Here is a 211954-nt window from a genome sequence, read left to right on the forward strand (position 1 = left end):
CCTTCTCCACCCAGTCCTTGCGCCGGTCGCTCTCGCGCGCCTTCACGCGGGCGATGGCGGCCTTGACCTTGGCGCGCCGGTTCGATCCGCGCGTGGCCCTGGCGAGCTTGCGCAGCAGCCGCCGCAGGCGCGCCCTCTCCGCCTCACGCAGGCCGGGAGCGTGCAGCGTCTCCCCGGTCGACAGGGCGGCCGACACGGCCACACCCCGGTCCACGCCGACGACCTGACCCGTACCCGGCGCCGGGACGGGTGCGGGGACGGCGGCGAACGCCACATGCCAGCGACCCGCGCGGTCGCGGGTGACCCGATACGACTTCACCCCGTCAGGGACGGCGCGGGACCAGCGGAAACGGATCCAGCCCACCTTCGGGACCTTCACCTCGCCCACGTGCCGGGACAGGCGGCGCACGTCATCCGCTTTGACGGCGACGATCCGGAACCCCTCACCCCGCCCGCGCCTGCGCCATGTCGGACGCCTGTGGGTTCCGCCGAAGTAGTTGGCCATGGCTTGCGCGAAGTCCTTGAGCGCCTGCTGCTGGACGATGATCGACCCGACGCGCAACCACGCGGACTCCGCCCGCGCCTCGGTCAACTGGCGGCACTGCTCGGCGAACCCCGGCGCGGACCTGCGTCCCGGTTTCCAGCAAGCGTGCTGCTCAACCGCGAGATTCCACACATACCGGGCGTGCCCGCAATGCTCCAGCAGCGCCTGCTCCTGGGCAGGCGAAGGCTGGAGCCGGTAGCGGGACACGCCGATCAAACTACCGACCGCCACCGACAAAACCGGGAGACCATGATGTCCGGCCGTTCCGGCTTTCCTCCGTGCCCTGAAGGACGAGGCCTCCAGCCTCTAGGTATCCGGTGAACAACGACCCCTATTCCCTCGCCGGCGAGGCGGCCGCCGCTCTGAAGGCGGCCGCCGGTCTCGACACCTTCGACGTGGCCCTCGTGATGGGGTCGGGCTGGGTCCCGGCCGCCGACGCGATCGGGCAGGTGGTGGCCGAGGTCCCGTTCACCGACCTGCCCGGGTTCGCCGCCCCCGCCGTGGCGGGCCACGGCGGCCGCATCCGCGTCGTCCGCACCGACGCCGGCCGCCACGCGCTGATCTTCCTCGGGCGCAGTCACCTGTACGAGGGGCGCGGCGTCGACTCGGTGGTCCACGGCGTCCGCACCGCCGCGGCCGCCGGGATCCGCACGATCGTGCTGACCAACGCGGCCGGCGGGCTGCGGCCCGAGACGCAGCTGGTCGGCGACCCGGTGCTGATCAGCGACCACATCAACCTGACCGGCGCCAACCCGATCACCGGCACCACGTTCCTCGACCTGACCGAGGTCTACTCCAAGCGGCTGCGCGACCTCGTACGGGAGATCGACCCGAGCCTGTCCGAGGGCGTCTACGTCGCCTTCCGCGGCCCCACCTACGAGACGCCCGCCGAGATCCGGATGCTGCGCACGCTCGGCGGCGACCTGATCGGCATGTCCACCGTGCTGGAGGCCATCGCGGCCCGCGAGTCCGGGCTGGACGTGCTGGGCGTGTCGCTGGTCACCAACCCGGGCGCGGGCCTGGCGGGCGACCCGCTCGACCACGAGGAGGTGCTCCAGGTCGGGCGCGCCACCGCCGCCCGCATGGGGGTGCTGCTCGCGAAGGTGGTCGACCGGCTTTGACCTCTGTCGTGAGCATCGAGGATCGCGCCCGCGCCTGGCTGGCGCAGGACCCCGACCCCGACACCCGCGCCGAGCTGGCCGCGATGCTGGAGCGCGGCGACGCCGAGGGGCTGCGCGACCGGTTCGGGGCCAAGCTGGAGTTCGGCACCGCGGGGCTCCGCGGCGAGCTGGGCGCCGGGCCCAACCGGATGAACCGCGTCACCGTCATGCGCGCCGCCGCCGGGCTGGCCCGGGTGCTCGGCCCCGGCAGGCACGTGGTGATCGGTTACGACGCCCGCCACAAGTCCGACGTGTTCGCCCGCGACACGGCCGCCGTGCTGGAGGGCGCCGGGCTGCGCGCCTCCGTGCTGCCGCGCCCGCTGCCGACCCCGGTGCTCGCCTTCGCGGTCCGCCGTCTGGGCGCCGACGCGGGCGTGACGGTCACGGCCAGCCACAACCCGCCCCGCGACAACGGCTACAAGGTCTACTGGGGCGACGGCTCGCAGATCGTGCCGCCGATCGACGCCGAGATCTCGGCCGCGATCGACGCCGTGGAGTCCGTCTCCGAGCTGCCGCTCGGCGGCCCGGGGACCCTTCTGGACGATTCCATCGTCGACGCCTACATCGAGGCCGTCACCGCGCTGCCGCTGGGCGACGCCCGTGACCTGCGGGTCGCCTACACGCCGCTGCACGGCGTCGGCGCGGCCACGCTCGCGCGGGCCTTCGAGGCCGCCGGGTTCGAGCCTCCGCTGCCCGTGGAGGAGCAGCGCGAGCCCGACCCCGACTTCCCGACCGTGGCCTTCCCCAACCCGGAGGAGCCGGGCGCGATGGACCTCGCCGTCGCCCTGGCCGCCAAGACCGGCGCCGACCTGGTGCTGGCCAACGACCCCGACGCCGACCGGTGCGCGGTGGGCGTCCCGCTGCCCGGCGGCGGCTGCCGCATGCTCACCGGCGACGAGGTGGGCGGCCTGCTCGCCGAACACGTCATCACCCACACCTCGGGCGAGCGCATGGTGGCCACCACGATCGTCTCCTCGACGCTGCTCGGCAAGATCGCCAGCACGCACGGCGTCGGTTACGGCGAGACCCTGACCGGCTTCAAGTGGATCATCAAGGCCGGTCCCGGCCTGGTCTTCGGCTACGAGGAAGCCATCGGCTACAGCGTCGGCGGCGTCGCGGGGCTGCCGGTGCACGACAAGGACGGCATCGGCGCCGCCCTCACTGTGGCGGCCATCGCCGCCGGCGCCAAGCGCGCCGGCCGCACGCTGCTGGACCTCCTCGACGACCAGGCCCGCCGCTACGGCCTGCACGCCACGGCCCAGTTGTCCTTCCGGGTGAGCGACCTGGCCCTCATCACGGAGGCCATGACCCGCCTCCGCGCCACCCCGCCGTCCCGGCTCGGCGGCCGTGAGGTGACCCGGATCGACGACCTGAGCCGCGGCGACGGCGGCCTACCCCCGACGGACGGCCTGCGCTTCCTGCTGTCGGGCGACGCCCGCGTGGTGGTCCGGCCCTCCGGCACCGAACCCAAGCTCAAGTGCTACCTGGAGGTGGTCGTCCCGGTCACGGACGAGGTCACGCCCGCCCGCGCCCGCGCCTCCCAGGACCTGGAAACCCTGAAAGCCGACCTGACCACCGTCCTGCGGCTCTGACTCCACCACCGACAGGACCAAATCTGGACCTACCAGATGTGGACCTACCAGATTTGGTCCTGTCGACTCAGTTGGTCTCATCCGTGAGACCAATCTCCGGCATGGGCTCATCGATTCACTTCTTGAGACCAAACTTCTTGTTAGTCTCACCGATGAGACCAACAGGAGGCGCAGTGGAGCCCTTCATCGGCAGACAGCGGGAACTCGCCGTTCTCGGGCGTGCGCTGGAGAAGTGCCGCGCCAGCAGGACCGGACGCCCCGGTCGCGCGCTGCTCGTCCGGGGCCGCCGCCGGGTGGGCAAGTCGCGACTGGCGGAGGAGTTCATCCGGCAGGCCGGCGTGCCGTACGTGTTCTACACGGCGACCGGCCAGACCCTGAGCACCGAACTGCGCACCTTCACCGACGAGGTGCGGGCGAGCGACCTCCCCGCCGCCTCGGTCTTCGACGAGCGCGAGCCGGAGTCCTGGCACGACGCCCTGATCCTGCTGGCCCGTGCCCTGCCCGAGGACGCGCCGAGCATCGTCGTCATCGACGAGCTTCCGTACCTCATCAAGGCGGATCCCACGCTGGAGGGCGTGCTGCAGAAGGTCTTCGACCGGGAGTTCTCCCGGCGGCCGGTGCTGCTGCTCCTCATCGGCTCCGACCTGTCGATGATGGAGGCGATCAACACCTACGACCGGCCCTTCTATCAGCGGGCGGCCGATTTCCTGGTCGATCCCCTCACTCCCCGCGACGTCGGGAAGGCTCTGGGGCTGCCGGCGGCGGAGGCGTTCGACGCCCATCTGGTGTCCGGCGGCCTGCCCCTGGTCTGCGAGGAGTGGCCCGAGGGCGGCTCGCTCTGGGACTACCTGCGGGAGGCGGTCAACGACCCGCTCTCCGCTCTGATCGTCAGCGGGGAGCGGGCTCTGGACGCGGAGTTCCCGCCGGAGGCGCATGCCCGTCAGGTCCTCACCGCGATCGGGTCCGGGCAGCGTACGCACGCGAACATCGCCGCCGCCGCTCAGGGCATGTCCCGTGCCACCATGAACCGCGCCCTCCAGGTGCTGCTGGAGAAACGGATGATCGCCGTCGAGCGCCCGCTGTCCACACGCCCGTCACGGGAAACGCGTTACCACGTGGTCGACTCACATCTGCGCTTCTGGATCCCGTTCATCGGGACCCGGCTGACGGTCATCGAGCGGGGCCGGGGTGACCAGGTGCTGGAGCACATCCGCCGGTGCTGGACGTCCTGGCGGGGGATGGCCGTGGAGCCCGTCGTCCGGGAGTCGCTGCGGCGCATGGACGGCCTGCCCGAGGAGACGGGCGCCGTGGGCGGTTACTGGACGCGGACCAATGACCCGGAGATCGATCTGGTCGGCGCCGACCGGGAGCCGGTGGCCAAGCGGGTCACCCTGCTCGGGTCGATCAAGTGGCTGGAGAACCGGCCGTTCGACCACCACGACCTGACTGAACTGATCGTGCACCGGTCGAAGATGCCCGGCGCCGACGCCGACACACCGCTGTACGCGGTCTCCCGGGCGGGGTGCACCGTGGACGGGGTCCGGCACGTCACACCGGAACAGCTCATCGAGGCGTGGCGCTGAGCCTGGACTTTGGTCTCATCCGTGAGACCAAACTCGGCGCGAGGTCTCACGGATTCACTTCGTGAGACCAAACTTTTCGTTGGTCTCATCCGTGAGACCAAACCGCGGGCACCCGCGCTGCCACTCTAGGCAATAAGGCTTTTGTCCTTTATCGTGCGGAACATCGGATCCACCGAACGTTCGGTAGGCTACATGACCACCCTCTCCACCTACCTCACCGATCGCCACGCCGACGCCGGCCTGCGCATCAGGACGGCGGCGGTGCTGCTGTTCGCCCGCCAGGGGTACGCGGCCACGACCATCCGCGACCTCGCCCGTACCGTCGGCATGACGAACGCCGGCATCTACCACCACGTCACCAGCAAGGAAGCCCTCCTCGCCGACCTGCTCTTATCCGGGCACCGCGGGCTCATCGAGGCCGCGGAGCGGGTGCTCGACGGGGTGAAGGACGCCGCCGAGCGGCTGGCCCTGCTGATCAGCTCGCTCACCGCCATCCACGCGCTGAACCCGATGACCACCCGCGTCATGGACGGCGAGCTGCGCGCCCTCACCCCCGGCTCCGCAGCCCTGGCCGAGGTCATCGCGCTGCGCGACGCGTACGAGGATCTCTGGCGGGGGGCGGTGGCCGACGGGGTCGGCGAGGGCGTCTTCCACGTCGCCGACCAGAAGCTGACCCGGCTCGCGCTCATGACCATGTGCACCGGCACCAGCGAGTGGTACCGCCCGGACGGCGACTCGACGCTGGAGCAGGTGTGCGCGGAGTTCGTGGCCATCGGGCTGGCGGCCGTCCGTGCCCCGGCCCGCCCACTGCCGATCGCCGACTTCTCCCTGTTGCCCGAACTGCCCTGGGAGCCGCCCCGTGACTGATCCGTACCGAACGATCCCCGAGCTGGTCCGCCACGCCGCGCAGCGGTACGGCGGACGCGAGTTCCTGCGTTTCCCCGAGGCGTCTCTGAGCTTCGCCGAGGCGGACGCCGAGTCCGACCGGCTGGCCGGGGCGCTGGCCGCGAAGGGCGTCCGCCCGGGCGACCGGGTGGCGATCATGATGGAGAACGTCCCCGGCTGGCCCCTCAGCTGGCTGGCCGTGCTCAAGGCGGGGGCGATCACCGTGCCGGTCAACGTCCGCTACCGGGCCGCCGACCTGGAGCACATGCTGCGCGACTCGGGCGCGGTGGTGACGCTGACGACGCCGGAGCACGTCCCGCACATCCCCGGTCCCGCGTACACGCTGGACGCGCTGGCCGGCCCGGCCGTCCCGCCCGACATCTCGCCGGGCGCGGACGATATCGCGAATTTTCAGTACACCTCGGGGACCACCGGCTTCCCCAAGGCCTGCCTGCTCACCCACGACTACTGGATCCGCTGCGCCCGGATCGTCGCCGACCACGTACGGCTCCGCGACGACGACGTCATGATCATCGCGCAGGCGTACTCCTACATGGACCCGCAGTGGACCACGCTGATGTGCCTGATCGGCGGCATCCCGCACGTGGTGCTCCCCCGCTTCTCCGCCTCCGGCTTCTGGCCCGCCGTCCGCGAGCACGGCGCGACGCTCACGTACGTGCTCGGCACGATGCCGCTGCTCCTGCACAAGCAGCCGCCGCACCCGCTCGACCGGGAGAACCGCATGCGCCTGGTCCTGTGCTCCGGCATCGCCCCAAACCTGCACCGCACGTTCGAGGAACGGTGGGGCGCGCCCTGGCGGGAGCTGTACGGGTCCACCGAGAGCGGCCCCGACCTGCTCGCCGCCGTGGACGCCGCCGACACGGTGGGCACCGGCGCCATGGGCCTGCCCCCGGACGGCAAGGAGGTCAAGATCGACGAGAGTACGGGCGAGATCCTGGTCCGCGGCACGCCGATGATGAAGGGCTACTGGAACCACCCGGAGGCCACCGCCGAGGCCCTCCGCGGCGGCTGGTACCACACCGGCGACCTGGGCTTCCAGGACGAGCACGGCTACATCCACCACTCCGGCCGGCTGAAGGACATGGTGCGCAGGGGCGGCGAGAACATCTCCTGCGCCGAGGTCGAACGCGTGCTCGGCGAGCACCCCGCCGTCCTGAACACCGCCGTCGTGCCCGTGCCCGACGACCTGTGGGGCGAGCTGCCCAAGGCGTTCGTCCAGCTCAGGCCGGACCATCCGGCCTCCAGGGAGACGGCCGTGAGCCTGGCCGAACACGCGCGGGAACGCCTGGCCCGCTTCAAGGTCCCCGCTTTTGTGGAGTTCGTGGACGGCTTCCGGCTCACCCCGTCCGCCCGCGTCGAGAAGCGCCACCTGCTCCGCCCCGACCAGCGTGCCGGAGCGTTCGCCGTCGAAGCCGTCGAAGCCGTCGAAGCCGTCGAAGCCGTCGAAGCCGTCGAAGAGGAGAGATCATGATTGACATCACGGTCCGCGACGAGGTCGCCGTCATCACCCTGAACCGTCCCGAGAAGCTCAACGCCCTCACCGAAGGCATGCGCCGGGACCTCGCGGCGGCCGTACGCGCCCACGGCGACGGCTCGGCCCGGGGCATCGTGGTGACGGGCACCGGGCGGGCGTTCTCGTCCGGCGAGGACATCAACCAGGCCGTCGACCGGTCGCTGCTCGACGAGGTCGAACTGTTCCACGACCTGACCAGGGCCGTCCTGGAGGCCCGGGTGCCCGTGGTGGCCGCGGTCAACGGCCTGTCCGTGGGCGGCGCCGCCGAGTGGACGCTCTGCTTCGACGCCCGCGTCGGCACCCCCGGCGCCGAGTACTTCTGGCCGGAGAACCACATCGGCCTGTCGGTCTCCAACGCGTCGAGCCTGCTGCTGAGCCGCCTCGTCGGCGGCGGGCGGGCGCTCCGGCTGGTGCTGGACTCGTCCCGGATCAGCGCGGAGGAGGCACAGCGGCTCGGCATCCTCGATGAGATCGTCGCCCCCGACGCCCTCCTGGACACCGCCATCGGCCTCGTCCACCGCTGGACCCTCCCCGGCACGGCCACCGGAGTCCACCTCCGCCTCCTGCGCCCGTCCCTGGAGGAGGTGGAGCGCGCCTTCGCGGCGGAGACGGAGGCGGCCAAGGAGGTCGAAGGCTCCGGCATCGCCAAGGCCGGCATGGACCGCTTCGTCAACCGCGACCGCTGACCTCAACAGAACCACGTCCCCGCTGCACATGGCCCGTAAGAGGCTCTCTTGGCCGCCTCCCCGGGCCATCGTGCGCAACAGCATGGTTCGCCATGCCTCACGTGTCGCGGCTCCTACCTCGCTTCTTACGAGCTGCCGGCGCGGTGTACGGCTCCGCGCCGCGCGTGGTGAGTCGCCATACACCGGCCCCTCTCTGACTGGCAGCGCTGCACATCGACGGCAAACACGCTGCTATCAGCTCGACGCGCTCATCGATTTTCGACTCCGCCGGCATCAAGAAGACCGACACACCGGCCTTGAGATACGCCTCGTACTCGTGCGGACGCTCGAATATCCGGAAATCCGTCGCGAGCACAGTCCAGCCTCGCTGACCTACCTTCGGCAGCCAGTCATCATCATCGGCCCCCAGCGCCTGATCCCTCGACCCGTACAACTCCGCAGGACTGTGAACGCGATAGCCGAGTCCGGTGAGCAGCCTGCGGATGGTTCGGCTGACACTGTTCTCGTCGAGGTAGAACTCAGGCGGCGTGGCCCACGAAGATGCGGGCGGCGGTTCGGACGTCCTCAACGGTGACTCCGAGCTCATCGGCTATCACCTCGAAGTCCTCCCCGGCCCTGACCATCGCGGCGACATCCGACACTCGGGTACGAGACTCCTCGAAAATAGGTTGCCCGAAAGATCTCAGCGGATCGACGACGATCTTCGAAGGCGCCCAGTGCCGCAGACGGAGCATCGCAGGGTAGCCGTCTTCCGCTCGCACGATGTACTGCAGATAGTCGGTCACGATCTCGCGGATCACCCGCTGCCCCGTGGTGCCCTCGATCAGCCCTTCCCCTTCCGGCGAAGTCTTCGAAAAGTCCCAGAGAACGTCGATGCCGTCCGTGGCCAGCTCCGGGGCGACGAGAACGTACTGCCCGAACTCTCGCTGGAGCCGCTCCAGCGCAGGGCGGATCTTGCGTGGCTTCACTCCTGCGGCCCGCAGCGCATCCAGGACGTATGCCTCTGCCATGGCCACGAAGGGAACGGTGGCCATGCGATGCTCGATCGGCTGCGGAAGAACGTGCAGCAGGGGACGGCCTCTTTCGTAGCCGCGCGCCCAGTGGTTGAACGTCTGCTGGGGGATGCCGAGGAAGCGGGCGGCGTCGCTCTGGTTGAGCAGACCGGTCCGAGTCCTGATGTCGTCCATGCCGCGCACCTCCTCTTTTGCTCGCAGTCATCTTCTCTCACCGACTCGGTGGGCGCACAAGGGCCCGCCGGTTGAACTCGTTCAGGGCCGCAACATTAGCCGCACTTTCGAGGGCACCGATGGCGATTGTGGTTATCCAGTGCGCGCACGGCATCACTTTCCGTAGGGAACACGAAGGCACCGGCGCCCTCCTGGACACCGCCACAGCTCCTGAAACTGGCTATCGCACCGGCTTCAGCGCCGCCTGGAGATGCACGACGCCCTCGCCGTACTTGTCGTCCAGCCGTTGCTGCAGTTCCTCGTCGGCCACCCAGACGCCCACGACCACCTGCTCCTTCATGATGTCGACGGAGGTCGAGGTGAAGCGCTGACCAAGATCGTCGCCGATGAACTCCTGGATCTGCCGGAGCGTTTCCTCGCTGCGCTGGGCCTGGCTGACGCAGAGTGCGCCGCCCCAGCTCTCCCGGACCCACGCCTCCCGGCCGGTCAGGTCGCCCGTGAACTTCACGTTCAGCACCAGCTTGGCCGGGTCGTTGGCGTACTTCTCCGACCACTCCCGCTTACTGCCGTCGTAGCCGGGGATCGAGTCCAGATAGCTCTGGTCGAGCCACACCCCGCCCACGGCTTCCTCGTTATCCAGCCGCTGCTTAGTCACCTGGAGCGCTTCCCGGGTGGCCTTGGCGGGATCGGCCGGCCGCCAGCCACCCTCCGGGACGGGGCACGGGCTGTCCAGGCTGTGCTCCTCCGATGCGCGCTCGACCGCCGCCCCTGGTGGTTCGGTCAGGGTCAGCCGGGAGCCGTCCCAGGTGCCGACCACCCGATACCAGCCCCACTTCGTACCCCGGACGCTCTCGTGCCGCACCTTGGACCAGTCCCAGCCGACGATGTCCGGCCCGCCGCACTGGGGTGGCAGCGACGTGGCCATCTCAGCGCACAGCTGCGGCCCGTGCTCGGGGCTCTCCAGGACGGAGACGGCGTCGGCCGCGTACGTGACCGGATTGTCGGCCGCCACTTCGCTGCCGCAGCCGGTCAACGCGATGAGGGCGAGCAAGACGAGGAAGCGCATGCTCTTCAGACGTACGGGTGCTATGCGAGGTTCGGAACCGTACGGTTTCGGCTCTGTCCGGTCATCGGTAGTGGCGCCAGGTCGCTGAAGATCGACGATCCGGATCTCACCACGTGGCCATCACAGGGACCCGAGCGTCTCCCGGAGAATCCGCACGGCCTTCGGCCCGACCCCGTGCAGCGCGTTGAGCTCCGTATCCGAAAGCCCGGCCACCTGGTCGAGCGTGGTGATGCCGACGTTCGCCAGCGCCCGGGTGGCCGGCCGCCCGATCGCCTTGGGCAGGTCACCGACCTCGCCCGCGCCGGCCTTGTCGGCAGCGGACGCACGGGCCGCGACCTTCCGCGGCGCGCACGCGAGCCAGGCACGTCGCACCCAGTAGTTGAGAGCCTGGCCGTTGATGTCTTTGACAGGCAGGCGCACGAAGTCACCCGCCCGCTCGGCCGTCGCGTGCTGGGACACCAGGTCCTCAGCCTCGGCTCCCGGCAACCTAAGGCACACGAGGGCATCCGCATCCAGCAAGGCGAACTCCTTGCCGTCCACGGCGAACACCGGCGCGCCGTCGACAGCACTTTCGACCACATCAGGGTTGGAAAGCGCAGCCTTGCGGAACTGGGAGACTGTTGTCACCCCTCCACCTTGGCACATCGGGCGGCGCGGAAAGCTGCCCGAAAGCCGGCTGCGCTGCTCACCCGCCAGGCCGTGTCTCCCGGGCTGTTGGCAGGTCGCAAAGACCTTCCGTGGTGGCAGCCGAGGGCTCCTGACAGGGGTTGACCCGGAGTTCGAATCAGCTGAGTTCCTGGGCAAGCGGGCAGGGACCGGGGTGCGCGAGGGGGCGGTAGCTCCCTCGCCCGGGGGCGCGGGGGCCTGCCCCCGCACAGCACAGCCCGAGCCGCGTCGCGCGAAGCGCGTCCGACCGCGAGGCCGATGCCGTTGTACGCGGGGGCCAGCCCGCCACAACACACCACGAGGACGATGCCGTTGAACGCCGGGGCCAGCCCGCCACAACACACCACGAGAAGGATGCCGTTGAACGCGGGACCCACCTGCCACAACGCGCCCCCGGGAAAGGCACTCAGGGCACGAGCACGGCGGCGACGATCAACCCCACCGCCACGACGAAAGCCACGATCGAGTCGTACGCCCAGGTCACACGGACCTGGCCCACCTCGTCCTTGCGGAGTCTCGCCTGCTCGGCCCGGGAGGTGATCTGCTCCCCCACCCAGTCGGCGTGGGTCTTGCCCGCCATCGCCTCGGCCGCCGCCTGCTCGCCCTTGGTGAGCACGGGCTCGGTCTGGTAGCGGCCGTGACGGACCGGGGCGGCGCCGCGGCGCACGGCCTTGGCGCGTTCGCGGGCCGAGGTCATCGGGGTCCACAGGCGCAGCAGTTGCGAGCCGGAGTGGGAGACGTTGATCGAGTGGGACACGGTGACGTCCTCGACCGAGGCCCACGGCACGAACGTGGACCGCAGCGGGGTGCGGCCCACGAGACCGGGCTCGGTGAGGACGGTGGCCGGGCGGATGGCGACGACGTAGACGACGGCGGTGAGCACGCCCAGCACGGCGAGCGCGACCATGGACGGCTTGCCGCTGTAGCGGAGGGTCAGGTCGATGACGTTGGCCGCGACGAACGCCACCCAGATCCAGCCGAAGACGAAGGCGGTTTTGGAACGGAAGACCTGTTTCACGGCTGCCACTTGAGTTGCGCGAATCCGGGCTTGATGACGCCGTTGATCAGCGCGAGGCGTTCGTCGAACGGCAGGAAGGCCGACTTCATCGCGTTGACCGTGAACCACTGCAGGTCGTCCCAGCCGTAGTCGAACGCCTCGATGAGCTTGGCGAACTCCTGCGACACGGTGGTGGAGCTCATCAGCCGGTTGTCGGTGTTGACCGTGACCCGGAAGTGGAGGCGGCGCAGCAGCCCGATCGGGTGGTCGGCGATGGACGCGGCGGCGCCGGTCTGCAGGTTGGAGGTGGGGCACATCTCCAGCGGGATGCGCTTGTCGCGCACGTACGCGGCCAGCCGGCCGAGCTTGGCGGTGCCGTCGCCGGAGACGGAGATGTCGTCGATGATGCGTACGCCGTGGCCGAGCCGGTCGGCGCCGCACCACTGGATGGCCTGCCAGATGGACGGCAGGCCGAAGGCCTCGCCGGCGTGGATGGTGAAGTGGGCGTTCTCCCGCTGGAGGTACTCGAAGGCGTCGAGGTGGCGGGTGGGAGGGTAGCCCGCCTCGGCGCCGGCGATGTCGAAGCCGACGACGCCGACGTCGCGGTAGCGTACGGACAGCTCGGCGATCTCCATCGAGCGGGCCTGGTGGCGCATGGCGGTCAGGAGCGTGCCGACGCGGATGCCGCGCCTCTCGGACCCCTTGCGGAAGCCCTCCAGGACGGCCTGCACCACCTCGTCGAGGCTCAGCCCGTTGGTGGTGTGCTGCTCGGGGGCGAAACGCACCTCGGCGTAGACGACGCCGTCGGCGGCCAGGTCCTCGGCGCACTCGGCGGCGACGCGGGCGAGCGACTCGGGGGTCTGCATGACGCCGACGGTGTGCTGGAACGTCTCCAGGTAGCGCTCCAGCGAGCCGGAGTCGGACGCCTCCTCGAACCACTGGCGCAGGTTGTCCGGGTCGGTGGTGGGCAGCCGGTCGTAGCCGGTGTCGCGGGCCAGGTCCACGATGGTCTCGGCGCGGAGACCACCGTCGAGATGGTCGTGCAGCAACACCTTGGGCGCGCGCCGGATCTCGTCAATCGTGGGGCTCATCCGCCCATGATACGAGTCACTCGTCGCGGTTGGCCGAATCAGGGCTGAAGGCGGGCAGGCACACCGCGACGTACTCGGCGCCTTCGTCGCCCACCCGGTAGCGGACCTTCTCGCCGGGCTCGGTGACGACGGTCTGACCGGCGGACACCTCGGTGGTGCCGCCGGCGTGCTCGACCAGGACGGTGCCGCGCAGCACGAGCGTGTATTCGGTGAAGGCGGGGGCCTGGGCGGGCTCGTCCCAGCCGGGCGGGGCGACCATGTGGGCGATCGAGATCGCCTCGTCGCCGCTGTTGACGCGGCCCACGTGCTCGTCAATGAGCTTGCCGCCCGGCACCGGGATGCGTGAAGGTCCTTCGATCTTTCTCACCACCCGGTCAGTGTGCCACGTCGACCACCAGTCTGGGCGGGGCGGCGAGCTCGGTGACCTTGAAACCCGTGACGCCGGGCGCCAGCAGGGCGATGCCGACGACGCCTTCGAAGTCGCCGGTCTTGGCGATGCCGGTGATGCCCCCGGACGCGGGCACGGTGGTGCCGTTCCAGGTGGGGGTGCCGTCCTCGGTGTGGGCGTTGGCGGGCACGAGCCGGATGTGCAGGGCGCGGCCGCCCTTCAGGTCGATCGGCCGGCCCGAGCCCTCCTCGTGCAATTCGCGGACCCAGCGCACGGTGTAGCCGGGGACGCCGCCCTGGAAGTCGACGACCACCCGGTCGAACGAGGGATGCCGGCCGAACCGCACCCCGGTGACCAGGGCGGGTTCGGCGTCGTTCCGCTCGACCCGGACGGGGGCGGTGGCGGTGGGGCCGGGGACGGGCGTGGCCGTGTGCGGCTCGGTGGCGGGCCCGGGGGACGCGGCGCTCTCCGCCGGGGTGTCCGCGGGAGGCGTCGTGCCGCAGGAGATCAGGACCGCGCCACACGCGAGGAACGCGACGGCGGCCCGTACGAACGGGGTCATGTGCACTGGATGCCCGGCGACCGCGCGTCCGATGCGCCGTCGACCTGATCGGCATCGGGGGACGCCCGGGAACCGCGGGGCACGATAGGTTCGGCGGTTTCGCGACCTCCCGCCTGGATGCGCGTGCATCTAACCATGATCTTTACGGCGTGGTAACCTCCGCGCATGGACGAGCGGTTCGTGGTCGACACCTGGCATGACGTCCTCTCCAAACACGCCAGGGCCATGTGCGCGCTGGAGCGCGAGCTGGGCGACAAGCACGGGCTGGGGCCCAGCGAGTTCGAGGTGCTCGACCGGATGGTCAGCCATGACAGGAAGCTGCGCATCCAGGAGCTCTGCGACGAGGTCCACCTGAGCCAGAGCGCGCTCTCGCGGGTGGTGGCCCGCCTGGAGAAGGCCGCGCTCGTGTCGCGCGGCGTGTGCGACTCCGACCGGCGGGGCGTGTTCGTGCGCATCACGGAGGAGGGCCGGGCCCGTCACGCGGCGGCGCTCCCCACCCAGCGCGCCGTCCTGGCCGAGATCTTCGACGACGCCGCCACGCCACTGAGCACCTGACTCCGGCTGTCAATCGTCGCTACTCTACGGCGATGCTCCTCATTCACGGATCATTGACGCTCGCGGTGGCCGCCGCGCTCACCGTGGCCCCGGCCACGACGGCGCACGAAGCGACCAGGACCGCGGACCAGGTCTTGCGGGTCTACACCAACAACATCGAGAACCTGGTGAGGAACAACGCCGACGGCTCCTGCACCCGGATCTCGGGCCCCGACCACCTCACCTCGATGCTGGTCGACGACAACGGCAAGCCGGGCACGTCCGGCGTGCGGGCTCCCGATCTCCTGATCGTGCAGCAGGTGCGCGGCACCGGGCAGGCCACGGCCTACGCCGACCAGCTCTCGGCCAAGTTCGGCTATCCGGCGGGCACCTACAGGGCGATCGTGGCCTGGGACGACCCCGAGCAGTGGGGCGGCTCCCACCACTGCAGCCAGCAGTCGCTGGGCGACCTGAAGAAGCGCCAGACCAACGGGATCATCTACAACACCAGGACGCTGGGCCTCGCCGAGACCTCCAAATACTGGAGCGCGGGCTGGCTCAAGCCCGGCACGTCCTACTCCGGCGGGGCCGGGTGCACGCTCTACAAGCCGCCGAGCAACGACGACGCCGCCGCCAACAAGCACAAGTGGAAGCGCACCAGCGCCATCGCCGCGAGGTTCACGATCAAGGGGACGGGGACGTCGGTCTTCGCCGCCTCCATGCACCTGCCGGAGCAGAACGGCAAGAACGCCTGCGCGGGGCCCGGCGACCCGGGCATCGCGAACTCCGGCATCAAGGTCGGCGCGGACGCCACGAGACTGATGAACGCCTCGGCCGTCCGCGTGATCGGGATCGACGCGAACCGCACCGGCATCGCCCGCACCACCCTCGGCGGCTTCGGCATGACCGGCTACGGGGCGAAGGCCACCATGGGCACCAGGAAGATCGACCACCTGTTCGTCAAGGGCGCCGTGCGGCCGTCACCCGTCGACCACACGGTGAACAGCACGAAGTCCAACCACCTGGCCCTGTACGCGTTCATCACGGTCTGAACCCACCCGAGCCCTGGACGGATCACCGAACCCGGCCGCGCCAGCGGTCGAACGCCGACGCGGCGGACCACCCTGCCGTTACGCGGTGACGCGGCCGATCACGAGGGGCAACTGCTCCCCCGCGGTCTCGCCCACCTCGTAACCGCCGTCCAGGGCCGCGAGCGCCCGCTCGAACCGCGCCGCCTCGTCGGCGTGCAGCGTCATCAGCGGCTGCCCTTGGCGCACCGGATCGCCGGGCTTGGCGTGCAGGGTGATGCCCGCGCCCGCCGACACCGGGTCCTCCTTGCGCGCCCGGCCCGCGCCGAGCCGCCAGGCCGCCAGGCCCACCGCGTAGGCGTCGAGCCGGGACAGCACCCCGGACGCCGGCGCCTCGACGGTCATCGTCTCGCCCGCCCGGGGCAGCGGCGCGTCCGGATCGCCGCCCTGGGCCGCGATCATGCGCCGCCAGGCGTCCATCGCCGACCCGTCGCCCAGCGCGTCGGCGGGGTCCTTGCCGGAGATCCCGGCCGCCTCCAGCATCTCCCGCGCGAGCCGTACGGTCAGCTCCACCACGTCGGAAGGCCCGCCGCCCGCGAGGACCTCGACCGACTCCTCGACCTCCAGGGCGTTGCCCACGGCCCGGCCCAGCGGCCGGTCCATGGCGGTGAGCAGCGCGACCGTGCGCACGCCCGCGTCGGTGCCGAGCGCCACCATGGTCTCGGCCAGTTCGCGGGCGCGCTCCGGGGTCTTCATGAACGCCCCGGAGCCGACCTTCACGTCGAGCACCAGCGCGCCCGTGCCTTCGGCGATCTTCTTGGACATGATCGACGAGGCGATGAGCGGGATGGACTCGACGGTGCCGGTGACGTCGCGCAGCGCGTACAGCTTCTTGTCGGCGGGCGCGAGCCCGGACCCGGCGGCGCAGACCACCGCGCCCGCCTCGCGGAGCACGCCGAGCATCTCGTCGTTGGACAGCGAGGCCCGCCAGCCGGGGATCGACTCCAGCTTGTCGAGCGTGCCCCCGGTGTGGCCGAGGCCGCGCCCGGATAGCTGCGGCACGTAGGCCCCGCAGGCGGCGACCAGCGGCGCCAGCGGCAGCGTGATCTTGTCGCCGACGCCGCCGGTGGAGTGCTTGTCGGCGGTCGGCCGGTCGAGCGCCGACCAGTCCATGCGCTCGCCGGAACGGATCATCGCCTCGGTCCAGCCGGCGATCTCGCGCCGGTTCATGCCGTTGAGCAGGATCGCCATGGCCAGCGCGGCCATCTGCTCGTCGGCGACCGCGCCCGTGGTGTAGGCGTCGATCACCCAGTCGATCTGGGCGGCCGTCAGCTCGCCGCCGTCGCGCTTGGCGACGATCACCTCGATGGCGTCCATCACGCCATCCGGGACAGGTCGTCGGGGCCGAAGGCGTACGGCAGGATCTCGGCCATCCGCTTGGGCCCGTCGACGGTCTCGACCTGCAGGTCGGCGCCGCCGAACTCCCACAGCAGCTGACGGCAGCGCCCGCACGGCATGAGCAGCTCACCGTGGCCGTCGACGCAGGTGAAGGCCACCAGCCGGCCGCCGCCGGACGCCTGCAGCGCGGACACCAGCCCGCACTCGGCGCACAGCCCCACGCCGTAGGAGGCGTTCTCCACGTTGCAGCCGGTCACCACGCGCCCGTCGTCGACCAGCGCGGCGGCGCCGACCGGGAATTTCGAGTATGGAGCGTAGGCGTGGTGCATGGCCTCCGCGGCCTCGGCGCGCAGTGACTCCCAGTCGATGCTCAATGCTGTTCCCCCCGTCGGTAGCGTACGCCGTCGGCCTTGGGCATCCGCAGCCGCTGCGACGCGACGAGGAGCACCAGCAGCGTGAGCACGTGCGGCGTGATGAAGACGAACTCGTTCGGCAGCCGGTCGACGGTCAGCCAGAGCCAGAAGAGCACGGCCGCGCCCACCACGGCGGCGCCCATCGCCGTGTAGTCCTTGACGGTCAGCGCCGACAGCCCGTCCGCCCGGCGGGCCCTGACGCCGAGGTAGATCAGCAGCAGGATCGCGCCCAGGAGCAGGAAGGACGTGATCGCCCCCTGGCTGCGCAGTTGCAGGCCGTCGGCGTACCCGAAGAGCGCGGCGCCGGCCGCGAGCCCGCCGGGCCGCCAGTTACCGAAGATCATCGCGGCGAGGCCGATGAAGCCGCGCCCGGCCGTCTGCCCCTCGACGTACTTCGTGCTGACGAAGACCAGGAACACGCCGCCCAGCCCGGCGAACGCGCCGGAGATGACCACCGCGATGTACTTGATCCGGTAGACGTTCACGCCCAGCGACTCGGCCGCCCACGGGTTCTCGCCCGCGGAGCGCAGCCGCAGCCCGAAGGAGGTGTGCCAGAGCACGAAGAACGTCAGCGGCAGCATCAGCACGGCCAGGATGACCAGCACGTTCACGTTGTGCGTGAGCCCGCGCAGGATGCCCGCCACGTCGCCGACCAGGAACCACCTGGTGCTCTCCAGGCTGCCCAGCCAGTCGGGCCCGTCCGACAGCAGCGGCAGGCTCAGCTCGGGCGCCGCGGACGACATCGCGGGCGAGGTGGTGATGCCCGCGCCAGCCTGGTTGGCGGGGCTGCCCTCCTTGTAGAGCACCTCGGACAGGAACCGGGTGACGCCGGGACCGAGCAGGTTGATCGCCACGCCGCTGATGATGTGGTCGACGCCGAAGGTGACGGTGGCGATGGCGTGGATGAGGCCGCCGATCGCGCCCGCGAGCAGCCCGGCGACGAGCGCCGCGTAGGGGCCCCACTGGTAGCCGGCCCAGCCGGCGAACCACGTGCCGAGCACCATCATGCCTTCGAGGCCGATGTTGACCACGCCCGCGCGCTCCGCCCACAGGCCGCCGAGCCCGGCCAGCCCGATCGGCACCGCCAGCATGAGCGCGGCCGCGAACGTGCCGGACGAGGTGATCTCGTTGGCTCCGGTGATCAGGCGGATCAGCGCCACGAGCAGGATCGCCGCGGCGACGCCGACGAGCGCCAGATGGTACTTGCGGGTCCTGGTCATGCTGCCACCTCAACGGGAGTGTTCCTGCCGAGCGCCTGGGCGGCCCGCCGTTCCTCGCGCCGCAGCGCGATCCTGCTGGTGATCTCGTTGGCGATGACCACGAGGAGGACGATGGTGCCCTGCATGATCGTGATGACCGAGGGCGGCACGTCCGCGAACTGCAGCGGCCCCTGCGCCCGGTCGAGGAAGCCGAACAGCAGCGCGGCCACCGCGATGCCCGCGGGCTTGTTGCGGCCCAGCAGGGCCACGGCGATGCCGAGGAAGCCGAGGCCCGGGGTGAAGTTGGAGCCGAACGCGTGCTCGTCGCCGAGGATCTCGGGCAGGCCGATCAGTCCCGCGACCGCCCCGGAGAGCACCATCGCGGAGATGACCATCCGCTTCGGGTCGACGCCGGAGGCGAGCGCGGCCGGCGCGTTGAGGCCGCTGGCCTTGACCTCGAAGCCGAACCTGGTGCGCTCGAGCACCAGCCAGATCCCGACGCCGAGCAGGATCGCCACGATCAGGAAGCCCCACAGGCCGTCGCCGCGCGGCGCGGGCAGGCCGAACATCTCCAGCAGCACGTTCACGTTGGGGAACCACGCCGACTCGGGCAGCACGGGCGTGCTCGTGGTGAGCTGGCCCTCCGCCCGCTCGCCGGCGAACGGGCCGCGGACGAGGAACGCGGCCAGGTTGATCGCGATGTAGTTCAGCATGATCGTGGAGATGACCTCGTTCACCCCCCGGGTCACCTTCATCACGGCCGGGATCAGCGCGTACAGGCCGCCGGCGGCCGCCGCCACGATGATGATCACCGTGATCTGGATCGGCGCGGGCGCGACGAACGTCGAGCCGACGAAGGCGGCGCAGATGGCCGCGATGCGGTACTGGCCCTCGACGCCGATGTTGAAGAGGTTCATCCGGAAGCCGATGGCCACCGCCAGCCCGGCGATGAACAGCGTCACCGCCCGGTTGAGCATGTCGGCGATGCTGGTCGACACGGCCTTCTCGGTGGCGCCGAAGTTCAGGAAAGCGGCGAACGCGTCCGCCGGGCTGGCGCCCACGGCGACGATCGCCACGCTGGAGATGCCGATGGCCAGCACGATGGCCGCGACGGCGCCGGCGACGGTGAGCAGCGCCCTGAAGAGCCCCGCGGGCATCACGCCTCCTCAGTGCCGGTGATGGCACCGGTCATGTATCCGCCCAGCCGCTCTGGCGTGACGCCGGACGGGTCGAGCCGGGCGGCGAGCCGCCCTCGGTAGATCACGTACAACGTGTCGGACAGGCCGATCAGCTCGTCGAGGTCCGCCGAGATCAGCAGCACGGCCAGCCCGGCCGCGCGGGCGTTGCGCAGGTGCTCCCAGATGGCGGCCTGCGCGCCCACGTCGACGCCTCTGGTCGGGTGGGCGGCGATGAGCACCTTCGGCTCGCCGCTCATCTCACGGCCGACGATGAGCTTCTGCTGGTTGCCGCCCGACAGGGCCAGGGCCAGCGTGTCGACGCCGGGCGTGCGGACGTCGTACGCCTCGACGATGCGCTGGGTGTCGGCCCTGGACGCGCGCCGGTTGATCCAGAACCCGCGGCGGGCCGGGGGCCTGGTCTGGTGGCCGAGCACGCGGTTCTCCCAGAGGGACGCCTCCAGCAGCAGGCCCTGGCGGTGGCGGTCCTCGGGGATGTAGCCGATGCCCGCCTCGCGGCGGCGCAGCGTGGGCCAGGCGGAGATGTCCTCGGCGCCGAGCGTGAGCCCGCCGCGCGCCTGGCGGATGCCCATGATGGCCTCGATCAGCTCGGACTGGCCGTTGCCCTCGACGCCCGCGATGCCGACGATCTCGCCCTTGCGGATCTCGAACGACACCTCGTCCAGCAGGCGCCGCCCGCCCTGCGCCTCCATGGTCAGGCCGGACACCTTGAGCATGATGGTGTCGGTCACCGTGGACTCGCGGGTCTCCGGGGTGGGCAGCTCGCTGCCGACCATGAGCTCCGCGAGCTGGCGGGCGGTGGTGCCCGCGGGGTCGACGCCGGCGACCGTGGTGCCGCGCCGGATCACGGTGATCGCGTCGGCGATGCTGAGCACCTCGTCGAGCTTGTGCGAGATGAAGATGACGGTGAGGCCGCCGGCCTTGAGCTCGCGCAGGTTGTCGAAGAGCTCGTCGACCTCCTGCGGCACGAGCACCGCGGTCGGCTCGTCCAGGATGAGGATCCGCGCGCCGCGGTAGAGGACCTTGAGGATCTCCACCCGCTGGCGGTCGCCGACGCCCAGGTCCTCCACGAGCCGGTCGGGGTCCACCCGCAGCCCGTGGCGCTCGGCCAGCTCGTTGATGCGGCGGCGGGCGCCGGCCTTGTCGAGCACGCCGGCCGTGCCGGGCTCGGCCCCCAGCACGATGTTCTCCAGCACCGTGAAGTTGTCGGCGAGCATGAAGTGCTGGTGGACCATGCCGATGCCGACGGCGATGGCGTCGCTGGGGGTGCGGAAGGCGACCTCTTCGCCGTTGACCCTGATTGTGCCCTCGTCCGGCTTCTGCATGCCGTAGAGGATCTTCATCAGCGTCGACTTGCCGGCGCCGTTCTCCCCCACGATCGCGTGCACCGTTCCGGCGTCGACGGTGAGGCTGACGTCGTGGTTGGCCACGACACCGGGGAAGCGCTTGGTGATGCCCTCCAGCTGGACGGCTGGTGGAACCGCGGCGACGGTCTCGGCGTTCATCGGCCGCTCATTCGATCTCTCCTTGGCAGATACAGGCCGAAGGCCCGGGTCAGGGGACGCCGGGCCCTCGGGGAGGCATTCCTCAGATCACGGCTTGGTCGGGACCGTGATCTTGCCGTCGACGATGTCCTTCTGAGCGGCTTCGATCTTGTCCGCGATGTCGTCGATCTCACCGCCGGTGGTGGACAGGCCGACGCCGTCCACCTTGAGGTCGTAGATCACGTCGGTGCCGCCCTTGGCGCCACCCTGGAAGGCCTTGACGAACTCGAACACGCCCACGTCGACGCGCTTGAGCATGGAGGTCATGATGACCTCCTGGAGGTTGGTCTCCTTGACCGTCTGGCGCTGGTCGGAGTCGACGCCGATGGCCTTCTTCTTGGCCGCGGCCGCCGCCTGGAACACGCCGAGGCCGGAGTCGCCGGACGCGTGGTAGACGATCTCCGCGCCGTCCTGGTACATCTTCTCGGCCGCGACCTTGCCCTTGTCGGGGGCGCGGAAGCCGGTGAAGTCACCGTCGGGCGTGAGGTACGTCACGTCGATCTTGGCGTCGCTCTTGACCGACTTCACGCCGGCCTCGAAGCCCGCCTGGAACTTCTTGATCAGGTCGTTCTCGACACCGCCGACGAAGCCCACGTGGCCGCTCTCGGCCTTGAGCGCCGCCGCGACGCCCGCCAGGTAGGAGCCCTGCTCCTCGGCGAAGAGCAGACCCGTCACGTTGGTGGCGTTGGAGGCCGAGTCGACGACCGCGAACTGGATCTCCGGGTATTCCTCGGCGGCCTTCTTGATGTCCTCGCCGTAGGCGAAGCCGACGCCGATGATCGGGTTGTAGCCCGCGTCGGCCAGCTGGGTCAGCAGCTCGCCGCGGTTGGAGCCGTCGGACGCCGGGCTGAGTTCCTTGATCTCCGCGCCGAGCTCGGCCTTCGCCTTCTCCAGGCCCGCGTAGGCGGCGTCGTTGAACGACTTGTCGCCGCGTCCGCCGATGTCGAACGCGAGACCGACCTTGAGCGCGCCACCCGCGGGGGCGCTGCTGCTGTCCGCGGACGGCGCGGTGCTCGCCGTCGTCTCCCCGCCGCTGCCGCTGCCGCCACAAGCCGCGGCCGCCATGAGCATGGCACCGGCCAGCGTGCCGGTCGCCAACCTGCCGAATCGCTTGCTGAGCAAGGCGACTCCTTCCATTTCCCCGGCCGTCAAACTTCATCGCAGGCGCGAAGAAATGCACGGCAACCCTGCACGGAAGATAGTTGGTTGACCAGGCCATACCAAACCGGCACACAGGGTCGCAACCGCTCCGTTATCGACCTCAAGCGGGACTGTGACCTGGCCGCGCCCTCACCCACGTCCGGAAGCTTTGCCCAATTTTGGGCCTCGCCATCCGGTCCGAGGGGATCGATCATGACAGGGCATTCCCCCAACCGGGGCAACCACTCAGGAGTCCTGCATGCACCCCTGGAAGGCAATCGCCGTGCCGCTGGCCGCGGCCATGGTGCTCACCATGGCGTCCGCGCCGCCCGCGGCATCGGCGGACACCCCCGCCGTCAAGGTCGAGGGAGGCGCGACCCAACCGGTCTTCTCCCGCGCAGACGCGATCAAACAGACGGTCTTCGTCGAGGTGGCCGGCACCGACAGCGACGACGACGGCAGCCCCGACCGGGTCGCCGTCGACATCCTGCGGCCCAAGGAGACCGACCAGGGACTCAAGGTCCCGGTCATCATGGAGGCCAGCCCGTACTACGCGGGCGGCAACGACGTCGCCAACCACGTCGTGGACGTCGACGAGCACGGCAACCCGCTGCCCAGCACCCTGCGCGGGCAGTCCAAGCTGTCGAGCGAGCCGTTCGACTCCTACTACGACAACTACTTCGTGCCCCGCGGCTACGCCGTCGCCCTGGTCGAGAACCTGGGCAGCGGCCGCGCCACCGGCTGCCCGACCACCGGCGACCGCAACGAGACGGCCGGGCCCAAGGCCGCCATCGACTGGCTCAACGGCCGCGCCAAGGCCTTCGACGCCGCCGGCAACCCGGTCGAGGCCACCTGGTCCACCGGCAAGGTCGGCATGATCGGCGTCTCGTACAACGGGACCCTGCCGAACGCGGTGGCCGCGACCGGCGTCAAGGGCCTGGAGACGATCGTGCCGATCGCCGCGATCTCCTCCTGGTACGACTACTACCGGGCCAACGGCGGCGTGGTCGCGCCCGGCGGGTTCCAGGGCGAGGACGCGGACGTGCTGGCCAAGTACGTGCTCACCAGGGAGAACGGCCAGGAGGTGTGCGGCCCGGTCATGGACCACCTGACCGCCGCCCAGGACCGGGTCACCGGCGACTACAGCGACTTCTGGGACGACCGCAACTACCTCAACGACGTGCGCAAGGTGCGGGCCAGCGTCTTCCTCGTGCACGGGCTCAACGACTGGAACGTCAAGACCAAGCAGGCCGCCCAGTGGTGGTACGCGCTGGCCGAGCGGAAGGTGCCGCGCAAGATCTGGCTGCACCAGGGCACCCACATGAACCCGTTCAGCCTGCGCACCGCCGAGTGGCTGCGCCAGCTGCACGGCTGGTTCGACCACTGGCTGTACGGGATCGACAGCGGGATCATGCGTGAGCCGCAGGCCGACGTGGAGATCGCGGCCGGTCAGTGGGGTCAGCACAGGTCGTGGCCGCTGCCGGGCACCGCGCCGGTGCGACTGTGGATGGGCTCGGACGCGAAGCTGGGCCTGCTGCCGCGACCGCTCTCGGCGCGCGAGTCGTTCGTCGACCAGAAGACCCGCACGGCGGAGCAGCTGGTGGAGAACGCCCCGGCCGCCGACCCGAACCGGCTGGCCTACCTCACCGGGGCGCTGCCGACGGACGTGCGGATCTCCGGCACACCGGAGGTCACCGTGCGGGCCTCGCTGAAGAACGGCTCCTCGCCGTTCCTGACCGCGCTGCTCGTGGACTACGGCACCGACACGCGGCCCGACGGCAGACTGCTGTCGACCGGCGAGGAGTACTGCTACGGCCAGGGCGTGCCGGGTGACACCGGCTGTACGGTGCTGCGCCGGCTGGGCACGGCCGAGACCGCGTACAAGATCGTCACCCGGGGCTGGCTGGACGTGCGCAACCGGAACCGGGCCGACCGGACGGAGCCGGTGCGCGCGGGCAAGGAGTACAGCTTCACCTGGGACTTCCAGCCCCAGGACTACCTGTTCAAGAAGGGGCACAGGATCGGCGTCGTGATCATCTCGACCGACCACGACTACACCCTGCGCTACCCGGCGGGCACCGAGGTGACGCTGTCGCCCGGCCGCTCGTCGCTGCGGCTGCCGGTGGTCTTCGGCCGGATCTCCTGACATGGGACGGCGGCGGGAGACCGGAGTCTCCCGCCGCCGGACCGTGTCTCGTCAGGCCAGCGCCGAGGTGATCTCGTCAGCGGCCGGCACGTGGGTGCTCTCGAACAGCGCGGTCAGCGCGGTCGTGGCCATGACCCGCACGCCCATCGCGATCGCCCGCTCGTCGATGTCGAACGTGCCCTGGTGGATGTCGTAGGTGACGCCGCTCTCCGGGGACCGGGTGCCGAGCCGGGCGAAGGCGCCCGGGATCGACTCGAGGTACCAAGCGAAGTCCTCGCCGCCGAGCGACTGGTGGGTGGACACCACGGCGCCCGCGCCCAGGGCGCGCTCGGCGGCCTCGGACAGCATCTGCACGCAGCCCTCGTCGTTGACCACCGGCGGCACGCCGCGGGTGTATTCCATCGTGGCCTCGATGCCGTACGCGCCCGCGACCGACTCCAGCAGCGTCTTGATCAGGTCAGGGGCGGCGTGCCAGGCGTCCTCGTCGAGGCAGCGGACCGTGCCCTCGGCCACGCCGCCGTCCGGGATCGCGTTGGCGGCCGTGCCGGCCTCGACGCGGCCCCAGACGAGGCTGAGCGAGGAGCGCGGGTCGATCCGGCGCGACAGCGCGGCGGGCAGCTCGGTGAGCACCTTGGCCAGCGCGAAGACCAGGTCGGCCGTGAGGTGCGGGCGGGCGGTGTGGCCGCCGGGGCCGGACACCCGGATGACGACCTTGTCGCAGGCGGAGGTGATCGGGCCGCTCTTGAGACCGAGCTGGCCGACGTCGACGCGCGGGTCGCAGTGGAGGCCGAAGATGCGGTCGACGCCGCTGATGCCGCCCTGGGCCATGACCTCGAGCGCGCCGCCGGGAAGCTCCTCGGCGGGCTGGAAGATCAGGCGCACCCGGCCGGGCAGCAGCCCCGCGGCGGCCTGCTGGGCGAGGAAGAGCGAGGCGCCGAGCAGGATCGTGGTGTGCACGTCGTGGCCGCACGCGTGGCAGGCGCCGGGGACGGTCGAACGGTAGGACACGCCCTTCTCGTCCTGCAGGGGCAGCGCGTCGATGTCGGCGCGCAGCGCGATGGTGGGGCCGTCGCCGCTTCCCACGTCGCAGATGAGACCCGTGCCGCGCGGGAGCACCGTCGGGGTCAGCCCGGCGGCCACCAGCCGCTCCGCGACCCGCTGGGTCGTGCGGTATTCGGCGAAGGCCAGCTCAGGATGCATGTGCAGGTCGCGGCGGAACGCCACGAGATCCTGCTCGGTCTCCACCAGGAACGCGTCGAGTTCCCCTCGAAGCTCACGCCCCTGCATCAGTCACCATCCCGTCCCGTGCCGTGCGCCGTCGACTACCCGGAAATCACACGGCCAATAGCGCCGTATCGAGTACTTGTCCCCACTGTGGTCGGCTGTTCGATCGGAGCAGCCGTCCGGCGAATCGAGATTGCCGCACACCCGGAGGTCTTCGGGGATCGTCAGCGCGGGGCACGACTCTCGGTCGCCTGTTGAGGACAACCGCCACAGCCCGGATCACAGCGGTCGGCCGTGGAACCTGGCGATGCTCCGACTTTATCCCTCTCACGAGGCTTCGCGCTGACGACTACACCAAAAGTTAGCCGACGGCATGCCCGTAACCATGGACGGTCACGGAGAGTGACAGGTCAACTGACCTGAAAATAGTCACAAGGGATCACTAGATCATGACCCGCGGCCGCCACTCCCAAACGTGGTGACCGATTCCGAATCGCGTCACCTTCAGCCATGGCGATAACACTACCGCGCTGGCTGCATTTGGGAGAATTGCGTGTTTCACTCGCTATATGATCACTAACATCCCGTTCGGGGAGAAGTATGCCGGGTTGAGCATCTTCGAGCCGGGCCAGGGCACCCTGGTGGTCGTACCTTCGCTCTCCCTGCCCCAGGATGAGCTCCGCCGCATCACGGGCGCGCGATGCTACGAGGAGCGTCTGCTCTTCTTGTTGCTGACGCTGCGCGAGCCCGGGGTCGACGTGATCTACCTGTCGTCCGCGCCGATCGATCCGGCCATCGTCGACTACTACTTGGGATTCCTGCCCGATCCGGAGGAAGCCGCCAAACGGCTCACGCTGATCAGCCTCGACACCCCGGACGCGCAGCCCCTCACCCGGACGTTACTCTCCCGTCCCGATGTCCTGGAGCGGCTGCGCGCCGCGATCGACGGCGACGCCTGGCTGGTCCCCTTCGTGCTGAGCGAGCTGGAGGAACGGCTCGCCTCGCTACTCAGCGTTCCCCTCTACGGCCCGGCCACGTCGCTGGCCTACTACGGCTCCAAGAGCGGCTCCCGGGAGATCGGCACCGAGGCGGGCGTGCCGATGGCCCGCGGCTTCCGCGACCTCTACACGCTCGCCGAGATCGAGGACGCGATCGAGTCGCTGCCGGGCGAGCGTCTGATCGTCAAGCTGAACGACGCCTACTCCGGCCTCGGCAACGCCATCGTGCCCAGGGGCGACCTGCGGGGCACCAGCTTCGCGGCCGAGGGCGAGACCTGGGCCACCTTCGCCGCCAAGGTGCGCGAGCGCGGCGCGGTCGTCGAGGAGTTCATCGAGCACCGCCCGCTCTACCACCCGAGCGCGCTGGCCCGCATCTCCCCCGGCGGCGACTACGAGGTGGTCGCCACCCACGACCAGGTGCTCGGCGGCCCGAACAACCACGTCTACCAGGGCTGCATGTTCCCGGCCGCGCCGGAGTACCGCTCCGAGGTCGGCGACTGCGCCGGGCGCATAGCCGGAGCGCTGGCGGCCAAAGGCGTGATCGGCCTGTTCGGCATGGACTTCTTCGCCATGAAGACCGACGCCGGCTACGCGGCGCTGCTGTGCGAGATCAACCTGCGCATCGGCGGCACCACCCACCCGTACGGGGCCGCGCTGCTGACGACCGGGGCCACGTACGACCCCGGCACCGGGCTGCTGATGGCCGAGGGCCGGCCCAAGTACTACACGGCCACGGACAACTGCGCGGCCGACTGCCTGCGCGGGCGCACCCCCGGGCAGGTGCTGCGCCAGGCCGAGCGGCTCGGACTCGGCTTCGACCACGACAGCCGCACCGGCAACGTCTTCCACCTGCTCGGCGCCATCCCCGAGCACGGCAAGCTCGGCTTCACCTCGATCGCCGACTCCCGCGAGCAGGCGGACGAGCTGCACCGCCGGACCCGACGCGCCCTCTGTGGCTGATTCCGCACCGATTCTGTGCATTAATAAACGAAGTCACGTATGGGCTGGAGGGGCGCTCCGGTGAATCCGTACTTCGTCATCAAAGACCCGCGCAGCCGCGCCGGTCTGCGTCTGAGCGCGTCCGCCACGTCCCAGGAGCGGCTGGCCTTTCTCAACGAGGCGAGCAGCCGCATCGGCAGCACGCTCGACCTCCAGCAGACGTGCCGCGAGCTGATGGACGTCGCGATCCCCCGGCTGGCCGACACCGGCGGCGTCATGGTGCAGGAGCGGCTCATCACCGAAGGCGAGTTCCCGGCCCGCGCGAAGGACGGCTCGGCCCTGGTCAGACGCGTGTCCACGGCGGTGGCGACGCACAACCCGTGGGAGTGGGACGACGCGTTCCCGGTCGACGAGGTCTGCGTCTATCCCCCGTACCTGCCGCAGGGGCAGGCCATGGCCACGGGCGAGACCGTGCTCGTGCCCAGGCTGGACCGCGCCGTCGGCGAGGAGAACGCACAGGCGTTCCAGCGGCCGATCATCGCCAGGCTGCTGCCCGGGAGCTCCTTCCTCGTGGCGCCGCTGCTCGCCAGGGGCAACGTGCTCGGGTTCCTGGTGCTGCTGCGCCGCGACTGCAGCGAGCCCTTCCAGGAGTCGGACGTCCCGCTGGCCGAGGAACTGGCCGCGCGGACCGCGATCTGCATCGACAACGCCCGGCTCTACGAGCGCGAGCGGCGCACCGCGCTCATGCTGCAGCGTTCCCTCCTGCCGACCGGCCTGCAGCGGTCTCCCGGCCTGGAGATCGCCTACCGCTACCTGCCGGCGAGCGACCTGGCCGAGGTGGGCGGCGACTGGTTCGACGTGATCCCGGTGACCCCGGAGCGCACCGCGCTGGTGGTCGGCGACGTGATGGGCCACGGCATCCGCGCCGCGGCGACCATGGGCCAGCTCCGCACCGCCACCCAGACGCTGGCCAGCCTGGACCTCGACCCGTCCGAGCTGCTGTTCCGGCTCAACCACGTGGCCCAGCAGCTCAGCTCCGACCAGATCGCGACCTGTCTGTACGCGACGTACGACCGCACGTCCGGCAAGATCGCCATGGCCAGCGCGGGACACCTGCCGCCGGTGCTGGTGGAACCCGCCGGCCAGGCCGCGACGGTGCCCGTCGTCCCGGGCCTGCCGCTCGGCGTCGACGTCGAGACGTGGGAGACCTGCACCGTCGACCTGCCTCCGGGCGGCCTGCTCGCCCTCTACACCGACGGCCTGGTGGAGAGCAGGGAGCAGAGCATCGACCAGGGCCTGTCGGGTCTGTGCACGCTGCTCAGCGGTCCGCCCCGGGGGATCGAGCGGATCTGTGACCTGATCATCAACGCGCAGCGGCCGACGGACAAGCGCGACGACATCGCGCTACTGCTCGCCAAGGCCTCCTGATCGCCGCCCGCGCAGGCCGCGCCACCCGATGACGCCCAGCACGATCGCCAGCACGATGTTGACGGCGATCAGGATGCCGTGCACCACGTAGAAGCCGGTCTCGTGCCCGTCCTGCAGGTTGAATCCCAGGTTGATCCACTCGAAGATCATGAACGCGGCGAGCGCGATGAGGAATCCAGCGATCTTTCGTGACATGACCATCTCTCTAGCGTCTGAAGCGGATCTTCAGGGGATGTGTCGGCACATGAGCGACAACACGAAGCTACGCTGAGTTCGCGATGTGGATGAAACTGGTGCCAGTCACGGCACTCCTCGTGGCGGTGACCTTCACCGGGGCGGCCCAGGCGTCCCCGGCCCCGACCCAGACCCCGACCCCGCCGCCGCCGGTCGGCGGTGACCTGCTGGCCGGTCGCGGCCTGATCAAGCCCGTCGGGTTCAAGGCGCCCCCGAAGACCAAGGCGACCGCGTACGTGATCGCCGACCACGAGACGGGGCAGGTGCTGGCGGCGAAGGACCCGCACGGCCGCTACCGCCCGGCCAGCACGCTCAAGATGCTCACCGCGGCCACGCTGATCCCCAAGCTCGACAAGACCCTCAAGGTCAGGCCGAGCCGCAACGCCGTCAACCAGGAGGGCAGCGCCGTCGGCCTGCAGACCAGGCCCATCTACACGGTGGACGACCTGTTCAAGGCCCTGATGATGTCGTCCGGCAACGACGCGGCGATGGCACTGGCCGAGGCGAACGGCGGCCTCGACAAGACCATGCGCGACATGAACGACGAGGCCAAGCGGCTGCAGGCCAACGACACCGTGGCCAAGACGCCCAGCGGCCTGGACAAGCCCGGACAGAGCAGCTCCGCCTACGACCTGGCGCTCATCGCCAGATCCGGCCTGTCCGACAAGGACTTCCGGCGGTACGTGAGCACCAAGACGGCCAAGTTCCCCGCGCCGAAGAAGTGGTACGAGATCAGCAACCACAACAAGCTGCTCTGGCGCTACAAGGGCATGATCGGGGTCAAGAACGGCTGGACGACGAAGGCGCAGAGCACGTTCGTCGGCGCCGCCACCCGCGACGGCCACACGATCATCGTGTCGATCATGAAGCACGAGGGCTACTTCTGGGAAGAGGTGGCCGACCTGCTCGACTGGGGCTTCGCCGCCCGGGGCAAGGTGACGCCGGTCGGCCGGCTCGTCGACCCGCTGCCCGACGAGCCGGCCCAGCAGGCGGCGCCGGTCGCCACGTCCCACGCCACTCCGTCGCCCAGCCGGAAGCCGATGATGGACGCGGCCGCGTCCGAGCAGGACGCGAGCACGCGCACGATGGGTTCCGTGGTGATCGGCGGCGGGCTGCTGTTCGGGCTGGTCTGGCTCGGCTACGGCATCCGCCGCAGGCGCAGGAGGCTATGACGGCCCGGCCGGCTCCGGTGTGCCCGCCGAGGGCACGGGCGAGGGCGCGGGCGGCGGGGCGCCTCCGGCCGTGGCGGTCCACGCGGCCACGTACAGGATGAGCCGGGTGGAGAAGTTGATCCACAGCAGCAGGCCGACCATGACCGCGAACGCGCCGTAGATCGGGTTCGACAGCGTCCCGGCGAGCAGCAGCGAGGCGAGCTGCTTGAGCACGCCGAACCCGATCGCGCCGAGCAGCGCGCCTCGGGCGAGCACCCGGAACGGCTGGACGGGCCTGGCCACCCAGCCCAGCGCGATCATGAACAGCACCCAGTCGGCGGCGACGCTGCCCGCCAGGCCGACGAGCCCCGTCAGCACCGTCACCACCGGCGAGCTGCCGCCGAACAGGAAGTTCGCCACCATCGTGGTGGCCTGCGTCGCCAGCCCGCCGACCAGCACCGACACGATGAGCGTCACGCCCAGCATGAGCAGCGACGCCAGGTCGCGCAGCTTGGCCCTGACGAACGAGAACGCCGGCGAGGTGGTCATGGAGATCTCGCGCAGCGCCCCGCGCAGCGCGTCCACCGCCCCGAGCCCCGCGTACAGCAGGCCCAGGAGGCCGATGACGCCCGCGGTCGTCTTGGCGTCCTTGATCGCCGTCAGGTCGAGCTGCCCCGCCAGGCCGGGCAGCCGCTCCGTGATCGCCGTCTCCAGCGCCCCCGCCACCGTCGCGCTGACCGTCACCACATACCCCAGCAGCGCGAACGCCAGCGCGATCAGCGGGAAGAAGGACAGGAACGCGAAGTACGTCACCCCGCCCGCCAGCCGGTCGCCGGACTGCGCCTGGTAGCGCTGGACGGTCTTGATGAGGTGGTCGACGGACGGCCTGCGCACGCGCCAGCCTTCCACCATCCGCCTGGCCCGGTTCTTGATGGACCGGATCCGCTCGGTCAGGCTCACGCTCACGCCCCAGACCTGCCCTGGAGGCGACGTCCGTATCCTTTCGGCGATCATTCCGCTGCCGCAGGATTTCCGTTGAACGGGCCTCTCGGGGATCTGGCAAGCCTTCGCTTCGCTCGTCCATGAGGCACTGGATCGCTGAGCTTCGGTGACGGCATGGCCTGCCTGCCCGTCTCCGCGCTGTGGACCACTCCGGCTTGACACGGGCCGCAGGGCGGGAAACTGGAAGGGTGACCACCGAGAAGGGCTCTCCGCCGCCCATCAGCCCCTCCATCATCGTGCTGACGCTGGCGCGCCGGGTCGAGACCGAGCTCGGCGCCGCTCTCGCGCCGCTCGACCTCACCGTCACCCGGCTCGGGCTGCTCGGGCACATCGCCGCCGTGCCGGGCGTGTCGTTCAGCGACCTGGCGCGCATGTCGGGCACCGCCGTGCAGAGCGTGCACTCCGCGGTGAAGGCCCTGGTCGCCGCCGGTCTCGTACGCGACAGCAACGCCCGCGCCGGCTCGGCGTCCACGATCGAGCTGACCCCCGAGGGGAGGCGGCTCCTGGCGGCGGCCGAGCAGGCCATCGGCGACGTCGACGACCTGCTGTTCGGGCCGTCGGCGGACCCGGTCCAACGACAGCTCGCCGCCGCCATCCGCGCCGCCTTCGCCTCCTGACGCGCGTTATGCCGCTGGTCGATGGCGGGGTCCGTGCGGCGGTCGCGCTCAGCTGCAACGAGAGATGAGTCGGTACGCGCGAAGGTCGCCTTGAAATATTCGCCTAGACGAATGTATTCTCAACGGCATGACCGAGAACATCGAACGAATCGTTGCCGCATCGCCTGCCCGCGTCTGGGAGCTCTGGACGACCGCGGAGGGCATCTCGTCGTGGTGGGCGCCAGAGGGCTTCCGCACTGACGTCACGAAGCTTGACCTCACGCCGGGCGGTGAGCTGGTCTACACCATGACGGCGGTGGCGCCGGAGCAGATCGCCTTCATGGAGCAGCACGGGATGCCGCTCTCAACCGAGTCCCGCAAGTACTTCACCGAGATCGCCGAACCTCACCGTCTCGCCTACCAGTCGGTTGTCGACTTCGTGCCCGACCATGAGCCGTACGAGCATCTGACGGTCGTCGAGCTCTCGTCCGTCGAGGGCGGCACGCGTATCGTCATGCAGGTCGAGCGGATGCATGACGAGGTGTGGACGCAGCGGCTACTCGCGGGGCGCGCCAACGAGCTGGACAATCTGGCGGCCCACGTCGCGGAGAGCTGAATGAGCGAGGGCATCCAGCCCATGCTCGCGGCGATCGCCGAGCCCACACGGTTCCGCATCGTGGAGCTGCTGTCGACGCGCGCGTGTACGGTCGGCGAAGTCGCCGAGGGCATCGGCGCGCTGCAGCCTCAGACGACCAAGCACATCCAGGCGCTCGAGGCTGCCGGCGTCATCCGGGTGCACAAGCTCGGGCGCAGGCGGGTCGCTCGACTCGACCGCGCATCCATGTCCATGCTCTCGTCGTTCTTCGGGCGGCTCGCCGTGCCCGACCCGGATGACGCCGTGCTTGAGAGCTACGAGGCGTCGATCGGGCGGGAGGAGGCTCGCCGGCCTGGCGACGACGGTGCCCGTGTCCTCACCTTCGAGCGGAAGCTGCCGTTTCCCGCGGCGGTGGTGTGGGATGCCTGGACCGACGCCGAGCAGGCCGCACAGTGGTGGGCGCCTCGTCATTTCCACGTCGACGTGTTCGACATCGCGCCGCAGGAGGGCACGCCGATCCGCTTCGTGCTGCACGAGGGGGATGGGGCGACTTACGAGTCCGTGGGCCGGGTCGTGGAGGTGCGGCCGCGCCGGCAACTGGTGTTCACGCTCGCCCCGGTCGACGCCACCGGAGTGCCGCTCTTCTCGGCCCGTCACACAGTGTCGCTGACAGAGGAGGACGGGATGACGACGGTCCGCCTCCGTATCGTGGTGTCCGAGGTCCGCGCTGAGGCGGCCCCGATGACCGCAGGGCTTGAGCCGGGGTGGAACCAGCTGCTCGACGGTCTGCGACGCTCGCTCGCCGCACGTTGACGGCTCGGTGCGGTCGAGGAGGTGTGGCGATCGACGACGTGCGCGCACTCGGCTCCAAGCTCGGGCCTTCCTCCCGGGCTACGTGTGCAGCCGTCTGAAGTTCCGGGTCAGGCAGGTCGTCGACGTCGTTCTCCCTCGATGGACCCGTCAGGGGCTTGGATTCCCGCCTGAGGAGCGCGCGGCGCTCCCACGGGGTGCGCGCCCCCTTCGCGTATCCGCCGGAGGGGCGTCGTGCGTGCATCTGTTCTGTGCCCGGAGAGACCCCTGATGGGTCGCCACCGATACAAGCGCACCCCCGACCAGCCGCCTGCGCACCGCGAGAGTGAGGTGCCCGTGGTGCTCCCGCACGTCGTGATGACGATCGCCGACGACGGAGCCATGACCGTGACGGTCGATGGGCAGACGTAAGAGCTGGAGCCGTATGCGCCACCGTGGAGTCAGGAAGCGTTCGCCGTGCTCATCGACCAACTCCTGAACCTGCGGCAGTGCCCGATCCGCGTCGAGGTCCGCGAAGCAGACGGCACCGGTCGTCCATGCCCGGCGATGACACGCGCCTGGTGACGTATCTCTCGGCCGTGGGCGCAGGTTCACTTCCGGCCTCAGGACATCAACCGACTTCTGCTGCCCGTCCCCTGCCAGGAAACCCCGATCCCAACGCCTCTGGGCAGGGAGGGGCGACAGCTCCTGGGGGGACGCCCGAGCTGTGGAGGCGCGAAGCGCCGGGGGCGAGGACCTTTCGCGCGCCGGAGGCGCGCTTGGGAAGGACAGCCTGAGCTGGTCGCCGCGAAGCGGCTGTCGGCGAAGCCCTTGTCGCGCCGGAGGCGCTTGATAGTTTGGGCCGGGGCGTCGCGGAGCGACCGGGGGTGAAGCGCCGGAGGCGCCCCGGGAAGAGCGGTGGGGTGCCGGCTAGGCGCCCGGGAGGAAGCCGACCCGGTCGCGGACTTCGGCCATGGTGCGCCGGGCCACCGCACGGGCGCGCTCCGCGCCCGAAGCCAGCATCCGGTCCAGCTCGGCCTCGTCGGCCAGCAGCTTCTCGGTGCGCTCGCGGATCGGGGTGAAGGCGTCGATGACCGCTTCGGCGACGTCCTTCTTGAAGGTCCCGTAACCCTGCCCGGCGTAGCGGGCCACCAGGTCGGGGATCGGCGTGCCGGTCAGCGCGGACTGGATGCGCAGCAGGTTGGAGATCCCCGGCTTGGCCTCCTCGTCGAAGCGGACCTCGGTCTCGGTGTCGGTGACCGCCCGCATGATCTTCTTGCGCAGCGGCCCCGGCTGCTCCAGGACGTCCAGGATGCCCGCGGGGCTGGAGGAGGACTTGGACATCTTGGCCGACGGGTCCTGCAGGTCGGTGATCTTCTCGACCTCTTTGAGAATGAACGGCTCGGGGATCGTGAAGGTGTCGCCGAAGCGGTGGTTGAAGCGCTGGCCGAGGTCGCGGGTGAGCTCCAGGTGCTGCTTCTGGTCGGCGCCGACGGGCACGCTGTTGGCCTGGTAGAGCAGGATGTCGGCGGCCTGCAGGATCGGGTAGGTGAACAGGCCGACGCTGGCCGCGCTCTCCCCGAACTTGGCCGACTTGTCCTTGAACTGCGTCATCCGCGCGGCCTCGCCCATGCCGGTCTGGCAGTTGAGTATCCAGGCCAGCTCGGAGTGCTCGCGGACGTGGGACTGCACGAACACGGTGGAGCGTTCCGGATCGAGCCCGGCGGCGAAGAGCTGGGCCGCGGCGACGCGGGTGCGGCGGCGCAGCGCGGCGGGCTCGGTGGGCACGGTGATCGCGTGCAGGTCCACCACGCAGTAGAAGGCGTCGTGGGTCTCCTGCAACGTGACCCATTGACGAACCGCACCCAGGTAGTTGCCCAGGTGGAAGGAGTCCGCGGTGGGCTGGATGCCGGAGAGAACACGAGGTCTGGCCATGACACGTAATTGTGTCAGGTATCGGCTTCGGGCGGCGACTCCACGACAGGGCGGCGTTTCACCCGCACCTTGGCGATCCGGCGGCCGTCGAGCTCGATGACGGTCAGGTCGAAGCCGCTCGCCTCGACGACGTCGTTCACCTCGGGCACGTGCCCGAGCATCGCCATGACGAAGCCGGCCAGCGTCTCGTACGGGCCGTCGGGCAGGCGGATGCCGGTCTCGTCGGCGAAGTCGTTGAGGTTGGTGAGCCCGTCGATCTCCATCACTCCGGCGGGCAGGATCACGGACTGGTCCTCGACGTCGTACTCGTCCCTGATGTCGCCGATGAGCTCCTCGACCAGGTCCTCCATGGTGACGATGCCCGCGGTGCCGCCGTACTCGTCGATGACGATGCACATGTGCTGGCCCTCGTCGCGCATCTCGGAGAGCGTGTTGAGCAGCCGCTTGGACGCGGGCACGAACTTGGCCGGCCGGATCGGCACCAGCTCGCTGAGCGGCTCGGTGCGGCCGGTGAGCACGGGGTCGAGCAGGTCCCTGACGTGCACGAAGCCGATGACCTCGTCGTAGGACTCGCGGTAGACGGGGAAGCGCGAGTGGGGCAGCGCGGCGGCCAGCACCGCCGCCTCGGCCAGCGGCGTGTCGGCCTCCATGAACTCGACCTCGGTGCGCGGCAGCATGAGCTCGCGGAGCTGGCGCTTGCCTGCGGCGAACACCTCGGCGATCAGGTTGCGCTCGTCGGGGGTCAGCTCGGCGTGGCCGACGACCATGTCGCGCAGTTCCTCGGTGGTGACCTCCTCGCGGTCGGCCTGCGGGTTGCCGCCGAGCAGCCGGACGACGCCGTCGGTGGACTTGGACAGCGCCCAGATGACGGGCCGCGACAGGGCGGCGAGGCGGTCGAGGAACGGGGCGACGACCAGCGACAGTCCTTCGGCCCGCTGGAGCGCGAGTCGTTTGGGGGCGAGTTCTCCGAGCACGAGGGAGACGTACGAGATGGCCAGGGTGACGAGCACCAGGGCGAGCACGCCGGCGATGGCGACGGGCACGCCCCAGCGTTCGAGCAAGGGGCTGAGCTGCCCGCTGAGCCGGTCGGCGCCGAACGCGGCCGAGAGCATGGTGGCGACGGTGACGCCGATCTGCACGGCCGACAGGAAGCGGTTCGGGTCGCGGGCGAGCTTGGCCACGCGTTCGCCGCGGCGGCCTTGTTGGGAGAGCTTGCGCACCTGGCTCTCGCGTAGCGAGACCATGGCTATCTCGGCGGCGGCGAAGAACCCGCCGATCAGGATGAACAGCAGGACCACGGCGATGTTGGCCGCGACGGTGTCAAACATGGTGGTTGGCAGCGTATACGGGCCTCTTGCCGCGTATGCTGAACGGCAAGCCGTACAAAATCAAACATATTCGAACTGGAGTCAACATGAGGCTGCTGGTCACCGGAGGGGCAGGATACGTCGGCAGCGTCGTCGCGGCGCAGCTCGTGGAGGCGGGCCACGAGGTCGTCGTGCTCGACGACCTGTCCACCGGCCACGCGGACGCGGTGCCGGACGGCGCGACGTTCGTGCGGGCCTCGATCGAGAACGCGGGGCCGGCGCTCGACGGCGTCGACGCGGTGCTCCACTTCGCCGCCAGGTCGCTGGTCGGCGAGTCGGTGGAGAAGCCCGGACTCTACTGGGCCCACAACCTCGGCGGCACGCTGGCGCTGCTGGAGGCGATGCACGAGCGCGGCGTCCGCAAGATCGTGTTCTCCTCGACCGCGGCCACGTACGGCGAGCCGGAGCAGTCGCCGATCAGGGAGAGCGACCCCACGCGCCCGACCAACCCGTACGGCGCCTCCAAGCTGGCCGTCGACACCGCGCTGACGGCCTTCGCCGGGCTGCGCGGGCTGGGCGCGGTCAGCCTGCGCTACTTCAACGTGGCCGGCGCCTACGGCCGCTACCGCGAGCGTCACGCGGTGGAGACCCACCTCATCCCGAACGTGCTCAAGGTGGCCACCGGCGAGCGCGAGTCGGTCAGCGTGTTCGGCACCGACTACCCGACGCCCGACGGCAGTTGCGTGCGCGACTACGTGCACGTCGCCGACCTGGCCAGGGCCCATCTGCTGGCGCTCGGCGCCTGCCGAGAGGGCGAGCACCAGATCTACAACCTGGGCAACGGCACGGGGTTCTCGGTGCTGGAGGTGATCGAGGTCTGCCGCGAGGTCACCGGCCACGAGATCCCCGCCGTCGTCGGCCCGCGCCGGGCCGGCGACCCGGCCGTCCTGGTGGCCTCGTCGGAGCGGCTCCAGCGTGAGCTGGGCTGGAAGCCGGAGCGCACCGAGCTGCGGGACATCGTCGCGGACGCCTGGGAGGCGCTTTCCGGGATTTGACCCCTATCGGCGGTCGATATGTGCTGTGATACCGAAATGTGAGGAGCTTTTCACCAAGGGTGACGAAGGTGCTCTTCGGCGCCGTGCTCGTGGCGGGTTGCGCGACGGCCGCGGCCGGAGTGGTGTTCGCCACGCCGAAGCCCGTGCCGGAGCCCGTGCCGGCCATACCGGCGTCCTCGGCGAGCTGCCCGGCGCCTACCGGAGAGTGACCCGGGCGCGCGCCCGCACGGACGCGCGCCTTCTCGTGGTACGGATCAGATCAGGCCCAGCGACTTGACCGCGTCGCGCTCCTCGGCGAGCTCCCGCACCGAGGCATCGATGCGCTCACGGGAGAACGCGTCGATCTCCAGCCCCTGGATGATCTCGAACCTGCCGCCGGCCGCCCGCACCGGGAACGACGACACCAGGCCCTCGGGCACCCCGTAGGAGCCGTCGGAGACGATCGCGGCCGAGGTCCACTCGGTGCCGTTGACCCAGTCGTAGACGTGGTCGATGGCGGCGTTGGCGGCCGAGGCCGCGGAGGACGCGCCGCGGGCCTCGATGATGGCCGCGCCGCGCTTGGCGACGGTCGGGATGAACGTGTCGCGCAGCCACTCCTGGTCGACCTGCTCGGCGGCGACCTTGCCGCCCACCTCGGTGTGGAACAGGTCGGGGTACTGGGTGGCGGAGTGGTTGCCCCAGATGGTCATGTGCTTGATCTCGGTGACCGGCACCTGGAGCTTGGCGGCCAGCTGCGAGATCGCGCGGTTGTGGTCGAGGCGGGTCATCGCGGTGAACCGGTCGGCCGGCACGTCGGGGGCGTGCTGCTGGGCGATGAGCGCGTTGGTGTTGGCGGGGTTGCCGACGACGAGCACCCGGATGTCGTCGGCGGCGTGGTCGTTGATGGCCTTGCCCTGCGGCCCGAAGATGCCGCCGTTGGCGCCGAGCAGGTCGCCGCGCTCCATGCCGGCCTTCCGCGGCATGGCGCCGACCAGGAGGCCGACGCTGGTGCCGTTGAACGCCACGTTGGGATCGTCGGTGATCTCGATGCCGGACAGCAGCGGGAAGGCGCAGTCGTCGAGCTCCATGGCGGTGCCCTCGGCGGCCTTGACCGCCTGCGGGATCTCCAGCAGGCTCAGCTTGACCGGGACGTCAGGCCCGAGTAGCTGGCCCGACGCGATGCGGAACAGCAGCGCGTAGCCGATCTGTCCGGCAGCACCGGTGACGGTCACCTTGACGGGCGTGGCCATGGCCTTTCCCCTAACTCGCAAGCTGATGCGTTGACTTTCGGATGTTACCCGGTCGTCATTCGCAGGCTTCCATCGCGGGCACCTTCGTCTCCGGCTCGAACTCCACGTTGCCGAAGTGTTTCGCGAGCAGCTCCTTGACCACGCCCTTGCGGTAGAGGTCGGCCAGCACGCCGGAGATCGCCTTGCACGTCCGCGCGTCGCCCTTGCGCAGGCCGACGCCGTAGCGCTCGTCGCTGAGCCCGGCGCCGAGCAGGCGGAAGCGCACGTTCTCCCGGCCGGCGAACCCGGCCAGGATGAGGTCGTCGCCGGGCACCGCGTCCACGGTGCCGTCGAGCAGCATGTTCATGCATTCGGCGTAGTTGCCTGCGGGCACCGGGTGGACCTTCACCTTGTCCTGCACGGCGCCCACCGACGGACTGTTGACCGCGCAGATCTTCTTGCCCTTCAGGTCGCCGAGCGAGTCGATGGGGCCCCGGTGGACCAGCACGTCCCGGTGGGCCAGGTAGTAAGGGCCGGCGAAGGCGACCTCGGGGTCGTCGACGATCGAGTAGGTGGCCACCACGAGGTCCACGCTGCCCTCGGCCAGCGCGCGGACCCTGGTCGCCGGGGAGACGGCGACGAACTCGACGTCCCGGGCCCCCAGCCCTTCTGCGACGCGGCGGGCCACGTCGACGTCGAAGCCCTCGAACGCGTCGCCGCGCCGCAGCCCGACGCCCGGCAGGTCGGCCTTGACCCCGATCACGATCTTCCCGGTCGCGGCCACCTTCTCGGCGACGCTCGCGTACGAGGGCGGCAGCGGGTCCTCCGTGGAGCCGGGATCCGGGCCGAGGGCGTTCAGCGGCCAGCCCTTGACCACCGTCATCGCGGCGATCGTCGCGACCACGGCCAGCGCGGCGGCGAACGCCACCCACCACTTCGCCCGTCCCCGCTTCCTGGACGGCGCGGGCGCCTGACCGCCTCCGGCCTCCCGCGTCGGGACCCCGACGCCCTGCGCGCCCGTGCCGCCATGGGCCGGAAGACCCTGCGCGCCCGTGCTCCCCTGAGTTCCGTGCGCGCCCGTGCCTTGCGCCGGTCCGTACGTCCCCGTACCCCCCGGAGTTCCGTACGCGCCCGTACCGGAGCTGTCGTGACCCTGGACCGCGCCGGCGGCGGCGTGGCCGGGCGGGTCCTGCGCGCCCGTGCGGCCGGAGACGGCGGGGAAGCCGGTGACGGCCGAGGCCGTGCCCGGGGCGGGGACCGAGACGCGGCTGAACGGGGTGGTGTCGTCGCCTGCCACCTGCACCCCCCGGGTCAGCAGCGCCGTGGACGCCCCCACCGTCTCGGGCTGCCCGAGCAGCCGCAGCAGGATCTGGTCGGCGGACGGCCGGTCGGCGGCGGACTTGGACAGCGCCCCCCGCACCACGCCGCGCAGCGGCTCCGGCATCATCCCCACGTCCACCTCGTGGGTGAGGATCCGGTTGAGCACGGTCGCGATCGAGTTGCCCTCGAAGACGGCGACCCCGGTGGCCGCGAACGCGATCGTCGCCCCCCACGCGAACACGTCGGTGAACGGCCCGATCTCCTCGCCGGCGATCTGCTCGGGAGCCATGTAGGCGGGGGTGCCGATGGCCCGGCTGGTGATCGTCCCGGTCGAGTCGATGATGCGGGCGATGCCGAAGTCGACCACCCTCGGCCCGTCGGCGGCGATGAGGACGTTGTCGGGCTTGAGGTCGCGGTGGATGATCGAGGCGTGGTGGATGGCGGTCAGCGCGGTGGCGGTGCCGATGGCCAGCCGGTCGAGCACGGTGCCGGTGAGCGGCCCGTCGGTCTCGACGATCTCGCGCAGCGCCCGCCCGTCGATGTACTCGCTGGCGATGTATGGAGTGTCGCCGTCGAGGTCGGCCTCCATCACCCTGGCGGTGCAGAACGACGCCACCCGCTTGGCCGCCTTCAACTCACGGGCGAAGCGGGAGCGTGCGCTCTTGTCGCCGGTGAATTTCACGTGCAGCAATTTGACGGCGGCCCGCTCGCCGTGCTGGTCGACTCCGAGAAAGACGATGCCCTGCCCGCCCTCGCCGATCCTTCCGGTCAGCCGGAACGAACCCAGCTGGGTGGGATCGCCGGCCACGAGCGGCGAGATCTGCGGCATTCCACTTCCCCACGTGTCCAATGAAGCCCGACGAGGCAAACTTTACGACGTTGCGGAACTTCCCAGAGAACCGTTAACCGTTCGTGACGTCACGTTTCGCGGACACATTCACCTGTCGCAGGCCGACCGGAGGTGGAACTCCCAGCTGGACTCGCCGAAGAGCGGGTCTTCACCGGAGGAACTCGTGGTCTGGCTCCCCCACCAGCGCTCCACCCGCAGCACCAGTTCGGGGACCGTCGCCTGGGCCCGGTCGCAGTCGACGACCTCCAGGCCGAGCGTCATCGAGAGCTTCTCCCCGGAGCCGACGGTCACGGGAAAGGCGGGGCTCTCGACCTCGGCGAGCCGGATCCCGTCCGCGCGCAGGCCCACACCGGTGACGGTGACGGGGAACCAGCCGTCGTTGACGACCGTGTGCCGCAGCCGCATGCTCGTGTACCGGATCCGGTCGGCGTCGTCGCTGAGCACGGAGATGTGGGGGTCAGGTGCGCCGTGCGTCAGCCTGGGCACGGCCAGCCCGCTGACCGACGCGCCCAGCACCAGCAGCACCACGGCAGCGAGGGCGCCGAACGCGGCACTCATCCGCCGGACCTCGCGCTTACCGGCCGTCCCCGCGCTGTGATCCAGCCGGTCCCACACGTCGTCGGATATCACTCATGCACCCCTGTCACCTCGATGGGCATTCTGCTACTTTCTCCCGGGGTGACGAGGGGTATTTCGTGGGGTTAATTCTTTTTCTGGTGTTCCTGGCGGTCGCGGTCCCGCTCACACTCCGTGCCCAATCCGGGCCGGTGACCCGGGAGGCGATGAACCGTTTCTCCCGCGTACACCAGGTTGAAGTCACTCCTTACAACGGCACGGCGATTCTGCGTTATCTGCATGTCACACAAGGTCTGATGTGGGCCGGAATGGGCGTCGGATTCGCCGTCATGTTCGCGCAGGCCCCCGGAGAATCGTTCACCGTCAGCCCTTTCTGGCCGGTCACCGGATGGTTCTGCGGTTTCGCCGCGGCCGAAATGGTGCTGGCTCGCCGGGGCGGGCCTCTAGGGCGTCCGCTCGGCCTGCGGCTGGCGCCGCCGCAGGCGACCGGGCTGTGGGTGTTCGCCGCCATGGTGTCCGGCGCGATCGCGCTGGCCTCCGTGCTGCGCTCGTTCCGGACCGAGGTGGATCTCGCCGAGCGCGGCTGGGCGGTGTTCACGCTCGCCGTGGTGCTGACGGTGAACCTGCTCGTCATGGGGCTGCGGCGGCGGCCGCTCCGCGCGGGGCCCGCCGACCTGGTGTCCGCCGAGCTGGCCATGCGGTCCCGGTCCGCGCGCCTGCTGCTGGCCGGCGGGACGATCGTGGCGATCTGGTCGGCGCCAGGTGGCGGCTGGTCCTCCGATCCGGAGATCATCCGCTCGCTTCTCAGTCTCGTCGTGTCGCTGCTGGCCTTCTCCATGGCGCTGCCGCCCGAACGCCTCACCCAGGCGGGCCGGCCGCTCCGGTGGCAGGTGGTCGCCGCCGTGCTGCTCACGCCCGTCCTCGCGGCCGGCTGGAACGCCGCCGCCGTCGAGCCGGACGAGCAGCCGAAGTCGCCTCTCACCGAGCCCTACGCCAACGCGGCCCTGTTCGCCTACGTCACCCCGGGTAGCCCATGGGAGATCGCCACGATGCCGGACGGCCGCGAACCGGACGACGAGTGGGACGAGAGCACCTGGGACTTCGGCGGGTTCTCGCTGGACAGGGCCGTCACCCGGCTCGCCACCGGCGACGGAGGCAGGCAGGAGGGGCCGCTGGCGCTCAGCGGCGACGGCCACCACGTCGTCTACCTTGACTCCGTCACGGACCGCCTGGTCGTCCAGCACCTGTCAGAGGCCACCCGGCGCGACCTCACGGGGCCGCTGCCCGCCCACGCCGTCCCCCGGCCGCTCCTCTCCCACGACGGCCGCCTCGCGGCGCTGGTCTCCGCCACCGGGACCGAGCTGGTCGACACCGCCACGGGTGACAGGACCGCCCTGCCCGGCGTCAGGCGCGTGCTCGGCCTCGGCCCGTACGGCGTGGTCGGCACCACCGGCCACCGCGCCCTGCCCGGCGCGCCCGGCACCGAGCTGGTCACCCTGGACCCGCGGGGCCGGGTGCGCAGCCGGGCGCCCTTCGACCCCACCCTCCCAGCCCTGGCCACCCAGGACGGACGCTCCCTGATCGTGTTCACGGACGACGAGGCCGTCGCCATGGACGCGCGCACGGGCCGGGTGACCGATCGGGCGGCGTTGAAGCTGCCCCGTCACCACGGCCCGCCGGAGCCGCTGGGCTGGTCGGCGGAGGGCAGGCTCGCCGTGCTGATCGAGCCCGACGGCGACGACGGCCACTACCACCTGGTCGACCCGGGCACCGGCAGGTCGAGCCCGATGAAGGGTGTCATGGACAAACTCGACCACGGCGTGTTCGGGCTGATCCCGTGAGCGCGCTCTGGCGGCTGTGCGTGGCCGCGGCGGCGGCGCTCGCCGCGGCGTGGCTGATCAACGGCGGCGGCCCGCCGCCGGTGGAGTTCCTGAGCCCGGAGCCGGCCCCGCCGGCCACCCCCGCCCCGGCCGCGGTGAAGCTGACCGGGCCCGCGCCCGCCCCCGTCCGGTACGCGTACGAGCCGCACTGCAACGACGGGACCGACGGCTGCCGGCACCACATCCTGGTGTCGGCGGCGGGTCAGCAGTGGTGGGTGGAGGGCGCCCACGACGACGCCCCGTTCGCGCTCTCCGCCGACGGCACCCTGGTCGTCCACCCTCTGGGCGACCGGTTCGTCGCCAGGGACCTGACCACCGGCACGGTCACGGAACTGCCCGTCAGGACGGAGGAATCGGTCGGGGAGATCTTCGGCGCCCAGCAGCCGCTGCTCTCCCTCGACGGCCGCCACCTGCTCGTCCAGCACGACCACCTGGACGAGGACGTCGAGGTCGTGCTGGAGCGCCCGATGATCGTCGACATCCGGCGCGGCACCGTGCGCCGCCTGCCGAAGGGCGAGCGGGTCGCCGGCTGGACCACCGAGGGGCTCGCCCTGGTGACCGACCACCCCGCCCGCGACCTGCCCGGCTATGCCACCTCTGCCGCGTACGTGATCCGCTCCCCCGGCGGCCGGGTGGTGCGGCGCTTCACCGTGCCCGGCAACCTGGCCCACGGCCTGCCGTCACCGTCGGCCCGCACGCTGGCGACGCTCGCGAAGGAGATCGCCCCGCACGACGTGGTCAGCACCGGCATCCTGCTGACCGGCACCGAAAACGGAAAGACCCTCCGCACGGTCGTGCCGCGGCTCCCGGAGGGCCTGCGGGCCGACGCCCTCATCCGCTGGGAAGGTGAGGACGCCCTGCTCGTCCGCGCCGAGGACCGTCACGGGAAGATCTCCTACCACGTCGTGGACCTCTCCACCGGGGCCGCACGGGACCTCCGCGTCGCCATGGCAGCCGTCTCCGACTACCTGCTCGCCCCGGCGGAGCTCTCGGTGCTGATCGGGTCGGTCCGCTAGTAGGCCAGCGCCTTCGCCTTGTACGAGGCGCGCAGGAACGGGTTCTTGAACTTCGGGTACGCGATCGTCGACGGGTCGCCGTCGGAGGTGTAGCGCATGTCGGGGTTGGCCTTCAGCCAGTCGAGCCAGGCCGTCGAGCAGAACTGCGCGCAGTCGCCCTTCTTGTCCATCGCCCTGATGCGCGGGATGCCCAGCGCGTCGAACGACTTGCTGAACGGCGACGCGGCGGGCGTGTAACCGGCCAGGAAGACGCCCTGGTGGTGGTACGACTTGCCGCGCGCCGCCCACTCCTTCTTGCGCGGCTGCACCCCGTACGGGAGCGCGATCGTCACCGGCTTGACCCCGGCCAGCTCGTTGATCTCCTTGCCGATCGAGCCGATCTGCTCCTCCACCTGGTCGTGCGTGCGGGCGCGCAGGTTGTAGTGGTCGCGGGTGTGGTTGCCCAGGTCGAAGCCGTTCGACTTGAGCCACAGCAGCGTCTGCGCCTGCTCCTCGCGCACGTGCTTGCCGAACATGTCGCGGGTGATGTAGAAGGTCGCGACCGGGCGGAACCCGGAGTGCTTGGCGGCCACCTCGCGCATGATGGCGACGGCGGTGTTCGCCTTGGGCGTGCCCATCGCGTCCAGCGTGAGCTGGGACGGGGAGGAGTCGTCGAAGGTGAGCACCACCGGGTGCTTGCCGGCCGGGATGTCGATCTTCCCGGTGACGAACTCGGCCGCGGTGACCGGCACGTAGTTCTCCTTGGCCAGCCGTTCGAGCTCGGTGCGGAACTGGGCGGGCGTGCGGTCGTCGGTGGTCCCCGGCTTGTCGACGATCCGGTGGTACATGAGAACCGGGACCTGGCCCAGCTCGTTGGCCTTGACGGCCGCGGCCGCCTTCGCCTGGGCGGCCTTGAACAGCTGCTGCTTGGCGGCGCTGTCGGCCTTGGCGTCCTTCACCTGGGTGACCGGCTCGGAGCCGCACCCCGACACGATCACGGCGACCGCGACCGCACCCACGCCACCGATGAAACGCAGTCGCATTCGAACCCCCCGAGACGCGCACGACTGTTATGGAGGGCTCTTACCCAGCTGATCAACCGCGGCGCACCAAGGGATCGTCCGGGAAGCGGAAAGGGCCGCCCGGAGGCGGCCCTTCACGTGAGACGGCGGTCAGGCCATCTTCTTCTTCAGGTTCTCGTCCAGGGCCGCGAGGAAGTCCTGGGTCGTGAGCCACGCGGCGTCGCCGCCGACCAGGAGCGCGAGGTCCTTGGTCATCTGGCCGCCCTCGACCGTCTCGATGCAGACCCGCTCCAGCGTGTCGGCGAACTCGGTCACCGCGGGGGTGTTGTCGAGCTTGCCGCGGTGGGCGAGGCCACGGGTCCACGCGAAGATCGAGGCGATCGGGTTGGTGGAGGTGGGCTTGCCCTGCTGGTGCTGGCGGTAGTGGCGGGTCACGGTGCCGTGCGCCGCCTCGGCCTCGACGGTGCGGCCGTCGGGGGTCATGAGCACGGAGGTCATCAGGCCGAGCGAGCCGAAGCCCTGCGCCACCGTGTCGGACTGGACGTCGCCGTCGTAGTTCTTGCACGCCCAGACGTAGCCGCCCTCCCACTTGAGCGCGGCGGCGACCATGTCGTCGATCAGGCGGTGCTCGTAGGTGATGCCGGCCTTCGCGAAGTCGTCCTTGAACTCGCTCTCGAACACCTCGGCGAAGATGTCCTTGAAGCGCCCGTCGTAGGCCTTCATGATCGTGTTCTTGGTCGACAGGTAGACCGGGTAGTTGCGGTCCAGGCCGTAGCGCATGGAGGCGCGGGCGAAGTCGCGGATCGACTCGTCCAGGTTGTACATCGCCATCGCGACGCCCGAGCCCGGGAAGTCGTACACGTCGAGCTCGATCGGCTCGGAGCCGTCCTTCGGGGTGAAGGTGAGGGTGAGGGTGCCCTCGCCCGGCACCTTCAGGTCGGTGGCGCGGTACTGGTCGCCGAAGGCGTGACGGCCGACGACGATCGGCTTGGTCCAGCCCGGGACGAGCCGCGGCACGTTGGACATGATGATCGGCTCGCGGAAGATGACGCCGCCGAGGATGTTGCGGATCGTCCCGTTGGGGGACTTCCACATCTGCTTGAGGCCGAACTCCTCGACCCGCGCCTCGTCCGGGGTGATGGTGGCGCACTTGACGCCCACGCCGTGCTTCCTGATGGCGTTGGCGGCATCGATGGTCACCTGGTCGTCGGTGGCGTCACGGTGCTCGATGCCGAGGTCGTAGTACTTAAGGTCGATGTCCAGGTAGGGAAGGATCAGCTGGTCCTTGATGAACTGCCAGATGATCCGGGTCATCTCGTCGCCGTCGAGTTCGACGACCGGGCCCTCCACCTTGATCTTGGGCATGCGAACGGTTCCCCTTCATGAATGAATGCGTTGAGGCTATCGGACGCCTCGTCAGCGAGAGAAAAGGGACTCGATCAGGGCCTTCGCGGCCGGGTTGTCGAGCAGCAGCGAAGTCAGCACCAGCATGAACCCGGCCAGCCCGAGCGTGACCGCGTCCGCCTTCCGGCCGCGCACCGCGAGGGGCCCGCCGAATCCGGAGAAGCGCAGTGCGGCACCGATCATGATGACACCGCCCAGGGCGAATCCGCCCCAGCGCGGGTCGATCAGGAACACCAATCCCACGGCGACGGCCGCACCCGCCAGAATCAGCGGGTACGGCCCCCAGCCCTCGCGTTCGACGTCGTCACGCAGGCTCATCGCTCGTCGATCGGCTTCCACTTCTGGTCGGTCTCGCCGATGTACTCGCTGTCCGGGCGGATCAGCCTGTTGTCGGCGTGCTGCTCGATCACGTGCGCCGTCCAGCCGGACATGCGGCTGATCGAGAACACGGGAGTGAACAGGTCGGTCGGGATGCCAAGGTAGTGGTAAACCGAGGCCGCGTAGAAGTCGACGTTCGGATAGAGGCCCTTCTCCTCGAAGACGACCTCCTCCATCTCCTTGGACATCCGGTAGTAGGTGTCGTCGCCGGCCGACTCGGCCAGCTCCTGCGACATGCGGCGCAGATGGGTGGCGCGCGGGTCTTCGGTCTTGTAGACCCGGTGGCCGAAGCCCATGATCTTCTCGCCGGCACCGAGCTTGTCACGGACCGCCTGGGCGACGCCGGTCGGCGAGATCGACTCCAGGGTCTTCATGACCTGCTCGTTGGCGCCGCCGTGCAGCGGGCCCTTGAGCGTGCCGATGGCCGCGACGATGGCGGAGTGCATGTCCGAGAGGGTAGCGGCGCAGACGCGGGCGGCGAACGTGGAGGCGTTCATCGTGTGGTCGGCGTGCAGCACCAGGCAGGTGTCGAAGATCTCCACCTCGCGCTGGGAGGGGACGCGCCCGGTGATCTGGAACAGGAAGTTCGCCGCGGTGCTCAGGGAGGGGTCGGGATCGGGGGCGGTCGCGCCGGTGCGGGCCGCGTGGTAGCGGGCCACCAGCAGGGGCTGCTGGGCGGTCAGGCGGGCGGCCTTGCGCAGGTTGGCGTCGGGGGCGTTCGAGTCCTTGTCAGGGTCGTCCGCGCCGGACAGCGACACGTAGCTGCGCAGCGCCTCCATCGGTTTCTGTTTCTCGGCGATCTCGGAGATGTTCGCCGAGACCAGCTCGCCGAGGTCACGGCCGCGCACGAGGTCGTCGCCGTACTCCTGGAGCTCGGCGCGGTCGGGCAGCTTGCCTCGTTGCAACAGGTACGCGGTCTCCTCGAAGGTCGCGCGGCCGGCCAGATCGTGGATGTCGTATCCCCGGTAGAACAGCCGACCTGCTTTTCCGTCGATGTCGCTGAGCGCTGTGGACGCGGCGACGACGTCAGCCAGGCCTTTGGTGGGCTTGTCCGCCATGAGTGTTTCCTCCGCTTATCTTCGCCCGAAGTCTACCCGTGAGCAGGCAAAACCGTCCGCAGAGGTCCAGACCAATTTCACGCGCGATTCTGCTTTCGGCAAAGGCGATTCCGCATCCCCACGTTTGGGTAAGCCGGAGCTGTAGTAAGAGTTACGGCGGGCTACCTGGGGAGGAACTGCCGTGGAGGGGCCGTTCATACGCATCGAGGACACAGGCGAGGTGATCCCGTTGCGCCCCGAGATCACGACGGTGGGAAGGGGCCGCGGTGTCGACATCCGGCTCACCGATCCCAGCGTCTCTCGGCTCCATGCCGAATTCGTCAGGCGAGGGCCTTACCTGTACGTCGTTGACCTGGGCCTGTCCCGCAACGGCACACGGGTGAACGGCAGGCCGATCGCCCGGAGGGTGCTCGACGACGGCGACGTCGTCTCGTTCGGGGCCGCGCGAGGACGGGTCGGCGGAGTCCCCCGTGAGGACTTCGCGCCCGAAGTGGAGCTCCGCAGGGCGGCGGCGCCCGAGCTGACCAGGCGCGAGGTCGACGTGCTCACCTCGCTCTGCCGGCCGGCCCTGTCGGATGAGGCGTTCGTCGCTCCGGCCACCGCGCGGGAGATCGCCGACGACCTGGTCGTGACCGAGGCCGCGGTCAAGCAGCACCTGCTGCGGCTTTATCAGAAGTTCAGGATCCCCGAAGGCACCAACCGGCGCACGCGACTGGCCAACGAGGTCGTCGCGCTCGGCCTGGTGCGTCCGACCCCCGTGGTTCCCCCGCAGCGGGCGGGCACCACCGCGGAGCCGTCAGCGGCGGGCCGCAGGGCTTCCTGAGAAGCGGATCGCGACCGGGGCTTCGGCGAGGGGTTCCGGCAGCGTCAACGGACCGGAACCCGGCGTGATCGTGCCCAGGATCCGGGCGCCCGACGCGCCCGTGCACCCGGGCACGGTCGCCGCCAGGCCGTGTGCGGTGAGCCAGCCGAACAGCGAGAAGGCGATCGCCTCCTTGCTGTCGGCCGGCACCCCGAGTTCGTCGCTGGTCAGAAACCTGGCCGGCGTCGCGCGCAGGCGGAGCATGCTCATCAGCGCTGGGTTGCGGGCGCCTCCGCCCGACACGATCACGGTGTCGAGCCGGTGCCTGCGGATCTCCGCGGCGACCGTCTCGGCGGTCAGCGCCGTCAGCGTCGCCACCAGGTCCGGCAGGGGCAGCTCCGCCTTCACGTAGTCCGGCGTGAACAACTCCTTGCCGGTGGACTTCGGCGGCTCCTGGAGGTAGTAGGGCTCCGCGAGCAGCCGGTCGAGCAGGTCCCGGTCGACCGTGCCCGCCGACGCCAGCGCGCCGTCCCTGTCGTACGGCGGCGCGGCGGCGTCGATCAGGGCGCAGCCCGGCCCGGTGTCGTAGGCCAGCGGAGGCTCGCGCACGGTCAGGTTGGCGATGCCGCCCAGGTTGAGCGCGCCGGCGCGGCCCGGCAGCCCCGCCATGAGCAGCAGGTCGAGATACGACACCAGGGGCGCGCCCTGGCCTCCGGCGGCCACGTCGCGCGCCCGTACGTCCGACACGACAGGAACGCCGGTGCGCTCGGCGATCCAGGCCGGCTGGCCGAGCTGCAGCGTGCCGCGCACCCGGCCGTCCTCCACCCAGTGGAACAAGGTCTGGCCGTGCGAGCAGACCAGCTCGCAGGGCGGCGCTTCGGCGGCGGCGACCGCGAACGCCTGCCCGATCAGCGTGTCCAGGGCGCACACCTCGCCCAGGTCGACGCGGTGGGGCGGCAGCGCGGCCCGGATGCGGGCTCTCAGCTCCGGCTCGTACGGTCGCTCGCCCGTGTGCTCGATCCTGCCGGTGAGCACGCCGGCGTCGAGCGTCCAGTCCACGACGGCGCTGTCGATGCCGTCGTGGGACGTGCCCGAGATGAGGCCGAGAACCCGCATGATCTCAGATCACCGGGAACCCGTTGCTGGGCTTGCTGGTCCGGTTGGCCCGGTCGACCGCCACGACGTGGTAGTGGTCGCCGCGCTTGCCGTCGGGGTCCTGCCAGACCACCTGCCGGTCGCCGGGGACGACCGCGACCAGGTGGCGGGCGTCGGCGAACTGCGCGTCCCGCGCCCTGCCGGGGAAGCGGAAGATGGCGAACTGGAACGGCTCCTGCCTGCCGGTCGCCACCGCGCGCACCTCGACCCCGCCGCGCTTGCGCAGCGCGTAGGCGAGCACGGGACGGTTCGGCGCCTTGCCCGTCGCCAGCCTCGGCAGCACCGGGGCGAGCGCGGGCCGGACGTAGTGGTCGGCGACGGCGGTGCTCACCGACGCGATCCGGTCCTGGCGCAGGTCGTTGGCGTTGTACCAGATGTCGCCGCTGATCTGCGGGTGGTCGCGGTTGAGCGTGAGGTGGTCGGACAGCTCCTTCGGGTCCTGCCACTCGGGCGCCTGCGCGGGGTCGCCCGCCTTGTACGCGGCCTGCCCGATCCACAGCATCGTCTTCGTGCCGTCGGCCACGTCGGACCACCAGGGCACGAGCTTGGAGTAGTCGGCCGGCGGCTGGCCGATGTACCAGTAGAGCTGCGGCGCGATGTAGTCGAGCCAGCCCTTCTTGACCCAGCCGCGGGTGTCGGCGTGCAGGTTGTCGTACGACTGGCCGCCGTTGGTCTCGGAGCCGAGCGGGTCGGTGCCCTTGTTGCGCCAGATGCCCGACGGGCTGATGCCCCAGGCCGCCTCCGGCTTGACCTCGCGGACCCGCTGCTGCATCTCGGAGACCATCAAGTCGACGTTGTTGCGCCGCCAGGCCGCCAGGTCGGGGAAGCCCGCGCCGTACTTGGCGAACTCCTCGGCGTCGTCGAAGGCCGTGCTGTTGGTCGGGTAGAAGTAGTCGTCGAAGTGCAGGCCGTCGATGTCGTAGCGGGCCAGCGCGTCGAGCATCGCGTCCTGGCAGAACTTCCGCACCTCCGGCATGCCGGGGTTGTAGTAGAGCTTGCCGCCGAACGGGAGGATCCAGTCGGGGTTCTTGCGTCCGGGGTGGTCGGGGTGGAGCTTGTTCGGGTCGTCCTGCATCGACACGCGGTACGGGTTGAACCAGGCGTGGAAGGCCAGGCCGCGCTTGTGCGTCTCCTCCACGAAGAAGGCGAGCGGGTCGTAACCGGGGTCCTGTCCCTGCACGCCGGTGATCCAGTGCGACCACGGCTCGAACGGCGACGGCCAGAACGCGTCGGCGGTCGGCCTGATCTGCATGAACACCGAGTTGAGCTTGCGCTGCTCGGCCAGGTCGAGCCAGGCCAGATACTCGGCCTTCTGCTCCTCGACGCTCAGGCCCTGCTTGGAGGGCCAGTTGATGTTCACCACGGACGCGATCCACATGCCGCGCATCTGGCGGAGCGGGGGAACGTACTCGGCGGACGCGAAAGCGGGCAGGGGAACCGCCGTGGCGGCGGCGGCAAGGGCGAGACCCTTCAGGAGAGTCCTTCGGCTGGGCATGGGGGGTGGCCTCCCGGAAGCGGTTGTGTCGAGGGCGACGATGACAGAAAATTACCTTCAGTTCAACAACCGTGAAGGAAAATGCCGCATGACCCCAGACCTGTCCCGCCTGGCCATGACCGTGCTCCAGCCGGGGTACGCGGGAGCCTCGCTTCCCGACTGGATGCGCGGGGCGCTCGATCAAGGGCTCGGCGGCGTCGTGCTGTTCGCGCGCAACCACCCGCTCGACCGGGCCGCCCGGCAGATCCGCGCGCACAGCCCGGACGCGATCGTCGCCGTCGACGAGGAAGGCGGCACCATCACCCGCTTCGAGGTCGAGCACGGCAGCTCCGTCCCCGGCAACCGGGCGCTCGGCGTGGTCGACGACGTGAAGCTGACCGAACGCGTCGGCCGGCAGCTCGGCCGCATGCTCGCCGGCGCCGGCGTCACCCTCGACTACGCGCCGACCGCCGACGTGAACGCCAACCCGGCCAACCCCGTCATCGGCGTCCGCTCCTTCGGCCCGGACCCGGACCTGGTGGCCCGCCACACCGCCGCCTACGTGGCCGGAGTCCAGGGCGCCGGCGTGGCCGCCTGCGCCAAGCACTTCCCCGGCCACGGCGACACCACCACCGACTCCCACCTGGCGCTGCCCACCGTGCACGCCTCCCGCGACCTGCTCGCCGAACGCGACCTGCCGCCGTTCCGCGCCGCCGTCGAGGCCGGCGTGCGGTCGATCATGTGCGGCCACCTGCTCGTGCCCGCCCTCGACCCGGACCTGCCCGCGACACTCAGCCGCGCCGCCCTCACCGAGCTCCTGCGGGGCGAGCTCGGCTTCGACGGCATGCTGGTCACGGACGCCATCGAGATGCGGGCGGTCGCCGCCATGCTCGAGCCCGGCGAGATCACCGTACGCGCCCTCGCCGCCGGCGCCGACGCCGTCTGCGCCGGCCACGTCACCGAGGACGGCCTGTACGCGCTACGCGACGCCATCGTCGAGGCCGTCCGCTCCGGCGCGCTGCCCGAGGAACGCCTCGCCGAGGCCGCCGCCCGCGTCCGCGCCGTCTCCGCCTGGTACGCCGGCCAGGCCGCGCTCCGCGCCCAGGCACTCGCCGAACCGGACGACCCCGGCGGCCTCGAAGCCGCCCGCGCCGCCCTCACCGTCACCGGCGCCGCCCGGCTCACCGGCCCGCCGCTCGTGGTCGAGGTCAACACCCGTCACAGCCAGGCCGTCGACCAGGTCAACCCGACCGGCGTCACCGCCGCCCTGGCCGCCGCGCTGCCCGGCACCCGCCGCGTCCCGCTGGAGCCCGGCGCCGCGCTCCCGCCCCTCGGCACCGGCCCCGCCGTCCTCGTCGTGCACGACGCCGCCCGCCACGCCTGGGTGCGTGAGCGCATCGAGCAAGCTGTACGGGAGCGTCCCGACATCGTCGTCATCGACACCGGCATCCCGGCCGAACCCGCAGGCGCCGCCCACCTCGCCACCCACGGCATCTCCCGCGTCTCCGCCCAGGCGGCGGCCGAACGGCTGACCTCGTGACCGGCACCACCGAACCGGCCAACCCGGTCGCCGCGGTCCGCGCCGTCCTGCCGTCGCTCACCCCCGCGGCCCAGGCCATCGCCCGCATCATCCTGGACGACCCCGGCCTCGTCGTGCGCAGCACCATCACCGAGTTCAGCACGGTGTCGGGCACCAGCGAGGCGACGATCGTCCGTACCGCCAGAGCGCTCGGCTTCACCGGCTACTCGCAGCTGCGCTTCGCGCTGGCCGCCGCCGTCGCCAAGGAGCCCGAACGGCTCGTCCCCGGCGACCTCGCCCCCGACGACCCGCTCACCGACGTCATCGCCAAGGTGGCCCGCGCCGAGTCCGAAGCCCTCGCCGACACCGCCGCCCAGCTCGACCCGGACCGGCTCGACGAGGTCGTCACCGCCATCGTCGGCGCCCGCCGGGTCGACGTCTACGGCGTCGCCGCCTCCGGCCTGGTGGCCGCCGACATGTCGCAGAAGCTCCTGCGGATCGGGCTGTCGAGCCACCCGTTCAGCGACGCCCACCTGGCGTTGACGAGCGCCGCCCTGCTCAAACCCGGGGACGTGGCGGTGGCGATCAGCTGCAGCGGCGAGACCCCGGACGTCCTCGTCCCGGCCCGCACGGCGGCCGAGACGGGGGCGCTGCTGGTCGCCATCACCAACAACCCGCGCTCCTCCCTGGCCGCGCTCGCCCACCACACCCTGGTGTCGGCGGGCAGGGAGACCGCGTTCCGGCCCGGCGCGCTGGCCAGCCGGATCAGCCAGCTGCTGATCGTGGACTGCATCTTCGTGGGGCTGGCGCAGCGGACCTACGACAAGGCGGATGCCGCCATCCGCGCCACCCGCCAGGCCACCGACCGCTACCGTCAGCGCACGTGACCGTCCTCTGCCGGCCCGCTGGTCAGCTCGTGTCCCTTTTCGCCGGAGAGGTGAGCGAGGACAGGTCGCCTTCGATCTTGGCGGCCGTGGCCAGCAGCGGCGGGAGGAGCATGCGTCTGGCCTGCTGGAGGGTGGTGCGGCTGGCGTGGGTGGAGACGTTGACGGCCGCCACGACCGCCCCGGAACGGTCCCGGATCGGGGCGGCGATCGAGCGGAGGCCCTCCTCCATCTCCTGGTCGACCATGGCCCAGCCCCGCTCGCGGATGCCGTCCAGCTCGTCGCGCAGCGCCGACGGGACGGTGACGGTGCGGGAGGTCAGGCGGCGCAGGTCGGCCTGGTCCAGGTAGGCGTCGAGGTCCGCCGGGGGTAGGCCGGCCAGGAGGACGCGGCCCATGGAGGTGCAGTAGGCGGGGAAGCGGGTGCCGATGCTGATCGACACGCGCATGATCCGGGCCGTGGCAACGCGGGCCACGTACACGACGTCCTCGCCGTCCAGCACCGCGACGGAGGCGGACTCGTGCACCTCGGCGGCCAGGCGTTCCAGGTGGGGCGCGGCGACCTCGGGCAACGACAGGCTGGACAGGTAGGCGTACCCGAGCTCCAGGACACGCGGCGTGAGGGAGAACAGCCGCCCGTCGGTGCGCACGTAGCCGAGGTCGGCGAGCGTGAGGAGGAAACGGCGCGCGGCGGCGCGGGTGAGGCCGGTCGCGCGGGCCACCTCGCTCAGCGTCAGCCGGGGGGCGGTGGCGCTGAAGGCGCGGATCACGGCCAGGCCGCGGGCCAGCGACTGCACGTGTTCGACCATGAGGTTCCCTTGACACCGGCGGGCAGAGGCGCAGCTCTCCCCGAAATGTTCGGCCAGTGAATAAGTGTACGCATGCCGAACACGCCTCGCGGTGGCGGGCTAGCGTCCGCTGCCGGAGATGATGCCGCTGTAGGAGCCGAGCACCTCGACCTGGGCGGGTTCGGCGGTCTTCGGCGGGATGTGCGCGACGACCTGGATCAGCGCGGTGGACTTCATGTACGTGTAGAACTTGCCGCGCAGGAACCCGTTGTTCTTCTGGAAGACGTACTTGCGCCCCGGCCCCTGGTGCACGTCGTAGCGGATGGTCCGTTGGAGGGTGGTGAAGGCGAGCGCCCCGCCGTCGGCCGTGCGCAGGGCGTAGGAGGGATACGCCGTGGCCGGGCGGGCGCTCTCGACGACCTTGGCGTACTCCTTCATCTTGACGCGGTTGGACGCGGCGCCGGTGGTGAGCCGGTCGGCCGCGAAGCGGGTCCTGGACGCCGCGGTACCCTTGTTCACCAGGTGGGCGGCGTAGCTCTTGGCGAACGCGGCGGGCGACATCATCAGCCCGGCGGTGTCGGAGTGGGCCACCTCCTCGGCCGTTCCCGAGGCGTCCGCGACGATCTCGGGGAGTTCGGCGGCCTTGCCCTCGAAGACGTCGGGGGCGTACACCTGCTTCCAGGACTCTCCGTCACGGGTGAACAGCAGGTAGGTCGGCTCCTTGGCGGTCTCGCTCTTGCCCTTCCAGTGCGTCGTGGTCAGGAACCAGCGCCCCTCCGGGCCGACGGGCACGGTGTGAACCGGCTCGGTGTAGCCGAACGGCTGGTAGGCGGCCTGGCGACCGCCCAGCTTGCGGAGGGACGCGTAGCCCGCCTTGTCGATGGCCAGGCTGGAGCCGCCTTCGTAGCCCGCGAGCAGCTTGTCGCTCACGGCCTTGTTGGCGGCGTTGTTGCGCTTGACGTAGTCCTCCAGGACCGAGGCCACCTCCTGGGCGGTGACGGGCGCGGCCGCGGGTGTCGGGGTTTCGGTGGCCGCCGTGGACGGCGCCTGCTCCGAGCCCGCCCCCGGCAGGACGGAGCATCCTGCCAGAGCCAAGCACCCGACCATCCACACAAATCTCCGCATCTAGACCGCCTCACGATATTTCTGGACTAAAGCGGCCAAAGATATCAACAGCGGTTGTCGAACGTACGAAGAACCCAGCCCCGGACCCCGTACGAGCCCCTAGGCGTGCAGCCGCTCGGCCGCCTCCACGACGTTGGCCAGCAGGAGTGCGCGGGTCATCGGGCCGACCCCGCCGGGGTTGGGGGTGAGGAAGCCCGCGACCTCGGCCACGTCGGGCGCCACGTCGCCGGCGATCTTGCCGTTGACCCGGGAGACGCCGACGTCGAGCACGGCGGCGCCCGGCTTGACCATGTCCTTGGTGATCAGGCCGGGCACGCCCGCGGCCGCCACCACGATGTCGGCGCGGCGCACATGGCCGGCCAGGTCCTGGGTGCCGGTGTGGCAGAGGGTCACGGTGGCGTTCTCGCTGCGCCGGGTCAGCAGGAGGCCGAGCGAGCGGCCCACGGTGATGCCCCGGCCGACCAGGGCCACCTCGGCGCCCTTGATCGGGACCCCGTACTCCTGGAGGAGCAGCACGATGCCGTGCGGCGTGCAGGGCAGCGGCGCGTCGACCATGTGGACCAGGCGGCCGAGGTTGACCGGGTGGAGGCCGTCGGCGTCCTTGGCCGGGTCCATGCGCTCCAGCAGGGCCATGGTGTCGAGGTGTTTGGGCAGCGGGAGCTGGACGATGTAGCCGGTGCACTCGGGTGAGGCGTTGAGCTCGTCGACGGCGGCCTCGACCTCGGCCTGGGTGGCGGTGGCCGGCAGGTCGACGCGGATGGAGGCGATGCCGACCTCGGCGCAGTCGCGGTGCTTGCCCGCGACGTAGATCTGGCTGCCGGGGTCGTCGCCGACGAGGACCGTGCCGAGCCCGGGGGTGATGCCGCGCTCTCTGAGGGCGGACACCCGGGCCGTGAGGTCTGCCTTGATCTTCGCCGCGGTGGCCTTGCCGTCGAGTCTGACTGCGCTCATGCTTCCAATCCTTCCATGGCTCCGCCGGCGCGCGTTTCCCGGCCGATGACATCGTTGTCATGGACCCACGGAAGGCATAGTGTGGCCGTCGCCGGTCTGGGTGTTAGGGGTTGATTTGTCTGTTCGCCTGCTGTCCGCGGAGCCGACCGATCTGTTCGTGGGGCCGGCGGACCGGCCACGCCAGGTGCTGAAGGTCACCGTCGCGCGGGACGGGCGCGAGGCCGCGCTGGAGGTGCGCGGCGACGGCGTGCGCGGGCACGCGACCGTGCCCGCCGGGGACGGACCGGTCACGCTGGAGGTGCCGCTCGACGCCGAGACGCCGCCGGGCGCGGTGGTGCCGTGCGTGGTGACCTTGGAGGGCGAGACGCTGGACGTGACCGTGACGGCCGAGTCTCCCGGCTGGACCATGTTCATGGTCTCCCACTTCCACTACGACCCGGTCTGGTGGAACACCCAGGCCGCCTACACCAGCCCGTGGGAGCTGCTGGCCGCCGACGCGACCACCAGGCCGCTCTGGGAGTTCAACGCGTTCGCGCTGGTCGAGGCGCACATCGAGCTGGCCCTGCGGGACCCGGACTACCGGTTCGTGCTGGCCGAGGTCGACTATCTGAAGCCGTTCCTCGACACCCATCCCGAGCGCCGCGCCGACCTGCGCGCCCTGCTCGCCGAGGGCCGGGCCGAACTGGTCGGCGGCACGTACAACGAGCCCAACACCAACCTGACCGGGGCCGAGACCACCATCAGGAACCTCGTCCACGGCATCGGCTACCAGCGCGACATCCTCGGCGGCGACCCGCGCACCGCCTGGCAGCTCGACGCGTTCGGGCACGACCCGCAGTTCCCCGGCTACCTGGCGGCGGCCGGGCTGACCGGGAGCGCGTGGGCGCGCGGGCCGTTCCACCAGTGGGGGCCGATCGACAAGAACTTCGGCGCGGCCGGGAACGACGCCACCCTGATGCAGTTCCCCAGCGAGTTCGAGTGGATCGCGCCGTCCGGGCTGGGGGTGCTGACGCACTACATGCCCGCCCACTACTCGGCCGGCTGGTGGATGGACTCGGCGCCGACGCTGGAGGCCGCCATGGCGGCGGTGTACGAGTTGTACCGGTCGCTCAAGCCCGTCGCCGCCACCCGGAACATCCTGCTGCCCGTCGGCACCGACTACACCCCGCCGAACAAGTGGGTGACCGAGATCCACCGTGCCTGGAACGCGCGGTACGTGTGGCCGCGGTTCGTGTGCGGGACGCCTCGGGACTTCCTGGACGCGGTTCGTACCGAAATTTCGGCCTTAAGCCCGCAATCACGGGACATGAACCCGATCTATACCGGCAAGGACGTCTCCTACATCGACACCAAGCAGGCCCAGCGGGCCGCCGAGGTGGCGGCGCTGGACGCCGAGCGGCTCTCGGCGCTCGCCGCGCTGCTGGGGCTGGGCCGCTACCCGCACACCGCGCTGGACAAGGTGTGGCGGCAGCTCGCGTACGGGGCGCACCACGACGCGATCACCGGCTCCGAGTCCGACCAGGTCTACATCGACCTGCTGACCGGCTGGCGCGAGGCGTACGACCTGGCGGCGGACGCCCGCGACCGGGCCCTCGACGCGCTGATGGGCCAGGTGGCGGTGGACGGGCGCAGCGTCGTGGTGACGAACACGCTGCCGTTCGCCCGCGACGGCCTGGTGCGCGTGCGCCTCGGGCCCGGACTGCGCGTCGCCGACCCGGCGGGCGTGGAGATCCCCGCCGTCTCCGAGCACGGCACGCTGACGTTCACGGCCAGGGACGTGCCCGCGACGGGCTGGCGCACGTACCGGATCGTCGAGGGCCGGGCCGACCCGTGGCAGGACCTGCCCGGCACGACCATCGAGAACGAGCGCTGGCGGATCGTCGCCGACCCCGCCAGGGGCGGCGCGCTGGCCTCCGTCACCGACCTGGCCACCGGCCGCGAACTGCTCACCGGCCTGGGCAACGAGCTGCGCCTGTACGAGGAGTACCCGCAGCATCCGGACATGGGCGAAGGGCCGTGGCACCTCATGCCCACCGGCAGCTCCCTCGGGTCAGGCGACGCCCCCGCGGATTCCGTACGGGCCGAGACCTCCCCCGTCGGGCAGCGGATCATCGTCACCGGGCAGGTGGGCGAGGTCGCGTACGAGCAGGTCGTCACCCTCCTGGCGGGCTCCGACCGGGTGGACCTCACCACCCGCGTGGTCGACTACACCGGCGCCGACCGCCTGCTCAGGGTCCGGTTCCCGGCACACGTCGAGGGCGCGCTGCCGGTGTCGGACGTGGCGGGCGCCGTCGTGGGGCGCGGCTTCGCGCTGCCGGACGTGGACTCCGCCGAACACCCGTGGACGCTCGACAACCCGGCCAACACCTGGTTCGGCCTGTCCTCCACCGCCCGGGTGGACCTCGGCCCGGCCGGCGCGCGGGCGATCGGCGTGGCCGAGATCGTGGTGCCCGGCCCTTCGGACGCGCCTCGGGCCCGCGAGCTCGTCGCGGCGCTGGCCCGGGTGGGCGTCACCGCCACCACCTCCACCGCCTCGGGCACCCGGTACGGGTGGCTGCACGTGGACTCGAACCTGCCGGACACGCGCATCGTCCTCGGCGGGCCGGACACCAACCCGGTCGCCGCCGAGCTGCTGTCCCGCTGCGACCCGGTCTTCTCCGAGGCGCTCACGTCGGGCGCGCGGCGCGTGTGGGTGCCCGCCGAACGGCCGCTGGCCGAGGTGTGGCGGCCCAGCGCGGACCTGCGCGACCTGCGTTCCCTGCCCGCCCTCATCGTCGCCGGGCCGGTGGACGAGCTGGTGGACGACCTGGCCGGCGCCGTCATCCCGGCCGTCTGCCCGGCCGGTTCCGAACGGCTCGACGACCGGACGGTGGCGCTGCTGGCGTACGGGCTGCCGGGCTTCGCGGTGGACCCGTCGGGGGCTCTGCACCTGTCGCTCATGCGGTCCTGCACGGGCTGGCCCTCCGGCGTCTGGCTCGACCCCCCGCGCCGCACCGGCCCCGACGGGTCGGCGTTCCAGCTCCAGCACTGGACCCACGAGTTCTCGTACGCCCTCGTGGCCGGACCCGGCGACTGGCGGGCGAACCGGCTCCCCTCCTCGGGCCAGGAGTTCACCACCCCACTGCTGCCCCGCGTGGTCGCCCCGGCGAACAGACCTCCGACTCACACGACCAACCCAGCAAGCGAGCCACCGCACGCGACGGACAGGCTGCTGATGGGCGCGACCGGTCCGGCGGGAGTGGCGCCACACGCGGGCGCGTCCCCGCCGCACGCCACGGACGGGCCGCTGATGGGGGCGAGTGGTCCGGTGCTACCGCAGGTGTGCTCGTTGCTGCGCGTGGAGCCTGCTCGTGACGTGCTCCTGGGCACGCTCAAGGCCACCGGCAACCCGCACGCCCACGGGCGCGCCCGTCTCGCCGCCGAGACGGTCACCCTGCGCCTGGTGGAGGCCACTGGGCTCGGCTCTGAGGCCAAGGTCCACTCCCCTCTTCTGCCCTCCGCTCTGACGCCCGCCGACCTGCTCGAACGTCCTCTCCCGCCGACAGCGCCCCATCCCGCCGCGGGAGGCTTCGACGGGTCGGTGCTGCCGAAGCGGGTGGGAGGTTCGAGGACGCGCCGGCCGCTCTTCGATCCCGAGGGGAACCACCCGGGGGCCGTGAGGCTGGGCGGGGCCGAGGTGGGCACGTTTCTGGTCGCCGCCGAGCCCATGGAGACGGGGCCCGAGCTGGGCGCGGTGAGAGAGACCGCGCAGCCGGTGTACGCGCGTTACTGGCTGCACAACAAGGGCCCGGCGCCGCTCGGCTATCTGCCGGTGTCGGTCACCCTGACTCCCGGCCTGGTCACCCCGGACGGGCCGTTCGAGGTGGACGTCGTCGTGTCGTCGCAGCTGACCGACGCGGCGCACGAAGGCGTCGTGGAGCTGCACGTACCCGATGGGTGGACGGTGCTGCCGGCGCGGCGGCCGTTCCGCGTCGAGCCAGGCGGGCACGTCCGGTTCCCCGCCACCGTCACCCCAGCACCCGGCCGGGGCCTGCACTTCGTGTCCGCGCGGACGGGCGTCGGCGGGCAGGTGATCGAGGACGTGGTCACGGTGGCGCTCGGCGACGCCCCCGAACTGCCCGTGCCCGGCCCCGCGCCCGCCCCCGTCGACGCCGTCCGGGGCACCACGGCCGACGAGGCCCGCCCCACCGGCCTGTCGGTGACCACGCTCGCGGACGCGCTCACCCTCCGCCCCGGCGACCGCGCCGCTCTGACCGTACGGCTCGCGAACGGCACCCACGGAGAGATCCGGGGCGAGGCCCAGCTCGCCGCCCCGTGGGGGACGTGGGAGCTGCTCCCCTCGGCCATCAGGGGGTTCACGGTGGCCGCCGGAGGGACCTGTGACGTGACGTTCCCCGTGGAGGTCCCGCCGGACGCGACGGCCGGGCACTTCTGGGCGCTGCCCAAGGTCATGTGGTTCGGCCGCTGCCAGTACGCCGCCACCGTCCGCCTGGAGGTGACCCGGTGACCGCCGTTCCCGCGGAGATCGGGTACGTCGGTGACAGGCCCGTGGGGCGGGAGGCGCTCGACCGGCGGATCGCCGAACTGCGGGCCGGGCCGTCACGCGCCGCGCTGCCCACGCCCGGCAGCGCCGAGGACCGCCAGCTGGCCCGGTGGCTGACCCAGGTGATCCTCACCGAGGCGCTGTGCGAAGACGAGGCCGCGCGCCTCGGGCTGGCCCCCGTGGACGGGCCGCCGCTCGACCGGATCGCCGCCGTCGAGCTGGGCTCCGTCAACGCCGCCGCCTATCACGGCAGCCCGTGGGTGCGCGCGATGTACCGGCACGTGACCGCCACCGCCGAGGTGCCCGCCGCCTGGCGTCCCTCCCCCGTACGGGACGATCGGGAGACCCGCTACCTGGTGCTGCACGGGCTGTTCGAGGACAGGGAGACCGCCCGGACGGCCACCCCGGCCGACCTGGAACCGCTGGGCGCGGTCACCCTGGAGTCGCTGCCCGCCGCCCTCGCCGCGGCCCTCCGCTCCCGGCCATTCGGAGAGCTCACCGGCCCCGTACGAGATGCCCTGGGGTGGCATGTCGCGGTGGCGGAGCGCTCGGAGCTGGACGTCGCGGCCCTCGACGGCGAGACGCCCGCTTCGGAGAGCGGCGCCGAGGCACCCCGGCTCGACGCGGCGCGGCGGCTCGCCTTCGCGCGGTGGATCGATGAGAAGCGGGCCGCGACGGTGCGGCTCGTGCCCGGACTTGAGCATCCTGGCGACCCTCGCCAGCCCGACAACCACCACAAACACTCATGAATCACGTACTTGCCATTGACATCGGCGGGACCAAGCTCGCCGCCGCGCTCGTGGACGCGAGCGGATCCGTGCTGCGTTCCGGCACCCGGCCCACGCCGGGGCAGGAGGTCATGGCCGCGCTGCGCGGCCTGATCGAGGAGGTGACCGAGGGCGGGCCGGAGCCCGGTGCCGTCGGGATCGGGTGCGCCGGGCCGCTGGACCTCGCCGCCGGGACCGTGAGCCCGGTGAACATGCCGAGCTGGCGCGGCTTCCCGCTCCGCGACGAGGTGCGGAAGGTGACCGGCCTGCCCACCGTGCTCGCCGGCGACGCGCAGTGCATGGCGCTGGGCGAGCACTGGCTGGGCGCGGGCCAGGAGACCCGCGCGCTGCTGGGCATCGTGGTCTCCACCGGCATCGGCGGCGGCCTGGTCGTCGGCGGCACGCCACTGCTCGGCCCCACCGGGAACGCCGGTCACGTCGGCCACATGAGCGTGGACCCCTACGGGGAGCGCTGCGAGTGCGGCGGACGCGGCTGCGTCGAGAGGTACGCGAGCGGCCCCAACATGGCCCGCTGGGCGCTGGAGAACGGCTGGACCCCCGGCCGGGCATCGACCGGCGACCCCGTGGTCGCGGACGCGCGGACGTTGGCGGGGGATGCCGCCGCAGGTGATCCCGTGGCGGTGGCCGCGTTCGAGCGGGGGGCGCGGGCGCTGGCCGGGATGATCGCCTCGACGGCCGCCGCGGTCGAGATCACCACCGTGGTCGTCGGCGGGGGCGTCTCCCAGGCGGGGCCGGTGCTGTTCGGCCCGCTGGAGGCGGCGCTGGACGACGTCGGCGGGCTGGGGTTCGTCAGGGCCGTCGAGGTGCGGCCGACCACGCTGGGGGTGCGGGCCGGCCTCGCCGGGGCGGCCAAGCTGGCCTGGGACTACTCCCGCTCGGCGAGCTGAGCCTCACGGCGCTCGATGATCCTGCGGGTGAACGGGATCAGCTCCATGGCCCGGCCGCCGAGGTAGGCGCCGATGAAGGCCAGCAGGATGAGCACGAAGGGGCTGGTGGCGAATCCGTTCACGGCCAGGAGGACGTTCAGGGATGCGTCGAGCAGCGTCATAGAGACACTCCGAGGGGAATGAGACACGCAACGCGCATCAGATTAACCGGACAAGCGGCATGCCGCCGCACTTTTCCGGCAAATCGGCGGCCCGGGGTCCGGGCCGCCGAGCCGTCGATCAGTGGAAGAAGTGCCGCGTGCCGGTGAAGTAGAGCGTGACGCCCGCCTTCTCCACCGCGTCGATGACCTCCTGGTCGCGTACGGAGCCGCCGGGCTCGACGATGGCCTTCACGCCGCCCTCGATGAGCACCTGCGGCCCGTCGGGGAACGGGAAGAACGCGTCGGACGCGGCCACCGCGCCCGTCGCGCGCTCGCCCGCCCGGCTGACCGCGAGGCGGCAGGAGTCGACCCGGTTGACCTGCCCCATGCCCACGCCCACGGTGGCGCCGTCGCTGGCCAGCAGGATCGCGTTGGACTTGACCGAGCGCGCGGCCCGCCAGGCGAACGCCAGGTCGGCCAGCATCTCCGGGGAGGCCGGCTCGCCCGCCTTGAGCTGCCAGGTGGACGGGTCGTCGCCGGCCGCGTCGACCCGGTCGACCTGCTGGACGAGCAGGCCGCCGTCGATCCGGCGGAACTCGGCCGCGTTGGCCGGGCCGGCGGGGCAGACGAGCAGGCGCAGGTTCTTCTTCCTGGTGAGGATCTCCAGCGCCTCGGGCTCGAACGCGGGCGCCACCACGACCTCGGTGAACACCTCGGCGATCTGCCGGGCCAGGGACGCCGTGACCGGCCCGTTGACGGCGATCACGCCGCCGTAGGCGGAGACCGGGTCGCACGCGTGGGCCTTGCGGTGCGCCTCGGCCACGTCGGCGCCGACGGCGATGCCGCACGGGTTCTGGTGCTTGATGATGGCCACGCACGGGTCGGTGAAGTCCCACGCGGCCCGCCAGGCGGCGTCGGCGTCGAGGTAGTTGTTGTAGGACATCTCCTTGCCGTGCAGTTGCTCGGCGTTGGCCAGCCCGTCCGCTCCCGAGGTGTAGAGGGCGGCGCCCTGGTGGGGGTTCTCGCCGTAGCGCAGCTCGGCCTTGCGCCGCCAGGTCGCGCCCATGAACGCGGGCCACTCCTCCTCGGCCGCGTACGCGCTGCCGAACCACGAGGCCACGGCCACGTCGTAGGCGGCGGTGTGGGCGTAGGCGATGCCCGCCAGCCGCTTGCGCTCGGCCTTGCTGAACCCGCCCTGCTCCAGCGCGGCGGACACCTCGCCGTAGAAGCCGGGGTCGACCACGACCGCGCAGGTGTTGTGGTTCTTGGCGGCGCCGCGGATCATGGCGGGGCCGCCGATGTCGATCTGCTCGACGCACTCCTCCGGCGATGCCCCCGAGGCCACCGTCTGCTCGAACGGGTAGAGGTTGACCACCACGAGCTGGAACGGGTCGATCTCCAGCTCCTCCAGCTGCTGCACGTGGTGCGGCTTGCCGAGGTCGGCGAGCAGCCCGGCGTGCACCCTCGGGTGGAGCGTCTTGACGCGCCCGTCGAGACACTCGGGGAAGCCGGTGAGCTGCTCGACCTTGGTCACCGGGATGCCGTAGGACGCGATGGCGGCGGCCGTGCCGCCCGTCGACACGATCTCCACCCCCGCACCGTCGAGAGCCCTGGCCAGCTCTTCCAGCCCCGACTTGTCGTACACGGCGATCAAGGCACGCCGGATGGCGATGCGGGTCACGAGTTTTCCCCTCCAATGTTGTTGCCGATGCGGACGACGCGTCCGCTGACCGTCCAGCCCTCGCGGACCATCCGGCCGACAGTGTCGACGAGCAGCCGGCGCTCGACGGTCTTGATGCGCTCGTGCAGCTCGGACTCGTCGTCGCCCGGCAGCACGCGCACGGCCTCCTGGGCGATGATCGGCCCGGTGTCGACGCCGGCGTCGGCCAGCATCACGGTGCAGCCCGTCACTTGGACCCCGTACGCGAGCGCGTCGCGCACGCCGTGAGCCCCCGGGAACGACGGCAGCAGCGCGGGGTGGGTGTTGACGACCGGGAACGAGTCCAGCGTCGGAGCGCCGAGAATCTTCATGAAGCCGGCCGAGATCACCAGATCGGGCTTGTGGGCCGCGATCTCCGCGGCGATCGCGGCATCCCAATCCTCACGATTCGGATAATCACGCAAATTTCGCACAAAAGTGGGTACGCCTGCGCGTGACGCCCTGGCCAAACCTTCGATCCCATCGCGGTCGGCGCCGACGGCCACCACGCGGGCCCCGTACGAAGGATCGGCGGAAGCGTCCAGCAGGGCCTGTAGGTTTGTTCCAGAGCCGGAGACGAGGACGACGAGCCGCCCAGCCTTAGACACGCACTCTCCCATGGACAATCGTGGGGTGGGGCTGCAAGCGTATCCGTTACTCGCCCGGTGACGCAGAGGAGGTCAGGTGTCGACACCGGTGCAAGCACCGGCCGGTCAGCAGCCCGCGGAGTCCGCGGGCCGCCGAGCGATCTGGTTGTCCATCGCAGCGCTGGCCATGACGTTCATGCTGCCGCTGGCCGGGCTGGTCATGGCGGTGTTCGCGCTCGTGGCCGGCATCCGCGCGCTCCCGCTGCTGAGAGGCGCGGGCAAACCCACCGGCGTGGCGTCGGGCGGCATCGCCGTGGCGACGGCCGCGCTGCTGCTCTCCGCCGGGGCCACCGGCATGCAGGTCTACCTGATGGACGAGAACTCCGCCTACCAGGAGTGCATGAAGGGCGCCGGCACGGTTCAGTCGCAGGGCGAGTGCTTCGTGCAGTTCAGGGAGGCGGCCGAGAAGAAGCTGCCGCCCGACGTGCTGGAGCTGCTCGGCGCGGCGCAGCCCTGATCAGTCGCGGTCCCAGGCGTACGGGTCCACGTAGATCACGTGGCCGCCCTTGTCGTCTGACTCGTCCACGATGTCCTTGCGGCTCCGCGGCGCCTCGTCCAGCGGGGCGCGCGGGCGCGCCTGGGCCAGGGTCTCGGCGGCGGCCGACGCGTGCTCGTCCTGCCAGTCGTCCCTGATGACCGGGATGGGCTGCGTGTCGGCCTCGGTGGCGTCCATCCAGTGGCCGGGCAGCGGGCGGGCGTCCGACTCGGCCAGCCCGACCTTGCTGGCCGCCCTGGCGATCGCCGCCCCCGCCTTCCGCACCGGCGCGGCGGCCTTGTCGAGCGGCGCGCGGGCCTTGCGGCTGAGCAGCAGCAGGTTGGTCACGCCGGCGGAGATGCCGGCGGCCACGCCCACCTCCAGCCCGACCGACAGGGCCACCTCCCACGCCGGCGGCCCGACGACCGTCAGCCTGCCGCCGCCGATCGGCCCGCCGGACAACGCGGCCAGCGCCGCCGCCACCAGCCCGGTCGTGACGCCGGTGAGGAAACCCCAGAGCGGCGCGGCCTCGTACGCGGGAGAGGGCGAGATCCTGGCGACCACGACGCCCGCCACCGCGCCCGCCGCGAACGGCAGCGCGATCACCGCCATCATCCAGACGGGCGCCGGGCCGCTGTCGGGCAGTGCGCCCAGCATCGGCAGGCTCGGCACCGTGCCGAGCTGCACGCCCGTCGGCGCGACCAGCGTGTCCGCGCCGACCGCGAACCCCGGCCCGGCGATGTAGGACAGCCCCCAGATGACCACGTTGAACAGGTAGAGCAGCTGCACCAGCAGGAGCAGCACGCCGCCCACGAACCCCGGCGCGAGCACGTCGGACAGCTCCCGCACCTGGTCGAAGTTGAGCACGATGGCGACCAGCACGAGCACCAGCCCGGCCGCGAGCATGATCGCGGTGGCCACCGCCGTGCCGACGGTCACCGCCCGCACCCGCTCGGGCAGCAGCCTCGGCATCACCCGCCACGGCCCGATCGTGCGCGCGACGGCGAGCGTGCCGGCCAGGAAGGCCAGGAGGAAGTGGCTGATCAGCGCCTCGCCGATGGACGGCTTGGTGAGGTCGTTGGTGGTGGCCAGCGCGATGCCGCCGGCCAGCATGGCATAGGGGGCCGCGAGCGAGACGCCCGCCTGCACGACCAGCACGAGCTGGGCCCGGCGCCGCGCGTTGGCCTTCTCCTTCGGGCTGTTCTTCGGGAGCCGGGCCGGCAGCCGCAGCCGCAGGTCGGCGTCGCGGGCCATCCACCGCCCCGCCTTGTAGAGCAGCAGGGCGGGCAGCACCATCAGGCCCAGGGGCAGCAGCCCGACCCGGCCGCCGGGGATGTCGAAGCCCGCGTGGTGGGCGGCCAGCCAGATCTGCGCGGCCGTGCGGAAAACGCCGGGCAGCCCCTGGCCGAGCGCCCCGCGCGGGGCCGCCATCCAGCCGACGATGGTGAGCGTGGTGAGGACGGCGAGCCCGGCGCCCAGCGCGATGGCGGCGGCGAGCATGCCGGACACGGGCAGGGGCCGGCGGGACTCGTCGTCACCCGAGACCCCCGGCAGCTTGCCGAGAACCGACCGGGGGGCGGTGCGGAGCTGGTCGAGTATCGCCGTCACAACAAGTGATTTTCTCAATCTTTCCCGACCGGCGCTTGGTTGACGCGCCGCACCCGCCCGGTTTATACGGTGTTTCCGCGACGGGCACGGGCTTTCCGAGCCCCGGACACGCGGAAGGCCCCGCCCGGACGAACGAGCCGTCCGTGGGGGCCTTCGCCGCTGTCTAGCGTGACTGCATGATCTCCCGCATCAGGCGGGCGGTCTCGGAGGGGGTCTTGCCGACGCGCACGCCGACCTTCTCCAGGGCCTCCTTCTTCGCCTGGGCGGTGCCGGCCGAGCCGGAGACGATGGCGCCGGCGTGGCCCATGGTCTTGCCCTCGGGCGCGGTGAAGCCCGCGACGTAGGCGACGACCGGCTTGGTGACGTGCTTCTCGATGTAGGCGGCCGCGCGCTCCTCGGCGTCGCCGCCGATCTCGCCGATCATCACGATCGCGTCGGTGCCTGGGTCGTCCTGGAACGCCTGGAGGCAGTCGATGTGCGTGGTGCCGATGACCGGGTCGCCGCCGATGCCCACGGCGGTGGAGAAGCCGAAGTCGCGCAGCTCGTACATGAGCTGGTAGGTCAGCGTGCCGGACTTCGACACCAGGCCGATGCGGCCCGCGGTGGTGATGTCGGCGGGGATGATGCCGGCGTTGGAGGCGCCGGGAGAGGCGATGCCGGGGCAGTTGGGGCCGATGATGCGGGTCTTGTTGCCCTTCTCGGTCGCGTACGCCCAGAACTCGGTGGTGTCGTGGACCGGCACGCCCTCGGTGATCACCACGCAGAGCGGGATCTCGGCGTCGACGGCCTCCTTGACGGCGTCCTTGGTGAACGCCGGGGGGACGAAGACGACGGACACGTCGGCGCGCGTCTTCTCCATCGCCTCCTTGACCGTGCCGAACACGGGCAGGCCCTCGTGGGTGGTGCCGGCCTTGCGGGCGTTGACGCCGCCCACGACGCGGGAGCCGGCGGCGAGCATGCGGCGGGTGTGCTTGGTGCCCTCCGAGCCGGTCATGCCCTGAACGATGATCTTGCTGTTCTCGGTCAGCCAGATTGCCATGTGTCACGCACCTACCGCAGCGAGCTCGGCGGCCCGCTTGGCCGCGTCGTCCATCGTGTCGACCAGCTCGACGCGCGGGAGCGCGGCGTCGGCCAGGATCTGTCGCCCGAGCTGGGCGTTGTTGCCGTCGAGGCGGACCACCAGCGGGTGGTTGACCGACTCGCCGCGGCTCTCCAGCAGCTTGAACGCCGAGACGATGCCGTTGGCCACGGCGTCGCAGGCGGTGATGCCGCCGAACACGTTGACGAAGATCGACTTGACCGACGGGTCGGACATGATGATCTCCAGGCCGGCCGCCATGACCTCGGCGGACGCGCCGCCGCCGATGTCGAGGAAGTTGGCCGGGGCGGGCTTGCCGGGGAAGGCCTCGCCCGCGTAGGCGACCACGTCGAGCGTGGACATGACCAGGCCGGCACCGTTGCCGATGATGCCGACGGTGCCGTCGAGCTTGACGTAGTTGAGGTCCTTGGCCTTGGCCGCGGCCTCCAGCGGGTCCTCGGCGGCTTGGTCGACGAAGGCCTCGTGGTCGGGCTGGCGGAAGGAGGCGTTGTCGTCGAGCGTGACCTTGCCGTCGAGGGCCTTCACCTGGCCGTCGGCCGACAGGATCATCGGGTTGACCTCGACGAGGCTGGCGTCCTCGTCGACGAACGCGCACCAGAGCTTCTCGATGAGCTCGGCCGCGCCGTCGAGCGCCTTCTCCGGCAGCCCGCCGGCCGCCGCGATCTCGCGGGCCGTGGCGCGGTCGACGCCGGTCAGCGGCGAGACCGGCACCTTGGCGACCTTCTCGGGGGTCGAGTGGGCGACCTCTTCGATGTCCATTCCGCCCGCGGCGGAGCAGATGGCCAGGAAGGTGCGGTTGGCGCGGTCGAGCAGGAAGGAGAAGTAGTACTCCTCCGCGATCGCGCTGGCCTCCTCCACGAGCACCTTGTGCACCGTGTGGCCCTTGATGTCCATGCCCAGGATGGCCTGGGCCTTCTCGACGGCGTCGGCGGCGTCGTCGGCCACCTTGACGCCGCCGGCCTTGCCGCGGCCTCCGGTCTTCACCTGCGCCTTGACGACGACGCGACCGGTGAGCTCCTCGGCGGCCGCGCGTGCCTCCTCCACGGTGTGGGCGACGATGCCGCGTGGCACCGGGATGCCGTAGTCGGCGAAGAGTTCCTTCGCCTGATGTTCGAACAGGTCCACGAGGGTCCGTCCTTGCTTCTCCGACTGAATGTTCGACGGCCCGGGCCACCCCGTACGTCCGTGCCGGGCGTTTCCGCCAGTGAAGCCTAGCCCCAGACTTGACCCTTCCCGGTCACCGGGTCGCGGTTGTGCCTGGATGTGACGGTGATCTCACTCCGCCTGCACGAAATGTGCACCGAATCATCAGCTCTTGTCCGCCTATTGAGATATCGCTGTGATCTTCGATCGGCAAGATACCTTTTTCCCCTTCCTTTTCAACCGAGGACAACGATGAGAAGAGTCATTGCCGGACTGGCATTGGCCACCGCGGCGACGCTGGTCACGGTGGCGCCAGCGCAGGCCGCACCGGCGAATCCGGTCAAAACGCTGAAGCAGCAGTTCAAGCCCGGACACGGAGTGCGCGTTTCCGAAACTGCGCGTAGTTACGTCGACGGAAAGGCCGCCGAAACCCTTCGTACGACAGGAAAACTCGCCTTCGGTAAGAAGGGAGTGATCGCGGCCGACCTGACCAGCCGCGCGAAGTCCAGCGGTAAGGGCAATACGCGCACCTCCCTGTCGGCGCTGGGCTCCAACCGCACCATCAGCACGGGCGACCACAGGTACCTGCAGGGCGGCATCTTCACGGACATGCTGCCCGAGGGCAAGAAGTGGCTGCGTTACCCCGGCTTCTCCCACCAGTCGAACCAAATGGTCGACATCTTCAACCCGAAGGTGCTCAAGGGCCTGGTCGCCAAGGCCGAGAACGTCAAGGGCGACTACAAGGGCACGGTCACCCTCAAGCAGCTCGCGGCGTTCCAGGACACGAAGATCCCCGGCAAGCTCGGGAAGATCAAGGTCAAGTATCTCCTCGACACCAACGCCAGAGGACTGGTGACCCGCGTGGTGAGCGAGTGGACACTGGACTTCGGCCTCATGGGCAGCAGCCGCACCGTCACCGACACCCGCTACACCGGCTGGGGCTCCAAGGTCACGATCAAGGCCCCGGCGAAGTCGCAGTGGCTCGACATCGCCGACCTGTTCGCCGAGACGCCGGACGCCGACATCCCGTCGGAGATCCCGGAAGACGCCATCAGCTCACTCGGGGTCGGCGGCTAGCTTTCCTTCTCTCCCGTACGAATGAGGACCCTCATGCTCTCGGGCATGGGGGTCTTCCCACTCCCACGAGACCGAGACATCACATGAAGCGTCTCACCGCGGCTCTCGCCTCGACCTTCGTCCAGGCCGTCCCCGCGCAGGCCGCGCTCAAGGATCCGCTCGCCGCCGTGAAGAAGCAGCTCGTCCTGGGCAAGGCGTGAAGTTCACCGAGCGGGTCACCATCGACCGGGACCGTGAGAGCGGCGGGCCGCTAAGGTCAAACGCTGATCCACGGAGGCCGGGTTCGTGCTCCTTTGGACCGTTACAACATCGTGACGAGCCATTCGCCGTCGAAACACGCGTCCCAATTGTCACACGTACAGACGCGCAACGCGGAGAACCATAGCTCAGGAGTACGACCCGTGAATGTCTTCCCCCGGATTCTCGCCGCCGCCGCGCTGGTGACGGCGGTGGCCTGCGCGGCGGAGGGCGCCCCCGTCGCTCAGCAGGCCGCCCGGCCGCAGACGGTGCAGGCGGCTCAAACCGTCACGAAGGCGAATAAGAAGTTCAAGATAGGCATCGCCGACATCACCCCCATGGGCGAGAAGACGGAGAAGGTGGGCGTCGGCTTCCCCATCATCGTCACCTTCGACCGCGACGTGCCCGACAAGGCCGCCGTCGAGTCCGTGCTCCAGGTCGAGGCGGAGCAGCCCGTCGAGGGCGCCTGGCGGTGGGTGTCGCCGCGCAAGGTCATCTACCGCACCAAGACCTACTGGAAGCCCTACCAGAAGGTGCTGTTCAAGGCCCTGCTCAGCGAGATCCCCGGCAACGAGAAGGCGAAGGACGTCAGCCGCCGCTTCGCCGTCGGCGCCAAGCACGTGTCGCTGGTCGACACCCGCAAGCACGTCATGAAGGTCTACCGCAACGGCAAGCTGGCCAAGAAGATCCCGATCAGCGCCGGCCGCGGCGGGCTGGTCAGGAACGGCGTCGACGTCTACCTGACCACCAGCGGCGTCCACCTGACCATGGGCAAGAAGGCTGTGGAGACCATGACCTCGTCGTGGATGGGGGTGACCGACCCGAAGGACCCCCGCTACTACAAGGAGGAGATCCCGTGGGCGGTGCGCATCTCCGACAGCGGCGAGTACGTCCACCAGAGCTTCGGCGACTACCAGTATCTCGGCCGGTCCAACCAGAGCCACGGCTGCGTGCGCGCCACCCCTGCCGGGGCCAAGTGGTTCTACCAGATCAGCCAGCGCGGCGACGTCGTCAAGATCGTCGGCACCAAGCGCAAGCTCCAGTGGAACAACGGCTGGAGCTACTGGCAGCTCAACTGGACCCAGTGGAAGAAGGGCAGCGCCCTGCGCCCCGCCCAGAGCTGACGCACGGGGTCAGAGCTTCTCCAGCGGCGCGTACGCGAGCAGGAGCGTCTTCTCACCGCCCGAGCCGAAGTCGATCTTGACCTTGGTCTTCTCAGCCACGCCGTCGACGGACACCACGGTGCCGAGACCGAACGCGTCGTGGGTGACCCGGTCGCCCGGCGTCAGCGACGGGACGGCCCGGCCGCCGGTCTTCTTCGGGGCCGCGGCCGGGGCGGGCTCGCGGCGGGTGGCGGCGCTCCACGCCGACTTGTCGGGGTCGGTGCGCCACTCGACCAGCTTGGCCGGCACCTCGTTGACGAACCGCGAGGCCGGGTTGAACGACGGCGCGCCCCACGAGCTGCGCACCGCCGCCCGCGTCAGGTAGAGCCGCTGCTGGGCGCGGGTGATGCCGACGTAGGCCAGGCGGCGCTCCTCCTCCAGCTCCTTCGGCTCGCCGATGGAGCGGATGTGGGGGAAGACGCCGTCTTCCATGGCGGTCAGGAACACCACCGGGAACTCCAGGCCCTTGGCGGTGTGGAGCGTCATCAGCGTCACCACGCCCTGGCCGCCGTCCTGCTCGGGGATCTGGTCGGCGTCGGCCACCAGCGACACCTGCTCCAGGAACTCCACGAGCGTGCCCTCGGGATTGGCCTCCTCGAACTCGCCGGCCACCGAGACCAGCTCCTGGAGGTTCTCCAGACGGGACTCGTCCTGAGGATCTTCGGACGCCTCCAGCTCGGCGCGGTAGCCGGTGGCCACCAGCACCTCCTCGGCCAGCGCGGACGGCGGCACGCCCTCGCCCTTGGCGATCAGCTCATCGATCATCGCGACGAACTCCCTGATCGCGTTGAGCGAGCGGGTGGCCATGCCCGGCGCCTCGTCGGCCCGCCGCAGGCCCTCCCAGAACGGGATCCGCTCGCGCGCCGCGAACGCCTCCACCATCGCCTCGGCCCGGTCGCCGATGCCGCGCTTGGGCACGTTGAGTATGCGGCGCAGCGACACCACGTCGAGCGGGTTGGCCAGCACCCGGAGGTAGGCCAGCAGGTCCTTGACCTCCTTGCGCTCGTAGAAGCGCACCCCGCCGACGACCTTGTAGGGCAGGCCGGTGCGGATGAAGATCTCCTCGAACACGCGGGAGGCGGCGTTGGTGCGGTAGAAGACCGCGACGTCGCCCGGCCTGACCTCCTCCTCGTCGGCCAGCCGGTCGACCTCCTGCGCCACGAACACGGCCTCGTCGTGCTCGTTGTCGGCGACGTATCCCACGATCTTGGGCCCGTCGCCCTGGTCGGACCAGAGGTTCTTCGGCTTGCGCGACTCGTTGCGGGAGATGACCGCGTTGGCGGCGGCCAGGATGTTCTGGGTGGAGCGGTAGTTCTGCTCCAGCAGGATCGTGCGGGCGTCGGGGTAGTCGCGCTCGAACTCGAGGATGTTGCGGATCGTCGCGCCACGGAAGGCGTAGATCGACTGGTCGGCGTCGCCGACCACGCACAGCTCCGACTGGCTGGTGCCGGAGCGCACCTGGTCGCCGTCGGCGGTGCGCAGCTCGGGGAACCCGACCAGCTCCCTGATCAGGATGTACTGCGCGTGGTTGGTGTCCTGGTATTCGTCGACGAGGACGTGGCGGAAGCGCATCCGGTAGTGCTCCGCCACCTCGGGGAAGAGCTGGAAGAGCGTCACCGTGTTCATGATGATGTCGTCGAAGTCCATCGCGCCGGCCTCGGTGAGCTTGAGCTGGTAGCTCTTGTAGGCCTGGGCGAGCGTCTTCTCCAGGTGGGAGCCCGCCCGCTCGATCGCGGTCTCGTAGTCGATCAGCTCGTTCTTGAAGTTGCTGACCTGGGCGGAGAACGACCGGGGCGGATAGCGCTTGGGGTCGAGCTCCATCTCGCGGCAGACCATGGCCATGAGGCGCTGGGAGTCGGCCTGGTCGTAGATGGAGAAGCTCGAAGGGAAGCCGAGCCGCTTGGCCTCGCGGCGCAGGATGCGCATGCACGCGCTGTGGAAGGTCATCACCCACATCGCCCGCGAGCGCGGGCCGACGAGCTTGTCGATGCGCTCCTTCATCTCGCGGGCGGCCTTGTTGGTGAACGTGATGGCCAGGATCTCGCCCGGATGGACGTCGCGCTCGGCCAGGAGGTAGGCGATGCGGTGGGTGAGCACCCGCGTCTTGCCGGACCCGGCGCCCGCGACGATCAGCAGCGGGCTGCCGTGGTGGAGCACGGCCTCGCGCTGCTGAGGGTTGAGGCCGTCGAGCAAAGGGTGGTCAACAGAGACTTGGGTGGGCACGCCCCTAGGTTAGGCCCCCTCACCGACAATCGGCGCCCGGAATGCCGGGGACCGGGCTCCCGTTGTGCGGACAGACGCCTCAGAAAGGGGAGCCATGCTGCCGGAGAGTGAGATCACCAGGGTCCTCGTCGTGACGGCGCACCCGGACGACGCCGACTTCGGCGCGGCGGGCAGCGTGGCGCTGTTCGCCGACAAGGGCGTGGAGGTGACCTACCTGCTGGTCACCGACGGCGACGCGGGCGGCAACGACCGCTCCCTGGACCACTCCGGCATGGCCGAACTGCGCCGCGCCGAGCAGGCCGCGGCGGCCAAGTGCGTCGGCGTGACCGACCTGCGCTCCCTCGGCCGCGCCGACGGGACCGTCGTCCCGTCGCTGGATCTGCGCAGGGACATCGCGCGCGTCATCAGGCAGGTACGGCCCGAGCTGGTGATCACCCATCACCCCGAGCGCAACTACGAGTTCATCGCCCCCAGCCACCCCGACCACCGGGCGGTCGGCGGCGCCACCCTGGACGCCGTCTATCCCGACGCGCGCAACCCGTACGCCTTCCCCGAGCTCGTCGAGGAGGAGGGCCTGGAGGCGTGGACGGTGCGTGAGGTGTGGCTCATGGGCGGGCCCACCCGCAACCACTGGGTGGACATCACGCCGGTCGTCGACCGCAAACTGGCGGCACTGCAGTCGCACGCCAGTCAGGTGGGTCACATCGAGGGGTTCGCGGAGATCGTCAGGGACCGTTTCGCCGCCTGGGCGCGGCAGGCCGGCTTCCCCGACGGGCACTACGCCGAGGGCTTCCAGGTCGTCAACACGACATAGGCCGGCTTACGGCACCGAACCGGGCGGCACCACCCACAGCGACGGCTGCCCGGTGACCTCCGCGATCCGGTCGTAGTCGCGGTCGTAGTGGAGCACCGTAGCGCCGTACACCTCGGCGCAGGCGGCGATGAGCAGGTCCGGCGGGCTGACGCCGCGATGCTGCGAGGCCTCGATCAGCTTCAGCTGGACCTCGCGGGCGCGCGCCCAGACTTCCGGTCCGGCGGACAGCCTGATGACCTGGTGCTGTGCGCGGATGATGCGCTTGTAGTGCGCGTGGTTACGGGCGCTGTAGCCGACCTCCAGGTCGATGATGTCGCACGTGGCCACGACACGAGCCGCGTAGAGCGGGTGGAGCGCCTTGGCGACGACGTCGCTGGTCCTGATGCGCGCCAGCGCGCTCGTGTCGAGCAGGTAGATCACTCCTGTCGCCGCCACGCGTGCTTCATTACCTCCGGATCCAGCAGATCCGGGCTCCCCTCCGTCCGCCAGAACTCGAACGCCTCGATCGCGTCCGCCGTCTCCTCGTCCCGGTCGAGCACCGCCTGCAGGGCCGAGTGGACCGTTTCCTTCATGCTGCTCGTCCCCAGCCTGTCCTGGACCGCCTGGACGAGTTCCTTGTCGATGTCGATGACCGTTCGCATGGAACACCACCTCCGTTACCTCCAGCGTATATCACGAAGTGTGATCTTGATATACGCACTCTCCGTGTTTGATCGAACACGTTGAGGCGCGGAAGTGACTTTAAAGCAGCGGCAAAGAGGATGAACGCAGGCCAGGGCCGCGAGGTGAAGGATCCTCACCCCGGGGCGGAAAGCACCCTCACCACCGGGAGAACATCACCAGCGCTGCCGGGCCTCCTCCGCCCACCCCGTCAGCCCGTCGAGCTCCACCCAGGTGCCGTCGTCGGCCTGGGCGCGCCCGGCGAAGTGGCCGAAGCACTGGTGGGTCTCGGAGCCCACCACCACCAGCTCGGTGCGGGCCACCCGCTCGTAGAACGGCGTGAACTCCACCTGCACCCGGGGACCGGTGATCCGCCACGGCCGCATCCAGTCGGCGCGGTCGTAGCTCCACGCCAGCTCCTCGCCGATCTTGTGCAGCCGGCCGCCGATGAACAGGGCGTTCTCCGTCATCCCGGTGCCGGCCGTCCACCGTCCGCCGAGCTGGATCGCCTTCCCGGGCGCGCTGCCCGCCGCCCAGTTCCAGGCGATCGAGTACGGCCAGCGCCCCCGCCCGTGGTCGAGCACGGCGAACGAGTCTTCCTCGCGCACCTCGTACGGGACCGAGCCGAGCACGAGCCTGCCCCGGACCGGGCGGCCGACGTCCTTGACCGTGTACTGGAAGCGCCGCGGGCCCCACGGCACCACCACGCCGAGCGACTCGTGGCCCTCGCGCGACGGCATCTCCAGGTCGACCTCGATGCCCTCGGCGCGGGCGCGCAGCGCGGTGGCGCCGGGGGTCTGGGTGATCCGGATGTCCAGCCCGCCGCCGCCCTTCGCGACGGCGGTGCCCTCCCCGCTGCGGTCGGGCATGACGGTGCCGCGGGCGAACGGCACCACGACGTCCCTGCTGATCTCCTCGCCGGCGGCGCGGTCGAGGACGTAGAGGCCGTGCACGCCCGCGTAGTCGAGCGAGGACGCCACGACGCCGATGATGTGGGACGGGGTGACGATCCCCCAGTATTCCCAGCGCTTGGTGCGGCCCCAGCCGCGCAGGTTGGCCCGGTGGAGCGGCCGTCGCGTCCAGCCGACGGCGGCCGGGTTGAGCCGTCCGTCGGGCAGGCAGAGGTCCACGGGCTCGGTGATCTCCCGTTCGCGCGTCGTCATCAGAGGGAGGCCTCCTGCTGGACGGGCTCGGTCTTGGTCGCGGCGAGGCGGGCGAAGAGGTAGCCCAGCGAGTTGGTCGCCAGATGCAGCATCGAGGGCGCGAGGAGCCCGCCCCGGCGGCGCAGCTCGGTGAACAGGACCCCGGCGGCGGCCGTCGAGAGCACGCTGCCCGCCACGACCCGCGCCGTGTCGAGCCGCCCGGGGGACTCGCCCGCGACGACCGCTCCCAGCGCCGGGTTGGCGCGCGCCATGTCGACGGCCGGCAGGATGTGCCAGAGGCCGAACAGCGCCGACGACACCGCCGTGGCGGTGGCCTGCCCGTGGGCCCGGCGGAGCATCGCGTGCAGCGCCCCGCGGAACCCGACCTCCTCCAGCAGCACCGTGCCGACGGGAACCTGGAGCAGGGCCTCCTCCAGGACGCGGGCGCGGGTGAGCGACAGCGCCCGCTCGTCGTGGAAGAGCGGGCGGGTGCGAGGGAGGGTGATGCCGACGGTGTAGACCGCGGCCACGCCGGTCACCAGCACCCCGCCGATGACCGCCCCACGGCGCCCGTGCTCGAACCCGAGCTCCTCCCACGTGACTCCGGACCGGCGGGCCATCGCCACCAGCGCCGCCGTGGCCGCGGCGGAGGTGAGGGGGCCGAGCCGCGGCGCGACGCGGTTGTTGAGCACGTTGGCCGCGGTCAGCACGGCGATCGAGCGAAGCAGCACCCTTGAAGATTAGTCGCGCTCACTATCAACTCGCGCCGGAGGGTCACGAGGCCGCGGGGCGGCGCACACCTTCGGGAACGCGGGAGCGGCGGCGCTCCTCCGGGGTGAGACCACCCCAGATGCCATCGGCCTCGCCCGCCTTCAACGCGTACGAACGACACTCGGTGAGGACCTGGCACGTCGCGCAGACGGCCTTGGCCCGCGCCTCCTGGACGGGTGAGGGGGCGAGGGGGAAGAAGAGCTCCGGGTCGCTGGATCTGCAGGCCCCCCTGCGCAGCCAGCCGATCTCCTCCAATGGCATGGGCTAACGCTATGACGTGTACAAGATCAGTCGCATCATCCTGGGGATTGACACGCGACTACATCGCGGGAGGTGTCAGCAGGCGCTCACGCCGCGGGTGTAGCCGACGGCGAACGACCGCTGGCGCTGCTCGGCCGTACCGTGGGCCGCCGGGTCGAGCCAGTCGTCGGTCGGGTCGCCGGCGGCGGCGAGGTTGAGCAGGAGCTCGTCCTCGTCGCCCGGCTCGGCCACCAGCGCCCCCGAGTCGATCAGGGCGCGCAGCGTGCCGCCCGCGTAGCAGTCGGCCTGCAGCTCCATCTCCACGTTGAGGCGGAAACTGGTGCGGAGCTGGGCCTGCACGGCGTGGCCGAACTCGTGCGGGATGATCAGATAGACGGAGCCGTCGCCCATCCGGCTCCACAGCGCCCGCATCCACTCCTCGTCGTAGGCGATGAAATGTCCCGCCGAGCAGTAGAAGGCGTTGTTCGGCACGGACGGCTGCCCGCCGCAACGCGGCCCGTTCGTCCCCGAGTAGGGGATGAACCGGTTGACCGGGCGATAGGTCATCCCGGACGCCGCGAACTGCTGTTTCCAGAACTCCTCCGACAGCGTCCTGGCGCCCCACACGTCGTCCTCGAACGAGTCGAGCCCGCGCCGGTCCCTGGACGGCACGTCGATCACACCACAGGCGGAGACGGGGGCCAGCAGCAGCACGACGAGCAGGAGGCGCACGACGAGGGGAGGCGTCACATGCCTCAGACTGCCCAGGTATGTACGGGTTCATTCGCGTGCATACGGTCGAGGTACTCCAGCGTCATCGCCCGCAGCGCCTCGTGGCGGTCCCCGCCGATCGCCCGTACCTTCTCGACCTGCCAGGTGGCGCCCGTGCGGCCCGTCAGGCAGCGGCCCTCGATGACGCCCAGCAGGCGGGCGGAGACGTCGTGGTCCACACCCCACAGGTCCAGTCCCTCGTACGCCATGGGCAGCAGGCGGCGCAGGATCAGCTCGTCCGCAGGCACCTCGCCGAGCCCCGGCCAGTACAGCCGGGCCTCCAGGCCGTGGCGGGCGGCGTTGTAGAGGTTCTCCTCGGCGGCGGCGAACGACATCTGGCTCCAGACCGGCCGCTCCGCGTGCGGCAGCACGCTCATCAGGCCGTAGTAGAAGGCGGCGTTGGCCGCGATGTCGAGCACGGACGGGCCGGCCGGGAGCACCCGGTTCTCCACGCGCAGGTGCGGGCGGCCGTCCACCACCGCGTACACGGGACGGTTCCACCGGTAGACGGTGCCGTTGTGCAGGGTCAGCTCGTGCAGCTGCGGGACGCGGCCCTGTTCCAGCTCGGCCCTCGGGTCCTCGTCATCGCAGATGGGCAGCAGGGCCGGGTAGTAGCGGACGTTCTCCTCGAACAGGTCGAAGACGCTGGTGATCCAGCGCTCGCCGAACCACACCCGGGGCCGCACGCCCTGTGCCTTCAGCTCGTCCGGACGGGTGTCGGTGGCCTGCTCGAAGAGCGCGATCCTGGTCTCGCGGTGCAGCTCCTTGCCGAACAGGTACGGGGAGTTCGCGGCGACGGCGACCTGGGGGCCGGCGATGGCCTGGGCGGCGTTCCAGTGCGCCGCGAAGGCCGGCGGGCTGACCTGCAGGTGCAGCTGGACACTGGTGCAGGCGGCCTCGGGGGTGATGCTGTCGGCGCGCGTGTCCAGCAGTTCGACGCCCTCGATCCGCAGGTGCAGGTCCTCGCCCCTGGCCGCGAAGATCTGCTCGTTCAGCAGCTTGTAGCGGGGGTTGGCGGAGAGCGTGCCCTCGCCGATGTCCCGCTCGCGCAGCGTGGGCAGGATGCCGACCAGCATCAGACGGGCACCCTGCGACCGGGCGCGCTCCTCGGCGTGGTTGAGCCGGGCGCGCACGTCGTCCTCCAGCCGCCTGGCCCCGCCGTCGCCGAGCTCCTGCGGCTCGATGTTGATCTCGACGTTGAACTGCCCCAGCTCGGTGGCCCAGTCAGGCCGCGCGATGGCGGCGAGCACCTCGGCGTTGCGCATGCACGCCTCGCCGGCGCCGTCCACGATGTTGAGCTCGATCTCCAGACCGGCGAGCGACCGGTCAACCTCGAACTTCGACTCCCGGAGCAGCTGCGCGAAGACGTCGAGGCAACGGTGGACCTTCTCGCGGTACTTCCGTCGGTCGTCCCGGCTGAACACGACGATCGGCACATCCCTGCCCATACCTGGAATGTCGCACGCCGTCCCTTGTTAGACCACCCCACCACGCCCAGCCTTCGTCCTGGGCTGAGGCAAGGCGCCTACGCTCCGACTTCCCGGTGCCGCCAGCCTCGCCCACGCCCAGCCGGAGTCGTTCATGGACGACTTTCTCCCCGACGGTCAGACGAGGCGGCGGGCGGTGGCCCAGCGGGAGAGCTCGTGGCGGTTGGAGAGCTGGAGCTTGCGCAGCACCGACGAGACGTGGGTCTCCACCGTCTTGACCGAGATGAACAGCTCCTTGGCGATCTCCTTGTACGCGTAACCGCGGGCGATCAGCCGCAGCACCTCGCGCTCGCGCTGCGTCAGCGAGTCGAGCTCGGGGTCAATCGGAGGCGCCTCGGAGGAGGCGAAGGCGTCGAGGACGAAGCCGGCCAGACGCGGCGAGAAGACCGCGTCGCCGTCGGCGACCCGGCTGATGGCGTCGGTCAGCTCCTTGCCGCTGATGTTCTTGGTGACGTAGCCGCGGGCGCCGCCGCGGATGACGCCGATCACGTCCTCGGCCGCGTCCGACACCGACAGGGCGAGGAAGCGCACCTGCGAGCCGGCGCCGAGCACGCGGCGCAGCACCTCCTGGCCGCCGCCGCCGGGCATGTGGACGTCGAGCAGGACGACGTCCGGCTGCAGCTCGGCGATGGCCTTGACCGCCGAGTCGACGTCCTCCGCCTCGCCCACGACCTCGATCGAGTCGCCCAGCTCGGCCCGCACGCCGGAGCGGAAGAGCCGGTGGTCGTCCACGATCAGCACCCGCGTCATTGCTTTTCCACCTTCATCGTCAGCATCACTTCAGTGCCCTCGCCAGGCTCGGTACGCACCCTGGCGGCGCCGCCGTGACGTTCCATCCTTCCGATGATGGACTCCCTGATCCCCATCCTGTCGACCGGCACCGCGTCGAGGTCGAACCCCTTGCCCCGATCCTTCACGAAAATCGTGACCTCTTCACCCTCTACTTCCGCGTACACGGAAATGGACGGACTCTCAGAGTATTTCGCGGCGTTGACCATCGACTGCCGGGCCGCCTTGAGCATGGCCCCGAGCCTGCCGCCGGAGTCGAGGTCGATGTCGCCGACGCAGACCACCTCGATCGGCACGCCGTGCGCGTCCTCCTCCTCGGCCGCGATGCGCCGTACGGCGGCGGCGAGGGTGGCGTCGGCGTCCTGGGCCGGCTGGTAGAGCCAGTTGCGCAGCTCGCGCTCCTGGGAGCGGGCCAGGCGGGTGACCTCGCGCGAGTCGTGCGCGACGCGCTGGATGAGCGTCAACGTGTGCAGAACGGAGTCGTGCACCATCGCGGCGACCTCGGCGCGCTCCTCCTGACGGATGCGCTCGCGCCGTTCGAGCTGCAGCTCCTTCCACAGGCCGGCCAGCCACGGGGCGGCGATGACCGCCAGCCCGCCGACCACGACCGTGGTGAACAGCAGCCCCTGGCCCGCCTCCTGGAGCTGGCCCTCGACCACCAGGAAGCCGATCCCGCCCGCCACCACGAGCATCACGCCGAGGAGCGTGCGCACCCGGTTCTTCCTGATGCTCTTGGTCGCGCCGCTCACCCAGTTCTTGCGGCGGTCGGGATCGGCCTGCTGCCACAGGATCAGCCCGCCGATGCCGCCCACCGCGAACGGCAGCATGCCGATGCCGCCCCGCGAGGCTCCCGTCAGGAACCCGAACGCGAGCAGCGCCACCCCGATCGCCGTGAACGCGGCGAGCTGGCTCCAGTCGCGGGCGGGCGGCTCTCCCCTGTACGGCTCGCGCGGCGTGATCATCCACAGCACGGCGTACGCCACACCGCCGACCCCGCCGACCACGCTGAGCAGCACGAACACCAGCCTGATCACGACGGGGTCGAGTTTGAGCTGCGCGGCCAGGCCCTGCGCGACGCCGCCGACGAGCCGGCCCTCCATGGGGCGCATCATGCGGCGGTACGGCCCGCTGGTCTCGGGCTCGGCGAGTGTCTTCTGGTCTGTCATAACACCGCCATCGTCACATGTCGCAGCGTTGGGGGCATCAGGGAACAACCCCCGGGTCGGGTCAGGGGTCTCCCCGATGCGTGCCCCCTCGGGGGTGGGTCACGATGGTTCCATGACAGAAGCACCGCCCAGGGAACCGGCCGCGCCCCCGAGCGTGCTGCGCCGCAGCAGCGAGGGACGATTCCTCATGGGGGTGTGCGCCGGGCTCGGCAGGCACACCGGCATCGACCCCGTGGTGTTCCGCGTGGGGTTCGTGATCCTGCTGTTCGGGTCCGGTATCGGGCTGTTTCTGTACATCGCGGCTTTTCTGCTGATGAAGGAGCCCAGTGGGCGGCCGGGGCTCATCGAGCAGTGGACCCACCGCGACTTCGACGCCGACACGGTGATGGCGTTGCTGACGGCGGTGCTGGCGCTCGGGCTGGGCATCAACCTGTCGACCGTGTGGCTGGACACCGGGACGCTGGTGGCGGGGCTGTTCCTGGCCGTCGCGCTGCTGGCGGCGCACGCGCACGGGGTCGACCTGCTGGGGCTGGTGCGCTCGATGCCCGAACGCCTCAACCGGCGGCCCCGGGCGATGGACCTGGACGGGTACCAGGAGACCCCCCGCGTGCCTCCGTACGCGCAGGCGACTCCTCCGATGGGTCACCGGCCCCCGGGGTCCCGCGCCGGAGGCCCCCCGGACCAGCCCCGCCGTACGGACGAGAACGGTACGCGGGAAGAGACCTCCCACCCGGCGGCTGACGCGGCGCCCGAGCCCGGCAAGGGCCCTCGTGCCGTGCCGCTCACCGGCGCCGGACCCGCCGCGGTCCACGCCAGCGTCTCGCCGAAGACGTCCGCAGACGCCGACCGGACGGAACGGAGCCAGGACGAGGCGACCGCCACCTCCCCCGGCACGGCGGCAACGCCCGACGGCCGGCCCGAAACGGTACGGGACCAGGCGGCACCGCCCACGAGCATCTCACCCGACGCAACAGAGTCGCCCGCGCAGGACGGCCGACCCGAAGCGGGGCGGGACCAGGCGGCGTCACCCACGAGCATTTCACCCGACGCGGCGGGGTGGCCCGAAACGGGGCGGGACGAGGCGACCGCGCCGCCCGCCGCAGCCGCACACGCCGCTGCTTACGCCGACGCGGGGACGGACCCGGCCGCCGAGGGCGACCGGGCGCAGGAGGGCCGGGGCGATGAGACGGTGGCGCGGCCCGCCGTTGATCTGCCGCGGCAGGGTGCGCCGGGACAGGAGCCGGCGGGGGCCGGCTTCCGGGCGGAGGCCGGTACAGGCGAGAGGACCGATCAGCCCGGTACGAGGATCGGCGACCAGGCCGGGACCGGGACCGACGAAGGCACCGGGATCGGGTCCAGGTCCGGGACCGAGGAAGGGGCCGGGATCGGGTCCGGGGCCGGTTCCAGGGCCGAATCCGCGACCGGCGAAGGGGCCGAGGGGGATCGGGTTCGGTCGTATGGGGTGCAGGAGGAGTCGGTGTTCGCGGCGGGTGAGACGCGGGAGATGCCCGCGTACCGGCCGCTCGCCGGTCACCGGGAGACCCGGTACGGCTCGTACGGGGAGCCGTTCGCGCCGCACGGGCCGTACCAGCCGCTGGATCCGGCCAAGCGCGGCGGAGGTTACTCGCCGTACGACCCCGCGTTGTACGGGGTGCCGCTGCCGAAGCGGCAGAAACGGCCGAAGTCGTTCATCGGCGCCATCACCATCCTGCTGGCAACCATCATTGGAGGGATCCTCGTGGCCGTGCAGGCGGCATCGCCTTCGGGCGTGCAGCCCACGATCGTCGGCGGCGCGGTGCTCGTCACCATCGGGGCCGGGCTGCTGATCGCCGCCTGGTGGGGCAAGGGCGCCGGGCTGGTGGCCGCGGGCACCACGGTGGCGCTGCTGATCGGCATCGGGCTGATGTTCGGCGGGCTCCCGGCGAAGGTGGGGTCGGCCGTGTGGCAGCCCCTCACCGTGGAGGAGACGCGCCAGGTGTTCGACGTGGGCGTGGGAGACGGCGAGCTGGACCTGTCGAAGCTCGCGCTGAAGCCGGGGTCGACGGTCGAGGTGCGGGCCGCGGTCTCGGTGGGGACGCTGGACGTGGTGGTGCCGCCCGACGCGCGGGTGGAGGTGCACGCGACCAACAAGGTCGGCGACATCCAGGTCGACCAGTCGCTCCGCGGCGGCCTGGAGGTCCGGCTGGACAGGGTGATGGAGCCGGAGGTCGCGCCCGAGGGCGAGCCGGCCACGATCGTGCTGCACATCCGGGGCGGCGTCGGAGACCTGGAGGTGCGGCGTGCCGCGTGACGTCGACCGGCCGCGGCGCCTGCACAGGACCGACTGGATGGCGCTGCTGAGCGGGACCCTGTTCGTCGTGCTGGGCATCCTGATCATGACGCGGTCGATCACGGATCCGCTGGTCCTGTTGCCTGTGCTGGTGACGGGCCTGGGCTTCGCGGGGCTGGTGGCGATCCTGGCGAGGGTTATTCGTGGTAAGTAACCCTTGACTACCGAGACAAACACGGGCATACGTTGGCCTTGTCCGCCTTTCCCCTGCTCCTGTGAGGGAGGACGTATGCCCCGGATATCCGTCAAAGTGGACGGAATCGCCTACGAGGAGGACGTCGAACCGCGACTTCTTCTCGTTCACCTACTAAGAGAACGGCTGGGCAAGACCGGCACCCCCGCCGGCTGCGACACCAGCAACTGCGGCGCCTGCACCGTGATGCTCGACGGCAAGACCGTCAAGAGCTGCTCGGTGCTCGCGGTGCAGGCCGACGGCTCCGACATCGTCACCATCGAGGGCCTGGCCGCGAACGGGTCGCTGCACCCGATGCAGCGGGCCTTCCACGAGGAACACGCGCTGCAGTGCGGATTCTGCACGCCAGGCATGGTCATGGCCGCGATCGACCTGGTGAGAGACACTCCGGACCCGTCGGAGGAGGCCATCAGGGAAGGGCTCGAAGGCAACCTCTGCCGGTGCACCGGCTACTGCAACATCGTCAGAGCGGTGAAACGGGGCGCCCAGGAGATGGGTCAGGCGGTGAAGTCGTCATGACCGAGGTGGGCAAGGCGAGAAGGCGCAAGGAGGACGCCCGGCTGCTGACCGGGCGCACGCGGTGGACGGACAACCTGCAGCAGCCGGGGATGCTGCACGTGGCCTTCCTGCGCAGCCCGATGGCGCACGCGCGGATCACCGGGGTGGACGTGTCGGCGGCGCGCGAGCTGCCCGGCGTGGTCGCGGTGTTCGCCGGCCAGGACGTCGCCGGCGAGCAGGGCAGCCTGCCGTGCGCGTGGCCGGTGTCGGACGACATCGTCATCCCCGAGCACCCGCCGATGGCGGTGACGGAGGTGCGGTACACGGGCGAGATCGTGGCCTGCGTGGTCGCCACCGACCGGTTCAAGGCGGCCGACGCCCTGGAGGCGATCGAGGTCGACTACGAGCCGCTGCCGCCGGTGATCGACCTGGAGACGGCGCTCTCGCCGGACAGCCCGAAGGTGCACGAGACGGGCAACCAGGCGTTCTCCGTCAAGATCACCTCGGGTGACCTCGACGCGGCCTTCAGGGACGCCCCGGTGGTCATCGACCGGACGTACGTGCAGCAGCGCCTGATCGGCGCGGCCATGGAGCCCAGGGCGGTGCTGGTCTCCACCGACGGCGACACGTTCACGATGTGGACGTCCACGCAGATCCCGCACGTGCTGCGGGTGATGCTGGCCATGGTCACCGGCGTCCCCGAGCACCGGCTCCGCGTGATCGCGCCGGACGTCGGCGGCGGGTTCGGCACCAAGCTGCAGGTCACCGCCGAAGAGGTGCTCTGCCTGCTGCTCTGCCGGAAGCTGGGCAAGCCCGTCAAGTGGGCCGAGTCGCGCACCGAGGGCAACCTGGCCGTCCACCAGGGGCGCGGCCAGCTCCAGCACATCAGGCTCGCGGCCGACGCCGACGGCCGCATCCGCGGGCTCCAGGTCGACCTGCTCGCCGACATGGGCGCGTACCTGATGCTGGTCACCCCGGGCGTCCCGATGCTCGGCGCGACCATGTTCAACGGCATCTACAAGATGGACGCGTACGAGTTCGCCTGCAAGGGCGTGTTCACCACCAAGATGCCGACGGACGCCTACCGGGGCGCGGGCCGTCCCGAGGCCACGTTCGCGATCGAGCGGATCATGGACGAGCTCGCGGCGGAGCTGCGGCTCGACCCGATCGAGGTGCGGCGGCGCAACTGGATCAAGCACGAGGAGTTCCCGTACACCACGATCGCTGGCCTGACTTACGACTCCGGGAACTACGAGGCGGCGACCGACAAGGCGCTGCAGTTGTTCGGCTACGACAAGCTGCGCGCCGAACAGGCCGACCGGCGTGACCGTGGCGACCCGGTGCAGCTGGGCATCGGCGTCAGCACGTTCACCGAGATGTGCGGGCTGGCGCCGTCGCGGATGCTGGGCGAGGCGAACTACGGCGCGGGCGGCTGGGAGCACGCGTCGGTGCGGATGCTGCCGACCGGCAAGGTGGAGGTCGTCACCGGCACGTCGCCGCACGGGCAGGGCCACGTGACGTCGTGGAGCCAGATCGCGGCCGACGCGCTCGGCGTCCCGTTCGAGGACGTCACGGTGGTGCACGGCGACACCGCGATCTCGCACAAGGGCATGGACACCTACGGTTCGCGCTCGCTGGTCGTCGGCGGGGTGGCGGTGCTGCAGGCGTGCGAGAAGGTGCGCGAGAAGGCACGCAAGCTGGCCGCGCACCTCCTGGAGTGCTCGCCGGACGACCTCGACTTCGCCGACGGCGCGTTCAAGGTGAAGGGCACCGACTCCCAGACGACGATCCAGGAGCTGGCGCTGGCCGCGTTCGCCGCGCACAACCTGCCCGAGGGGGCGGAGGCCCGGCTGGACTCGGACGCCACGTTCGACCCGGTCAACTACTCCTTCCCGCACGGCACCCACCTGACGGCGGTGGAGGTGGACACGGAGACCGGACACGTCAAGATCCGCTCGTACGTGGCGGTCGACGACGTGGGGAAGGTGGTCAACCCGCTGATCGTCGAGGGCCAGGTGCACGGCGGCATCGCGCAGGGCATCGGGCAGGCCCTCTACGAGGAGGCCGTCTACGACGCGGAGGGCAACCTGCTCACCGCCACGCTGGCCGACTACCTGCTGCCGTCGGCGGCGGACCTGCCGGACTTCGTGACCGACAGGACCGAGACGCCGGCCACCAGCAACCCGCTGGGCGCCAAGGGCGTCGGCGAGGCGGGCACCATCGCCTCGACGCCCGCGGTGGTCAACGCCATCGTGGACGCGCTCCGGCCGCACGGCGTGCGGGACGTGCAGATGCCGTGCACGCCCGAGCGGGTGTGGCGCGCGCTGGAAGGAGGGCGGGCATGATCCCGGCATCGTTCGACTACGTGCGCCCCGGCTCGCTGGCGGAGGCCTGCCAGGAGCTGGCGGCGGACGAGGACGCCAAGGTGATCGCGGGCGGGCAGTCGCTGCTGCCGCTGCTGCGGCTGCGGCTGGCGTACCCGACGAAGCTGGTCGACGTGGCACGGCTGCCGGAGCTGGCCGGCGTGCACGACCGCGGCGACCACGTGTTCATCGGCGCGATGACCACGCACGACGAGGTGATGCGCTCCGGCGTGGTGGCCGCGGGCGCCCCGCTGCTCGCGCTGGCCACCGCCATGGTGGCGGACCCGGCGGTGCGGCACCGGGGCACGTTCGGCGGGTCGCTGGCGCACGCCGACCCGGCGGGCGACCTGCCCGCGGTGGTGCTGGCGCTGGAGGGCGTGCTGGTGGCCCGTTCGGCGCAGGGCGAGCGGGAGATCCCGGCGGCCGACTTCTTCGTCGACTATCTGGAGTCGTCGCTGCGGCAGGGCGAGGTCCTGGTGGGCGTGAAGATCCCGAAACTGAGCGACGGCTGGGGCTTCCACTACGAGAAGTTCCACCGCACCGCTCAGGCGTGGGCGATCGTCGGCGTGGCGGCGGCCGTCAGGCGCTCCAACGGCTCGATCCAGGAGGCCAGGATCGGGCTGACCAACATGGGGACGACACCGGTGCGGGCACGGGCGGCCGAGACCGCGCTGGAGGGTCTGGAGCTGGGTGACGGGCTCCGGCAGGCGTGTGAGGAGGCGGCGGCGGACACCTCGCCGCCCGCCGATCTGCACGCGCAGCCGGACTACCGGCGGCATCTGGCCAGGGTGCTGACGCACCGGGCGGTCCGCACCGCGGCCGGAGCGCCCTGATCAGGCGGGGGCGCCCCTCTTCCGGGGCGCCCCCGCGGCACGTAGTCTCGCAGCAGCGGGAAGGAGCGAATCGATGGCGATGCGGTTCGAGCACGAGTTCACGGTCCCGGTCCCCATCGAGCAGGCCTGGGCGGTCCTGCTGGATGTCGAGCGAGTGGCCCCGTGCCTGCCGGGGGCGGCTCTCGACAGCGTCGAGGGTCAGCAGTTCACGGGCAGGATGAAGGTCAAGGTCGGACCGATCACCGTCACCTATCGGGGTTCGGCCGCGTTCGAGGACGTCGACAAGGACTCCCACACGCTCACCATCCAGGCCTCGGGCAAGGAGGCGCGTGGCTCCGGGACCGCCGCCGCGACGGTCAAGGCGCGGCTGACGCCGGTCGACGGCGCCACGTCCGTGACGGTCGAGACGTCGTTCAACGTGACCGGGCGGCCCGCCCAGTTCGGCCGCGGGGTGATGGCCGAGGTCGGGGCGAAGCTCATCGACCGGTTCGCGGCGAACCTCGCCGACCTGTTCGCCGAGCCCGCGCAGGAGCCGCAGCAGGAGGCCGCCGCCGAGGAACCGGCGGAGCGCCACCTGGCCGCCGTGCCGGCGCCCGGCGAGGACGCCCACCCGGCGGGCACCATGCGCACGTCACGCACGCCCGACGAGGAGGCGCTCGACCTGCTCGACATCGCGGGCGCTCCGCTGCTCAAGCGGCTGGCGCCGGTGCTGGGCGGAGTCGCCGCGCTACTTGTCATTGTTTGGGTGATTCGTCGCCTTATTCGATGATTTTGGGCAAAAAACACTGCCATTCGGTCGTACCTCCTGAAGTGCCGGGAATGCCTACTCCCACGTCGTGACGCACGGGGGGTAGGCATGGCGGATTGCACGGTTGTCGTGATCACCTACAACGACGCCCCCCGGCTGCCCAGAGCGGTCCGCTCGGTGCTCGGCCAGACACTGCGCGACCTCGAAGTGATCATCTCCGACGACGCCAGCACCGACGACACTCCCGAGGTCGCGGCCGGGCTGGCGGCGTCCGACCCGCGCGTCCGCTACCTGCGCAGAGAGCGCAACAGCGGCGGCTGCGGCGCCCCGCGCAACGACGGCCTGGACGCCGCCGCGGCCCCGTACGTGATGTTCCTCGACAGCGACGACGAGCTGCCCCGGCACGCCTGCAAGAGCCTGCTGGCCGAGATCGAGCGGACCGGGGCCGACTTCGTGTCCGGCCAGATCTCCCGGCTGTACGAATGGAACGGGCGACTGCGCCCGTACTACCCGACGCTGTTCGCCCGGCGGCGCGTGGTCGAGGGCATCCGGGAGGACCCGGAGCTGTTCCTGGACTCGTTCAGCACCAACAAGCTGTACGACGTGCGCTTCCTGCGGGAGAGCGGGGTGCGCTTCCCCGAGGACATCCACTACGAGGACCACGTCTTCGCCACCGAGCTGTACGCGCACGCGCGTCGGTTCGCGATCGTGCCGTGGGTGGTCTACCACTGGCACCGGGCCCGCGGCGCCTCGTCCATCTCGCTGTCGATCGAGGAGATGGACAACGTCCGCCACCGCGTGACCGCCGCCAGGCTGAGCGACGAGGCGCTGCGCCGGCACGGGGCCGCCGATCTGGTGCCCGAGCGGCAGCACCGCTTCCTCCGGCAGGACCTGTGCGTCTACCTCAACCCGCTGCCCTCCAGGGACCTGGTGTGGGTCAAGGAGTTCGCCGCCGTCGTCCGCCCGTACCTGGAGGGGATACCGGCCGAGGTGTACGAGCGGGTGGACCCGCTGGTCAAGGTATGCTGCCGGCTCATCATGGACGACCGGGCCGAGGACCTGCGCGTCGCCGCCGGATGCCTGACCGGGCCGCGGGCCGTGCCGCGCGCCGCCGTGCAGCTCGGCGGGCGCACCTACTGGGGCACCACGGTCTCACCCGGCCTGGACATCACCCCGCTGCGCCTGGCCGAGCTGCCGTTCTCGGCGTCGCGGCTGCGGCACGAGGTCACCGAGATCGCCGGCGACGGCCGCCGGGTACGGATGACCGTGCGCACGTACGATCCCTTCGGCGTGCTGCCGGTGGCCTGGGAGGCGTTCCTGAAGCTCGGCGGGCGGCGGGTCCCGCTCCGGCCGCACCCGTCCGGCGACGGCGGCTACGTCACCGAGGTGACCTTCACCCCGGACGGCTCCTGCGAGCCGCGCATCGGCTTCACCCGGCTCGCCGACGGCCTCACCACCACCGACCGGCTCATCGTGGACCCGAAGATGACGCCGATCGAGCTGCCTGGAGCCACGGTCGGCTGCGACGGCCACGCCGCCTACCTGCGCGTGCGACGCTCCGCCCGGCGGCGGGCGCTGCCCGGACGGGTCAAGCGGGCGCTCATCAGGAGGATCAGCACCCCGGCGATGAAGCTGCGCGCGTACAAGCTGATGATCAAGGTGCTGCGGCCGCGCCGCGACCTCGCGCTGTTCGAGTCGGACGTCGGCAAGGGTTGCACCGGCAGCCCCAGGGCCCTGTACGAGGAGCTGCGCCGGCGCGGCCTGCCCGTCGAGGTGGTCTGGTCGGTGGCCAAGGGCCGCGGCGAGGCGCCGACCGGCGCGCGCGGGGTCCGGCGCGGCGGCTGGAAGTACGTCTGGACGCTGGCCAGGGCCGGCTACTGGGTGGACAGCCACGGCTTCCCGCTGGACTACCCCAAACCGCGCGGCACCCGCTACCTGCAGACCTGGCACGGGCAGGGCATCAAGTCCATCGGCTTCGACGCGCCCGACCTGCGCGGCGACTTCGACGGGCCGCGCGCGCGGTGGCGGGCCGCGGTCGCCCGCTGGGACGCGCTGATCTCGCCCAGCGCCGAGTTCTCCCGCCGTTTCATCCCGTCCAACGGCTACACCGGCCCGGTCTACCGGCACGGCACGCCGCGCTGCGACGCGCTGGTCAGGGGCGAGTTCGCCGGTGACCCGCGCACGCGGCTGGAGCTGCCCGCCGGCAAGAAGGTCCTGCTGTACGCGCCCACGTACCGCGACCGGGCCAAGAGCAGCGGCCGCTCGGTCCGGGCGGACCTGGAGCTCATGGCGGAGGAGCTGGCCGGCGAGTGGGTGGTCATCCTGCGCACCCACCCGGTCGAGCGGTACCGGCCGCCCGAGCACCTGCTCCACTTCGTGCGGCCGGCCGCGACGTACCCGGAGATCAACGACCTGATGCTGGTCTCGGACGCGCTGCTCACGGACTACTCGTCCGTGATGTGCGACTACGCGATCACCGGCAAGCCGATGCTCTTCCTCATCGACGACTGGGACGAGTACCGGCTCACGGAACGGGGCGTCTACCACGACCTGCCGTCCATCGCGCCGGGACCGTGCGTGACCACCACGGAGGAGCTCGTCGACCGGCTCCGCGACCTGCCCGCCGGTCACGCCGCCCACGCCGCGCGGTACGCGGCCTTCCGCGAGCTGTGGTGCGCCGACGAGCACGGCGACGCCGCCGCCAGAATCGTCACAGACTTCTTCGCCGCGGGCCCTTCCAAGGACGCGAGCCCGTCCGGGAGCGCGAGCCCGTCCGGGAGCGCGAGCCCGTCCGGGAACGCGGGCCTGTCCGGGAACGTCCGGCCCGTCGCTTCCTCCGGGTACGCGAGTTCATCCGGAAACCTCGGCACCCCCGCGGACGCGGCGAACGCCGGGCCCGCGCCGGACGCGGATTCCGCGGGGAACGCGGCATGAACGTCGTCTTCGCGTGTCTGGACGCCGACACGCTCGGCGGCATCCAGCAGGTCACGCACACCCTCGCCCAGGGCCTGGCGCGGCGCGGGCACGAGCTGCACGTCATCGGCCTGCACCGGGCCGCGTCGCCCTTCCCCTACGTCGAGCACCCGCGCTACCACCGGCACCTGGTCAGCAGCGCGCCGGTGGGGCAGGAGGGCGGGATCGCGCGCCGGCGGTCCCGCCGCAGGCTGCGGGAGCTGCTGGGGACGATGCGCCCCGGCTACGCGGTGCTCACCTCGCCGGGAGTGGTCACCAGGACGGCCGGGCTGATGCCGGAGCACCTGCGGGCGATCGGCCAGTATCACGGCTCGTACGAGCATGCGAGCGGCTGCTGGCACCTGGGCTCGATCAAGAAGCACTACCCGGAGCTGGAGCAGGCGGCGTTCCTCAGCGAGGACGACGCGTGGCGCTTCTCGGAGCAGGCCCTGCTGCCCAACGCCTGGACGCTGCCGAACCCGCTGGCGCACTGGCCCCGCCGGGTGTCGGAGCTCTCGGCGCCGCGCGTGCTGGGGGTGGGACGGTTGGAAGGGGTCAAGCGGTTCGACCGGCTGATCACCGCCTTCGCCCGGTCGGGCGCGCCGCCGCCGTGGGAGCTGCACCTGATCGGCGACGGCGCGGAGCTGGACCGGTTGCGCGCGCACGCCGCCCAGGAGGGGGTGACGGACCGGGTGGTGTTCCGCGGGCGGGTGCCCGCCGGCGAGATGCCGGCCGAGTACCGCGCCGCCTCGCTCCTGGCGATGAGCAGCGAGCACGAGGGGCTGCCGATCGTGCTGCTGGAGTCCGCCGCGCACGGGGTGCCGGCGGTGGCGTTCGACGTGTCGGGCGGGGTTCGTTCGGCGCGACCGGTGCTCGTGCCGCCCGGTGACGTGGACGCGCTGGCGGAGCGGCTGGGCTCGCTCACCGGATCGGACCGCGAGCGGCGCCGGCTGGGCGCCGCCGCCCGCGAGCGCGCCGAGGCCTTCCGCCTCGACCGCGTGCTGGACCGCTGGGAGTCCCTGTTCGCGCACCTGGAGCGCTGAACCACACAGGGCCCGCCGGCGGTGACCGGCGGGCCCTTCGTGCTGACGGCGCCGCGCCCCCGCGCCGGCGCCGTCGGTGATCAGTTGTGCTCGGCCAGCTCGGGCGACTCGTTGCGCTGCTGCGGGACGCCCGCCAGCACCCGCTGGCCGCTGGTGAGCAGGGCCGCCACGGGGCTGGGCTCGCGCATCCTGTTGATGCGGTCGCGGAAGCCCTTGCGCAGCCGGCTGGTACGCCGCCTGGCCATCGTCTTGTTGCAGGCCGCCACGTGCTCCTTGGCCGCGCTGGGCGCGCCGGACAGCTCGTAGCCGTTGGCTTCGAGGCGCTCGCCGAACACGTGCTCGCACAGCGAGATCTCCCAGGAGTCCAGCCGCTTGGCCCAGCTCCCCACCCTGCTGCGGGTGACCTCGCCGTGCGTGTTGCTGTGCCAGACCTTGTGCACCGGCACGGCCATGCTGGCCGCCTCGCGCGGCGAGACCATGGCGGGCGAGAAGTCCTCGTCCAGGAACACGCAGAGCTTCTTGAGCTCGGTCTCCGGATCGTCGGTGAGGTCCTCGTACCGCAGCTCGAAGTAGGTGTCCTCGGGCAGCGTCCGGCGCAGCCGCTCCCCCGCGTCCATGGCCTCGGCCCAGGTGGCGATCGCGTGAAAGGAGTCGGCCGTGTACCAGGGCATCTCCTTGAGCGAGGCGACGCAGTCGCGCCCGTCCCTGATCAGGTGGATGAACTGGGCGTCGGGGAAGAGCCTGAGCAGCAGGTCGGTGTGCTTGACGTAGCTGGGCCGCTTGTCGCCCCAGCGGGGCTTGTCGAAGCGGTCGGCGTACATGCGGAAGGCGGTCCCGATGACGGAGCCGAGCGAGCCCGGCCCTTCCACGGCCTCGCGGACGAAGTCGGCCTTGGCGATCTTCAGCTCGCGGAACTTGGTGCTGCGGTCGCCGGCGATCCACTCGGCCAGCGGGCGGCGGCGGGCGGCGTCCCGCAGGTCGCCGAAGACCCGGCGGCGGTAGTAGGCGGGAAGGACGAACTTCGTCTCCGGCGCCACCGCCAGCCGAGGGTGGGAGTGGAGCATGAGCTGGAGCATCGTGGTCCCGGAGCGCGGGCACCCGATGACGAACACCGGCCTGTCAGACATTTCGTACTAACCCCCGAAAACTTAGACGAGAACGTGCTCTCGGCTCTCCTGAGCGGCTCCATGCCTGCGGGCGAAGAGCCACATCCGGTAAACCAGGAAGACCTCGTTGGCGAGAAGCAGGAAACTGGCCGCCGCCGCCACCGGGATCAGCGCCACCACCCCGATCAGGGGCGCGATCACGAACACGGCCGCGTGGAACTCGATCCCGCTGATCAGGTGCGATCGCACCCGGTGGCGGGCCAGGAACACGTTGAGCCGCTGCAGGAAGCCCGTCGGCACGGGCGCCTCGGCGTCCTCCTCACGCGGCGCCGGCACCAGGTCCGGCGGGGCCTCCTCGGCGTTCCGCTCCCCCCTGATGGCGGCGTGGACCCGCTTCATCTGCGGCGCGTTGACGTACCTGAACAGGTCGAGCACGGCCACGGCGGCGCCGAGCAGGATGTACGCGACCTCCCCCGTGCGCTCGTACTGCCCGTAGGCGAGCCCTGCGGCGCACAGCACCACCCGCACCCGGTCGCCGACGTAGTCGAGCCAGAGCCCGAAGGGCGTCCCCGTGCCCTTCAACCTGGCGATCTTGCCGTCGACACAGTCGATCATGAAGCTCAGGTAGAAGAGCAGCGCGCCGGCCGCCAGCTCGCCCGCCGCCAGGCACACGGCTGACGCCGCGCCGAGGACCAGCGAGAACACCGTGAGGTTGTTGGGCGTGATCTGGGTACGGTTGGCGACCACGAGCGCGACCCGGCAGGCGATCGGGTCCACGAAGTACACCGTCCACCAGGAGTCTCTCCGCTTGCGTGTCTCGTGGACGTCATCGAGCGAATAGGTCCTCATGGACCAACAGCATGACGACCTGCCGTGTTTGAATCTTTACTCTCTGCTACTACTAGAGGATGTCCATGCCTGTTCTTGACCATCTGCCGCCGCAGACGTCATCCGTACAACAGGCGCATGACCCGGCGAGCGGCCCGGCGGGGGCCGGAGAGCCCGCGTGTCAGCCGGTAACCGAGCGTCCTGCGGTAGGCGGAGGCGTTGTGGCGGCTGCGCCGCAGGCGCGAACGCGCCCTCGCCAGCGCGCGCTCGCGGTGCTTGAGCCGGCTCTCCAGCCGGGAGACCCTGGCCAGCGCGACGGCGAGCTGCTCGGCGAGCCGGTCCCTGGCGCGCAGCAGGTCGCGGTACGTCGGCGCCGGATCGTCCGGCCCGGCGGGCGGGCCCAGCTCGGCGTCGAGCCTGCGGGCCAGCTCCAGCTCGGCGCGGTCGCACGGCCTGCCCGCCATGCCGCACAGCGTGAGCGTGAGCTGGTCGCTCTCCAGCGGCCACGGCCACGGATGGTGGTGCCCGGCGGCCAGCAACCGCACCGCGAACCGCCACAGCATCCGGCAGAGCACCACGGCCGGCGGCGGCCCGGCGCCCCCGGGCGGCGGGACGGGGCCGGGGGCGACCGGATGGAAGGACTCCCCGTCCCAGACCAGCGCGTCGGCCGTGGCGGTGACGTCGCCGCCGTCCTCCACCCACTGGGCGAGCGCGGTGAGCAGCACGCGGACGGCCCGGACGTCCTCGCGGGCGCAGGCCTCCACGAGCATCTCCTCCACGACCCGGCCCGCCGGCACCGGCCGCGCCTCGCCGCCGGGCAGCCGCAGGGCGATCATCGGACCCGTGCCGTCGCGTACCAGCTCGTGCACGGACGCCCCCTCCTCGACCAGGCCGAGCGGCAGGTCCGCGGACGACGGCTCCCCCCGGGTGGCCACGGCCAGCCAGAGCGGGGCCAGCTCGTCCCCCAGCCGGTGGCGGAACACCAGCCGGGTCAGCCGCAGCGGGTCGGCCGCCGGCATCCGCTCCGCCTCGCTCCCGCTCAGCGGGAAGGTGAGCGCCTCCGGCAGCTCCATGCCGAGCAGCTCGCGGGCGAGCACGGCCCGGGGCGCCCGGCCGTCGGGGTAGGCCGCGTAGCAGCGTTCGGCGCGGAGCCCCGCCGACGCCAGCGCGGCGTCGAGGGTGACCGGCCCGCTCGGGTAGGTGGGGTCGCAGCCGTGCGGCTCCCACTGGCCGTCGCGGTCCGGCGGGCGCGCGTCGAGGAGCCGGTCCACCCCGAGGTCGTTGCGCACCCCGAGCACCAGCCGCCCGCCCGGGGCGGCGAGCCCGGCCAGCGCGGCCAGCGACCGTCGCCACGGCACGGCCGGCGCCTCGGCCGAGTGCGTGCGGGCCAGCCCGTCCAGCGCCAGCACCAGGTCGTACGGCTCGTCGGGGTCGAGCAGATCCAGGCGTCCGCAGTGGACGTCGATGCCCGGATGCCGCTCGCCCAGCGCGCACGCGTCGGGGAACGAACGCAGCACCGCCGCCACCGATACGGCCCGCCCGGCCACCCGGTCGACCAGCTCCATCGGGTGCGGGCCGACCAGCAGGACCCGCGCGGCGGCGGGCAGCAACCGGTCCACGAGTTCCAGCGCGGCGGCCCGCCAGCAGGTGACCTCACCCGTGTCCGACCACAGCAGCATCGCGCCGCCGATCAGCCGGACGTTGCCCGGCGCCTCGCCCGGGCCCGCTCTCAGCTCGACGCCTTCGGCGCCGTCGATCACGCGCATCGGACCCGCTTCCGGCCGGGAACGCGGGAGTGACCGTACCAGTGGTTGGAATCGTGCATGGTGTCCCTCCGTGCGGTTGGCGCGCCCCGTCGAACCTTCGCAGTCGCCGATCAGCGCCACGCGTCCTTATACGCTTCCCTTACTCGCCCAGGGGTCGCGGTTTCAGTTGACGCCCGGCTCAACTACACTTCGTTGCGTTCTCAACACGGAGAGTGCATGCACGTGGTGGGTGTCAGCGGCCGGGCGGTGACGTGATGCTCGACGTCAGGTTCCCCGCCGGTCCGCCCGTCACCGTCGACCACCTGCTCGACGAGGTCATGGCCGGGAGCCGCCTGTCCGTGGGCGACGACCGGATCCTCGACTTCCTGGTCGCGTTCGGCCGGCTGCTGCTCCGCCCGGCGCTCGCGCGCCGCCATCCCGAGCTCGGCATGCTCGGCTCCTTCCTGCGTCCCGGCGAGCTGCTGCGCACGATCGACGCGCTGCGCGGTGATCACGTACGGATGCCGCGCGGCCTGGCGTTCCACGTCCCGCCCGCCGACGTCGACACCGTGTTCGTCTACTCGTGGGCGCTGTCGGCGCTGACCGGCAACCGCAACGTCGTGCGGCTGTCCCCGCGCGCGGGTCCCATGGCCGCCACGATCGTCGACGCGCTGCAGGAGGCGCTCGACGACGCCGACCCGGCGGTGGCCGCCACCCAGCGGATCATCTGCTACGACCGCTCCCCCACCATCACGGCCGCCCTCTCCTCGGCCTGCGACCTGCGCGTCATCTGGGGCGGCGACCGCGCGGCGCACGAGATCCGCCGGCATCCGCTGGCCCCGCACGCGCGGGAGCTGACGTTCCCCGACCGGTCGTCGTTCGCGGTGGTGCGGGCCTCGGCGTGGCTGGGCGCGCCGCGCGCCGCGCGGGCGGCGGTGGCGGAGGGGTTCGTGAACGACTCCTACTGGTTCGACCAGGCGGCCTGCTCCTCGCCGCGCACGGCGTTCTGGGTCGGGTCGCGCGCCGACTGCGACGCGGCCCGCGCCGCCTTCGCCGCCTGCCTGGCGCTCGCGGTCGAGCGGCGCGGGTGGGCGGTCGACGCGGCCATGGCGGTGCAGCGGCGGGTGGCCGCCTACGAACGGGCGGCCGACCTCCACGACGACGCCCTCGCGCTCGCCACCGCGATCACCGCGCCCCGGCGCTGGCTCGGCGCCGGCACGTTCGCGCACGCCAGGCTCGGCTCCCTGGCCGAGCTGATCCCCCTGGTGGGACGGCGCGACCAGACGATGACCCACTTCGGCTTCTCCCGCGAGGAGCTGATGGAGCTGGCCCACGCCCTGGCGGGGCGGGGCGTCGACCGCATGGTGCCGTTCGGCGACGCGCTCAGCTTCCACCGGGTGTGGGACGGCATGGACGTCGCGAGCGAGTTCACCCGTCTGGTGACGGTGTTCGCCTGACACGGGTCGATAACGAAAAACGGTCCAAGAGTCCGCGACCTGCGTCTTCTCCCGAGCATGATCGAACACGTGGAGGCACGGGCCGTAGGGTGTTGGCTGTGCTGATTCATGGCTTGCTCGCCGGGTCGCTGGCGCTGAGCGGCACCCCCGCCACCACCGCCCAGGCGAAGATCGACTGTGCCGAGGTCAAGTGTCTGGCGCTGACGTTCGACGACGGCCCGGGCAAGAGCACGGCGAAGCTCCTGCGCATCCTCAAGAAGGAACGCGCCAAGGCCACGTTCTTCCTGACGGGCAAGTACGTCGACCAGCGCCCCGCGCTGGCGAAGCGGACGCTCGCCGAAGGACACGCGATCGGCAACCACACCTACTCCCACTTCTCGCTGACGCCCCGGCTCGACGACGAGATCTTCGACGACATCAAGGCCGGCCAGCAGGCCATCAAGAAGGCCACGGGCCTGACGGCGACCATGTTCCGGCCGCCGTTCGGCCACACCGACGAGCGCGTGCTGCGCATCGCCGACGAGCTGGACCTCGCCGAGGTGAAGTGGACCGGCACGACCCACGACTGGGCGCTGAAGGACAAGAAGAAGATCAAGGCCAAGGTGCTCAGCCTGGCCAAGCGCGACGGCATCATCCTGATGCACGACACGGTGCCGCAGACCGTCCAGGCCATGCCGGAGGTCATCAGGGAGCTGAAGAAGCGGGGCTACCACCTGGTCACCGTGCCGCAGCTCTACAGCGGCAAGCTGCGGTCGGGCGTCAGCTACCCGTAGGCCGTCTTCTCCACCTCCAGAAAGACGATCTGCCCCAGGTTGTCGGTGAAGACGCGGATCTTTTCGACGTCCTTGTCCGGCAAGGTCTCGGCGAGCTTGAGCATCTGCGTCTCGGTTCGATACAGCAACCACCAATCCATGTACGCCTCCATGTAGGCGGCGCTGGTGCAGGTGGGCATCACGTTGGCGATCAGGAAGCGCCCACCGGGATCGAGCATGCGCAAGAGGCGCTCGCAGAGCCGTTGCGCCACCGGTTCGGCGAGGTAGTCATACAGACCGGTCGCGTAGACCAGGTCGAAGCCGGTCAGAACCACGTCGCCTCTGAGGATCTCCCGAACCGAGGCCGCCAGCGGGACGACTCCCCATGGCGCCAGTTCGCGTGAGACGACGGCCAGACTCTCCTTGTCCTGGTCCACGGCGAGGAACCGGCCCAGACTCCCCTGCCGGAGGGCGGGGCAGTATCTGGCTTCGCGCAGATGCCCGCAGGCCAGGGAGAGCACCGACGGCGCTGAGTCGCCGGCCGCACACCGGTTCAGGGTGTCGATGATCACGCGTCGGCGAGACCGGGCAGCCCGTGCTCCCTGCGAAAAGGTGGAGGTGTAATGGCAGATCTGCTTGCCCAGCAGGGAGCCGGTTTCCCATTCCGGCGGCGTCGACGAGTCCTCAGCCGCATACATGAAGTCGAGCAGCACCGCATCCCCCGCATAGCCACGTGGTTTGCTGAACGCGCGGAAGGTGAACAGATCTTGATGGAGAAGATGTACGAGGGGATGGCGGCGGCAGGCGTCGACCACCACTTCTTTCCAGAAGTCAGCAGCCACTTGCCCACGTATCGCGAACAGTTCGAGAAAGAGCACCTCCATCGTCTCTACGGCGGCTCCATGCGCCTGAAGTGTTGCCGCGGTCTGGTCGAGCACCGTCTCCAGATGGGCGAGAGATCGGCTTTCTGATGCGCCTGGATGAACCGGGCGTACCCGGAAGGCCCGTGAAAGGTGGCGCCGAGCGGAATATTGACGACCTCGCAGTCATCCGTGAGCACGGCGAGAGATTTCTCCAGCCAGTCCGGGTCGGACCGGTGAACGCCATAGAGGTCCAGCAGTATGCGATTCAGAGTCGTCGCGTCCGCCATCACCTTCCGCCATCCGCACTTGTACCTGGGGAAGCCGGTGTGCGTCCCATCACCGTCTCCCGCGGTTATGCGTGCGAAACCATTGAAGTCCTCGGTCCCGCAGACATCCAGGAATTCCACTCGGCCGCACCGGAATTCAGCGCGATCTTGGGCTCGCCGGAGTGAAGCGGAACGACCCGAGGGACCCAGGTCCGCAGCGACAGAGTTCGTGGCCGACCTAACGAGTGCCCTGAGCGCGCGCCCGGGGCCGGGCATTCCGGCTCGTCGAAGGCCGGTGACCTCTCTGTCTCGCCCTCGGCTTCGGCCGTGAACGTGCTGTTCCCCCACACCCGGCTCCTGCGGCCCCGCTGGATGCGGAGCCCGCAGGAGCGTCGGTTCACCCGGCTAGCGGAGGGTGAAGGCGCGCAGGGTGGTCTGGGTGACGCGGTTGCCCGCGGCGTCCCAGCCTTCGGCCCGCAGGCTCACCGCGCCCTTGGTGGCGGACAGGCGGGGATACTTGGCCGAGACGGTGTAGGCGCCGCCGCGGCCCCGGCGGACGTCGGCCGGAGCCCAGGTCACGCCGTCGTCAGTGCTGGTCCACAGCTTGAGACCGGCTACGGCGGACGTGCGGGCGGTCGTCGGCGAGTGGTAGACGTCAGCGTCGAAGGTGTGCCGCCTTCCCGCCGGCACGCTGTTGTCCAGCCCGATGCTGTCGCTCAGGTCGTAGGCGACGAACACGACCGCCTCCGGCCGGCACGGGTCCATGACGCCGGCCAGCGCGCCCAGGCAGTCGTAGCCGGGCAGCTTGGCCTCCTCGGTGACCGTCCGGGAGCGGAAGGTCCACTCCGCCGTCGTCCTGGCCTCGGCGTCGTCGAGGGTCAACCGGTAGTCGCCCGCCTCCTTGGGGAGGTTGAACGCGGGCAGCTGAGCGGCGATGCCGAGCGGGATCTCCGTGCCGCCCTTGTAGAGGCGCATGCCACCGATCACGGGCTGTCCGAGCTGGCCCTGCGCCCCGGTACGGGTGTAGAGAGGCCACAGGGCGTCCCCCTGCCGGCAGACCGAGCAGATCCCGACGCTCTGCCCGCTGCCGGCGGGGTCGATCGTCCGGTAGACGTCGTCCGGCACGACGGACGCGCTCGGGGTGAAGGGGCCGGCGTTCCAGTGGTGGGTGAGGCGGGCCGGCCTGCGGAAGACGTGCATGGCGCGGAGCAGGGACCACTGCTCGCTGCTCGTCTGGCGTACGACGACCGCCTCGGGGTCGATGGGGCCGACGTACTCGACGCGCGCGCCCGGGGCGGCGATCTGCGGAAGCACGGCCGGGATGGGCACGACGTCCGACTTCGCCACCGGCCACGACTCGCTCTGGTAGGCCGTGGGCGTCTCGGAGTGGTAGCGGGCGTCGATGGTCGCGAACTGCCGGCCGGTGAGCTCGTACGACAGCTTGGCGGGCACCCGGCCCCGCTCGGTGTGGTGCAGCCCGTAGGCGTAGGGCGAATGCGGCCTGCCGTGCACGTCGATGCTGACCGCGCCCTTGGCGAGCCGCTCCCGCAACGCGCGGGCCTCGGTGGGAGACACCGACACGTAGGGGATGCCGATCTCCGTCACGCCGTCATCGGGCTGGATCCACACCGGCTGGGGGATGAACGGCCCCAGGCCGCAGGAGTAGAGAGGCCCCGACGGCCACATCAGGATGCCGGCCGCCCCCGCGTCGCGGATGGCGTGGAAACGCTCCGGACGCCCGCCGCAGTTGCCTTCGTCGTCGAGCAGCGCCAGCTTGCCGCGCAGGTCGAGCCCCGCCAGCTTCTCCGGAGTGCCGATCCCGACGTCGACCAGCTTCGCGGTCAGCTTGCCGGTGAAGGGGACGTGCTTCACGCCGTAGTTCCTGACGATGTCGCCCACGTGGGGGAAGACCTCGGGGTGCAGGGCGAACCCGTCACGTCCGCGCACCTTCATGGTCACCTCGGGAGCCGCCTGCCCCACGCTGGTGGTCAGCGAGACCTTGCCCTTGGTGGTCTTCTTCGTGGGCGTCGCCCAGTGACGGACGAACGGGGCGGAGCTCGTCCCGTGGTACCAGATGCTGCCGTCCGCCAGCGTCTCCTGGACGTAGGTGTACCGCTGGGATTCCGGTGACGGGACGGACGGTTCCGGCGTGCCGAAGCGGATCTCGCGGGCGTCACGCGCGTCGAGGGTGATCTCGGCGTCCCCGGAGACCTCGAACTCCGGCGCCAGCAGCCAGGCGCTGTGCGTCAGGTACGTGGACGGGTCGACCCAGGCCAACGCCCCGGTGACGCTGTAGACGCTACGCGGCACCATGGCCGTGAAGACGCCGGGCGACTCCGCCCGGAGGCGGCGGCCGAGCGAGCCGCGGCCGCCCGTGACGTCCAGCATGCCGAGAACCGCCGGCGCCGCCGGTGCGCCCTCACGGTCGAGGACTCGGATGGTGAGTTGGACCTTCGGCGGCTCGCGGAGCAGGCCGACGGGGATGGTCAGCCGGGTGCCGCCGCCGTCGGTCGCGGTGACCGCACCCGTGTAGGCGCCCTCGGCGAGATCGGCCGCGTTCATCGTGACGGTGGCCGTGGCCGTCTGGCCGGCCGGGATCGTCAGCGTCGCGTCCACCGCCAGGATGCCCTCCGGGACCGCCTCGCCGGCGGTGTTCGCCAGGTCGGGGGTCAAGGTGAGGGTCACCGGCTGGTCCGACGCGTTGACGTACGAGATCTCCTTGCTGATCGGCGCGGTGCCCGCCTCGACGTGGCCGTAGTCGAGGTTCGGAGTGGTGGCGTGGATCCGCTGGGTGATCGCGGTGGCGAGGTCCAGCCGTCCGGATCCCAGCTCGTAGACGGTCCCGCCCACGTCCTCGGCGGTGCTCATCAGCGCGGTCTTGAGCTGGCCCGCCTCCCAGTCCGGGTGCCGCTGGGCGAGGATCGCCGCCGCGCCCGCGACGTGCGGCGTGGCCATCGACGTGCCGGACGCGGAGGTGTACGAGTCGCCGGTGGGTGTGCCCATGCTGGTCCCCGCAGCGCGGGCCGCGACGATGTCCGCGCCGGGGGCCGCGATGTCCGGCTTGAGCGCGCCGTCGGACCGCGGGCCGCGGCTGGAGAACGGGGCCAGTTTGTCGTCCCTGTCGGTGGCCGCGACGGTGAGCGCGGACCGGGCCACGCCCGGCGTGCCGACGCTCTCGGCCTCGCCGGAGTTGCCCGCGGCGACGACGAACAGCGTGCCGGTGCCGGCCGTGAGGGTGTCGAGCGCTTGGCTGATCGGGTCGGTGCCGTCGGTCGGATCGCCGCCCAGGCTCATGTTCACGACGTCGGCCCCGCTGGACGCGGCCCACTCCATGCCCTCGATGACGCCGCTCCACTCGCCGCTGCCGCCGTCGTCGAGCACCTTGCCGACGACCAGTTCCACGCCGGGCGCGACGCCCTTGTGCTTGCCGCCGGAGGCCGCCCCGGTGCCGGTGATGATGGAGGCGACATGGGTGCCGTGGCCGTGGCCGTCCTTCGCGGTCTCGGCTCCGGGGACGAACGACCGGGCCTCGGTGACCTTGCCGGCGAGGTCCGGGTGCGTGTCGTCGATCCCGGTGTCCAGGACGGCGACCTTGACGCCGGTGCCGTCGAAACCGGCGGCCCACGCCTGCGGCGCCCCGATCAGCGGCACACTCCAGTCGAGGTCGGCCTCGACCTTGCGGTCGAGCCACACCTTGGAGAGGCCCGCACTGAGGGTGCTCGCGACCCGTCCCTCGGGCGTACGGTCCAGCACGGCGGTCCAGAACGCGGCGGTACGGTCATGCGGCACGGCCAAGGCTGCGCCGTTGATGCTGTCGAGCGTGGCCGTCGGCGCGCTGGCCGGGAGCGCGTCGGCCGCGGCCCGGCGGTTCTCAGCGGCCTCGGGGTACTGCACGATCACCGGGGTGGAGGTGTCGTCCGCGTAGCCGTGCTCGGCCAGGTACTTCACGTCGAACAACGCGCGGTCGACGCGACCCGACTCGATCGCGGGCAGCACGTCGTCGGGGTAGACGTAGAAGGCGTCGGGCCCGCCCTGGCCGTGGAAGGAGGGCATGGCGCCGCCGGGCCTGGGCGCGGCCTCCGTCTGGAAGCGGTAGCGTCCGCCGCCCTCGTCGGTGAACGTGACCTTGTCACCGGTGATGAGGGTGATCTCGTGCTCGCCCGGCTCGACGCCGTCGAGGGTGACCGGCGCGGCCGGCTCCTTCTGCACCTTCTCGGCTGCGGCCGGCGGCACGTGCACAGCCGTCGTGGCCATGGCGAGCGCCGCGAGGGCCGCGACCGGCCATCGTCGGCGCACGCCTAGGGAAATCTTCATGGGGGTTCTCCTGGGGGGTGTCAGAGCGGTTCGTACTCTTCGCCGGCTTCTTCGCCGGTCTCGTCTTCGGGCGGCGCGTCCTCATCGTCCGGAGAGTCATCCCGAAGTTCGCTCGGAGAGGACTTCACGCTGTGAGCTTCGGTGAGTCCACAACCCTTGTCATGGGTTGGATGACCTAATAAATGACGGAAGACGGCAGGTCGCTGTCAGGACACGAGCCCGGACTCGACGGCGCCGACCGCGAGTGCCGTACGGGAGTTGACACCGAGCTTGCGCATGGCCGAGTTGACCTGTGCCGCGACCGTCCTCGGGGATCGCGACAGGACGGCGGCGATCTCCCTGTTGGTCTTGCCGGTGGCGAGCAGGCGGACGACCTCCAGCTCGCGGGGCGAGAGCTGGTCGCCGTAGCCCCGTCGCCCGCGCCCGCGCACCTCCACCTGGTGGACGCGGAGCAGACCGGCCAGCCGCTCCGCCGCCGCGCGGGCGTTCAGGCCGGTCAGCCCCTGGAGCACCTGCCGGGCGAGGGGAAGCGCCGTCTCGGCCTCACCGGCGGCCAGCAGGCAGGCGACCTGCCGCTCCTGGGCGAGCAGCGCGTCGTAGGGCCGGGGAAGCCGCTGCCAGGCGTCCGCCGCGCGACCGTACGCGGCCGCGGCCTGTCGCGGCTCGGCACGCGTTTCCGCGAGGATCGCGCGGCACAGCGCCAGACCGGCCCGAGGCGCCGGCGCGTCCCGCCCGCGCACCCAACCGGCGAACGCGGCGACGAGGTCGGCGGCCTCGTCCGGTCGTCCGGCGGCGACCAGCGCCGCGGCTCGGGCGGGGGCGAGGTCGGCCGCCCACAGCCAGGTGCCCTTGTCCGCGACCTGTCGCATGGGCTCGTCGGTCACCCGCAGGGCTTCCCCGGTCTCTCCGCGCGCGAGCAGAAGTCGGCACAGGGCAGCCGCCGGCTCGGCCAGGAGCTCCACGGCACCGTGGCGGCGGCAATCCGACAGCACGTGCTCGAACCGTTCCTCTGCCTTGGCGTCGCCCGCCGCCGCGCGCAGCAGCGCGGCCACCAGGACGGCCTCCAGCCTCGTCACCGGCTGCATCTCGTCGTGCTCCGCCAGGGCGGCGGCCCGCCCGGCCAGCCCCCGCCATCGGCCCTCGAACCAGTCGAGGTGAAGGCGCGTCACCCGGACGAGTTCTCTGATGCGACGGAACCGGTGACGTTCGGCCAGCCGCGCGGCCTGCGCCAGATAGCGGGCCGCATCGCTGTGGCGTCCCCAGCGCACCCCCGCGTCTCCCAGGTTCAGCAGACCTTTCCCGATGTGCCGGGACTCCTCCGCGTCGGCCGGCTCACCAGGTATCCGGGATGCCTCCGCCCACCCCTCCTCCTCCCCCATCAGCAGCAGCGCGCTGACGCGCTCGACGAGGAGGTTGAGGCGGTCGCTCGCCGGCACCGACTCGGCGGCCGCCGCCGCGCGGCGTAACCAGCGCAGATGCGTGGAGACCGGGGTGGACGGCCCGCGTGGCCAGCCGAGGTAGGTCATGATCAGCGCGGCGCTCAGGGAGCCGGGCGGCAGGTGCGCGACCGCCTTCTTCATCTCGGCCCGGCCGGCCTCGTACTGTTCCATGATCACGAGTACCCGGCCCAGCTGGTGCCGGGTCTCCGCAGCGTCCGCCGGGGGCATCGCGTCCCACTCCAGAGCGGACCGCAGGCTCCGGACCAGCCCGTGGAAGCGGTCGTCACCGGTGAACGAGGGGAACGGGATCTTGGCGACCAGCCGGGCGGCGTCCGCCGGGGGCGATTCGGGATGGGTGAGCAGGTCGTACAGCAGCGACGCGGCGTGGGCCTCGTCGGCGGTGGCCAGCGCGAGATCGGCGGCCCGCTCGGCGTAGCGCCTCCAGTTCGCCACGTCTCCGGCTTCGCGGGAATGCCGGGCGAGCTGGGACACGGGGAGCGGCGTCCGCGCGGCCAGCACGCGAGCGGCCCGCAGGTGCATCGCCCGGCGGTCCGGAGGGGGGATCGCCTCGTACACCGTCCTGGAGGCGAGCACGTGCCGGAACGACAGCGACCCGTCGTCCTCGCGCAACAGCCCGCACGCCAGCGCCTCGGCCAGACCGCCCGGAGCGGTGAAGCCGTCCCGAGCCGGCGCGTCCGGATGCCGGGCCGGGGCGGCGAGCAGGGCGCCGAGCGTGGCCTCGTCCGCCGGGGCGGACAGCACCGCCGCCGCCCGGAGGACGGACCGCGCGGCCGGGCTCAGCCGCGCGACCCGTTCGAGAACCGCGTCACGCACGGTCGGGGGCACGTCGATCCTCGCCAGCCTGCGCCGCGCCCACTCCCCGTTCCTGCGGGTCAGGTCCGCGCGCTCGTACAGCAGGCGCACGGACTCCTCGACGGCCAGCGGAACCCCGTCGGTGTGCCGGTGCAGCAACTGGACGAAGGCCGGAGAGACGGGCTCGTCGTCCAGCATCGACGACACGAGGGCGCCGGTACGCGCCACGTCCAGGGGCTCCAGCGTGAGCCGCAGCCCCGTCGCGGGCAGCCGGGACGACAGCCGCAGCAGCAACGAGGTCTGCGGCACGTCGTCCGGGCGGTAGGTCACGACCAGGCCGGTCCGCAACGGGTGCCGGGCGGCCAGGAACAGCAGGAACTCCAGCGTGGCCTCATCGGCCCAGTGGGCGTCCTCCACTGCCAGCACCGACACCCGCAGCCGGTCCAGCACCTCGTCGAGCGCGCGGAAGAGCAGGTGGCGGGCGGCGCGGGCGTCCTCGGGCGGCTCAGGCGCGGGCGGCAGCCCGTCCGCCCACTCGGGGAACAGCGGCCGCAGCGCCCCGGCGAGCGCGCTCAGCCCCAGCCCCGCGACGCTGCCGGCGGCCTGGCGGACCGCGTCGACGATCGGGCCCAGCGTGTACGGCTCGCGAAAGGGCGGGCAGAAGGCCACCAGGCCGCGGTCCAGGACTTCCCGCAGCAAACGGCTCTTGCCGACCCCGGCCTCTCCCTCGACGAGCACGATCGCCGGCTCCCCGGCCAGCGCCCGCCGGCACGCGGCGAGCTCGGACTCGCGGCCCACGAACGCGGGCACCGCCATCAGCCGCGGCGCACCGGCGCCGGGAGTCGCCGCACCAGCCACAGTCGGGTGCTCCCTACCGTGAAACGACAGGCTGGACCTGAGCTAGATCATCATAGTCGTCAGAGAGCACACGACGCCAGGTCCTCACAGCAGCGGATGGGCCTCCGGGTGAGCGTGCCACCAGGCGCTGAAGACCGGGTTGTCCTCGACGTGGTCGATGAAGGCGCGGGCCAGGCCGCGATAGACGGCGGCGGCCGCGTCGCGGCTGAGACGGTCCCGCCGCCACGCCACGACGAGCCTGGCGACCTGCGGCTCGCCCGCCAGAGGACGCACGACGGTGCCTTCGGCGGCGGGCCAGGTGGGGTCCACGAGCCGGACGCCGTGCCCGGCCGCGACCAGGGGGCGACCGGCGCCGCTGGGCGCGTCGTAGCGGACGTCGGGCTCGAACCCGGCGGCCCGGCAGGAGGCGCGCAGCGCGGCCAGCGACCCGTCCTCGGCGCCCGGCGGGCTGATCCAGCGCTCGCCCCGCAGGTGCGCGAGGTCGATCTCAGCCTGCCCCGCGAGCCGGTGGCCCGCCGACAGCGCCACGAAGATCGGATGGCGCGGGATCAGCGTGCGGGTGACCACGGGGGCGGTCATGGGCACGTCGAAGCCCTCGATCATGCCCATGAGCGCGGCGTCCAGCCGCCCGTGTGCCAGTCCCTCGGCGAGCAGCACGGCGGACGGCTCGATCCGCAGCGAGATGGGCCGGCCAGGGAGTTCCTCGGCGACCCGGTCCACGACGCCGGCCACGCACGCCAGGTGGATGCAGCCCAGCTGGAGCCCCGCGGTCTCGCCGGCGTCGCGCAGGTCGCCGAAGAGGGTGTCGAGCTCCGACAGGACGATCCTGGCGCGGGCGACGACCTGGCGGCCCAGCGGCGTCGGCTCGACGCCCGCGTGGCTGCGGACGAACAGCTCGCCCCCGACGATCGCCTCGACCTTCCTGAGCTGGTTGGTCATCGCGGGCTGGGACAGGCCGAGACGCGCCGCCGCCCGCGTCACACTGCCCGTGTCGGCGATCGCGCAGACCATCCGGAGGTGCCTGAGATCGAGGTCCATGTCCAGAAATTAGGGCATACGCAACTCTTATGCCCGGCTGTATGACCGCGGCTCGGCAACGGCTTCCACACTCAGGGCGGCCTCGCATCCATGCGTCACCCCCCGGAGGTTCTCGTGCGAAAGCTGTTAGTCCTGGCAGCCCTGCTGCTGCCCTTCGCGGCGCCCATGCCGGCGAGCGCGTCGGTCACGGCCGAACCGCCGCCGGCCGCGGCCACGACGACGACCATCGACGACCACGTACGGAAGGAATCCCTGGCCGTCGAGGACCGGGCGCCGCTGCCCGCGTCCAAGGAGGCGCTCCGCCGCGACTACGACGAGCCGGCCGCCAGGACCCTCAAGGCCGCCGCCTGCTCCGTGGGCGACTTCACCGGCCGCACCGGCGGCGCGCTGGTGCGGCAGATCAAGGCGTCCACCACCGAGTGCGTGAACACGCTCTTCTCCCTGACGGGCGCGGACGCGTACCACGCCTTCCGCGAAGCGCAGATGACCAGCGTCGCGTACGCCCTCAGGGACGACGGCGTGAACTACCCGGGCGACAACAGCGCCGGGACCGCCCAGCTCGTCCTCTACCTGCGGGCCGGCTACTACGTCCAGTGGTACAACCCGTCGGACGTCGGCGCGTACGGCCCGTCCCTGCGGACCGCCGTCATGGCCGGGCTGGACGCGTTCTTCGGCGCCCCGCGCGCCTTCACGGTGAGCGACGCCAACGGCGAGGTGCTGGCCGAGGCGGTCACGCTGATCGACAGCGCCCAACAGAACGACCGCTACCTGTGGGTGGTCAAGCGCCTGCTCGACGGCTACGACAGCACGTACGACGCCTCCTGGCCGATGCTGAACGCGGTCAACAACGTCTACACCGTGCTGTTCCGGGGCCACCAGCTGCCGGCGTTCGTCAGCGCCGTCCGGGCCGACCGCGGCGTGCTCGACACGCTGAACGCGTTCGCGACACGACACCTGTCACTCCTCGGCACGGACCGGTCGTACCTCGTCTCGAACGCGGGCCGCGAGCTGGGCCGCTTCCTCCAGCACGCCGACCTGCGGACGACCGTCCGGCCGCTGGCCAGGGACCTGCTCGGCCGCTCGTCGATCACCGGCGCCACCGCCCCCCTGTGGGTGGGCGTCGCCGAGATGGCCGACTTCTACGACCGCGCCAACTGCTCGTCCTACGGCACCTGCGACCTGCGGAACCGGCTGGCGGCCGAGGTGCTGCCGATCACGCAGGCCTGCGGTTCCGGCATCCGCATCCGCGCCCAGCACATGACGTCCGGGCAGCTGTCCGCCAGTTGCGCCAGCCTGGCCGGGCAGGACGCGTACTTCCACAACCTGGCGCGTGACAGCGGCCCGGTCGCGGACGACCGCAACACCACGCTGGAGGTGGTGGTGTACGACTCCAGCACCGACTACCGGACGTACGCGGGCGCCATGTTCGGCATCGACACGAACAACGGCGGCATGTACCTGGAAGGCGACCCGGCGGCGGCCGGCAACCAGCCGAGGTTCATCGCGTACGAGGCCGAATGGCTGCGTCCCGACTTCCAGATCTGGAACCTCAACCACGAGTACACCCACTACCTGGACGGCCGCTTCAACATGTACGGCGACTTCACCGCCGGGATCAGCACGCCGACCATCTGGTGGATCGAGGGCTTCGCCGAGTACGTGTCGTACGGGTATCGCAAGCTGACCTACGACGCCGCCGTCACCGAGGCGGCCAAGGGCACGTACGCCCTGTCCACGCTGTGGAACACCACGTACGCGCACGACTCCACCCGCGTCTACCGGTGGGGCTACCTGGCCGTCCGCTACCTGTACGAGCGGCACCCGGCCGACGTCCAGACCGTGCTGCGCGCGTACCGGACCGGGGCGTGGAACACCGCGCGGACCTTCCTGACCAGCACGATCGGCAGCCGGTACGACACGGACTGGCGCACCTGGCTGGGCTCGGTCGGCGGCGGCGGTAGTGGTGGCGCCGAGTGCACCGGCGCCGACCCGCGCGAGCTCGGCCAGAACTGCCGGCGCGGCGGCCTGTCGGCGACGACGGGCAACTACGCGTACCTCTACCTGTACGTGCCGGCGGGGACGGCGAGGCTGACCATCACCTCGTCGGGCGGCACCGGCGACGCCGACCTCTACTACAGCGGCACCTCCTGGGCCACCGCCTCGTCCTCCACGCAGCGGGCGACGGGCGCGGGCAACGCGCACACCCTGACCGTCACCAACCCGGCGGAGGGCTACCACTACGTGAGCCTGCACGCGGCTCAGTCGTTCACCGGAGCGACGGTGCTGACCGAGCACTGAGTCCGACGGCGACCGCAGCCGGCCGGAGTCTGTCCCGCCCGGCTGCGGTCGCTGGTTCCCGGCGCGGAGACTCACCTGTTGACCTCAACTTCGGTCGAGGTTGCAGGCTGTCAGGGACAGTGACTGGAAGACAGAGTGGAGCGAGTGGCATGCGAGTCGTCGAGGTGACCACGTTCGGAGACCCCGAGGTGCTGGTGGCGCGGGACGCGCCGGATCCGGTCGCCGGGCCCGGGCAGGTCCTGATCGAGGTGGTCGCCGTGGACGTGCTGTTCCTCGACACGCAGCTCAGGGCGGGCTGGGGACAGGGGTTCTTCCCGGTGGAGCCGCCGTACGTGCCGGGTGACGGAGTGGCGGGGACGGTCGTGGCCATCGGGGAGGGCGTGGACCCGGGATGGACCGGCCGGCGGGTCGTCGCCCGTACCGGGAAGCCCGTGCACGAGGGCAGCCCGATCCTCGCTCCGGTCGGCGGGTACGCCACCAAGGCGGTCGCCCGTACCGAGACCCTGGTGGAGATCCCGGACGCGCTCGGTCCGCACGAGGCGCTGGCGCTGCTGCACGACGGGCCGACCGGGATGGGGGTCGTGGACCGGGCCGGGATCCGGCCGGGCGACCCGGTGCTGGTCACGGCGGCGGGCGGGAGCCTCGGCGTCGTCATCACCCAGCTCGCGACCGCCGCCGGAGCACGGGTGATCGGGGCGGCGCGCGGGCACGCCAAGCTGGACCTGGCGCGCAAGGCCGGCGCCGAGGAGGCGGTGGACTACACCGAGGAGGGCTGGGCCGACCGGGTCCGCGACCTGACCGGCGGCGTCCAGGCGGTGTTCGACGGGGCGGGCGGCCCGCTCGGCCGCCAGGCGCTGGATGCGGCGGTGAGCGGCGCCCGGTTCTTCGCGTACGGCGCGGCGGGTGGCACGTTCGCCGACTTCACGGCCGAGGAGGCCGCCGCCCGCGGCGTGCGGTTGATCGGGATCACGGACGGCGCGCCGGAACCCGTCCGGGTACGGGAGCTGATCGAGCGATCGCTGGCCGAGGCCGCGGCGGGACGCCTTCGGCCGCACATCGGGCAGACGTTCCCGCTGGAGCGCGCGGCCGACGCGCACGCGGCCATCGCCGCCCGCACCGCCCTCGGCAAGACCCTCTTGACCTGCGTCTGACGCACCTTCACGGCGCCGGAGGAAAAGGAAAGCGGATCGCCGGTAAAGACACGCTTGTGGAACGGGCGCCGTCCGCGCGATTCATGTTTGAGCGTCGGGCCTTATTTTCGCGGCCAAGAAAATATGCCGTCCCGCGCCTTGACGTTCTTCCATTCCGGCGGGGCACGATGAGAAGGAGGCAACGAGCAACGGGGAGGCTCCATGCTCAAAGAAGCATGCGCCATCAGTGCCCTCGCGGCAGCCGCTCTAGTCCCTTCCGCCGCCGCGCAGGCGCAGAGCGCCGACAGCGCGACCTCGCTCAGGAACTGCGCGTCCACCAGCGCCGGCGCACCGTGCAAGTGGATGACCGAGAACAACAAGCGGTGCTATTACTGCAAGCAGTCGAAGAAGAAGGGCGGCGGCTGGAAGCGCCAGTACTGCCAGCACCAGGAACGGGAGTACTAGGAACTGCCTCCTCGGAGGAGGGTGCGGGACGCCTTCGCGGGCGTCCCGCACCGGCGCTCCGGCAGGAGCGTCGGAAGCACTCAAATGCCCGCAATTCACCCCAACCGATTCGCCATATTCCCATACGGCCATTCCACACCGTTGACAGGGCTTCTCGGCGGAACGACGATGCTGTTGCCACCCGTCCTCTTTGATCCGAGCCATCTATCGCTCGTTCGCCCCAGGGCGGTCACACGACAGGAGAACGCCGTGTCAGAGAATCCCTCCGAGAAGCATGGAACGTACCAAGAGTCAGAGGCGGTGGACCTCGCCTTCGGCGCATGGGTAGTGGCGCGGCAGGAACTGGAAGAGCAGCTCATCAAGGCAGCCCGCGGACATCCACGTACACCTGGACAATCTCGTGGGCCACTATCAGGGCCTGGCGGCCGACACGGAATATATGTCGTCGCAGCAACAGGTATTCGATGACTGGCTCACTTACATAACGACCCTATGGGACGAGTACGACAAGGCCGCCAAAGAACTTCGCAAGCACTCGGCCAAGTACACCACGACCCAGATCGACGAAGGCACACGCATCCACCAGAACCTCTCAGACCAGGCTTCCAGCTTGTCGAGGGTGCTCCTCGGGCTCAACCTCTTCTTCTGGAATGTCCGCAACTGGCACGACGCGATCAAGCTCGAATCAGCCCACGACAAGTTCCAGGCCCAGCAGTCGTCCGGCCCCAACACCACTCCCCTGTCGTCAGCCTGGTTGAAACCCAAAGGCCTGGACACCGTGCGGAACCGCAAGGTGGGGCAAGTGATCGTCAGCCACGAAGCGCAGGACCAGAGCACCGACGTCACGGATGACGACATCAAGACGGTTCGGGCGCTGGCCAAGCGCATGGAGAAGTAGTTCTCACGCCGCCGCGGCACGGTCCGGGAGTACGCACGAGCCGGCGCTGCCGCCAGAGGAAGACCTCGTCAAGCACTCCTCAAGGCGACGGTCACAGCGCCACCGCCGTCCCCGTGACCGAGATGCCGATCGCCGGATCCGCGGGTACCGACACCGTGATGGTGCTCGGGCGGCCCATGTCATGGCCCTGGTACACGGTCACGTTCGCGGGCAGCGCGAGGAGTTCCAGAGCACGCAGATAGCCACCGAGCGCCGCCGCGGCGGCACCGGTCGCCGGATCTTCCACCACACCTCCTGGAGGGAAGGGGTTCCTGGCGTGGAACACATCGACCCGCTCCCGCCACACGAGGTCGACCGTCGTCCAGCCGGCTTCGGCCATCAGCGCGGCCAGGGCTTCGAAATCGTAGGTCAGATCCGCGAGACGTTCACGAGTGGCGGCGGCGATGATCGGATGAGAAGCGCCGGCGTTGGCCACTCTGGGAGGCAGGCCGGAGTCCAGATCGGTTGACGACCAGCCCAGGATCGACAGGAGATCCTCAAGGAGCGCGTCATCCAGCGCTTCCACGCGTGGCGGAACGCTGACGAGGGTGGCGACGGTGTGTCCGGCCGCGTTCACCGAAGTCGTCACCTTGATCGGCCCGGCCTGCGTGTGCATGAGCAGGTCTCCGGGCCCGTGCGCGTCCGCGAAGGCCACTGCCGTCGCGATGGTGGCATGGCCGCAGAAGGGCACTTCCACCTTCGGGCTGAAGTATCGAACCGCGAGCGTCCGGTCGGTCCGTTCTGTCACGAAGGCGGTCTCCGAGTAGCCGACCTCCGCAGCGACGTCGAGCATCTTCTCAGGGCCGACCCCGCCGGCGTCGAGGACGACTCCAGCGGGGTTTCCTCCGTCAGCTCGTTCACTGAAGGCCACGTATCGCAGTAGGTCCATGGTGGAACGCTAGGACCAAAACGTGAGCGCGGCGACCTCGCGGGCGAAGCGGGCCCGGACACACCGGGGGAATCGGGATGAACTCTTGAAGGTCAGGGGATTCCCGGCGGCGCGGGCATCTGCTGAAGTGGCGTTATGAGCCGGGGTGGTCATCGCGTGGTGCCGCATCCCGCCGACGTCGCGGTGGAGGCTTGGGCGGACTCCAGGGAAGGCTGCCTGGCCGAGGCGATGCGGGGCCTGGTGGAGAGCTTCGCCGACATCAAGGGGGCGCGGCCCGACGACAGCGTGACCTTCGTGGTGACCGAGGAGAGCGACGAAGAGGTGCTCGTCGCGGTGTTGCAAGAGGTGATCTACCAGATCGAGATGTTCGGCCGCCTGGCCGTGGACATGTCGATCGACGAGCCGACCGAGTTTCCGGTGGAGCGGGTGGAGGCGCGGCTGGCCACGGTCCCGTTGGAGACGGTGGAGCGGATCGGCGCGATGCCGAAGGCGGTCGGCACGCACAACCTGCGGTTCGGCTGGGTGGACGGGATATGGCGGGCGCAGGCCGTGGTGGACGTCTAGGCGTCCGGCTCAGCCTGGTCGGCGTCGGGGCGATGAACCGAGGTCAGGCGTGTCGAGCACGTCCAGCGTGGACACCTCGGCCCACACCAGGTTCCACCGCCGCGGCACGGTCCGGGTTCCCCAACTGATCGCCGTCTGCTGAACCAGCCACAGCCCCCGGCCACCGCAGTCATCGTCATCCGACCGACGGGGAAGAGGAACGGTCGCCGCCCCCTCGTCGATCACCTCGACCCTGGCCGTCGCGGCGCTGATCTCGAAGACCTTCACCCTCACCAGCCCGCCCGGCCGCCCGGACCCGGTGTGCAGCACGGCGTTCCCCACCAGTTCGCTCGCGACGAGCCGGGCGCCGTCCACCTCGCGATGCCCCGCCACCGTCAGGGCATCTGCCACCCAGCAGCGAACCAGGCAGACCCAGGCCGCGCTCCCCGGAACCGTCAGGTCCACCAGTGCACGCTCCCTCACTGCGCCACCTCCCACACCCGCTCGCACGCGGCCTCGTCCCGCGCGTCCACGCACCGGTCCCGGCCTCGCCCCCACGAGAACACCCACCTTTCGCCCTGAAGAGAGGCCCGTACGAGCAACGGCCCCGACACCCGCTGGACCGCGACGCACGGCTCATCGCGCCTCGGCAACTGCACCGAAACGGCCAGGCCGCGCTTCGACAGACCCCAGGCCAGTCGCGTCAGGTGGTGGAACTGCTCGTGCTCCCGGGTCGCCGTCGGCTGCGTGGCTCGGGTTCGCTTGCGTCGCATCGATCCAACCGCCCTTCATGTGCGGCACCGATCCAGCAGGTCGGGGGTACTGACACACGTTGTACGTCGTGCTGATCCACAACAACCGTGCCCTCGCTACGAAGGAAGCCGGGCGGAGAAACCTGGCCCTGTTCAAGCATTGCCCCTCGCAGAGTGTGCCTTGATGACTACTCTAAGTGCAAGATAGTTGGCAGGATGCACGCCGATCAGTTTTGCCCCCAAGATCGATAACGTTTCTCCCGGAGACGAGATGACAGCTCAGCGCAGCCCATCAGCACGACAGCGCCGCCTGGCCGCGGTATTGCGCGGCTTGCGCAAGGAGAAGGGGATGTCCCGCGAGACGGTCGCGGAGCTGATGGGGTGTTCGGCACCAACCATCACCCGCATCGAGGCAGCGACGGTGGGAGCGCGGATCGCTGATGTCACCATGCTGCTGGAGATCTACGAGGTGCCGGCGCACACAAGGGAAGTGCTTCTCCAACTCGCCCGCGATGCGCGGAAACGCGGCTGGTGGGACAAGCTGTCCGACACGATCCCGGAATACTTCCAGAGCTACGTGGGCCTCGAAGAGGACGCGTCATCCATCACCGGTTACGAGACCGAGTACGTACCCGGCCTCTTCCAGACGGAGGAGTACGCGCGCGCGATCATGAGCGCGGAACCGGCCCTGCCTTCTGAGGAGGAGTTGGCCCTCAGCCTCGCGATCCGGATGAAGCGTCAAGAGGTACTCAAGTCCGCATACCCACCCGAGATGTGGATGGTGCTGAACGAGGCGGTCATTCGGCGCGCGGTGGGCGAGGAAGGACTCATGCATCGTCAACTGCGCCACCTGCACGAACTGTCGTCGCAGAACTCCATCAACATCCAGGTGCTGCCCTTCTCCAGCGGAGCTCATCCCGCAATGAACGGGGGCTTCAGCATCCTGAAGTTTCCAAAACTCTCAGATCCAGACGTTGTGTACCTTGAGTATTGGAGGGGGAGTATCTACCTGGAAGAGCCTCACGACGTAAACGCCTACAATCGACTATTCGATCACCTTCGCGCACGGGCGCTCGGGCCAGATCAGACCCGACGTCTGATCGAGCAAGTGACTGGAGGGACGAGATGAGCCACCAGCGGGACACTGGGCCAGAGCGACCTTCCCCTTTGACCTGGCGAAAGTCCACGTTCTCGAACGGCACGGGCGGAAACTGTGTCGAAGTAGCGCTGTTAGACGACGATGACACCAAGGCGCTCGAAGCCGATCACAAAGCCGGCCACGGCCCCCTCGTCGCACTGCGCGACTCCAAAGACCCTGATGGACCCAGGCTGTACTTCACCCGCAGCGAGTTCGCCGCGTTTCGACATGGGATTATCGCAGGGGAGTTCGACGACCTCGTTTGAGAGATCACTCCTGCAGAGGACGGCACACCCCGTCGGACGACCAAGCCGAGACCCGCGAACACCTCTCGTCCGAACGTCGCAGCGACCCCTACACCTGAAGGGGGGCATGATGACTGCATCTCCCGAGCTGAACGCCGCGTGGCGTAAAAGCAGCCTGAGCGGAAGCGGGTCTGATAGGCGAGCCGTCCTTTACGGCCATCCACCTACTCAGGTTCAAGGTCCAGACCTTCTAGCCTTCCACCTATAAGGTCTCTCTTTCGCAACTCGCGTCGGAAGCTGTCAACGCCTCTCTTTCTTCGAACGTCACCCTTGCACTTGTTGCTGCTCCCTGGAGACTGTCGTGGCTATGAGAGACGGTGGCAACTCACGCAGATGGCTGTTGGTACTCGCCTCGCTGACCAGCCTGGTGATGGGAGTCGTCGCCGTTCTCATCGGCCTGGAGGCGATGAGCTGGGTCGCCTCGGGTGTAGCCGCGGTGTTCGGCGTAATCACTGCATCCAATGAGATCGCCCGCGCCGGCGGGGATGGCCCTTCGGACGCCCGCACTGGAGGAGAAAGCTCCCCGAACAGGCCCCGCCGCCTGACAGGCCAGGCGTGGGCGGCCGTACTCGTAGGTGCGATGGCCGTGGTCTTCGGCGCGGCTGTTGCCTTCAGGCTCATCGTCAATCCGGTCGGATCGGAAACCCTCACCTGCCCGAAGCCTTCAGACCCGATTACCCAGGCCAAGGTGACGTCGGCCTCGACAGCCGCCTATCCCGACCTGAAGATCGAGTCGTTCGTTTACAACGTCACCTATAACGGCACGGACTTCATGCACCTGGAGGCAACCGGGCGGATCACCGGCAAAGTGCCGGAGGATCAGTTGTTGTATCCCTTCGGGTCCGCGGATCCCAAGACTCGCGACGCCTACGGCAATGCCGGCGTCGAAGGCCTGTTCTGGGGCAAGGACGAACTGATCGTGCCCGATCAGAACGGGTGCTGGTCCAAACCGCAACGCAGGTTCGGCGGCTATGCCGGCGCCCGGGGCCTTACGTTCTACTACCACCTGGGGCTCGTCCCGCACTCCCAGATCTCGTGTCTGGACAAGGTCCTCTCGACCAAGGACGCCGAGGACAATGGTGTGGAGGCTGCGGACCTGACCAGGTGCGGCGTCACTTTGCTCGGTTACGCCCACATCCCGACCGATCCCGTGTGAGCCAGGCGGGCCCATGCTCGTGAGCTGTTAGCGGCTCATGGGCCGGGGTAGCCGCGAGGCAGGGAGGAGGGCTCGGCGATGCGCACGCTGGTGGAGGTCGTTCGGGAGAAGGGGATGACGGATCCCCGCCTGCTGGCCGCCTTCGCCGACACGCCGCGCCAGCGGTTCGTGCCGCTGCGCTCCGCCGCGCGCGCCCAGTTCGACGAGCCGATCCCGATCGGTCACGGGCAGCCGACCTCGCAGCCGTCCCTGGTCGCCCAGATGATCGACGCGTTGGGGCTCGCGGGCACGGAGACCGTCCTGGAGATCGGCAGCGGGTACGGCTACCAGACCGCCCTGCTGGCCCGACTGGCCAGGTGGGTCTATTCGCTGGAACGCCATGCCGACCTGGCTGAACACGCCCGGGCCAACCTGGCCGCGGCCGGTGTGACCAACGTCGAGGTGCTGGTCGGCGACGGCACCGCCGGCCTGCCCGCTCACGCGCCCTTCGACGCCGTCATCGTGTCGGCCGCCGCTCCGACGGTGCCCGCGCCACTGGTCTCGCAACTGGCCGAGGGCGGGCGGCTGGTCATGCCGATCACGGGCGAAGCGGCCGACATCGTCACGCTGTACACCAAGCGGCAGGGTCAGTTGGCGTGGCTGCGCCTCCTGACGCCTGCCCGGTTCGTCCCCCTCATCGGCGAACACACGCGGTAAGCGATCATGCGCTCGTCATCCTCTCCGCAGGTCCACGATGAGCAGGTCGTCCTCCCAGACCGCCGCCGTGCCGAGCGCCTCGCACGCGCTGATGAAACGCCGGGCGAGCCAGGAGCGTTCCGCGCCCTCGGCCAGGACGGTGCGGCAGTAGTCGAGTTTGAGCGGCACGGCGCGCAGCCGTACCGGACCGAGCTCGTCGACGGTCACCAGGAACAGCAGCGACAGGTCGTTGCGCAGATCCGGGTCCACCGCGTAGTCGTCGATGAAGTCGCCCATGTCGTACAGGACCGGCGGCGCCACGCCGTGCGGGACGTGCGCGGAGTGGCCGGCGATCAGCGTCGCCCCGGCGTCGGTGAGGATCCTGGCCGCGCCGAGGATGTACGGCAGCGGCCCGGTCGTCATGTTGGGACCCCAGTGGGGCATGACCAGCACGGCGTCCGTTTCCGTACGCATCCTCGTCACCGTGTCCGTCAGCCAGCCGGGGACGCCGGAGCGCAGGTCGGCGTAGGCGACGCCGGGCCGGTCGGGGGCGGCCGCGTAGTCGTCCGGGTGGTCGGTCACGGAGATGACGGCGATGCGCAGCCCCCGTGTGGCGAGAATGACCGGCTCGCGCGCCTGGTCCAGGGTGGCGCCCGCACCCGCCGCGCGGATCTCCACGCGTTCGAGATGGGCACGGGTGTCGAGCAGCGCGTCGTAGCCGTAGTCCAGCGCGTGGTTGTTGGCCAGCGTGACGCAGCTGACGCCGAGCTCGGCGAGCAGATCGACGGCCTGCGGCGGGGCGCGGAAATGGAAGACCTTGCCCGGCGCGAACATCGAGTCGCCGCGACTGGAGACGCAGCACTCCAGGTTGAGCAGGATGGCGTCGGCCTCGGACAGGTACTCGCGGACGCCGTCCGAGACGAACGCGTCCGGGGCGTTGTAATCGGCCAGCAGGTCCCCGACGCCACGACCGAGCATCGTGTCGCCCGCCAGCGCGAGCGTGACAACCACGAGGTTCCCCTGCCCTCGACGACGTGCTCAAACGCCCGGAAAACACCGCCGCCACCTGCAATGATCCGCTATCTGGGGGTAGGCGTCAGGTGGAAGCGTAAGCGACCTTCTCGGGGAGGCAGCGATGAGCACACCGGGAATCGGCAAGAAGGTCCAGGACGTGATGCACCAAGGGGCCGAGTGCATCGGAGAGCAAGACAGCCTGCGCAGGGCCACGCAGATGATGCGTGACCTGTCGGTCGGCGCGCTGCCGATCTGCGGGGACGACGACCGGCTCAAGGGCATCATCACCGACCGGGACATCGTGATCAAGTGCTGTGCCGAGGGCAAGGACCTCGACAGCACCACGGCAAGCGAACTCGCCCACGGCCTGGTGTGGGTGGAGGCCGACAGCAGCGTCGAAGAGGCGCTGGAGAAGATGGAGCAGCACCAGATCAGGCGGCTGCCCGTGATCGAGGACAAGCGGATCGTGGGCATGGTCAGCGAGGCCGACCTGGCCAAGGAACTCCCCGACAACAAGCTCGCGGAGTTCGTCCACCGGGTCTACGCGTCCTCCTGATCCAGCCGGGCGCGGGGGCCGTTCACGCGGCCCCCGGCGCCTCATTCACCGGAGAGCTCGCGATCGCCCTGGTGGAAGGTCGGCCGGATTGCGCAGCCTAACCAACCTAAGAGCAAATTGTAGTTGCAAGGCGATCTTGACCGTGAAACTACAATCTCATCTTCATTTGAGCAGCGAGCGCCCGTCGCGGGTTGACCGATGGCGGCCGTCGGAGGTGACCCGTCACTCCCACTCGATGGTGCCCGGGGGCTTGCTGGTGACGTCCAGCACCACCCGGTTGACCTCGCGCACCTCGTTCGTGATCCGCGTGGAGATCCGCGACAGCACGTCATAAGGCACCCGCGACCAGTCGGCCGTCATCGCGTCCTCGGACGTCACCGGCCGCAGCACCACCGGATGCCCGTACGTACGACCATCCCCCTGCACCCCCACAGAGCGCACGTCGGCGAGCAGCACCACCGGGCACTGCCAGATCTCCCGGTCGAGCCCCGCCCGCGACAGCTCCTCACGAGCGATCGCATCGGCTTCGCGCAGCAGGTCGAGACGCTCGCGCGTGACCTCGCCCACGATCCGGATCCCGAGACCCGGCCCCGGGAACGGCTGGCGCCACACCATCGCCGACGGCAGCCCGAGCTCCTCGCCGGCCCGCCGCACCTCGTCCTTGAAGAGGGTGCGCAGCGGCTCCACCAGCTTGAACTGCAGGTCCTCAGGCAGCCCGCCCACGTTGTGGTGGGACTTGATGTTGGCCGTGCCCGTGCCCCCGCCGGACTCCACCACGTCCGGATAGAGCGTCCCCTGCACCAGGAAGTCCACCGGGCCGTCGGCCATGATGGCGCGCTGCTCGTCCTCGAAGACCCGGATGAACTCCCGGCCGATGATCTTGCGCTTCTCCTCAGGGTCGGAGACCCCTTCGAGAGCCTTCAGGAAACGGTCCGAGGCGTCGACCACCCGCAACCGCACCCCGGTGGCGGCCACGAAGTCGCGCTCGACCTGCTCCGCCTCCCCCTTGCGCAGCAGCCCGTGGTCGACGAAGACGCAGGTGAGCCGGTCGCCGATGGCGCGCTGGACGATGGCGGCGGCCACCGCGGAGTCGACGCCGCCGGACAGGGCGCAGATGGCGCGGCCGTCGCCGACCTGGCGGCGGACCGCCTCGACGGACTCCTCGACGATGTTGAGCATGGTCCAGCTGGGGCGGCAGCCGGCCGCTTCCAGGAAGTGCTTGAGCACCTGCTGGCCGTGCTCGCTGTGGAGGACCTCGGGGTGGAACTGCACGCCGTAGAGGCCGCGGCCGGGGTGCTCGAAGGCGGCGACCGGGGTCTCGCGGGTCGAGGCGGTCACCAGGAAGCCCTCGGGGGCGGCGGCGACGCTGTCGCCGTGGGACATCCAGACCTTCTGGGCCGACGGGAGACCCGCGAAGATCACGCCCTCGTCGAGGACCTCCAGGGAGGTGCCGCCGTACTCGGCGACGCCCGTGCGGGCCACCTCGCCGCCCAGCGCCCTCGCCATCGCCTGGAAGCCGTAGCAGATGCCGAACGTGGGCACCCCGGTCTCGAAGAGGCCGTGGGGCACGTCGGGGGCGTTGTCGGCGTAGACGGACGAGGGACCGCCGGACAGGATGATCGCCTTGGGGTTCTTCGCCATCATCTCCTCGACCGTCATGGTCGACGGGACGATCTCGGAGTAGACGTGGCACTCGCGCACCCGCCTGGCGATGAGCTGCGCGTACTGCGCGCCGAAGTCGACCACCAGGACCGTGTCGAACTCAGACACCGAAGGAACCCCCCAAAGGCGAATGCGGTGCACTCAGTCTATCGACAGCAGACCGAGCGGCGGCGACCCGAGGTCGAGCAGGGCCTTGTGGAAGCGCTGGAGGGTGAAGCCCGCGCCCCACGCCTGCCTGGCCTGCTCGCGCAGATCCATGATGATCAGCTTGCCCCAGGTGTAGCGGCCGTACGTGGGATCGAAGGTGGCCCGCCTGGCCTCGGCCATCGCGGCGGGGCCCGCCAGGTGGGTGTGGGAGGCGAAGCGGGCGGCCGCGTCCTCGACGGTCATCGCGCCGGTGTGCACGCCGATCGCGCAGGCCAGCCGGGTGACGCGGATGAGCGCCTCCACCCAGACGCCGATCTCGAAGCGCGGGTCGCCCGCCTCGAACCCCTCCTCGACGCAGAGCTCCTCGGCGTAGTGCGCCCAGCCCTCGGCGAACGAGAACGACTGCAGCAGCCGCCGCACGTCCGACGGCGCCCGGCGCAGGGCCAGGCCGTGGGAGAAGTGGCCGGGCGCGACCTCGTGCACGTTGATGGCGGGCAGCGTGGTCTCGCTGAAGACCTCCAGCCACTCGTCGACGTCCTGTTTCGGCCAGGACGGGTCGGGCGGGGTGATGTGGTACCAGGACGGGCCTTCGGGTTCGCCGGGGGCGTTCCACGACATCATCGCCATCGCCCAGCGGCGTGACTCGGGGGCGAGGCCGACCAGGCACGTGCCGTCGTGGTAGGGCACCAGGTCCTTCTCGCGGGTGAACGCGATGGCCTTCTCGGTGCCGATCCTGGCCGCCTCGATCACGCCGTCGGCGTCGGGGTGCTGCTTGACCAGCTCGCGGACCACGTCCAGCGGCGGCCTGCCGCCCTGGCCGAGCCGGTCGCAGGCGTCGGCGAGGCGGGCCGTCAGGCGGTCGCGCTCGGCGTCGGCGCGCTCGGCCAGCCTGCCCAGGTCGACGTCCAGGCCCTCGACGGTGCCCATGAGCCGGGCCAGGGCGTCCGCGCCGAGCGCGGCGTCCGGGTCGCCGGTCTCCGCCGCCCGCTCGACGTGGGCGACCAGGCGGGCGTGCGCCTCCAGAGCGGCCTGGTCGGTGACGCCTGCGGCCAGGCCCTTGACCGCGCCGAGCAGGGACTGCGCCACGGGGGCGCTGACCTGGTCGAGCGAGGCGGTCGCGTGCCGTACCGCTTCCGGCCAGAGCGCCAGGTGGGCGGCCTTGGCGGCGGCGCGCTGCTCCTCGGGGCCGTAGTCGCGGTCGTAGCAGGCGAGGTCCAGGTTGGACAGGTGGAGCAGCGGGTTCTTGCGGTGCAGCGCGAGCTCGCCGAGCTCGAAACGCAGGCCCTCCTCGAAGACCTGGAGGTGGCGGGCGTCGTGGGGGTCTTCCGGCAGGTCGCCGTCGCCGAGCCGGGTCAGGCCGGCGCGCACGCCCTCGGGAGACAGGTCCTGGATGGCGCCGTCGTACTCGTGCCGTCCGCCTGACTCGCGTGCTTCCGGGACCATCAGGTCGGTGATGGCCCGCAATCTGGGCTGAAGTTCCGTCATGCCGGAAACGCTAGCGGCCGAGTGGGTGGCTGACCCAGACGTTGGGCTCGACGTAGACGGCGTGATCGTGGCCGGGTTCGACGTGGACGGGGTTGAGCGCGCCCGGCACCTCCGCTGGGCCCGGCCGGTCGAACGGCAGGCCGGTCCACTCGCGCCACTCGGCGAGCGTGCCGGCGATCGTCATCGAGCGCGGCGCCACCTTGACGATCTCGCCTCCCGCCCGTACGTGGACGCGCAGCCACGGGTCGTGCGGCAGCCCGTCGGGGCGGGTGCGGAAGGCGTACTCCGCCATGGGGGTGTGCGGCTCCAGGTGCTTGTGGTTGGGGCGGACCGGCGCGACCAACTCGTCGAAGCCGAGGCGGGCGGCGTTGGCGCGCATGGCGGCCACCATGAGCGGCGAGACGCCCTTGCCGAGCAGGTCGCGGCGGACGGTGATCTCCAGGGCGGAGATCCGGCCGGGGCGCTCGCCGCGCTCGCGGGTCAGCCAGGCGCGCCTGATGACGCCGTCCCAGCCGTCGTCGGGCAGCTCGCCGTCCTTAAGCGTGAACGGCATCGTGCAGCCCCGGGCGGCCAGCCGGCCCGGCTCGGCGTCGTCGTCGGCGACCAGGACGTAGTCGGTGTAGGCCGTGTCGGCGACCGCGTAGAAGAAGTCGGCGATCGGGTCCTTCATCATGAACTCCGGCCAGGAGTGGTCCATGTCCCACAGGGTGGGGATGAACTCGGGGCGCTCGGAGAGGGTGGTGATCCGCAAGGCCATGGGCGGATATTTTCACATTTCGGAGGGCCGCTGGACGGGTTGATCCTCACTCTTGAAGATCAAGGTGGTCTGCAGGTGCACGATCTCGGGCCGTACCAGGAACCTCTCCAGGCAGAGCCGGTGCAGGTGCTCGGCGTCGGCCACGGCCACGTGCACCAGGAAGTCCTCGGCGCCGGCCACGTGGAAGAGCGTGATCGTCTCGGGCAGCGACAGCACGAAGCTCCGCAGCGGGTCGACGAGCTGGCTCGTGTGCGGCCGTACCCGCAGCGCGAGCAGCGCCTGCAGCGGCCGGCCCAGCTTGGCGACGTCGACCGAGGCGCGGAAGCCGGTGATGATCCCGCGCCGCCGCAGCGCGCGCACCCGTTCGAGCGCGGTGGAGGGCGCGACGCCGAGCCGCTCGGCGAGATCCTTGTTCGGCAGCCGGGCGTCGCGCTGGAGTGCCGCCAGGATGGCCAGGTCGATCGAATCCAGTTCGGCATTATGCATGGAAATTGCCCTCCAATTCGGCAACACTAGCCGCACGCCGATGATGTCCTCACTATTTCGAGATATGTGGAACGTTGAGGAGTTCACCGAGTCGGCCGGCATCACGGTCGAGGAGCTGTCCGCCTATGTGGCGGAGAGCCAGCGGGGCGAGGCCCCCGTGCTCAGGCGCACGCCGCCGCGCGAGCTGGCGGACCGGCTGGGCCTGCGTGAGCTGATCGTCAAGGGCGGCATGACCCCCGCGTCGTACCGCGGCTTCCTGCGCGCCTTCCTCGCCGAGAGCACGCGGCTGCACCACCCGGCGTTCCTGGCCCACCAGACCGCCTCCCCCGACTTCCCCGCCGCGCTGGCCGACCTCGTGCACGGCGCGATCAACAACCCGATGAACATCTACGAGATGGGCGCCTCGGCGGCCACGGTCGAGTTCGAGGTCCTGCGCTGGATGCTGGACAAGGTGGGCTTCCCGGCCGGCGGCGGCGTGCTGACGCACGGCGGCTCGCTGGCCAACCTGACGGCGATGCTGGCGGCCAGGGCGCGGGTGGCGCCGGAGGCGTGGGAGGAGGGCGTGCCGGGCGACCTGGTGATCCTGGCCTCGCCGTCGGCGCACTACTCGATCTCCCGCGCGGTCTCGATACTCGGGCTCGGGCAGCGCGCGGTGGTGCCGCTGGAGACGGACGAACTGGGCCGGATCGACCCGGCCAGACTGCCGGACATCTCGGGCAAGCGGGTCATGGCGCTGGTCGCGGCGGCCTGCGCCACCGGGACCGGACTGTACGACGACCTGCGGGCGATCGGCGAGTGGTGCCGCGAGCGCGAGGTGTGGTTCCACGTCGACGGCGCGCACGGCGCCTCGGCCCTGCTGTCGGACCGGCACGCCCACCTGCTCGACGGCATCGGGCTGGCCGACTCGGTGATCTGGGACGCGCACAAGATGCTGCGCACCTCGGCCCTGTCGGCGGCGGTGCTGGTGCGCAGGGAGAGCGACCTGGACGCGGCCTTCAAGCAGGAGGCCAGCTACCTGTTCTACGGCGACCAGGGCTTCGACCAGATCGCCCGTACGGTCGAGTGCACCAAGGCCGAGCTGGGGCTGAAGGTGTTCATGAACCTGGCCTGGCGCGGCGAGCGCGGCCTCGGCGACTACGTGGCCTCCCGGTACGACACCGCCCACCGGTTCTGGGAGCTGGCCCGCGAACGCCCCGGGTTCACGGTGCCGTACGAGCCGGAGAGCAACATCGTGTGCTTCCGCCACGGCGACGGCGACCAGGTGGCGATCCGCGAACGGCTGATGCGCGACGGCACCTTCTACCTCACCTCGACCGAACTGGCCGGGGTCCGCCACCTGCGGATCACGGTGATGGCCCCGGCCACGGACGACGCCACCCTGACAGCACTCCTGGACGAGATCGAGGCTTTCTAGATCAACGGCAGGCGACGCCGGTCTTGCTGAGCCTGCCGTTGTAGTCGTTGCCCGGCCCGGTGTGGTCGCCGTGCCTGGCGTGGATGCTCACGCACATGTTCTTGCCGTAGACCTTGACCGGGCCCGCGTAGTACTTGAAGCGGCCGGTGTCCTTGGCGTAGTTGTTCTTGACGTTGTCCTCGGCGAACCTCTCGTTGTACATCTCGATGAAGAGGGGCGTCTTCTCGCCGTACCGCTGGTGGCCGGAGCGCTTGACCAGCGCCGCGCAGTTCCACCCGGTGGCGGCGTTGTAGAAGAGCTTGACGTCGCTGATGTAGTACGTGCTGCCGTCGAGCGCGTCCTTCATCGGGATCTTCCAGCTGCCGACCTGCGTGCCGCTGCAGCCGTACGCCGCGGCGGCGGCCGGTGGGGCGGCGACCAGGTGCAGCCCTAGGGCGGTGACCCCGGCAAGGGCGGCGGTCATGGTTCGCTTGAGCATGGTGAAACCCCCGAAAGTGGAAAGTTTGCCTAAAACGCCCTAACCACTTCTCCGGGGGGCTCACACCTCCTGTTACCGATTCGTGATCCAGAGCGCGGCGAGGGCCGTGGCGGGGACCGCCGGGCTGCGCGGGGGGATCGGGGGCAGGGGCCGGTAGGCCGTGCCGAGCGGCGGGCGGGCGTCGGGGTCGCCCGCGTTCGGCCAGAGCGCCATGGCCCGCTCGGCCAGCGCGGTGATGGTCAGCGACGGGTTCACGCCCAGGTTGGCGGCGACCGAGGACCCGTCCACGACGTGCAGGCCCTCGTACCCGTAGAGCCGGTGGTACGGGTCGATCACGCCTTCCCCGGGCGAGGCGCCGATCGAGCAGCCGCCGAGGAAGTGGGCGGTCGCGGGGATGTCGAACAGGTCCAGCCACGACCCGCGCGGCTCGCCGCCGACCTCCTCGGCCCCGATCCGCACCGCCTCGTGGCCCGCCGGGATCCAGGTGGGGTTCGGCTCGCCGTGCCCCCGGGTGGAACGCAGCCCGAACCGGCCGCGCCGTACCGTGATCGAGTTGTCCTTGGCCTGCATGACCAGCGCGATCAGCGACCGCTCGGACCAGCCGCGCAGGTCGAGCAGCCCGAGCGCGCGCAGCGGACGGCGGGCGGCCTCGCGGGCGAACGCCTTCCACCGGTTCTGGCCGCCGTCGATCAGCAGCGTGCGCAGCAGGCCCATCGCGTTGGAGCCGTCGCCGTAGCGGACCGGCTCGATGTGCGTCTCGGCGTCCGGGTGGAAGGACGAGGTGATCGCCACCCCGGCGTTGAGCTTCTCGCCGCCGCGCGACGGCCGCTCGAAACCGAGCAGCGCCTCGGAGTTGGTACGGGTGAGCGTGCCCAGCCGGGGCGAGATCCGGGGCAGCGTGCCGTCGTCGCGCAGCCGGTGCAGCAGTCGTTGCGTGCCCCAGGCCCCGGCCGCGAAGATCACCTGCCGGGCGGTGAAGACCCGGCGCCGCCTGGCCGAGCCGGTCCGCCGGGCCAGCACCTCGTAGCCGCCGGACGGCAGCGGGCGCACCGAGGTGACCGTGCACTCGGCGTAGACCCGGGCGCCGGCCCGCTCGGCCAGGTAGAGGTAGTTCTCGGTGAGCGTGTTCTTGGCGCCGTGGCGGCAGCCGGTCATGCACTCGCCGCACTGGACGCAGCCGCGCCGTTCGGGGCCCGCGCCGCCGAAGTACGGGTCGGCGCCGTCGGGCCCGAAGTAGACGCCGACGGGGGCCGGGCGGAACGTGCCGCCCACGCCCATCCGATCGGCGATCTTCAGCATCACCGCGTCGGCCGGGGTGTGCGCGGGGTTGGTCGTCACCCCGAGCATCCGCTTGGCCTGGTCGTAGTAGGGCGCCAGCTCGGCCTTCCAGTCGGTGATCGAGGCCCACTGCGGGTCGCGGTAGAACGGGTCGAGCGGCTCGTACAGCGTGTTGGCGTACACCAGCGACCCGCCGCCCACCCCTGCCCCGGCGAGCACCATCACGCCGGTGCCCTTCTCGCCGCGGAGCAGGTGGATGCGCTGGATGCCCTTCATCCCCAGCCACGGCGCCCACAGGAAGTCGCGCAGCCGCCAGGAGGTCGCGGGCAGCGAGGACCGGTCGAAGCGCCGCCCCGCCTCCAGCACCGCGACCCGGTAGCCCTTCTCGGCCAGCCGGAGCGCCGAGACGCCGCCGCCGAACCCGGAACCGATGACGACGACGTCGAACCCGCTCACTTGACCCTCAGCCACTTCATCACCTTGAGCGTGGTGGTCAGCACGTCCGCCCACGTCTCCTGGGCCAGGTCGAACGGCGGCTCGATGCGCAGCCAGGACGCCTGGGAAGCCACGGTCTGCGACTCGGTGTAGCGCAGCAGGCCCTCCGTGCCGTGCCTGCGGCCCAGGCCGGACGCCTTCATGCCGCCCATCGGGGCGTCGTAGGAGGCGTACGCGGCGCCGTACCCCTCGTTGATGTTGACCGTGCCGGCCTTGATCCGGGCGGCCAGCGCGCGGCCGCGGGAGGTGTCGGAGGTCCAGATGGAGGCGTTCAGGCCGTAGGCCGTGTCGTTGGCCAGCTCGACCGCCTCGTCGTCGGAGGCGAACGGGTAGAGCGACACCACCGGGCCGAACGTCTCGTCGCGGCAGAGCTCCATGTCGTCGGTGACGCCGGTCAGCACGGTCGGCTCGTAGAACAGCGGCCCGAGGTCCGGCCTGGCCTTCCCGCCGGCGAGCACGGTCGCGCCGCGGGCCACGGCGTCGTTGACGTGCCGGGTGACGGTCTCCAGCTGGTGGCGGTGGGTCAGCGAGCCCATCTGGACGGACCAGTCGCGGCCGGGGGCGAGCTTCATGTTGCGCACCTGACGGGCGAAGCGGTCGGCGAACGCCTCGAACAGCGACGTGTGCACGTACAGCCGCTCGATCGAGAGGCACAGCTGGCCCGCGTTGGCGAAGCAGGCGCGGATCGCGCCCTGCACGGCCAGGTCCAGGTCGGCGTCGTCGAGCACCAGCATCGGGTTCTTGCCGCCGAGCTCCAGCGAGCAGCCGACGAGCCGCTTGGCCGCCTCCTCGGCGATCTTCCTGCCGGAGCGGGTGGAGCCGGTGAAGGCCACGTAGTCGGCGCCGTCGAGCAGCGCCTCGCCGATCTCGTCAGGCTCGCCGGGCACGACCTGCCAGAGGTCGCGCGGCATGCCGAGCTCCACCAGCAGGTCGACGGCCCACCGGGTGGACAGCGTGGTCTGGGTGTCGGGCTTGTGCACCACCGCGTTGCCGGCCAGCAGCGCGGGCACGGCGTCGGTGACGCCCAGCGACAGCGGGTAGTTCCACGGCGAGATGAGCGCGACCACGCCCTTGGGCCGGCGCAGCTCGCTCACCCGGGTGGCGATCGGGAACACGCCCTTGCGTCCCTGCGGGGCGAGCAGTCCGGGCGCCCGGCGGGCGTAGTAGAGCACGCAGCCCGCGACGTCGAGGACCTCCTCGAAGGCGTGCGAACGGGCCTTGCCCGTCTCGTCCTGGAGCAGGTCGAGGATCTCCTCGCGCCGGTCCAGGATCACGTCGTGCAGCCGCAGGAACGGCTTCACCCGCTCCTGCACGGGCCTGGCCGCCCACTCCTCCTGCGCCGCCCGCGCTCTGCGGTACGCCTCGCGCACATCTTCCGCGCCGGCCAGGGGGAGTTCGGCGAGGGGTTCGCCGGTGAACGGAGCGATGATCTGCCGGGTTCTGCCGGTGGTGACGTGCATGCCAGAAGGATATTCGGGTTGGCTACCGACCGGTAGTTATCGGCAACGGACGTCGGCGCACCGCGGAGAGCCGATCTTCACCCTTGAACCGGCCGCCGGGCTGATCCGTTGTGAGGGCATGAAGACGCTCACCCGGCCGATCGCGGCTGCCGCCGCGCTCGTGGCGGCTCTCGCCGCCTGCACCTCGGCACCTCCTGACAAGGCGCCCAGCACCCCGCTCGGGCAAGTCCGCCTGGTCTCCTACAGCGACTGCGACGAGCTGCTGGCCGGGTTGCGCGAGAAGGCGGCCGCGAACGTGGGCCCGTGGGGCTTCGGCGGCCCGCAGATCATGTACATGGAAGACGCGACGGCGGCCAGGGACAGCACGGCCAAGGCGACCCCCGACCACTCCACCACGAACGTGCACGAGGCCGGCGTGGACGAGCCCGACCTGGTCAAGACCGACGGCGACCGCGTCTTCACCGTCAGCGGCGGCGTCCTCCGGGTCATCGACACCGCCACCAGGAAGGTCACCGGCTCGCTCGACCTGAAGGGCGACGACGGCGGCTACTCCCCCGCCGACCTGCTGGTCTCCGGTGACCGGGCGCTGGTGCTGCTCCAGGGCGGCGGCATGGCCGCGACCCGGATCGCCGACGGGTTCGCGCCGCCGGGCCAGACCCGGTACGTGCTCGTCGACCTCGCGGGCGAGCCGAAGGTGATCGGTTCGATCAAGCCCGAGGGCGCCCACGTGGACGCCCGCATGGTGGGCTCCACGGTCCGGCTCGTCACCCGCGGCCAGCCCGCCATCGCCTTCCCCGAGGCCAAGGAGAACGTCGGCGAGGCCGAGCGCAAGGCCATGAACCAGGCCGTGGTCCGCGGCGCCCCGCTGACCGCCTGGCTGCCCGAGATCGAGATCACCGACGCGTCGGGCGCCGTCAGGAAGGCCACGGTGCCGTGCGAGCGGGTCAGCCACCCGGCCGAGTACACCGGCACCTCGATGCTCACCCTGCACACGCTCGACCTGGCCCAGGGCGTCACCGCCGCAGGGTCGGACCCGATCGCGCTCGCCGCCGACGGCGACATCGTCTACGGCACCGGCCAGAGCCTGTACGTGGCGAGCAACCCGCGCTGGTGGTGGCCGGTCCAGCCGGTGGACGTCGAGCAGGCCCCGGCGACCGAGCCCTCACCGGCCGAGCCCACCCCCGGGGGGCCGCCGCCCGAGGAGACCGAGGTGCACCGGTTCGACGTCTCGGGGGCAGGCGCGCCCTCGTACGCGGCCTCCGGCAAGGTGCCGGGGCGGCTGCTTAACCAGTACTCCCTGTCGGAGCACGACGGCCACCTGCGCGTCGCCACCACGCTCGGCTCCGCCGACGGCAGGAGCAGCTCCAGCAGCGTGCACGTGCTCGACGCCGCCGGCATGAAGACCGTCGGCCAGGTCGGCGGGCTGGGCAAGGGCGAGCGGATCTACTCGGTCCGGTTCATCGGCCCGGTCGGCTACGTCGTCACGTTCCGCCAGGTGGACCCGCTCTACACGCTGGACCTGCGCGACCCGGCCGCCCCGAAGGTCACCGGCGAGCTGAAGATCACCGGCTACTCGGCGTACCTGCACCCGGCGGGCGACGGGCGGCTGATCGGCGTCGGGCAGGAGGCCAGCACGGAGGGCAGGACGCTCGGCACGCAGATCTCCCTGTTCGACGTCGCCGACCCGGCGAACCCGCGCAGGCTCTCGCAGCTCTTCCAGAAGGACTCCGGCTCCGAGGCCGAGTGGGACCCGCACGCGTTCCTCTACTGGCCGAAGACCGGCACCGCGGTCATCCCCCTCAGCAGCCACGCCGACGGCACGTTCGAGACCGGCGCGACCGTACTGAAGATCACCGACTCCGAGGTGACCAGGACGGGCACGATCCAGCACCCGAGCCGCACCGAGCAGGGCCTCGCCTACCAGCCCGGCATCCAGCGCTCGATGGTGATCGGCGACGCGATCTGGACGTTCTCGTACGAGGGCGCGCAGGTCAACGACCTGGCCACGCTCGCGAAGCAGGCGTGGATCCCGCTCACCTCATGACGAGGGCTCGACCGGCACGATCTCGGGGGCGCCGAGCCTGATGGCGTCGGCCTCCTGGTCGGTGTCCTGCTCCTGCGACAGGCGCTCGGCCTCGATGCGCTTGGTGTAGTACTCGACCTCGCGCTTGACCTGCTCGTCGTCCCAGCCCAGCGGGCCGGCGAGCAGTTCGGCCGCCTCCTGGGCGACGGCCGTGCCGCGGTGGAAGGTCTCGATGGAGATGTGCGTGCGCCTGGTCAGCACGTCGTTCAGGTGGCGGGCGCCCTCGTGGGTGGCGGCGTAGACGATCTCGGCCCGCAGGTAGTCGTCGGCCCCGTACAGCGGCTTGCCCAGCGACGGGTCGGCCTCGACCAGCGCCAGCACCTCGTCGATCATCGAGCCGTACCGCTGCAGCAGGTGCTCGATCCTGGCCACGTGCAGGCCGGAGTCGTACGCGATCCGGTGACGGGAGTTCCACAGCGCCTGGTAGCCCTCCGCCCCGGCCAGCGCGATGCGGTCGGTGCACGAGGACGGCACCCGCTGGTCGAGCCCGTGGGCGACGGCGTCGACGGCGTCCTTGGCCATCACCCGGTAGGTGGTGTACTTGCCGCCCGCGATCATCACCAGGCCCGGCACCGGGTGCGCGACCACGTGCTCGCGCGACAGCTTGGACGTCTGGTCCGACTCGCCGGACAGCAGCGGCCGCAGCCCCGCGTAGACGCCCTCCACGTCGTCCCTGGTCAGCGGCACCGACAGCACCTCGTTGACGTGGTCGAGCAGGTAGTCGATGTCGGCACGGGACGCGGCGGGGTGCGCCTTGGTCAGGGTCCACTCGGTGTCGGTGGTGCCGATGATCCAGTGGCGGCCCCACGGGATCACGAACAGCACGGACTTCTCCGTACGGAGGATGAGCCCGGTGCGCGAGTGGATGCGGTCGCGCGGCACCAGCAGGTGGATGCCCTTGGAGGCGCGCACGTGGATCTGGCCGCGCCCGCCGACGAGCTCCTGGATGTCGTCGGTCCAGACGCCGGTGGCGTTGACCACCTGCTGCGCGCGCACGTCCAGCTCGTCGCCGGACTCCAGGTCGCGCACCCGCACGCCGGTGACCCGCTCCCCCTCGCGCAGGAACCCGACCGCCTGGGCGCGCGGCGCCACGTGGGCGCCGTAGGTGGCGGCGGTGCGCAGCAGCGTCATCACGTAGCGGGCGTCGTCGACCTGCGCGTCCCAGTACTGCACGGCGCCGGTGAAGGCGGACTTCCGCAGCGCCGGGGCCAGCCGCAGCGCCCGCTTCCTGGACAGGTGGCGGTGCCCCGGCACGCCCCTGGTGAGCCCGGAGGCGAAGCCGAGCGTGTCGTAGAGCATCACGCCCGCTCCCACGTACGGGCGCTCCCACCCGAAGTGGGTCAGCGGGAACAGGAAGGGCACCGGCCGGACCAGGTGCGGGGCGATGCGCTGCAGCAGCAGCGCCCGCTCCTGCAACGCCTCGCGGACCAGGTCGAAGTTGAGCTGTTCGAGATAGCGCAGGCCCCCGTGGATCAGCTTGGACGAGCGCGAGGAGGTGCCCGACGCGAAGTCGCGGGCCTCGACGAGCCCGACCTCCAGCCCTCGCGTGGCGGCGTCGAGCGCGATGCCCGCGCCGACCACCCCGCCGCCGACCACGACCACGTCCAGCTCGCGCGACGCCATCGCCGCCAGCGCCGCCCCCCGCTCGACGGGCCCGAGCCGGGCCACGCACTTACCCGCGGCCATCCGCATTCCCCCTGCGTTGTGAGACTTGGGTCCATACCTACCCGTTATGCGCGAATCACCTTCACGCCCGCCTCGGCGAAGCGGGCGGCGTCGGCTTCGGGCAACCGCTGGTCGGTGACGAGGGTGTCGATCTCCCCGATGGGGCAGATACGGGAAAATGCCCGCTTCCCCAGCTTCGAGGAGTCCGCCACCACGGCGACCTGCGCCGCCCGGCTGATGAGCAGGTGGTTGACGCTCGCCTCGCCCTCGTGGTGCGCCGAGGCGCCGAGCTCCACGTCGAGCGCGTCGACTCCGAGGAAGGCTATGTCGAGCGTGACCTCCTCCAGCACGCCCGAGGCCAGCGGCCCTATCAGCTCGTACGACTGCGGCCTGGCCACCCCGCCGGTCACCACGATCTTCACGTGCTGCCGGACCACCAGCTCGGCGGCGATGTTGAGCGCGTTGGTGACGATCGTGAAGCCCGACTCCAGCGTCGCCTGCGTGGCCAGCGCGCGGGCCAGCTCGGAGGTGGTGGTGCCGCCGTTGAGCCCGACCACGGCGCCGGGCCGTACCAGCTCGGCGGCGGCGGCCGCGATGCGGTGCTTCTCGTCGGCGTGCCGGGCGGTCTTGTAGCGCAGCGGCAGGTCGTAGCTGACGCTCTGGGCGACCGCGCCTCCCCGCGTGCGCATGAGCATCTGCTGCTGGGCGAGCTGGTCGAAGTCGCGGCGGATGGTCGCGGTGGAGACGTCGAGCGCGCGGGCCGCGTCTTCGACGGAGAGCCTGCCTTCTTGCGCGAGCAGCTCGAGGATCGCGTTCCACCGGTCGTATCGGGACACGATCACCCTCCTTCGGAGATCCGTCAAGGGGGCAAGCGTGGCATACCCTCGCATCGGTAGCCACCAGTGCCCAATTTTGCACTTTTATGCTATAAAAAATGCAGAAACAAGCATTACGGAGGTAGCGGTGACCACCCATACCGAAGCCGAGATCGCTTCCCAGCCCGACTGCTGGCGCCGAGCGGTCGCCGGCGTCCCCGCCGGCGCGCTGCCCCGCCCGGGAGAGCGGGTCGCCGTCGTCGGCTGCGGCACCTCCTGGTTCATCGCGATGGCGTACGCGGCCCTGCGGGAACGCGCCGGGCAGGGCGAGACCGACGCGTTCGCCGCCTCCGAGGCGCCCACCGGGCGGCGCTACGACCGGGTGCTGGCGCTGAGCCGCTCCGGCACCACCACCGAGGTGCTCGACCTGCTGTCCAGGCTCGACACCGCGTCCACGGCCATCACCGCCGACCCGGAGTCGCCGATCATGCGGGCCGCCGGGCAGGTGATCGTGCTCGACCACGCCGACGAGCGCTCGGTCGTGCAGACCCGGTTCGCCACCACCCAGCTCGCCCTGCTCCGCGCCAGCCTCGGCGAGGACCTGGAGCCCGTCATCGCCGACGCCGAGCGGGCCCTGGCCGAGCCGCTGCCCGACGAGCTGATCACCGCCGAGCAGGTCACCTTCCTCGGCTCGGGCTGGTCCGTCGGGCTGGCGCAGGAGGCCGCGCTGAAGATGCGCGAGGCGTCCCGCTCGTGGACCGAGGCCTACCCGGCGATGGAGTACCGCCACGGCCCGATCAGCATCGCCGGCCCCGGCCGCGTCACCTGGATGCTCGGCACCGCCCCCGAGGGCCTGCGCGCGCAGGTGGAGGCGACCGGCGGCACGTTCACCGAGAGCGACCTGGACCCGATGGCCGAGCTGGTCCGCGCCCAGCGGGTGTCGGTGGCCAGGGCGTTCGCCCGCGGGCTCAACCCCGACGAGCCCCTCCACCTCACCCGATCTGTGATCCTTTCTCCATGAGCCTTACTCTCGCCGACGCCCGCATCGTGACCCCCGACGCAGTCCACGAGGGGTGGCTGACCATCGAGGACGGCCGCATCACGCATGTCGGCCACGGATCCGCCCCCCGTCCCGGCCACAGCTTGGGCGGGCGGCACGTCGTGCCCGGCTTCGTCGACATGCACAACCATGGCGGGGCGGGCGGGTCCTTCCCCACCGGCGAGCAGGACAAGGCGCGCGACGCGGTGGCCCTGCACGCGCGCCACGGCACCACCACGACGGTGGCCAGCCTGGTCACCGACACCCCCGAGCGCCTGGCCGCGGCCGCCGCGTCGCTGGCCGAGCTCTGCGACGAGGGCCTGCTGGCCGGCATCCACTTCGAGGGCCCGTACATCGCCAGGGCGCGCTGCGGCGCGCACGACCCCGAGCTGCTGCGCGAGCCGTCCCCGGCGGAGTTCGCCGCGCTGGTCAAGGCCGGGCGCGGGCACGTGCGGATGCTGACGATCGCGGCCGAGCTGCCGGGCGCGCTCGACACGATCCGGATGGCCGTCGCCGAAGGCGTGGTCGCCGCGCTCGGCCACAGCGCTGCCGACTACGAGGGGACGCTGGCCGGCATCGAGGCGGGCGCCACCGTGGCCACCCACCTCTACAACGCGATGCCGCAGCTCGGTCACCGCGACCCCGGCCCGATCGCGGCGCTGCTGCAGGACGAGCGGGTCACGGTCGAGCTGATCAACGACGGCGTGCACGTGCACCCTGCCATGCTCCGGCTGGCCTGCGCGGTGGCCGGGGCCGACCGGGTGGCGATGATCACCGACTCGATCTCGGCGACCGGGCTGAGCGACGGCGAGTACCTCCTCGGCCCGATGCGGGTGCGGGTGGTGGACGGCGTGGCCCGGCTGACCGAGGGCGGCTCCATCGCGGGCTCCACGCTCACCATGGACACCGCCTTCCGCCGGGCCGTCCGCGAGCTGGGCCTGGCGCTGCCGGAGGTGTCGCGCATGACGGCGCTGACCCCCGCCCGCGTGCTCGGCCTGTCCGGCCGGACCGGCTCGATCGCCGTCGGCAAGGACGCCGACCTGGTGGTGCTCGGCGACGACCTGGAGGTGGCGGGCGTGATGAAGCGCGGCGCCTGGATCGCGGAGCCCTGATGATCCTCACCGTGACGCTCAACGCCGCACTCGACGTCACCTACGAGACGCCACAGATCTCCTGGGACGGGGTGAACCGCGTCGCCGCGGTCCACCGGCGCGCGGGCGGCAAGGGCGTCAACGTGGCCCGCGTCCTGGCCGCCCTGGGCCAGGACGTGCTGGTCACCGGCCTGGCCGGCGGCCCCACCGGCCGGGCCGTCGAGCGTGACCTGGACTCCGCGGGCCTGGCGCACGCCCTGGTGCCCGTCGCGGGCGAGACCCGCACCACGCTCGTCGTCGCCGAGCCCGCCGCGCACACGCTCTTCAACGAGCCGGGGCCGACGGTGGGCGAGGACGAGTTCGCCGACTTCCTGCGCACGTACGAGGCGCTGCTGCGCGAGGCGCGGGCCGTCGTGCTGTCGGGCAGCCTGCCGCGAGGGCTTCCCGTCACCACGTACGCCACGCTGGCCGCCTTCGCCCGCGACCGGGGGGTGCCCGCGATCGTCGACGCCGACGGCGAGCCGCTCCGCCACGCGCCCGACGGCCGCCCCGCGATCATCAAGCCCAACGCCGAGGAGCTGGCCAGGGCCGTCCCGCACGGCAGCCCGGAGGAGGGCGCCGAGGCCCTGCGCGACCGCGGCGCCGGGGCGGTGATCGTGTCGCTGGGCGCGTCGGGGGCGCTGGCGGTCACGGCCGACGGCACGTTCCGCGCCCGCATGCCGTACGCGGTCGACGGCAACCCCACCGGGGCCGGCGACGCGCTGGTGGCCGGGCTGGCGCTCGGCCTGGTCGCCCCGGGACCGTGGCCCGAGCTGCTGCGCCGGGCGGCCGCGCTGGGCGCCGCCGCGGTGGCCGCGCCGGTCGCCGGCGCCTTCGACCCGGGCGTGTACGAGGCCGTCCACCCGCTGATCGAGATCGTCTGAAGGAGCCCCCGTCATGCCCCTCACCGGAATCGGCGACGTCATCCGCCAGTCCCCCGCCGGGGTGGGCGCGTTCAACGTCATCCAGCTGGAGCACGCCACCGCCATCGTGGCCGGGGCCGAGGCCCTGGGCGTGCCCGTGGTGCTGCAGATCAGCGAGAACTGCGTGCGCTACCACGGCGCGCTGGAGCCCGTCGCGCTCGCCGCGCTCGCCGTCGCCCGCGCGGCCACCGTGCCGGTCGCCGTGCACCTGGACCACGCCACCGACCGCGCGCTGGTCGAGGAGGCGGTGGCGCTCGGGCTGGGCTCGGTGATGTTCGACGCCTCCGCGCTGCCCGACGAGGAGAACGTGGCCGCCACCGCCGAGGTGACCGCCTGGTGCCGCGCGCGCGGCGTCTGGGTGGAGGCCGAGCTGGGCGAGGTCGGCGGCAAGGACGGCGTGCACGCCCCCGGCGCCCGCACCAAGCCCCACGAGGCGGCGGACTACGTGGCCAGGACCGGTGTGGACGCGCTGGCCGTGGCCGTGGGCACCTCCCACGCGATGACCACCAAGGACGCCGTGCTCGACCTGGCGCTCATCGCCGAGCTGCGGGCCGCGCTGCCGGTCCCGCTGGTCCTGCACGGCTCCTCGGGAGTGCCCGACGACACCCTGCGCGAGGCTGTACGGAACGGCATGAAGAAGATCAACATCGCGACCCACCTCAACAAGGCGTTCACCGGCGCCGTCCGCGACCACCTCACCCGCGACGCGGCGGTCGTCGACCCCCGCAAGTACGTGAAGTCCGGCAGAGACGCCGTCACCCGCGAGGTCACCCACCTCCTGTCCGTCCTCACGTCGTCCTGACCGCCCGGAGTACGCCTGGTCGTCAGGCGTACTCCGGTGCCATCACCGCCGCCATCCGCAGGTGCGGACCGGCCTCCTCCGCGTGGCCCTGGCGCTGGAGGGTGCGGCCGAGCAGGTGGCGGGCGTACGCGTCGTCCGGCGTGGCCGCGACCAGCCGCTCCAGCACCGCGCGGGCACGGCCGAGCTGCGCCGACAGGTAGTAGCAGCGCCCGGCGAGCATGAGCACGTTGCGGTCGTCGCCGTGCTCGTCCAGCAGCGGCCTGAGCAGCGCCAGCGCGCCGAGCGGGTCGCGCTGGTCGAGCAGCGACTCCGCGTGGCGGTAGCGCTCGACCTCCTCGGGCAGCCGGCGCGCGGGCCGCGCCGCCAGCACGAACTCCCTGATCACCTCCGCCGACTGGGCCCCGGCCAGCGCCTCGGACCCGGCGACGATGGTCGGCGAGGTCCTGACGCCCATGGCCTTGCCCTTGAGCAGCAGCTCCCGTACGAGCTCGTCGCCCGCGCCGGCGTCGAGCAGCGCGCCCCCGCCGGCGAAGCCCGCGTCGGCGGCGAGCCGGTGGAGGGTGCCGCGGTCGCTGATGTCGAGCCGGTCGAGGAAGTGGGCCTTCATCACCCGCTCGGCCACCGCGTCCTGCAGGGCGGGACCGCCGTGCTCCAGGGCGAGGGCGATCAGCCGGTGGGCGTCGCGGCTGTCGGCCCGCCAGGCGGGACCCCACGTCCAGCCGAAGCCTTCCTCGGCGGCGACGAGGGCCACGCGCACGCGGTTCTCGCCGGGGGTGAGATCGGGCGCGCACCGGCGCAGGGCGGCGTCGACCGTCGGGTCGGCCATGGCCTCCTCGTGCGGGACCGCCTGCGCGGGCGCCATCGGGTCGATGCGGAACGGCCGCCACACGACCTCGACGTCCAGCCCTTCGAGCGCCCTCTCCACTCGCCGCTTGCCGATGTAGGCCCAGCCGCAGACCACATCGGCCCAGATCTCGATTCGCATGCTGACAATCTATGCGACAACTGTTGATTAAGCAACATCTGTCGTATAGTGACCCTCGTGAACCCCGACGATCCACGCGCCCGGCGCACCCGGGCGAGCCTGCGCGCCGCCGTCCTCGATATCGCCACCGAGCGCGACCTGGGCGCCATCACGATCTCCGCCGTCGCCAAGCGGGCCGGGGTCAACCGGGCCACGTTCTACCTGCACTACCCGGACGTCGACGCGCTCGCCGCCGACGCCATGGAGGAGGCGGTCGCCGAGGTGGCCAGGGCCGCCGCCCTCTGCCCGCTGGACGCCCCGCGCGACCGCGCACCCGAGCCGCTGACCACGCTCTTCACGCACATCGACGGCAACGCCGAGCTGTACGCGTGCATGCTCGGCACCCAGGGCAGCCCGCGCTTCTGCGCCCGGCTCAGAGAGCGGCTCACCGCCGAGCTGGAAGCCCGCTTCGCCGCCGGCGCCCGGCCCGCCGGCTTCGCGGACGTTCCGCCCGGCACGCACGCCGCCTACCTCGCCGGCGCGCTGACCGGCGTGATCGCCCACTGGGTGATCGACTCACGGGACACGCCGTCCGCCGACGTCGCGCTCGCCTTCTGGCGCCTCTTCCGCCCGGCTGGTAAGTGATCTCCATGCACAGAAGCCGCGTCTACGCCCTGGACATCTCCGACATCGTGCCCAACCTGGCTGCCTGATCGTCGGCGTGCCGTCGGTGTGTGCCAATCATGTCGCCTCTTGCGGCACCGGCACCCTGGCGTTTTCCAGAATGAGGTGCTGTTGCCGCTTGGTACGCCACTCGACCATCAGGACGGTGGCATCGTCCTGGAGCCGGCCGCGCTGGCGCTCCAGGATGGTCTGGATCAGCCGGCGCAGTGTTTCCGGAGCCGACATGCCGTCGGCCTCGCGGCGCACGATGAAGTCGATGAAGCGCTCCAGCCCGAACACCTGCCCATCCGGGCTCTGGGCCTCGATGATGCCGTCGGTGTAGAACAGCAGCCGGTCCCCGGGTTCGAGCTGGTAGCGCAGCAGGCCGGTGGACAGTCCCAGGCCGAATCCCATCGGCGGATCTGGCACGCCGCTCAAGGTGGCGACCTGCTGGCCACCTCGGATCACCAGGGGCGGATGGTGGCCTCGGTTGACCCAGGTCAACCGGCCGGTCCGCAGGTCCAGATCGGCCAGGACACCCGTGGCGAAGCGTCCGGTGAACTGCTCGGCGATCACGGCGTCGATCGCCTCGCTGGTGGCGGGCAGGTCTTTACCCTGGCGGCGGCTGGTGCGAGCGGACCCCATGGCGATGGTGGCGGTCAGACCGGCCGCGGCGTCGTGCCCCATCGCGTCGAAGATCGACACATGCAGGGTGTCGCCGTCGATCGCGTAGTCGTAGGCGTCGCCGCCCACCTCGTAGATGGGCTCCAGCGCGGCGCTGACCACCACCCTGTCGTCGGCGAAGGTTCTCGGCGGGAGCAGGTTCCACAGCACCTCAGCCGACAGCGTCATCGGCTGAGCGCGGACCAGGCGCGTATAGGAGTCGCTGTGCGGGCCTTTGCTGATCAGCAGCAGCGAGACGAGCAAGGCCAGTCGGCCGGCCAGCAACGCAACGCCTTCTGACCCCTGCGGCACGGTCACTTCCAGGACACCGATCCGCTCAGTGCCGTTCAGCAACGGCACCCACATTCGGTGCGGCCCGTGCCCGGCCGGCGACGCCCGCACCGTCTCGGGCGCGGCGGGGTCCAGCATGTGCCGAGCCTGGACGATCTCCACGCTGCGGAAGGCCCGCCCGGCCATGGTGGCGTCGATGCGGATCGGTTCGAGTGGCTCGCGGAACACGTCGTGCCGCCCGGCCAACGGCACCAGCATCCGCTGCTGCAGGTCAGCTACGTAGATCACAGTTTGGGAGAAGCCGGTCAGCCGTCCGTACTCGGCGACCAGGCCCGGCAGATCCTCCATGGCGGCCAGCTGACTGGCCTCCAGCAAGCCGCCCAGCATCCGCTCACCATCACCCGTCATCCCAGCGCCTTCCTGGAGATCCTCCCCTCACCATAGATTTTCTCTCTGCCCGGAACGAGCTTTCTCTCAAGCGTGCTGACCAGGGCTAAGGTCTCCCGGGCGCGCCGGGGCAGGTGCCGGTGCGCGGCGTGTGTTCGCCGGCCACCGTGCGTCGGCGGCCAAGGACGTCGGCGGGCTGCCAGTGCACGTGGTCGGCATGCCGGTCACGCCATGATCGGGAAGCGGTGATCTAGGCCGGTGATGCGCAGCAACCTGGCCATGCGCGGGGGAACGCCGGTCAGGGCCAGCGTGATTCCTCGTGTCCGGGCACGGCTTTGCACGCCGATCAGCACGCCGATCCCGCCTGCCCCGCAGAAGGTGACCCGGGACAGGTCCAGGACGAGCAGGCCGGTGCTGTGGGCGAGGGTGTTGATCAGCCTCTGGCGCAGGCGGGCTGTGGTGAAGATGTCGATGTCCCCCCACAGATGCACGAGGGTCGGCGCCGAGGCGCCCGCCCCGGCGAGCGGGACGGTGTCGATGACGGTCATGGAAGTCCTCCTCAGAGGAGAAGCTGAAAGGTCATAAGATGCCTGCCGGCCGAAGATCGGCCTGCCGCCAGTAAGGGCGGTGCCAGGACCGCTCGATCCGGCCGGCAGGCGGCACCCGGGTCATTCCGTCGTTGTCGGCCGTCCCATGGATGAGTGCGCCACCTGCCCGATGAGCGACCCGCCCTGGTCCTCCCAGCGGGCCGAGCCGTCGGCCGTGGCACGCGGAGCGGGGTAGGCCGGCCAATGCACGAGGGCGAGGATGGCCTCGATGCTCAAGCCGGCGATGTCCTGGGCGGTGAGCTTGAGCGTGGCCTCGGCGGCGCCGGCGGCGGTACCCGAAGGGATGATCAGCAGGACGACCGGCTCGCCGGCGGCGAAGCTGAAAGTGATCACGCGCGGGTCGGCGTGGCGGAGCCAGCCGATGCGGATCTGACGCCCGCGCGCCGGGATGCGGCGCGGGATGTGCTGCCACGCATCGCCATGCAGGCCGACGCGGAGCGTGACCCGATCCAGCAGCCGGTCGACGGCGGCGATGAGACCGGGCAACTCGGCTGCCGCGTCACGGGAGGAGGGCCACCAGGCCCCGTCCACCACCGCTCGCCGATTCGGCACCGGGCGGAGACTGAGCCGTAGCGCGGAATCGACCCGAGGGATCGCGGGCGAGGCGGAGCTGAGCGGTGCGGGTTGAGAAAGAAGTGTCGGCGTCATGGTTGCCTGACCTGTCCGGGCCCCTTCGAAGGGCCGGTGGTGGTTCGCCGGGGGCGACGCAGACCTGGATGCCAACGCTCAAAAGTCCTCGGTGTCTAGAGTCTACCTCACGGCTTCCGGAATTATCCGATTCCGGAAGTAGACTTGACGGGTGACTTCCAGAAACACGCCTGGAGAGATCGCACAACCGGCCGGAGCAGCTTCCGGAAACACAAGCCGGTCGCGGGCCGTGCCGCTCCCGGCCCTCCACGCCGCCGTCCTGGCCGACTACACCGCCGCGCTGGAGCACGCCCCGCTGGCCGACTCCACCAGGACCAAGTACGCCTCCCGACTGCGCGGCTACCTGGCCTGGTTGGCCGACCAAGCCGACGCCGGCGATCTGGACGGCGACCCGCTCACCGATCCCATCGCCGCCACCGGCGCGGTACGCGGCTTCCGCCGCCACCTCAAGAGCGGCCGCCGCGCCCCCAACACCATCGACACCTACCTGTCGGCCATCGACGACTTCTACTCCCGCCGCAACCTCGGCAAGCCCCAGGCCCCCCGCGAACGCGACTCCCTCCGCACCGCCCCCCGCGCCCTGGACACCCGGCGCACCCGCCGCTACATCCACCACGTCCAGTTCACCGCATCCCCCCGCGACAAGGCCATCGCCCTGCTGCCCTACTACGCCGGCCTGCGCATCTCCGAAGTCGTCGGCCTCGATCTGGCCGACGTACGCCTGTCAGCCGGCAAGGGCGAACTACGCATCCGCGGCAAAGGCCGCGACGACGGCAAGACCCGCCTGCTGCCCGTCCACCCCGGCCTGAGCCAGGCCCTGACCGACTGGCTGGCAGCCCGCGCCGATTGGAAGAGGGCCGGCACCCACGCCGCGCTGTTCCTCAACCACCGCGGCGGCCGTCTGAGCGACCGCGCCGCCCGCGACATCATCACCGGCTTCGGCGACGCCGTCGGCCTGGGTGACGACCCCGCCGAGCCCTTCAGCCCACACGTCCTGCGCCACACCTTCGCCACCCAGCTCATCCGCGCCGGCAAGGACCCCATCCTGGTCGCCGAACTGCTGGGGCACGGCTCGTTGGACACCACCCGCCGCTATGCCCTGCCGAGCGAAGCCGACAAGGGAGCCGCTTTGGACGCCCTCATCACCGACCACTGACCAGAGCGACAACCCGGTTCGGAGCGGGTGGCGCGATTGTCACTCCCGTGTTCCAGCCCGGCTGGAGGGCGCCGCGGTAGGCGAATGGAGCGCAGTCTGCCTACAGCGTTCGACGCTGGGCAGGGGTCCCTTGCGGATTCTGGCGAAGGGAGCCGGCCGATGCCTGAGAATGTCGCACTGGTCATTCGATTCCACCTGATGGGCGGTGAAGACGTCTCCGTGATGAGCGGGGACTTCGACGGGGAGCCGGAGGCGGTGGCGGCGATCGCCCGTGCTGTGGACGAGCGGCGCAGCCTGGTGTTGATGCGGGCGAGATATGGCCATGAGGACGACGTGCACGGCGTGGTCGTCAACCTCGCCAACGTGGTGTCGGCGCGTGTGTCTAAGACAGACGCCGTCGAGGCCGGTCAATACCTGTAGCAGCGGGCCGCTCCGACATCAGACATCCCGTCCACGAAGACAACCCCGCCAACCTCCACCTCGTACCCCGCAGGGTAGGGGCGTCTCAGGCATGCCCAGCATGTGGCTCACGATGCCGCCCCTCGGACGTCTGATAACCAGCCCTTCCCTCGCAGGACGGGCCACTTTCAGGCGTACTTGGCCCGCCCCCGAGACGGCCAGGCTCGCCGAGCCGTTCGAGTCGACCCAGCAGTAAGCAACTCATGTTGACTATACTCGGATCAGTCAACTAATGTTGCTTACATGTCCGCGAGTGAGATCCCCCCTCCCCAGGAGCCCGGCGACGCGCTGGCGGCCGTGGTGGCGTTGCGGCGTCTGGCCGACCAGCTAGAGGACGCCGCCGTCGAGGAGGCGATGCGTGCGGGCTGGAGCTGGCCGCAGGTCGCCGAGGCACTCGGTGTGACGCGTCAGGCGGTCCACCGCAAGCACGCCAAGCGACTCATCGCCGCGGGCGTCAAGCTGAGGAGACGTTCACCGTGAGACCGTTCGACGCGTACCTGCACGCGATCCTCACCGAGGGAGAGGCCGAGGCCCGGCGGGACAGATCGCCGACGATCGAGGCGCAGCACCTCCTGCTGGCGGTCGCGGCCCAGGAGGACACCGCGCCGCAGCGCGTCCTCGCCGAGGCCGGGCTCGGTCACCAGGCCGTCCGCGCCGCGCTCGACCGCGAGTTCGAGCACAGCCTGAGCGCCGTCGGCGTGTCCGCCGCCTTCGGCCTCCCCCGGTCGAGTGTCCTACCCGGACGCCGGCCTGGCATGGGCGCCACGGGCAGGCTCGCCCTGGAGCGGAGCTTCGCGTCCGCGGCACGCAAGAAGGACCTGCGACCGGCACACGTGCTGGTCGGGATCCTGCACGCCGAGGTGGGCACGGTCCCGCGCGCCCTCGCCCTGGCCGGCGTCGACCGCGCCGCCCTACTGTCCCGAGCCCTGGAGCTGATCAACGAATGAACGCGGGAATCCAGCGCGTCCTCGACTGGGCGGTCGCCGGTGGCGGGGTGCCCGGGATCGTCGCCGACGTACGCGACGCCGACCGGTCCTGGTTCGGCACGGCGGGCGTGGCCGACCTGACGACCCGCCGGGCGCGCCGGCCGGGCGAGCACTTCAGGATCGGCAGCCTCACCAAGGCGTTCACCGCGGTGGTGGTCCTGCGGCTGGTGGCCGAGGGCGGGCTGACGCTGGACGACACGGTGGCGACGTGGCTGCCCGGCCTGGCCGAGGAGCAGCTCGGCGCCGACGGCACGACGATCAGCGTCAGGCGGTTGCTCAACCACACCAGTGGCCTGCCGGACGTCATCCCGGGCCTGGAGACGCCGCCCCTGGAGGAGCCGGGCGGCTTCCGCTACTCGAAGGTCAACTACAACCTCGCCGGGATGATCGTCGAACGGGTGACGGGCTCGACGCTCGCCGAGGAGATCGCGCGGCACGTCACCCGGCCGCTCGGCTTGACCGGCACGTACCTCCCCGGGGACGACCAGACACTCCGCGAGCCGCACGCGCGGCACTACGCGAAGCAGCCCGACGCGGAGATCCACGACGTGACCGCGACGGACCTGAGCTGGGCCTGGGCCGCCGGCGGCATGGTCTCGACGACCGCGGACCTGCACGCGTTCCTGCACGCGCTGCTGCGCGGCCGGCTGCTCCCGCCCGGCCTGCGGCGGGAGATGTTCACCACGGTCTCCACCGAGGGGACGGGGTGGGTCCCGCACGCCCGTTACGGCCTGGGCGTCTACTCCCAGCGGCTCTCCTGCGGCGTCACGGTCTGGGGAGGGGGCGGAGCCGTGCCCGGCTCGTGGAGCTACGCCATGGCCGACCGCGACGGCTCGCGCGCGGTGGTCGCCAACGCGAACGGCGACTGGGGCGACCTGATGGCCACCTTCGGCGACCTCCTGGACGCCCGGTTCCGCATGGCCGGAACCGGGCCCTGACCACCGGCGGGGTCAGCTCTGGACGGGCGAGACCACGACCTCCACCCGCTGGAACTCCTTGATGTCGGAGTAACCCGTGGACGCCATCGTCCGCTTCAGCGCGCCCATGAGGTTCATCGACCCGTCGGCCACGCTCGAAGGACCGTGCAGGATCTGCGCCAGCGAGCCCACGGTGCCGAACTCGACCCGGCGCCCGCGCGGCAGGTCGGGGTGGTGGGCCTCGGAGCCCCAGTGGAAGCCGCGCCCCGGCGCCTCGACGGCCCTGGCCAGCGGCGAGCCCACCATGACGGCGTCGGCCCCGCAGGCGATGGCCTTGGCGATGTCGCCGGAGGTGCCCATGCCGCCGTCGGCGATGACGTGCACGTAGCGGCCGCCGGACTCGTCCATGTAGTCGCGCCGGGCCGCCGCCACGTCGGAGACCGCGGTCGCCATCGGCACCGCGACGCCCAGCACGTTGCGGGTGGTGTGGGAGGCGCCACCGCCGAAGCCGACCAGCACGCCGGCCGCACCGGTGCGCATGAGGTGGAGGGCGGCGGTGTGGGTGGCGCAGCCGCCGACGATGACCGGCACGTCGAGCTCGTAGATGAACTGCTTGAGGTTGAGCGGCTCGGCCCGGCCGGAGACGTGCTCGGCGGAGACCGTGGTGCCGCGGATGACGAAGATGTCGACGCCGGCATCGATGACCGCCTTGTGGTACTGCACGACCCGCTGCGGCGACAGCCGGACGGCGGTGGTGACGCCCGCGGCCCTGATCTCCTCGATGCGCCGCCCGATCAGGTCCTCCTGGATCGGGGCCGTGTAGATCTCCTGAAGGCGCTTGGTGGCCGCCTCGGCGCTGAGGGAGGCGCACTCCTCCAGCAGCGGGGTCGGGTCCTCATAGCGGGTCCAGAGACCTTCGAGGTCGAGCGGGGCCAGCCCGCCGTGCCGGCCGATCTCGATCGCGGTGGCCGGCGAGACCACGCTGTCCATCGGGGCGACGACGACCGGCAGCTCGAACCGGTACGCGTCGATCTGCCAGGCGATCGAGACCTCTTCCGGGTCGCGGGTGCGCCGCGACGGCACGAGGCCGATCTCGTCGAGCGAGTAGGCCCGGCGGCCCGACTTGCCCCGGCCGATCTCCACCTGCTGAGTCATGGATTACCTTCTGTGATAGTTAGGAGCTTCCACGGTCATCTGGATGTCGTGGGGATGGCTCTCCTTGAGACCCGCCGCGGTGATGGGCATCAGCTCGCAGTCGGTGTGCATCTGCTCGATGGTGCGGCAGCCCGCGTACCACATGCCCTGGCGCAGCCCGCCGACGAGCTGGTGGGCGACGGCGGCGGCCGGCCCGCGGTAGGGCACCTGACCCTCGATGCCCTCCGGGATGTACTTGTCCTCGCCGTCGACCCCGGCCTGCGCGTAGCGGTCCTTGCTGAAGGAGGTGCCGCCCCGCTCGCGGTTGCGCACCGCGCCGAGCGAGCCCATGCCGCGGTAGGACTTGAACTGCTTGCCGTTGATGAAGATCAGCTCGCCCGGCGACTCCTCGCAGCCGGCCAGCAGCGAGCCGAGCATGACCGAGTGGGCGCCGGCGGCGATGGCCTTGGCGATGTCGCCGGAGTATTGCAGCCCGCCGTCGCCGATGACCGGCACGCCCGCCGGCGCGCAGGCCAGTGACGCCTGGTGGATGGCGGTGATCTGGGGCGCGCCCACGCCGGCGACCACCCGGGTGGTGCAGATGGAGCCGGGGCCCACGCCCACCTTGACGGCGTCGGCGCCCGCGTCGACCAGCATCTGGGCGCCGGCCCTGGTGGCGATGTTGCCGCCGATGACGTCGACCTTGGCGTTGGCCTTGATCTTGCCGATCATGTCGGCCAGGCCTTTGGAGTGGCCGTGGGCGACGTCGACCACGATGACGTCGACGCCAGCCTCGATCAGCGCCCTGGCCCGGGTCTCGGCGTCGCCGCCGACGCCCACGGCGGCGCCGACGACGAGCCGGCCGTCGGCGTCCTTGGTGGCCAGGGGGTACTGCTCGCTCTTGGTGAAGTCCTTGACCGTGATCAGGCCGCGCAGCCTGCCGTCGGGGTCGACCAGGGGCAGCTTCTCGATCTTGTTACGCCGCAGGAGGGCGAACGCGTCGTCGCGCGAGACCCCGACCGGGGCGGTGACCAGCGGCATCTTCGTCATGACGTCGCGTACGGGACGCGTGTGGTCGGTCTCGAAGCGCATGTCGCGGTTGGTCACGATGCCGACGAGGATGCCCGACGGGTCGGTGACCGGCACGCCGGAGATGCGGTAGGTGGCGCACAGCCGCTCGACCTCGGCCAGCGTGTCGTCGGGGCTGCACGTCACGGGGTTGGTGACCATGCCGGCCTCGGACCGTTTGACCAGGTCGGCCTGCTGGGCCTGCTCCTCGATCGACAGGTTGCGGTGGAGGATGCCGATGCCGCCCTGGCGGGCCATGGCGACGGCCATGCGGGCCTCGGTCACGGTGTCCATCGCGGCGGAGACCAGCGGGATGTTGAGCGTGATGCCGCGCGAGAGCCGGGTGACCGTCTCGGCCTCGCCCGGCTGGAGATCCGAGTAGGCCGGCACGAGCAGCACGTCGTCGAACGTCAGACCCGTCTCCGTGAACTTGGACATGCCGCGGCCCCTCCCTGCCTCGCCTGATGACGCCAAGTCTAGAGGGTGTGCGCAAAACGTATGGATGCCGGGAGGACGAGGACCCCCACGGTTCGTCGTGCTCCCGGCATCGAAAGAGCCGGAGGGCGGAACGATCGTGGGCCGTCCGCCCCCCGGCCACCGGCATCCGGGCCGGGAGCGCGCCGTGGCCACCGAACCCCCCTCCGCGTCCTGATGGCCTGCGTCGCTCCGGCCGCCTGGGCTGCCGACGCTCTGTTAAGCCTGGGTCACTCTTCGGCATGCCGCAACGTGAAAACGTGCAATTGCACGAAGTTGCACCCCTCCGGCCCAACCTGCGGACAACCGCCGGATGCCGGGTTATCCTCAGGCACGCCGTATCCCCCCAACGGAGCACGCCACGATGCGCAACGAGCAGCGGACCCTGGCCGATCCGCTCGAAACGCTGGGCCTCGACCCCACCCAGACGGCCCTCTACACGGCTGTCCTGCGCCTCCACCGGGCCACCCGGAGCGAGCTCGCCGAGGTCATGAACGGCCCGGTCGACACCCTGGCCGGCCAGCTCGACGACCTGGTCAGGCTGGGGGTGGTCGACGAGCAGTCGGGCGAGTACCTCGCCAGGCACCCCGCGGCCGCCCTGGGCCGGCTGGTGGCGGACCGCCTCGACCTGCTCGCCGAGGAGAGCCGCAGGATCGACAGCGCGCTGGGCTCGATCCGCACCCTGATCCGCGACTACGACATGGGCCGCGACTACCGGAGCGGCCCGTTCCCCGTCGAGCTGGTCAGCGGCGCCGACGTGCTGTACGAGAGCGTCATGGGCATGGCGGTGCAGGCGCCGCCGCTCACCCTGCTCGTCGCGATCCCCGACGGGCGCACGATGACGGACTTCGCCCGCAAGTTCGCCGACCCGTGGATCGACGCCCAGGAGCGGGGCCTGATGGTGATCCGCGCCGTCGTGCCGGTCGACGCGCTGACGTTGCCGGGGGTCCGCGACGCGATGACGCGTGTGATCGCCACCGGGGGCAGCATGCGGACCCTCGACAGGGTGCCGAGCTGGTTCATGACGGCCGGGGCGGAGGCCGCCGGCCTGCCCGCCCGGTGGGGCGGCAACCTGCCCGAGGTCGCGTACAACTTCTACCTGCTGCGCACCCCGATCGTGGTGGGCATGCTGAGCTCGCTGTTCGAGGAGCTGTGGAGCAGGGCGGTCCCGCTGCCGTGGGGGCGCAGGGGCGACGCCATGGCGCAGGTGGTCCGCCTGGCCGCGCAGGGCCTGTCGGACGAGGCGATCGCCCGCCACCTCGGCGTGTCGGTCCGTACGGTGCGCACGAGGTTCGCCGAGGCCATGACCGAGCTGGGGGCGCAGTCGCGGTTCCAGGCGGGTGTGGAGGCGGCGCGGCGCGGATGGCTCGACCAATGACCACCATGGGCGCCGCCCCGGTCTTATGGTGGGAAGGTGCCGGAAGACGTCCCCCGCGACCCGTTCGCGGATGATCCCGACGACCCGTCCTCGGCGATGGGCGGGCTCGACGACGCCGAGCCGCTGACCGCCGCCGAGCGCGACGAGGCGATCACCGACCTGGCCGACGTGGAGGTCTTCCGTTCCCTGCTCGAGCCGCAGGGCGTGCTGGGGCTCGTGCTCGACTGCCCGGAGTGCGGCGAGCAGCACTTCTTCGACTGGGACCTGCTGCGCGGCAACCTGCGCCAGATGATCGAGCAGGGCCGGCCGCAGGTGCACGAGCCGGCGTTCCATCCCGACCCGGCCGACTACGTCACCTGGGAGTACGCCAGAGGCTACGTCGACGGCGTCATCGACACCGAGGAGCGCCGCTGATCGAGGACGTCCGCGACCAGCACGGCGAGCACCCGCGCGGCGGGGTCGTGGTGGTCGGGAAGCCCTCCGGCGGCGAGCGCGTCGAGCAGCGCGTCGCTCTCGTCCTCTGGCGTCAAGCGGACTCCAGCTCGGCCATCTGCCTCAGCCTGGCGAGCGCCCGGTGCTGGGCGACGCGTACGGCGCCTGGTGACATGCCGAGTACATTACCGGTCTCCTCGGCGGACAGCCCGGACACCACACGCAACAGCAGCAGCTCGCGCTGGTTGCGCGGGAGCCGGGCGAGCAGCCTGCGGGCGTGCTCCACCTCGATGTAGCGGACGACGGTCTCCTCCGGCCCCGGCCCGTCGTCGGGCCCGTCGGGCAGGTCCTGCGTCGGCACGGCCGAGCGCACGGAGCTGCGCAGCGCGTCGGCCACCTTGTGCGAGGCGATGCCGAACACGAAGGACGCGAACGGCCGTCCCATGTCGCGGTATCGCGGCAGCGCGGACAGGACCGCGATGCACACTTCCTGGGCCACGTCATCTGCTATGTGATATTGCCCTGACACCCTGCCCAGCCTGGCGCGGCAATAGCGCACCACCATCGGACGCAACTCGCCGAGCAAGGATTCGATCGCGGTGCGATCGCCCTGCACGGCGAGGGTTGTCAGTTCTCTTAGGTCGGAGTCATCCGTCCGTGCCGGAAGTCTCGACGCGAGCCTTACCCCAATTTTGGCGTCGGCGACGCTTCCCTCGCTCACGATAGGCATGATGCCCGCGTTGATCCGGCATGTCGTCATGGCGAACGGCTACGGATTGGTCACATTGACGCGACGATAACTCTCGGTAATCGGATGACAACACTAAGCCTTTGGCTGTGGCGCAATATTTCACCGAATAACCCGATACGCACGACATTTGTCAGACGTGGACGCTTACCGCCTGCTTGAGGTTTACCGAATTAATCCGACATTCTCCATCAAGATTCGCCGCCCGCAACATGACATACCACTGGCGTTTCGAAAGCAGGTACGACTGCGAAACCGGTCCGGGCGGTGACCGAAAACCACGACGGCCCGCACCGGAGCCGGTGCGGGCCGTGAGGAGCCGAACGTGGGTCAGTGACCGTGGCCGTGACCGTGGCCCTGGCCGGCGGCCGGAGCCTCCTCCTCGGGCTTGTCGACGACGAGCGCCTCGGTGGTCAGCAGCATCCCCGCGATCGACGCGGCGTTCTGCACGGCCGAGCGGGTGACCTTGACCGGGTCGATGACGCCCTGGGCGAGCAGGTCGCCGTACTCGCCGGTGGCGGCGTTGAGGCCGTTGCCGGCGGACAGCTCCGCCACCTTGTGCGTGACGACGTAGCCCTCCAGACCGGCGTTCTCGGCGATCCAGCGGGTCGGCTCGACCAGTGCGCGGCGCACGATGGCCACACCGGTCGCCTCGTCGCCCGTCAGGCCGAGGTCGTCGAGCTCCTTGGCGACGTGGATCAGCGCCGAGCCGCCGCCGGAGACGATGCCCTCCTCGATGGCCGCGCGGGTCGCGGAGATCGCGTCCTCGAGACGGTGCTTCTTCTCCTTGAGCTCCACCTCGGTGGCGGCGCCGACGCGCAGCACGCACACGCCGCCGGCCAGCTTCGCCAGGCGCTCCTGGAGCTTCTCGCGGTCCCAGTCGCTGTCGGACTGCTCGATCGCGAGCTTGATCTCCTTGACGCGGTCCTCGATGGCCGCGGCGTCACCGGCGCCGTCGACGATCGTGGTGCTGTCCTTGTCGATCACGATGCGGCGGGCGGTGCCGAGCACCTCCAGGCCGACGTTCTCCAGCTTGAGGCCGATCTCCTCGCTGACGACCTGGCCGCCGGTGAGGATGGCCATGTCCTGCAGCATCGCCTTGCGGCGGTCGCCGAAGCCCGGGGCCTTGACGGCGACGGAGGTGAACGTGCCGCGGATCTTGTTGGTGACCAGGACGGCCAGGGCCTCGCCCTCGACGTCCTCGGCGACCACGAGCAGCGGCTTCTTGGTCTGGGCGATCTGCTCCAGCAGCGGGAGGAAGTCCGCGATGGAGGAGATCTTGCCCTGGGTGAGCAGGATGTAGGCGTCCTCCAGGACGGCCTCCATGCGCTCGGTGTCGGTGACCATGTAGGCCGACAGGTAGCCCTTGTCGAACTGGAGACCCTCGGTGAACTCCAGGTCCATGCCCATGGCGTTGGACTCTTCGACGGTCAGCACGCCGTCCTTGCCGACCTTGTCGAACGCCTCGGCGATCAGCTCGCCGATCTTGGCGTCCTGGGCGGAGATCGTCGCGACGTTGGCGATCTCCTTCTTGTCCTCGACCGGCCGGGCGGAGGCGAGCAGCTTGTCGCTGACCTCCTTGGCGGCCTTGTCGATGCCGCGCTTGAGCGACAGCGGCGAGGCGCCGGCCGCGACGTTGCGCAGGCCCTCACGGACCATGGCCTGGGCCAGGACGGTCGCGGTGGTGGTGCCGTCACCCGCGATGTCGTTGGTCTTGGTGGCCACTTCCTTGGCGAGCTGGGCGCCGAGGTTCTCGTAGCGCTCCTCAAGCTCGATCTCGCGGGCGATGGTCACGCCGTCGTTCGTGATCGTCGGAGCACCGAACTTCTTGTCGATGACGACGTTGCGGCCGCGGGGGCCGAGGGTTACCTTCACGGCATCCGCGAGGGCGTTGACGCCGCGCTCGAGCGCGCGGCGGGCGTCCTCGTTGAATTCCAGGATCTTCGCCATTTTTGCTGAAAGTCCTCTCCTAGCGTCGAAGGCCCCGGGGCTCTAGAGCGCCCGGGGCCCGACACAACCGGCTTACTTCTCGATGATCGCGAGAACGTCGCGGGCGGAGAGCACGAGGTACTCCTCGCCGCCGTACTTGACCTCGGTGCCGCCGTACTTGCTGTAGAGGACGATGTCGCCCTCACTGACGTCGAGCGGAATCCGCTTCTCGCCGTCCTCGTCCCAGTTGCCGGGGCCCACCGCGAGGACCTTGCCCTCCTGCGGCTTCTCCTTGGCGGTGTCGGGAATGACCAGGCCGGAAGCGGTGGTCTGCTCTGCCTCAAGCGGCTGAACCACGATGCGGTCGCCGAGCGGCTTAACGGGAACCTTGGTGGCGGTCGTCACGATCGGACCTCCCCTTCAGATGTGACTGATTAGAAGAGGCGACCAGCTGGGCCTGCCGTCGCGGGTGCCAGACCTGCCTCGTCGCACGTTGGCACTCTCAAGGGGAGAGTGCCAACAGGAAACATATGCAAGAGGGGCTTGACAGTCAACACGAACTCGTCTGCTCACAGCGATCGTGGGCAAGCTTTCACGAGGTCGACCCGGACTCCGGAGCCTCCTGGAGCTCCAGCCTACGTCCGCGCGGGCCCCCCACGGGCCGACACGCTGGCCCGGAAGCACTCCGTACGGGCGCTACCGTCGTATGCCGTGGATCTCGACGCCTTCACCGCGCTGCTGACCCCGCGCGGCCGCGAAGCCCTGGCCGAGGCGCAGGAGCTCGTCGGCGCCGACCCCGTCGCCGCCGCCACGCGGCTGCGCAGGACCCACGACGCCGCGCTCACCTCGGCCGCGCTCACCCAGGCCCGGCTGCGCGAGCGGGCCAAGGCCAAGTTCGGCGCCGACGCCGGGCGCATGTTCTTCACCCCGCACGGCCTGGAGCAGGCGACCAGGGCCGAGGTGGCCGCCCACCGGGCGCGGCGGCTGGGCGCGGCTCCCGGGCCGCGCGTGGCCGACGCCTGCTGCGGCGTCGGGGGCGACCTGCTGGCGCTGGCGCGGGCCGGCTGCGCGGTCGACGCCGTGGACACCGACCCGCTCTCGGTCGCCGTGGCGAGGGCCAACGCCGAGGCGCTCGGGGTGGCCGACCGGGTGACCGTACGGGTGGGCGACGCCGCCGAGGTGCGGCCGGAGGCCTACGACGTGCTGTTCGCCGACCCCGCCCGGCGCACCTCCAGGGGCAGGACGTTCGACCCGCTCGCCTACTCGCCGTCCTGGCCCGTGGTGCTCGGCCTGCTGGGCAGGGCGCGGGTCGGCTGCGTGAAGGTCGCTCCGGGCATCCCGTACGAGTTCATCCCGGACGACGCGGAGGCCGAGTGGGTCTCGTACAAGGGCGAGGTGAAGGAGGCCACGCTGTGGACCGGCCGCCCGCCGGAGGGGGCGCGGCGCGCGACGCTGCTGCCGGGCGGGCACACGCTCACCGCCACCGGCGCCCGCGCGGCCACCGGCCCGGTCGGGCGGTACGTGTACGAGCCGGACGGGGCGGCCGTCAGGGCGCATCTCGTCGGCGAGGTGGCCGAGCTGGTGCGCGGGTGGCTGCCCGACCCGATGATCGCCTACATCTCGGGGGACGAGCCGGTCGACACCCCGTGGGCCACCCGCTACGAAATACAGCACGTGCTGCCGTTCTCGCTGAAGCGGCTCAGGGCCGCGCTGAGGGAGCGCGGAGTGGGCAACGCCGTCATCAAGAAACGCGGCTCGGCGGTCGATATAGAACGCCTGCGGGCCGACCTCAGGCTTTCCGGCGACAGGACCGCCGTGGTCATTCTGACGCGCGTATCCGATAAGCCCACTGTCCTGATCTGCGACCCCAGCCCACCTGCGTGAATGACAAATCAGGGCGATTCACCGATAAGCGCGACGTTTTTCTTCGCCCCTGACGGACCTTGATCGAAAGGCTAAGGTGGGCGGGCGGGAGTCCTCCCCCCTCTTGCGGTGAGCCGCGTTCTCCTTCTTATCTGCAAATCGGACCATCCCACCGCTACGCGGCAGACCGTCGACAGCGAAGGAGCCTTTCGGTGGACCATTCCAACCACACCACTCTGCTGCAGGCGGCGGGTGGCCAGACCGCCATCTCGGAGCGGATGCGGGAGCTGCTGGCACGTGCCGCCCAGGATCACGTGTACGAGCAGCGCACGCAGGGAGCCGTGCTCGACGAGATCCGCCAGCGGCTGGAGGGCATGGAATGGCTCCTGCGCGAGGTGCGCGAGCGCGAGCTGGGCGGCCTGAGCGGCACCCTGGAGACCGTCAGCGGCAGGCTGGACGACATCGCCGCCAAGCCGCCCCTGTGGGCCGAGGGCCTGGCCCAGCACGTCGAGGCGGTGCGCGACCACGTCGACGCGGTGGGCGAGCAGGTCGGCGGCGTCGACTCGGCCGTGGAGTCGGTCGGCAAGCGCGTCCACCCGGTCATGGAGCTGCCGAAGCTGCGCGCCGACGTCACCGCCGTGTGCGAGGGGATGGAGGAGACGCTGGGCCGGCTGCAGACGGTGGTCGACTTCACCGACGACATGGCCAAGCGGATGGGTGACGTCACGGCCAGGCTGGCGCAGGTGAGCGCGGGCATGGAGGTGGCCGCCGGCCGGTTCACCCGGCTCGACAAGTCGCTGGCCGAGCTCAACTCCCGCACCGACCGCGTCGAGGGCGTGGTGCTCGACCTGTCCGACACCTTCGACGAGCGGGTGGCGAGCGCCGCCCGCGAGGTGCGGGCCCGGGTCGACGAGGTCGGCGAGCACCTGTCCGGGCGCTTCGACGGCGTCGACGGCCGGGTCGACCGGGTCGAGAGCCGGCTCATGGCGCTCGACACCCGGTTCGAGACGGCCGAGGAGAGCCTGGCCGACGTCGACGCCCGCCTGCGCGGCGTGGACGCCCGCGTGACCTCCCACACCGGCCGCTTCGACGCCCTGGACGCCCGCCTGGCCTCCCACGCGGGCCGCTTCGACGCCATCGACGAGCACCTCGACACGCACACCGGCCGCTTCGACGTGATCGACGAGCGGCTCACCGCCCACGCCGACCGCCTCGACGCCGCGGACACGCGGCTGACCGGCCGCTTCGACGCCGTCGACCGGCACCTCGTCACGCACGCGGACAGGTTCGACGCCATCGACGAGCGGCTGACCGCCCAGGTCGGGCGGTTCGACACGGTCGAGGACCGGCTGACCGCGCAGGACGAACGCCTGGAGGCCGTCGACGGCCGCCTCGGCAAGGCCGCGGGCCGCCACGAGGACCGCTTCGCCGGCATCGACGACCGCCTGACCTCGCTCGACGGGCGCCTGGGCGAGGCCGAGGAGCGCCTGGCCCACCGGGTCGAGGGCCTCGACGCCCACCTGACCGGCCTCAACACCCGCGCCGAGCAGGCCGGCGAGACCCTGGAGGCGGTCGGCCGCCGCATCGACGGCCTGCCTGCCGCCCTCGGCATCGGCGAGCTGCTCGACACCCACGGCGAACGGCTGACCGAGGCGGCCGCCTCGCTCGCCGAGATCGTCCGCTCCCGCCCCGACCGCGACACGCTCGCCGAGACCGTCTCGGACATCGTCCAGCCCGCCACCACCGACCTCAACAAGCGCCTGGGCGCCCTGGAGGAGACCATGCTGGCGCTCGCCGAAGCACTGCTGCGGCCGAGCCGCGCCAAGGACTGACGCGGCTCCCCCGTACGCGAGCCGGCGGAAGGGCGCTGAGCGACGCACGGCGAGTAGGCTCACCATGATCGCCAGCGACAGTGGAGGAGCCGCTCATGACCACCGACCCCACGATGGCCCGGATCGCCCAGGGAGTGGAGTTACATCACCACCAAGGGCAGCGTGATGCCGCTCGTGACCTGTTCGCGCAGATCTGGGACGACATCGGCGGCGAGCAGGGCGACCCGCTGCATGTCTGCGTCCTCGCCCACTCGATGGCCGACGTGCAGGACGACGTGCACGAGGAACTGACGTGGGACCTGCGGGCGCTCGCCGCCGTCGGCCAGGTCACCGACGAGCGGGTGGCCGAGGCCGGGGTGCCGCTATCGGTGGCCGGCCTGTATCCGTCATTGCACCTGAACTTGGGTGAGTGCTACCGCAAGCTGGGCGATCTCGGCCGCGCCCGCGAGCACCTCCAGCAGGCGCGGGCCGAGATCGGCGCACTCGGCGACGACGGCTACGGCCGGCTCATCAAGGGCGGGCTGGAGCGGCTGGCCGAACAGCTGGACGAGACCGTCTGAGCGCGCCCGCGCGGTCAGACGTTGACGGTCGTGATCGGCAGGGACGAGTCGGCGGGGATGTCCAGCGCAGAAGGCGCGATCCCGGCAGCCACCAGGTCGGAGCCGAGCGCGGCCACCATGGCGCCGTTGTCGGTGCACAGCCCCGGGCGGGGCACGCGCAGCCGCACGCCCGCCGCGTCGCACCGCTCCTGGGCCAGGGCGCGTAGCCGTGAGTTGGCCGCAACCCCGCCGCCGATGAGCAGGTCGTGCACGTCGTACTTCCGGCACGCCTGCAACGCCTTGCGGGTCAGCACGTCGACGACCGCCTCCTGGAACGAGGCCGCCACGTCGGGCACGTGGATGCGCTCGCCCGCGGCCTCACGGGCCTCCACCCAGCGTGCGACGGCGGTCTTGAGCCCGGAGAAGGAGAAGTCGAGCGTGCCGTCGTCGATCTTGCCGCGGGGGAAGGCGACCGCCGTGCCGGAGCCGTCGCGGGCCGCCTTGTCGATGTACGGGCCGCCGGGGAACGGCAGCCCGAGCACCCGCGCCACCTTGTCGAACGCCTCCCCCGCCGCGTCGTCCACGGTGGACCCGAGCGAGATCACGTCCGCGGCCACGTCGGGCACCAGCAGCAGCGAGGAGTGGCCCCCGGACACCAGCAGGGCGATGCACGGCTTGGGCAGCGGCCCGTGTTCGAGCTGGTCGACGGCGACGTGCGCGGCCAGGTGGTTGACGCCGTAGAGCGGGACGCCCAGGCCGAGGGCGTACGACTTGGCAGCGGCCACGCCGACCAGCAGCGCCCCGGCCAGCCCCGGCCCGGCGGTGACGGCCACCGCGTCGACGTCGGAGAGCTTCACCCCGGCCGCGGCCAGCGCCGCGTCCACGGTGGGCGTCATGGCCTCCAGGTGGGCGCGCGAGGCGACCTCGGGCACCACGCCGCCGTAGCGGGCGTGCTCGTCCATGCTGGAGGCGATGGTGTTGGCCAGCAGCGTGTGGCCCCTGACGAGGCCGATGCCTGTCTCGTCACAGGACGTCTCGATGCCCAGGACCAGGGGTGCGTCAGCCATCCTGCTTCCTTCTCATCATGATCGCGTCGGTGCCGTCGTCGTAGTAACGGCGGCGGGTGCCGATGCTCTCGAACCCGAATCGCTCGTAGAGGCCGCGCGCCACCGGGTTGTCCTCCCGCACCTCCAGGAAGATCTCGCGAGCCCCGCGGCGGCGCGCCTCGGCCAGCAGCTCGGTGAGCATGGCGGCGCCGACGCCGGTGCCGCGGTGGGCCGGCAGCACCGCGATCGTCTGCACGTCGGCCTGGTCGGCGGCGACCGCGACCCCGGCGTAGCCGATGATCACGTCGTCGACCACGGCCACCACGTAGTGTCTGGTGCGCGGCTGGTCGGCCAGCTCGCCCCGCATCATGCCTTCGCTCCACGCGTCGAGCGGGAACGTGGCGCGCTCGATCGCCATGACCTCCGGCAGGTCGCCCTCGGTCATCTGGCGCAGTCTCACGCCGTCACCCGCTTGGGCGCGCCCGGCACGGCCGCGTCGGGGCGGCGCAGGTAGATCGGGCGGGCCTCGTCGAGCGGCACGCTCGCCGCGATGCGCTCGGCCGCCAGCGCGGCCAGGAACCCGGCGTGCGGGTAGGCGGGCTCGCGGGCCGGGCCGAGCGCGCCGGGGTAGAGACCGGCTCCGGCGCCGACCACCGGCAGACCCTCGACGGGCACCTCGGCGGGCTTGTCGACGGACGGGCCGTCGAGCCTGGTGCGCCGGTCGGCGTAGCGGGCCCAGAAGACCTCCTTGCGCCGCGCGTCGGTCGCCACCAGGAACGGCTCGTCGAGGCCGCTGCCGTACGCCAGCGCGTCGAGGGTGCAGATGCCGTGGGCGGGCACGCCGAGCGTGGCCGCCAGCGCCTGCGCGGTCATCAGCCCGACGCGCAGGCCGGTGTAGGGGCCGGGGCCGCGGCCCGCGACGACGGCCGTCACCTCGCGCAGCGGCACGCCCGCCTCGGCGAGCACCCGCTCGACGGCCGGCGCCAGCAGCTCGCCGTGGCGGCGCGCGTCGATCGTCGTGGATTCGGCGAGCACCCGCTCGCCGTCGTGGACAGCGGCGGTGACGGCGGGCGTCGCGGTGTCAAAGGCCAGGACCAGCACGACTGTTTAGCCTACCCGCGGCTCACACCCCACCGCGCCCGTACGCGATCCTCAGGCCCAGCCCGTGCGGTGGCGCAGCCACTCCAGCGCCTCGGCGCCCTGCGCGTGCTGGAAGGCGCGCAGGGTGGGCAGCCCCGGCGGGGCCGGCTGACGGCTCTGCCGCAGGAAGAAGCCGGTCAGCCCGGCCAGCGCGGCGGTGATGGCCGGGTCCGGGTCGGGCAGCAGCTCCTGCGGCGGCGGCCCGCCCTGCATGGCCACCGACGGCAGCATGGCCATGAGGTCGAACCAGGCGGCTCCCGTGCACGCCCACGGCCAGTCGACGACGTACACCCGGTCACCGGCCACCAGCAGGTTGTCGGCGCGCAGGTCGGAGTGGAGCAGCGTGTCGCCCGCGGCCCCCTCGGCCCAGCCGGACTCCAGCTCGGCCAGCGCGGCGAGATGGCGCAGCGCCCACGGGTCGAGCCCGGCGGTGTCCTCGCCCAGCAGCCTGCGCCAGCCGCGGAACGCGTCACCGAACCGCTCCGCGATGGGCGGCGCGTCGATGGGCGACGGCGTCAGCTCGGCGCCCATCCGGCGCACGGCGGCGAGCACCAGGTCCAGCTCGTCGCGGCGCCACGGCGTCACCGGATGGCGCCCCTCGATGTCCTCGAACACCAGCGTCACCCAGCCGTCGAGCTCGAAGGAGGTGAGCAGCCGGGGAGCGGGCACGGCGGCGGGCAGCGCGGCGGAGATCGCGGCCTCCGCCCGGTAGATGAGGACGGAGTCGGGGTTCTGCTCCGGGCTCACGGTCTTGACGAAGGCCCGGCGGCCCCCGTCGGTGCGCAGCCGCACCGCCGCGGCCGGGGAGAAGCCGCCGTCCTGGGTGACCGCCTCGGCCACCCGGCCGCCGAGGAACTCCTCCACGGCGGCGCGCACGCCGGCGTGGACGTCCTGCCAGGGTACGCGCACGCCGGTCGCCGGCGGGTTCGTCCGAGTGCTCATGCATCCATGATCGGGTGCGGGGCAACCGGTTTTAGGCGCGCGACGCGTACACGATGATGTTGTCGACGTACTCGCCCTGGGCCGCGTCGAACCTTCCGCCGCAGGTCACGAGCTTGAGCCCGTCCTCGACGTACACCTTCCTGAGCGGGAACTCGTCCTTGTGCACCTGCTCGACGGCGTCGACCTTGTACGTGACGGTCTTGCCGTCGCTCCGCTCGACCCGTACCTTCGAGCCCTTGCGCAGGTGGCGGAGCTTGTAGAAGACGGCGGGCGCGGTCTTGGTGTCGACGTGGCCGATGATCACCGAGGCGCCCTTCTCGCCGGGCACCACGCTGCCGGTGTACCAGCCCGCCATCTCGGGCTTCTCGTAGGGCGGCAGCTCGACCTCGCCGTTCTTCACGCCGAGCTTCATCAGCGGCGCCTCGACGTCGATCGACGGGATGCCGATGGTCTCGGGCACGACCGCGGCCGCGGCCTGCTCGGGCTGCTGCATGCTCTGGCCGAAGGCGACCAGCACCAGGCCCGTGACGGCGCCCGCGAGCACCACCCGTCCGGAACTCGCCATGACTAGGACCGGCGGCGCTTGACCGCCACGCCGACGCCGACGGCGAGCGCCAGCCCGATGGCCGCGCCGACGCCGCCGAGCGGGATCGACGTGCCCTCGTCGACTTCCTTGCCGAACGTGCCGCCGCCGCCCGCCCTGGGCGCCCTGGTGGGCACGTCGCTGGGCAGCGGTTCCGCGCGGGCCACGCGCAGGGTGGCGCGGCCCGAGTGGTTGGTGCCGTCGCACTTGACGTCCACGCGGTACGAGCCGCGCCGGACCGTTCCGGAGATCTGCGCCTGACCGCGCACCCAGTCGCCCCCGGCGTTGCCGGTCGGGCTGGGCGTGCCGCCCGAGGTGGTCGGGTTGAGCGTGACCCCGCTGACGAACGCCCTGGACGTGGCGGTGCCGGTGTGGGCGGGCCCGCCCTGCGGCGCCGGGCAGTTGGCCAGGATCCACACGGTGGAGCTCTCGCCCGCGGTGACGCGGTCGGGGTTGAGCTGGACCGAGATGGAGGAGACCGCCGGAGTGGCGGTCGCCGTGGCCGTCGTGGTGGCCGTCGTGGTTGCGGTGGTGGTGGCGGTCGGCTGGCCCGTGCCTGTCGGGCTGCCGGTCGGCGTGGAGCTCTCCGCCGGTGTCTGCGCCTCCGCCGCGCAGCCCATGAGGCCGATCATGAGGATGGCCCCCGCATAAGCGACTCGCCTGACCCTGAGCACCGCCGCACCCCACTCCGCCGCTCTTTTCCTAGCATCCACCGGTTTCGTGGATACCGCCCTCCTGATACCCAGATTTTCTGGGCCAACCCTTACCAATGATCATGTTTCTCGTCATGGCGAAGGTACGTCAAGGGTGTCAGCATGACCCGGAGTTGGTGCGGGTTTTACTCTTGTGCGGCGTCAGTCGGCGTGTCGGCCCAGCGCGGGCCGACGCCGCGCAGGGTCACGGTGCGGGCGTCGTCGCCCGACTCGCGGTCGATGTGGATCTCCAGGCGGTCTTCGGCGAGCCCTTCGACCAGGCCCTCGCCCCACTCGACGACCGTCACCGACTCCTCCAGCGAGGCGTCGAGGTCGAGGTCGTCCACCTCCAGGTCGCCGCCGAGCCGGTAGGCGTCGGCGTGGACCAGCGCGGGGCCGCCGCACAGCGACGGGTGGACCCGGGCGATGACGAACGTGGGCGAGGTGATCGGCCCGCGGACCTTGAGCCCTTCGGCGATGCCCTGCACGAGCGTGGTCTTGCCGGCGCCGAGCGGGCCCGACAGGACCAGCAGGTCGCCGGGGCGCAGCAGGGATGCAAGGCGCGTGCCGTACGCGCGCGTCTCCTCGGCGGTGCGCAGCCTCACACGCCCACCCTCTTGATCAGGTCGCGGAGCGCGTCGGTGACGGCGCCGGGACGTTCGAGCTGGATCAGGTGCGAGGTGTCGGGCACCTCGATGAACTGAGCCTTGGGCAGCGCCTCGGCCATGGCGCGGCTGTGGTCGGGGGGAGTCAGCCAGTCCTGGTCACCGACCATGATCGCGGTCGGCACCGGGTCGAGCACGTGCAGCGCGGACAGCTTGTCGTGGTTCATCAGCGCGGGATAGAAGTCGGCGACCACCTCGGTCGGGGTCGCCCTGATCATGGACTCGGCGAAGTCGACGAGCGTGGGGCTGACGTTCTTGGAGTCGCCGAAGGCCATGTAGCGGGTCAGCAGGAAGGCGATGTCGCTGCCCGCGTGGCGGGTGCGGTCGACGAGGGAGCCCCGGCGGCCGAGCATCGACACCGTGGTCGGGGCGACCTTGTGGACGGCCTTGGACACCAGCGCGGGCAGCCCGAGCGTCAGCTCGGCCAGCTTGCCCGCGGAGGTGGCGATGAGGGCGACGCCGCGCACCCGGTCGCCGAACAGCTCCGGGTGGCGGTCGGCGAGCGCCATGATCGTCATGCCGCCCATGGAGTGGCCGACGAGCACGCACGGCCCCGGCACGAACTGGTCGAGCACCTCGGCCAGGTCGTCGCCGAGCCGGTCGATCGAGGTGTCGCCGGAGACGGCGCGCTGGGAGCGGCCGTGCGAGCGCTGGTCCCACACCACGACGCGGTGGTGCTCGCGCAGGTCCCTGCGCTGGTAGTGCCACGATTCGAGACTGAGACAGTAGCCATGGCACAGCACGACGGTCAGCGGCGCGTCGTGTCCGTCGTCGCCGCCTTCCTCCGGGGGCCTTCGCTCCTTCGGCCCGTCGACCTCGACGTGCAGGGCCACGCCGTCGGAGGTGATGAGCGTGTGGGAGCTGCCGCCCAGCTCGCCGAAGGGCTCGCTGGCCTCCAGGTCGGGGCGGAGGCGGATGCGGCCGACCGCGTAGCGCTTGGCCATGGCCGCGGCCGCGATGCCCGCGGACGCCGCGCCGACGAGCGCGCCGGCGATCCCGAACCTGCGGCGTGTTGTCGTCGTCATGTCCTCTGTCCCTCGTAGACCCTCGGCACGCGCGCCCCGATCCTCGTCACGATCTCATGCGTGATCGTGCCGAGGGTATCCGCCCACTCCTGAGCGGTCGGCTCGCCCCGGTCTCCCGGTCCGAACAGGACGACCTCGTCGCCTGCCCGCAACGGGTCGTCACCCACATCGATCATGAACTGGTCCATGCACACGCGGCCGGCCACCCGCCTTCGCCTGCCGCCGGCCAGCACCTCCGCGCGGTCGGTCGCGTGGCGCAGGATCCCGTCGGCGTAGCCGAGCGGGACCAGGCCGAGCGTGGTCTCGCGGCCGGTCACGTAGAGGTGCCCGTAGGACACCCCCGAGCCCTCCGCCACCCGTTTGACCATGGCGAGGCGCGCGACGAGCGTCATGGCCTGGCGCAGCCCGAAGTCGCCCAGCTCGGGGACGGGGCTCAGACCGTAGACGGCGATGCCGGCGCGCACCATGTCGAAGTGCGTCCTGGGCAGGGTCATCACGGCGGCCGAGTTGGCGAGGTGCCTGATCACGTGGGAGCCGGCCACGCCCGCCTGCTCGGCCAGTTTGAGCGCGGTCTCGAAGGCGTCGGTCTGGGATTCGACGGCTGGATGGCCGGGGATGTCGGCGCAGGCGAAGTGTGACCAGATGCCGACGACCTCGACGGCGCCCTCCGCCTGCAGCTCCAGCGCCTTGCGCAGCAGGCCGGGCCAGGCGGCGAGCGGCGCGCCGCCCCTGCTCATGCCGGTGTCGGCCTCCAGGTGGACGCGGGCGGTGACGCCGGTGGCGCGGGCGGCGGCGGCGATCTCGCCGAGCAGCCGCTCGTCGGAGGCCGACACCTCGACGTCGGCCCCGATCGCCTCGCCTATCGGCTCGCCGGGCGTGATGAGCCAGGCCAGGATCGGCGCGGTGACGCCGGCGGCGCGCAGGTCGAGCGCCTCCTGGACGAACGCGGTGCCGAGCCGGCCCGCGCCGGCCTCCAGCATGGCCTCGGAGGCGGGCACCAGCCCGTGCCCGTAGGCGTCGGCCTTGACGGCGGTCATCAGCTCGGCGCCGGACGCCCGCTCGCGCAGCAGCGCCACGTTGTGCCTGATCGCGGTCAGGTCTACCCGCGCCTCCGCGGGCGTCGCCATCGGGGAGCTCATCCTTCTAGTTTGGCAGCTCCTGAACGTGGTCGAGCGCGATTTCCGCCGCTCAGAACCCCGATGACGGCACTCAGCCCTCGGAGGCGGCCGGGCCCACGATCTCGCCGCTCACGGCACCCGGCTCCGCGCGCTTTCTTCGTCCAGCGACCGGATGGCGGCGGGGAGCGCCTCGGCCACCGCGGCGGCTGTGAGCGGCGCTCCGTCGGCGGCGATCCTTCCGGCCAGGCCGTGCAGGTAGGCGGCGCACGAGCCGGCGTCCCGCGCGCCGAGCCCCTGGGCGAGCAGCGACCCCGCGATGCCGGACAGCACATCGCCGGTGCCGCCGGTGGCCAGCCACGGCGTGCCCGTGCCGTTGACCCGGGCCGGCTCGCCCTCCTCGGCGACGACCGTGGTGGACCCCTTGAGCAGCACGGTGACGCCCAGCTCGGCCGCCGCCGCCCGCGCGTGCGCGAGCGGCGCCGCCTCGATGTCACCGCGCGCCGCCCCGGTCAGCCGCGCCAGCTCGCCCGCGTGCGGGGTGATCAGGACCGGCGCGGTACGGCGGAGCAGCGAGACGTCGTGGGCCACGACGTTCAGGCCGTCGGCGTCCACCAGCACGGGCACGTCGGTGGCGAGCACCCGGAGGACCAGCTCGCGGGCCCATCGGCCGGTGCCGAGCCCGGGCCCGAGCACCCACGCCTGCACCCGTCCCACGTCGTCGATCGACGGCTCGTCCAGCTCGGTCACGACCGCCTCGGGCCAGCGGGCCCGCACCTGGCCGACCGGCCGGGAGGGCCCGGCGTAGCGGACCATGCCCGCCCCCGCGTGCAGCGCGCCGCCGACGGCGAGCACCGCGGCGCCGGTGTACTGGTCGCTGCCCGCGACGACGCCGACCACTCCCCTGCGGTACTTGTCGGAGGCGGCCGCCGGTCGCGGCAGCGTGGCCCGTACGGACGCGCGGGTGAGCGCGGCGACGTCAGGACCTGGCAGGTACGGGCCGAGCCCGATGTCGATCAGCTCCACCCGGCCCGCGTATACGGCGCCCGGGTCGACCAGCAGGCCGGTCTTGAGCGCCCCCATCGTCACCGTCACCGCCGCCCGGACCGCGCCCCCCTCGACCCTGCCGGTGGAGGCGTCGACGCCGCTGGGCACGTCCACGGCGACGACCGGCGCGGCGGCGTGACCGGCCGTCTCCGCCAGCCCGGCGTACGGCTCGCGCAACGCCCCCGACGCCCCGATCCCGACCAGCCCGTCGACGATCAGGTCTGCGCCCTCGACGGCACGGCGGACGTCGTCCCCGCCACCGGGCTTCCGGGACACCCCGCCCGCGGCCAGGAGCGCGGCCAGGCCCGCCTCGTGGACGCGGGAGCCGGCGAGCACCGCCGTCACCCCCGCGCCGCGCCTGGCGAGGACCGCCCCGGCGTGGAGGGCGTCGCCGCCGTTGTCGCCGCTGCCCACGAGCAGCACGACGCGGCTCCCGTACACGCGGGGAAGCATGGCGGCGCAGACGGCGGCCAGCCCGGTCGCGGCGCGCAGCATGAGCGTGCCCCGCGGCAGGGTGGCCATCAGCGCGCGCTCGGCGGTCCTGATCTGGTCGGCGGTGTAGGCGGTGAACACCCTGACCAAACTATCCTTCGGCGATCACGTAAGCCATCGCGACGCCGCCGTCGTGGCTCAGCGAGACGTGCCAGCGCTGGACCCCCAGCCGGCGGGCGACCTCGGCGGCCTCGCCGGTGACGCACAGCTCGGGCCTGCCGCTGCGGTCGCGGCGCACCTCGGCCTCCAGGTGGCTCAGCCCGCGCGGCGCGCCGAGCGCCTTGGCCACGGCCTCCTTGGCGGCGAACCTGGCGGCCAGCGACTGGATCGCGAGATCCCGTTCGACCTCGGTGAACAGCCTCTCGCGCAGCGCGGGTGTGCGCTCCAGAGCGTCGCGGAAGCGTGCGATGTCGACCACGTCGACCCCGATGCCGAGGATCATCGCCCCAGGTTACCCCCAGAAGATCCGCTCGACGGGGACGTCAGAAGGCGCCTCGTGCCCAGGGACCCCAGATGGCGATCGTGCGGCCCCGCTCCGCCTGGACGTTCACGTACAGGGTGTGCCCGCCTGGCCCGAACGTGGTGCCGGCGAACTCGGCGCCGGGATCGCCCGGGATGGGCTCCAGGCGGCAGAAGTCGAAGATCTCCCCGTTCCTGGTGAGCCCGCGCAGGTAGTTGTCGCCGTCGCCGTCCTCGCAGAGCACGAGCGTGCCGCGGTCGCTGACCGTCACGTTGTCGGGCAGGTCGAGGGCGGCGGCTCGGGGCGACTGGTAGACGAGCCTGAGCGTGCCGCTCCACGTCTCGTACGCCCAGACCTGGCCGCGCCCGTCGCCGAAGCCGTCAGGCGGGTCGTCGTCCGGGGCCGCGTCGCCGCCCTGGGTGGAGACGAAGTAGATGGTGCCCCGGTGGTGGACGGCGCCTTCGAGCCTGGCGAAGACCGCCGCGCCCGCGGCCCTGCCCTGCCCGCCGACGGCCTTCCCGGCCTGGGCCCTGGACGTCCCGGCGGGCAGTGCGGGGTCGGGCTCCTCGATGTCCACCCAGGTGGTGGCGAACGTGCCGCCGGTGCGGTGTCCCACGGACAGGTCGGCGCGCGGCTCGCCCTTGACCGCGAGCATCTGCAGTTTGCCGCCGTCGAGCAGCCTCCCGGCCCGCATCGGGTGCTCCGGCGCGACGTACCGGTAGAAACCCGAGGGATGGTGGTAGTTGTCCTCGGTGAGATAGAGCGTGCCGGTGGCGGGGTCGAAGGCGGCGGACTCGTGCGCGAACCGTCCCGCGGCCCTGATCGGCCGGCCGCTGGCGGCGCCCTTCAGGGGGACCTCGAAGACGTAGCCGTGCTTCCTGGTCAGCCGGTCGTTGCCGGCGCCGGCCACGTCGGGGCCGTCCACGGTCTCCTCGCAGCTGATCCAGGCGCCCCACGGCATGGGGCCGCCGGAGCAGTTCCGCAGTGTGCCGCTGAGTGACGGGCGGCTCCTGAGCACCTCGCCTTCGCGGGTGACCCGCAGGGTGAAGGTGCCGCCGCCGGCCATCCTGTCGTAGGCGAGGTCAGGGTCGCCGAACGCGCTGACGGGGCCGCCGACCTCGTGGTTGCGGACGAGGATCGCGGTGTCGTCCGGGCCGCGGAACGCGGCCATGCCGTCGTGGCTGCCCGGCACCACGCCGCCGCCGGGTAACCGCTCACCGGCCGCGCCGAACGAGCGGTAGCGGAAGCCCTCGGGCAGGTGCAGCCGGACCTCGCCGTCGGCCAGGTCGCGCACCGGCCTCAGCCGCCCGTACCCTCCGCGCGGCCCGTCGCCCGTGACGGGCACGGCGCCGCCGCGCGCGCCCGCGCACGCGACCCCCGCGAACGGCCCGGCCGCCAGCACGGCCGCCCTGGCCAGGAAGCTGCGACGGTCCACACGACCTCCGAGACGGCGACGACTACCCGCACGATAACCCCAGGTATCCCCACCATTCCGGCGAATCCTGCATCCTTCCCCGAACTGGTTATCGGTAATCCCCCGTTTTCATCCACAGCCTGTGGATACCCCGGCTGATGGGCAAGCTGGACCGCGTCGTTACGCTGCCAAGGTGAACAACGGTTACGTTGAACTGAGCAGGGAGCAGTGGAGCGACCTCCGCAAGAACACGCCCTTGACTCTCACCGCGGACGAGCTGGAAGAGCTGCGCGGCGTTGACGACCCCATCGACCTCACCGAAGTGACCGACATCTATCTGCCGCTGACCCGGCTGCTCAACCTCCATTTCACCGGATCCAAGCAGCGCAGCAGCGTGCTGAGTGCCTTCCTCGGGCATCACGAGCGGCGCGTGCCGTACGTCCTGGGCATCGCGGGCAGCGTCGCGGTCGGCAAGTCGACGACGGCGCGGCTGCTCCACACGCTGCTGGCGAGGTGGCCGGAGCATCCGCACGTGGAGTTGGTGACGACGGACAGCTTCCTCTATCCGAACGCGGTGCTGGAGTCCAAGGGCATCATGCATCGCAAGGGCTTCCCCGAGAGTTACGACCGGCGGGCGCTGGTGCGGTTCGTGGCGGAGGTGAAGGCGGGGGCGGCGGAGGTGCACGCGCCGGTCTACAGCCATCTGGAGTACGACATCGTCCCCGGCGCCTCCCAGGTCGTGAAAAATCCAGACATCCTCATCATGGAAGGGCTCAACGTCCTCCAGCCCGCCCCGCCCACCTCCCTCGCCGTCAACGACTACTTCGACTTCTCCATCTACGTCGACGCCAAGGTGGAACACGTCCGCACGTGGTACGTCGACCGCTTCCACAAGCTCCGCCGCACCGCCTTCGAAGACCCCAAGTCCTACTTCAAGTACATCGCGGACATGCCGTACGACGAGGCGACGAAGTTCGCCGTCAACGTCTGGCGCGACATCAACGAACGCAACCTGATCGACAACATCGCCCCCACCCGCGGCCGCGCCGACCTGGTCATGCACAAGGGCCGCGACCACTCCGTCCGGCGGGTGGTGCTGCGCAGGACCTGATCCCTGAGGAGGACCCTGGCCGGGGCCCCGATGCCGGACTCAGGGATGACACCCATTCATCCCTTGGGACGACGATTCGCGGCATCCCCGGCCGGTAGGGTCCGGGGCATGCACATCCTCGCCATCGAGGGGCTGACCAAACGCTTCCCCACCGTCACGGCGCTCGACCGGCTCACGGTCACCGTCGGTCCCGGCGTCACCGGCCTCGTCGGGGCGAACGGCGCGGGCAAATCGACGCTCATCAAGATCCTGCTCGGCCTGCTGCCGGTGTCCGAGGGCCGGGCCGCCGTGCTCGGCCTCGACGCCTTCACCCAGAGCGCCGAGATCCGCAGGCTGGTCGGCTACATGCCGGAGCACGAGTGCCTGCCGCCCGACGTGTCCGCGACCGAGCTGGTCGTCCACCTCGCGCGGATGTCGGGGCTGCCGCGCACCGCCGCCCGCGAGCGCGCCGCCGACGTGCTGCGCCACGTCGGCCTCGCCGAAGAGCGCTACCGCCCGATCGGCGGCTACTCCACCGGCATGAAGCAGCGGGTCAAGCTCGCCCAGGCGATCGTCCACGACCCCAAGCTGATCTTCCTCGACGAGCCGACCAACGGGCTCGACCCCCGGGGCCGCGACGAGATGCTGACCCTGATCCGGCGCATCGGCACCGAGTTCGGCATCAGCGTGCTCGTCACCTCCCACCTGCTCGGCGAGCTGGAGCGGGTCTGCGACCACGTCATCGTGATCGACGCCGGCCGGCTGCTGCGTTCGTCCGCCATCACCGAGTTCACCCAGGCCACCGAGACCATCACGGTCGAGGTCGAGGAGGGCGCCGACGCGCTGGCCGGGCGGCTGGCCGAGCTGGGCCAGACCGTCACCCCGCACGGCCGCATGCTCCTCGTCAAGGTGCGCGGCCCCGAGACCTACGACGCCGTCCGCGACGCCACCGCCGACCTCGACCTGTGCCTCATCCGCCTGGAGCAGGGCCGCAACCGCATCGAGGACGTCTTCAGGGGGGAGGCCGCCCATGTCTGAGATCTACGACATCGGCTACCGCCACTACGACGGCCCCCGGCTGGGCCGCCGCCACACCGTGCTGGCGCTGGGCGTCCACAGCCTGCGCGGCGTCTTCGGCCTCGGCAGGCCCGCCCGATCCAAGATCATGCCGTTCTCGCTGGCCGCCATCATGATGTTCCCCGTCGTGGTGTCGATCGCGACGATGGCGATGATCCAGCAGCGGGTCGGCGACTACAGCGGCTACGCCGTGGTCATGCAGGCCGTGGTGGCCATCTTCCTGGCCTCCCAGGCGCCCACCGTGGTCGCCCCCGACCTGCGCCACCGCGTCCTGCCGCTCTACCTCTCCCGCCCGGTCACCATCACCGAGTACGTCGGAGCCAAGGTCGCGGCCATGACCGTGGCGCTGTTCCTGCTGGTGGCCGTCCCGCTGACGGTGATGTTCGTCGGCGACCTGCTCGTCGACATGCCCGGCCCGCCGCCCACCGGCGAATACCTCGGCGCGGTGACCATGGCCGCGGTGCTGGCCGTGCTGCTGTCCACCGTGGGGCTGGCGCTGGCCGCGCTGACGCCCCGGCGCGGGCTCGGCGTCGCCTCGGTGATCACCGTCTACCTGCTGACCACCGGCGCGGCGCCGATGATCTACGCCGCGCTCTACGAGTCCGGTTACCGGTCGGAAGGCGCCTGGGGCTGGCTGATCAACCCGTTCTGGCTGGTCGACGCCGCGCAGGTGTGGCTGTTCGGCAGCACGGCCCACGTCCCCGACGGCGCCTACCCCGGGGGCCCGGCGCCGATCCTGATCGTGCTGGCCCTCATCGCCGCCGCCGTGGCGGTCCTGTCTGCGCGCTACCGGAAGGCGGCCTCGCAGTGAAGATCGAGCTCTCCCAGGTCTCCCGCTGGTACGGCAACGTCGTCGCGGTCAACGACGTCACCATGACGATCGGGCCCGGCGTCACCGGCCTGCTCGGGCCCAACGGAGCCGGCAAGTCGACGCTCCTCCACATGATGGCCGGGTTCCTGTCCCCCTCCGGCGGCACCGTCACCCTCGACGGCGCCGCCGTCTGGAAGAACCACCACGTCTACCGCGACATCGGCCTGGTGCCCGAGCGCGAGGGCGTCTACGGCTTCCTGACCGGCTGGCAGTTCGTGCTGTCGGCGGCCAGACTCCACGGCCTGCCCAACCCGGAGGAGGCCGCCCGCAAGGCCCTGGCCACGGTCGAGATGGAGGAGCCGAAGGACCGCCGGGTCGAGACCTACTCCAAGGGCATGCGCCAGCGGGTCAAGGTCGCCGCCGCGCTCGTCCACGACCCCGGCGTGCTGCTGCTCGACGAGCCCTTCAACGGCATGGACCCACGCCAGCGGCTCCACCTGATGGACCTCATCCGGTCGATGGGCACCGCAGGCAAGACCATCCTGTTCAGCTCCCACATCCTGGAGGAGGTCGAGCGGGTCGCCCAGCACATCGAGGTGCTGGTCTCGGGCCGCCACGCCGCCTCGGGCAACTTCCGCGACATCCGCCGGCTCATGACCGACCGGCCCCACCTGTTCAGGATCCGCTCCAGCGACGACCGCAAGCTCGCCGCCGCCCTCATCCGCGACGACTCCGCCGGGGGCGTCACGCTCAGCCTCGACGGCCTGGAGGTGCAGGCCACCGAGTTCCGCCGGTTCGCCAGGCTGCTCCCCCGCGTGGCCCGCGACCAGGGCGTGCGCCTGCACGAGGTGTCACCCGCCGACGAGGACCTGGAGAGCGTCTTCTCCTACCTGATCAACAGGAGCAGCTGACATGAACACCGTCGTGGCAGGCATCACCTACCGGGCGCTGCTGGGCAGGCGCAGGGTCGTCCTGCTGCTCCTGCTGCCCCTGGCGCTGATCGCCCTGGCCCTCATGTTCAGCTTCTTCGGCGGCGGCGACCAGCGCACGGCCGTGCTGCTGATGCAGAACTTCGCCATCGGCACCCTCCTGCCGTTGCTCGGCCTCATCGCCGGCACAGGAGTGATCGCCCCCGAGATCGACGACGGCACCATCATCCACCTGATGTCCAAGCCGATCTCCCGGCCGCTCGTCGCGTGGACCAAGTTCGCGGTGGCGGCCTCACTGGTGGCCGTGTTCGCGGCCGTGCCCACCTACCTTGCGGCCTGGATCCTCGTGGGCAACGAAGACGGCATCGCCGCCGGCTTCGCCCTCGGCACCCTCGTCGCGGGCATCGCCTACGCGGCCGTCTTCCTGCTGCTCGGCGTCGTCACCCGCCACGCGGTCACGATCGGCATCATCTACGCCCTCGTCTGGGAGTCGCTGGTCGGCAGCCTGGTGCCGGGGGCCAAGCGCTTCTCCATCCAGCAGTGGGGCCAGACGGTCGCCGACCAGGTCGTCACCTCGCCGTTCTTCGAGGCGGAGGTCACCCTGGCCTTCGCCGTCCCCGCCCTGGTCGTCGTCACCGTCGCCGCCGTCTTCTGGGCCGGCCGCCGCCTGCGGGTCTTCTCCCTGACGGGCGACGAATAGCGACCAGGCGATTGATCGACCCGCGTGTAACGTTGTGCCATGCCCGCACGCCTGGCCCAGCTGAGTCTGACGAGCTTCAAGACCTTTCGCGACGCTCGCCTCCCGCTGGGTGACATGACGTTGCTCATCGGCCGGAACAGCAGCGGAAAATCCAACGCTCTCGACGGGCTGGAGGTGCTCTCGCGGCTCGCAGAGGGTGGCGACATCGTCGACTCCCTCGACAGCAGGCGGGGGGACGAAGGCCCGTTGCGGGGGGGCATCACGGGCTGCCCTCCCCATGGAGAGGACACGTTCCGGCTGGGTTGTCAGGTGATCAACTTTGATCGCGTCGAACACGGCGCGTACGTCGGGATCATTTTCGATGTCGAGATCCGCGTGCGCCCCGAGCCCGAGATCATCAGCGAATCGCTTCGAGGATTCTCCGGCAAGCTCCGGCGGACCAACGATCTGGCCGGGCGTGCGTTCCATACGCTGCTGCATGGCGTGAGCTCTTCCGAAGGAAGCGGAAGCATCGAAGCGCGCTACTACAACGGGCGGCCGGGCCGCGACCCGAAGGCCACCTTCCGCTCGTCCCGGCTGCTGACCGCGCAACTGCCTCTCAGACTGGACCTGACGACTGATGCGGAGCGTCATGTGGCCGCAGCGGCGCAGGATGTCCTGGACACTCTGCGCGGCGTCTTCCATCTGGACCCGGTCCCGCATCTGATGCGCCAGTACGTTCCCAGCCGGGACATCCGCCTGCGCAGGACCGCGGAGAACATCTCCGCGGTCGTCGGGCACCTCAAGCACGTCGACCCCGCGGCCTACGAGCGGCTGCTGCGGCACGCCCAAGCTCTCGTCGACCACGAGATATCCGGCATCGAGCTCATCCGCTCCGAGCTCGATGACCTGATGCTCGCGCTGCGAGAAGACGGTGCCACGACGCCGGCCCGCGAGATGAGCGACGGTCTGCTGCGGTTCATCGCCATCGCCACGACGCTGCTCCGCCAGGGCAGAGACCTCGACCTCAACCGGCGTGAGCCCACGGACGGAGCGGCGATCCCCTTGCTGGTCATCGAGGAACTGGAGAACGGCCTGCATCCGTCGCAGGCCTCGCAGCTCCTCAAGCTGGTGAAGAGCGCTACTGAGGAACGCACCGCCCAAACGGTGTTCACCACACACAGCCCCGCGCTGCTGTCGGCCCTTTCGCGAGAGGATCATCGGAACGTGGTGGTCAGCACCCGGGATCGCGAGACAGGTCTTTCCCGGCTCACCAAGCTGCCGGATCTTGCTGGTTACCCGAGCCTGATGGCACAAGGCGACCTCGGAGCCGTCATCACCTCGGGGCTGCTGGAGCAGAGTCCTCCTGAGAACGACGACCACACCGAGTTCGACCGCCTGATGGGGCTTGGGTGACCATGAGCCGCCGGGTCGAGTTCGTCGACACCTCAGTCCTCTGCAACCTTCTCGACATCCCCGGGAAGAACCAGGACCGCGAGATGGTCTCCGGCCAGCTTGCGGACAAACGCAGCCGCTGCAGGCTGATCCTCCCCGTGACAGCGGTGATCGAGACCGGTAATCACATCGCCCAACTGGCCGACGGCCGACTGCGCCGCCAGTATGCCGACAAGCTCTCCCAGCTCCTGCGGCTGGTCATCGAGGGCAAGGCGCCGTGGGTGCTTCACTCCGTGGAGTGGGGGCCGGAGTTCCTGCGAGCGCTCATCGACGGGGCAGGAACCGGAGTCCCGCTGACCGATCACGTCATGAGCAAGCTCGGGTTGGGTGATCTATGCATCCTCGCCGAGCGCGAGCTTTATCAGAGACGGGTGAGCGGGGTCGAGGCAGGCATCTGGACTCTCGACGACCAGCTCAGGTCTCACGCCTGACCTCCGGGCACGGCGATCCCGTACCCGGAGGCGCGTTCAGGCGCAGACGGTGCGGACCACGTCGGCGAGGCGCTCCGCGACCTTGGAGGCTTCCTCCTCCGAGGAGGCCTCCACCATGACGCGGATCATCGGCTCGGTCCCGCTGGGCCGGATCAGCACCCGGCCCGTCTCGCCCAGCTCGACCTCGGCCTCGGTCACGGCCGACTTGAGCTCCGGCGCGGCGGCCTTGCCCCGGTCGACGCCCTTGACGTTGATCAGGATCTGCGGCAGCGCGGTCATCACCGACGCCAGCTCGCGCAGCGACCGGCCGGACCTGGCCACCACCGACAGCAGGTGGAGCGAGGTGAGCAGGCCGTCGCCCGTGGTGGCGTGGTCGAGCATGATGACGTGGCCCGACTGCTCGCCGCCCAGGTTGTAGCCTTCGGCCTTCATCCGCTCCAGCACGTAACGGTCGCCCACCGCGGTCTCGATCACGGTGATGCCCGCCTCGCGCATGGCCAGCTTGAAGCCCAGGTTGGACATGACGGTCGCGACCACGGTGTCCTTGGCCAGCGAGCCCTGCTCGTGCATGTCCACGGCCAGGATGGCCATGATCTGGTCGCCGTCGACGACCGCGCCGGTGTGGTCGACCGCCAGGCAGCGGTCGGCGTCGCCGTCGTAGGCGATGCCGACGTCGGCGCCGCGCGAGACCACGACCTGCGTCAGCTTGTCGAGATGGGTGGAGCCGTAGCCGTCGTTGATGTTGAGGCCGTCGGGCCGGGCGCCGATGGCCTCCACCCGCGCGCCGGCGCGCAGCAGCGCCTCGGGCGCCACCATGTGGGCCGCGCCGTGGGCGCAGTCGACCACGACGTGGAGCCCGTCGAGCCGGGCGCTGACGGTGTCGAGCGCGTGGCTGATGTAACGGTCGGCCTCGCCGTACGCGTCGCGCACCCGCCCCACGGACGAGCCGACGGGGAAGCTCCACTCCTCGCCGAGCCGCCGCTCGATCTCGTCCTCGACCGCGTCGGAGAGCTTGAAGCCGCCCCTGGCCAGGAACTTGATCCCGTTGTCGGGCGCCGCGTTGTGCGAGGCCGACAGCATGACGCCGAGGTCGGCGCCGAGCGCGGCCGTGAGATGGGCGACGGCCGGGGTGGGCAGCACGCCGAGGCGCAGCACGTCCACTCCGGACGACGCGAGGCCGGCGACCACGGCGGCCTCGAGGAACTCCCCCGAGGCTCGCGGGTCCCGGCCTACGACCGCCACCGGCCTCCTGCGGCTGGAGCCGGTGGCGAACACGCCTGCATCGCCGAGGACATGAGCCGCCGCGACCGAAAGGTCCATGGCGAGCTCGGCCGTGAGGTCGCGCCCGGCGACCCCACGCACCCCGTCGGTGCCGAACAGCCGCGCCAAGTCAGCGCTTGCTGTACTGCGGAGCCTTACGGGCCTTCTTGAGGCCGTACTTCTTCCGCTCCGTGGCGCGGGCGTCACGGGTGAGGAAGCCGGCCTTCTTCAGCGGCGGGCGGTTGACTTCCACGTCCAGGAGCGCGAGCGCGCGGGACAGGCCCATGCGCAGCGCGCCGGCCTGGCCGGTCACGCCACCGCCGTCGATGCGCGCGATGACGTCGAACGCCTCTTCGGCGCCGAGCACCACGAAGGGCTCGTTGACGATCTGCTGGTGGACCTTGTTGGGGAAGTAGGTGTCCAGCGAACGACCGTTGATCGTCCACTTGCCGGTGCCGGGGACGATGCGCACGCGGGCGATCGCCTCCTTGCGGCGGCCGGTGCCGTACGAGTTGCCCGTGGTGACGGGCTTGCGCACGGGAGCGTCGGCGCTGGCGGCGGATTCGGTGGTGTACTCGGACGGGAACTCCTCGGTGGAGAAGTCCTCCTGCTCGGCCTCGACAGCCGTCTCGACACCGGTGGGCTCAGCCACGGTTCTCCTCTGAATCTTTCGCTTGCCCCATCGGGGGCAAGGCGTGGGGTTTCCCCACGAAAATCAAACTCGGTTCACTGCCCCTTGAGGGGCATGCGGAGGGACATCCCCCCGCAGGTCTACTGGGCGATCTGGGTGATCTCGAACGGCACCGGCTGCTGGGCCTGGTGCGGGTGCTCGGGACCCGCGTAGACCTTCAGCTTCTTGATCATCTTCCGGCCCAGGGAGTTCTTCGGCAGCATGCCCTTGACGGCCTTCTCGACGGCCTTGTCGGGCCGCTTCTCCATGAGCTCGCCGTAGCTGACGGAACGCAGACCGCCCGGGTAACCCGAGTGGCGGTAGGCCTTCTTCTGCTCAAGCTTGTTGCCACTCAGCGCGATCTTGTCGGCGTTGATGACGATGACGAAGTCACCGGTGTCGACGTGGTTCGCGAAGATCGGCTTGTGCTTGCCGCGGAGCAGGATCGCGACGTGGCTGGCCAGCCTGCCCAGGACGACATCGGTCGCGTCGATGACGTACCACTGACGCTGGACGTCGGCGGGCTTCGGTGAGTACGTGCGCACGGTCGTAGCCTTCTTTATGCTCGCGTCTTCGGCGCGCCGCCGGACACGGCAGCGCTATGGGGTCGGTCGGTGCGGGCACACGACGGCCCGGACCTTCCGTCTCCCGGCCCCGAGAGGGCTGTGATAGGAGATGACGCCGGACGCGCCGCGCATCGGTCTCGCGGACCTATGCACACAACGAACGAGAGGTTACCCGCCCCCGAGAGGGCAGTCAAAAGACCGATAACCTGTCGCGATTCTACCTGACCACAGAACGAATAGATTTCGGTTCCCGGCATTCCCTTCTTTACCAGGACCCGACATCTCTATCGTTGGTGGCGGTATGTGGCAGAGTTCTCACACCCGGCACACCCAGCGGCCCATCCGGCGCCGAAACCACCTGGGTGCCGTGGGCCTGCTCGCGACGGCCCTGCTCACGGGAGTGCTGCTCGGCCGGGTGTCCGGCGACTCGATGCCCGACGACCACATCTTCCTGAACGAGACCACGCCGCCCACGACGGCCCAGGCCGCCCCCAAGACCACGCCGCAGAAGGCCCAGCCGCACGCCGAGCGGATCCCCCGGCAGGTTGTCACCACGACGCCGCGCGGCAAGACGGACGTCCGGCCCACCAAGAGCCCCACCGGCGAGATAGCCGGCTTCACCGACCAGGACCCGGTCTCGGTGCTCGGCGACGACGACGGCCAGTCGATCAGGAGCATGCCGGGCATGGCCGCCGACGTCGTCCGGCTCACCAACGCCGCCAGGGCGAGGAACGGCTGCCGCCCGCTCAGGACCGACGCCAGGCTCACCCGGGCGGCCCGCACCCACTCCATGGAAATGGCCCGCTCCGGGCAGTTCACCCACGAATCACCCGACGGCGCCTCACCCTGGGACCGGATGGAACGGGTCGGGTACGTCAACGGCACCGCCGAGAACATCGGCCGCGGCTACGCCTCCGCCAAGGAGGCCGTCCAGGGCTGGCTCGCCAGCCGCGACCACCGGCGCAACATGCTCAACTGCGACTTCAACGCCATCGGCGTCGGCGTCGTGTCCGGCCCCGGCGGGCCGTGGTGGACGCAGGATTTCGGACGTTCGTGACCACCTTCACGGTAATGTCTCCGCATGGGTTTTCCCGAGGAACCGCAAACCGGCACGGACGGCACCCCGCGTCGTTCTCGTAGAGACCGCCAGCCCCAGACCGACTCCGGCTTCTTCACACCCGCCCAGCCGAGTGCCGACGGGCAACCGCCATCGGGGCCGTTCTCCCAGGCCGGCGACGCATTCACCCCTCGCCAGCAGGGCGCGCCAGGCCGGCCGGGCTCGTCCGACCCGTTCGCCTCCGGCCCGGCCACGGGCCCATTGGGCGCGGCGGGCTCCTTCTCCGGCCCGCCCACCGGGCCGCTGGGCGCGGCAGGCTCCTTCTCCGGGCCGCCGACCGGCCCGCTGGGCGCGCCCGACCCGCGCGCCACCGGCCCGCAGGGGCCCGGCGCCTTCCCTCAGGGCCCGCGCACCGGCCCGCAAGCGGCGGCGGACCCCTTCTCCACCGACCCGCAGAACCCGTCCGACCCCTTCGCCGCCGGCGGCCCAGGAGCGCCCGGCGGCCCAGGAGCGTCCGACGCGTTCACGCCGAGCAACAGGAAGCCCCCGCCCGGCGCCCCGCAGCCCGCCGCGAACGCGCAGCCGCCGTCCGGCCCTCCCGGTGACACGCCCGGCGACGACCCGGCCGCAAAGGAGACCGGCCGCGGCAGGCGTGGCAGGGCCAAGTCCGGCAAGCCCGATAAGACGGACAAGGCAGAGCAGGCGGATAAGCCCGACAAATCCGCCGAGAAGACCGCCACCCCCCGGCAGACCTGGAGCCCCTACGACGAGGGCCCCCGCTCCCGCGGCCCGCTCTGGGCCTCGCTCGCCGGCGTCGGCGTGCTGGCCCTGCTCGGCGGCGGCCTGGCGGTGATGTTCAACGCCGACGACCCCGCCGCCGTGTCCAGCTCGGAGCGCCGCACCTCCGCCCCGCTCCCGTCGGCGCCCCCGGGCGAGTTCGGCTACGCGGGCAGCCGCAGCACGGACCCGGAGCCGCTCACCGTGAAGGAGCTCTTCAAGTCCAAGAAGATCACCGCCTCGGGCCGCGCCTACGAGATGACGATCACCAGCAAGGACAAGAAGTGCGACGACGGCGTGCTCGGCGACAAGCTCAAGAAGGCCCTCAAGGCCGGCAAGTGCACACAGATGATGCGAGCCAGCTTCCGTGACAAGAAGGGCGAGACCATCGGCACGGTCGGCGTCGCCAACCTCAGCACGACCAAGAACGCCGCCAGGGTCGCCAAGGCCGGCGACAAGTCCAACTACGTCAAACCCCTCGCGGGCAAGGACGAGGTGACCAAGTTCCTCGGCTCGGGCAGCGGCGGCGCCAAGGTGTGGACGCACGGCCACTACGCCGTCCTGGTCTGGTTCCAGAACAAGGACGGGTCCGATCCCGACAAGACGGCATCCAAGCGACTCTTCCAGGCGGCCGAGGACATCACCAAGGCGACGGTCTTCAAGGCCCTCGACGTTCGTGCGCTGACGGGCGCTCGCGCGGCCTGAATTCTCACTTCGTACGCGAAAATCCCGCAAAAGTGACGATCGATCAGCGCGGGAACACTCATACCGGGGGAACGATCTAGAGACACTCGCTACGCTCGCCTTATGCGTGGCCAGGGACCCGGGTCAGAGCACGAGCGCAGGGAAGCGGGCAGCGCACCTCCGACGCCCCCGCCGAGCTTCGGTCGCCAGCCCCCCAAAGAGCAAGGGGGCCCACCGGCATACCCGGACGACCCCTCGGGACAAGCCTGGCTCACGGTCGAAGGCGAGCCACCCCGCGACGACGCCTGGCAACCCGCAGGCGCCGCCCCCGCCGAGGACTGGCTCTCCGTCCAGGAGTCCGGGCCCGATCCCGCCGCGTCGCGCCCCGCGCGTCCTTCGGACGTACGAGAGCCCGCGAGCGGCGAGCAGCCTGTCCCGGTCTACCCCGGCGCGCAGCCCTGGGAGGTGCAGGACGCGGACGGCGCGGCCTACGACTGGTACGCCGAGGACGACGAGCCGGCGGGCGTGCCCTTCACCCCGCCGGGCGTCCCCTGGCCCCAACCGCCGAAGAGCTCGTGGGGTGAGCCCGCCGTCCCCGGCGCCCCCCGCTGGGAGCCTCCCCCGGCGTTCACCGCCGCGGCGGCCGGCATGCAGGTGTGGCCGGCCCCGGTCACCGGCTCCCCCGCCATGCCGCCGTGGCCCGCCGCCACCGGCGAGCTGGAGCCCGACGACGACACCCACGCTCCCCAGCGCAGCGAGCACGGCGACCCCCCGCGACCCGAGGGACCGTCCGAGCCCTCGCTGCCATCAGAGTCCTGGCCCGCCGAGCCCGCATCAGCGACCCCGCCGTCGTCCGAGCCCACATGGCAAGACTGGCCCGCCCAGCCCCCGTCGGAAGGCCTCAGAGCCTTCCCGGCCACACCACCCCCCACGCACTCCGACCCCATGTGGCGACACTGGCCCGCCCAACCCTCCGCGGAAGACCGGACCACGCCTCCACCGGCCGGATCCGAGTCGCCGGACCTCGCCGATGGCTGGGGTCCCGAGCCCGTGGCATCAGGTCCGTCGCACTACTTCGACCCGAACACCATGGCTCCGCGCCCCGTCCCGCTCAGCGCGCCGACGCCCGCCGACCACGATGCGCCTCCGCCTCCCGCACGCGAAGGCCAGCCTCCGTACGGGTCCTCCACGGACGATCCGAGACCTCCGTACGGCGTGGAGCCGACCCGCCCCACGTACGGCGAACAGCCGGACGACGTCGAGGGCCCCACCCGCCCGGGCCAGGTGCCCCCGTTCGCCAGGAAGGGCGGGCCGGGACTCGGCGCCGGCATGCCTGTGCCGTCACCCGGCCCGAAGGGTCCGCCGGCACCCCTGTTCGACCCCAAACTCTCCCCCGCCGCCCAGCAAGGCACCACCAACCCCGCCCCAGAGACGGCAGGCCCTCCGATCACCGGCAACCCTCACCCCCCGGGACCCCCCAGCCAGAGCGGGCCCCCGGGAATCCCCAGCCAGAACCCGAGCGGCACCCACCCCACGAGCCCTGCCAGCGGCGATCCGCACACCACCGGAGCCTCCCGTGCCGTGAGCACTCCGCACGGCACCAACACTCCGCACACCGCAGGTGGCCCTCGGGCCGAAGGCACTCCTCACCTCGCGGACAACCAGCACACCGCCGGAGGCCTCCGGGCCGAGAGCGCCTCTCACGGCATCAACACTCCGCACACCGCAGGTGACCATCGGGCCGAGGGCGCCCCTGCCGGCGCGGCCGGGGCTCATGGCACGGGCGGCCCGCCCGGCGCTCCCAGGGAGCAGGCCGGCCGCCGGGCCGAACCGAGTGATGTGCCCGTGTGGCCGCCCGCTCCGCAGCGCGAGGAGCCGGAGCGCGACCAGCTCGACCTGCCGTTCGCCCCGGAGGTCTGGGGCCGTCGGCCCGCGTCCTCCCCGGAGCGTGAGGAACGCCCAGTGACCGCGTCCTCTGAGGTGCACGAGGAACGCCCGGTTACCCCGTCGTCCGGAGGGCGCGAAGAGCGCCCGGTGACCGCGGAGCCGGTCAAGGACGGGCTCCTCCAGGGCGAGGAACCACCGGCCTCTCCAGGCAGTGACCCCGAGGCACAAGCCGGAGCCGGCCCTCAGAACACACCCGAAGGTGTCACACCACCTGACGCCGGGCCACACCCTCCGGGCAGCGTGATCCAGGGAGTGCCGGTCCCACCTCCGGGAGGTTTCGGCAACCCCCAGCCGACCCAAGGCAACGCGCCGTACACGACCGGCTCCGCCCAAGGCCCGGCACGCGGCGGACCGCACGACACCCAGGGCCCGCCCCAGAGCGGCCTCGTCCCACCCCAGAGCCCACCACGCGGCGGTCCCGTCACACCCCTGACCAGGCGCTCCCCCAACCCGGCAGATCCCGCCGGACGGGTGCCCCAGCAAGCAGACCCCGCCGGACGGGTGCCCCAGCAGGGAGACCCCGGCAGACGGATGCCCGGCCACGGAGACCCCGCCGCACTGGTCCCCAGCCAAGCGGACCCCCCGGGACGACTGCCCCGCCCAGGGGAGCTGGCCCCGGTGGACGCCGGTGGCCCGTTCAGGCAGCCGCCGTTCGCGGCCATCCAGGTCCAGGAGCCGCCGAAGAGCAAGCGGGCGCTGTTCGCCACGCTCGGCGTGCTGGTGCTCGCGGGGGTTGCCACGGGCGGGTTCTTCGCCGTACGGTCCGCCAACACGGCGGCGCCGGCGAACACGGCCGCGAGCGCCCCCACGGCGAGCCCCACCTCCGCCCCGTCCGTCACCCCTTCCGCCGAGCCGTCCGGGACCTCCATGCTCAACTCGGAGATCACCGACCCGAAGACGCTGTCGCTCAAGGAGGCGTTCCCGGACAAGAAGGTGGACGCCGCGGGCGCCGCCTTCACCAGGGTCAAGTCGACCGTGGCCGACGACTGCGAGGACGCCGCGTCGGGTCCGTTCGCCGAGGCGCTCAAGGAGCAGCAGTGCAGTCGCGTGCTGCGCGCCACGTACGTCGACCGCAAGCGCCGGTACGCGGTGACCACCGGCATCGCCGTCCTGCCCAGCAAGGACGCCGCCCTGGAGGTCGACCAGGCCAAGAACCTGAGCCGCAACCTGTGGTTCCGCGGCCTCGCCGGCCCTGAGGGGTCCGGTGGCGACCGGGTGCACATCGCCGGCGGCTACGCGGCCGGGCTGGTGTGGGGCCGCTACATCGTCTTCAGCTACGCCACCCACGCCGACGGCCACACCCCGGGTGACAAGGAGAAGACCCTGGTCAAGGTGAGCAGCGAGTTCCGCGACGAGACCGCCAAGGTGCTGGAGCGCCGCATCACCGACAACTGATCAGACTTCCAGGGTGCGCACCCGTCTGGTGGCGCTGGCCCGGTCCGCCAGCTCCGCGTCGGCCGGGTAGCGCACCTCCTCCAGGCAGAGCCCGTGCGCGGGCGCCACGTGCACCCCTGTGTCGCGTACGCCCGCCGCGAGCACCTGCCCGGGCCACTCGACCGGCCGCCGGCCGTCGCCCGCGGCAAGGAGCGAGCCGACGAGGGCCCGTACCATCGAGTGGCAGAACGCGTCGGCCACCACGGTCGCGACCAGCACCCCGCCGGGCTCGCGCGCCCAGTCCAGCCGCTGCAGTTCCCTGATCGTGGTGGCGCCCTCGCGCTTCTTGCAGAACGCCGCGAAGTCGTGCTCGCCGAGCAGCCGGGCGGCGGCGGCGTTCAGCGCGTCCAGGTCGAGCGGCCGGTTGTGCCACAGCACCTCGTGCCGCCGCAGCGGGTCGCAGCCGCCCGCGGCGTCGCTCACCCGGTACGCGTACCGCCGGGACAGAGCGGAGAATCGGGCGTCGAAGCCCTCAGGAGCCACCGAGACACGAAAAACACGGACATCTGGAGGGAGAACCCCGCCAAGCCTCCGCACGAGCACAGAGAGCCTCTCGTCCGTCCCCAGCGCGTGCGGCCGGTTCCCGTCAAGCCGCACCAGCACCTCGCCGGGCACGTCGACGTGCGCCACCTGCCCGCGCGCGTGCACGCCCGCGTCGGTGCGCCCCGCGACGGTCAGCACCGGCTCCGCGATCCGGAGGATCCGGCCGAGCGCCTGCTCGATCTCTCCCTGTACGGTGCGCAGCGCGGGCTGACGGGCCCACCCGGAGAAGCCGCTCCCGTCGTACCCGAGATCCAGCCGCAGACGTACCACGATCACCTCCATGCAGACACGCGGACGAAAAAGGGCCCGGACCCCGATGAGGAGGTCCGGGCCCGTCAAGCCTGATGTCTCAGGCCTCGTCCTTCTTCGCCTCGGGCGCCTCGGCGGCACCCTCGGCGGCCTCGTCGCCCTTGGCCTCGGCGGAGACCTCGGCGCTCTCCTCGGCCTTCGCCTCGGCAGGCTCCTCCGCGGGAGCGGCCGGAGCAGCCGGGGCGGCGGTGCGCGTGACCGTGTTCAGCGGCTCGCTCACCAGCTCGATGACGGCCATCGGGGCGTTGTCGCCCTTACGCGCGCCGATCTTGGTGATGCGGGTGTAACCGCCGGGACGCTCGGCGAACGTCGTCGCGATCTCCGTGAAGAGGTGGTGGACGACGCCCTTGTCCTTGACGACCGTGAGCACCTGGCGACGGTTGTGGATGTCGCCCTTCTTCGCCTTGGTGATCAGGCGCTCCGCCAGCGGGCGAAGACGCTTGGCCTTGGTGACCGTGGTGCGGATCCGGCCGTGGCGGAACAGATCGGTGGCCAGGTTGGCCAGGATCAGCCGCTCGTGCGCCGGGCTGCCGCCAAGACGTCGGCCCTTGGTGGGCTTGGGCATTGCTCTCTCCTTGTGAGTTAACCGCCCCGGCCGTGCCAGGTACCGGGGTCGGGCGGAAGGCCACCAGCGGCCTGCCGCGATGCGAAGGCCGCGCCGGCGAGATCCGCCGGCGCGCCCTCAACGGAAACCATCCGTGATTCCCGCCAACCGCGAAGGGCCCCTGCGCGGGACCCCGTGCGGGTCAGTACTGCTCGGTCTCGACGTACGCGCTGTCGTCGTCGTCGTAGCCACCGCCGGCCACCGCGCTCGGGTCGAACCCGGGCGGGGAGTCCTTGAGCGCCAGCGACATCTCGTGCAGCTTCTGCTTGACTTCCTCTATCGACTTGGCGCCGAAGTTGCGGATGTCGAGCAGGTCCTGCTCGCTCCGCGCGACCAGCTCGCCCACGGTGTGGATGCCCTCGCGCTTGAGGCAGTTGTACGAGCGGACGGTGAGGTTGAGCTCCTCGATCGGCAGCGCCAGGTCGGCGGCCAGGGCGGCGTCGGTCGGCGACGGGCCGATGTCGATGCCCTCGGCCTCGACGTTGAGCTCGCGGGCCAGGCCGAAGAGCTCGACGAGGGTCTTACCGGCGGAGGCCACCGCGTCGCGGGGCTTCATGGCCGGCTTGGTCTCGACGTCGAGGATGAGGCGGTCGAAGTCGGTGCGCTGCTCGACTCGGGTCGCCTCGACCTTGTAGGTGACCTTGAGAACCGGCGAGTAGATGGAGTCGATCGGGATGCGGCCGATCTCCTGGCCGGGCTGCTTGTTCTGCGCGGCGGAGACGTAGCCGCGGCCGCGCTCGACCGTCAGCTCCATCTCGAGCTTCGCCTTGCTGTTGAGCGTGGCGATGCGCAGCTCGGGGTTGTGCACCTCGACACCGGCGGGCGGCGCGATGTCGGCGGCGGTGACCTCACCCGGGCCCTGCTTGCGCAGGTACATCACGACCGGCTCGTCGTGCTCGGAGGAGACGACGAGCTCCTTGAGGTTGAGGATGATGTCGGTGACGTCTTCCTTGACCCCGGGAACGGTCGAGAACTCGTGCAGCACTCCCTCGATCCGGATGCTCGTCACGGCGGCGCCCGGAATGGACGACAGCAGCGTGCGGCGGAGCGAGTTGCCGATGGTGTAACCGAAGCCCGGCTCCAGCGGCTCGATGACGAACCGGGAACGCGTCTCGTCGATGGACTCTTCGAGAAGAGTCGGGCGCTGAGCGATCAGCATGAGTGGGTCTCCCCTTTTTTCGTGTGGCGCCCGCTATATGACGCCACTCCGATGAACAGCCTAGTTCTCGTACGGGATCCGTACGAGAACCAGGAAGGCGAGTGACTACTTCGAGTAGTACTCGACGATCAGCTGCTCCTGCACCTGGGTGTCGATCTGCTGCCGGACAGGCAGCTGGTGCACTAGGATGCGGAGCTTGTCGGGCACGACGCCCAGCCAGGCCGGGACCGTGCGCTCGCCGGCGGTGGCGCGGGCGACCTCGTACGGCATCAGGTTGCGCTTGGTCTCGCGCACCTCGACGATGTCGTGCTCGCGCACGCGGTAGGACGGGATGTCCACCTTCTTGCCGTTGACCATGACGTGGCCGTGGCGGACCTGCTGGCGGGCGGCGTCGCGCGACTGTGCGAAACCGGCGCGGTAGACGACGTTGTCGAGGCGGCTCTCCAGGATCTGGAGGAGGTTCTCGCCCGACTTGCCGCTCTTGCCGGCGGCTTCCTCGTAGTAGTTGCGGAACTGCTTCTCGAGGACGCCGTAGATGCGGCGGGTCTTCTGCTTCTCGCGAAGCTGAAGCTGGTACTCGGACTCCTTGGGGCGTCCGCGGCCGTGCTCACCCGGCGGGTAAGGACGGATCTCGATGGGGCACTTGGCGGACTCACACTTGCTGCCCTTGAGGAAGAGCTTGGTCTTCTCCCGGCGGCAGAGCTTGCAGTCCGCGCCCGTGTAACGAGCCATTTCTCTGTATCTCCTGGGCTAATTCAGACGCGGCGGCGCTTCGGCGGCCGGCAACCGTTGTGCGGAACCGGGGTGACGTCCTGGATCGAACCCACCTCGAGGCCGGTGGCCTGGAGGGAGCGGATCGCGGTCTCACGGCCGGAGCCGGGACCCTTCACGAAGACGTCGACCTTGCGCATGCCGTGCTCCATGGCGCGGCGGGCGGCGTTCTCGGCGGCCATCTGAGCGGCGAACGGGGTGGACTTACGGGAGCCCTTGAAACCCACGTGGCCCGCGCTGGCCCAGGAGATCACGTTCCCGTTGGGGTCGGTGATCGAGACGATCGTGTTGTTGAACGTGCTCTTGATGTGGGCGTGCCCGTGAGCGACGTTCTTCTTTTCCTTGCGGCGCACCTTCTTCGGCGCGCCCTGACGGCTCTTAGGAGGCATTGCTTGCCTTCAACTCCTGAGGTCTTCGGTCCGCGGCTGTGGACTACTTCTTGCCAGGCTTCTTCTTGCCGGCCACGGTCTTCTTCTTGCCCTTGCGGGTGCGCGCGTTGGTCTGCGTGCGCTGACCGTGGACGGGCAGGCCCTTGCGGTGCCGAATGCCCTGGTAGCAACCGATTTCGATCTTGCGACGGATGTCGGCCTGGACCTCGCGGCGCAGGTCACCCTCGATCTTGAAGTTCGCCTCGATGTAGTCACGCATCGGGACGAGCTCTTGGTCGGAGAGCTGGTGCACACGCAGGTCGGGGCTCACACCGGTGGCCTGGAGAATCTCCTGGGCGCGGGTGCGGCCGATGCCGTAGATGTAGGTGAGAGCGATCTCCAGCCGCTTGTCGCGGGGGAGGTCGACGCCAACCAGGCGAGCCATGGCGGGCATTCTCCTTCGTTGTGGCGGAGGTCTTGCGCGCCACTTCCCCTCCCCATGCCCGGGGTGGAGGGCCCCGGCCTCCGACCGGGGGTCTCCCGAGTGGTCCAGGTCTCTGACGAGACCTGCCTGCCCGGGTGTGACACGCGCTTACGTTGCAGACTTCTCATGCGTCGAGCCCGCACCCTGATCGGGGCGGACTCGGAGAAGCCTTGCGGCGACTAGCCCTGGCGCTGCTTGTGGCGCAGGTTGTCGCAGATCACCATGACGCGACCGTGCCGGCGAATAACCTTGCACTTGTCGCAGATCTTCTTGACGCTCGGCTTTACCTTCATTGTCCTTTATGTCCTCAGACGTCTTATTTGTATCGGTAGACGATCCGCCCACGACTGAGGTCATAGGGGCTCAGTTCCACGACTACCCGGTCGTCCGGCAGAATCCGGATGTAGTGCATCCGCATCCGTCCGCTGATGTGGGCCAGGACCTTATGGCCGTTGTCGAGCTGCACCCGGAACATGGCGTTCGGGAGCGACTCAACCACAGTGCCCTCGATCTCGATGGCGCCGTCTTTCTTGGCCAAAATCCCTCGCGTTTCACTGATCGATCGTCTGAGGCTCCGGTTCACTAGCAGCCGCGACCTCACGCTTCGGAGAGAGCGGCGACCGGCAAGGGCCGCCGACGCGTGACAGTCTTAGTGAGCCGACAAAGAAGTGTACGGCACCATGGCGGAAAACGCGAAAACGCGCGCCAGATGTCCCGACACAACCACTCGCCAGTCTACCCGACCCTCCTACCGCCTCGGGCCGTCTTCCCCCGCGCGCCCGTACGTGATGACCCCCGGCACGACGGAAGGCCCGCCGGGGAGCGGCGGGCCTTCCTGGGCTCACGGTCAGTAGATGCGGTGCACGGCGCCGCAGTACTTGGTGGGGCCGCCCCAGCAGGTGTAGGTGTAGAGCTTCTTGATGTCCCGCTTGCTCCAGATGTGCTTGTGGGAGCCGTTCCAGCGGTAGAAGTGCTTGCCGATCTTGCCGCTCTTGTACTCGTACCGGAACCAGACGTAGCCGTGCCTGGACGTGGACTCCTTGCCGTACCACTTCGTGTAGACCTTGCCGCCCGACTTCCAGGTCTGGCCGTAGGTGTAGGCCTTCCTGTTGCTGGAGTAGTACTTGCCCCACTTGCCGGCGGTGGCGGAGGCCGCCTGCGTGGTGGCCGGCGCCGAGGCCGCCTGGGCGGCGGGAGCGAGGGCGAGACCGGTGAGGGCCATCGAACCGGCGAGAGCGGCTGCCGCAAAGACCTTGCGCATTTCATTTCCTCCGTGAGTGGTGTTTCTCGACACCGTTCACGTTAGGAATCCGCGCGGTTTCGTTCTGTGGACGAATACGCAGAGCGCACTAGTGCACAGATGGAGGCGTCTACTTCCGCTGCTTGCCGTCTCCGAAAATCGTGCTCACCAGCAGAATCGCGCCCCAGGGACCCATCACCCACAGCGGCCACGGGTAGACGAAGTCACCCGACGTGACGCTGACGATGAGCCAGATGACCCAGTTGATCGAGCTGGCGGCGGCCCACGCGCTCCAGGCGGCCATCATCCCGGGATGCATGCGGCGCGCGGGGACCTCCTGCTGAGGGATCTTGGCGGGGAGGTTGCGCAGGTCGACGTCGGGCAGGTCGGCGGTCAGCTTGGCCAGGTCGCCGTAGGTCCTGCTCTTGTAGAGCTCCTCCAGCCGCTCGTTGAACTCGTCCATGGTGATGCGGCCCTGTGCGGTGTGCTCGCGCAGCAGGGCTGCCACCCGGTCACGGTCGACGTCGGACGCGCGCATCTCGGGGCTCTGCGCCATTCCCACTCCCGGGCTCGGGTCTACGGCTGCGAAAGGCGCTCTTTGCCCCCATCAAGAGCAGTGAGCACCCAAGGACCATTATGTGTCACCGCGACGCTGTGTTCGAAGTGCGCGGACGGCTTGCCGTCGACGGTCACCACGGTCCAGTCGTCGCCCAGCACGCGGGTGCGCTCCGAACCCAGGTTGACCATGGGCTCGATGGCCAGGCACATGCCGGCCTCCATGACCGGGCCGCGGCCGGCCTTGCCGTGGTTGGCGATCCACGGGTCCATGTGCATCTCGGTGCCGATGCCATGGCCGCCGTACTCAGGCGGGATGCCGAACCTGCCCTGCGACTTGACGTACCGCTCGATCGCGTGGCCGATGTCGGAGAGATGGCGGCCGGGGCTGAGCGTCCTGATGCCGGCCCACATCGCCTCCTCGGTGATACGGATCAGCTCCAGCAGCTTCGGCTCGACCTCGCCCACCGGGACCGTGACGGCCGAGTCGCCGTGCCAGCCGTCGAGGATGGCGCCGCAGTCGATCGAGATGATGTCGCCCTCGCGCAGCTTGCGCGCCTCGGTGGGGATCCCGTGGACCACCTCGTTGTTCACCGACGCGCAGATCGTCGCGGGGAAGCCCTGGTAGCCCTTGAAGGACGGGATAGCGCCCTCGTCCCTGATCGCCTTCTCGGCGATGACATCCAGGTCGAGCGGGGTCATACCCGGCTCGACCGACCGCTTCAGCAGTTCGAGTGTGCGCCCGACCACCAGGCCGGCAGCGCGCATCTTTTCCAGCTGCTCAGCGGACTTGACCTGAATTCCATGCTTGTTTCGTTTGAACACGTACGGCACCCCCAAGGGCTTCAACGGGCAACATGGGAGCCCAATTCCCCCCACAATAGCCGCGAGGTGGCACGGACAACCGTGCCACCTCCGCGAATGGTCTGTGGTGCTACCCCAGGAAAGGACGGATCGCGTCCATGGCTCGCTGGGTGACCTCCTCGACCGGGCCCGTGGCGTCCACGCCGACCAGGATGCCTTCGTCGGCGTAGAAGTTGATCAGCGGAGCGGTCTGCTCCTGATAGACCTCCAGGCGGTGCCTGACGGTCTCCTCTTTGTCGTCGTCACGCTGGAACAGCGTGCCACCGCAGGCATCGCACAAGTCGTCCTGCTTGTCGTCGAACTCCACATGCCAGATGCGCCCGCACTGGCTGCACGTGCGCCGGCCCGCCAGCCGCCTGACCACCTCGTCGTCGTCGACCACGAGCTCCAGCACCAGGTCGAGACCCTGGCCCCAGTCGGCGAGCATCTTCTTGAGAATCTCGGCCTGGGGCACGTTGCGCGGAAAGCCGTCGAGCAGGAACCCGTCCTGCGCGTCGTCCTCCGAGAGGCGGTCACGGACCATGGCGATGGTGACCTCGTCAGGCACCAGGTCACCACGATCCATGTAGGTTTTGGCGAGTTTGCCGAGCTCCGTGCCCCCGGAGACGTTGGCACGGAAGATGTCACCTGTCGAAATCTTCGGGATGGACAGGTTAGATGCGATGAACTGGGCCTGAGTCCCTTTACCCGCTCCAGGGGGCCCGACTAGAACGAGACGCACTACCGCAGGAAGCCTTCGTAATTACGCTGCTGCAGCTGGCTCTCGATTTGCTTGACCGTGTCCAGACCGACACCAACCATGATCAGAATGGTCGCACCTCCGAACGGGAAGTTCTGGCTCGCTCCGGACACCGCGAGCGCGAAAATCGGGATCATGGAGATCAGACCCAGATAGAGCGCACCGGGGGTGGTCAGACGGTTGAGCACGAAGTTGAGGTACTCGGCCGTAGGCCTCCCCGGACGGATGCCCGGAATGAACCCACCGTACTTCTTCATGTTGTCGGCCACTTCAGTGGGGTTGAAGGTGATGGACACGTAGAAGTAGGTGAAGAACACGATCAGGAGGAAGAACGTCACCATGTAGATCGGCGTGTCGCCGGTGGCGAGGTTCTGCGAGATCCACTGCACGACCGTGTTGGGCTCCTCCGCGTTCGCGAACAGCGAGACGACCAGCTGCGGCAGGTAGAGCAGCGAGGACGCGAAGATGAGCGGGATGATGCCGGCCTGGTTGACCTTCAGCGGGATGTAGGTGGACGTGCCGCCGTACATGCGGCGCCCGACCATCCGCTTGGCGTACTGCACCGGGATGCGGCGCTGCGCCTGCTCGACGAAGACGACCGCGGCGACGATGAACACACCGATCACGAGCACGGCCGCGAAGGTGAACTTGTTCGCCTGGAAGATGTTGGCCATCTCCGACGGGAAGATGGCGACGACCGAGGCGAAGATCAGCACGGACATGCCGTTGCCGACACCGCGGTCGGTGATGAGCTCGCCCAGCCACATGATCACAGACGTGCCCGCGGTCATGATGAGGACCATGGTCACGATCTGGAAGACGTTGTCGGGGTTGATGAGGACGTTCGACTGGCAGTTCGGGAACAGCTGACCGGAGCGGGCCAGGGCGATGAAGGCGGTCGACTGCAGGACACCGAGACCGACGGTCAGGTAACGGGTGTACTGAGTGATCTTCGTCTGGCCTGACTGGCCTTCCTTCTTCAGCGCTTCCAGTCGTGGGATCACGACCACCAGCAGCTGCAGGATGATGCTCGCGGTGATGTACGGCATGATGCCGAGAGCGAACACCGAAAGTTTCAGAAGGGCGCCGCCGCTGAACAGCTGCACCATTCCGTAGATGTTTCCGTTGGCGCCTTCACGGGCCTGGTCGAAGCAGGCCGCCAGATTCTGAACGTGAACGCCCGGAGTCGGAAGTACCGAGCCGAGACGGAACAGCGCGATGATGCCCAGGGTGAAGAGCAACTTCTTGCGCAGGTCCGGCGTCCGGAACGCCCGGGTAAACGCGGTCAGCACGGTCCCTCCTGCGCGCCTATAAGGCGATGTGAGTATGCGATGGAGCGGGGGTCTGCCATCTGAGTCTCAGGTCAATCGAGCAGGACAGAATCCTGCCGTCTCGCGAACTCTAACGCACTACGCGCGTGGGGGCCCATTGTCAGAGCCCCCACGCCTCGTAATTGCTCTTACAGCTCGGTCACGGAGCCACCGGCAGCGGCGATCTTCTCCTTCGCGGTGTTCGAGAAGGCATGCGCCTGCACGTTCACCGCGACCGAGATCTCCCCGGTGCCCAGCACCTTGACCGGCTGGTTCTTGCGGACAGCGCCCTTGGCCACCAGCGCCTCGACGGTGACGTCGCCACCCTCGGGGAACAGCTCACCGAGCTTGTCCAGGTTGACGACCTGGTAGGTCGTCTTGAACAGGGCGTTGGAGAAGCCCTTGAGCTTCGGCAGACGCCTCTGCAGCGGCACCTGACCACCCTCGAAACCGAGGGGGACGGTCGTGCGGGCGCGACTGCCCTTGGTGCCGCGACCGGCGGTCTTGCCCTTCGACGCCTCGCCGCGGCCCTTGCGGGTCTTCGGCTTGTTGGCACCGGGAGCAGGACGCAGGTCGTGAATCTTGAGCGGAGCCTTGTCAGTCATGACTAGTCGACCTCTTCCACCTCGACGAGGTGCGTCACCACGGAGACCATGCCGCGAATCTCGGGCCTGTCCTCCTTGACGACGACGTCGCCGATCCGCTTCAGGCCAAGCGAACGCAGCGAGTCACGCTGGTTCTGCTTGCCACCGATCTTCGAGCGAACCTGAGTGATCTTCAGGCGTGCCACGACTAGCTCACCGCCTTCGCTGCCGCGGCCTCGGCGATACCCTCGCGCTGGGCCTTGAGCATGCGAGCCGGAGCCACGTCCTCGATCGGCAGGCCACGACGGGCGGCGATCTCCTCGGGCCGGGAAAGGCCCTTCAGAGCCGCCACGGTGGCGTGCACGATGTTGATCGGGTTGTCGGAGCCGAGCGACTTCGACAGCACGTCGTGGATGCCGGCGCACTCCAGGACCGCGCGCACCGGGCCACCGGCGATGACGCCGGTACCGGCGGACGCCGGCCGCAGGAAGACGACACCGGCCGCCTCCTCGCCCTGCACCGTGTGCGGGATCGTGCCCTGGATCCGAGGCACCTTGAAGAAGTGCTTCTTCGCCTCTTCGACGCCCTTGGCGATGGCGGCCGGGACTTCCTTGGCCTTGCCATAGCCGACGCCGACCATGCCGTTGCCGTCGCCGACGACGACGAGGGCGGTGAAGCTGAAGCGACGACCACCCTTCACGACCTTGGCCACTCGGTTGATCTTCACTACGCGCTCGATGTACGAGACGCCCTTGTCGGCGGCGCCGCCGCGGCGGTCGTCACGACGGTCCCGCCGCTCGCCACCGGTGCCGCCACCGCGACGCGGAGCTGCAGCCATCAGTGGTTCCTCTTCTCAGTTGCCATCAGAACTCGAGCCCGCCTTCGCGAGCGCTGTCCGCCAGAGCCGCGATGCGGCCGGCGTAGCGGTTGCCACCGCGGTCGAACACGACAGCGGTGATCCCGGCTTCCTTGGCCCGCTGAGCGAGGAGCTCGCCGACCTTCTTCGCCTTCTCGGTCTTGTCCGCCTCCAGCGCACGCAGCGAGGGGTCCATGGTGGACGCGCTCACCAGCGTGTGCCCGACGGTGTCGTCCACGATCTGGACGAACATGTGGCGGGTCGAGCGGTTGACGACCAGGCGCGGACGCTGGGTCGTACCGACGACCTGCTTGCGGACGCGGCGGTGACGGCGGGCCCGCGAGACGGTGCGGGCAGCCGTGTGCTTGCCGAACGCAGTCTTCGGAGCCATGCCTACTTACCAGCCTTTCCGACCTTGCGGCGGATCTGTTCGCCCTGGTAGCGCACGCCCTTGCCCTTGTACGGGTCGGGCTTGCGCAGCTTGCGGATGTTGGCGGCGACCTCGCCGACCTTCTGCTTGTCGATGCCGTCCACGTGGAACAGGGTCGGCTTCTCGACGCGGAAGGTGACGCCCTGGGGGGCGTCCACGATGACCGGGTGGCTGAAGCCCAGCGAGAACTCCAGCTGCGTCGGGCCCTTGGCCTGGACGCGGTAACCGACGCCGACGATCTCCAGGGACTTGGAGTAGCCCTGCGTGACGCCCTGCACCATGTTGGCGATCAGCGTCCGCGACAGCCCGTGCAGAGCGCGGACCTTGTTCTCGTCGTTGGGACGGGAGACCTGGATGGCGCCGTCGTCGTCGCGGCCCACCTTGATGGGCTCCGCGACCGTGTGAGTGAGCGTGCCCTTCGGGCCCTTGACCTGGACATCCTGGCCGTCGATCGTGATGTCTACGCCACTGGGCACAGGGATGGGCAGCCGTCCGATACGTGACATGCTGTGTTCCTCCCCTCTACCAGACGTAGGCGAGGACTTCCCCGCCCACACCACGCTTGCCGGCCTGCTTGTCGGTCATGAGACCGTGGGACGTCGAGATGATCGCGACGCCCAGTCCGCCCAGGACTCGAGGCAGGTTGTCCTTCTTCGCATAGACCCGCAGACCAGGCTTGGAAACCCGGCGCAGGCCCGCCAGCGAACGCTCACGGCTCGGCCCGAACTTGAGCTCCACCACGAGGTTCTTGCCGACCTTGGCGTCTTCGACGCTCCAGGCCTGGATGTAGCCCTCCTGCTGGAGGATCTCGGCGATGTGCGCCTTGATCTTCGAGTACGGCATCGACACGCTGTCGTGGTAAGCCGAGTTCGCATTACGCAGACGTGTGAGCATGTCTGCGATCGGGTCGGTCATCGTCATGGCCAGTGGCCTTCCTCGCCGCGGTTTCCAGTCGGCCGAGTGTCAGTGGAGTGCACTGCTCTGCCGGTGGACCTTCGGCGTGGTCATGGGAACCCTCGGCGAGAGCTCCCGATTTTGATGTTTACAGATATGTGCGGCGGGCGGTCGCCCGAAGGGGGCGACTCACGCGCCGCCCCCCAAGGGTAACTACCAGCTGGACTTGGTGATGCCAGGCAGCTCGCCCCGGTGGGCCATCTCACGGAAGCACACGCGGCACAGGCCGAACTTCCGGTAGACGGCGCGCGGACGCCCGCAGCGCGAGCAGCGGGTGTAGGCGCGCACCTGGAACTTCGGCTTGCGCCCTGCCTTGGCGATCAGCGACTTCTTCGCCATCTGGATCAGGCCTCCTTGAAGGGGAAGCCGAGAAGCTTGAGCAGCGCCCGGCCCTGGTCGTCGTTCTTCGCGGTGGTCACGACCGTGATGTCCATGCCCCTGGGCCGGTCGACCTTGTCCTGGTCGACCTCGTGGAACATGACCTGCTCGGTCAGGCCGAACGTGTAGTTGCCGTTGCCGTCGAACTGCTTCGGCGACAGGCCGCGGAAGTCCCTGATGCGCGGCAGCGCGAGCGACAGCAGCCGGTCGAGGAACTCCCACATGCGGTCACCGCGGAGAGTGACGTGCGCGCCGATCGGCATGCCCTCGCGCAGCTTGAACTGGGCGATGGACTTGCGGGCCCGGACGACGGCCGGCTTCTGGCCGGTGATCACGGTCAGGTCGCGGACGGCGCCCTCGATCAGCTTCGAGTCGCGGGCCGCCTCGCCGACACCCATGTTGACCTTGATCTTCACCAGGCCGGGGATCTGCATGACGTTCTCGATGCCGAACTCCTCGCGAAGCTTGGCCGCGATCTCCTCGCGGTACTTCGTCTTGAGGCGCGGCGTCGGGCGCTCGGTCTCGGTGGTCGTAGCAGTCATCAGCTGTCCTCACCCGTCTCGTCGGCCTGCTCGGCCTTCTTGTCGGCGGGCTTGTCCTTCGGGCTGTCGTCCTTGAGCTTCTTCACGTTGCTCACGTGGATGGGAGCCTCCATGGTCTGCACGCCGCCCGACTTGGCGCCACGCGGACCCTGGTTGGTCTCCTTGGTGTGCTTCTTGATCATGTTGACGCCCTCGACCACCACGCGGTCCTCGCGCGGGAGCGTGGCGATGATCCGGCCCTTGGCGCCCTTGTCCTTGCCGGCGATGACGGCGACGAGGTCACCCTTCTTCACATGCAGCTTCGGCATTACAGCACCTCCGGAGCGAGCGAGATGATGCGCATGAACTTCTTGTCGCGCAGCTCACGGCCGACCGGGCCGAAGATACGGGTGCCACGAGGGTCGCCGCTGTCCTTGATGATGACGGCGGCGTTCTCGTCGAAGCGGATGTAGGAGCCGTCGGGCCGGCGGCGCTCCTTGGCGGTGCGGACGATGACGGCCCTGACGACATCGCCCTTCTTGACGCCCGTGCTGCCCGGGAGGGCGTCCTTGACAGTGGCGACGATGACGTCGCCGATACCGGCGTAGCGTCGGCCCGAGCCGCCGAGCACACGGATGCAGAGAATCTCCTTGGCACCCGTGTTGTCGGCGACCTTGAGCCGCGACTCCTGCTGGATCACGTTGACTCCTGTTAGTCGCGCCGGTTCTCGGACGGAGGCAAGCCCCCGCCCGAGCCTGGCGGAACCCGATATGGTCTTGGTCCCCCGGCCACGAACCCGCAGGGGCCGCGCCCCGGGCCCCCTGAACCCTCAGGTTCAGAAGCCCGGAGCAGCCGCTCCTGGGGCCGCACCGCAGGCGACGCGAGGCCTGACGGCCTCGCGTCCTTGGACGCCGTCATGGGGAGTGACCCCCACGAGGCGCGGTATATCCGAGAAAACCTACTTGGCCTTCTCGAGGATCTCCACGACCCTCCACCGCTTGGTGGCGGAGAGGGGGCGGGTCTCCATCAGAAGCACACGGTCGCCCACGCCGCAGGCGTTGGACTCGTCGTGCGCCTTGTACTTGGTCGTACGGCGGATGACCTTGCCGTACAGGCGGTGCTTGACCCGGTCCTCGACGGCGACGACGACGGTCTTGTCCATCTTGTCGCTGACGACCAGGCCCTCACGGACCTTACGGAAGTTGCGGTCGCGCTCGGCGTCCGTCTCGGTGGTGCCGGTGGTCTCGGTCTCAGCCATCGCTCGTCTCCTTCTCGACCGTGACGATGCCCAGCTCGCGCTCGCGCATCACGGTGTAGATACGGGCGATCTCGCGGCGGACGGCACGCAGCCGCCCGTGGCTCTCCAACTGACCGGTCGCCGCCTGGAAGCGGAGGTTGAACAGTTCCTCCTTCGCCTCCTTCAGCTTCTGGACCAGGGTGTCCTGGTCCTCCACACGCAGCTCTCCGGCGGTCAGGCCCTTAGCCATCACGCCTCACCCACTTCACGCTTAACAATCTTGCACTTCATCGGCAGCTTGTGGATCGCGCGCTGAAGCGCCTCACGCGCGACCGTCTCGCCCACGCCGGACAGCTCGAACATCACGCGTCCGGGCTTGACGTTGGCGATCCACCACTCCGGCGAACCCTTACCGGAACCCATGCGGGTCTCGGCAGGCTTCTTGGTGAGGGGACGGTCGGGGTAGATGTTGATCCACACCTTCCCACCACGGCGGATGTGACGGGTCATGGCGATACGAGCGGACTCGATCTGGCGGTTGGTCACGTAAGAGTGCTCAATCGCCTGAATGCCGTACTCGCCGAACACGACCCTGGTGCCGCCCTTGGCGGCTCCGCTGCGGTCAGGCCGGTGCTGCTTGCGGTGCTTGACCCTGCGCGGGATCAGCATGGTCAGCTCCCTTCAGCACCCGGCTGCGCGGCCGGGCCGGTCTCGGGGGCAGCCTGCGCGGCCGCCTCAGTCCTGGGGGCGCGGTCGCCACGGCCACCGCGACGGGCACCACCGGAACGACGCGGACGGTCGCCGCCGCCCCTGCGGTCGTCCCGCTCGCGGCGCTGACCGGCGCGGGCGCCGGCAGCGGCGGCCTCACGCTCGGCGCGACTGGTCGCCGCCTCGCCCTTGTAGATCCACACCTTCACGCCGATCCGGCCGAAGGTGGTACGGGCCTCGTAGAAGCCGTAGTCGATGTCCGCGCGGAGCGTGTGCAGCGGCACCCGGCCCTCGCGGTAGAACTCCGACCTCGACATCTCAGCACCGCCGAGACGGCCCGAGCACTGCACCCGGATGCCCTTGGCGCCGCTCTTCATCGCCGACTGCATGGCCTTGCGCATGGCACGACGGAACGAGACGCGGCTGGACAGCTGCTCGGCCACGCCCTGCGCGACGAGCTGGGCGTCGGTCTCGGGGTTCTTCACCTCGAGGATGTTGAGCTGGACCTGCTTCTTGGTCAGCTTCTCCAGGTCGCCGCGGATGCGGTCGGCCTCCGCGCCGCGGCGGCCGATGACGATGCCCGGACGCGCGGTGTGGATGTCGACCTGGACGCGGTCGGTCGTACGCTCGATCTCCACCTTGGAGATGCCGGCCCGCTCCATGCCCTTCTGCAGCATGCGACGGATCGCCACGTCCTCGGCCACGTACGACTTGTAAAGCTTGTCGGCGTACCACCGGCTCTTGAAGTCGGTCGTGATGCCGAGGCGGAACCCGTGCGGGTTAACCTTCTGGCCCACTATCGGGTCCTTCCCTTCGGCTCGCGGGACTCCACGATCACGGTGATGTGGCTCGTCCGCTTGTTGATCCGATAGGCACGACCCTGAGCACGCGGACGGAACCGCTTCAGCGTCGGGCCCTCGTCGACCCACGCGCGGCTGACGACCAGCGTCTGAGGGTCGAGATCGAAATTGTGCTCCGCGTTCGCCACCGCGCTCGAGAGCACCTTGTAGATCGGCTCGCTCGCCGACTGGGGAGCGAACTGCAGCACGGCCTGCGCCTCCGAAGCGGGCAGCCCGCGAATAAGGTCCACCACGCGGCGGGCCTTCTGGGGCGTGACGCGGACGAACCGCGCCTGAGCCCTGGCTTCCATCGCTTACTCCTCTGACTTCTGAAGGCTGTCTATCGCCGGCTGCGGCGGTCTTCCTTGACGTGGCTGCGGAAGGTCCGCGTCGGGGCGAACTCTCCGAGCTTGTGGCCGATCATCGACTCGGTGACGAACACCGGGACGTGCTTGCGGCCGTCGTGCACGGCGATCGTGTGCCCGAGCATGTCGGGAACGATCATGGAGCGCCGCGACCACGTCTTGATGACGTTCTTGGTGCCCTTCTCGTTCTGCGCGTCCACCTTCTTCTGAAGGTGATCGTCGACGAAAGGACCCTTCTTAAGGCTACGTGGCATTCTGGCTGCTCCTACCGCTTCTTCTTGCTACGCCGGCGAATGATCAGGCGGTCGCTGGCCTTGTTGGGCTGGCGGGTGCGGCCCTCGGGCTTGCCCTTGGGGTTCACCGGGTGGCGACCACCGGAGGTCTTGCCCTCACCACCACCGTGCGGGTGGTCGACGGGGTTCATGGCGACACCGCGGACGGTCGGGCGCTTGCCCTTCCACCGCATGCGGCCGGCCTTGCCCCAGTTGATGTTGGCCTGCTCGGCGTTGCCGACCTGACCCACCGTCGCGCGGCAGCGCACGTCGACCATGCGCATCTCGCCCGAGGGCATACGCAGCGTGGCGTACTGGCCCTCCTTGGCGAGCAGCTGGATCTGCGCGCCGGCGGAGCGGCCGAGCTTGGCGCCGCCGCCCGGACGGAGCTCCACCGCGTGGATGAAAGTACCTGTCGGGATGTTGCGCAGCGGCAGGCAGTTGCCCGGCTTGATGTCGGCCCCGGGGCCGTTCTCGATGCGGTCGCCCTGCTTGAGGCCGGTCGGCGCGATGATGTAGCGCTTCTCGCCGTCGGCGTAGTGCAGCAGCGCGATATTGGCGGTGCGGTTGGGGTCGTACTCGATGTGAGCGACCTTGGCCGGAATGCCGTCCTTGTCATGCCTGCGGAAGTCGATGATCCGGTAGGCGCGCTTGTGACCGCCGCCCTGGTGGCGAGCGGTGACCCGGCCGTGTACGTTACGGCCGCCCTTACCGTGAAGGGGTGCAAGCAGCGACTTCTCGGGCGTGCTGCGGGTGATCTCGGAAAAGTCCGAGACACTCGCCCCGCGGCGACCCGGAGTCGTCGGCTTGTACTTACGGATGCCCATCTTTTTCGTTCATCCTTCGTCGGAATCCAGCTCCAGAGAACTGGATCTCTTGTGTCACCGCCGGTTCCCGCCCGCGGCCCCTGACCTCGGAGCCGCGGGTCTCGAACCGGCGATACGTGCAGAGCACCCCACCCGCGTCGCCGACGGCGACCCCGGGGGGATCGCGGGGAGCAGCGCCCCCCGCGGGTCAGCCGATCTGACCGAAGATGTCGATCCGATCGCCCTCGGCCAAGCTCACGATCGCGCGCTTGGTGTCGGGACGCTTACCGAAACCGGTGCGGGTCCGCTTGCGCTTGCCCTGCCGGTTGATCGTGTTCACCCCGGTGACCTTGACCCCGAAGATCTTCTCCACCGCGATCTTGATCTGCGTCTTGTTCGCGGTGTTCCTCACCAGGAACGTGTACTTGTTGTTCTCGTCGATCAGGCCGTAGCTCTTCTCGGAGACCACCGGCTTGATGATGACGTCGCGCGGGTCGGAGACCCGCTCCATGGTCGTCTTACGGGCGACCGGCTGACCGGTGTTGTCCATCAGGCGTCTTCCTTCTCAGTGCGAGCGCCCTCCGACAGCCGGGCCACGACCTGGTCGTACGCCTCCTGCGTGAAGACCACGGCGTCGTTGCAGAGCACGTCGTAGGTGTTGAGCTGCCCGGAGTCCAGCAGGTGGACCTCCGGCGCGTTGCGCAGGCTCAGCCAGGTCATCTCGTCGTCCTCGTCGACCACGACGAGCACGGACCTGGCCTCGGTGATGGCGCGCAGCGCCTGCAGGGCCGCCTTGGTCTTCGGCGTCTCGCCGTCGACCAGGCTGCTCACCACGTGGACGCGGCCCGCGGCCGCCCTGTCGGACAGGGCGCCACGCAGCGCGGCGGCCTTCATCTTCTTGGGCGTCCGCTGCGAGTAGTCGCGCGGCACCGGACCGTGGACGACGCCACCGCCGGTGAACTGCGGCGCACGGGTCGAGCCCTGACGGGCGCGGCCGGTGCCCTTCTGCCGGTACGGCTTCTTGCCGCCACCGCGAACCTCGCCGCGGCTCTTGGCCTTGTGCGTGCCCTGCCGGCGCGCCGCCTGCTGGGCCACCACGACCTGGTGGATCAGCGGGATGTTGACCTTCGCGCCGAAGATCTCGTCAGGCAGCTCGACGGAGCCGGTCTTGGCGCCGCTCGCGTCGAGCACGTCGATGCTGGTCACTTCGCGGCCCCCTTCTTGGCAGCGGTGCGGACGAGGACCAGGCTGCCGTTGGCGCCCGGAATCGCACCCTTGATCAGGATGAGACCCTTCTCGGCGTCCACGGCGTGAACCTTGAGGCTCTGCACAGTCGTGCGGACGTTACCCATCCGCCCCGCCATGCGCAGGCCCTTGAATACACGGCCCGGGGTGGCGCAGCCACCGATGGAACCCGGCGACCGGTGCTTGCGCTGCGTACCGTGCGACGCGCCCAGACCACCGAAGCCGTGACGCTTCATCACACCGGCGAAGCCCTTGCCCTTGCTCTTGCCCGTCACGTCGACGAACTGGCCGGCTTCGAAGGTGTCGGCCAGCAGCTCCTGGCCGAGGGTGTAGTCGCTCGCGTCGTCGGTGCGGATCTCCGCGAAGTAACGGCGCGGGGTGATGTCGTGCTTACGCAGGTAGTCGCCGAGCGGCTTGTTGACCTTCCGCGGGTCGACCTGCCCGTAACCGAGCTGGATGGCGGAGTAGCCGTCCTTCTCGGCGCTGCGGACGCGGGTCACCACGCACGGACCGGCCTCGACCACGGTCACCGGAACCAGCCGGTTGTCCGTGTCGAAGACCTGGGTCATGCCGAGCTTCTTGCCCAGGACGCCCTTGATCGTCTTAGCCATGTCAGTGCGTTCCCTCAGAGCTTGATCGAAATGTCGACGCCCGCGGGGAGGTCGAGCCGCATGAGCGAGTCGACGGTCTTGGGCGTCGGGTCGATGATGTCAATCAACCGCTTGTGCGTACGCATCTCGAAGTGCTCGCGGCTGTCCTTGTACTTGTGCGGCGAGCGGATGACGCAGTACACGTTCTTCTCGGTCGGCAGCGGCACCGGGCCCGCGACCTTCGCGCCAGTCCGCGTCACCGTCTCGACGATCTTCTTGGCCGAAACGTCGATGACCTCGTGGTCATAGGCCTTAAGCCGGATGCGGATCTTCTGTCCCGCCATAGTGGCCTCGGTGTCCTTCGCTGTCGTCAGAAAAAGTATCGTGCGGCTTGTGCCGCTGTTCAGTGCGTGGCCCCACGAGCAGACGCGTGTGATCTGCCTTTTCTTCCGTGATCCGGCAGTTACTTCGGTCGTTGCCCCGAAGCCACTGCTGAATCACGGCTTTCCCGTGGTGCCCGGGCCGGGCCGCCTCGCGGCCGCCCGCCCCGTTCGTGGTGTGGCGGCCGGCCCCTCCAGGAGGCCGGCCGCCGCCCCGCGGTCGTGCTACTTGATGATCTTCACGACCCGGCCGGCGCCGACGGTGCGGCCACCCTCACGGATCGCGAACTTCAGGCCTTCCTCCATGGCGATGGGCTGGATCAGCTCAACGCGCATTTCGGTGTTGTCGCCCGGCATGACCATCTCGGTGCCCTCGGGGAGGTTCACCACACCGGTCACGTCAGTCGTACGGAAGTAGAACTGCGGGCGGTAGTTGTTGAAGAACGGCGTGTGGCGGCCGCCCTCGTCCTTGGACAGGATGTAGACCTGGCCGGTGAACTCGGTGTGCGGGGTGGTCGTGCCCGGCTTGATGATGCACTGGCCGCGCTCGACGTCGTCGCGCTTGATGCCGCGGAGCAGCAGCGCGGCGTTGTCACCGGCGTGGCCCTCGTCGAGCATCTTGTTGAACATCTCGATGCTGGTGACGGTGGTGGTCGTCTTCTCCGGCTTGATGCCGATGATGTCGACCTGCTCGTTGACCTTGACGATGCCGCGCTCGATACGACCGGTGACGACGGTACCGCGACCGGTGATCGAGAAGACGTCCTCGACCGGCATGAGGAACGGCTTCTCCGTCTCACGCGGGGGCTCGGGGACGTTCTCGTCGACGGCGTTCATCAGCTCGACGATGCTGTCGGCCCACTTCTCGTCGCCCTCAAGAGCCTTGAGCGCGGAGACGCGGATGACGGGCAGGTCGTCGCCGGGGAACTCCTGAGCGGACAGGAGCTCGCGCACCTCGAGCTCGACGAGCTCCAGGATCTCCTCGTCGTCCACCATGTCGGACTTGTTGAGGGCCACGACGATGTAGGGGACGCCGACCTGGCGGGCCAGGAGGACGTGCTCCTTCGTCTGCGGCATCGGGCCGTCGGTGGCGGCGACCACGAGGATGGCGCCGTCCATCTGAGCGGCACCGGTGATCATGTTCTTCACGTAGTCCGCGTGACCGGGGCAGTCGACGTGCGCGTAGTGGCGCTTCTCGGTCTGGTACTCGACGTGCGAGATCGAGATCGTGATGCCGCGGGCCTTCTCCTCCGGCGCCTTGTCGATCTTGTCGAACGGCGTCGCGGCGTTCAGCTCGGGGAAACGGTCGTGGAGCACCTTGGTGATCGCCGCGGTCAGTGTGGTCTTACCGTGGTCGATATGCCCAATGGTGCCGATGTTCATGTGCGGCTTTGTCCGCTCGAACTTGGCCTTGCCCACTGGTTCTCTCCTTGAGAATCTGACTGACTTTCGTCTGCACACTCGGGCCCGGGTGTTCCCGAACCCCTAGGCGGCGGGACGGCTCGCACCGTCCCGCCAGGGACCGGGAACTATTCGCCCCGGGCCTTCGCGACGATCTCCTTGGCGATGCCCGGGGGCACCTCCGAGTAGGAGTCGAACTGCATGCTGTAGCTCGCCCGCCCCTGCGTCTTGCTACGCAGGTCACCCACGTAGCCGAACATCTCAGACAGCGGCACGAGCGCCTTGACGACGCGGGCGCCGGCCCGCTCGTCCATCGCCTGGATCTGCCCCCGGCGACCGTTGAGGTCACCGATGACGTCACCCATGTAGTCCTCGGGCGTGGTGACCTCGACGGCCATCATCGGCTCGAGGAGCACGGCATCAGCCTTGCGCGCGGCCTCCTTGAAGGCCATCGAGCCGGCGATCTTGAACGCCATCTCCGAGGAGTCGACGTCGTGCGCGGCACCGTCCTGGAGCGTCACCTTCACGCCCACCATCGGGTAGCCGGCCAGCACGCCGAACTCGGCGGCCTCCTGGGCGCCCGCGTCGACCGACGGGATGTACTCCCGCGGCACGCGACCACCCGTGACCTTGTTCTCGAACTCGTAACCGTCGTTGCCCTCGCCCAGCGGCTCCAGGTCGATGATGACCCGCGCGAACTGACCGGAACCACCGGTCTGCTTCTTGTGGGTGTAGTCGACCTTCTCCACCTTGCGGCGGATGGTCTCGCGGTAGGCGACCTGCGGACGGCCGACGTTCGCCTCGACCTTGAACTCGCGGCGCATCCGGTCGACCAGGATCTCGAGGTGGAGCTCGCCCATCCCCCAGATGACGGTCTGGCCGGTCTCCTCGTCACGGCGGACCTGGAAGGACGGGTCCTCCTCGGCCAGCCGCTGGATCGCGGTCGACAGCTTCTCCTGGTCGCCCTTGGTCTTGGGCTCGATCGCGACGTTGATGACCGGAGCCGGGAACGTCATCGACTCGAGCACGACCTGCTTGACCGGGTCGGACAGGGTGTCGCCGGTGGTGGTGTCCTTCAGGCCCATCACCGCGACGATCTGCCCGGCGATCGCCGACGAGCGCTCCTCGCGCTTGTTGGCGTGCATCTGGTAGATCTTGCCGATCCGCTCCTTCTTGCCCTTCACAGAGTTGACGACCTGTGAACCGGCCTCGAGCGTGCCCGAGTAGATGCGGATGTAGGTGATCTTCCCCAGGTGCGGGTCGCTGGCGATCTTGAACGCCAGAGCCGAGAACGGCTCCTTCGGGTCGGCGTGACGCTCGACCGCGGTGCTCTCGTCGCCGACCGCGTGGCCCTTGATGGCGGGGATGTCGGTCGGCGCCGGCAGGTAGGCGACGATCGCGTCGAGCAGGGGCTGCACGCCCTTGTTCTTGAACGCGGTGCCGCACAGCACCGGGTTGACGGCGCCCGACAGCGTGGCGCGGCGCAGCGCCGCCACCAGCTGCTCCTCGGTGGGCTCGGTGCCCTCGAGGTAGAGCTCCATCAGCTCGTCGTCGTTCTCCGCGACGGTCTCGACCAGCTTGTCGCGCCACTCACGAGCGGCCTCGGCGTGGTCGGCCGGGATGTCGACGGTGTCGTACATCTCGCCCTTGGCCGCCTCGGCGCTCCAGATGAGGCCCTTCATCCTGATGATGTCGATGACGCCCTTGAAGTCGGCCTCGACGCCCCACGGAAGCTGGACGACGGCCGGCGTCGCGGCCAGCCGGGTGATCATCATGTCGACGCAGCGGTGGAACTCCGCGCCGACGCGGTCCATCTTGTTCACGAAACAGATGCGGGGGACGTTGTAGCCGTCTGCCTGACGCCACACCGTCTCCGACTGGGGCTCGACACCCGCGACACCGTCGAAAACGGCCACGGCGCCGTCGAGGACACGCAGCGAACGCTCCACCTCGATGGTGAAGTCGACGTGGCCCGGGGTGTCGATGATGTTGATCGTGTGACCGTCCCAGCTACAGGTGGTCGCGGCGGACGTGATCGTGATGCCGCGCTCCTGCTCCTGCTCCATCCAGTCCATCGTCGCCGAGCCCTCGTGGGTCTCGCCGATCTTGTAGTTGATGCCGGTGTAGAACAGGATGCGCTCGGTCGTGGTGGTCTTGCCCGCGTCGATATGGGCCATGATCCCGATGTTGCGGACCTTGGCCAGGTCAAGTGCGGTCGTGGTGGCCACTTTCTTCGCGTCCTCGTCGTCTCGTCGAACCCGCCGGGGTTACCAGCGGTAGTGGGCGAAGGCCTTGTTGGACTCGGCCATCTTGTGGGTGTCCTCGCGCTTCTTCACGCTCGCCCCGAGACCGTTGCTGGCATCGAGGAGCTCGTTCATCAGGCGCTCGGTCATGGTCTTCTCGCGGCGGGCCCGGGAGTACTGCACCAGCCAGCGCAGCGCCAGGGTGGTGCTGCGCGCGGCGCGCACCTCGACCGGCACCTGGTAGGTCGCGCCACCGACGCGGCGGCTGCGAACCTCGAGGGTGGGCTTGACGTTGTCGAGCGCACGCTTGAGGGTGACGACCGGGTCGTTGCCCGTCTTGTCCCTGCAGCCCTCAAGGGCGCCGTAGACGATCGACTGCGCGATGGAGCGCTTGCCGTCAAGAAGCACCTTGTTGATCAGGGCGGTGACCAGCGGGGAGCTGTAAACCGGGTCAGCCATGAGCTGACGGCGGCCAGGAGAACCCTTGCGAGGCATAGTTAGCTCTTCTCCTTCTTCGCGCCGTAGCGGCTACGGGCCTGCTTGCGGTTGCGGACACCCTGGGTGTCGAGCGAACCACGGATGATCTTGTAGCGAACACCCGGCAGGTCCTTCACACGACCGCCACGCACGAGCACGATGGAGTGCTCCTGCAGGTTGTGGCCCACACCGGGGATGTAGGCCGTGACCTCGATGCCGTTGGTGAGCCGCACACGGGCCACCTTGCGCAGGGCCGAGTTGGGCTTCTTCGGGGTCGTGGTGTAAACGCGCTGGCACACACCGCGCCGCTGCGGACTCCCCTTGAGGGCAGGAGTCTTGGTCTTGGAGACCTTGTCCTGCCGGCCCTTGCGGACCAACTGCTGAATAGTGGGCACTGCCACTCCGTTTCGTGCCTGGCCGGTGTTACGTCAGTTGTGCAATTCGCAGGTGCTGCCGGTGTCATGACCTGCGAATTGTCCTTGCCTCCACGCCCCCGCGCTCGGGCGTGTCGCGCTGTTCGCACCGACACATCCACGAGGACTACGAGCTAGGAAGCCGACCTGCGCTGCCATTGAAGAGCGCACGATCGAGAGCCCGCAAACTACGGGCACGATGGTCCAGGTTACCAGGACCTCGCGACACGTCAAAACGCCGCGACTAGGCTCGGAAGCCTTGTCGCTCCGGGTGTCGCGCGGTCCATCCCACCAGAGGCCCGGCTACTGCTCGCGCCTCATGATATAGCGAGATCTGGTCTGCTGCCGACCATACCAAGAACATCCCCCGACGGGCAGATGACGACTTCGCGCTCCCCCGTACGCGCGACCCTCCGTGCGGGGGAAGAGGGCGGGAACGAGCGAGCGCCCGGGCCCTCCTTCGAGGGGCCCGGGCGCTCGCCTGTGGCTCGTTACCGGTTGTACTGACCGAAGTCGTACTCCTCCAGCGGCACTGCCTCGCCGCTGCCGGTGCCGAACGTGTAGTCGGCCGCGGAGCCGTCGTAGCCGCCCACGGTGTACATGGCGGCCTTGGCCTCCTCGGTCGGCTCGACCCGGATGTTGCGGTACTGGGGCATGCCCGTGCCGGCCGGGATGAGCTTACCGATGATGACGTTCTCCTTCAGGCCCAGGAGCGAGTCGGACTTGGCGTGGATCGCCGCGTCCGTCAGGACCCTGGTGGTCTCCTGGAAGGAGGCCGCCGACAGCCAGGACTCGGTGGCCAGCGACGCCTTGGTGATGCCCATGAGCACCGGGCGTCCGGCCGCCGGGCCGCCGCCCTCGGCGACGGTCTCGCGGTTGATGAGCTCGAACCGCGGCCGCTCGACGAGCTCTCCGGGCAGCAGGTCGGTGTCACCGGACTCGAGCACGTTCACGCGCTTGAGCATCTGCCGCACGATGATCTCGATGTGCTTGTCGTGGATCGACACACCCTGCGAGCGGTAGACCTGCTGGACCTCCGCCACCAGGTGCAGCTGCACGGCCCGCGGGCCGAGGATGCGCAGCACCTCGTTGGGGTTGACCGCACCGGCCACCAGCTGCTGGCCGACCTTGACGCGCTCGCCCTCGGAGACCAGCAGACGCGACCGCATCGACACCGGGTAGGCGATCTCCTCGGAGCCGTCGTCCGGGACGATGACGACCTTGCGCGCCTTGTCGGTCTCGTCGATGCGGACCCGGCCCTCCGCCTCGGAGATCGGGGCGACACCCTTGGGGATGCGCGCCTCGAACAGCTCCTGGACTCGGGGCAGACCGTGGGTGATGTCGGCGCCCGCCACACCACCGGTGTGGAAGGTACGCATCGTCAGCTGCGTGCCGGGCTCACCGATCGACTGGGCGGCGATGATGCCGACCGCCTCGCCGACGTCCACGAGCTTGCCGGTCGCCAGCGAGCGGCCGTAGCAGGTGGCGCAGACACCGATCTTCGCCTCGCAGACGAGCGCGCTGCGGGTGCGGACGGTCTCGACGCCGGCCTCGACCAGCTTGGTGACGTGGATGTCGTTGATGTCGACACCCGCCGCCACGACGACCTTGCCGTCGACCTCGACGTCCTCGGCCAGGATGCGGCCGTGCACGTTGGACTCGGCGTTCTCGGCCTTGACCAGGTTGCCCGAGATGTCGCGCTCGCCGACGGCCAGCGGGACAGCACGGTCGGTGCCGCAGTCGATCTCGCGGACGATGACGTCCTGCGCCACGTCCACCAGACGCCGGGTGAGGTAACCCGAGTCGGCGGTGCGCAGCGCGGTGTCGGCCAGACCCTTCCGCTGTCCGTGGGTGGAGATGAAGTACTCCAGCACCGACAGGCCCTCGCGGAACGAGGCCTTGATCGGCCGCGGGATCGTCTCACCCTTGGTGTTGGACACCAGGCCGCGGATGCCGGCGATCTGACGCACCTGCATCTTGTTACCGCGGGCGCCGGAGTTGACCATCATCCAGACCGGGTTGGTCGCCGGGAAGGCGTTGACCATGTCGGTCTCGACGTCGGCCGTGGCGTGGGTCCAGATCTCGATGAGCTCCTGGCGGCGCTCCTCGTCGGTGATCAGACCGCGCTCGTACTCACGCTGCACCTTGTCGGCGCGGCGCTCGTAGTTCTCCATGATGTCGGTCTTGTTGGGCGGCGCGACGACGTCCTCGATCGAGATCGTGACGCCGGAGCGGGTCGCCCAGCGGAAGCCGGCGTCCTTGAGCGCGTCGAGCGAGTTGGCGACCTCGATCTTCGGGTAGGTCTCGGCCAGCTCGTTGACGATCGTGGACAGCTGCTTCTTGCCGACCTGGAAGTTGACGAACGGGTAGCTCATCGGCAGCGTCTGGTTGAACAGGCAGCGGCCGAACGTCGTCTCCAGACGGATCGGGTCGCCCTGCTCCCAGCCCTCGGGCGCGACCCAGTCACGCGGCGGCAGGACATCCTTGAGCCTGATCTGGATCTTGGCCTGGATGTCGAGCTCGCTGCGGTCGAAAGCCATCTGCGCCTCGGCGACGGAGCCGAACACGCGGCCCTCGCCCAGCGCGCCCTCCTTCATGGTGGTCAGCCAGTAGAGGCCGATGACCATGTCCTGGGTGGGCATCGTCACGGGCTTGCCGTCGGCCGGCTTGAGGATGTTGTTGGTCGAGAGCATCAGGATGCGTGCCTCGGCCTGGGCCTCAGCCGACAGCGGCAGGTGCACGGCCATCTGGTCGCCGTCGAAGTCCGCGTTGAACGCGGTGCAGACGAGCGGGTGGATCTGGATGGCCTTGCCCTCCACGAGCTGCGGCTCGAACGCCTGGATGCCCAGACGGTGGAGCGTGGGCGCGCGGTTGAGCAGCACCGGGTGCTCGGTGATGACCTCTTCGAGCACGTCCCACACGACCGGGCGGGCGCGCTCGACCATCCGCTTGGCGGACTTGATGTTCTGGGCGTGGTTGAGGTCGACCAGCCGCTTCATCACGAACGGCTTGAACAGCTCCAGCGCCATCTGCTTGGGCAGGCCGCACTGGTGGAGCTTGAGCTGCGGGCCGACGACGATGACCGAACGGCCGGAGTAGTCGACGCGCTTGCCCAGGAGGTTCTGGCGGAACCGACCCTGCTTGCCCTTCAGCATGTCGCTGAGGGACTTGAGTGGCCGGTTGCCGGGACCGGTGACCGGGCGGCCGCGACGGCCGTTGTCGAACAGCGCGTCGACGGCCTCCTGCAGCATCCGCTTCTCGTTGTTCACGATGATCTCGGGCGCGCCGAGGTCGAGAAGCCGCTTGAGGCGGTTGTTGCGGTTGATGACCCGGCGGTACAGGTCGTTCAGGTCGGAGGTCGCGAACCGGCCACCGTCGAGCTGCACCATCGGGCGCAGGTCCGGCGGGATGACCGGGATGCAGTCGAGGACCATGCCGCGCGGCGAGTTGGTGGTGTTGAGGAACGCCGACACCACCTTGAGCCGCTTGAGCGCACGGGCCTTCTTCTGGCCCTTGCCGCTGCGGATGGTCTCGCGCAGGTTCTCGGCCTCGGCGTCGAGGTCGAAGCTGACGAGCCGGTCCTGGATGGCCTGCGCGCCCATGCCGCCCTTGAAGTAGCGGCCGAAGCGGTCGCGCATCTCGCGGTAGAGCAGCTCGTCGCCCTCGAGGTCCTGGACCTTGAGGTTCTTGAAGCGGCTCCAGACCTCCTCCAGCCGGTCCAGCTCACGCTGGGCCCGGTCACGGAGCTGGCGCATCTCGCGCTCGGCGCCCTCACGGACCTTGCGGCGCTGGTCGCCCTTGGCGCCGGCGGCCTCCAGCTCGGCCAGGTCGCCTTCGAGCTTCTTCTGCCTGGCCTCGATGTCGGCGTCTCGCCGCTGCTCGATGTGCTGCCGCTCGACGGAGATCTTCGCCTCCAGCGAGGGCAGGTCACGCTCACGCATCTCGGTGTCGACCTGCGTGATCATGTAGGCCGCGAAGTAGATGACCTTCTCCAGGTCCTTCGGGGCCAGGTCGAGCAGGTAGCCGAGGCGCGAGGGAACGCCCTTGAAGTACCAGATGTGCGTGACCGGAGCGGCCAGCTCGATGTGGCCCATCCGCTCACGGCGCACCTTGGCACGGGTCACCTCGACGCCGCAGCGCTCACAGATGATGCCCTTGAACCGGACGCGCTTGTACTTACCGCAGTAGCACTCCCAGTCGCGGGTCGGGCCGAAGATCTTCTCGCAGAAGAGCCCGTCCTTTTCCGGCTTGAGGGTCCGGTAGTTGATGGTCTCGGGCTTCTTGACCTCGCCGTGCGACCACTGACGGATGTCGTCGGCCGTCGCCAGCCCGATCCGAAGCTCGTCGAAGAAGTTGACGTCTAGCATTTTGTGCGATCTCCCCCTCAGACTTCTTCCACGCTGCTCGGCTCACGCCGGGACAGGTCGATGCCGAGCTCCTCCGCGGCGCGGAAGACGTCCTCGTCGGTGTCGCGCATCTCGATGGACATGCCGTCGCTGGAGAGCACCTCGACGTTGA

209 protein-coding genes are annotated in these 211954 nt (G+C 70.5%); 76 read left to right on the forward strand and 133 right to left on the reverse strand.

What is annotated here, in order from left to right; all coding sequences use genetic code 11:
* A partial coding sequence (locus ABD999_RS31525) for an RNA-guided endonuclease InsQ/TnpB family protein (RefSeq protein ID WP_345483042.1) occupies positions 1-751 on the reverse strand: 751 nt, incomplete at its 3' end.
* Between the two features lie 110 nt (positions 752-861).
* Between ABD999_RS31525 and ABD999_RS31530 the strand changes: the two genes are divergently transcribed.
* The 6 genes from ABD999_RS31530 (at position 862) to ABD999_RS31555 (ending at position 7984) form a co-directional block, all read left to right on the forward strand.
* Positions 862-1665, forward strand: coding sequence for a purine-nucleoside phosphorylase (locus tag ABD999_RS31530; protein WP_271278899.1), 804 nt, complete (start codon positions 862-864; stop codon positions 1663-1665).
* A gap of 8 nt (positions 1666-1673) precedes the next feature.
* Entirely contained in the window at positions 1674-3296 is a 1623-nt protein-coding gene (locus ABD999_RS31535; RefSeq protein ID WP_271278900.1) for a phospho-sugar mutase, read from the forward strand.
* Between the two features lie 173 nt (positions 3297-3469).
* The gene (locus tag ABD999_RS31540) at positions 3470-4879 is read left to right on the forward strand and encodes an ATP-binding protein (RefSeq protein WP_271278901.1); all 1410 of its coding nucleotides are present in this window, start codon (positions 3470-3472) and stop codon (positions 4877-4879) included.
* A gap of 192 nt (positions 4880-5071) precedes the next feature.
* The gene (locus ABD999_RS31545) at positions 5072-5746 is read left to right on the forward strand and encodes a TetR/AcrR family transcriptional regulator (RefSeq protein WP_271278902.1); all 675 of its coding nucleotides are present in this window, start codon (positions 5072-5074) and stop codon (positions 5744-5746) included.
* Complete coding sequence (locus tag ABD999_RS31550; RefSeq protein ID WP_271278903.1) at positions 5739-7256, forward strand: AMP-binding protein; 1518 nt, start codon at positions 5739-5741, stop codon at positions 7254-7256. Before ABD999_RS31545 ends, ABD999_RS31550 begins: the two co-directional genes overlap by 8 nt.
* Positions 7253-7984 carry an enoyl-CoA hydratase/isomerase family protein gene (locus tag ABD999_RS31555; protein WP_271278904.1) on the forward strand — a complete coding sequence of 244 codons (732 nt, stop codon included), beginning with the start codon at positions 7253-7255 and terminating at the stop codon, positions 7982-7984. The genes ABD999_RS31550 and ABD999_RS31555 overlap by 4 nt, the downstream gene beginning before the upstream one ends.
* Positions 7985-8081: 97 nt before the next feature.
* On the opposite strand, the gene ABD999_RS31560 is transcribed toward ABD999_RS31555, so the two are convergent.
* The 8 genes from ABD999_RS31560 to ABD999_RS31595 all read right to left on the reverse strand — a co-directional run bounded on the left by ABD999_RS31560 (position 8082) and on the right by ABD999_RS31595 (position 13941).
* Positions 8082-8552 carry a PIN-like domain-containing protein gene (locus ABD999_RS31560; protein WP_187281632.1) on the reverse strand — a complete coding sequence of 157 codons (471 nt, stop codon included), beginning with the start codon at positions 8550-8552 and terminating at the stop codon, positions 8082-8084.
* Positions 8503-9171, reverse strand: a complete 669-nt coding sequence (locus ABD999_RS31565; protein WP_148036948.1) for a DUF433 domain-containing protein — start codon at positions 9169-9171, stop codon at positions 8503-8505. Before ABD999_RS31565 ends, ABD999_RS31560 begins: the two co-directional genes overlap by 50 nt.
* 220 nt (positions 9172-9391) lie before the next feature.
* Entirely contained in the window at positions 9392-10237 is an 846-nt protein-coding gene (locus ABD999_RS31570; RefSeq protein WP_271278905.1) for a hypothetical protein, read from the reverse strand.
* Positions 10238-10357: 120 nt separating this feature from the next.
* Positions 10358-10864, reverse strand: coding sequence for a helix-hairpin-helix domain-containing protein (locus ABD999_RS31575; RefSeq protein WP_271278906.1), 507 nt, complete (start codon positions 10862-10864; stop codon positions 10358-10360).
* A gap of 445 nt (positions 10865-11309) precedes the next feature.
* Complete coding sequence (locus ABD999_RS31580) at positions 11310-11921, reverse strand: hypothetical protein (protein ID WP_271278907.1); 612 nt, start codon at positions 11919-11921, stop codon at positions 11310-11312.
* Positions 11918-12991, reverse strand: a complete 1074-nt coding sequence (locus tag ABD999_RS31585) for an adenosine deaminase (RefSeq protein WP_271278908.1) — start codon at positions 12989-12991, stop codon at positions 11918-11920. Before ABD999_RS31585 ends, ABD999_RS31580 begins: the two co-directional genes overlap by 4 nt.
* A 16-nt stretch (positions 12992-13007) precedes the next feature.
* The gene (locus ABD999_RS31590; RefSeq protein ID WP_148036943.1) at positions 13008-13361 is read right to left on the reverse strand and encodes a cupin domain-containing protein; all 354 of its coding nucleotides are present in this window, start codon (positions 13359-13361) and stop codon (positions 13008-13010) included.
* A gap of 4 nt (positions 13362-13365) precedes the next feature.
* Positions 13366-13941 (reverse strand): AMIN-like domain-containing (lipo)protein, encoded by a 576-nt coding sequence (locus ABD999_RS31595; protein ID WP_271278909.1) that lies wholly within the window; start codon positions 13939-13941, stop codon positions 13366-13368.
* A gap of 165 nt (positions 13942-14106) precedes the next feature.
* On the opposite strand from ABD999_RS31595, the gene ABD999_RS31600 reads away from it, so the two are divergent.
* Both ABD999_RS31600 and ABD999_RS31605 read left to right on the forward strand, forming a co-directional pair.
* Positions 14107-14496, forward strand: a complete 390-nt coding sequence (locus tag ABD999_RS31600) for a MarR family winged helix-turn-helix transcriptional regulator (protein WP_148036941.1) — start codon at positions 14107-14109, stop codon at positions 14494-14496.
* 32 nt (positions 14497-14528) lie between these two features.
* Positions 14529-15527 carry a hypothetical protein gene (locus ABD999_RS31605; protein WP_271278910.1) on the forward strand — a complete coding sequence of 333 codons (999 nt, stop codon included), beginning with the start codon at positions 14529-14531 and terminating at the stop codon, positions 15525-15527.
* Between the two features lie 78 nt (positions 15528-15605).
* Here the strand turns inward: ABD999_RS31605 and ABD999_RS31610 are convergent, their stop codons facing one another.
* From ABD999_RS31610 to ABD999_RS31635, 6 genes are all read right to left on the reverse strand, one after another.
* Positions 15606-16880 carry a thymidine phosphorylase gene (locus ABD999_RS31610; RefSeq protein ID WP_271278911.1) on the reverse strand — a complete coding sequence of 425 codons (1275 nt, stop codon included), beginning with the start codon at positions 16878-16880 and terminating at the stop codon, positions 15606-15608.
* A complete protein-coding gene (locus ABD999_RS31615) occupies positions 16880-17275 on the reverse strand; it encodes a cytidine deaminase (protein ID WP_271278912.1) in 396 nt (131 codons plus the stop codon). Before ABD999_RS31615 ends, ABD999_RS31610 begins: the two co-directional genes overlap by 1 nt.
* Positions 17272-18534, reverse strand: coding sequence for an ABC transporter permease (locus tag ABD999_RS31620; RefSeq protein WP_148036937.1), 1263 nt, complete (start codon positions 18532-18534; stop codon positions 17272-17274). The genes ABD999_RS31615 and ABD999_RS31620 overlap by 4 nt, the downstream gene beginning before the upstream one ends.
* The gene (locus ABD999_RS31625; protein ID WP_148036936.1) at positions 18531-19670 is read right to left on the reverse strand and encodes an ABC transporter permease; all 1140 of its coding nucleotides are present in this window, start codon (positions 19668-19670) and stop codon (positions 18531-18533) included. Before ABD999_RS31625 ends, ABD999_RS31620 begins: the two co-directional genes overlap by 4 nt.
* Positions 19670-21214, reverse strand: coding sequence for an ABC transporter ATP-binding protein (locus tag ABD999_RS31630; RefSeq protein WP_271278913.1), 1545 nt, complete (start codon positions 21212-21214; stop codon positions 19670-19672). The genes ABD999_RS31625 and ABD999_RS31630 overlap by 1 nt, the downstream gene beginning before the upstream one ends.
* An 87-nt stretch (positions 21215-21301) precedes the next feature.
* The gene (locus ABD999_RS31635) at positions 21302-22375 is read right to left on the reverse strand and encodes a BMP family lipoprotein (RefSeq protein ID WP_148036934.1); all 1074 of its coding nucleotides are present in this window, start codon (positions 22373-22375) and stop codon (positions 21302-21304) included.
* A 277-nt stretch (positions 22376-22652) separates the two neighbouring features.
* Between ABD999_RS31635 and ABD999_RS31640 the strand changes: the two genes are divergently transcribed.
* Positions 22653-24539: a Xaa-Pro dipeptidyl-peptidase gene (locus ABD999_RS31640; RefSeq protein WP_148036933.1), complete on the forward strand. Its 1887-nt coding sequence runs from the start codon at positions 22653-22655 to the stop codon at positions 24537-24539.
* Positions 24540-24590: 51 nt separating this feature from the next.
* On the opposite strand, the gene ABD999_RS31645 is transcribed toward ABD999_RS31640, so the two are convergent.
* The gene (locus ABD999_RS31645; RefSeq protein WP_148036932.1) at positions 24591-25826 is read right to left on the reverse strand and encodes a M20 family metallopeptidase; all 1236 of its coding nucleotides are present in this window, start codon (positions 25824-25826) and stop codon (positions 24591-24593) included.
* Positions 25827-26332: 506 nt separating this feature from the next.
* Here ABD999_RS31645 and ABD999_RS31650 point away from each other — a divergent pair.
* Together ABD999_RS31650 and ABD999_RS31655 are read left to right on the forward strand one after the other, a co-directional pair.
* Complete coding sequence (locus ABD999_RS31650; protein WP_187281630.1) at positions 26333-27721, forward strand: peptide ligase PGM1-related protein; 1389 nt, start codon at positions 26333-26335, stop codon at positions 27719-27721.
* 60 nt (positions 27722-27781) lie between these two features.
* Positions 27782-29128, forward strand: a complete 1347-nt coding sequence (locus ABD999_RS31655; RefSeq protein ID WP_187281629.1) for a PP2C family protein-serine/threonine phosphatase — start codon at positions 27782-27784, stop codon at positions 29126-29128.
* Here ABD999_RS31655 and ABD999_RS31660 read toward each other — a convergent pair.
* Positions 29105-29323, reverse strand: a complete 219-nt coding sequence (locus ABD999_RS31660) for an SCO4848 family membrane protein (protein ID WP_261809076.1) — start codon at positions 29321-29323, stop codon at positions 29105-29107. The two genes, ABD999_RS31655 and ABD999_RS31660, sit on opposite strands and share 24 nt — an antisense overlap.
* 89 nt (positions 29324-29412) lie before the next feature.
* On the opposite strand from ABD999_RS31660, the gene ABD999_RS31665 reads away from it, so the two are divergent.
* Positions 29413-30534 (forward strand): D-alanyl-D-alanine carboxypeptidase family protein, encoded by a 1122-nt coding sequence (locus tag ABD999_RS31665; protein ID WP_261809075.1) that lies wholly within the window; start codon positions 29413-29415, stop codon positions 30532-30534.
* Here the strand turns inward: ABD999_RS31665 and ABD999_RS31670 are convergent.
* A complete protein-coding gene (locus ABD999_RS31670) occupies positions 30529-31479 on the reverse strand; it encodes a YihY/virulence factor BrkB family protein (protein ID WP_271276605.1) in 951 nt (316 codons plus the stop codon). The genes ABD999_RS31665 and ABD999_RS31670 overlap by 6 nt on opposite strands.
* A gap of 224 nt (positions 31480-31703) precedes the next feature.
* Here ABD999_RS31670 and ABD999_RS31675 point away from each other — a divergent pair, with 224 nt between their 5' ends.
* The 4 genes from ABD999_RS31675 to ABD999_RS31690 all read left to right on the forward strand — a co-directional run bounded on the left by ABD999_RS31675 (position 31704) and on the right by ABD999_RS31690 (position 33927).
* Positions 31704-32132: a MarR family winged helix-turn-helix transcriptional regulator gene (locus ABD999_RS31675; RefSeq protein ID WP_148036927.1), complete on the forward strand. Its 429-nt coding sequence runs from the start codon at positions 31704-31706 to the stop codon at positions 32130-32132.
* Between the two features lie 127 nt (positions 32133-32259).
* The gene (locus tag ABD999_RS31680) at positions 32260-32727 is read left to right on the forward strand and encodes an SRPBCC family protein (RefSeq protein ID WP_271276606.1); all 468 of its coding nucleotides are present in this window, start codon (positions 32260-32262) and stop codon (positions 32725-32727) included.
* On the forward strand, positions 32728-33519 hold the full coding sequence (locus ABD999_RS31685; RefSeq protein ID WP_271276607.1) for an SRPBCC domain-containing protein: 792 nt from the start codon (positions 32728-32730) through the stop codon (positions 33517-33519).
* A 267-nt stretch (positions 33520-33786) separates the two neighbouring features.
* On the forward strand, positions 33787-33927 hold the full coding sequence (locus ABD999_RS31690; RefSeq protein ID WP_271276608.1) for a hypothetical protein: 141 nt from the start codon (positions 33787-33789) through the stop codon (positions 33925-33927).
* Positions 33928-34425: 498 nt separating this feature from the next.
* Here ABD999_RS31690 and trpS read toward each other — a convergent pair whose 3' ends face one another.
* Together trpS and ABD999_RS31700 are read right to left on the reverse strand one after the other, a co-directional pair.
* Positions 34426-35430, reverse strand: coding sequence for a tryptophan--tRNA ligase (gene trpS / locus ABD999_RS31695; protein ID WP_148036924.1), 1005 nt, complete (start codon positions 35428-35430; stop codon positions 34426-34428).
* Positions 35431-35444: 14 nt separating this feature from the next.
* A complete protein-coding gene (locus ABD999_RS31700) occupies positions 35445-36758 on the reverse strand; it encodes a hemolysin family protein (protein ID WP_271276609.1) in 1314 nt (437 codons plus the stop codon).
* An 86-nt stretch (positions 36759-36844) separates the two neighbouring features.
* Here ABD999_RS31700 and galE point away from each other — a divergent pair, with 86 nt between their 5' ends.
* Together galE and ABD999_RS31710 are read left to right on the forward strand one after the other, a co-directional pair.
* Entirely contained in the window at positions 36845-37792 is a 948-nt protein-coding gene (gene galE, locus ABD999_RS31705; RefSeq protein ID WP_271276610.1) for a UDP-glucose 4-epimerase GalE, read from the forward strand.
* Between the two features lie 59 nt (positions 37793-37851).
* On the forward strand, positions 37852-38001 hold the full coding sequence (locus tag ABD999_RS31710) for a hypothetical protein (RefSeq protein WP_271276611.1): 150 nt from the start codon (positions 37852-37854) through the stop codon (positions 37999-38001).
* Positions 38002-38046: 45 nt separating this feature from the next.
* Here ABD999_RS31710 and ABD999_RS31715 read toward each other — a convergent pair whose 3' ends face one another.
* From ABD999_RS31715 to ABD999_RS31725, 3 genes are all read right to left on the reverse strand, one after another.
* On the reverse strand, positions 38047-39021 hold the full coding sequence (locus ABD999_RS31715) for a malate dehydrogenase (protein ID WP_148036921.1): 975 nt from the start codon (positions 39019-39021) through the stop codon (positions 38047-38049).
* Between the two features lie 55 nt (positions 39022-39076).
* On the reverse strand, positions 39077-41149 hold the full coding sequence (locus tag ABD999_RS31720; protein ID WP_271276612.1) for a serine/threonine-protein kinase: 2073 nt from the start codon (positions 41147-41149) through the stop codon (positions 39077-39079).
* Positions 41150-41257: 108 nt separating this feature from the next.
* Positions 41258-41800, reverse strand: coding sequence for a hypothetical protein (locus tag ABD999_RS31725; RefSeq protein ID WP_271276613.1), 543 nt, complete (start codon positions 41798-41800; stop codon positions 41258-41260).
* Positions 41801-42054: 254 nt separating this feature from the next.
* Between ABD999_RS31725 and ABD999_RS31730 the strand changes: the two genes are divergently transcribed.
* Both ABD999_RS31730 and ABD999_RS31735 read left to right on the forward strand, forming a co-directional pair.
* Entirely contained in the window at positions 42055-43587 is a 1533-nt protein-coding gene (locus tag ABD999_RS31730; RefSeq protein WP_271276614.1) for a hypothetical protein, read from the forward strand.
* Entirely contained in the window at positions 43584-44642 is a 1059-nt protein-coding gene (locus ABD999_RS31735) for a hypothetical protein (protein WP_271276615.1), read from the forward strand. Before ABD999_RS31730 ends, ABD999_RS31735 begins: the two co-directional genes overlap by 4 nt.
* Here ABD999_RS31735 and ABD999_RS31740 read toward each other — a convergent pair.
* The 4 genes from ABD999_RS31740 to ABD999_RS31755 all read right to left on the reverse strand — a co-directional run bounded on the left by ABD999_RS31740 (position 44639) and on the right by ABD999_RS31755 (position 48483).
* Complete coding sequence (locus ABD999_RS31740) at positions 44639-45664, reverse strand: polysaccharide deacetylase family protein (protein WP_345483043.1); 1026 nt, start codon at positions 45662-45664, stop codon at positions 44639-44641. The two genes, ABD999_RS31735 and ABD999_RS31740, sit on opposite strands and share 4 nt — an antisense overlap.
* Positions 45665-45793: 129 nt before the next feature.
* Positions 45794-47008 (reverse strand): NADP-dependent isocitrate dehydrogenase, encoded by a 1215-nt coding sequence (locus ABD999_RS31745; RefSeq protein ID WP_148036915.1) that lies wholly within the window; start codon positions 47006-47008, stop codon positions 45794-45796.
* A gap of 51 nt (positions 47009-47059) precedes the next feature.
* A complete protein-coding gene (locus ABD999_RS31750) occupies positions 47060-47365 on the reverse strand; it encodes a DUF3017 domain-containing protein (protein ID WP_148036914.1) in 306 nt (101 codons plus the stop codon).
* Positions 47362-48483: a citrate/2-methylcitrate synthase gene (locus tag ABD999_RS31755; RefSeq protein ID WP_148036913.1), complete on the reverse strand. Its 1122-nt coding sequence runs from the start codon at positions 48481-48483 to the stop codon at positions 47362-47364. Before ABD999_RS31755 ends, ABD999_RS31750 begins: the two co-directional genes overlap by 4 nt.
* A gap of 181 nt (positions 48484-48664) precedes the next feature.
* Here ABD999_RS31755 and ABD999_RS31760 point away from each other — a divergent pair, with 181 nt between their 5' ends.
* Complete coding sequence (locus ABD999_RS31760; RefSeq protein WP_148036912.1) at positions 48665-49306, forward strand: FHA domain-containing protein; 642 nt, start codon at positions 48665-48667, stop codon at positions 49304-49306.
* On the opposite strand, the gene ABD999_RS31765 is transcribed toward ABD999_RS31760, so the two are convergent.
* Both ABD999_RS31765 and ABD999_RS31770 read right to left on the reverse strand, forming a co-directional pair.
* On the reverse strand, positions 49280-50401 hold the full coding sequence (locus ABD999_RS31765) for an anhydro-N-acetylmuramic acid kinase (RefSeq protein WP_271276617.1): 1122 nt from the start codon (positions 50399-50401) through the stop codon (positions 49280-49282). The genes ABD999_RS31760 and ABD999_RS31765 overlap by 27 nt on opposite strands.
* 4 nt (positions 50402-50405) lie before the next feature.
* Positions 50406-51935, reverse strand: a complete 1530-nt coding sequence (locus ABD999_RS31770) for a glycoside hydrolase family 10-like protein (protein ID WP_148036910.1) — start codon at positions 51933-51935, stop codon at positions 50406-50408.
* 88 nt (positions 51936-52023) lie between these two features.
* Here ABD999_RS31770 and ABD999_RS31775 point away from each other — a divergent pair, with 88 nt between their 5' ends.
* Both ABD999_RS31775 and ABD999_RS31780 read left to right on the forward strand, forming a co-directional pair.
* Complete coding sequence (locus ABD999_RS31775) at positions 52024-53454, forward strand: glycoside hydrolase family 3 protein (RefSeq protein ID WP_271276618.1); 1431 nt, start codon at positions 52024-52026, stop codon at positions 53452-53454.
* Positions 53451-54320 (forward strand): MurR/RpiR family transcriptional regulator, encoded by an 870-nt coding sequence (locus ABD999_RS31780; protein WP_148036908.1) that lies wholly within the window; start codon positions 53451-53453, stop codon positions 54318-54320. The genes ABD999_RS31775 and ABD999_RS31780 overlap by 4 nt, the downstream gene beginning before the upstream one ends.
* A 22-nt stretch (positions 54321-54342) precedes the next feature.
* On the opposite strand, the gene ABD999_RS31785 is transcribed toward ABD999_RS31780, so the two are convergent.
* The 3 genes from ABD999_RS31785 to ABD999_RS31795 all read right to left on the reverse strand — a co-directional run bounded on the left by ABD999_RS31785 (position 54343) and on the right by ABD999_RS31795 (position 57180).
* Positions 54343-55125, reverse strand: a complete 783-nt coding sequence (locus ABD999_RS31785; protein ID WP_271276619.1) for an IclR family transcriptional regulator — start codon at positions 55123-55125, stop codon at positions 54343-54345.
* 99 nt (positions 55126-55224) lie between these two features.
* Positions 55225-56199: a DUF8094 domain-containing protein gene (locus ABD999_RS31790; RefSeq protein ID WP_271276620.1), complete on the reverse strand. Its 975-nt coding sequence runs from the start codon at positions 56197-56199 to the stop codon at positions 55225-55227.
* 129 nt (positions 56200-56328) lie between these two features.
* A complete protein-coding gene (locus tag ABD999_RS31795; RefSeq protein WP_148036905.1) occupies positions 56329-57180 on the reverse strand; it encodes a bifunctional methylenetetrahydrofolate dehydrogenase/methenyltetrahydrofolate cyclohydrolase in 852 nt (283 codons plus the stop codon).
* 115 nt (positions 57181-57295) lie between these two features.
* Between ABD999_RS31795 and ABD999_RS31800 the strand changes: the two genes are divergently transcribed.
* The 3 genes from ABD999_RS31800 to ABD999_RS31810 are packed head-to-tail and all read left to right on the forward strand — an operon-like array spanning position 57296 to position 63398.
* A complete protein-coding gene (locus ABD999_RS31800; protein WP_271276621.1) occupies positions 57296-61687 on the forward strand; it encodes a glycoside hydrolase family 38 N-terminal domain-containing protein in 4392 nt (1463 codons plus the stop codon).
* The gene (locus tag ABD999_RS31805; RefSeq protein WP_271276622.1) at positions 61684-62472 is read left to right on the forward strand and encodes a DUF7158 domain-containing protein; all 789 of its coding nucleotides are present in this window, start codon (positions 61684-61686) and stop codon (positions 62470-62472) included. Before ABD999_RS31800 ends, ABD999_RS31805 begins: the two co-directional genes overlap by 4 nt.
* Positions 62469-63398 carry an ROK family protein gene (locus ABD999_RS31810; protein ID WP_148036902.1) on the forward strand — a complete coding sequence of 310 codons (930 nt, stop codon included), beginning with the start codon at positions 62469-62471 and terminating at the stop codon, positions 63396-63398. The genes ABD999_RS31805 and ABD999_RS31810 overlap by 4 nt, the downstream gene beginning before the upstream one ends.
* On the opposite strand, the gene ABD999_RS31815 is transcribed toward ABD999_RS31810, so the two are convergent.
* The 3 genes from ABD999_RS31815 to purN form a co-directional block, all read right to left on the reverse strand.
* The gene (locus ABD999_RS31815; RefSeq protein ID WP_148036901.1) at positions 63377-63559 is read right to left on the reverse strand and encodes a hypothetical protein; all 183 of its coding nucleotides are present in this window, start codon (positions 63557-63559) and stop codon (positions 63377-63379) included. The genes ABD999_RS31810 and ABD999_RS31815 overlap by 22 nt on opposite strands.
* Positions 63560-63677: 118 nt before the next feature.
* Complete coding sequence (gene purH, locus ABD999_RS31820) at positions 63678-65219, reverse strand: bifunctional phosphoribosylaminoimidazolecarboxamide formyltransferase/IMP cyclohydrolase (RefSeq protein WP_148036900.1); 1542 nt, start codon at positions 65217-65219, stop codon at positions 63678-63680.
* Complete coding sequence (purN, locus tag ABD999_RS31825) at positions 65216-65845, reverse strand: phosphoribosylglycinamide formyltransferase (protein WP_261809073.1); 630 nt, start codon at positions 65843-65845, stop codon at positions 65216-65218. Before purN ends, purH begins: the two co-directional genes overlap by 4 nt.
* Positions 65846-65921: 76 nt before the next feature.
* Here purN and ABD999_RS31830 point away from each other — a divergent pair, with 76 nt between their 5' ends.
* Positions 65922-66341, forward strand: coding sequence for a hypothetical protein (locus ABD999_RS31830; protein ID WP_261809072.1), 420 nt, complete (start codon positions 65922-65924; stop codon positions 66339-66341).
* Here ABD999_RS31830 and ABD999_RS31835 read toward each other — a convergent pair whose 3' ends face one another.
* The 3 genes from ABD999_RS31835 to sucC all read right to left on the reverse strand — a co-directional run bounded on the left by ABD999_RS31835 (position 66342) and on the right by sucC (position 70191).
* Positions 66342-67967 (reverse strand): cell division protein PerM, encoded by a 1626-nt coding sequence (locus ABD999_RS31835; protein WP_148036898.1) that lies wholly within the window; start codon positions 67965-67967, stop codon positions 66342-66344.
* A gap of 163 nt (positions 67968-68130) precedes the next feature.
* Positions 68131-69006, reverse strand: coding sequence for a succinate--CoA ligase subunit alpha (sucD, locus tag ABD999_RS31840; RefSeq protein ID WP_148036897.1), 876 nt, complete (start codon positions 69004-69006; stop codon positions 68131-68133).
* A 3-nt stretch (positions 69007-69009) separates the two neighbouring features.
* Entirely contained in the window at positions 69010-70191 is a 1182-nt protein-coding gene (sucC, locus tag ABD999_RS31845; protein WP_148036896.1) for an ADP-forming succinate--CoA ligase subunit beta, read from the reverse strand.
* A 489-nt stretch (positions 70192-70680) separates the two neighbouring features.
* Between sucC and ABD999_RS31850 the strand changes: the two genes are divergently transcribed.
* Positions 70681-71286, forward strand: a complete 606-nt coding sequence (locus ABD999_RS31850; protein ID WP_271276623.1) for a hypothetical protein — start codon at positions 70681-70683, stop codon at positions 71284-71286.
* 401 nt (positions 71287-71687) lie between these two features.
* Entirely contained in the window at positions 71688-72647 is a 960-nt protein-coding gene (locus ABD999_RS31855; protein WP_271276624.1) for a L,D-transpeptidase, read from the forward strand.
* A gap of 9 nt (positions 72648-72656) precedes the next feature.
* On the opposite strand, the gene pcrA is transcribed toward ABD999_RS31855, so the two are convergent.
* On the reverse strand, positions 72657-74879 hold the full coding sequence (gene pcrA, locus ABD999_RS31860; protein ID WP_271276630.1) for a DNA helicase PcrA: 2223 nt from the start codon (positions 74877-74879) through the stop codon (positions 72657-72659).
* A 124-nt stretch (positions 74880-75003) separates the two neighbouring features.
* On the opposite strand from pcrA, the gene ABD999_RS31865 reads away from it, so the two are divergent.
* The gene (locus ABD999_RS31865; protein ID WP_219545169.1) at positions 75004-75723 is read left to right on the forward strand and encodes a PIG-L deacetylase family protein; all 720 of its coding nucleotides are present in this window, start codon (positions 75004-75006) and stop codon (positions 75721-75723) included.
* Positions 75724-75729: 6 nt separating this feature from the next.
* Here the strand turns inward: ABD999_RS31865 and ABD999_RS31870 are convergent, their stop codons facing one another.
* The 9 genes from ABD999_RS31870 to ABD999_RS31910 all read right to left on the reverse strand — a co-directional run bounded on the left by ABD999_RS31870 (position 75730) and on the right by ABD999_RS31910 (position 82749).
* A complete protein-coding gene (locus ABD999_RS31870) occupies positions 75730-76158 on the reverse strand; it encodes a PIN domain nuclease (RefSeq protein WP_148036891.1) in 429 nt (142 codons plus the stop codon).
* The gene (locus ABD999_RS31875) at positions 76140-76364 is read right to left on the reverse strand and encodes a type II toxin-antitoxin system VapB family antitoxin (protein ID WP_148036890.1); all 225 of its coding nucleotides are present in this window, start codon (positions 76362-76364) and stop codon (positions 76140-76142) included. The genes ABD999_RS31870 and ABD999_RS31875 overlap by 19 nt, the downstream gene beginning before the upstream one ends.
* 195 nt (positions 76365-76559) lie before the next feature.
* Complete coding sequence (locus ABD999_RS31880; RefSeq protein WP_148036889.1) at positions 76560-77546, reverse strand: DUF2804 domain-containing protein; 987 nt, start codon at positions 77544-77546, stop codon at positions 76560-76562.
* Positions 77546-78256, reverse strand: coding sequence for a CPBP family intramembrane glutamic endopeptidase (locus ABD999_RS31885; protein WP_271276625.1), 711 nt, complete (start codon positions 78254-78256; stop codon positions 77546-77548). Before ABD999_RS31885 ends, ABD999_RS31880 begins: the two co-directional genes overlap by 1 nt.
* A gap of 43 nt (positions 78257-78299) precedes the next feature.
* The gene (locus ABD999_RS31890; RefSeq protein ID WP_219545166.1) at positions 78300-78557 is read right to left on the reverse strand and encodes a WhiB family transcriptional regulator; all 258 of its coding nucleotides are present in this window, start codon (positions 78555-78557) and stop codon (positions 78300-78302) included.
* A gap of 75 nt (positions 78558-78632) precedes the next feature.
* Positions 78633-79286, reverse strand: a complete 654-nt coding sequence (locus ABD999_RS31895) for a neutral zinc metallopeptidase (protein ID WP_148036886.1) — start codon at positions 79284-79286, stop codon at positions 78633-78635.
* A 5-nt stretch (positions 79287-79291) separates the two neighbouring features.
* On the reverse strand, positions 79292-80755 hold the full coding sequence (locus ABD999_RS31900) for a glutamate-cysteine ligase family protein (RefSeq protein ID WP_271276626.1): 1464 nt from the start codon (positions 80753-80755) through the stop codon (positions 79292-79294).
* Between the two features lie 156 nt (positions 80756-80911).
* On the reverse strand, positions 80912-81544 hold the full coding sequence (locus ABD999_RS31905; RefSeq protein WP_148036884.1) for a response regulator: 633 nt from the start codon (positions 81542-81544) through the stop codon (positions 80912-80914).
* Positions 81541-82749 carry an ATP-binding protein gene (locus ABD999_RS31910; RefSeq protein ID WP_148036883.1) on the reverse strand — a complete coding sequence of 403 codons (1209 nt, stop codon included), beginning with the start codon at positions 82747-82749 and terminating at the stop codon, positions 81541-81543. The genes ABD999_RS31905 and ABD999_RS31910 overlap by 4 nt, the downstream gene beginning before the upstream one ends.
* A gap of 112 nt (positions 82750-82861) precedes the next feature.
* On the opposite strand from ABD999_RS31910, the gene ABD999_RS31915 reads away from it, so the two are divergent.
* The 8 genes from ABD999_RS31915 (at position 82862) to ABD999_RS31950 (ending at position 93708) form a co-directional block, all read left to right on the forward strand.
* Positions 82862-85039, forward strand: coding sequence for a PspC domain-containing protein (locus tag ABD999_RS31915; protein WP_271276627.1), 2178 nt, complete (start codon positions 82862-82864; stop codon positions 85037-85039).
* Complete coding sequence (locus ABD999_RS31920; protein WP_148036881.1) at positions 85029-85232, forward strand: hypothetical protein; 204 nt, start codon at positions 85029-85031, stop codon at positions 85230-85232. Before ABD999_RS31915 ends, ABD999_RS31920 begins: the two co-directional genes overlap by 11 nt.
* 75 nt (positions 85233-85307) lie before the next feature.
* Complete coding sequence (locus ABD999_RS31925; RefSeq protein WP_148036880.1) at positions 85308-85790, forward strand: (2Fe-2S)-binding protein; 483 nt, start codon at positions 85308-85310, stop codon at positions 85788-85790.
* Positions 85787-88114 (forward strand): xanthine dehydrogenase family protein molybdopterin-binding subunit, encoded by a 2328-nt coding sequence (locus tag ABD999_RS31930; RefSeq protein WP_271276628.1) that lies wholly within the window; start codon positions 85787-85789, stop codon positions 88112-88114. The genes ABD999_RS31925 and ABD999_RS31930 overlap by 4 nt, the downstream gene beginning before the upstream one ends.
* Positions 88111-88965, forward strand: a complete 855-nt coding sequence (locus ABD999_RS31935; RefSeq protein ID WP_271276629.1) for an FAD binding domain-containing protein — start codon at positions 88111-88113, stop codon at positions 88963-88965. The genes ABD999_RS31930 and ABD999_RS31935 overlap by 4 nt, the downstream gene beginning before the upstream one ends.
* A 73-nt stretch (positions 88966-89038) precedes the next feature.
* Positions 89039-89734, forward strand: coding sequence for an SRPBCC family protein (locus ABD999_RS31940; RefSeq protein WP_271274739.1), 696 nt, complete (start codon positions 89039-89041; stop codon positions 89732-89734).
* A gap of 87 nt (positions 89735-89821) precedes the next feature.
* Complete coding sequence (locus tag ABD999_RS31945; protein ID WP_271274738.1) at positions 89822-92647, forward strand: bifunctional glycosyltransferase/CDP-glycerol:glycerophosphate glycerophosphotransferase; 2826 nt, start codon at positions 89822-89824, stop codon at positions 92645-92647.
* A complete protein-coding gene (locus tag ABD999_RS31950) occupies positions 92644-93708 on the forward strand; it encodes a glycosyltransferase (protein WP_271274737.1) in 1065 nt (354 codons plus the stop codon). Before ABD999_RS31945 ends, ABD999_RS31950 begins: the two co-directional genes overlap by 4 nt.
* A gap of 80 nt (positions 93709-93788) precedes the next feature.
* Here the strand turns inward: ABD999_RS31950 and ABD999_RS31955 are convergent, their stop codons facing one another.
* The 3 genes from ABD999_RS31955 to ABD999_RS31965 all read right to left on the reverse strand — a co-directional run bounded on the left by ABD999_RS31955 (position 93789) and on the right by ABD999_RS31965 (position 97408).
* Positions 93789-94835, reverse strand: coding sequence for a sulfotransferase family protein (locus ABD999_RS31955; RefSeq protein WP_219545158.1), 1047 nt, complete (start codon positions 94833-94835; stop codon positions 93789-93791).
* A gap of 21 nt (positions 94836-94856) precedes the next feature.
* Positions 94857-95663 (reverse strand): CDP-alcohol phosphatidyltransferase family protein, encoded by an 807-nt coding sequence (locus ABD999_RS31960; RefSeq protein WP_271274736.1) that lies wholly within the window; start codon positions 95661-95663, stop codon positions 94857-94859.
* Positions 95664-95761: 98 nt separating this feature from the next.
* A complete protein-coding gene (locus tag ABD999_RS31965) occupies positions 95762-97408 on the reverse strand; it encodes a hypothetical protein (RefSeq protein ID WP_271274735.1) in 1647 nt (548 codons plus the stop codon).
* Between the two features lie 254 nt (positions 97409-97662).
* Here ABD999_RS31965 and ABD999_RS31970 point away from each other — a divergent pair, with 254 nt between their 5' ends.
* Together ABD999_RS31970 and ABD999_RS31975 are read left to right on the forward strand one after the other, a co-directional pair.
* Positions 97663-98844, forward strand: a complete 1182-nt coding sequence (locus ABD999_RS31970; protein WP_271274734.1) for an acyl-CoA reductase — start codon at positions 97663-97665, stop codon at positions 98842-98844.
* Positions 98845-98942: 98 nt separating this feature from the next.
* Positions 98943-99617 carry a polysaccharide deacetylase family protein gene (locus ABD999_RS31975; protein WP_219545155.1) on the forward strand — a complete coding sequence of 225 codons (675 nt, stop codon included), beginning with the start codon at positions 98943-98945 and terminating at the stop codon, positions 99615-99617.
* Here ABD999_RS31975 and ABD999_RS31980 read toward each other — a convergent pair.
* From ABD999_RS31980 to ABD999_RS31995, 4 genes are all read right to left on the reverse strand, one after another.
* Positions 99608-100534: a class I SAM-dependent methyltransferase gene (locus ABD999_RS31980; protein WP_271274733.1), complete on the reverse strand. Its 927-nt coding sequence runs from the start codon at positions 100532-100534 to the stop codon at positions 99608-99610. The two genes, ABD999_RS31975 and ABD999_RS31980, sit on opposite strands and share 10 nt — an antisense overlap.
* A 596-nt stretch (positions 100535-101130) precedes the next feature.
* On the reverse strand, positions 101131-105039 hold the full coding sequence (locus ABD999_RS31985; RefSeq protein WP_271274732.1) for a S8 family peptidase: 3909 nt from the start codon (positions 105037-105039) through the stop codon (positions 101131-101133).
* A gap of 206 nt (positions 105040-105245) precedes the next feature.
* Positions 105246-108149, reverse strand: coding sequence for an ATP-binding protein (locus tag ABD999_RS31990; protein ID WP_271274731.1), 2904 nt, complete (start codon positions 108147-108149; stop codon positions 105246-105248).
* An 84-nt stretch (positions 108150-108233) separates the two neighbouring features.
* Complete coding sequence (locus ABD999_RS31995) at positions 108234-109187, reverse strand: LysR family transcriptional regulator (protein ID WP_148036868.1); 954 nt, start codon at positions 109185-109187, stop codon at positions 108234-108236.
* A 114-nt stretch (positions 109188-109301) separates the two neighbouring features.
* Here ABD999_RS31995 and ABD999_RS32000 point away from each other — a divergent pair, with 114 nt between their 5' ends.
* The 3 genes from ABD999_RS32000 (at position 109302) to ABD999_RS32010 (ending at position 113978) form a co-directional block, all read left to right on the forward strand.
* On the forward strand, positions 109302-111485 hold the full coding sequence (locus tag ABD999_RS32000; protein WP_271274730.1) for a M9 family metallopeptidase: 2184 nt from the start codon (positions 109302-109304) through the stop codon (positions 111483-111485).
* A gap of 149 nt (positions 111486-111634) precedes the next feature.
* The gene (locus tag ABD999_RS32005; protein ID WP_271274729.1) at positions 111635-112636 is read left to right on the forward strand and encodes a zinc-binding dehydrogenase; all 1002 of its coding nucleotides are present in this window, start codon (positions 111635-111637) and stop codon (positions 112634-112636) included.
* A gap of 844 nt (positions 112637-113480) precedes the next feature.
* Positions 113481-113978 (forward strand): hypothetical protein, encoded by a 498-nt coding sequence (locus ABD999_RS32010; protein ID WP_271274728.1) that lies wholly within the window; start codon positions 113481-113483, stop codon positions 113976-113978.
* 91 nt (positions 113979-114069) lie between these two features.
* On the opposite strand, the gene ABD999_RS32015 is transcribed toward ABD999_RS32010, so the two are convergent.
* Positions 114070-114906: a PhzF family phenazine biosynthesis protein gene (locus tag ABD999_RS32015; RefSeq protein WP_271274727.1), complete on the reverse strand. Its 837-nt coding sequence runs from the start codon at positions 114904-114906 to the stop codon at positions 114070-114072.
* Positions 114907-115062: 156 nt separating this feature from the next.
* Here ABD999_RS32015 and ABD999_RS32020 point away from each other — a divergent pair, with 156 nt between their 5' ends.
* Entirely contained in the window at positions 115063-115470 is a 408-nt protein-coding gene (locus ABD999_RS32020; RefSeq protein ID WP_271274726.1) for an archease, read from the forward strand.
* Between the two features lie 9 nt (positions 115471-115479).
* Here ABD999_RS32020 and ABD999_RS32025 read toward each other — a convergent pair whose 3' ends face one another.
* Positions 115480-115932: an ATP-binding protein gene (locus tag ABD999_RS32025; protein ID WP_271274725.1), complete on the reverse strand. Its 453-nt coding sequence runs from the start codon at positions 115930-115932 to the stop codon at positions 115480-115482.
* Complete coding sequence (locus tag ABD999_RS32030) at positions 115929-116222, reverse strand: hypothetical protein (protein ID WP_271274724.1); 294 nt, start codon at positions 116220-116222, stop codon at positions 115929-115931. Before ABD999_RS32030 ends, ABD999_RS32025 begins: the two co-directional genes overlap by 4 nt.
* Positions 116223-116472: 250 nt before the next feature.
* Here ABD999_RS32030 and ABD999_RS32035 point away from each other — a divergent pair, with 250 nt between their 5' ends.
* The 4 genes from ABD999_RS32035 to ABD999_RS32050 all read left to right on the forward strand — a co-directional run bounded on the left by ABD999_RS32035 (position 116473) and on the right by ABD999_RS32050 (position 119496).
* A complete protein-coding gene (locus ABD999_RS32035; protein ID WP_271274723.1) occupies positions 116473-117330 on the forward strand; it encodes a helix-turn-helix domain-containing protein in 858 nt (285 codons plus the stop codon).
* Positions 117331-117368: 38 nt separating this feature from the next.
* Positions 117369-117605, forward strand: a complete 237-nt coding sequence (locus tag ABD999_RS32040) for a DUF397 domain-containing protein (protein WP_333485678.1) — start codon at positions 117369-117371, stop codon at positions 117603-117605.
* A gap of 346 nt (positions 117606-117951) precedes the next feature.
* Positions 117952-118800 carry a hypothetical protein gene (locus ABD999_RS32045; protein WP_271274721.1) on the forward strand — a complete coding sequence of 283 codons (849 nt, stop codon included), beginning with the start codon at positions 117952-117954 and terminating at the stop codon, positions 118798-118800.
* 78 nt (positions 118801-118878) lie between these two features.
* Positions 118879-119496: a protein-L-isoaspartate(D-aspartate) O-methyltransferase gene (locus ABD999_RS32050; protein WP_271274720.1), complete on the forward strand. Its 618-nt coding sequence runs from the start codon at positions 118879-118881 to the stop codon at positions 119494-119496.
* Positions 119497-119511: 15 nt separating this feature from the next.
* Here the strand turns inward: ABD999_RS32050 and ABD999_RS32055 are convergent, their stop codons facing one another.
* Entirely contained in the window at positions 119512-120486 is a 975-nt protein-coding gene (locus tag ABD999_RS32055; protein ID WP_271274719.1) for a CapA family protein, read from the reverse strand.
* Between the two features lie 124 nt (positions 120487-120610).
* Between ABD999_RS32055 and ABD999_RS32060 the strand changes: the two genes are divergently transcribed.
* Entirely contained in the window at positions 120611-121045 is a 435-nt protein-coding gene (locus ABD999_RS32060; RefSeq protein ID WP_271274718.1) for a CBS domain-containing protein, read from the forward strand.
* 222 nt (positions 121046-121267) lie between these two features.
* Here ABD999_RS32060 and guaA read toward each other — a convergent pair whose 3' ends face one another.
* The 4 genes from guaA to ABD999_RS32080 are packed head-to-tail and all read right to left on the reverse strand — an operon-like array spanning position 121268 to position 125582.
* Positions 121268-122839, reverse strand: a complete 1572-nt coding sequence (gene guaA / locus ABD999_RS32065) for a glutamine-hydrolyzing GMP synthase (protein WP_378525324.1) — start codon at positions 122837-122839, stop codon at positions 121268-121270.
* Between the two features lie 9 nt (positions 122840-122848).
* Entirely contained in the window at positions 122849-124339 is a 1491-nt protein-coding gene (locus tag ABD999_RS32070) for a DUF885 family protein (RefSeq protein WP_271274716.1), read from the reverse strand.
* Positions 124340-124349: 10 nt separating this feature from the next.
* Positions 124350-125096, reverse strand: coding sequence for an N-acetyltransferase (locus tag ABD999_RS32075; protein ID WP_271274715.1), 747 nt, complete (start codon positions 125094-125096; stop codon positions 124350-124352).
* 12 nt (positions 125097-125108) lie between these two features.
* The gene (locus ABD999_RS32080; protein WP_246639931.1) at positions 125109-125582 is read right to left on the reverse strand and encodes an Lrp/AsnC family transcriptional regulator; all 474 of its coding nucleotides are present in this window, start codon (positions 125580-125582) and stop codon (positions 125109-125111) included.
* Positions 125583-125646: 64 nt separating this feature from the next.
* Between ABD999_RS32080 and ABD999_RS32085 the strand changes: the two genes are divergently transcribed.
* Positions 125647-126996: a pyridoxal phosphate-dependent decarboxylase family protein gene (locus ABD999_RS32085; protein ID WP_271274714.1), complete on the forward strand. Its 1350-nt coding sequence runs from the start codon at positions 125647-125649 to the stop codon at positions 126994-126996.
* A gap of 1 nt (position 126997) precedes the next feature.
* Here ABD999_RS32085 and ABD999_RS32090 read toward each other — a convergent pair whose 3' ends face one another.
* The 3 genes from ABD999_RS32090 to ABD999_RS32100 all read right to left on the reverse strand — a co-directional run bounded on the left by ABD999_RS32090 (position 126998) and on the right by ABD999_RS32100 (position 130707).
* Positions 126998-127474, reverse strand: a complete 477-nt coding sequence (locus tag ABD999_RS32090; protein WP_271274713.1) for a hypothetical protein — start codon at positions 127472-127474, stop codon at positions 126998-127000.
* 72 nt (positions 127475-127546) lie between these two features.
* The gene (locus tag ABD999_RS32095) at positions 127547-129223 is read right to left on the reverse strand and encodes an FAD-dependent oxidoreductase (protein ID WP_271274712.1); all 1677 of its coding nucleotides are present in this window, start codon (positions 129221-129223) and stop codon (positions 127547-127549) included.
* The gene (locus ABD999_RS32100; protein WP_271274711.1) at positions 129205-130707 is read right to left on the reverse strand and encodes a succinic semialdehyde dehydrogenase; all 1503 of its coding nucleotides are present in this window, start codon (positions 130705-130707) and stop codon (positions 129205-129207) included. The genes ABD999_RS32095 and ABD999_RS32100 overlap by 19 nt, the downstream gene beginning before the upstream one ends.
* A gap of 118 nt (positions 130708-130825) precedes the next feature.
* Between ABD999_RS32100 and ABD999_RS32105 the strand changes: the two genes are divergently transcribed.
* Positions 130826-132751, forward strand: coding sequence for a beta-propeller domain-containing protein (locus ABD999_RS32105; protein ID WP_271274710.1), 1926 nt, complete (start codon positions 130826-130828; stop codon positions 132749-132751).
* Here the strand turns inward: ABD999_RS32105 and ABD999_RS32110 are convergent.
* Positions 132746-134476, reverse strand: a complete 1731-nt coding sequence (locus ABD999_RS32110) for a glycerol-3-phosphate dehydrogenase/oxidase (RefSeq protein WP_271274709.1) — start codon at positions 134474-134476, stop codon at positions 132746-132748. The genes ABD999_RS32105 and ABD999_RS32110 overlap by 6 nt on opposite strands.
* Positions 134477-134520: 44 nt before the next feature.
* Entirely contained in the window at positions 134521-135291 is a 771-nt protein-coding gene (locus ABD999_RS32115) for a DeoR/GlpR family DNA-binding transcription regulator (protein WP_271274708.1), read from the reverse strand.
* A gap of 127 nt (positions 135292-135418) precedes the next feature.
* On the opposite strand from ABD999_RS32115, the gene ABD999_RS32120 reads away from it, so the two are divergent.
* Genes ABD999_RS32120 through ABD999_RS32135 form a run of 4 tightly spaced genes read left to right on the forward strand, consistent with a single transcriptional unit; the run spans position 135419 to position 139164 of the window.
* Positions 135419-136291, forward strand: a complete 873-nt coding sequence (locus ABD999_RS32120) for an SIS domain-containing protein (RefSeq protein WP_219545130.1) — start codon at positions 135419-135421, stop codon at positions 136289-136291.
* The gene (nagA, locus tag ABD999_RS32125) at positions 136288-137421 is read left to right on the forward strand and encodes an N-acetylglucosamine-6-phosphate deacetylase (protein WP_271274707.1); all 1134 of its coding nucleotides are present in this window, start codon (positions 136288-136290) and stop codon (positions 137419-137421) included. The genes ABD999_RS32120 and nagA overlap by 4 nt, the downstream gene beginning before the upstream one ends.
* Positions 137421-138323: a 1-phosphofructokinase family hexose kinase gene (locus ABD999_RS32130; protein WP_271274706.1), complete on the forward strand. Its 903-nt coding sequence runs from the start codon at positions 137421-137423 to the stop codon at positions 138321-138323. Before nagA ends, ABD999_RS32130 begins: the two co-directional genes overlap by 1 nt.
* Before the next feature lie 13 nt (positions 138324-138336).
* Positions 138337-139164, forward strand: a complete 828-nt coding sequence (locus ABD999_RS32135) for a class II fructose-bisphosphate aldolase (RefSeq protein ID WP_271274705.1) — start codon at positions 138337-138339, stop codon at positions 139162-139164.
* Between the two features lie 22 nt (positions 139165-139186).
* On the opposite strand, the gene ABD999_RS32140 is transcribed toward ABD999_RS32135, so the two are convergent.
* Positions 139187-140149: a DsbA family oxidoreductase gene (locus ABD999_RS32140; RefSeq protein ID WP_271274704.1), complete on the reverse strand. Its 963-nt coding sequence runs from the start codon at positions 140147-140149 to the stop codon at positions 139187-139189.
* A gap of 57 nt (positions 140150-140206) precedes the next feature.
* Here ABD999_RS32140 and ABD999_RS32145 point away from each other — a divergent pair, with 57 nt between their 5' ends.
* Complete coding sequence (locus ABD999_RS32145; protein ID WP_271274703.1) at positions 140207-140773, forward strand: TetR/AcrR family transcriptional regulator; 567 nt, start codon at positions 140207-140209, stop codon at positions 140771-140773.
* Positions 140774-140869: 96 nt separating this feature from the next.
* Here the strand turns inward: ABD999_RS32145 and ABD999_RS32150 are convergent, their stop codons facing one another.
* From ABD999_RS32150 to ABD999_RS32160, 3 genes are all read right to left on the reverse strand, one after another.
* The gene (locus ABD999_RS32150; RefSeq protein ID WP_271274702.1) at positions 140870-142132 is read right to left on the reverse strand and encodes a PP2C family protein-serine/threonine phosphatase; all 1263 of its coding nucleotides are present in this window, start codon (positions 142130-142132) and stop codon (positions 140870-140872) included.
* Between the two features lie 224 nt (positions 142133-142356).
* On the reverse strand, positions 142357-142680 hold the full coding sequence (locus ABD999_RS32155; protein WP_271274701.1) for an STAS domain-containing protein: 324 nt from the start codon (positions 142678-142680) through the stop codon (positions 142357-142359).
* A 120-nt stretch (positions 142681-142800) separates the two neighbouring features.
* Positions 142801-143388, reverse strand: a complete 588-nt coding sequence (locus tag ABD999_RS32160) for a DUF5994 family protein (RefSeq protein ID WP_271274700.1) — start codon at positions 143386-143388, stop codon at positions 142801-142803.
* A 229-nt stretch (positions 143389-143617) separates the two neighbouring features.
* Here ABD999_RS32160 and ABD999_RS32165 point away from each other — a divergent pair, with 229 nt between their 5' ends.
* The 5 genes from ABD999_RS32165 (at position 143618) to ABD999_RS32185 (ending at position 146927) form a co-directional block, all read left to right on the forward strand.
* Entirely contained in the window at positions 143618-144544 is a 927-nt protein-coding gene (locus tag ABD999_RS32165) for a tyrosine-type recombinase/integrase (protein ID WP_271274699.1), read from the forward strand.
* A gap of 159 nt (positions 144545-144703) precedes the next feature.
* Positions 144704-144964 (forward strand): hypothetical protein, encoded by a 261-nt coding sequence (locus ABD999_RS32170; RefSeq protein ID WP_271274698.1) that lies wholly within the window; start codon positions 144704-144706, stop codon positions 144962-144964.
* Between the two features lie 282 nt (positions 144965-145246).
* Positions 145247-145483, forward strand: coding sequence for a hypothetical protein (locus tag ABD999_RS32175; RefSeq protein ID WP_271274697.1), 237 nt, complete (start codon positions 145247-145249; stop codon positions 145481-145483).
* Positions 145480-145950 carry a Clp protease N-terminal domain-containing protein gene (locus tag ABD999_RS32180; protein ID WP_271274696.1) on the forward strand — a complete coding sequence of 157 codons (471 nt, stop codon included), beginning with the start codon at positions 145480-145482 and terminating at the stop codon, positions 145948-145950. Before ABD999_RS32175 ends, ABD999_RS32180 begins: the two co-directional genes overlap by 4 nt.
* Positions 145947-146927: a serine hydrolase domain-containing protein gene (locus tag ABD999_RS32185; RefSeq protein WP_271274695.1), complete on the forward strand. Its 981-nt coding sequence runs from the start codon at positions 145947-145949 to the stop codon at positions 146925-146927. The genes ABD999_RS32180 and ABD999_RS32185 overlap by 4 nt, the downstream gene beginning before the upstream one ends.
* A gap of 12 nt (positions 146928-146939) precedes the next feature.
* Here the strand turns inward: ABD999_RS32185 and ABD999_RS32190 are convergent, their stop codons facing one another.
* Together ABD999_RS32190 and guaB are read right to left on the reverse strand one after the other, a co-directional pair.
* Positions 146940-148049: a GuaB3 family IMP dehydrogenase-related protein gene (locus ABD999_RS32190; RefSeq protein ID WP_271274762.1), complete on the reverse strand. Its 1110-nt coding sequence runs from the start codon at positions 148047-148049 to the stop codon at positions 146940-146942.
* A 15-nt stretch (positions 148050-148064) separates the two neighbouring features.
* The gene (gene guaB / locus ABD999_RS32195; protein ID WP_148036831.1) at positions 148065-149546 is read right to left on the reverse strand and encodes an IMP dehydrogenase; all 1482 of its coding nucleotides are present in this window, start codon (positions 149544-149546) and stop codon (positions 148065-148067) included.
* Between the two features lie 400 nt (positions 149547-149946).
* On the opposite strand from guaB, the gene ABD999_RS32200 reads away from it, so the two are divergent.
* Both ABD999_RS32200 and ABD999_RS32205 read left to right on the forward strand, forming a co-directional pair.
* Positions 149947-150960, forward strand: a complete 1014-nt coding sequence (locus tag ABD999_RS32200) for a helix-turn-helix transcriptional regulator (protein WP_148036830.1) — start codon at positions 149947-149949, stop codon at positions 150958-150960.
* A gap of 36 nt (positions 150961-150996) precedes the next feature.
* Positions 150997-151374 carry a DUF5319 family protein gene (locus ABD999_RS32205; protein WP_271274694.1) on the forward strand — a complete coding sequence of 126 codons (378 nt, stop codon included), beginning with the start codon at positions 150997-150999 and terminating at the stop codon, positions 151372-151374.
* Here ABD999_RS32205 and ABD999_RS32210 read toward each other — a convergent pair.
* From ABD999_RS32210 to groES, 4 genes are all read right to left on the reverse strand, one after another.
* On the reverse strand, positions 151335-151490 hold the full coding sequence (locus ABD999_RS32210; RefSeq protein WP_187281617.1) for a hypothetical protein: 156 nt from the start codon (positions 151488-151490) through the stop codon (positions 151335-151337). The genes ABD999_RS32205 and ABD999_RS32210 overlap by 40 nt on opposite strands.
* Positions 151487-152122, reverse strand: a complete 636-nt coding sequence (locus ABD999_RS32215) for a sigma-70 family RNA polymerase sigma factor (RefSeq protein ID WP_148036828.1) — start codon at positions 152120-152122, stop codon at positions 151487-151489. The genes ABD999_RS32210 and ABD999_RS32215 overlap by 4 nt, the downstream gene beginning before the upstream one ends.
* A gap of 348 nt (positions 152123-152470) precedes the next feature.
* A complete protein-coding gene (groL, locus tag ABD999_RS32220; RefSeq protein WP_271274693.1) occupies positions 152471-154090 on the reverse strand; it encodes a chaperonin GroEL in 1620 nt (539 codons plus the stop codon).
* A 72-nt stretch (positions 154091-154162) separates the two neighbouring features.
* Entirely contained in the window at positions 154163-154474 is a 312-nt protein-coding gene (groES, locus tag ABD999_RS32225; protein ID WP_148036826.1) for a co-chaperone GroES, read from the reverse strand.
* 306 nt (positions 154475-154780) lie between these two features.
* Here groES and ABD999_RS32230 point away from each other — a divergent pair, with 306 nt between their 5' ends.
* From ABD999_RS32230 to ABD999_RS32240, 3 genes are all read left to right on the forward strand, one after another.
* On the forward strand, positions 154781-155953 hold the full coding sequence (locus tag ABD999_RS32230; protein WP_271274692.1) for a class I SAM-dependent methyltransferase: 1173 nt from the start codon (positions 154781-154783) through the stop codon (positions 155951-155953).
* A gap of 191 nt (positions 155954-156144) precedes the next feature.
* Positions 156145-157764: a hypothetical protein gene (locus tag ABD999_RS32235; RefSeq protein WP_271274691.1), complete on the forward strand. Its 1620-nt coding sequence runs from the start codon at positions 156145-156147 to the stop codon at positions 157762-157764.
* A 95-nt stretch (positions 157765-157859) separates the two neighbouring features.
* Positions 157860-158324, forward strand: a complete 465-nt coding sequence (locus ABD999_RS32240; protein ID WP_148036823.1) for a tetratricopeptide repeat protein — start codon at positions 157860-157862, stop codon at positions 158322-158324.
* A gap of 14 nt (positions 158325-158338) precedes the next feature.
* On the opposite strand, the gene tsaD is transcribed toward ABD999_RS32240, so the two are convergent.
* From tsaD to ABD999_RS32300, 12 genes are all read right to left on the reverse strand, one after another.
* Positions 158339-159370, reverse strand: coding sequence for a tRNA (adenosine(37)-N6)-threonylcarbamoyltransferase complex transferase subunit TsaD (gene tsaD / locus ABD999_RS32245; protein WP_148036822.1), 1032 nt, complete (start codon positions 159368-159370; stop codon positions 158339-158341).
* Positions 159363-159794 (reverse strand): ribosomal protein S18-alanine N-acetyltransferase, encoded by a 432-nt coding sequence (gene rimI / locus ABD999_RS32250; RefSeq protein WP_271274761.1) that lies wholly within the window; start codon positions 159792-159794, stop codon positions 159363-159365. The genes tsaD and rimI overlap by 8 nt, the downstream gene beginning before the upstream one ends.
* A gap of 11 nt (positions 159795-159805) precedes the next feature.
* A complete protein-coding gene (gene tsaB, locus ABD999_RS32255; RefSeq protein WP_271274690.1) occupies positions 159806-160450 on the reverse strand; it encodes a tRNA (adenosine(37)-N6)-threonylcarbamoyltransferase complex dimerization subunit type 1 TsaB in 645 nt (214 codons plus the stop codon).
* Between the two features lie 51 nt (positions 160451-160501).
* Positions 160502-161431 carry an aminoglycoside phosphotransferase family protein gene (locus ABD999_RS32260; RefSeq protein WP_271274689.1) on the reverse strand — a complete coding sequence of 310 codons (930 nt, stop codon included), beginning with the start codon at positions 161429-161431 and terminating at the stop codon, positions 160502-160504.
* A 31-nt stretch (positions 161432-161462) separates the two neighbouring features.
* Positions 161463-161996, reverse strand: coding sequence for a class F sortase (locus ABD999_RS32265; protein ID WP_187281616.1), 534 nt, complete (start codon positions 161994-161996; stop codon positions 161463-161465).
* A gap of 2 nt (positions 161997-161998) precedes the next feature.
* On the reverse strand, positions 161999-162646 hold the full coding sequence (locus tag ABD999_RS32270; RefSeq protein ID WP_187281615.1) for a hypothetical protein: 648 nt from the start codon (positions 162644-162646) through the stop codon (positions 161999-162001).
* Positions 162647-162852: 206 nt separating this feature from the next.
* Positions 162853-163311 (reverse strand): tRNA (adenosine(37)-N6)-threonylcarbamoyltransferase complex ATPase subunit type 1 TsaE, encoded by a 459-nt coding sequence (gene tsaE, locus ABD999_RS32275; RefSeq protein ID WP_148036817.1) that lies wholly within the window; start codon positions 163309-163311, stop codon positions 162853-162855.
* Complete coding sequence (locus ABD999_RS32280; RefSeq protein ID WP_271274688.1) at positions 163308-164396, reverse strand: alpha/beta fold hydrolase; 1089 nt, start codon at positions 164394-164396, stop codon at positions 163308-163310. The genes tsaE and ABD999_RS32280 overlap by 4 nt, the downstream gene beginning before the upstream one ends.
* On the reverse strand, positions 164393-165523 hold the full coding sequence (gene alr / locus ABD999_RS32285) for an alanine racemase (RefSeq protein ID WP_271274760.1): 1131 nt from the start codon (positions 165521-165523) through the stop codon (positions 164393-164395). Before alr ends, ABD999_RS32280 begins: the two co-directional genes overlap by 4 nt.
* 120 nt (positions 165524-165643) lie before the next feature.
* Positions 165644-167131, reverse strand: coding sequence for an NAD(P)H-hydrate dehydratase (locus ABD999_RS32290; RefSeq protein WP_345483048.1), 1488 nt, complete (start codon positions 167129-167131; stop codon positions 165644-165646).
* A 10-nt stretch (positions 167132-167141) separates the two neighbouring features.
* Positions 167142-167492 carry a holo-ACP synthase gene (locus ABD999_RS32295; RefSeq protein WP_148036814.1) on the reverse strand — a complete coding sequence of 117 codons (351 nt, stop codon included), beginning with the start codon at positions 167490-167492 and terminating at the stop codon, positions 167142-167144.
* 40 nt (positions 167493-167532) lie between these two features.
* Positions 167533-168945, reverse strand: a complete 1413-nt coding sequence (locus ABD999_RS32300) for an alkaline phosphatase PhoX (protein WP_271274686.1) — start codon at positions 168943-168945, stop codon at positions 167533-167535.
* A 172-nt stretch (positions 168946-169117) separates the two neighbouring features.
* Between ABD999_RS32300 and coaA the strand changes: the two genes are divergently transcribed.
* The 7 genes from coaA (at position 169118) to ABD999_RS32335 (ending at position 175396) form a co-directional block, all read left to right on the forward strand.
* A complete protein-coding gene (coaA, locus tag ABD999_RS32305) occupies positions 169118-170035 on the forward strand; it encodes a type I pantothenate kinase (RefSeq protein WP_148036812.1) in 918 nt (305 codons plus the stop codon).
* 108 nt (positions 170036-170143) lie between these two features.
* On the forward strand, positions 170144-171052 hold the full coding sequence (locus ABD999_RS32310; protein ID WP_148036811.1) for an ABC transporter ATP-binding protein: 909 nt from the start codon (positions 170144-170146) through the stop codon (positions 171050-171052).
* Positions 171045-171902, forward strand: a complete 858-nt coding sequence (locus ABD999_RS32315; protein ID WP_271274685.1) for an ABC transporter permease — start codon at positions 171045-171047, stop codon at positions 171900-171902. Before ABD999_RS32310 ends, ABD999_RS32315 begins: the two co-directional genes overlap by 8 nt.
* On the forward strand, positions 171899-172813 hold the full coding sequence (locus tag ABD999_RS32320; protein ID WP_148036809.1) for an ABC transporter ATP-binding protein: 915 nt from the start codon (positions 171899-171901) through the stop codon (positions 172811-172813). The genes ABD999_RS32315 and ABD999_RS32320 overlap by 4 nt, the downstream gene beginning before the upstream one ends.
* Position 172814: 1 nt before the next feature.
* Positions 172815-173531: an ABC transporter permease gene (locus tag ABD999_RS32325; protein WP_148036808.1), complete on the forward strand. Its 717-nt coding sequence runs from the start codon at positions 172815-172817 to the stop codon at positions 173529-173531.
* Positions 173532-173570: 39 nt separating this feature from the next.
* The gene (locus tag ABD999_RS32330; RefSeq protein ID WP_271274684.1) at positions 173571-174926 is read left to right on the forward strand and encodes an AAA family ATPase; all 1356 of its coding nucleotides are present in this window, start codon (positions 173571-173573) and stop codon (positions 174924-174926) included.
* Positions 174927-174928: 2 nt separating this feature from the next.
* Positions 174929-175396 carry a hypothetical protein gene (locus ABD999_RS32335; RefSeq protein ID WP_219545107.1) on the forward strand — a complete coding sequence of 156 codons (468 nt, stop codon included), beginning with the start codon at positions 174929-174931 and terminating at the stop codon, positions 175394-175396.
* A 36-nt stretch (positions 175397-175432) separates the two neighbouring features.
* Here the strand turns inward: ABD999_RS32335 and glmM are convergent, their stop codons facing one another.
* From glmM to rplM, 3 genes are all read right to left on the reverse strand, one after another.
* Positions 175433-176785 (reverse strand): phosphoglucosamine mutase, encoded by a 1353-nt coding sequence (gene glmM, locus ABD999_RS32340; RefSeq protein WP_148036806.1) that lies wholly within the window; start codon positions 176783-176785, stop codon positions 175433-175435.
* Between the two features lies 1 nt (position 176786).
* Positions 176787-177308, reverse strand: a complete 522-nt coding sequence (gene rpsI, locus ABD999_RS32345; RefSeq protein WP_148036805.1) for a 30S ribosomal protein S9 — start codon at positions 177306-177308, stop codon at positions 176787-176789.
* 119 nt (positions 177309-177427) lie between these two features.
* Entirely contained in the window at positions 177428-177871 is a 444-nt protein-coding gene (gene rplM / locus ABD999_RS32350) for a 50S ribosomal protein L13 (RefSeq protein WP_148036804.1), read from the reverse strand.
* Between the two features lie 388 nt (positions 177872-178259).
* On the opposite strand from rplM, the gene ABD999_RS32355 reads away from it, so the two are divergent.
* Together ABD999_RS32355 and ABD999_RS32360 are read left to right on the forward strand one after the other, a co-directional pair.
* Positions 178260-178949 (forward strand): CAP domain-containing protein, encoded by a 690-nt coding sequence (locus ABD999_RS32355; RefSeq protein ID WP_148036803.1) that lies wholly within the window; start codon positions 178260-178262, stop codon positions 178947-178949.
* A gap of 24 nt (positions 178950-178973) precedes the next feature.
* The gene (locus ABD999_RS32360; RefSeq protein WP_271274683.1) at positions 178974-180431 is read left to right on the forward strand and encodes a hypothetical protein; all 1458 of its coding nucleotides are present in this window, start codon (positions 178974-178976) and stop codon (positions 180429-180431) included.
* A 467-nt stretch (positions 180432-180898) separates the two neighbouring features.
* On the opposite strand, the gene ABD999_RS32365 is transcribed toward ABD999_RS32360, so the two are convergent.
* Positions 180899-181147 (reverse strand): hypothetical protein, encoded by a 249-nt coding sequence (locus ABD999_RS32365; protein ID WP_148036801.1) that lies wholly within the window; start codon positions 181145-181147, stop codon positions 180899-180901.
* Between the two features lie 1828 nt (positions 181148-182975).
* Here ABD999_RS32365 and ABD999_RS32370 point away from each other — a divergent pair.
* Positions 182976-183752 carry a hypothetical protein gene (locus ABD999_RS32370; RefSeq protein WP_271274682.1) on the forward strand — a complete coding sequence of 259 codons (777 nt, stop codon included), beginning with the start codon at positions 182976-182978 and terminating at the stop codon, positions 183750-183752.
* On the opposite strand, the gene truA is transcribed toward ABD999_RS32370, so the two are convergent.
* The 39 genes from truA to ABD999_RS32565 form a co-directional block, all read right to left on the reverse strand.
* Positions 183753-184616, reverse strand: a complete 864-nt coding sequence (truA, locus tag ABD999_RS32375; RefSeq protein WP_271274681.1) for a tRNA pseudouridine(38-40) synthase TruA — start codon at positions 184614-184616, stop codon at positions 183753-183755.
* A 67-nt stretch (positions 184617-184683) separates the two neighbouring features.
* Positions 184684-185208, reverse strand: a complete 525-nt coding sequence (gene rplQ, locus ABD999_RS32380) for a 50S ribosomal protein L17 (RefSeq protein ID WP_148036799.1) — start codon at positions 185206-185208, stop codon at positions 184684-184686.
* 181 nt (positions 185209-185389) lie between these two features.
* Positions 185390-186406: a DNA-directed RNA polymerase subunit alpha gene (locus ABD999_RS32385; protein ID WP_055506403.1), complete on the reverse strand. Its 1017-nt coding sequence runs from the start codon at positions 186404-186406 to the stop codon at positions 185390-185392.
* Between the two features lie 105 nt (positions 186407-186511).
* A complete protein-coding gene (gene rpsD / locus ABD999_RS32390) occupies positions 186512-187138 on the reverse strand; it encodes a 30S ribosomal protein S4 (protein WP_148036798.1) in 627 nt (208 codons plus the stop codon).
* A 23-nt stretch (positions 187139-187161) separates the two neighbouring features.
* Positions 187162-187566: a 30S ribosomal protein S11 gene (rpsK, locus tag ABD999_RS32395; protein WP_020542285.1), complete on the reverse strand. Its 405-nt coding sequence runs from the start codon at positions 187564-187566 to the stop codon at positions 187162-187164.
* Between the two features lie 43 nt (positions 187567-187609).
* On the reverse strand, positions 187610-187990 hold the full coding sequence (rpsM, locus tag ABD999_RS32400) for a 30S ribosomal protein S13 (protein ID WP_148036797.1): 381 nt from the start codon (positions 187988-187990) through the stop codon (positions 187610-187612).
* A gap of 218 nt (positions 187991-188208) precedes the next feature.
* Positions 188209-188322: a 50S ribosomal protein L36 gene (rpmJ, locus tag ABD999_RS32405; RefSeq protein ID WP_003956441.1), complete on the reverse strand. Its 114-nt coding sequence runs from the start codon at positions 188320-188322 to the stop codon at positions 188209-188211.
* 23 nt (positions 188323-188345) lie between these two features.
* Positions 188346-188567, reverse strand: a complete 222-nt coding sequence (infA, locus tag ABD999_RS32410; RefSeq protein ID WP_012887858.1) for a translation initiation factor IF-1 — start codon at positions 188565-188567, stop codon at positions 188346-188348.
* A gap of 309 nt (positions 188568-188876) precedes the next feature.
* Positions 188877-189290: a hypothetical protein gene (locus tag ABD999_RS32415; RefSeq protein WP_271274680.1), complete on the reverse strand. Its 414-nt coding sequence runs from the start codon at positions 189288-189290 to the stop codon at positions 188877-188879.
* 109 nt (positions 189291-189399) lie between these two features.
* Complete coding sequence (locus ABD999_RS32420) at positions 189400-189825, reverse strand: DUF1707 SHOCT-like domain-containing protein (RefSeq protein ID WP_219545098.1); 426 nt, start codon at positions 189823-189825, stop codon at positions 189400-189402.
* A 20-nt stretch (positions 189826-189845) separates the two neighbouring features.
* Positions 189846-190649 (reverse strand): type I methionyl aminopeptidase, encoded by an 804-nt coding sequence (map, locus tag ABD999_RS32425; RefSeq protein WP_148036794.1) that lies wholly within the window; start codon positions 190647-190649, stop codon positions 189846-189848.
* A gap of 109 nt (positions 190650-190758) precedes the next feature.
* Positions 190759-191409 carry an adenylate kinase gene (locus ABD999_RS32430; protein ID WP_148036793.1) on the reverse strand — a complete coding sequence of 217 codons (651 nt, stop codon included), beginning with the start codon at positions 191407-191409 and terminating at the stop codon, positions 190759-190761.
* On the reverse strand, positions 191409-192719 hold the full coding sequence (secY, locus tag ABD999_RS32435) for a preprotein translocase subunit SecY (RefSeq protein ID WP_148036792.1): 1311 nt from the start codon (positions 192717-192719) through the stop codon (positions 191409-191411). Before secY ends, ABD999_RS32430 begins: the two co-directional genes overlap by 1 nt.
* 167 nt (positions 192720-192886) lie before the next feature.
* Complete coding sequence (gene rplO, locus ABD999_RS32440) at positions 192887-193342, reverse strand: 50S ribosomal protein L15 (protein ID WP_148036791.1); 456 nt, start codon at positions 193340-193342, stop codon at positions 192887-192889.
* Positions 193343-193344: 2 nt separating this feature from the next.
* On the reverse strand, positions 193345-193527 hold the full coding sequence (gene rpmD / locus ABD999_RS32445) for a 50S ribosomal protein L30 (protein WP_080043226.1): 183 nt from the start codon (positions 193525-193527) through the stop codon (positions 193345-193347).
* Between the two features lie 2 nt (positions 193528-193529).
* Positions 193530-194159, reverse strand: a complete 630-nt coding sequence (gene rpsE / locus ABD999_RS32450; RefSeq protein WP_132509678.1) for a 30S ribosomal protein S5 — start codon at positions 194157-194159, stop codon at positions 193530-193532.
* Between the two features lie 25 nt (positions 194160-194184).
* Entirely contained in the window at positions 194185-194568 is a 384-nt protein-coding gene (gene rplR / locus ABD999_RS32455; protein ID WP_148036790.1) for a 50S ribosomal protein L18, read from the reverse strand.
* 2 nt (positions 194569-194570) lie between these two features.
* Positions 194571-195113, reverse strand: a complete 543-nt coding sequence (gene rplF, locus ABD999_RS32460) for a 50S ribosomal protein L6 (RefSeq protein ID WP_148036789.1) — start codon at positions 195111-195113, stop codon at positions 194571-194573.
* Between the two features lie 16 nt (positions 195114-195129).
* A complete protein-coding gene (gene rpsH / locus ABD999_RS32465; protein WP_148036788.1) occupies positions 195130-195528 on the reverse strand; it encodes a 30S ribosomal protein S8 in 399 nt (132 codons plus the stop codon).
* A gap of 186 nt (positions 195529-195714) precedes the next feature.
* Positions 195715-195900, reverse strand: a complete 186-nt coding sequence (locus tag ABD999_RS32470) for a type Z 30S ribosomal protein S14 (RefSeq protein ID WP_132337023.1) — start codon at positions 195898-195900, stop codon at positions 195715-195717.
* 5 nt (positions 195901-195905) lie between these two features.
* Positions 195906-196481 carry a 50S ribosomal protein L5 gene (rplE, locus tag ABD999_RS32475; protein ID WP_148036787.1) on the reverse strand — a complete coding sequence of 192 codons (576 nt, stop codon included), beginning with the start codon at positions 196479-196481 and terminating at the stop codon, positions 195906-195908.
* Complete coding sequence (gene rplX, locus ABD999_RS32480; protein ID WP_219545196.1) at positions 196481-196780, reverse strand: 50S ribosomal protein L24; 300 nt, start codon at positions 196778-196780, stop codon at positions 196481-196483. The genes rplE and rplX overlap by 1 nt, the downstream gene beginning before the upstream one ends.
* A gap of 8 nt (positions 196781-196788) precedes the next feature.
* Entirely contained in the window at positions 196789-197160 is a 372-nt protein-coding gene (gene rplN / locus ABD999_RS32485) for a 50S ribosomal protein L14 (RefSeq protein WP_148036785.1), read from the reverse strand.
* Between the two features lie 258 nt (positions 197161-197418).
* Positions 197419-197718: a 30S ribosomal protein S17 gene (gene rpsQ, locus ABD999_RS32490; RefSeq protein WP_148036784.1), complete on the reverse strand. Its 300-nt coding sequence runs from the start codon at positions 197716-197718 to the stop codon at positions 197419-197421.
* Positions 197711-197947: a 50S ribosomal protein L29 gene (gene rpmC, locus ABD999_RS32495; protein ID WP_080047279.1), complete on the reverse strand. Its 237-nt coding sequence runs from the start codon at positions 197945-197947 to the stop codon at positions 197711-197713. The genes rpsQ and rpmC overlap by 8 nt, the downstream gene beginning before the upstream one ends.
* The gene (rplP, locus tag ABD999_RS32500) at positions 197947-198366 is read right to left on the reverse strand and encodes a 50S ribosomal protein L16 (RefSeq protein ID WP_148036783.1); all 420 of its coding nucleotides are present in this window, start codon (positions 198364-198366) and stop codon (positions 197947-197949) included. The genes rpmC and rplP overlap by 1 nt, the downstream gene beginning before the upstream one ends.
* 2 nt (positions 198367-198368) lie before the next feature.
* On the reverse strand, positions 198369-199202 hold the full coding sequence (gene rpsC, locus ABD999_RS32505; protein ID WP_148036782.1) for a 30S ribosomal protein S3: 834 nt from the start codon (positions 199200-199202) through the stop codon (positions 198369-198371).
* Positions 199202-199555 carry a 50S ribosomal protein L22 gene (gene rplV, locus ABD999_RS32510; RefSeq protein ID WP_148036781.1) on the reverse strand — a complete coding sequence of 118 codons (354 nt, stop codon included), beginning with the start codon at positions 199553-199555 and terminating at the stop codon, positions 199202-199204. The genes rpsC and rplV overlap by 1 nt, the downstream gene beginning before the upstream one ends.
* Before the next feature lie 29 nt (positions 199556-199584).
* The gene (rpsS, locus tag ABD999_RS32515) at positions 199585-199863 is read right to left on the reverse strand and encodes a 30S ribosomal protein S19 (RefSeq protein ID WP_030451498.1); all 279 of its coding nucleotides are present in this window, start codon (positions 199861-199863) and stop codon (positions 199585-199587) included.
* A gap of 11 nt (positions 199864-199874) precedes the next feature.
* Positions 199875-200708 (reverse strand): 50S ribosomal protein L2, encoded by an 834-nt coding sequence (gene rplB / locus ABD999_RS32520; RefSeq protein WP_148036780.1) that lies wholly within the window; start codon positions 200706-200708, stop codon positions 199875-199877.
* Positions 200709-200895: 187 nt separating this feature from the next.
* On the reverse strand, positions 200896-201198 hold the full coding sequence (rplW, locus tag ABD999_RS32525) for a 50S ribosomal protein L23 (RefSeq protein ID WP_148037290.1): 303 nt from the start codon (positions 201196-201198) through the stop codon (positions 200896-200898).
* Between the two features lie 38 nt (positions 201199-201236).
* Positions 201237-201893, reverse strand: coding sequence for a 50S ribosomal protein L4 (gene rplD / locus ABD999_RS32530; RefSeq protein WP_148036779.1), 657 nt, complete (start codon positions 201891-201893; stop codon positions 201237-201239).
* Complete coding sequence (gene rplC / locus ABD999_RS32535) at positions 201890-202543, reverse strand: 50S ribosomal protein L3 (protein ID WP_148036778.1); 654 nt, start codon at positions 202541-202543, stop codon at positions 201890-201892. The genes rplD and rplC overlap by 4 nt, the downstream gene beginning before the upstream one ends.
* Positions 202544-202557: 14 nt before the next feature.
* A complete protein-coding gene (rpsJ, locus tag ABD999_RS32540) occupies positions 202558-202866 on the reverse strand; it encodes a 30S ribosomal protein S10 (protein ID WP_030912931.1) in 309 nt (102 codons plus the stop codon).
* A gap of 261 nt (positions 202867-203127) precedes the next feature.
* Positions 203128-204321, reverse strand: coding sequence for an elongation factor Tu (tuf, locus tag ABD999_RS32545; RefSeq protein WP_219545096.1), 1194 nt, complete (start codon positions 204319-204321; stop codon positions 203128-203130).
* Positions 204322-204431: 110 nt separating this feature from the next.
* Complete coding sequence (gene fusA, locus ABD999_RS32550) at positions 204432-206480, reverse strand: elongation factor G (RefSeq protein ID WP_378525323.1); 2049 nt, start codon at positions 206478-206480, stop codon at positions 204432-204434.
* A gap of 90 nt (positions 206481-206570) precedes the next feature.
* Entirely contained in the window at positions 206571-207041 is a 471-nt protein-coding gene (rpsG, locus tag ABD999_RS32555) for a 30S ribosomal protein S7 (protein WP_055505082.1), read from the reverse strand.
* Between the two features lie 2 nt (positions 207042-207043).
* Positions 207044-207418: a 30S ribosomal protein S12 gene (gene rpsL, locus ABD999_RS32560; protein ID WP_020542315.1), complete on the reverse strand. Its 375-nt coding sequence runs from the start codon at positions 207416-207418 to the stop codon at positions 207044-207046.
* A gap of 509 nt (positions 207419-207927) precedes the next feature.
* Positions 207928-211803 (reverse strand): DNA-directed RNA polymerase subunit beta', encoded by a 3876-nt coding sequence (locus tag ABD999_RS32565; RefSeq protein WP_271274679.1) that lies wholly within the window; start codon positions 211801-211803, stop codon positions 207928-207930.
* Between the last annotated feature and the right edge of the window lie 151 nt (positions 211804-211954).

This window comes from Nonomuraea ferruginea, from assembly GCF_039540635.1.
Lineage (GTDB): Bacteria > Actinomycetota > Actinomycetes > Streptosporangiales > Streptosporangiaceae > Nonomuraea > Nonomuraea ferruginea.

Bases quoted from the DNA above. Each gene is read 5' to 3' on its own strand.
- fusA (WP_378525323.1), bottom strand. From the start codon at position 206,480: ATGGCCCATATCGACGCGGGCAAGACCACCACGACCGAGCGCATCCTG.
- ABD999_RS31815 (WP_148036901.1), bottom strand. From the start codon at position 63,559: ATGACGCTGCTCGACGCATCCCTGAACGTCCTCCTGGCCGTGAACGGA.
- ABD999_RS31715 (WP_148036921.1), bottom strand. From the start codon at position 39,021: ATGGCCACGCCCGTCAAGGTGACCGTCACCGGTGCTGCCGGACAGATC.
- rpsG (WP_055505082.1), bottom strand. From the start codon at position 207,041: ATGCCTCGCAAGGGTTCTCCTGGCCGCCGTCAGCTCATGGCTGACCCG.
- ABD999_RS31650 (WP_187281630.1), top strand. From the start codon at position 26,333: ATGATCACTAACATCCCGTTCGGGGAGAAGTATGCCGGGTTGAGCATC.
- ABD999_RS32215 (WP_148036828.1), bottom strand. From the start codon at position 152,122: ATGCCTATCGTGAGCGAGGGAAGCGTCGCCGACGCCAAAATTGGGGTA.
- ABD999_RS31785 (WP_271276619.1), bottom strand. From the start codon at position 55,125: ATGGTCGAACACGTGCAGTCGCTGGCCCGCGGCCTGGCCGTGATCCGC.
- ABD999_RS31915 (WP_271276627.1), top strand. From the start codon at position 82,862: ATGACAGAAGCACCGCCCAGGGAACCGGCCGCGCCCCCGAGCGTGCTG.
- rplF (WP_148036789.1), bottom strand. From the start codon at position 195,113: ATGTCACGTATCGGACGGCTGCCCATCCCTGTGCCCAGTGGCGTAGAC.
- ABD999_RS32085 (WP_271274714.1), top strand. From the start codon at position 125,647: ATGTGGAACGTTGAGGAGTTCACCGAGTCGGCCGGCATCACGGTCGAG.
- ABD999_RS31965 (WP_271274735.1), bottom strand. From the start codon at position 97,408: ATGCGCGTGATCGACGGCGCCGAAGGCGTCGAGCTGAGAGCGGGCCCG.
- ABD999_RS31910 (WP_148036883.1), bottom strand. From the start codon at position 82,749: ATGACAGACCAGAAGACACTCGCCGAGCCCGAGACCAGCGGGCCGTAC.
- ABD999_RS32415 (WP_271274680.1), bottom strand. From the start codon at position 189,290: ATGCGCAAGGTCTTTGCGGCAGCCGCTCTCGCCGGTTCGATGGCCCTC.
- ABD999_RS31900 (WP_271276626.1), bottom strand. From the start codon at position 80,755: ATGGGCAGGGATGTGCCGATCGTCGTGTTCAGCCGGGACGACCGACGG.
- ABD999_RS32070 (WP_271274716.1), bottom strand. From the start codon at position 124,339: ATGACGGAACTTCAGCCCAGATTGCGGGCCATCACCGACCTGATGGTC.
- ABD999_RS32110 (WP_271274709.1), bottom strand. From the start codon at position 134,476: ATGGCCGCGGGTAAGTGCGTGGCCCGGCTCGGGCCCGTCGAGCGGGGG.
- ABD999_RS31660 (WP_261809076.1), bottom strand. From the start codon at position 29,323: ATGTCACGAAAGATCGCTGGATTCCTCATCGCGCTCGCCGCGTTCATG.
- ABD999_RS32090 (WP_271274713.1), bottom strand. From the start codon at position 127,474: ATGCTCAAGCGAACCATGACCGCCGCCCTTGCCGGGGTCACCGCCCTA.
- ABD999_RS32565 (WP_271274679.1), bottom strand. From the start codon at position 211,803: ATGCTAGACGTCAACTTCTTCGACGAGCTTCGGATCGGGCTGGCGACG.
- ABD999_RS31875 (WP_148036890.1), bottom strand. From the start codon at position 76,364: ATGCGAACGGTCATCGACATCGACAAGGAACTCGTCCAGGCGGTCCAG.
- ABD999_RS31620 (WP_148036937.1), bottom strand. From the start codon at position 18,534: ATGACCAGGACCCGCAAGTACCATCTGGCGCTCGTCGGCGTCGCCGCG.
- ABD999_RS31970 (WP_271274734.1), top strand. From the start codon at position 97,663: ATGCTCGACGTCAGGTTCCCCGCCGGTCCGCCCGTCACCGTCGACCAC.
- ABD999_RS32140 (WP_271274704.1), bottom strand. From the start codon at position 140,149: ATGCGAATCGAGATCTGGGCCGATGTGGTCTGCGGCTGGGCCTACATC.
- rplE (WP_148036787.1), bottom strand. From the start codon at position 196,481: ATGACTGCTACGACCACCGAGACCGAGCGCCCGACGCCGCGCCTCAAG.
- ABD999_RS31645 (WP_148036932.1), bottom strand. From the start codon at position 25,826: ATGCAGGGGCGTGAGCTTCGAGGGGAACTCGACGCGTTCCTGGTGGAG.
- ABD999_RS31605 (WP_271278910.1), top strand. From the start codon at position 14,529: ATGCTCCTCATTCACGGATCATTGACGCTCGCGGTGGCCGCCGCGCTC.
- ABD999_RS31720 (WP_271276612.1), bottom strand. From the start codon at position 41,149: ATGCCGCAGATCTCGCCGCTCGTGGCCGGCGATCCCACCCAGCTGGGT.
- ABD999_RS31640 (WP_148036933.1), top strand. From the start codon at position 22,653: ATGCACCCCTGGAAGGCAATCGCCGTGCCGCTGGCCGCGGCCATGGTG.
- rplW (WP_148037290.1), bottom strand. From the start codon at position 201,198: ATGGAGCGGGTCTCCGACCCGCGCGACGTCATCATCAAGCCGGTGGTC.
- ABD999_RS32335 (WP_219545107.1), top strand. From the start codon at position 174,929: ATGAGCCGCCGGGTCGAGTTCGTCGACACCTCAGTCCTCTGCAACCTT.
- ABD999_RS32045 (WP_271274721.1), top strand. From the start codon at position 117,952: ATGAGAGACGGTGGCAACTCACGCAGATGGCTGTTGGTACTCGCCTCG.
- ABD999_RS31940 (WP_271274739.1), top strand. From the start codon at position 89,039: ATGGCGATGCGGTTCGAGCACGAGTTCACGGTCCCGGTCCCCATCGAG.
- groL (WP_271274693.1), bottom strand. From the start codon at position 154,090: ATGGCGAAGATCCTGGAATTCAACGAGGACGCCCGCCGCGCGCTCGAG.
- ABD999_RS31765 (WP_271276617.1), bottom strand. From the start codon at position 50,401: ATGCGGGTTCTCGGCCTCATCTCGGGCACGTCCCACGACGGCATCGAC.
- ABD999_RS31585 (WP_271278908.1), bottom strand. From the start codon at position 12,991: ATGAGCCCCACGATTGACGAGATCCGGCGCGCGCCCAAGGTGTTGCTG.
- ABD999_RS32075 (WP_271274715.1), bottom strand. From the start codon at position 125,096: ATGGCCTTGCGGATCACCACCCTCTCCGAGCGCCCCGAGTTCATCCCC.
- ABD999_RS31950 (WP_271274737.1), top strand. From the start codon at position 92,644: ATGAACGTCGTCTTCGCGTGTCTGGACGCCGACACGCTCGGCGGCATC.
- ABD999_RS32170 (WP_271274698.1), top strand. From the start codon at position 144,704: ATGCCTGAGAATGTCGCACTGGTCATTCGATTCCACCTGATGGGCGGT.
- ABD999_RS31960 (WP_271274736.1), bottom strand. From the start codon at position 95,663: ATGAGGACCTATTCGCTCGATGACGTCCACGAGACACGCAAGCGGAGA.
- rplR (WP_148036790.1), bottom strand. From the start codon at position 194,568: ATGGCTCCGAAGACTGCGTTCGGCAAGCACACGGCTGCCCGCACCGTC.
- trpS (WP_148036924.1), bottom strand. From the start codon at position 35,430: ATGGCCAGACCTCGTGTTCTCTCCGGCATCCAGCCCACCGCGGACTCC.
- ABD999_RS31985 (WP_271274732.1), bottom strand. From the start codon at position 105,039: ATGAAGATTTCCCTAGGCGTGCGCCGACGATGGCCGGTCGCGGCCCTC.
- ABD999_RS31555 (WP_271278904.1), top strand. From the start codon at position 7,253: ATGATTGACATCACGGTCCGCGACGAGGTCGCCGTCATCACCCTGAAC.
- ABD999_RS32325 (WP_148036808.1), top strand. From the start codon at position 172,815: ATGAACACCGTCGTGGCAGGCATCACCTACCGGGCGCTGCTGGGCAGG.
- ABD999_RS31930 (WP_271276628.1), top strand. From the start codon at position 85,787: ATGACCGAGGTGGGCAAGGCGAGAAGGCGCAAGGAGGACGCCCGGCTG.
- ABD999_RS32080 (WP_246639931.1), bottom strand. From the start codon at position 125,582: ATGCATAATGCCGAACTGGATTCGATCGACCTGGCCATCCTGGCGGCA.
- ABD999_RS31685 (WP_271276607.1), top strand. From the start codon at position 32,728: ATGAGCGAGGGCATCCAGCCCATGCTCGCGGCGATCGCCGAGCCCACA.
- rplB (WP_148036780.1), bottom strand. From the start codon at position 200,708: ATGGGCATCCGTAAGTACAAGCCGACGACTCCGGGTCGCCGCGGGGCG.
- ABD999_RS32240 (WP_148036823.1), top strand. From the start codon at position 157,860: ATGACCACCGACCCCACGATGGCCCGGATCGCCCAGGGAGTGGAGTTA.
- rpsH (WP_148036788.1), bottom strand. From the start codon at position 195,528: ATGACGATGACCGACCCGATCGCAGACATGCTCACACGTCTGCGTAAT.
- guaB (WP_148036831.1), bottom strand. From the start codon at position 149,546: ATGTCCAAGTTCACGGAGACGGGTCTGACGTTCGACGACGTGCTGCTC.
- rplO (WP_148036791.1), bottom strand. From the start codon at position 193,342: ATGACTGACAAGGCTCCGCTCAAGATTCACGACCTGCGTCCTGCTCCC.
- tsaD (WP_148036822.1), bottom strand. From the start codon at position 159,370: ATGGCTGACGCACCCCTGGTCCTGGGCATCGAGACGTCCTGTGACGAG.
- rpsD (WP_148036798.1), bottom strand. From the start codon at position 187,138: ATGGCTCGTTACACGGGCGCGGACTGCAAGCTCTGCCGCCGGGAGAAG.
- ABD999_RS31810 (WP_148036902.1), top strand. From the start codon at position 62,469: ATGAATCACGTACTTGCCATTGACATCGGCGGGACCAAGCTCGCCGCC.
- ABD999_RS31545 (WP_271278902.1), top strand. From the start codon at position 5,072: ATGACCACCCTCTCCACCTACCTCACCGATCGCCACGCCGACGCCGGC.
- nagA (WP_271274707.1), top strand. From the start codon at position 136,288: ATGAGCCTTACTCTCGCCGACGCCCGCATCGTGACCCCCGACGCAGTC.
- ABD999_RS31890 (WP_219545166.1), bottom strand. From the start codon at position 78,557: ATGCCATTGGAGGAGATCGGCTGGCTGCGCAGGGGGGCCTGCAGATCC.
- ABD999_RS32470 (WP_132337023.1), bottom strand. From the start codon at position 195,900: ATGGCGAAGAAGTCGCTGATCGCCAAGGCAGGGCGCAAGCCGAAGTTC.
- rplV (WP_148036781.1), bottom strand. From the start codon at position 199,555: ATGGAAGCCAGGGCTCAGGCGCGGTTCGTCCGCGTCACGCCCCAGAAG.
- ABD999_RS32030 (WP_271274724.1), bottom strand. From the start codon at position 116,222: ATGCGACGCAAGCGAACCCGAGCCACGCAGCCGACGGCGACCCGGGAG.
- ABD999_RS32265 (WP_187281616.1), bottom strand. From the start codon at position 161,996: ATGGCGAGTTCCGGACGGGTGGTGCTCGCGGGCGCCGTCACGGGCCTG.
- ABD999_RS31880 (WP_148036889.1), bottom strand. From the start codon at position 77,546: ATGACGACGCGCGAACGGGAGATCACCGAGCCCGTGGACCTCTGCCTG.
- ABD999_RS32385 (WP_055506403.1), bottom strand. From the start codon at position 186,406: ATGCTGATCGCTCAGCGCCCGACTCTTCTCGAAGAGTCCATCGACGAG.
- ABD999_RS31625 (WP_148036936.1), bottom strand. From the start codon at position 19,670: ATGCCCGCGGGGCTCTTCAGGGCGCTGCTCACCGTCGCCGGCGCCGTC.
- ABD999_RS31680 (WP_271276606.1), top strand. From the start codon at position 32,260: ATGACCGAGAACATCGAACGAATCGTTGCCGCATCGCCTGCCCGCGTC.
- ABD999_RS32260 (WP_271274689.1), bottom strand. From the start codon at position 161,431: ATGAGCACTCGGACGAACCCGCCGGCGACCGGCGTGCGCGTACCCTGG.
- rpsK (WP_020542285.1), bottom strand. From the start codon at position 187,566: ATGCCTCCTAAGAGCCGTCAGGGCGCGCCGAAGAAGGTGCGCCGCAAG.
- ABD999_RS32015 (WP_271274727.1), bottom strand. From the start codon at position 114,906: ATGGACCTACTGCGATACGTGGCCTTCAGTGAACGAGCTGACGGAGGA.
- ABD999_RS31770 (WP_148036910.1), bottom strand. From the start codon at position 51,935: ATGCCCAGCCGAAGGACTCTCCTGAAGGGTCTCGCCCTTGCCGCCGCC.
- ABD999_RS31630 (WP_271278913.1), bottom strand. From the start codon at position 21,214: ATGAACGCCGAGACCGTCGCCGCGGTTCCACCAGCCGTCCAGCTGGAG.
- ABD999_RS31565 (WP_148036948.1), bottom strand. From the start codon at position 9,171: ATGGACGACATCAGGACTCGGACCGGTCTGCTCAACCAGAGCGACGCC.
- ABD999_RS32150 (WP_271274702.1), bottom strand. From the start codon at position 142,132: ATGCTGGGCGGCTTGCTGGAGGCCAGTCAGCTGGCCGCCATGGAGGAT.
- ABD999_RS32295 (WP_148036814.1), bottom strand. From the start codon at position 167,492: ATGATCCTCGGCATCGGGGTCGACGTGGTCGACATCGCACGCTTCCGC.
- ABD999_RS31905 (WP_148036884.1), bottom strand. From the start codon at position 81,544: ATGACGCGGGTGCTGATCGTGGACGACCACCGGCTCTTCCGCTCCGGC.
- ABD999_RS31665 (WP_261809075.1), top strand. From the start codon at position 29,413: ATGAAACTGGTGCCAGTCACGGCACTCCTCGTGGCGGTGACCTTCACC.
- ABD999_RS32315 (WP_271274685.1), top strand. From the start codon at position 171,045: ATGTCTGAGATCTACGACATCGGCTACCGCCACTACGACGGCCCCCGG.
- rpmJ (WP_003956441.1), bottom strand. From the start codon at position 188,322: ATGAAGGTAAAGCCGAGCGTCAAGAAGATCTGCGACAAGTGCAAGGTT.
- rplP (WP_148036783.1), bottom strand. From the start codon at position 198,366: ATGCTGATCCCGCGCAGGGTCAAGCACCGCAAGCAGCACCGGCCTGAC.
- ABD999_RS32135 (WP_271274705.1), top strand. From the start codon at position 138,337: ATGCCCCTCACCGGAATCGGCGACGTCATCCGCCAGTCCCCCGCCGGG.
- ABD999_RS32130 (WP_271274706.1), top strand. From the start codon at position 137,421: ATGATCCTCACCGTGACGCTCAACGCCGCACTCGACGTCACCTACGAG.
- ABD999_RS32200 (WP_148036830.1), top strand. From the start codon at position 149,947: ATGCGCAACGAGCAGCGGACCCTGGCCGATCCGCTCGAAACGCTGGGC.
- ABD999_RS32100 (WP_271274711.1), bottom strand. From the start codon at position 130,707: ATGCACGTCACCACCGGCAGAACCCGGCAGATCATCGCTCCGTTCACC.
- ABD999_RS31740 (WP_345483043.1), bottom strand. From the start codon at position 45,664: ATGCGACTGCGTTTCATCGGTGGCGTGGGTGCGGTCGCGGTCGCCGTG.
- ABD999_RS32005 (WP_271274729.1), top strand. From the start codon at position 111,635: ATGCGAGTCGTCGAGGTGACCACGTTCGGAGACCCCGAGGTGCTGGTG.
- rpsQ (WP_148036784.1), bottom strand. From the start codon at position 197,718: ATGGCTGAGACCGAGACCACCGGCACCACCGAGACGGACGCCGAGCGC.
- ABD999_RS31775 (WP_271276618.1), top strand. From the start codon at position 52,024: ATGACCCCAGACCTGTCCCGCCTGGCCATGACCGTGCTCCAGCCGGGG.
- ABD999_RS31600 (WP_148036941.1), top strand. From the start codon at position 14,107: ATGGACGAGCGGTTCGTGGTCGACACCTGGCATGACGTCCTCTCCAAA.
- sucD (WP_148036897.1), bottom strand. From the start codon at position 69,006: ATGGCAATCTGGCTGACCGAGAACAGCAAGATCATCGTTCAGGGCATG.
- ABD999_RS31730 (WP_271276614.1), top strand. From the start codon at position 42,055: ATGGGCGTCGGATTCGCCGTCATGTTCGCGCAGGCCCCCGGAGAATCG.
- ABD999_RS32155 (WP_271274701.1), bottom strand. From the start codon at position 142,680: ATGACCGTCATCGACACCGTCCCGCTCGCCGGGGCGGGCGCCTCGGCG.
- ABD999_RS32060 (WP_271274718.1), top strand. From the start codon at position 120,611: ATGAGCACACCGGGAATCGGCAAGAAGGTCCAGGACGTGATGCACCAA.
- truA (WP_271274681.1), bottom strand. From the start codon at position 184,616: ATGGAGGTGATCGTGGTACGTCTGCGGCTGGATCTCGGGTACGACGGG.
- ABD999_RS31755 (WP_148036913.1), bottom strand. From the start codon at position 48,483: ATGGCGGACAAGCCCACCAAAGGCCTGGCTGACGTCGTCGCCGCGTCC.
- rpsE (WP_132509678.1), bottom strand. From the start codon at position 194,159: ATGGCTGCAGCTCCGCGTCGCGGTGGCGGCACCGGTGGCGAGCGGCGG.
- ABD999_RS31935 (WP_271276629.1), top strand. From the start codon at position 88,111: ATGATCCCGGCATCGTTCGACTACGTGCGCCCCGGCTCGCTGGCGGAG.
- ABD999_RS31795 (WP_148036905.1), bottom strand. From the start codon at position 57,180: ATGAGCGCAGTCAGACTCGACGGCAAGGCCACCGCGGCGAAGATCAAG.
- ABD999_RS31945 (WP_271274738.1), top strand. From the start codon at position 89,822: ATGGCGGATTGCACGGTTGTCGTGATCACCTACAACGACGCCCCCCGG.
- rpsS (WP_030451498.1), bottom strand. From the start codon at position 199,863: ATGCCACGTAGCCTTAAGAAGGGTCCTTTCGTCGACGATCACCTTCAG.
- ABD999_RS31595 (WP_271278909.1), bottom strand. From the start codon at position 13,941: ATGACCCCGTTCGTACGGGCCGCCGTCGCGTTCCTCGCGTGTGGCGCG.
- ABD999_RS32035 (WP_271274723.1), top strand. From the start codon at position 116,473: ATGACAGCTCAGCGCAGCCCATCAGCACGACAGCGCCGCCTGGCCGCG.
- ABD999_RS31700 (WP_271276609.1), bottom strand. From the start codon at position 36,758: ATGTTTGACACCGTCGCGGCCAACATCGCCGTGGTCCTGCTGTTCATC.
- ABD999_RS32280 (WP_271274688.1), bottom strand. From the start codon at position 164,396: ATGACGACGACAACACGCCGCAGGTTCGGGATCGCCGGCGCGCTCGTC.
- galE (WP_271276610.1), top strand. From the start codon at position 36,845: ATGAGGCTGCTGGTCACCGGAGGGGCAGGATACGTCGGCAGCGTCGTC.
- ABD999_RS31865 (WP_219545169.1), top strand. From the start codon at position 75,004: ATGCTGCCGGAGAGTGAGATCACCAGGGTCCTCGTCGTGACGGCGCAC.
- ABD999_RS31955 (WP_219545158.1), bottom strand. From the start codon at position 94,835: ATGTCTGACAGGCCGGTGTTCGTCATCGGGTGCCCGCGCTCCGGGACC.
- ABD999_RS32420 (WP_219545098.1), bottom strand. From the start codon at position 189,825: ATGGCGCAGAGCCCCGAGATGCGCGCGTCCGACGTCGACCGTGACCGG.
- ABD999_RS32050 (WP_271274720.1), top strand. From the start codon at position 118,879: ATGCGCACGCTGGTGGAGGTCGTTCGGGAGAAGGGGATGACGGATCCC.
- rpsJ (WP_030912931.1), bottom strand. From the start codon at position 202,866: ATGGCGGGACAGAAGATCCGCATCCGGCTTAAGGCCTATGACCACGAG.
- ABD999_RS32310 (WP_148036811.1), top strand. From the start codon at position 170,144: ATGCACATCCTCGCCATCGAGGGGCTGACCAAACGCTTCCCCACCGTC.
- ABD999_RS31690 (WP_271276608.1), top strand. From the start codon at position 33,787: ATGGGTCGCCACCGATACAAGCGCACCCCCGACCAGCCGCCTGCGCAC.
- ABD999_RS31995 (WP_148036868.1), bottom strand. From the start codon at position 109,187: ATGGACCTCGATCTCAGGCACCTCCGGATGGTCTGCGCGATCGCCGAC.
- ABD999_RS31610 (WP_271278911.1), bottom strand. From the start codon at position 16,880: ATGGACGCCATCGAGGTGATCGTCGCCAAGCGCGACGGCGGCGAGCTG.
- ABD999_RS32270 (WP_187281615.1), bottom strand. From the start codon at position 162,646: ATGATCGGCCTCATGGGCTGCGCGGCGGAGGCGCAGACACCGGCGGAG.
- ABD999_RS32185 (WP_271274695.1), top strand. From the start codon at position 145,947: ATGAACGCGGGAATCCAGCGCGTCCTCGACTGGGCGGTCGCCGGTGGC.
- rimI (WP_271274761.1), bottom strand. From the start codon at position 159,794: ATGACCGAGGGCGACCTGCCGGAGGTCATGGCGATCGAGCGCGCCACG.
- ABD999_RS31570 (WP_271278905.1), bottom strand. From the start codon at position 10,237: ATGCGCTTCCTCGTCTTGCTCGCCCTCATCGCGTTGACCGGCTGCGGC.
- ABD999_RS31745 (WP_148036915.1), bottom strand. From the start codon at position 47,008: ATGCCCAAGATCAAGGTGGAGGGCCCGGTCGTCGAACTCGACGGCGAC.
- rplQ (WP_148036799.1), bottom strand. From the start codon at position 185,208: ATGCCCAAGCCCACCAAGGGCCGACGTCTTGGCGGCAGCCCGGCGCAC.
- rpmC (WP_080047279.1), bottom strand. From the start codon at position 197,947: ATGGCTAAGGGCCTGACCGCCGGAGAGCTGCGTGTGGAGGACCAGGAC.
- ABD999_RS32360 (WP_271274683.1), top strand. From the start codon at position 178,974: ATGGGTTTTCCCGAGGAACCGCAAACCGGCACGGACGGCACCCCGCGT.
- rplC (WP_148036778.1), bottom strand. From the start codon at position 202,543: ATGGCTAAGACGATCAAGGGCGTCCTGGGCAAGAAGCTCGGCATGACC.
- ABD999_RS32160 (WP_271274700.1), bottom strand. From the start codon at position 143,388: ATGACGCCGACACTTCTTTCTCAACCCGCACCGCTCAGCTCCGCCTCG.
- ABD999_RS31925 (WP_148036880.1), top strand. From the start codon at position 85,308: ATGCCCCGGATATCCGTCAAAGTGGACGGAATCGCCTACGAGGAGGAC.
- rpsM (WP_148036797.1), bottom strand. From the start codon at position 187,990: ATGGCTCGCCTGGTTGGCGTCGACCTCCCCCGCGACAAGCGGCTGGAG.
- ABD999_RS32105 (WP_271274710.1), top strand. From the start codon at position 130,826: ATGAAGACGCTCACCCGGCCGATCGCGGCTGCCGCCGCGCTCGTGGCG.
- ABD999_RS32330 (WP_271274684.1), top strand. From the start codon at position 173,571: ATGCCCGCACGCCTGGCCCAGCTGAGTCTGACGAGCTTCAAGACCTTT.
- ABD999_RS32175 (WP_271274697.1), top strand. From the start codon at position 145,247: ATGTCCGCGAGTGAGATCCCCCCTCCCCAGGAGCCCGGCGACGCGCTG.
- alr (WP_271274760.1), bottom strand. From the start codon at position 165,523: ATGGCGACGCCCGCGGAGGCGCGGGTAGACCTGACCGCGATCAGGCAC.
- ABD999_RS31750 (WP_148036914.1), bottom strand. From the start codon at position 47,365: ATGAGCCTGCGTGACGACGTCGAACGCGAGGGCTGGGGGCCGTACCCG.